This is a genomic window from Orlajensenia leifsoniae, from assembly GCF_004570845.1.
In the GTDB taxonomy this organism is placed as follows: Bacteria; Actinomycetota; Actinomycetes; order Actinomycetales; family Microbacteriaceae; genus Orlajensenia; species Orlajensenia leifsoniae.
On record NZ_SPQZ01000003.1, the window covers coordinates 455,510 to 648,738 of the forward strand.

Consider the following 193,229-nt stretch of genomic DNA (forward strand, 5'->3'; position numbering starts at 1 on the left):
GCTTCCGCTCTACCGTCCGAAGCGTGCAGAGCTCACCTGGGCGCGACTCTGGCCGGCCCTGGCGCTCGGAGTGGTTCTGGCGGTCATGAACCTCGCCTTCTACGAATCCGTGCACCTCCTGGGGCTCGGGGTCGCAGCCACGATCGAGTTCCTCGGCCCCCTGCTGTTGGCCTTGACCACGTCGCGCCGGCTTCTCGACGTGATCTGCGTCATCGCGGCCGGCCTCGGCGTGGTGATGCTGACCGGCCTCGACGGCACCATCAACGCGTGGGGCGTGGTGCTCGCGCTCACGGCGGCGGCCAGCTGGGCGGCGTACATCCTGTTGACCCGTCGCGTGGCGCTGAGGCTCCCGGGCCTCGAAGGACTCACCGTGGCGAGCATCGTCAGCCTGGTGCTGCTCGTGCCTGCCGCACTGTTCACGCTCGACGTCTCGGTGATCGACTGGCGCGTGCTCGGCCTGCTCCTCGCCATCGGCGTGCTGTCGTCCGCCCTGCCCTACAGTCTCGACACCTTCATCCTGAGGCGTATCACCGCCCGGGTGTACGCCATCATCACCTCGTTCGGCCCGGTGATCGCCGCGATCTTCGGCTGGCTCATCCTGGCGGAGCAGTTCACGCTCGTGCAGGTCCTCGCCATCGCCCTGGTCTGCGGTGCAGCCGGTACGGCGCTCGCCACGCAGCGCGATGCCCCGACCTCCGACCTCGAGATGACTGCCGAGGGGCAGCACTAGACGTGCCCCGCTCGCCGAGCTCGCGGGTCTACTCCCAGTGGGAGGTGTGCGGGACCGTGCTCAGAGGTTCGTCAGCCCGGCCCCGAAGATGGTCACGCCGACCATGAGGAGCACGACGAAGGTGATCACGCCGCTCTTCGCGAGGATGTAGTCGCGCATGCGCACCAGCCGGTCCGCCATCTTCTCGCGCCGGACGAGGGTCATGATCACCGGCACGCTCACCGTCGCCGAGCTCAACACCGTGTAGAGCAGGAGGCAGGCGAACCACTCGCTCGGGCTCAGCCGGGCGGTTCCGATGGCGATCCCGGCGGCCGTGGCGAGCAGCAGCGCCTTCGGGCGCACGTTGAGCAGCAGCGCGAAGCCGATGGCCGGCCAGACACCGAACTTCTCCACTCTGTCGAGCATGGGGTTCGTCGTCGTGGGCTTGCGACCACGCGTGCGGATCAACTCCGCGATCGCGAGCGCGATGAGAAGCAGCCCGATGATGATCTCGACCTCGCCGAGGCTCGAGCCGGTGCGGGCGCGGCGGGGCAGCGAGGCCAGCCCGAAACTGAGGACAGCGGCCACCGCGAACATGCCGACGACGTAGACGAGGAGGTAGGGCAAGGCCGTGCTGTCGCGCTTCGGCGACAACAGCAGCACGACCGTGGTGAGGAAGGGAACGGAACTCAGGGCCATGGCGAGGGAGATGGGCAGAAGAGCGCCGATGGCCTGCAACATCCGTGGTCCTCATCTCACGTCGAACATGTTCGTGAATCATGCTCAGGAGAGCACAGTGGTCACGCTATCGTGGCCCCGTACGGCGCGCGCGCACTGTTCGCACCGGGTTGGAGGCGGACATGTTCTGGTTCGGCAAGAAGAAGGCCATCGTCGAAGCGCCGGTCGACCTCGATACCGCCGTGGATGGCCATCCTCCCGCCCACCGCAACGCGATGATCCTCGTCGGGCTGGGCGGTGCCACCGTCACGGCATTCGGTCTCGCGGCGGCGCAGGGCGTCGTGGCGCCGATCTTCCTCGCGCTGGTGCTGACCATCTGTGTGCACCCCCTGCGCATCGCCCTCGAGCGGCGTGGGGTTCCGCGGGGGCTCGCAACGGTCTCCGTCGTGCTGGCGGTGTTCATCCTCCTGGCGGCCTTCGTGACGGCCCTCGTGGTCGCCTTCGCCCAGTTCGCCGCCTTGCTGCCCCAGTTCGCCCCCCAGATCCAGGAGATCGGCACGACGATCGGAACCTGGCTGACCAAGATCGGGTTCGGACCCGAACAGGTGCAGGCCGTCGCGCAGGGTTTCAAGCCCAGCAATCTGGTGGGCTTCGTCTCCGGACTTCTCGGCAGCGTCACCAGCATCACCGCCGCGCTCGTCATCATCCTGACCCTGCTGCTGCTGATGGCCATGGACGCCGGGTACCTCGAGACGCTGTTCCGCCAGCTCCGCCCGCGCCGGCCCTACATGGTGTCGTCGCTGGAGAGCTTCGCGCGGGGAGTTCGCAAGTACATGGTGGTCACCACAGGGCTGGGTGTCGCGCAGGGTGTGCTGAACTGGGTGGCCCTGCTCATCCTGCAGGTGCCGGGTGCACTGCTCTGGGGACTGCTGTCGTTCATCTGCAGCTTCATCCCGAACATCGGGTACTTCATCGCCATCATCCCGCCGGTCGTCTTCGGCTTCCTGGTGGGGGGATGGCAGACCGCCGTCATCATCATCCTCATCTACGGCGTGATCAACGCCGTCGTGCAGTCGGTCGTCCAGCCGCGCATCGTCGGCAACGCCGTGGCGCTCAGCCAGACCATCACCTTCGCCTCCGTGCTCATCTGGCTGGTCATCCTCGGACCTCTCGGCGCCATCCTCGCCGTGCCCCTCACGCTCCTGGTGCGCATGATCCTCATCGACTCGAACCCGAACGCGCAGTGGTGGCGGCCCGTTCTCGGCGACCTCGACGAGACGAAGGGGATCATGAAGGCGGAGGACGACCAGGCCAAACAGCTGAAGAGCGCACGTAAGGCCTCGAAGAAGTAGGGCGCGGCCTAGTCTGGGGTCGATGCCCCACGATTACGCCCTGCACACCGAGCTCGAGGCACGCTGCCTCTGCTGCGGTTCGCTGCAGCCATTCACCTTCACGTCGAATTCAGACCAGGTGGTGTGCGCGCACTGTCGCTCCCACCTCGGACCCGAGAAGGCCGAGCGCCGCGACCTGGCGCACATCGCACTGTGGAGAGGCATCTCGGAGGCCCAGGCGCTCGCCGCCTCTGCTGCGGCGGCGCAGGCGGAGGCCGACGCCGTGGAGTCTGCCACGCGCATCGCCGCACTCGAGGCGAAGGTGGCCGAGCTGTCGGCGACGGTCATCGGCCAGTTCGACTCGGCTCCGGCATCCGGAGTTCGAGAAGAACTTCAGAGCGATCTCGTGCGACGGGCCGAGCGAGCCACCGAGCTGGCCAACCGGCGCACCGACCGCATGATGGCCGTGCTCTGGAGGCTGGGGGTGCTGCATCACGCGGCGGGTGGGGCCGCCGTCTGCAGCTGTGGAAAGCCGATCACCGCCTGCCCCGAGCTGCGCATCCTGAACTCCGAGCAGCAGGCGCTGCGCGAGTGGGAGTCGAAGAACGTGGCGCTCGCCGCAGCGGGCGCGCGGCACGGCCTGCCGCAGGAGCATCCAGCGGTGACGGATGCCGCGGGCTCAGCGGGCGGGGCAGCGGGCGGTGGCTCGGCGCACTCCACCCGGCCGACGCGTCAGGAACGCCCCGGTCGCTTCGATCGGCGCTGATGCCGCAGCAGGCTCGCCGCTACGGCGAACCGGTCCCGGCCGCGGCTCGCTCGGCCTCGAGCTGCAGGTAGGAGGCCGCGTCGCTCTCGCGCATCACGAGCATGCCGCCTTCGCTGAAGGCGCTGGCGTCGAGCGCCTGCAGCCACTGGCGGTTCAGCTCCGGCGGTCGCGAACCCGAGAAGTGGAACTGCAGCGGGATCGAGGGCGATGCCCAGATGCTGATGCGGCCCGAGCCCTGGTTCGAGGGGATGGCCCACGACACGTAGAACGACTCCTGACGGCGCAACCGCAGTCCTGTCGCCACCTTGATGTGCGCCAGCGTGCGGTCATCCATCTCGTATGACGTGCCGGCTCCGTAGATGAGTTCTCCCACCGCGCAAGCATCTCACTTTCCCGGTTAGCGATTCCGCCGTTCCGTGCACATCTCCAGCGGATTGACGACAGTGAAGGTGACGGATGCCGCCGCGTCAACCCCCTGCCAGTGCGCGGAGCCCCCACGTAGTCTCCTCAGATGCTGCCCCAGACTCTGTCCATCGCCGATCCGGCCCCGAGTGCGGTCGAACCCGCCGGGCGGACGGCGCCGACGCCGCAGTCGCCGCGGCCGGTCTCGCTGGGCGCCCTGGACTGGCAGGAACACTCGTCCGTCCTCGAGAACGCCCTCGCCTCGATGCCCGAGCACTCGGCCGGGCTGAGCGCATCGTTGGCCTGGTGCGCGCGAATCGGCGCCGAGACACCTCGGCCGGGCTTCGGTGACACCGCCCTGGTGTGGGAACTCCTCGCCTCGGTGGCCGCCGTCGACCTGAGCCTCGCGCGCATGCTCGAGCCCCACCTCGACGCCCTCGCCATCCTCGACCAGGCCGGGCTGGGCGACGTCGCCACGTCACTCGACGGCATCGGTGCGAGCGCCGACAGCACGTGGGGCGTCTTCGCCGCCGAGGGTCCGGGCCAGAAGGTCACCGCCGAGCACTCCGCATCCGGTTGGCAGCTCAGCGGCGTGAAGCCGTGGTGCTCGCTGGCCGGCACGCTCAGTCACGCCCTCGTCACGGCCCACACCGAGGTCGGCCGGCGGCTGTTCGCCGTCGATCTGCGCGATCGAGGAGTGGTGGCATCCGCCGGGCCCTGGGTCTCGCGCGGACTCTCCGACATCGTGAGCGCTCCGGTGACCTTCACTGCCGTGCCCGCGATCCCGATCGGCGACGACGGCTGGTACCTGCAGCGCCCGGGCTTCGCCTGGGGCGGCGTGGGGGTGGCCGCCTGCTGGTGGGGCGGCACAGTCGGGCTCGCCCGCACCCTGTACGCGGCATCCGAGGCGCGGGAGCCCGACCAGATCGGTCTGGCCCATCTCGGTGCCGTCGACATCGCCGTCGAGAGCGCTCGACTGGCCCTGGCCGCGACGGCCCTGATCGTCGACGGCGCCGCGAAGCCGGCAGATCGCCCGAGCGTGACAGCCAAACGGGTGCGCTCCATCGTGGTCGCCGCCGCCGAGACCACTCTCGAGCATGTGAACCACGGCATGGGACCGCTTCCGCTCGTGGCCGACGACGCCCACGCGAGACGCGTGGCCGACCTGCAGATCTACCTGAGACAACACCATGCAGAACGCGACGAAGCGGCCCTCGGCCGCGCGTTGCTCGAGGCTGGAGGTGCACCGTGGTGACGTTCGACAGTTCCCAGACCGGCACGCTGGAGTCCGAGTGGGCGGATGCCGATCGCTGGCAGCGCCTGCCGCGCTACGCCGGGCCCATTGAGCACCTCGTGGTGCTGGCGGCCCACCCCGACGACGAGACCCTGGGTGCAGGCGGACTCATCGAGAACGTCGCTCGCGATGGGGGTCACGTCACCATCGTCGTGGCGACGGACGGCGAGGGTTCGCACCCGGCGTCGCCGACGCACACGCCCTGGCAACTCAGCCGCATCCGTCGTCGCGAGATGCGCAAGGCGATCGACCACCTGGCCCCGGATGCCGAGATCCACCACTGCGAGATCGCCGACGGCCAGCTCCGGGGCCACGTCGACGAGGTCGCGGACTGCATCGTCGACGTGATCGAGAAGGCCGGCAGCTCGGCGACGATCGTGTCGCCGTGGAGCGGCGACGGCCACCCCGACCACCGTGCTGCGAGCGTTGCAGCACGCGCCGCGGCCGAGAGGACGGGCAGTCAGCTGCTCGAGTACCCCATCTGGATGTGGCACTGGGGCCGCCCCGACGACGACAAGCTGCCCTGGGGCGACATGGTCGCCATCGACCTCGATTCGGAGACGCGCATGGCCAAGAGCTCGGCGCTCATCGAACACGTCAGCCAGACCGCTCCGCTCTCCGACCGAGCGGGCGACGAGGCCGTGATCGGCGTCGAGATGCGCAGTCACTTCGAGCGCCCGTTCGAGGTGTTCTTCGCCGATGGGAAGGGCCACTCTCCGACGTCGGGATCCGACGCTGCCGCGGCGACCACATCCGCGGAGGCCGCGACAACGGACACGTCATCGGTGGATGCCGCATCCGGAACGCTCGACCGCGACTTCTTCGATGACTTCTACGCCGGACGCGACGATCCGTGGGGATTCGAGACCCGCTGGTACGAGAAGCGCAAGCGCGCCGTGGTGCTCGCCTCGCTGCCGCGGGAGCAGTACGCACGCACTCTCGAGATCGGCTGCTCGACGGGCAAGCTCACCGAGGCCCTGGCCGCGCGCAGCGCATCCCTGCTCGGCGTCGACATCGCGGCCGCGCCCCTGCGTGTGGCCGGTGAGCGCCTGGCGGACAGCACGCACGTCGAGCTGCGCCAGCTGCGCGTTCCCGAGGAGTGGCCGGAGGGCGAGTTCGACCTCGTCGTGCTCTCCGAGGTCGGCTACTACTGGAGCCGCGCCGACCTCGACACCGCTCTCGACCGCGCGATCGGCGCGCTGAGCGACGACGGAACCCTCGTCGCGTGCCACTGGCGGCATCCTGTTATGGAGTATCCGCTCTCCGGTGACGACGTGCACGCGGCCATCTCGGCTCGGTCCGAACTCGTCGGCACGGTGCTGCACCGCGAGGAGGACTTCGTTCTCGAGGTCTTCCGCCGCCCGCCGGGCGATTCGGTCGCCCGCGAGACGGGGCTCCTGTGAGCGGGCTCTGGCGGGATGTCGTCGACGCGATCGGCGTGGTGATCCCCGTCAACGACGAGGAGGCACTGCTGCCGCGCTGCCTGGCAGCGCTGCGGGAGGCCCTCGACGAACTCGCCGTGCAGCACCGGCATCCGCCGGCCGTCTACGTCGTTCTGGTTCTGGACGCCTGCACCGATGGCTCGGCGGCGATCGCCGCTGCCTCGGGGTTCGAGGTGCTCACCACCTCGACGCGCAACGTGGGCATGGCGCGAGCCGCCGGGGTGGCCGCCGTCTTCGCACGCGTCGCCGAGGCGGGAGCCCGGAACCGTGCGCTGACGGATGCGGCGCACATCTGGATCGCGAACACCGACGCGGACTCCGCGGTGCCCCGCACCTGGCTCACGACCCAGCTCGCCCTGGCCGAGGACGGCGCCGACCTGATGGTCGGAACCGTGCGCCCCGATTTCGCCGACCTCACGGCCGAGCAGACCGCCGTGTGGATGTCGACCCATGTTCTCGGTCACGCCGGGGGCCACGTGCACGGGGCCAACCTCGGCGTGCGCGGTGCGAGCTATCTGGCCGCCGGCGGCTTCGCTTCGCTCGCCGAGCACGAGGACGTGCTGCTGGTCGAGAGCCTGCGCGCGAACCCGGAGACACGCGAGGTCGACACCGATGAATGCTGGGTTCTCACCTCGGGCCGGCTGGTCGGTCGCTCGCCCGGCGGCTACGCGCACCACCTGATGTCGACACTCCCGCCCGTCGCAGACCCCGTCGACCCTGTCGCCGACCACGGCACCGATTCCGGTGCCGACCCCGCAGCCGAATCCACGATCGAGGAGAGCATCACCCGTGTCTGAGAACCCCTACGCCCCGCGCAACCCGCTCGACGCCTACCCGCAGCCGCCATTCCCCGAGCAGAAGCAGCCCGAGCCCGGGCTCACCTTCGAGATGGACCCCGTTCCCGATCACGGCGAGAAGACGTACATCGGCCACGGTCGGCTGCAGGGTCGACGGGCACTCATCACGGGTGCTGACTCCGGCATCGGGCGGGCCGTCGCCATCGCCTTCGCCCGAGAGGGCGCCGACGTCGCGCTCGTCTACCTGCCCGAGGAGCAGACCGACGCCGAGAGCACCGCGGCCCTCGTGGCCGAGGCCGGTCGCACGGCCGCGCTGTTTCCGGGAGACATCAGTGACGAGGCGTTCTGCGGCACCGCGGTGACGGATGCCGCATCACAGCTCGGCGGCCTCGACCTGCTCGTCATGGTTGCCGGCGACATGCAGACCGTCGAGGGCATCGAGGACTTCAGCACCGAGGTGCTCGACAAGACCCTGCGCACGAACGTGCACTCGCTGTTCTGGCTGACGAAGGCCTCGCTCGAGCACTTCGAGCCTGGAGCCGCGATCATCACCACGTCGTCGATCCAGGGCTTCCAGCCGTCGCCGCAGCTCGTGGAGTACGCGGTCTCGAAGGCCGGGATCGTGAACTTCACGCGCGCGATGGCCGAGCAGCTGGCCGAGCGCGGCATCCGCGTCAACGGTGTGGCACCGGGACCGTTCTGGACGCCGCTGCAGCCGTCGTCGGTGCCGCTCGACAAGCTGACGTCCTTCGGCGAGCAGACCCCGTTCAAGCGCCCCGGCCAGCCGGCCGAGTTGGCCTCGACCTACGTCTACCTCGCCTCGCAGGAGGCGAGCTACACGAGTGGCGAGACGATCATCGTGAACGGCGGGCAGGCGGGGCACTAGGGCCGAGCGGAGCGACCGCCCGAAGCGCCTCAGCGACCGGGGTGTTCGACTAGCGCTTCTTCGCCGGCGTGCGGTTCTCGGCGCTGACCATCCAGGCGTACTGCTCGAGCTTCTCGATGATGGCGTGGAGAACGTCGGCGCTGGTCGGGTCCTCCTCGTCGACGTCGTCGTGCACGCGGCGCATCGTCCCGACGGTCGCCTCGAGGCGCTGGGTGATCAGGTCGACCGTGTCGGTGGTGAGGACCTCGCCGTGCGGGTACTCGGGCAGCGTGGTCGTGGCGGCCACCGTGTCGCTGCGTCCGTCGGGCAGTCCGTGGAGTGCCCGCATCCGCTCGGCGACGACATCGCTGAATTCGCGGGCGTCGTCGATGATCTCATCGAGCTGCAGGTGCAGGTCGCGGAAGTTCTTGCCGACGACGTTCCAGTGGGCCTGCTTGCCCTGGAGGTGCAACTCGATGAGGTCGACGAGAACCTCCTGGAGCGCGTCGGTCAGCTTCTTCGAGGCCGTGAAGCCCTTCTCGGCGTTCTGACGCCGGGTGAGCTTCGCGCCGGCTCCGGCGGGAGCCGTCGTGGTGGTGGGGCGTTCTGCTGTCGTAGTCATGCTTCGACGCTACTCCCGCCCGGGGAGGCAGTGCAGGGGGTTGCTATTCGGAGACCGCTGCTGCCTGTGCTGCGGTGGGCGGGGCCGTGGGGTCCTCGCCGACGATGACCATGCCGCCGGTGGTGCTGGCTGCGCGCAGCAGCCGTTCGATCCACTCCGTGTTGATCTCGGGGGTGGTCGCGGTCTCGAACTCCCAACGGATGAAGCTGGCGGGATCGATCCAGAGGGACGTGCGGCCGCCTTCGCGTCCGGGAGGGTGCACCCAGGACAGGGTGAACGATTCGCCGCGCCGCAGCTTCTGGGTGATCGCGACCTTGAGGTGCGCGAGCAACCTGTCGTCGAATTCGAGGGGCGATGACATCTCGCCGTAGTAGAGGAGGCCCACGAGAGTGAGAGTACGCCTAACCCGGCGGGAACGCCGAACAACCGCTCGCGACAGCTCGGCGAGAAGGGAATCTGAAAGGGAAGCGCGGCCCCTCGCCTGAGGAGAGGGGCCGCGGCTGACTCGGCGATACGCACGAGCCCGCGCGATCGGGAATCCACCCAGAACCCGATCGATGCATCACTTTACGGAACCGGCAACTCCCTCTGCAGACCCTTGACAATGGGTGTCGATCCATGCAGAGCTATCTATCGACACCTGTGTTCTGCGCTCGGTCCCCGACCACGTCGCTACGAAGTCGTCGGCCGTCCGGCCGGGCCGACCGGGTGCTTCTCCAGGAGATGACGTTGCTCGATTCGATCGACAAGCCGAGTGGCGAGCCGACACGACAGTCCACGTCGCGGTACGAGTTCCTCGAGCACCTCGGCAGCGGCGGTATGGCCGAGGTCTACAGGGCGCGAGACAGGGAGCTCGGCCGCGAGCTGGCCATCAAGCTGTTCCGCGATGGTGCCGACAATCCGTTCGATGAGCTGCGCCGTGAGCGGGAGATCCAGCTTCTCGGCGCGCTCCATCACCCGGGCCTGGTGGAGATCTACGACGCAGGCACGTTCAACGACCGCGGTCGCCCGCGTCGCTTCATCGCCATGGAGTACGTGGCCGGGCGCTCGCTCGCGGCGCGCATCCGTGCCGGCATCCCGACGCACCGACAGGTGGCCGACATCGGCGCCCAGGTGGCAGACGCCCTCGCCTACGTGCACAGCCGCGACATCGTGCACCGCGACGTGAAGCCCGACAACGTCCTGGTCACCGATGATGCGGCCTACGGCTACACGCTCATCGCCAAGCTCGCGGACTTCGGCATCGCCCAGTTCATCGACGGCTCGCGCTTCACGAACCACGACTCGGTTCTCGGCACCGCCTCGTACATCTCGCCGGAGCAGGCGCGCGGCGAAGACGTGGGAACGCCGAGCGACATCTACTCGCTGGGTCTCGTGCTGCTCGAGGCGATCACGGGCGAGCGGGAGTACCGCGGCGCACCGCTCGAGGCCGCGCTGGAGCGCCTGCACCGCTCGCCCCGGGTGCCCGAGGGGCTGCCCGAGGAGTGGGTGCGGCTGCTGACGGCCATGACGCTCGACGACCCGGCGGCGCGACCGACGGCCCACGACGTCGCCGCCACCATGCGCGACTTCATCCGGGCGTCGATCATCGCGTCGCGAACTGCCGGCAGTGGACGTCGGGCTCGTCGTTCACGAGGCGCCGAATCGCGGGCCGGTTCCTTCGATGGAACGGATGCCGCCGGCCCGCGCACGGGCTCGATGCGCTTCATCGCCCTCGTGGCCGTCGCCAACGCCGTGATCGGTCTGGTGATCGGGCTGTTGCTGGGCCTGCACGTCTGGGGGTGACCCCCGGGACTACTCGGCCCCGGGACTACTCGGCCCCGTGCCTACTCCGCCCTGATGTCGGCGAGAACGGTGGCGAACTCGTCGTCGGAGAGCTCGATGCCGGAGTCTCCGAGCCGTCGGCGCAGGTCCTCCTCGGGGTCGGGGCTCACGCCGCTGTGGAAGTCGTGCCGGATCTGTGCCACGAGGCCGCGCAACTTCTCGTCCTGGCCCGCCTCGTCGCTGCCGTCCTGGATGGGGCTGTCCTGGGTGCCGTTGTCGTCAGTCATGTCGCCAGACTAGGCAGCGCGGCTGGGAACCCATCAGGGGGTTGACGTCGACCGCAGCAGGGTGAAGGAGACGTCGCGCACGATCATGGTCTCGCTCCGGGCGGTGACGGCCTGCTCCGGATCGCTGCTCGCCACGAGCTCCCACGCCTCTCCGGGAGGCGCCGGGAGGGTGAACTCGACGCCGTTCTCGGCAGCGTTCAGCGCCAGCGCGAACGTGTCGGCACCGGCGTGCTGCAGCACGAACAGGATGGAGCGGGCGTCCGGATTGTCCCAGTCGCTGTCGGCGAACGGCTTGGCGTCCGACCTGAGGACGACGACGGTGTCCGTGTCGCCGTGCTCCGGCGCCTGGCGGAACCACGGCGGCCGCAGCGCCGGATTGTCGCGGCGGATCGCGATGAGGCTCTTCGTGAACGCCAGCAGATCGGCATCCGTCGCCGACCAGTCGAACCACGAGATCTCGTCGTCCTGGCAGTACGCGTTGTTGTTGCCACCCTGGGTGCGGCCGAGCTCGTCGCCGCCGAGCAGCATCGGAACGCCCGCCGACAGGAGGAGCGTCGCGAGGAAGTTGCGGCGTTGGCGGGCGCGGCGCTCGTTGACGGCCTCGTTGTCGGTCGGACCCTCGGCGCCGTTGTTCGAGGAGCGGTTGTCGTCCTCGCCGTCCTTGTTGTCCTCGCCGTTCGCGGCGTTGTGCTTCTTGGCGTAGGACGTGAGGTCCGCCAGCGTGAAGCCGTCGTGCGCCGTGATGAAGTTCACGCTCGACAGCGGCGACCGCCGGGACTCCTCGTAGACGTCGGGGCTGCCGAGCACGCGCTGCGCGAGGGTGCCGAGCACGCCATCGGCACCGTGCCAGAAGTCGCGCACGTCGTCGCGGTACTTGCCGTTCCACTCCGACCAGGTAGCCGGGAAGCCGCCCACCTGGTAGCCGGCGGTGTCCCACGGCTCGGCGATCATCTTCACGCCGGCGAGGGTCGGGTCCTGCTCGATCAGGGTGAGGAAGGCGCTGTGCAGTTCTGCGTCGCCGTCCTGGCGGGTGAGGGTGGTCGCGAGGTCGAAGCGGAAGCCGTCGACGTGCATCTCGGTGACCCAGTAGCGCAGGGAGTCCATGATGAGGCCGAGGGCCGCCGGGTGACCGACGTTCAGGCTGTTGCCGGTTCCGGTGGTGTCGAAGTAGTTCCCCCGGTCGCCGTCGACGAGGCGGTAGTAGGAGGCGTTGTCGATGCCCTTGAAGCTCAGCGTGGGGCCGAGGTGGTTGCCCTCGGCCGTGTGGTTGTAGACGACGTCGAGGATGACCTCGAGTCCTGCGGCGTGCAGCGACTTCACCATGTACTTGAACTCGCTCACCTGGCTGCCGTCGTCGCCGGCGGCGGAGTACTCGCCGTGCGGCGCGAAGAAGCCGATGGAGTTGTAGCCCCAGTAGTTGCGCAGGCCCTTCTCGATGAGGTGGCTGTCCTGCACGAACTGGTGCACCGGCATGAGCTCGACGGCGGTGACGCCGAGCGACGTGAGGTGCTCGATCGCTGCGGGATGCGCGAGGCCGGCGTAAGTGCCCTGGATGTTCTCCGGCACGTCGGGGTGGAGCTTGGTGAATCCCTTCACGTGCGTCTCGTAGACCACAGTGTCGGCCAACGGGATGGCGGGCGGTGCGTCATCGCCCCAGTCGAACGCCGGGTCGACGATGACGCAGCGCGGAACGCAGGCCGCGTCGTCGGACTCGTCCATGATGAGCGGGTCGGCGTGGTTGTGGCCGAAGACCTCCTGGCCCCAGCTGTACTCGCCCTCGACGGCGCGTGCGTGCGGGTCGAGCAGCAGCTTGTGCACGTTGTGCCGCAGACCGTTCTCCGGATCCCACGGGCCGTCGACTCGCAGCCCGTAGCGAGCACCGACACCGACGCCCTCCACGAGGCCGTGGAAGACGTGGCCGGTGCGCTCCGAGAGTTCGGTGCGCTGCTCGCCGTCGTCACCGAAGACGCAGAAGTAGACGGCATCCGCTGTCTCGGAGTAGACGGCGACGCCCACCCCGCCCTCGACGAGGGTCACACCGAGCGGGTAGGGGAGAGATCGTGCGGGAATCATGGCCCCAGTATGCAGCGGACGGATGACGCGTGTGTGACGAAGGGGCACCGCCGATCGGCACGAGATTGTCAAGCCCCCTGCCGGTGTCTCGGCACCGGGCTTACGCTCGCTGCAAGCGACAGGAAGAGACTCCATGACGGATGCAGACAACGACCGCGACGACGTTCAGCAGGGACAGGCCTCCAACGCCGCCGACGCCGCCGACAACGCGCGGAACCAGGCTGGGAAGTCCGGCGGCCACGCGCCCGACACCGACGGCACGACGACCGGGGCAGACACCGGTGGCGGCGAGGACGTCGACGTGCACGGCGAGCCCGAGAACCCCGCGGGCTAGATCGTGAGCGACACGGACAGCACGCGACCGCCCCTGCCCGACGACCCCGACGTGGCCAACGGCGCCAACCCCGGGTCCCCGGCCGAGCCGGAGGCCGACATCGCCGTCGAGCAGGACACCATCGACGCCACCGAGCCCGGCGGCGAATCGGGCTAGATCCTCCTATCCGGCTGGCGGTCTACCGTCTACCGTGATGGGCATGACGGAATCCGTTGCACCCTCGGATGACCTCGCCCGCGGCATCGAACGCCGCAAGCGCTGGGAATCCTTCACCACCATGCCGCTCGTGGTGCTCGGCATGGGGTTCATCCTGTTCTATTCCATCTGGGTGCTGGTTCCGGATGCGCCCCCGTGGCTGCGGACAGTCATCACCGTCGAGTTGATCGCCACCTGGACCCTCTTCGTCATCGACTATCTCGTTCGCCTGCTGCTCACCCCGCGCACTCGGCGGTGGGCATTCGTGCGAGGGAACCCGATCGACCTCCTCTCGACGATCCTGCCGCTGTTCCGGGCACTGCGAGTGCTCGCGCTGCTCCGCGACGTGCCGTACTTCCGGAGGCACACCGGGGCGTCGATCCGTGCGGAGGTGATCACCTACGCGAGTGCCTTCACGATCACGTTCGTCTATTTCATCGCTCTCGCCACCCTGCACGTCGAGCGGGATGCGCCGGGGGCGACCATCACATCGTTCGGCGAATCCATCTGGTGGGCGTGCGTGACGCTGGCGACGGTCGGCTACGGCGACGCCTACCCGATCACGTTCATCGGCCGCTGCTACGCGGTCCTGCTCATGGTGGGCGGAGTCGCCATCGTGGGCACGGCGTCCGCGATCGTCATCTCCTACCTGAGCGAGCGCATGGCGAAGTTGCACCCGCATGCGCCGGTGCCGGACGCCGCGACTCCCATGACCGGTGCCGACCCTGCAGCCCGACCCAAGCCGCCCGAGGGTTCGGAGTTCCCCGGACTCCAGGCTGCCGCCCAACGACTGGATGATGGCGTCAACCAGTTTAGAATCGAGGAATGAGCACCACCGAGACTGCTGTTGCCGACGTCGACGAGGCGTGGGCGTCATTCCAGCGTCTGCGCACGCAGCTCACCGGCCGCATCAACCGGGAGCTGACGCAGTCGACCGGACTCTCCGAGGCCGACTTCGACATCCTCTTCGCCCTCGACGAGTCGGAGGACAAGTCGCTGCGCGCCCTCGCGTTGCGCTGCGGTCTCGACTGGGAGAAGAGCCGGCTCTCGCACCAGCTGCGCCGCATGGAATCGAGGGGCCTCGTCGCCAAGGAGGCCTGCATCGAAGACGCCCGTGGCACGACGATCGTGCTGACGGATGCCGGTCGAGCGGCCATCGCCGCTGCGCGCGGGTGCCACGCCGCCGCCGTGTCGCGCTACTTCGGCGACGTGCTCTCCGCCGAGCAGTTGGCGGCGTTGAGCTCGATCTCGAGCGCGGTGCTGGAGCGTCTGGCGGAGGATGCGCCGGAGCCGGTGCACGGGCGGTAGGCCCTCAGCGAGCGGCACCCTCTCTCCGCTCGACCACGTTGAAGTTGTCTCTGAACACGTTCTGCGGGTCGATCTCGGCCTTGAGCGCCCGGAGGCGGGCAAGCGTCGCCGGAGGGAAGGCATCCGTCACCCTCTCCGGCCGCAGGTCGGTGTCGAAGCTCAGGTAGAGCCCGGTGAAGTGGGCGAGCAGCTGGTCCCAGGCGGCATCGACGCGCTCGCGGCTCGACCCGATGGCGACGACGGAGAAGTTCGCCGAGCGATGGGCGTAGGCGGTGGCATCCGGGGCGACATCACCCACGGCGCCTCCGGCCGCACGGATCTGGAAGAAGTGCACCGCGCCGCCGGAGATGAGCTCGGCCGCGGCCTCCGCGAAGTCCGCATCGACGTGCTCGAGCAGCCCCGACCTCGAGGTGGGCTCTCCCTGGCCGTTGTGGGCGGCGTCGCTCGCATTGGCCATGACGCCCGCGTAGCTCGTGAGCACCACCGACTGGTCGATCAGCGGACCCAGATCGACGAAGGGATTCAGTCGATCCATGATCACCTCGGGGTCGGGCGAGTCGACCATGGCGAAGACGATGGCCGTCGCGCCGCGCCCGCCGCGGGGCGGAGCGACGAGCACGAAGCTGGTGAGATCCCGCGGTGCGTTCTCCACCAACGCGCCCCAGCGCTCGAGGAAGCGGGCGGTGTCTGAGGCGTCGAAGGTGAGCTGGGCCCACCCCACGTCACCGACCTCGTCGACCTCGAACTCGAACGACGTGACGATGCCGAAGTTCGCCCCGGCGCCCCGAACGGCCCAGAACAGTTCGGGGTTCTCCTCGTCGCTGGCGCGCACGACCGAGCCGTCGGCGAGCACCATCTCGACAGCGCGCAGGTGGTCGATCGTGAGGCCGTGCTCGCGCACCAGGAAGCCGATGCCGCCGGCCGTGGCCAGCCCGCCGACGCCGACTCCGCCGTAGTCGCCGGAGCTCAGCGCCCAGCCGTGCTCGCCGAGCGCGGCGGCGACATCCATCCAGCGGGCGCCGGGCTCGAGGCGCACTCGCCGGCTGGCGGCATCCGTCACCTCGATCGCGTTCATGGCCGACAGATCGATGACGATGCCGCCGTCGTTCGTCGACCGACCGCTGATGCCGTGCCCGCCGCTGCGCACGGCGAGGGGAATCGACGGGTGAGCGCGCGCGAAGGCCACGGCCTCGACGACCTCGGCCGTCGAGCGTACCGGCAGCACGATGCCGGGCGAACCGCCGCGCATGTAGGTGGAGCGCACGCGCGAGAACTTCACGTCGCCCGGTTCGATGACGGATGCCGCGAGCGAGGCCGGCACGGAGTCGTAGTCGATGCCGTCCCGGCGCTTCGAGAGCGCCGTGGTGCTGCGCACGCGTGCGCCCGGTGTCGCGGCACCGGTGCCGCGCGACGCCAGCTCGGCGTCGACCGCCTCGCGGAGTGCCGGTGCGACGTCCTCGGCGAAGCGCTGCATCGTGCCGGGGTCGTCGCTGGCGAGGATGAAGGTGCCCACGCCGTCGTCGAGCACGTAGGGCAGCAGCTCGTCGACCCACTGGGCGCTCGGTCCGGTGAGGAAGCCGCCGTTCGACGGCGTGAAGCGGCCCATGATGTTCACGAGCCGCCGGATCTCGCGCGGATCGCGCCCGGCGCCCAGGGCCGCCTCGTCGATCGTCGCGTTGCCGCGGGCGAGGTCGCCGGGCTTGAGGTAGGCGAGCGAGGGCAGCCAGCCGTCGCCCTTGCGCCCGATGAGGCGCAGCATCCGGGGCTTGAGGGCTCCGATCCAGAGCGGGATGTCGTGGGCCGGTGCCGGGCCGCGCTTGGCGCCGTCGAGGCTGTAGTAGTCGCCATCGAGGCGCAGCACACTGCGGTCGTTCACGTCCCAGATGCCACGGATCACGTCGATCGCCTCGCTGAGAGCGTCGACGGCCTGGCCCGGCGTGAGGCGCCGGCCGCCCATCGCCTCGATCGCGTCCCAGAAGCCGCCCGCGCCGAGGGCGAGCTCGAAGCGCCCTCCCGAGAGCAGGTCGAGGCTCGCGGCGGCGCGCGCCGTGACGGCGGCCGGACGCAACGGAACGTTGAGCACGTTCGGCGCGATGCGGATGCGCTCGGTCTGCGCCGCCACCCAGGTCATCAGGGTCCACGTGTCGTGGAAGGCCGGCTGGTAGGGGTGGTCCTGGAAGGTGACGAGGTCGAAGCCGAACTGCTCGCTCAGCTGCGCCCGGGCGACAGGCCCGAGGGCGGGGTCGTGCGACGGGGTGATGAAGGTACCGAACTCGAGGGCGTGGCCGTAGTGCATGGAAAGATGATACATCAACCAATTCGGTGTTCGCGGTGATCCGTTCGTTGAGGATGGGGCGCAGCCCCGCGTCCGAACGTCCCGGCGCCCCGGCGCGCTTCGGGCGGTCGCTGCGCTCGGCCCTCAGCGAGCGGGGGGCGAGCGAGCGTCGGCCAACCGGGAATGCTCCACCGTCGGCCTCGGTTGCCACGAGGAGCCCCATCCCTGACGAAAGGCCGCTGCATGCCCACCATCGGATCGTCCGACCTCGACATCTTCCCGCTCGCCCTCGGAGGCAACACCTTCGGCTGGACCTCGGACGCCGCGACGTCCCACGCCGTGCTCGACGCGTTCACGGCCGGCGGCGGCAACTTCATCGACACGGCCGACGGCTACTCGTCCTGGGTTCCCGGCAACTCGGGCGGCGAGTCCGAGACGATCATCGGCGAGTGGATGCGCACCCGCGGCAACCGCGACGACGTGGTGATCGGCACCAAGGTGAGCCAGCACCCCGACTTCACGGGATTGTCGTCGTTCAACATCACCGCGGCGTCCGAGGCATCGCTCGCCCGCCTCGGCACCGACCACATCGACCTCTACTACGCGCACTTCGACGACGCCGACACCCCGCTCGAGGAGACCGTCGCAGCCTTCGATGCCCTCGTGACCGCCGGCAAGATCCGCTACGTGGGCGTCTCGAACTACTCGGCCGCCCGGGTGCAGGAGTGGATCGACATCGCCACCCGGGAGGGCTTCGCCCTGCCGGTCGCCCTGCAGCCGCACTACAACCTCGTGCACCGGGAGCCGTTCGAGAGCGACCTGGCACCGGTCGCAGCCGCGCACGACCTCGGCGTCGTGCCCTACTTCTCGCTCGCCAGCGGCTTCCTCACCGGCAAGTACCGCACCGCGGCCGACCTCGAGGGCGCGGCGCGTGCCGGGGGAGTGGGCGGCTACCTCGATGAGAACGGCCTCGCCGTGATCAGCGCGCTCGACGAGGTCGCGGCGGCGCACGACGCAGCGCTCGCCACGACGGCGCTCGCCTGGCTGCTCGCCAAGCCCACCGTCGTCGCGCCTCTCGCCAGCGCCCGCACGGTCGAGCAGTTGCCCGAGCTGCTCGCCGTCGCCGAGCTGACGCTGACCGACGACGAGATCGCGACACTCGACGCCGCATCCGCAGCGCTGTCCGAGGCCGCCTAGGCGCCAGCCGGATCGACCGCCGCGGCGTCGACTCGACCGGCACGGGAACAGACCGGATGCGCCAGAACAGGCCCGTTCGGCCTGTTTCGGCCCGATCAGGCCGATCCGGCCTGTTCTCGCGCTGATGTGCGGCGGTCGCGGCGGCGTCAGTGCTCGTCGAGCTCGGCGCGGGCGGCCTGGGCCACGGAGTCCGCGCGCTTCAGGGCAGCAGCAGCCCTGTCGCGCTCGTCCTCCCGCGCCGACAGGTCCTTTTCGGCTGCCGTGAGCTTCTTCGACGCCAGGCGTAGCCGCTCCTCGAGGTCGTCGCGGTCGTGCTCGGCCTCCTCGCGGCGGCGCTCGGCCGTCGCGATCTTCCCCTCGGCGTCGTCGAGGGCACGGCGAGCGGATGCCGCAGCCTTGTCGGCCTCGTTCGCAGCCTGTTCGCGCCGCTTCTTCTCGCGACGCACCGCGATGTCCTCGACGGGTCGCATCGGCTGCGCCACCGGCGCCGGCCCGCCGGCCACGGCTCCGTCGAGGTCGACGGGGTCGAAGCCCACCGTCATCAGCGCTCGCAGCAGGCGGCCCGAGAGCACGGCATCCGTCGCCGCGGCATCCGCGATGCCGGCCGTCACGGTCTGCTCCACCTCGTCGAGGGTGGGGCGCCCGACGGACGCGCCGAGCTCCTCGGCCAGGGCGGCCGCCTCCCGCCCGAGCCCGGCCACGGCCGTGCGGCGTGTGCGGGTGAGGCGCGACAGCTCGGGGCCGTCGCGGCGCTCCTGGGCGTCGCGCAGCTCGTCCCCGAGGTCGAGCACCTCGCGCAGCTCGGCTGTGCGGTGGCGCACCAGCTGGTTCACGAGCCAGGCAGCAGGCGTCGGCTTCTTGAGGGCACGGATGCTCTCCGACAGCGCGCGATCGTCGCCCCGCACCGCCTGTGCCCGGCTGTTGCGCGCCGCCGTGAAATCGCTCGGAGCGAGGGCGTAGAGCTCGTCGGCCGCGGCGATCAGCGCGTCATCAGGCATGCGCCCATCCTCCCGCGTTCGGCGGCGGAGCGCTCAGTGTCCGCGCAGTGCGTCGATCAGGTCCTTCTTGCGCTTGCCCGAGGAGCCGGTGATGCCGATCTCCTTCGCGCGCTTCCACAGCTCGGGCATCGTCACGCCCGATTCCGCGTCAGAACGATTGGGCGAGCACATACGACCCGATGACGACGATGCCGATGCCTATGGCGACGATCGCGTAGGCGCCCCCCGCCATGAGCACCATCATGCCCAGCGTCGTGGCAGCGCGACCGACGGGAGTCGCGCGGGCATCGACGATCGTCGCGACGACGCGGAGCGTCAGGCCCGAGAAGAGGAATGCAGCTGCGAAGGGCAGCGCCAGCATGGCGGTGATCGGCCAGTCGAACGGTGCATGTGCTCCCGTTCCGATGCTGATCGCGATGGTGCCGACGAGGCCCACGACGCCCACCACGCCGATGACGAGCCCGATCGCGGCGAGGTACAGCTGGGCGTGGCCCATGAACCACAGCCCCGTCGCCAGATCGCCCAACTGAGGGGGTGCGGTGCGCCGATACCAGGGCGTCTTCGGCACTGGCGTGATCGCGCTCGTCTGCGTCATGGTGCCCCTATCCGTTCAGCCGATCGTGACACGGAGCGGCACCAGCTCGCCACCCGACTCCGGGGGCCACTGACCCGCGCGGGGTGCCGGCTCAGAGCTGGTCGACCCACGAGCGAACGAGGGCGACGAAGGCAGGCTCGGCGTCCGTGGCCTGCTGCTCGCTAGTGATCGTGACGACGAAGCGGTTGCGATCGAGCCGCTTCGCGAGTCCGCTGGGGTCGTCGATCACGATCTCCGGATGCTCGGGCTTCGGCTTGGCTCCGGTGTGCAGGATCACCCGCACGGCGTTCGGTCGGCGCAGGCTGAAGGTGGCGAAGTCGTCGGCGGTGGCGAAGTTCGGCGCCTTCCACTTGATCGACTCGACGATGCCGGGCGAGATGCCGAGGATGGCCGCGCGCAGGCGGAGGGCGGCATCCGTCAGCGGATGATCGAGTTCGTCGAACCAGACGTCGACGTCGGAGCGGGGCTCGGGCTGCATGCTGCCAGTATGCAGCGCCCGCCGAGCGAGGAGCTCCGGACTTCACTGTCCGGTCCGTGGCAGGATGGCCTTCCGCCCCATCGAGGAGGATGCATGTCGGCTTTCCACCCGGATCTCGCCATCGCGCGCTACGTGCCGAAGTTCTCGTTCGGGCCGCGCCTGGCCCGCCTCATGCAGAAGGCGAAGCCGCGGGTTCCGGACGCCCCTGACGACGTCATGATCGAGAACGTGACCGTGCCCGGACCCGATGGTGCCGGCCCGGTGTCGCTGCGGGTGTACCGGCCGCGTGCCGCGGAGGGCGCGGCGCCCGCGCTGTTCTGGATCCACGGCGGTGGCTTCATCAGCGGGTCGCCGGAACAGGACGAGACGTCGAGCATCGGGTTCGCCCGCTCCCTGGGCATCACGGTGGTGGCCCTGCGCTATCGGCTGGCCCCGCAGCATCCGTCGCCAGCGGCAGTCGAAGACGCCTATGCCGGGCTGCGCTGGGTGTTCGCGCACGCGGAGGAGCATGGAATCGACCCGACGAGGATCGCGATCGGCGGGGCGAGTGCCGGAGGCGGACTTGCCGCCGGGCTCGTGCTGTATGCGCACGACAAGGGCGAGGTCGCTCCGGCGTTCCAGTTGCTCGTCTATCCGATGCTCGACGACCGCACCGTGCTGCGCACCGACATGGACACGCGCAACGTGCGCATCTGGTCGCCGGGGAGCAACCGCTTCGGATGGACGTCGTATCTCGGCGCCGAGCCCGGCTCGGACGGCGTATCGCACTACGCAGCGCCCGCCCGCCGGGAGGACCTCGCGGGGCTGCCGCCGGCGTGGATCGGCGTGGGCACGCTCGACCTGTTCCACGACGAGGACCTGGCCTACGCCGACCGGCTCAGCGCGAGCGGGGTGGCGTGCGAGGTCGTGACGATTCCAGGCGCTCCGCACGGCTTCGACGCCGTCTTCCGCAAGGCGAACGTGTCGCGCGATTTCTGGCGGATGCAGGCCGAGGTGCTGAAGCGGGCACTGTTCGCGGATACCCCGCGCTGACCTCCGACCCGTTCGCTGAGGGCCGGACGAAGTCCGCGCTCGAAGCGCGTTGGTGGGCTGCGGCTCCAGGCGCTTCGGGCGGTCGCTCCGCTCGGCCCTCAGCGAGCGGGTACGAGGCGGCATCCGGGGCATGATGGATCCGATGACGAAACTCGCCCGCCTCAGCCCCGACGGACTCGCCTTCGTCACCGACCGACACCTCGCCACGCTCTCGACGATCGCGCCTGACGGCGGCATCCACGTCGTCGCCGTGGGCTTCACGGTGGAGCAGCGAGGCTCGGGCGAGCTCATCGCGCGCATCATCACCTCCGGCCCGTCGCAGAAGGTGCGCAACGTCGAACGCAGCGTGATCGCCACCATCGGCCAGGTCGAGGGTCCCCAGTGGCTCTCCCTCGCCGGGAAGGCGGAGATCCTCCGCGATCCCGAGAGCGTCGCGGATGCCGTCGAGCGCTATGCCGCGCGCTACCGCCAGCCGCAGCCCAATCCTCTCCGCGTGGTCATCGCGATCACCGTCACGAAGGTGCTCGGATCGGCCGGCCTGCTCGAGAAGTAGGCCGGCCGTCGCGCGAGCGTGGTCGACACCCCGCCGCGCCGCGATCACTGTCGATCAGGCCCGTTCCACCGGGAGCCACAACTCGCAGGTGGCCGTGCTGAAGTCGGCCGCGCGGTCGAGCACCGCCACGATCGAAGGCCCCGGACGGAGTCGCCACGGGTTCGACGGGAACCAATCTGTCGCCGTGGCGGCCCAGGTGGACTGCAGCGCTCCCGGATAGTCGCCCTCGGTGTGGAACACCGCCCACGTCCCGGCCGGAACCTCGATCGCGTCGAGCTCTGCGGGCACCGGTGTCTCCTCGGTGACGGCGACGCCATGGAGGTAGGTCAGTTCGCTGCCCTCCGTGTAGTCGGGGTCGACGTCGGCGCTCACCTGGAGGAGACCAGCCGGATCCGTGTTGCTCAGTTCCTTGAGTCGAGCGTGCTCCGACGCCGGAAGGGCCATGATGTGCGCCTGGATGTGCGGATTCACGCCGGAGTGAAAGAGCGGCACACGAGCCGAGTGCCCGACGAGTCGGAATGCGGGCCGATCGATGATTCGAGTGTCCATGGTGGTGTTCCCTTCTACGGTCAGGCGGAACCTGAGCTGTGGTTGCGTACGAAGGGGGCCGCCGTCTCGGCGGACGTCGCCGGGGCCGGTGCCGTGAACCGCTCGGAATGCTCGACCGAAGGCCTCGGTGGAGCCGTAGCCGTACCGCACGGCGATTCCCAGCAGCTCGCCGTCACCGAGCACGTCGGCGGCGGCGACGGCCATGCGGCGTCGCCGGATGTACTCCGACAGCGGCATCCCGGCGAGCGACGAGAACATCCGGCGGAGGTGGTACTCCGTCGTGCCCAGGCTGATCGCGAGGGCGGCGATGTCGATCTCCTCGGTGAGGTGATCCTCGACGTACTCGACGACCTGGTTCAGAGCTGCGATCACGGTGTCCCCCTTCGTCATCAAGCCTGCGCGTCCGGCGACGCCCGCACCCGATCTCTCCGGTCCGATTCGATCGGGCTCACTCGTGCAAGCTCGACCCGCGCTCCGCCAGCCCCTCACGGAGGATGCGGATCGCCTTGGGGCCGACGCCGTGCAGGGCCGACAGCTCCGCCGCGGACACGCCCGACAACTGCTCGTAGCGCGTGAAGCCGTGCACGGCGAGTACCCGTCGGGCCACCTTCCCCAGTGACGGCGGGAATTCCGATTCGTCGTCCGTCATGGCTGCTCCTCCCTCCCTCGCGTTGTCACGCGCCGATCACAGCACCGTCGCGAGCGACTCCAACGCCTCGAACGGGTCGCCCACGGGGATGAACACACTGCTGGTCACTCCCGCGGCCGAGAGCTCGGCCAGCCTGTCCCGCACCTGCGCGGCCGTGCCGGCGAGGGCCAGCTGCGGCACCCAGTCGGCCGGCATCCGTTCGACGAAGTCCTCGCCCGAGGCGCAGTCGGCCCGGAGCGCGGCGAACTCGGCCGCGAACGGCATCGGCTCGATGTGGGGCGCCCAGTCGGGCTCACCGATGGCCGCGAGGCCGGGTCGGGCGGCGTCGATGGCGGCGGTGGCATCCGGATGCACCGAGCCGATGTTGAAGGTCACGAGCCGGTGCGGCCCCGCGGCAGCGATGTGCCCGAGGGCGGCGCGCGCGTACTCGGGGCCGGCCGGCTCGGCGAGGATCGTTCCGTCGGCGGCACGGCCTGAGACGGCCAGCGACTTGGGTCCGCGCACGCCCGCGAGCACGGGCGGGGCGGCATCCGGAATCGACGACGGCTCGAGGGCGGCGTCAGTCAGCTTCACGTAGCGAGCCGAGTCAGCGGTATCGATGCGCTGCCCGGCGAGCAGGCCGCGCACTGTCGTGAGGTACTCCTCGAGCAGGGTGAGCGGGCTGGCCGGCCAGGCGCCGATCGACCGCATCCAGTGCGGCATCCCGTGCCCGATGCCTGCCACCAGGCGTCCCGGGAACAGCTGCTCGAGCGTGGCGAGTTCCATGGCGGCGAAGACGGCGTTGCGGGCGCCGGCCGGGAGGATGCCGATGCCCAGCACGATGCGCGACGTCGAGGCGAGAACTGAGGCGGCCTGCGCGATGCCGCCCCGGAAGCCCAGGTCTTCGACCACCCAGAGCTCGGCGAACCCGAGCTCCTCGGCTCTGCGGGCGAAGGGGATGATGTCGGCGGCGGGCAGGTCGCGGGGGAGCATGACGGCGACGGCGGCGCCTTGAGATTCGGTCACCTCGCCACGCTAGCAGCGGGGTCGGAGCGCTCGGCGCCGCTGATTCCTCCGCTCACCCCTCGGTGAAGGCCGCGCGGAAGATGCCCCGCGCACGCTCCGCCACATGGGGGCGGTCGTCCGCATCCGTCTTCGCCAGAAGGAACGCGAGCATGCCGATGGCGAGCATCACGTCTTCGGTCGTCACGGCGGAACGGATGCGGCCCGAGGCCCGATCGCGGATGACGAGGGCGTCGACCAGCGTCGTCATGCGGCTGGCGAGGTGTTCGGCGCGTTCGTCGTGGCGCGCAGCCGCGGTGAGCTCGATGAGCGCCGTCGAGCTCATGGCCTGCTCGGCGATGCCGTCGAAGAGTTCGACGAGGGTGGAGTCGGATGCCGCAGCGAGGGTCTCGAGTTCGGCGATGTTGTCGTCGAACACCGCGACCGCGAGGGCGATGCGATCGGGGAAGTGCCGGTAGAGGCTGCCCTGACCGACGTCGGCCCGCTTCGCCACCGCGCTGAGCGGGGCGTCGAGCCCGGATTCGGAGAAGACCTCGCGTGCTGCCGCGATGAGGGCGGCCCGATTCGCGGGGCCGGCACTGGGTCCGCGATTCGCCTTCGGTTTCTCAGTCACGAGTGTTAGCGTACAACCGGACAACGTAGTCCGGTATGGAGAGTGACATGTCGAAGGAATGGGACCGCGAGGTCGATCTGCTCGTCGTCGGAACGGGAGCAGCGGGTCTGACCGCTGCCATCACCGCAGCCGATGCCGGACTCGCAACACTCGTCGTGGAGAGCACCGAGAGGTGGGGCGGCACCACGATGCGCAGCGGCGGCGGTCTGTGGATGCCCACGAATCCGCTGATCAGCACCTTCGCCGCACCCGACTCTGTCGAGGATGCGCTCACCTATCTGGAGGCGGCGATCGGCAGCGACGCCGGGCCGGCGTCGAGTCCCGAACGTCGTCGGGCGTTCGTCAACGCCGTCATCCCGGTGTTCCGGATGCTCGAGCGTCTGGGTATGCAGTGGTCGCCGGCCAAGCAGTATCCCGACTACTACCCCGATCGCCCCGGTGGCCGGGTAGGCCGTTCGATCGAGCCGAAGCCATTCGACGCCAAGCGCCTGGGTGACGCCTTCGCGACGTCCCGTGCCGGTGACGGTCTGCCGATTCCGTTGAAGAACGACGACGTCTGGCTGCTCTCGCGCGCCTGGTCGACTCCGAGCGGCTTCGTGCGCGGTGCCCGCTTCGTGTTCCGTGCGCTCGGCGGCATCGTCACCGGGAAGAAGCTCTACGGCATGGGGTCGGCTCTCGCGATGAGCCTCATGCAGATGGTGCGGACGCAGGGCACCGAGGTGCTGCTCAGCAGCCCGCTCACCGACCTCGTGCTCGAGGACGGCGTCGTGATCGGTGCCGTCGTGACGACCCCGACCGGCGAACTGCGCATCCGCACCCGCCGCGGAGTGATGCTCGGCGCCGGCGGCTTCGCCATGAACTCGGCCTGGCGCGAGAAGTACCACGGCATTCCGGGCTACAGCTCGGCAGCCGACGGCGACCTCGGCACGGCGATCGAGATCGGCAACCGGGCCGGGGGCGCCCTGGCTCTCATGGACGACGCGTGGTGGGGCGCATCCGTTCCCATCGAGGGCAAGCAGGCGCTGTTCGTGCTCAACGAGCGCAGCGATCCGTTCAGCATCGTCGTCGACCAGTCGGGTCGGCGCTACCTCAACGAGTCCGAGAGCTACATCGACTTCGGCCACGACCTGCTCGAGCGCAACCGCACCACGCCCGCGAACCCGTCGTGGCTCGTCGTCGACAAGCGCCATCGCCAGCGATACATGTTCGCCGCAGCCCTCACCGACGGTAAGAGCCTGCGGAAATCGGGAACCATGGTGACGGCGGACACCATCGCCGAGCTCGCCACCCTCATGCACGTCGACGGCGCGACGCTGCAGGCGACCATCGACCGCTTCAACGGCTTCGCCCGCAGCGGCGTCGACGAGGACTTCGGCCGCGGACGCACCGTCTACGACAACTACTACGGCGACCCGCGCGTGAAGCCGAACCCGAACCTCGGCCCCGTCGAGAAGGGGCCGTTCACGGCCGTGAAGCTCGTGCCGGGCGACCTCGGCACCAAGGGCGGACTGTTGACGGATGAGCACGCTCGCGTGCTCGACGAGGCCGGTGCCGTCATCCCCGGCCTCTACGCCGCCGGCAACACCACGGCATCCGTCATGGGTCGCACCTACCCCGGACCCGGCTCCACCATCGCGCCCGCCGTGATCTTCGGTTACCTCGGCGCCCTGCACGCATCCGAGGCCGAGGTCTTCGACGGAGCCGAATCCGTCGATGCCGCATCCGACGACGTCACCGACATCCCGACCACCCCACAAGAACAGAAGGAAACATCAGTATGAGCACCCCCGCACCCCTCACCGGCGACTCCTCCATCAAGACCTGGCTCGAGCACCCCGTCGGCGGCCCCATCCTGCGCGAGATGCTCGCGCAGTCAGGACAGGATGCCGACGTTCTGAAGCCCGTGCACCGCCTGGCTCTGAAGCGCCTCATCAAGCTCAGCAAGGGCCAGTTCTCGCAGGACGCCGTCGACGCCCTCGTGGCACGTGCCGCTGCCGGAGATGTTCCGGCCGGCGCGGCGGATGCTGCTCCTGAGGCCGGCGCGGCATCCGTCACCACCGACACCGAGGAGGTCGTGCCCGTCGCCGAGGCCCCCGAGTGGGTCGAGAAGGTCACCGGCGGGCGCTTCGCCGGCCAGACCATCATCGTCACGGGCGCCGGTTCCGGCATCGGTCGTGCCACCGCCTCGCGCGTGGCCCGAGAGGGTGGTCGCGTGATCGCCGTCGACATCTCGCAGGAGCGTCTCGACGAGTTCGCGGCCGACCACGCCGGAGCGGATGTCGTCGTGGTGTCGGGTGACATCACGGATGACGCCGCCATCGCAGCGATCGTCGAGGCGGCGGGCGATCGCATCGACGGCCTGGCCAACATCGCCGGCATCATGGACGACATGACGCCGATCGGCGAAGTGACCGACGCCGTGTGGGACCGCGTGTTCCGCATCAACGTGACCGGCACCATGAAGCTCACCCGCGCCGTCATCCCCGCGATGCTCGCGCAGGCGAAGGGCTCGATCGTGAACACCGCGTCGGAGGCCGCCCTCCGTGGCTCGGCTGCCGGTGTCGCCTACACGGCGTCGAAGCATGCCGTGGCCGGCATCACCAAGTCGAGCGCATTCATGTACGGCCCGAGCGGTATCCGCGTGAACGCCGTCGCTCCCGGCCCCACGATCACGAACATCGAGGCCTCGTTCGGCTCACCCCTCGGAGCATCGCGCGTGCAGTTGGCGATGACCCTGCTGCCGGATGCTGCAGAGGCCGAGGCGCTCGCCGCCTCGATCACGTTCCTGCTCAGCGACGACGGCGTGAACGTCAACGGCGTCATCCTCCCGTCGGACGGCGGCTGGTCGGTCGCCTAGCGGTCACCCGCACCTCGCGCAGAGTTCCCGGCGGATCCACTCCGCCGCGGAACTCTGCTCGAGCGTCCCGCTCCGGATGCCGCTCGTGAACCTGATCGCCGATTCGGTGAGGCGCCCGTCGGCCGAGTCGGGGGCGTCGCGCCCCACGTGCACCGAGAGCCAGCGTGTGAGCGGAGCCCCGAGCCGTGCGCTCACGGCGACGAGTCCGGCGAAGTGCCGTGCCTGGCCGTTCGTGCCGTCATCGAGGTGCCGGCGGAAGCCTCGCCCATGCAGCACGTTGCGCCCGCCGAGCCCGGCGTCGATGAACCACACCGGCCCGGTGCGCACCCCGCCGCCGGCGGCGCCCAGCTCGACCAGGAAGCGGCGGGACGAGTACCCGGAAGATGCGAGCCGCCCCGCGGTCTCGGCCAGTGCGGCGCAGGCGTCCATCCCTCCAGCCTAGGGATCGTCCGCCCGGTGGTGCGCTTCGGCCGCGGACGTCGTCCGGGCCTCGGCCAACGGAGCGTGACCTACTCGGCCGCCGCCGCCTTGCGCTCGCGGAACGCGATCATGTTCATGCGGCTGCCGCAGCGCACGGTGCAGAACCGCTTCGAGCCGTTCCGAGACAGATCGAGGATGAGCCCGGTGCAGTTGTCGGCCTCACAGATCCGCAGACGCTGCATCTCGTCCATGCGGATGACGTCCATCAGCGCGACGGCGGCCTCGACCCGCATCCGCTCGCCCAGAGGGGCGTCGTTCGAGGTCGCGTGCAGGTGCCAGTCGATGTCGTCGTGCCTGGCGAGGTAGGGCAGGGCGTTTGCCTCGCGGAGCATGCGGTTCACCTCCACCACGGCGTCATCCCGATCCAGGGTCCAGAGATGCCTGATCTGCTCGCGGGTGTCGAGCACGTCGAGGCGCTCGGCCTCGTCACCGTCGATACGTCCCGTGAACGGATACTGCTGGAGGAGAGCCGCCAGCTCCTCGACGGTTCCGAGCTCCTCCAGGTCGCTGCGAGACGCGCCCGCCGCTGTGTTCCCGAGCTCCACGGCGAACTCGAGCGCCACGACGGTGTCATGGGCAAACTGCATGTTGACTCCTAACGAGGGCGGGAGTAGCGTTATGGGCTAATAGCAGTTCAACCCTAACGCGGTTTCGTCGATCCCGGCGAGCGGGTGTTCGACGGAGGCATCGTGAGAATATCGTCCACAGCATCCGGTCTGGCGATCGCCGTGCTCGCCGCAGCCTCGTTCGGCACCTCGGGCGTGCTCATGAAGCCGCTCCTGGAGGCCGGCTGGTCTCCGGCAGCTGCAGTCACCGCCCGGGCCATCGGCGGGGCGATCATCCTGCTGCCGATCACCCTGGTCGCGCTGCGGGGAAAGTGGGACGCGCTCTGGCGGGCGCGCTGGCGCGTGCTCATCATGGGAGTCGTCGGCGTGGCCTCCACGCAGTTCTTCTACTTCGCGGCCATTCGCACGGTTCCGGTCTCGACCGCGATCCTCATCGAGCTGCTCGCGCCACTGCTTCTCGTCGCCGTGGTCTGGGCGAGGACGCTGCGGATGCCGAGACCCCTCGTGCTCGCCGGCTCGGCGCTGGCGATCGTCGGCCTCGTGATGGTCATCGGACCCGGCTCCATCGGAGCGCCGGACCCCATCGGCCTGCTGTTCTCCGTGCTCGCCATGGTGGCCTGCGCCGTCTACTTCGTGATCGCAGCGCGTCCGAGCGACGGCCTGCCGCCGGTCGCCTTCGCCGGCGTCGGACTCGTCATCGGCGCCCTCACGCTCAGCGTGCTCGCGCTCATCGGGGTGCTCCCGTTCACGGCCACCTTCGGCGATCTGCCGTTGCTCGGCGCGATGCTCCCCTGGTGGGTGCCCCTTCTGTTCGTGGCCGTGGTGAGCACCGCGCTGGCCTATGTGGCCGGCATCACGGCGGCGGAGTCCCTGGGCTCCAGGTTGGCGTCATTCGCCGGGCTGCTCGAGGTGGTGTTCGCCGCACTCTTCGCCTGGATCCTGTTGGGCGAGGCGCTGCAGCCGCTCCAGCTCCTCGGCGGCGCGCTCATCCTCGGGGGCATCGCAGCGGTGAAGGCGGCGGAGCCCGCGGATGGGCCGGTCGAGCTTCCGCTCGCTGAGGGCCGAGCGGCGACCGAGGCTCAGGTACCCGCTCGCTGAGGGCCGAGCGGAGCGACCGCCCGAAGCGCATCCGTTGAACGGCCGCGCCAGTGGGCGACGCTTCGAACGCCGACTCCGTCGGGTCCTCAGCGAACGCGCTGTAGCCGGGTCCTCAGCGAACGCGCTGTAGCCGGGTCCTCAGCGAGCGGGAGGGGTCACGCCCCGGCCACGGTCGCCGCGAACGCCGCCGCACGCACGCGGAGTCCCAGCATCCGTTCCTGCCGTGCAGCCTCGACGTCGAACCCGATGTAGGCGACAGGCGGCTTCCGGCGCACGTTCGTCGAGCACTCGAAGTCGGCGCACACCAGGGTTCCGGCCGTGTCGCCGTTGCGTCCAGCCGGGCCCGCGAGGCGTGCGCCGAAGAACACGACGTCGTTGGGCAGGGTCACGTCCTGGCACCACGAGCATTGCGCCCGCTTCTGCGGCGAGGCCTTGGCCTGCTGCAGCATCACCCCGACGAGCTCGTAGTCGGGCCCACCGACGCCGGGCACCACGATGTAGGCGCGACGGGCGATCTTGCGGTCGCGCCAGCCGAGGAAGTCGAGGCGCTCCCAGTCGAGCTCGGCCAAATCGGGCGGCAGGGTGATGTCGGTGGTCTCCTTGCGCGAGGCGTTCACGAAGCTCGCACGGATGGTCTTCTCGCTGATGGGCAGCATGGTTCTTCTCCAGTCATGGGCCCGCTCGTCGACGTCTCGGAAGGACGGATGCTGCGGGCGGTGGTTCGTTCGAGTGAGGGAGGGGTAGCGACTACCTGCCGCCGGCGGGTGAAGCGCCGACGACCTCCCGACGCCCCGAGGGCAGTGCGAACGAACCGGAGGAACTCATGCGACCAGCCTACGCCCGGGCGATGGGTGCATCCTGAGGCGCAGCGGGCTACGGGCGGTCTGTGGGCCGCGGAAGGCTGCCGTGCGTGATGAGGAGTTCGTAGATGTTCTCGAACGCCTCGGCGATCCGGGTGCCCTGCTCCGGGTTCAATGCGTCGAAGAACACGGAACGAACGAAGCTGATGTGGCCAGGGGACGCCCGGGCGAGGAGGTCGCGGCCGTCGTCAGTGAGGGTGACGTCGGTGATGCGGCGATCGTCGGGGTTCGGGAGAAGGGTGACGAGGTCCTTCGTGGCCATGCGGTGGGCCTGGTGCGAGACGCGGCTGCGTTCGGCTCCGATGCGGATGGCCAGGTCGGAGATCGTCATCGTTCCGGTGGGCTCGCTGGTGAGGGCCACGAGGACGTCGTAGTCGGCGAGCGTGATTCCACTGTCGACACGCAGTTGCCGATTCATCTCGTAGCGCAGTCGCAGCTGCACTTTCATGAAGGCGTACCAGGCACGGATGTCGTCGTCTCCGAGGAACGCGAACGGCGACTCGGGTGGGATCTCGTAACGACTCACGGCGCCTCCATTCGCTCGACTGCGTCGCCGAGACCTTCCGTCGGCATCTGGTCAGCTGAAGAGGAACGTGTAGACCCGTGAGATCCTGCCATCGCGAACGAACACCGCGTCGGCGCCGCGCGCGACCGGGTCGGCTCCTTCGGGTCCGAGCGCCCACCCCAGGTAGTGCAGCTCTCCCGCGGTGTAGACGCTCCCCTCGGCGTGGAACACGAACCCGGGTGCGCCGTCCAGGATCTCCTGCACCTTCGCGTCGAGCTCTTCGTACCCGGTCACCTGACCATCCGGGTCTGCGGCCACGACATCCTCGGTGTACGTCCGCCGGATGGCGTCCCGACGCTTGGCCGCGTCACGTTCACCGAACACCTCCAGAAGGTTCGCGTGCATCAGCTTCTCCACCGTCGCGTCGGCCATCGTGTTCCCCTCATTTACGTGAACTTTCATTCAATGTAGCGCTGTGGCGCCTCGCCCGCCATGGTGGTCTGGGACGCATCGGCACGATCGGCCTTCACCTGCGGCAGGATCGGAAGCATGACGACCATCACGGTGCTGAGCGGCCACGGAGACTACGCCGACCCGTGGCATCCGTTCGACGAGACGTCGCAGCGGCTTGCGGCGCTGCTGGCCCCTCTCGGCGAGGTGACGGTGCGCGTCGACGTCGAGGCCGCGCTCGCCGGATTGACGGCGACGGATGCCCGACCCGACCTGCTCGTCTTCAACATCAGCCGCGACGAGGGCGTCGAGCCCTCCACGCCGCCCGAGTCCGCGCAGACGGGACTCCTCGCCCACCTCGCCGACGGGCGTCCGATCCTCGCCGTGCACTCGGCGTCGCGGGCCTTCGCCGACTGGCCGGAGTGGTCGTCGATCCTCGGCGGGCACTGGGAGGACGGGCTCACGTTCCATCCGGAGCGGGGAGTTGCACACATCGTGCCGACGGATCTGGCCGGCGAGCTCCTCGGCCGGGGTCGGTCGTTCTACACCGTGGACGAGCGCTACACGGCGCTCGTTCTCGAGCCGGATACGCAGCCGCTCGCGACGCACGAGCACGGCGGCTCCGAGCATCCCTTGGCCTGGTTCACCACGTTCGGCGATGCCGAGGTCGTCTACAGCGCGCTCGGTCACGACACCGAGGCCTATGAGTCTCCGGATGCCGCCGCCTTCGTGAGCGGCGCGGCGGCCTGGCTGCTGCGGGAGCACGCACGGTCTGCAGGATGAGATGCGTTTCATCTCCCCTGGGAGTCTGAGTTCGCTCTCATCCTGCATATGCGAACGGATGCGGCGCCCCTGCTGTCTCACCCGCGCGGAGCGACGCCCGCTCTGACCGGCCCGAGCACCACGTCGACCAGACGCTCGGCCGTGCCCGGTGTGATCGGAGAGCGGCTGAGCATGCGCACGATGAGCGGGCCCATGAGCGCCTCGCCGATCTCCTGCACCGGCGCATCAACGCGGATCTCGGATGCGGCGATGGCGGCCTCGAAACGCTCCACGAGCGCAGACGTGGCCCCCATGCTCGCGTACAGGCGCCGCCCGACGTCGGGGTTCTCGGCCGCCGCGGCGATGAGCGAGAGGATGAGGGACTCGCCGATCGGCTGGGTGACGAGGTCGAAGATCTCGTCGAGCCAGGTGACGAGATCGGCGCGGATATCGCCTGTGTCCGGGGGGCCGAGACGATTGGGCAGCAGGAGTCCCTCGAGCAGGCAGTCGGCCACGAGCGCGCTCTTCGACGGCCACCACCGGTAGATCGTCTGCTTCCCGACGCCGGCCTCGTGTGCCACTCCCTCGATGGTCAGGTGGTCGTAGCCGCGGGCGGCGAACAGCCGCGCCGTGGCCTCGAGGATGGCGCGGCGAGCCGTCTCACTGCGGACGGCTCCGCGACGTTGCTCGGACATCCTCACATCGTATTCGCAATCAACGAGACGAACCGTTGCGTATTATCAGCGGAGGCTTTCGAGAGGCGAAGAAACACATGGCTGAACTCCTGTACCGCTTGGGCAAGCTCGCGGCACGTCGCGCATGGATCGTGATCGTCGCGTGGCTGCTCGTGATCGTCGTCGCGGGCGTCGGCTTCGCCATCGGTTACAAGGGTCTCTCGTCGAGCTTCGACATCCCCGGAACGGCATCCGGAGCCGTCACCGATGAACTGCAGGAGAAGCTGCCCGATTTCAGCGGCGCCGCGGGCACCGTGGTCTTCGAGACCACCGACGGCTCGGAATTCACCGAGGAGCAGAAGACCGAGATCTCCGCTCTGGTGACGGATGCCGCGGACCTGCCCGACGTGGCGAAGGTGGTCGACCCCTTCGAGACCGAGACGGAGCGCGCCGCCCAGCAGCAGCAGCTCGCAGACGGCCGCACCCAGATCGACGACGGCAATGCGCAGATCGAGGCAGGCCAGACGCAGCTCGACGCCGGACAGGCCCAGCTCGATGCCGGACAGGCCCAGCTCGACGCCGCCCGCCAGCAGGCGGAGGCGGCCGGCGCTCCCGCCGAGCAGCTCGCGGCGCTCGACGCCCAGCAGGCCACTCTCGACGCGCAGCAGGCCGAACTCGACGCGCAGCAGGCCAAGCTCGACGCCTCACGCGATGAGATCGAGGCGCAGACCACCAAGCTCGACAACGGCGCCACCCTCATGGAGCTGTCGAAGGACATCGGCGTCGTGTCGGAGGACGGCTCGACCGCCCTCGTGAACGTCGCGTTCACGGAGCCCCGCCTCGAGCTCTCGGAGGACTCGAAGCAGGCCGTGATCGACCACTTCGAATCCGAGCCGATCGACGGCGTCGAGGTCTCGTTCTCCACCGACATCGCCCAGGGCACGCCCTCCATCGTCGGCATCGGCGAGATCGTCGGCGTCGTCTTCGCCGCCATCGTGCTGCTGGTCATGCTCGGCTCGGTCATCGCCGCGTCGCTTCCGCTCGTGACCGCCATCGTCGGTGTCGCCATCGGCGCCCTCGGCTCGCTGGCGTTCTCGGGTGTCGTGCAGATGGCATCCGTCACCCCGGTCCTCGGCCTCATGCTCGGTCTCGCCGTGGGAATCGACTACTCGCTTTTCATCATCAACAGGCATCGCAAGCAACTGCTGCAGGGTGCAGAACCTCACGAGTCGGTCGGCCTCGCGAACGGCACCGCCGGCAACGCCGTCGTCTTCGCGGGCACGACGGTGATCGTCGCGCTGCTCGCCCTGAACATCACCGGTGTTCCGTTCCTCGGCCTCATGGGCACCGTCGGCGCCGTCAGCGTGGCGATCGCCGTGCTCATCGCCACGAGCCTGACGCCCGCGATCCTCGGACTGCTCGGCACCCGCATCCTGAACCGTCGAGCCCGCGCCCGCATCGGCGAGGAGCACCACGAGGACACGAAGGCGAAGCCGATGAAGACCTGGCGAGCCGTCGTGACGGTTCTGGCGACGGCCGCGGCGTTGCTCACCATCGCCATTCCGGCGCTCTCGATGCGCGTCGGCCTTCCCGACGGCTCGTCGGAGCCTGTCGAGTCGGCGTCGTACCAGGCGTTCACCACGACCGAGGACCAGTTCGGCGCTGGAGCCACGGGGCCGCTACTGGTCACGGCGCAGCTGCCCTCCGGCCTCGACGACGACCAGGTGCTGCAGGCGCAGGTCGACGTGGCCCAGAAGCTCGCAGACCAGGACGACGTGGTGGCCGTCGCGCCCATCGCCGTCTCGGATGACAACCGTCTCGCGGCGTTCCAGGTGGTGCCGGCCGAAGGCCCCAACAGCGTCTCGACCGAGGAACTCGTGGTCGCCCTGCGCGACCTCCAGCCCATCGATGGCGACATCACCCTCGGCGTCGCCGGGCAGGCAGCCATCAACATCGACATCTCGGCGAACCTCGCCGCGGTGCTGCCGCTCTACCTCGGTGTCGTGGTGGGCCTCTCGCTGCTCATCATGATCCTGGTGTTCCGCTCGATCCTCGTGCCGCTCATCGCGACCGGTGGGTTCATCCTGTCGCTGTTCGCGACCTTCGGTGCGATCGTCGCGGTCTTCCAGTGGGGCTGGGGGGCGGATGCGCTCGGCATCCACACGGGTCCGATCCTGAGCTTCCTGCCGGTCATCCTGGTCGGCATCCTGTTCGGACTGGCGATGGACTACCAGCTGTTCCTGGCGTCGGGCATGCGGGAGGCCTACGTGCACGGCGCTCCTGCCCGCCTGGCCGTTGCCCGGGGCTTCAGGGCCGGTCGCGCGGTCGTCACGGCCGCGGGCCTCATCATGGTCTCGGTCTTCGGCGGGTTCATCTTCGCGGAGTCGACGATGATCCGCTCGATCGGCTTCGGCCTGGCCCTGGGTGTGCTCCTCGACGCCTTCGTCGTGCGGATGCTGCTGATGCCCGCCCTCATGCACCTGCTCGGGGAGTCCGCGTGGTGGCTGCCGCGCTGGCTCGACAAGATCCTGCCGAACGTCGACGTGGAGGGCGCGGCCCTCGAGCGTCGCCACCACGCGAGCTGACGCGGCGGGCGGCACCGTCTCACACGAGCCGCGTCGCCCGCACCACGACGTCGCGCAGCTGGACGCCTGCGTGGCCGGGCGCGTCCACGGTGCGATCGGGTTCCGCGGCGCTCTCGACGCGCCAGGTCGCCGGGTCGAGAACGTCGGTGATGGCCGCCGCGGTCACCGTCGTCTCCTCGGGCGGGTGGTGTCCGTTGGCCGTGGTCGTCGACCCGTGCAGATGCCCGACGATGAGCAGGGTGCCGCCGGGCGCGACCCATGCGCCGATGCGGGTGTAGAAGTCGAGCTGCGGGATCGTCGGGTGCGCGTAGTTCGTGGTGACGAGGCCGAACCGCTCGCGTGGCTCCCACGTGGTGAGGTCGGCCTCGACCCAGTCCACGTTCTCGGTGACGGATGCCGCAGCCGCGCGAACCGCCGCCTGTGCGAGCGCGCTCGCCGAGATGTCGGCGCCCGTCACGGTCCAGCCGCGTTCGGCGAGCCACACGGCCTCGGCGCCGGTGCCGCAGCCGGCGTCGAGGGCCGTGCCCGGGCGGAGGCCGGCCGTCTCGCTCGACAGGTACGGGTTGGGCGCGCCGAGAGGGGCGGCATCCGTCGCCGAAGCCGTGTCGGCATCGGGCCGGTCGTGCCAGTGCTGCTCCCAGTAGTCCTTGTCGAAGTCGCGGCTCATGGTCTCGATCGTGCGCTGTGGCCGCAGCCCGCGCAACCTCGCTTGCCGAAGGGGCAAGCGTTGAGGGAGTGGCCAGCCCGCTGAGGCCCGGGTAGCGTCGTGCAGGACGGCGAGCGGAGGAGGGTCCATGATCGTCGGGTTGATCATCGCGTGCGAGATCGGCTTCTGGGTCGCCGTCGTGTCTGGACTCGTCGCCCGGTACGTCCTGAGGATGCCGCGGTTGGGCCTCGTGCTGCTCGCTGCGGCGCCGGCCATCGACGTGGTGCTGCTGATCGCCACGGCCGTGCACCTGAAGAGCGGCGCGCAGGCGGAGTGGGCCCACGGACTTGCGGCGCTCTACATCGGGTTCTCCGTCGCCTACGGACACCGCCTCATCGCATGGGCCGACGCCCGCTTCGCCCAGCGTTTCGCCGGTGGCGAGCCAGCGCCGAAGCTCACGGGCGCTGCCTACACCCGGAAATGCTGGGCCGACCTGGCGCGCACGGTTCTGGGTGCCGGCATCGCCGCGGCCATCCTGTTCGGGCTGACCTGGTGGGTGGATGACCCTGCGCGCACCCTCGAACTGCAGAGCTGGTATCCCATCCTCCTGCTCGTCGTCGGCATCGACGCGGTCTGGGCGATCAGCTACACGCTGTGGCCGCGCAAGGCCGGGCCTGCGGCATCCGCCTCGCCCTCGGGCATGTGACCGGGCGGCCGCCTCAGATGCGGTCGTAGAGCGTGATCGGGTTCTCGATGGCCCGCACGATCGAACCCAGGAAGCGCGCCGCGTAGCCTCCGTCGCAGACCCGGTGGTCGAACACGAGCGACAGCTGCACGATGCGCCGCGGAACGATCGCACCATCGACGACCCACGGGCGCTCGAGTATTCGACCGACGCCCAGGATGGCCACCTCGGGGTGGTTGATGATGGCGGCCGATCCGTCGACGCCGAGGCTGCCGTAGTTGTTGAGCGTGAAGGTCGACCCCGTGAGTTCGGCCGGGGTGGCCGTGCCCGAACGCGCGCTGTCGGCGAGGCGGCGGATGTGCGCGTCGAGCTCGGCGATCGACTGGCGCTCGGCGTGCCGGAGCACGGGCACGAGCAGGCCGCGCGGGGTGTCGGCGGCGACGCCGAGGTTCACGCCGTCGTATTGGATCAATTCCGTGCCGTCGTCGCTGAGTCGTCCGCAGAGCACGGGGTGCTCCGCCAGGGCGAGCAGCACGTACTTCGCCACGAACGCGGTGAGTGACGGAGCGCCGTCGCCCATCGCCTGCCGCAGCTGCCAGAGCGTCGTCGCGTCGACGTCGACCCAGACCGTGGCTTCCGGGATCTCGGAGCGGCTGCGCGAGAGCTTGGCGGCGACGGTGCGGCGCAGCATCCCGAGGGGTTCGCGTCGCACGATCTCGAGGTCGTCCGTGGAGTGGCCCGACACGAGGCGTCCGGCGTCGAGCACGTCGGAGCGACGGATGATGCCGTCGGGCGCAGCGGGATGGATGGTGTGCAGGTCGATGCCGCGACTCCTGGCGAGGCTGCGCACGATCGGGGAGCGCACCGGAACGGGTCCGCTCCGTCGATCGAGGCTCGCGGTCGGAGCGGTCGGAGCCATCGCAACGGCCGGTGCGGTCGTAGCCCGCGCGGCAGGTTCGGCAGCGGCGGCCGGCGCCGCCCGACGGCGAGTGCGGCCCCGGGTGTGGTGCTCCGCGGTCCCGTAGCCGATGAGCACGTTGCCGGATCCGGCGCGCTCCTCGACGCGGTAGGCCTCGTGCCCGGATTCGACGGACGCGGATGCCGCCTCGGTCGCACCGGGCTCGACGACCGCGCCGGCCGCGCCCGCCTCGACGACCTCGAGGAACGGCGCACCCACGGCGAGCGTCTGTCCCTCCTCGCCATGGAGGGCGGCGACGGTGCCCGCGAACGGCGAGGGGACCTCGACGATGCTCTTGGCCGTCTCCACCTCGGCGATCGGCTGGTCGACGGTCACCTCGTCTCCGACCGCGACGATCCAGTGGACGAGCTCGGCCTCGGTCAGGCCCTCGCCCAGGTCGGGCAGGCAGAAGACGCGGGTGGCCATCAGGCGTCCCAGTTGAGGGTGTCGACGGCATCGAGCACGCGGTCGACGTCAGGCAGGTAGTACCGCTCGAGCTTCGGGGGCGCGAACGGGATGTCGAACCCCGTCACCCGACGCACCGGCGCCTCGAGCCAGGAGAAGCACCGCTCCGACACCCGTGCCGCGATCTCCGACGAGACACTCGCGAAGCCCGGGGCTTCGGCGATCACGACGGCGCGGCCGGTGGAGCGCACCGCCGCATCGACGGTGGCGTCGTCGTAGGGCGTGAGGCTGCGCAGGTCCACCACCTGGAGGCTGCGGCCCTCCTCCTCGGCGGCGTCGGCCGCGGCCAGGGCTATCGGCACCGAGGTTCCGTAGGCGATGAGGGTGGCGTCGGTTCCGGCCCGGATAACGTGCGCGGCCCCGATCGGGACCTCCAGCGAGGTGTCGACCTCGCCCTTCGCCCAGTACAGCTTCTTGGGCTCGAGGAAGACCACGGGATCGGGGCTGCGGATCGCGGATCGCAGCAGGCTGTAGGCATCCTGCGGCGTGGCTGGGGCTACCACCAGCAGCCCGGGCGTGTGCACGTAGTACGACTCCGAGGAATCGCAGTGGTGCTCGACCCCGCCGATGCCTCCGCCGTACGGGATGCGGATGACGATCGGCATCCGCACCCGGCCCCGCGTGCGGTTGCCCATCTTGGCCACGTGGCTGACGACCTGCTCGAAGGCCGGATAGGCGAAGGCGTCGAACTGCATCTCGACGACGGGCCGCATCCCGTTCATCGCCATCCCGACGGCCATCCCCATGATCCCAGCCTCGGCGAGCGGGGTGTCGAAGCAGCGGCGCTCTCCGAAGCGCGCTGTGAGCCCGTCGGTCACGCGGAAGACGCCGCCGAGCGCGCCCACATCCTCGCCGAACACGAGAACGGTGTCGTCGTCGGCCATGGCGTCGCCGAGAGCACGATTCACGGCGGTGGCCATCGTCATGGTCTCGCGGTTGGCGGATGCGGCCATCGGCCTGTCCTGGATCATCGTCATGCCTGTGCCTCCTGGCCGGTGCGCCGCAACTCACCGTCGAGCAGTGCGGACTGCTCCTCGAGCTGAGGGGTGCGGGTCGCGTAGACGAAACGGAACAGGTCATCCGGATCGAGCTGCGCATCGGTGTTGAGGGCGTCGCGCAGGGTCGCGGCGATGCTGTCGGCGGCCTCGGTGAAGGACGCCTCGGACTCCTCCGTGAGCAGCCCTTCCCGGCGGAGGTGGGTGCGCAGGCGGAGGAGCGGATCGCGGTCGGCCCACGCACGCACCTCGGAACCGTCGCGGTACCGGGTGTCGTCGTCGGCGTTGGTGTGGGCCTGCATCCGATAGGTGTGCGCCTCGACGAGTGTCGGCCCACCGCCGGAGCGCGCGCGGTCCACTGCGGCGCCGAGCACGGAGAGGAGGGCCGCCAGGTCGTTGCCGTCCACACGCTCGCCGGGCATTCCGTAGCCGATCGCCTTGTGCGCGAGGGATTCGGCTGCGGTCTGGCGTGAGAGCGGCACCGAGATGGCGAAGCCGTTGTTCTGCACGAAGAAGACCACGGGGAGGTGGAACACCGCCGCGAAGTTGAGCGCCTCGTGGAAGTCGCCCTCGCTGGTGGCCCCATCGCCGCACATGGCGAGGACGACGGTGCTCTCGCCCTTCAGGACTGCCGCGTGGGCGAAGCCGACGGCATGGAGCAGCTGCGTGGCGAGGGGCGTCGCCTGTGGTGCCACATTGTGCACGTGCGGGTCGTAGCCGCCGTGCCAGTCGCCCTTCAGCATGAGGGTCGCCTCGGCCGGTGCCACGCCCTTCAGCATCACGGCCACGGTGTCCCGGTAGGTCGGGAAGAGCCAGTCGTCGGCGTCGAGAACCCGCACGGCCGCCACCTGGCACGCCTCCTGGCCGTGCGAGGAGGGGTAGACGGCGAGCCGGCCCTGCCGCACGAGCGCATTGCACTGGTCGTTCACCCTGCGCCCGATGACGAGGGAGCGGTAGCCGTCGACCAGGGCGTCAGGAGCCGGTGTCGGGTAGACCGGGTCCGCGCTGAAGGCACCGGTCGTGTCGACCAGCTGCACAGGGGTATCCCGAGGGAGGAAGTCGGTCATTCAGTCTCCGTTGACGTGATGGACGCTCTGTCGTTCAGGATGCGCTTTCAACCCACAAGTCACAAGCCGAGCGAGTCACGCTGGACTTTCTGATCTCAGAACGGGAACGCTCGCTACAATCAGTCTCACGCTGACCCGCACAACGAGGAGCCGGAGCCCATGGAGCTGGACGATCTGGACCGCCGCATCCTGCAGGAACTGCGCAAGGACGGCCGGGCGTCGGTGAGTGCCATCGCGGCGACCACCCACATCTCGCGCGCGAACGCGTACGCCAGGGTCAACCGGCTGGTCGAGTCGAAGGTGATCCAGGGGTTCGGCGCCCGGGTCGATCCCGTGCTCGCCGGACAGCACTCTTCGGCGTACGTCACCCTCACTCTCGAGCAGACGGCCTGGCAGGACACCCGCGAGCGCCTGTCGCAGATCGCCGAGGTCGAGCACATCGCGCTGGTCGGCGGCGACTTCGACGCCATCCTGCTCGTGCGTGCGCGCAACAACGGCGACCTCCGGCGCGTCGTCCTCGAGGAGTTGCAGGCCATCCCCGGGGTGCGCTCGACCAAGACGGCGCTGATCTTCGAGGACTTCGACGCGATCTGAGCGGCCGGGTGACCGATCGCGCCGGCGGGCGCAGTCATATACTGTCTGAACGATCGGTCACTAATTCAAAACTCGATCGAATCCTGTGATGCACCGAAGCCGAAACAGTAGGGGAGCGAGCATGCCCGAGGCCCTTCCCGTCGTGGAGCGCCAGTCGTGAGCGTCGCCATCGAGTACCTCGAGGACCGCGTCGTGGCCACCCTCGACCAGCCGGAGCGTCGCAATGCGATCGGCCAGGACACCATCGACGCCCTGCACGCTCTCTGCGCCGACCTGGAGCGGCATCCGCGCATCCTGATCATCTCGGGCTCGGGCGGCGTGTTCGCCTCGGGCGCCGACATAGCCGAACTGCGCGAGCGGCGAGCGGCCGATGCCCGCGCCGGCATCAACGCGCACGCCTTCATCCGCATCGCCCGGCTCGATCTCCCGGTGATCGCCGCCATCGACGGCTACGCCCTCGGCGGCGGGGCCGAACTCGCCTACGCCGCCGACGTGCGCATCGCCTCGACGACAGCGAGATTCGGCAACCCCGAGACCGGACTCGGCATCATCGCCGCTGCGGGAGCATCCTGGCGCCTGCCCGAGATCGTCGGGCGGGCCCGGGCGAGCGAACTGCTGCTCACCGGCCGCGTGATCGATGCCCCCGAGGCGCTCGCGATCGGGCTGGTCTCATCCCTGCACGACCCGGCCGACCTGCTGGCGGCCGCACACGCCATCGCCGACTCCATCTCCAAGCACGATCGTGCCGCCACCATCGCGATGAAGCGCGCGATCGCCGCGCCCCGCGACAGGCATCCCGAGATCGACCTGGAGTTGCAGGCCGTGCTCTTCGAGAGCCCGGAGAAGGAGCGGCGCATGACGGACTTCCTCGAGAGGCGCAAGCGATGAGCGCCCCGGCGTCCCTCCCCGACGTCGTCGGCGTGCTCGGCGGCGGCCGCATGGGTGCCGGAATCGCCCACGCCTTCGTGCTGGCCGGATGCCGCGTGGTCGTGGTCGAGCGCGACGATGCAGCGGTCGTGGCCGCCTCGGACCGCATCCGCGCGTCCCTCGACGCGAGCGTCGCGCGCGGAGCGACGACCGCACCTCTGCCCAGTCTCGTCGCCGCCGTCAGCACCACGACCGATGCCTCGGCGTTCGCCGATGCCGGTCTCGTGATCGAGGCGGTGCCGGAGGACTTCGAAATGAAGCGCACGGCGCTCCGTCGCGTCGAGACCATGGTCGCACCGGGCGCCGCCATCGCGAGCAACACGTCGTCCATCTCGATCGACGCCCTCGCCGACGAGCTCGAACGCCCGGCACGATTTCTCGGACTGCACTTCTTCAATCCGGTGCCGGCGTCGAGGCTGGTCGAGATCGTGGTCGGAACGGCGACGGATGCCGCACTCGCCGCCCGCGCCGCCGACTGGGTGGACGCGCTCGGAAAGGCCGCCGTCACAGTGCGCGACGCCCCGGGTTTCGCGTCGTCGCGTCTCGGCGTCGCGCTCGGCCTCGAGGCGATCCGCCTGCTCGAGGACGGCGTCGCGTCGGCCGCCGACATCGATGCCGCGATGACCCTCGGGTACCGTCATCCGGTCGGTCCACTGGAGACCACCGACCTCGTCGGGCTCGACGTGCGCCTCGGGATCGCCGAGTACCTGCACAGCCAGCTCGGACCTCGGTTCGAGCCGCCCGCCCTGCTGCGCCGTCTGGTTGCAGAGGGCAAGCTCGGCCGAAAGACCGGGGAGGGCTTCTACGCCTGGACCGATGGAGAGAAGGAGATCCGATGACCGCCATCCTGCCGAGCTTCGTGAATGGAGCGTGGTGGACGCCCGCCAGCGCCGACGGCGCGACCGCCGTGCGCGACGCGTCGACAGGAGGGACCGTCGCGCACGTCTCGACCGACGGCCTGGACCTCGCGGCCGCCCTCGAGTACGCGCGCACCACAGGTCAGGCCGGCCTGGGCGCGCTCACCTTCCACCAGCGCGCGGTGCTGCTCAAGCAGATGGCGCTCGCCCTCACCGAGCGCAAGGCCGAGCTCTACGAGATCTCGGCGCGCACCGGTGCGACGAAGGCCGACTCCTGGGTCGACATCGACGGCGGCATCGGGGTGCTCTTCACCTACTCGTCGAAGGGCCGTCGCGAGCTCCCGAACACGCAGGTCTACGTCGATGGCGCCGTCGAGCAGCTCTCGAAGGACGGCTCGTTCCTCGGGCGGCACATCTACACCCGCCTGCCCGGTGTCGCCGTGCAGATCAACGCGTTCAACTTCCCGGTGTGGGGCTCGCTCGAGAAGTTCGCTCCGGCGTTCCTCGCCGGCGTGCCGTCGCTGGTGAAGCCGGCCACGCCGACCGGCTACCTCGCGGAGGCCTTCGTCCGCATCCTCGACGAGTCCGGCCTGCTGCCCGCCGGGTCGCTGCAGCTCGTCTCCGGCAGCGTTCCCGACCTGTTCGACCACCTCCGGCTCGGAGACCTCGTCGCCTTCACGGGCAGCGCGTCGACCGCGGAACGCCTTCGTGCCCACGATTCGGTGCAGACCGGCGGGGCGCGGTTCACGAGTGAGACCGACTCCATCAACGCCTCCATCCTCGGAACGGATGCCGGTGCAGGCACTCCCGAGTTCGATGCCTACGTCCGCCAACTCGTCGCGGAGCTGACCGCGAAGGCCGGGCAGAAGTGCACCGCCATCCGCCGCGCGATCGTGCCGGCGGCATCCGTCGACGCCGTCATCGACGCGGTTCGCACTCGTCTCGCCGATCGCGTCGTCGTCGGTGACCCCCGCGTCGAGGGCGTGACCATGGGGCCGCTCGCCTCGCTCGAACAGCGCGACGAGGTGCTGCGACAGGTGGAGCGTCTCGTCGAGGCCGGCGGCGAGCTGGTGATCGGCACGGGCGCAGCCGAACCCGGACCCGGAGCATTCGTCTCCCCGATGCTGCTGCGCTTCGAGAACACGACCGATGACGCCGTGCACTCGATCGAGGCCTTCGGGCCGGTGTCGTCGATCATCGGCTACGAGAGCCTCGACGAGGCGGCCGAGCTGGTGGCGCGCGGCGGCGGTTCCCTGGTGACCAGCATCGCCACCCATGACACGGCCATCGCCGCCGAGCTGGCCGGGCGCATCTCCGCCTTCAACGGCCGCGTGCTGCTGCTCGATAGGGACGACGCGCGCTCCTCCACCGGACACGGATCGCCGCTTCCCCAGCTCGTGCACGGTGGACCGGGCCGAGCCGGCGGTGGAGAGGAGCTCGGCGGAATCCGCGCGGTGCTGCACCACATGCAGCGCACGGCCGTGCAGGGTTCCCCCGAGATGCTGACCGCGCTCACCGGCATCTGGCACGCGGGGGCCGCGTCACGACCGGGCGGGCGGCATCCGTTCCGGAAGAGCCTGTCCGAGCTCGTGATCGGCGACCAGGTGGTGTCGGGCTCGCGCGAGGTGAGCCTGGACGACATCGAGACCTTCGCCCGGTTCACCGGCGACACCTTCTACGCGCACATGGACGAGTCGGCCGCGGCGGCCAACCCCTTCTTCCCCGGGCGCGTCGCCCACGGGTACCTGCTCGTCTCGTGGGCGGCCGGCCTGTTCGTCGACCCGGAGCCCGGGCCGGTGCTCGCCAACTCCGGCCTGGAGAACCTGCGCTTCGTCACGCCCGTGTCGCCGGGCGACTCGATCCGCGTCGAACTCACCGCCAAGCAGATCACTCCGCGCGAGACCGACGACTACGGCGAGGTGCGCTGGGACGCCGTGCTGCGCAACCAGGACGACGAGCTGGTCGCCAGCTACGACGTGCTCACTCTGGTCGCCAAGGAGCCGGCCGCGGCCTAGAAGTCGGATCCGGCGACGGATGCCACGGGTCTCGCCGGGCGCAGTGGTCAGGCCCGCTGGCGCAGGCCGTCGAGAGCGACCGCCACGACGTCGGACGCGAGCTGGTCGGCGTCCTCGGGGCCGCCCGGGCGGTACCACTCGACGATCGAGTTGATCATTCCGAACAGCAGACGCTCGACGACGCGCACATCGATGTCGGCGCGCAGCGATCCCTCATCGCGTGCCCGGCCCACGAGCTCGGTGACCGATCTGTCGAAGGCGCGCCTGCGGGCCAGCGCTCGCCGCTCCACGTCGGTGTTCCCTCGCACGCGCAGCAGCAGCGTGACGTACGGGAGTTCATCGACGAGCACGTGCACGGCGCCGCGGAGCACCAGTTCGAGGCGATCCGCCGCGCTGACGGCTGCGGCATCAGAGGACACGAGCACGCCCTCCAGCGCGCTGAGCGCGCGGTCGAGTGCGGTCTCCAGCAGGGCGTCCTTCGACGAGAAGTGATGGTAGATCGCCGACTTCGAGATGCCGAGGCGCTCCGCCAGCACGGCGATGGATGTCGCGTCGTAGCCGTACTCGTTGAACGCGGCGACGGCGACGTCGAGCACGGCCGCCTGGTCATAACCGGGGCGTCCGCGGCGGGCGGCTGCGGGCCGGCTCTCGGTGTCGCTCGTCATCACGCTCCAGTGTGCCACGCGGTGACCGAACGGTCGGTCACCCCGTTGCTGGCGGCTCACGACGGGTCGAGATCGACCGGCCCCGGAATTCCGCGACGGCCGTGCCATCGTCTGCCACGACCGAGACGTCGTACAGCCCGGTGCGGCCGCTCCGCACGACGCGCCGCGCGGTGGCGGTGAGTGTCTGGCCCGCCCGGGTCGACGCCAGGAAGGTGATGTCGGCGCCGGCCGCGACGGTGACCGACTCGTCCTCGTTGCAGGCGATGGCGAAGGCCGTGTCGGCGAGGGCGAACACCAGTCCGCCGTGGGTGATGGCGAACCCGTTGGTCATGTCGTCGCGCACGAGCATCGAGACCACCGCCAGACCCGGCTCATCGCGCTGCACCACCATGCCGAGTGCGGCCGAGGCGCGGTCACGCTCCATCATCGCGCGGGACGACATGGCGTCGGCATCCGTCATGGCTGCCTCCTCATCGGGCGGTCGCATTGCCGACCGCGGAAACCGACTATATACTAACTGAACGATCGGTAGGTAATGCAGATCGAGACCCGAGGAGTCGACGATGACCAGCCCCGCAGATCTCGCCGTGGCGAGCGATCCGACGCCGGAGGAGGCGCAGTTCGGCGCGATCATCGCTGCCGACGGACGCATCGAGCCGCGCGACTGGATGCCCGACGCCTATCGCCGCACGCTCGTGCGCCAGATCTCCCAGCACGCCCACTCCGAGATCATCGGGATGCAGCCCGAGGCGAACTGGATCACCCGGGCGCCCAGCCTGAAGCGGAAGGCCATCCTGATGGCCAAGGTGCAGGACGAGGCCGGGCACGGGCTCTACCTCTACTCGGCGGCCCAGACGCTGGGCACGACGCGCGACGACATGATGGACGCCCTGATCGCCGGAAAGGCGCGCTACTCGTCGATCTTCAACTATCCGACGCCCACGTGGGCGGACATGGGCGCGATCGGGTGGCTCGTCGACGGCGCCGCGATCTGCAACCAGGTCCCGCTCTGCCGGGCGTCCTACGGTCCGTACGGCCGCGCCATGGTGCGCATCTGCAAGGAGGAGTCCTTCCATCAGCGGCAGGGCTTCGAGATCCTGCTCGAACTCATGCGGGGAACGCCGGCCCAGCAACGGATGGCGCAGGACGCCGTCGACCGCTGGTACTGGCCCTCCCTGCAGATGTTCGGCCCGCCCGACGACCAGTCGCCGAACTCGGCGCAGTCGATGGAGTGGAACATCAAGCGTTTCACGAACGACGAACTGCGCCAGCGCTTCGTCGGCATGCTCGTGCCGCAGGCTGAGGTCCTGGGTGTCACGCTGCCCGATCCGGAGCTGCGACTCGACGAGGCGAGCGGCCGGTACGTCATGAGCGAGATCGACTGGACCGAGTTCAACGAGGTCCTCGCCGGGCGGGGACCGATGAACGCCGAGCGGCTGAAGCGCCGCCGCGATGCCCACGAGGACGGCGCCTGGGTGCGCGAGGCCGCCGCGGCGTACGCCGCGAAGCGTGCTGTGCAGCGGGAGGCGGCGGCATGAGCACTCCCGGTCAGTCCCCGGCAGAGCCCTGGCCGCTCTGGGAGGTCTTCGTGCGTGCCGGCCGCGGCCTCAGCCACGTTCACGTCGGTTCGCTGCACGCTCCAGACGCCGAGATGGCCGTGCGCAACGCCCGTGACGTCTACACCCGCCGTAACGAGGGAGTCTCGGTCTGGGTGGTTCCGGCCGACGCGATCACGACGAGCGACCCCGACGCGAAGGGCGCCTGGTTCGAGAGCCCGGCCGGCAAGAACTACCGGCATGCCAGCTACTACACCGCCAGCGAGGGGGTGAAGCACCTGTGAACGAGCCCGACTCCGCCCACGGCGCCGTCTCCGTCGACGCGATCACGCTGTCGGCCGAGCTGGCCGGTGAAGCCGATGCCGTCGCATCCGCCGACGTCGCCGAGTACGCGCTCTGGCTCGGCGACGACGCCCTCGTGCTCGCTCAACAGCTCGGCTGGTGGATCTCGCGCGCTCCGGAGCTCGAGGAGGACGTGGCGCTCGGCAACATCGGGCTCGACCTCATCGGCCACGCGCGCTCCCTGCTGCGCTACGCCGGCACCGCGACCGGGCGCACCGAGGACGACCTCGCCTATTGGCGCGACGAGCCGGAGTTCCGCAGCGCCTGGCTGTTCGAGCAGCCGAACGGCGACTTCGCCCACACCATCGCCCGTCAGCTCATCGCGTCGGTCTACCTCGTCGAGCTGTACTCGCGGCTGCGCGCGTCGCAGGATGCGACCCTCGCCGCCATCGCGGCGAAGGCGGTCAAGGAGGTCGACTACCACCGTGACCACGCCACGCAGTGGACCCTCCGTCTCGCACTCGGGACCGAGGAGTCTCGCCGCCGCATGACGCTCGCCCTCGCCGACCTCTGGCCCTACGTCGACGAGCTCTTCGTCGACGAGCCGCTGGTCGATCGCCTCGAGGGTGTTGCCGTGCGGCCGTCGACCATCCGGCCGGCCTTCGACGCCGTCATCGACTCCGTGCTGGCGGAGGCCGAACTCGTGCGACCCGCCGGATTCATCGCTGCGGGCGGCGGCAGGGTGGGCAGGCACTTCTCGACTCTGGGCTACATCCTCGCCGAGATGCAGGTGCTCGCCCGGCAGCATCCGGGGGCCTCATGGTGACTCGTGCCTGGACTGTCGCCGCCACCATCGTCGACCCCGAGATCCCCGTGCTGACCATCGAGGACCTGGGCATCCTGCGTGCCGTGGAGGAGGACGGATCCGCTGTGCGCGTGAGCATCACGCCCACCTACAGCGGCTGCCCTGCCGTCGAGGCCATCCGGGACGACGTGACGGATGCGCTCCGCGCGTCGGGCTATGAGGAGGTCACCGTCGAACTCGTGCTCGCACCGGCCTGGACGACCGACTGGATGACCGAGAAGGGGAAGCAGAAGCTGCGCCAGTACGGGATCGCCGCACCCAGCGGCCTCGCAGCGGCACGCCCCTCAGGACCGGTGCGGCTCGCGCTGGCCGTGAAGTGCCCGCGCTGCGACTCGCTCGACACCCGGGAGATCGCCCGCTTCGGCTCGACCTCGTGCAAGGCGCTCTACGAGTGCCGCGCCTGCCTGGAGCCGTTCGACTACTTCAAGGTGCTGTGATGGCGGCTCGGAATCTGGGCGCGACCGCGACCGCGACCGCGACCTCAACCGCGACAGCGGATGGGGCGGCGGCATCCGTACCCGGCCGTCGGCGCGCGCGCTTCCACGAACTCGAGGTCGCGGCCGTGCGGCGACTCACCGCCGACAGCGTCGAGGTCACGTTCGCCGTGCCCGACAGGCTGATCGGCGAGTACGACTACCTGCCCGGCCAACACGTCGCCCTCCGCGCCACCATCGACGGGCATGAGCTCCGCCGCAGCTATTCGATCTGCCGGCCACCTCGCCGCACCGCTGAGGCGGGAAGCATCTCGGTCGCGATCAAGCGCGACCTCGGGGGCCGATTCTCGAGCTGGGCGAACAGCGAACTGCACGCCGGGGACCGCATCGACGTGATGAGCCCGCAGGGGACGTTCACCACGGCCCTCGCGGACTTCGACGATCGGCACATCGTGGGCATCGCGGCCGGCTCGGGCATCACCCCGCTCATGTCGCTGGCCCAGACCGTGCTCGCGGCATCCGACACCGCACGATTCACCCTCGTCTACACGAACCGTTCGAGCCTCGACGTCATGTTCCTCGACGAACTCGGCGACCTCAAGGACCGGTATCCCTCCCGGCTCGCCCTGCACCACGTGCTCTCGCGGGAGCAGCGCACGGCGCCCCTTCTCTCCGGTCGAATCGACGAGGCCAAGCTGCGTCGGATGCTCGATGTGCTCATCCCTCCGGCGACCGTGGAGGAATGGTTCCTGTGCGGTCCGTTCGAGCTCGTGCAACTCTGCCGAGACACTCTGGAGAGCGTCGGAGTCGAGCGCTCCCACATTCGCTTCGAGCTGTTCACGACCGGCGATGGCGACCGGCCGGCGGGCGATCATGGCCGCCCCGTGGTCGTGCGCACCGGCGACGGGGTGGTGCGCATCGAGTTCTCCCTCGACGGAACGTCCACGACGGTCGAGAGCCCGGTCGGTGCCCACGAGTCGATCCTCAACGCAGCCCTGCGCGTGCGGCCCGATGTTCCCTTCGCCTGCGCGGGTGGGGTCTGCGGCACCTGCCGTGCCCGCATCCTCGAGGGCAGCGTGCAGATGACGGAGAACTACGCTCTCGAACCCGACGAGCTGGAGCGCGGCTACATCCTGACCTGCCAGTCCCACCCCACGACGGAGCACGTGCTCGTCGACTACGACGTCTAGGAGCCCACCCATGATCGAGCTGAGCATCGTCGACGGCGTGGCCGAAGTCGTGCTGAACGCACCGGAGCGGCTGAACGCCCTCGACCCGGCGGCGCTCGCCGAACTGCTCGAGGCCTACATCGAGGCCGAACGTTCCGGCGTGCGGGCCCTCGTGCTGCGCGGAGAGGGCCGCGCGTTCTGCGCCGGCCGTGACATCGCGAACGTCGACCCGGCCACCGACGACGTGTTGGGCTACCTCGGCGACCTCGTCACGCCGTTGCTGGAACGGATGAGCCGGTTCCCGGCGCCCACCTTCGCCAGCGCGCACGGTGCCTGCCTCGGCGTCGGCCTGGGCCTGCTCATCGCCACCGACGTCGTGTACGTGGCGGAGTCTGCGAAGATCGGCTCGCCGTTCGCCGCTCTCGGCGCGACCCTCGACTCGGGCGGGCATGCGCTGTTCTTCGAGCGGCTCGGCGCCCACAAGACCCTCGACCTCATCTACACCGGACGCCTCATGAGCGGTTCGGAGGCCGTCATGTCGGGGCTGTTCTCGCAGGTGCTGCCGGATGACCAGGTGCTCGAGTCGACCCGCGCGGCGGCCCGAGGGGCGGCATCCGGAGCCACCCACGCGTTCCTCGAGAGCAAGCGCCTGATCGCAGGCCTGCGCGACGAACGCCTCGGCCTGTGGCGCTCGATGGATGCCGAGAACCGCGCACAGGCAGCCCTCAGCGCCACGGCGGACTATCGGGAGGGCTTCGCCGCGTTCCGCGAGAAGCGTCGCCCGGTCTTCTCGGGTCGCGGCTGAGCCGTCGTCGATGCACGTCACTGAATGACGTGCTCGACGCCCTGACCGACGTCGATGACCACGCCCACGAAGGAGGGAACGACCTCGGACATCGCCGTCTGCAGGTCGTCGAGCGGCGGCACCGAGCCGTCATCCGTCGTCACGTCGAGCGTCGCGGTGAGGCCGCTCCACGCGACCGCGTAGGTGCGTGCGCCCTCGTCGCCGTCGAGCCAGTCCTGCGTCGTCTGTTGGATCGCGACCGACCAGCGGGCGGTCGCGATCGAGGCGACCGAGTTGGCCGCCAGCGGCACGGCGATGATCGCGGTGAGCACCGCGACGACGGTGTAGGCACGTCGACGGTTCGCGCTCGGTGACGAACTCGGGTCACGCGCGTAGCCGGCCGCAGTGAAGACGATGCTGCCTGCGATGACGAGGGCGACGACGTTGGAGAGGAACAGCAGCAGCGCACCCAGTGCGTCCTGCCACAGTCCCTGCCCGACGCACACGCCCACCACGCCGAGGGGAGGCACGAGCGAGATCGCGATGGCCACCCCGGGAAGGACGGCGCTCAGGTCCTTCCTGCACATCGCGAATCCGCCGGCCAGGCCGGTGGCCAAGGCTGCGACCAGGTCCATCAGGCTGGGAGACGTGCGACCGACGACCTGGGAATTCGCGGCGAGGCTCTCGGGTGTGGCCACGAATGCCGCGAAGAGCAATCCGAGCAGCACGACGACGACCAGACCGACGAGCACCCACGTGATCGACCGGACGACGAGCCCCAGATGCCCAGTGACCATGCCGAGCCCGATGCCGAGGATCGGCGTGCCCAGTGGCGCGATGATCATCGCCCCGATGACTGTCGCGGTCGAATCGGTCAGGATTCCGGCGATGGCGATGGTCCCGGCGAGAACCAGCATGATGAGGAAGCCGCCGCGCTTGCTCACCCTGTCTCCGCTGTCGAGATCGAGGGCGTCAGTCAGGAATCCGACCGGCTGGCGCTTCGACGGCGGGATGAGGGCATCGACGAGACGAGACATGGCAGCTCCTTCGAACGGCGATGCGTTCATGCTGGCACGCGTGGCGCGCCGGCGGCAGGGCAATCAGGCCGAGATGCGGCGGGTCGCATCCGCCAGACGAGATGTTCATCAAGCGATCGATCGAGGAGAGCGGATGACGGGAATCGAACCCGCGCTATCAGCTTGGGAAGCTGAAGTTCTGCCATTGAACTACATCCGCGTGACGGCAGTGAAGCCGTGCGAGAAATACTAGCAACCGCGCCGTTAGGCTGACGACGTGCTTCTCTCCGACCGTGACATCAAGGCCGATCTCGCCGCCGATCGCATCAGTCTCGAGCCCTACGACGAGGCGATGGTGCAGCCATCGTCGATCGACGTGCGGCTCGACCGCTTCTTCAGGCTGTTCGACAACCACAAGTACCCGTTCATCGATCCGGCGGAAGACCAGCCCGAGCTCACGCACCTCATCGAGGTCGCCCCCGACGAGCCGTTCATCCTGCACCCCGGCGAGTTCGTGCTCGGCAGCACCTACGAGGCCGTCACACTTCCCGACGACATCGCCGCCCGGCTCGAGGGCAAGTCGTCACTCGGCCGCCTCGGCCTGTTGACGCACTCGACCGCAGGCTTCATCGACCCCGGATTCTCGGGCCACGTCACCCTCGAGCTCTCGAACGTGGCGACCCTGCCCATCAAGCTCTGGCCGGGCATGAAGATCGGCCAGATGTGCTTCTTCAGGCTCACCTCGCCGGCCGAGAAGCCCTACGGCTCGGCGGAGTACTCCTCCCGGTACCAGGGGCAGCGAGGACCGACGGCATCCCGCTCGTTCCAGAACTTCCACCGAACGGATGTCTCCACGACCGAGGCAGGTCGTCCCGGCGCGTGAGCCAGATGGGCTACGACGCCAGGAACGGCTGGTACTCGTAGCCTGCCTCGTCCAGGATCGCCACCGTCGCCTCCGGCACCTCTATGAAGGCGCCGGGCAGGTTGTTCAGCGGCTCCGAGACGACGACCCGCGCCCGGTCGCCGAACAGGTTCAGGCGCTCGGCATCCGGGTACAACTCGCGCAGGGCTGATATCTCGGCGGAGTGGAACAGCGAGCGCGTCTGCCCCTGGCTCGAGTATCGGAAGGTCCAGAGCGTCCTCCCATTCGACACGGCGAGCGTGCCCTGCATCGGGAACGCGACTCCCTTCTCGCGGCCCACCGACTCGACCATGCGCACGGCCTTCGCCATCGCGCCGATCGGGTCGTCCTGGAGCCCCAGGGTCAGCGCGAGGTGGAAGAGCACCTCCGAGTCGGTCGTTCCGTGGATGGCCGGGTAGAGCGACGGATCCACGGCGAACGTCAGGTCGCGCTTGTACGTGATGAAGTCGGAGAGGAACCCGTTGTGCATGAACATCCAGTTCTCGTGACGGAACGGATGGCAGTTGGTCTGCTGGATGGGCGGCCCGCCCGCTGCCCGCACGTGCGCGAAGAACAGCGGGCTCTCCACGGCCTGGGTGATCTCGCGCAGGTTCTCGTCATGCCACGCCGGTTCGATGCTGTGGAACAGGGCCGGGATGCCGCGCGTGCGGTCGTCCTTCGGGTACCAGCCGAATCCGAAGCCGTCTCCGTTCACGGTCTCGGCCCCGAGCGGCGAGTTGAGCGATTGCGCCACGAGGGAGTGTTGCGCATCGAGGATCAAGGTGGACGGTTGGATCGGTTCGCCCGAATAGGCCAGCCAACGGCACATGAAGCCACCTCCGTAGCATCGTCATCGATGTTCGTGATGCTACTCGCGCTGTGCGAGTGCGTCACCCGCGGAACGGGACGGTTTCTTCTGCGCGCAACGGACACCTGTCTGTAACCCGCGCCGGGTATCGTCGGAGTATGAGTCCCATCACCACGTCCGCGTTCACCGCGGCCCTCGTCGCCGACGGTCCGGCGCCCGAGAGCAGCGTGTACGCGCGCGGGTTCGGCTCGTTGGTCGGCTCGTGGGCGGTGAAGGGGCGACGTCTCGATGAGGCATCCGGAATCTGGAAGGAACGCGAGTTCACCTGGATCGTCTCGTTCATCCTCGGCGGCCACGCGATCCAGGACGTCGAGGTGGTGCCCAGCGTGGATGACCCCGAGGTCATGGAGACTCTCGCGACGGGCGTGCGCGTCTACGATCCGGATGCCGGACTCTGGCGTGTGAGCTTCTTCGCCCCGCAGACCGGGGACTTCTGCCATCTGGTCGCGAGCCGGCACCGTGACGGCATCCGCCAGGACGGATCGCAGACCGACGAGCGGCCGATCCGGTGGAACTTCAGCGCGATCACCGAGACGAGTTATGTCTGGGACGCCTGGGTGTCGAACGACGACGGTCGCACCTGGGAGCTCACGGAGCACAACGAGGCGGTTCGGGTCAGCTGAGACGCTGCGCTTCGGCCGCGGACTTCCTCGGGCCTCGGCGCGCGGGTCGGCAGGTCAGCGCGCGGAGTCGCCCGTCAGCGCGTTCGCCCGCTCGACGGCACTCGGCGCCGCGGCGCCGCTCATCAGTCGGTCGACGAGCTCGTCGAGGGTCTTCGTGACGATGCGGGGCATGTCCACGGCATCCGGATCGAGCAGCCACTGCACCTGCAGGCCGTCCATCACGGCGATGAGAGTGGATGCTGCGTCGAGGAGATCCTGTCGGGAGGCGTGGCCCTCGGTCACCTCGCCGAGCACGCCGGCGATCTTCTCGCGCAGCACCGTGGTGCGGTCGCGGAAATACTCCTGGGCCGGATGCCCGTCGGTGACGGACTCGGCGGAGAGCACGGCGTAGGTCTGCACGACTCCGGGGCGGTGCGTGTTCTCGGCGACGGTCTCGATGATGTGCGAAAGGAAGGACGGGCCCTCGGCCTGCTCGCGTGCCTCGACACCGGCGACCTCGATGCCATCGCGGTACTTGAGCACGGCGATGAGCAGGCCCTCCTTGGAGCCGAAGTGGTGGAGCACACCGGCGTGGGTCATGCCGGCCTGCTCGGCCACCTCGACCAAGGCTCCCTTGTTGTAGCCGCGGGCGCCGAACACCTGCATGGCCGCCTGCAGCACGGCCTCGCGGCGCTCGAGCGTGCGGGCCTGAGGGCGCTGCACCCTGTCGGCCGCTGAGACCACCCGGGTCGCGGTCTGTGCCGTATCGGCCACGATCGTTCCTTCCATCGTGCCGACGGATCCTGCCGGCACTCACACATTCTCGAAGCTTCCGGCCTCGTCGCGGAAGTCCCCGGAGCGAGTCGCGACCGAGTTCCGCGACGTTATCAAAGCGTTACCACACTGACTTACTGACTTGTAAGTAAGTGTGCCACGATAACCAACATCACTCAATGACGAGCTCTGATCTGGAGTATAGGCGTGACCCTCAGCACCACAGCCACCGACCGGTCGGTCGATCGGAGCGCTGCCTCCGTCGCATCGCTGGACACAGCCGCACTCGCATCCGGGCTCCCGCTCGACGAGAAGATCGCCCTCCTCACCGGGGCCGGCACGTGGGTGCTGCACAACATCGACGCGATCGGGCTGCGCACCGTCACGGTGTCGGATGGACCCATCGGCGTGCGCGGAGTCGACGGTGACGGCCGCCCGTCGGCCCAGCTGCCGGCGCCCAGCGCCACGGCCGCCACCTGGGACGTCGACCTGCAGGCGCGCATCGGCACGCTGATGGCGGGGGAGGCCCGGCGCAAGGGCGTCGACGTCGTGCTGGCACCCGTCGTCAACCTGCAGCGCTCTCCCGTGGGCGGCCGCCACTTCGAGTGCCTCTCCGAAGACCCCTTCCTCACCACGCGGCTGGCCGTGGCGTTCATCGACGCGCTGCAGCAGCAGGGCGTGGCCGCCTGCATCAAGCACTTCATCGCCAACGAGACCGAGACCGATCGCACCGAGTACGTCTCGCGCATCGATGAGCGCACCCTGCGCGAGGTCTACCTGGCTCCGTTCGAGGCGGTGGTCGAGGCCGGCGTCTGGACCATCATGGCCGCATACAACGGCCTCTCCCTCGAGGGCGTCGACGCCACGGCGACGGAGCACGGCCCGCTGCTGAACGGCATCCTCAAGAACGAGTGGGGCTTCGACGGCGTCGTCATCAGCGACTGGCTGGCGACCAAGAACACTGTGGAGGCCGCCCTCGGCGGACTCGACCTCGTGATGCCCGGCCCCGGCGGCCCGTGGGGCGAGAACCTCACCCAGGCCGTTCGCGACGGCCGCGTGCCGATCGACGTCATCGACGACAAGGTGGCGCGAATCCTGCTCCTCGCCGAGCGCGTCGGAGCTCTCACCGGTACCGCCGGCGACGTTCCCGCCTTCGACGCGACGGATGCCTCCCCCGAGCCCGACGCCCCAGAGGTCCGCGCGCTCCTCACCGAGCTGGCCGCCCGCTCCACCGTCGTGCTGCGGAACGAGGGCGCCCTGCTCCCGCTCGGCGCCGACACGACGAGCGTCGCCCTCATCGGGCCGAACGCCGCGAAGCTCTTCACCCAGGGCGGCGGCAGCGCCTTCGTGCGCGCCCCGCTCGTGGCCGACCCTGTCGCGGCTCTGCGGGCGGCGCTGCCTGCGGCATCCGTCTCCCTGCACCGCGGCGGAGTGAGCGAGGCCGGCGCGCCCGCGATGCCGAGCGAGCTGCTCTCCACCCCCGACGGCGCCCCCGGAATGCTCATCGAGCACCTCGACTCCCACGGTGCGGTCGTCGACACGAGCGTGATCACGGATGCCGCCCACATCTGGTTCGACATCCTCGACCCGCGCGTCGTCGACGTTCGACTGACCACCGACGTGAGCGTCGCCGGCGGCGGACACCATGCGATCGAGTTCGCCCCGGTCGGGGCGCACCGCATCGAGGTCGACGGCGTGCTGCTCAGCGAATCGGGCGCCCGCGTCGGCAGCGAGGTCGTGCTCAACTCCTCTTACGCGAACCCCGAGACCTTCACGGCCACCCTTCCGGATGATGACGCCGACCGCGTCGTGCACATCGAGGCCGTGCTGCAGGTCGTGCAGGCCGACGCCTACGGCGACTTCGTGCGGCTGCACCTGCGATACCGCGAGCCCGGGCTGTCGGTGGAGCAGGAGATCGCCGAGGCTGTCGCTGCCGCGAGCGCATCGGATGTCGCCGTCGTCGTCATCGGCACCAACCCCGAGACGGAGTCCGAGGGCTGGGACCGGCCGAACCTCGACCTGCCCGGCCGTCAGAACGAGCTCGTGCGCCGCGTGCTCGAGGCCAATCCGCGCACGATCGTGATCGTCAACGCCGGTGCCCCGGTCATCCTGCCGTGGCTCGACGAGGTTCCCGCCGCGCTCTGGTGGTGGCTGCCCGGCCAGGAGGCCGGCACCTCGCTCGCAGCTGTGCTCACCGGAGCCGTCGAGCCCTCGGGTCGCCTGCCCTGGACCCTTCCAGCCGACGAGGCCGACGTCCCCGTGGCGAACGGCCTACCCGTCGACGGATTCGTCGACTATCCCGAGGGAACCGACGTCGGCCACCGCGGGTGGGACCGCCACGGCCTCACCCCAGCCCGCGAGTTCGGCTACGGGCTCGGCTACACGACGTGGGAGTACAGCGGGATCGCCGTGACGGATGCGCCGGCATCCGGAGCCGAAGCCGCTGCAGGCGCCGCAACCACCCTGGCCACGGCCTCCATCACCCTCGCCAACTCCGGCCCCCGCGCCGGCCGCGAAGTCGTGCAGGTCTACCTCGAGGCTCCCGCAGAACCAGCCGACCCCCAGCGCCCGGTGCGCTGGCTCGCCGGCTTCGCAGTCGTCGACGCCGAACCCGGCGTCGAGATCACCGTCGACATCCCGCTGGCCAGACGATCCTTCGAGATCTGGTCGACGGATGCCGCGACCTGGCGACTCCCCGCCGGCACGTATCGTGTCGTCGCGGGACGATCCAGCCGAGATCTCCGTCTCGAGGCCGCGCTCGCGGTCTCCTGAGGGGGAGCCCACCACCACCACGAAGCACCACACGCACCACGGGCATCCGCTCGACACACAAATGAGATGCAAGGAGGCATTCAGATGAGAAAAAAGCTCATCATGGCTGCGGCGGCATTCGCCGTCGCCGGACTCGTCCTCTCCGGTTGCTCCCCCTCGTCGGGGAACAACTCGGGCGGAGGCAGCGACAAGCCGCTGACGATCGCGATGCCGAACGGCGCGATCACCGAGAACTCGAACCCGTTCCTCTCCACGGCAGCCGGATCCCAGCTGGGCTACCGCTGGGCGATCTACGAGCCCGTCGTGCAGTTCAACCTCGCCGAGCCGAGCAAGCCGGGCACCCCCTGGCTCGCGGAGGAGTTCGCGTGGAACGACGACTACACGAGCATCACCTTCACCGTCCGCGATGGCGCGAAGTGGTCGGACGGCGAGGACATCACCGCCGATGACTACGTCTACACCTTCGAGCTCCTGCGCGACAATCCTGCACTGAACGTCTCGGCACTGCCCATCACCGACGTCACCGACAACGGCGACGGCACCGTCACGGTCGGCTTCGAGACCTCGCAGTACGTGCGCCAGCAGTTCATCTACCAGACCTTCATCGTGCCGGAGCACGTCTGGTCGAAGATCGCCGACCCCGAGACCGACGTCAACAAGACGCCTGTCGGCTCGGGCCCGTACACGCTGAAGACCTGGACTCCCCAGGTCGTCACGCTCACCGCGCGCGACGACTACTGGGGTGGAGAGCCGCCCGTGAAGACGCTGCAGTACAGCTCCTTCACCGACAACGCGGCCCTCACGACGGCCCTCACCTCGGGCCAGGTGCAGTGGACCTGGACGTTCATCCCCGACTACGAGAACGTCTTCATCGCGAAGGACCCGGCGAATCACCTCGCCTGGTTCCCGGCCGGCCTCGGCATCGACCTGCTCTACGTCAACACCACGGAGAAGCCGTTCGACGACGCCGCCGTGCGCAAGGCCGTGAGCATGGTCATCGACCGCGACAAGATCTCGACGCAGGCCTACTCGGCCACCTCGCCGGCGATCACCAGCGAGACCGGCCTGCCGCAGCCGGCCGGTGACCCGTTCATCAGCTCTGCACTCACCGACGCCAACTACGAGGTCGACGTCGACGGAGCCAAGAAGGTGCTGGCGGATGCCGGGTACACCCTCGACGGCGACAAGCTGATCGACCCGTCGGGCACTCCCGTCACGTTCAGCCTGACCAACCCCACCGGGTGGTCGGACTACCTCGCCAGCCTGCAGATCATCGCCGACTCGGTGAAGCCGCTCGGAATCGACGCCACAGTCGACGCCCAGGCTGCCGACCCGTGGTTCGACGCCGTCGCGCAGGGCAACTTCCAGGCGACCAACCACTGGACGGACACGGGCATCACGCCGTACGACATCTACTCCAACTCGATGAACGGCACCTTCAACGTGCCGGTCGGCGAGAGCGCCGAGTGGAACTTCGGGCGGTACGACAACCCGAAGGCCACCGAGCTGCTGAGCCAGTACGTGGCGGCGACGGACGACGCCGGACGCCAGACGGCGCTCGACGGACTCCAGCAGATCTTCGTCGACGACGTGCCGGCCATCCCCACGGTCGGTCGCGCCTTCGGTGCCGAGTTCTCGCAGAAGTACTGGAAGGGATGGCCGTCGGCAGACAACCCCTACGCCCACCCGCAGCCCACCCAGCCCAGCGTCTCCCAGGTTCTGATGAGCCTCGAGGCGAACAACGGCTAGCTGAGTGACGTGTGAGGGGCGGGGAGTCTTCCGGATCCCCGCCCCTCATGCAACGCTGCACTTGCACAGTCTCGAAGAGGAGATCATGAACGACGTCGTTCTCGAGGCCCGCGGGCTCACCAAGCACTACACCAGCGGGCATTTCCGCAAGAAGCGCATCGTGCGTGCCGTCGACGGGGTCGACATCACGTTGCGCCGGGGCGAGGTCGTCGCCCTGGTGGGCGAGTCCGGCTCAGGCAAGTCCACGATCGCGCGGCTGCTCTCGCAGCTGATCCCGCGCACCGCCGGCGACATCCTGCTCGACGGCGAGAGCATCACCGTGGGCTACGGCCACGCGTTCCGCGCCTACACGAAGCGCGTGCAGATGATCTTCCAGGACCCGTTCGCATCGCTCAACCCCGTGCACCCCGTGCGACACACCCTCAATCGCTCCGTCAGCATCCACAGCCCGAAACTGTCGAAGAAGGAGCACGACGCCGCCGTGCTCACCCTGCTCGAGCGGGTGCACCTGCGCCCCACCGAGCGCTACGTCGACAAGTACCCGCACGAGCTCTCGGGCGGGCAGCGCCAGCGGGCGTCGATCGCGCGAGCCCTCGGCGCGTCGCCCTCGGTGCTCCTCGCCGACGAGCCCATCTCGATGCTCGACGTGTCGATCCGTCTCGGCGTGCTCAACCTGCTGCGCGAGCTGCGCGACGAACTGCGCATCGCCATCCTCTACATCACGCACGACATCGCCTCGGCACGCTACTTCGCCGACCGCACCATGGTCATGTACGCCGGCCGCGTCGTCGAGACCGGCGACAGCGAGATCGTCACGCAGCATCCGGCGCACCCCTACACGAACCTGCTTATCGCCTCTGCCCCCGACCCCGATGCCGAGCACCCGGAGGGCCGCGCCAAGGGCGAGCCGCCGAGCCTGGCGAAGACGCCGACAGGCTGCAGCTTCAACCCGCGCTGTCCGTTCGCGAGCGAGCTCTGCCGCTCCGAGGCTCCACCCCTCCTCGAGCTGCCGCTTCCCGTCTCGGTCGCGCCGTCGTCGTCCGTCGGGTCGGTGACGGATGCCGCAGCCCCCGTGCCCCGCCAGGCCGCCTGCTGGCTCTACGACACCACCGGACGCGCTGATGCGCCATCCGCCCCCGAGTTCGTCGCCGACGCCCTGGGAGTCGCCCGATGAGATTCCTCCTCCGCCGCCTCGCGTTCTACGCGATCACCCTGTGGGCGGCCGTCACCATCAACTTCCTGATCCCACGGATGCTGCCGGGCAACCCCGTGCAGTCGATCATGAACCGCTTCCAGGGGCACCATCTCGAGTTCCGCCGTCACCAGCCTCAAGGCGCTGTTCGGCATGGACGACCCGCAGCCGCTGTGGGTGCAGTACTGGAACTACATCGGGCGCATCCTGCGAGGCGACTTCGGTCTCTCGTTCACCTACTACCCGACGCCGGTCTCCGAGGTGATCGCGCAGGCGCTGCCCTGGACCATCGGCCTCGTCGGCATCGCCACGCTGCTGAGCTTCATCATCGGCACCAGCGTCGGCGTCCTCGCCGGCTGGCGCCGCGGCAGCTGGATCGACGGCGTGCTTCCCGTCGCCACCTTCTTCTCGGCCGTTCCGTACTTCTGGCTCGGCCTCATCGCCATCATGATCTTCGCGGTGTGGATCCCGATCTTCCCGGCGTCGGGAGGTTACGCGTGGGGTGCGATCCCCGGCTTCAACATCGAGTTCATGGGTTCGGTGCTCTACTACGGCATCCTGCCGGCCGTCACGATCATCCTGAGCTCCGTCGCCGGCTGGATCCTCGGCATGCGCAACATGATGGTCACGGTCTCGAGCGAGGACTTCGTGACGGTCGCCCACGCCAAGGGCCTCAAGGAGCGCACGGTCATGGTGGGCTACGCAGCCCGCAATGCCGTGCTGCCGCAGATCTCCGGCTTCGCGCTCGCCCTCGGCTTCATCGTGGGTGGAACCCTCGTGACCGAGATCGTGTTCAGCTACCCGGGCATCGGCTTCGTGCTGTTCCAGGCCGTGAACGCCAAGGACTACCCCTTGATGCAGGCGATCTTCCTCGTCATCACCATCGCCGTGCTCGTGGCGAACCTCCTCGCCGACGTCCTGTACGTCGTGCTCGACCCGCGCACCAGGCAGGACTAGGACCATGGGATTCATCCGCAACCGCAAGTCGCTGACCGGACTCATCATCCTGGGCTTCTTCGTGCTCATCGCCATCATCGGCCCGTGGATCGCTCCCTACGACCCCGACGCCCTCGGCGACGCGACTCTGGCTCCCCCGAGCCCCGAGCACTGGCTGGGCACCACGCAGGTCGGGCAGGACATCCTGTCGCAGCTGCTCGTCGGAACCCGCGGCGTGCTCGTCGTCGGCTTCGTCTCCGGCGCGATCGCCACCTTCCTCGCCGTGATCGTCGGAGTCACGGCCGGCTACGTCGGCGGGCTGACGGATGAGATCCTGTCGGCGCTCGCCAACATCTTCCTGGTCATCCCGGCACTGCCGCTCATCATCATCATCACCAGTCAGCTGCCGTCGGCCGGCGAGTTCACCACAGCCGCCGTCATCTCGATCACTGCGTGGGCCTGGGGCTCCCGCATCATGCGAGCGCAGACCCTGTCCCTTCGCAACCGCGACTTCATCCAGGCCTCCCGCGCCAACGGCGAGTCGCTCTGGCGCATCGTGACGGTCGAGATCCTGCCGAACCTCACGGCCATCATCGCGTCGAGCTTCGTGGGCACCGTGACCTTCGCCATCCTCTCCGAGATCACGCTGGCCTTCATCGGCGTCGCGTCGATCTCCGACTGGAACTGGGGCACCATCCTGTTCTGGGCGCAGTCCAACCAGGCGCTGGCCCGGGGCGCGTGGTGGTGGTTCGTGCCCGCCGGCCTCTGCATCGCCCTCGTCGGCATGGCCCTGGCGCTGATCAACTTCGGCATCGACGAGTACGTGAGCCCGCGACTGCGCACCACGGCCGCCCGCTCGCGCGACCTCAAGCGCCTCGGCATCACCCCGCGCGTGGGCTTCACCCCCGTCGCCCGTGGCCACCTCGCTCCACCGAAGCCGCGTCGTCGCCCCAAGCCCCACGAGCCCGTCCCCGCCATCGACACGTCGTTCGCCATGATCGAAGAAGAGGCCAACCGATGACCACCCAGACCCGCCAGGAACGCGCCGAACGGTCGTCGCGCCCCTCACGGCCGGAGGTGCGCGTCGTGCCGCCGCCGGCGCAGCTCGCCGACGACCTCGTGCTCGACATCCGCGAACTCTCCGTGCAGTACGGCTACGGAGAGAATGCGGTGCAGGCTCTCAAGGGCGTCTCGCTGCAGCTCGGTCGCGGGGAGATCCTCGGACTCGCAGGGGAGAGCGGATGCGGCAAGTCGACGCTCGCCTACGCCGCGACGCGGCTGCTCCCCCCGCCCGGCGTCATCACCGGCGGCGAGGTCCACTTCCGAGCGGTCGACGGGCAGGAGCACGAGCTGCTGTCGCTCAGCGACAACGAGCTGCGGGCCGTGCGCTGGAGCGACCTCGCCATCGTGTTCCAGGGTGCGATGAACTCGCTGAACCCCGTGTACCGCATCAGCCGGCAGATCCTCGACGCGATCCAGGTGCATCGGCCCACGTGGTCGTCGAAGCAGCGCCAGGACCGCGCCAAGGAGCTCATGCAGCTCGTCGGCATCCCGGCGGAACGCCTGCGTGCCTTCCCGCACCAGCTCTCGGGCGGCATGCGTCAACGCGTGATGATCGCCATGGCCCTCGCCCTCGAGCCGCAGATCCTCATCATGGACGAGCCGACCACGGCGCTCGACGTGGTGATGCAGCGCCAGATCGTCGAGCAGATCGTGCAGTTGCGCGACCGCATGGGCTTCTCGGTCATCTTCATCACGCACGACGTGTCGCTGCTCATCGAGATCGCCGACCGCATCGCCATCATGTATGCCGGGGAGATCATCGAGCAGGGCCCTGCCGAAGAGCTCTACCGTCGTCCGCGGCATCCGTACACCCGAGGGCTCTTGAAGTCGTTCCCGCCGCTCAAAGGACCGAAGACCGAGCTCACGGGCATCCCGGGCTCCCCGCCCGACCTGGCGAACCTGCCGACGGGCTGCAAGTTCCACCCGCGCTGCCCGTTCGCCATGGAGAAGTGCGTGACCGTGGAGCCCGTGCTGCAGATCTCGCCGGCCAAGCCCGAGCCGGGCCGGACCGTCGCGTGCTGGCTGCACGAGGACGAGGCGCTTCTGCCGCAGGAGCTGGCGCGGTAGGACCCGCTCGACCTGGCTAGCTGAGCTGGTCCTGCTTCGCCTTCACGGGAGTGAGCAGGAGCAGCCCGATGAGCAGCACCAGCACGATGCCCAGGATGCCCCAGTACTGCTCGCCGCCGATGGTCACGAACAGCGCGAACGCCGTGGGCGCCAGGAACGTCGCCGCCCGGCCCGTCGTGGCGTAGAGACCGAAGACCTCGCCCTCGCGCCCGGCGGGAATGAGCCGGGACAGGAACGTGCGGCTCGCCGACTGCGCCGGGCCGACGAAGAGGCAGAGCGCGAGGCCGAAGATCCAGAAGACCACGGTTCCGCCGTCGTGCAGGAGGAACACCAGCGTGCCCGAGATCACGAGGCCGATCAGCGCCGTGATGATCACGGGCTTCGCGCCGAGCCTGTCGTCGAGGTAGCCGACGCTGATGGTCGAGATACCGGCCACGACGTTGGCGGCGATCGCGAAGATGATGACGTCGCCGGGGGAGAAGCCGAAGGTGCCTGCAGCGAGCACGCCGCCGAAGGTGAAGACGCCGGTGAGCCCATCGCGGAACACGGCGCTCGCGAGCAGGAAGTAGACCGTCTGGCGGCTGGTCTTCCAGAGCCGGGCGATGTCCTTTCCGAGAACGGCATACGACTGGATGAAGCCGACGCGGGCGCGCTTGGCGGCATCCGTCACCGGAAGCTCCGGAATGGCGAACAGCACGGGCAGGGCGAAGACCGCGAACCACAGGGCCGCGATCACCATCGAGACCCGCACGGCGAGGCCGTCTTCACTCGTCACGCCGAACAGGCCGACCTCGGGCTTGATGAAGCCGAAGTAGACGATGAGCAGCAGCACGATGCCGCCGATGTAGCCCATGCCCCAGCCGAATCCGCTGACGCGGCCGACGGTGTTGCGGGTCGAGATCTGGGCGAGCATGGCGTTGTAGTTGACGCCGGCGATCTCGAAGAACACCGTACCGACGGCCAGCAGGATGAGGCCGAGGAGCAGGTAGTCGGGGCTCGGCTGCACCAGGTACATGAGTGCCAGGCAGGCGACCACCACGGCGGTGTTCACGGCCAGCCAGAGCTTGCGGCGGCCCGACGTGTCGGAACGCTGGCCCGTCACCGGGGCGATGAGCAGCACCACGATGCCCGCCAGGCCGAGCGCCCAGCCGAGCTGGGCCGACACCGCGGCTTCCTCGCCGAACGCCTGGCCGGTGATGTAGACGGTGAAGACGAAGGTGGTGGCGACGGCGTTGAACGCCGCCGATCCCCAGTCCCACAGGCCCCACGCGAGGATCTGGCCTCGAGCGGTCTGCGGATCGGCAACGGTGCTGGTCATGCGCTCAGGCTAATGCCGCGGGGTGAACGACACGCTGCATCCCGGTGGCGGAATACGAGCGCGCCCGGCGCCGGGTGCCGCCCCGTCTGCGGGCCCGGCATCCGTCACCACAGCTCGGCGACGAGCTCGGCGAAGAACGACTCGGCGTCACGGTCGAGGCCGTGCCTGCTGAACCAGGTGCACACGTTCGTCACGTCGCGGTGCAGGAAGTCGAGGCCGCTCGGATTGGCGGCGACGTCGACGAGCTGGGGCAGGTCGATGACCACGACGCGGGCGTCGTGCACGAGCAGGTTGTAGGCCGAGAGGTCTCCGTGGGCGACGCCGGCCCTGGCGAAGGAGCGCATGATCTCGAAGGTCTGGTCGAACAGCGGCTCGAGCTCGTCGCGTCGCCCCCGCACCTGGGCGAGCCGCGGTGCGGCGGTGCGTCCGTCGCCGATGAACTCCATGAGCACCTCGGTGGAGTTGACCTGCACGGGGTAGGGAACCGGCACGCCGGCCGCGTGCGCACGGCAGAGCGCCTCGAACTCGGCGAACGCCCACCGTCCGGAGGCGACGCCGCGGCCGTAGGAGGAGCCGCGCGCGATGGCTCGGGTGTCGCGGGTGTTCCGCATCCGTCGCCCCTCCTGATACTGGGCGGATCGGTGGAAGTCACTGGTCTCGAGCCCGCGGTACCTCTTCGCGGCGAGCAGGCAGCTGGGGCCGGGGTTGCCGGAACCGTCGTCGGGAACGCCGCGCTCGATGAGGAACACGTCGCCCTCCTTGCCGGTCTTGACGATGCCGAGCTCCGTGTCGAAGGCGGCGGCGCTCGTGACGAGCCACGACGGATACGGCTGGGGTCCGCGCTCGGTCGGCGTGATCGACGGCCAGGTCGACCAGCGTTGGCCGTCACCGGGCTCCGCGAGGGTGAAGGCGCCGTCGAACTCGTCGAAGGCGGGGTGGGAGGTCGTGAGAGTGGGGGTCGTGAGAGGGGTGTCGAAAGACAAGGTGATGTTCTCCGGATGAGACGGAGGCCACCGGATGTCCGCGCCGCGTGAGACGCAGGGCGGGTGCTAGCGGATGACCTCGAGGAAGGAGGAGTGAGCAGGTGTCACTGAGAAGACGGCCATGCGATATCACTCCCTTCGATCTCCGGTGGAACGGATGCGCGAACGCGCGCGCTCAGCCTACGCCCGCGCGCGCCGTGGGGGCAATGCCCGCCGCCCGTCCTCCGCGCGGCAGTTGTGGTTGCTTCGAGGCCGGCATTGCAGCCGAAACTGCAGCGCCGGCGTATCAGCGTGTCCAGTCGCGGGAGCGCAGCGCCCGTTCGAGGCGCTCGAGCACCTCGAGGTCCGTCATGCGCTTGCCGACGCGGATGACGATCCAACCGTCCTCGGAGAGGTCGTTGAGCCGATTCACGTCCGTCGCGAACTGGTGCCCGTCGAGTCGATGCTGCTCACCGTCGTACTCGAGCAGGACCTTGTAGCGGCGGTACACCAGATCGCCGTGCGTGTTCCGACCTGACGACAGGGCGATGGGGCCGTTGAGCTCCGCCTCGGGAAAACCAGCGCGCAGAGTCACGAGGCGCAGGCGACTCTCCCTGGCGGAGGCAGAGCGCTCCCGGATCCACGTGCGTGCCACGGCGATGCGACGCGCGCCGGGCCGCGCTCCGAATGCGGTGATCGCCCGGCCCAGGTCATCGAGGGTGGACAGTGGGCGCGGCCAGCCGACCAGGCGATCTCCGGCGATGATCGCCTCGTCCAGGGTCAGCAGTCCCGCGGTCTGGCACCAGGCATCACACGGTGCAGCGACGGAGAGCCCGTTATGGCGCGTGCGGGCAGCGGTCGTCGCTCCTCGATGCCCGACGATGCCGCGCATGCGTGGCGGCTGGCTGCCGGCATCGGAACTCACATGCAGCAACGGCTCGACCTCCAGTCGTCGCGGGAGGGGGATCTCCCAGAGCAGGGCGCCGGTGGTGTGGCTGAAATACTGCGTGGTCGGCATCCGGGCGGCGTAGGCGCGGCAGAGCGCCTCGAGGTCGTCGGCGACGGTCGCGGTCCGAACGCCGCGGAACGGCGAGTCGAGGTCCTTCGCCCGGGTGCGCGCTCGCGTCAACCCGTGATGTTCGGCGTCTGAGACGGTGAAGGGCCGCGCGGCGAGCGCGGGCGGAAGTGGGGCTGGATGGCGCATGCCCGATCGTCGCCCTCGCCGGAGTCGCCGCCCGTCGTCGGACGGCATCCGTCTACCCCGTCGGTCCTGCATGGGGTGGGGAGGACCCGCATCCCGTCGCCCGCGCAGCAGTTCCGGCTGCTTATAAAGCTGCATTCCAGCCGAAACTGCTGCGCCAGCAAGCGCGGGTTTACTGCAGCACGGTTACCGATGCCGCCAGCTTCGGCGTGCTCACGTAGACGAGGTAGCCGTTGGCGTAGACGAACCCGCCGTCGACGTCTGGCGCACCCTGATCGGGCAGGGCGATGAAGCCGGGGTAGCTCGCGTCGTCCTCGGTGGCGCCCTGGGCGATGAGGTCGCCGCGCTTCGCCTGCCAGAGGGGCTCGGGGATGGCGACGAACCCGCCCTGGAGGTCGGGGCCGCCGTCGGGGCTGGTCCAGGCGCACCAGGTGCCGCCGGCCGCTGCGGCCTCCGCCATGACGTCGGGCCACGTCGACAGCGGGTTCGGCACGTAGCCCTCCGCCGTCAGTCCTGCCGTCTGCTCCTCGGTGAGGAACGTCTCGCAGCCCGGCGCCGAGATGGGCGTATCGGCCGTGGGCGCTGCCTGGTCGCGCGGGGCGACAGCGCTCGGTGACGAGCTCGAGGAGCCGAAGGTGGGTGTGGGGTTCACGGTTCCGGATGCGGCATCCGATGGCCCGCCGGATGCCCCGGCGCAGCCGCTGAGGCCGAGGCCGAGGGTGAGCGCGAGTGCGGTGGCGACGGCGAAGGAGCGGCGTGCGGCGGGGGCGAGAGGCGTCCGGGTCGACATGGCGCCATCGTAGGCAGCGACGGTGACGATTGGCAGGGAATGGGATCGATCGTCGCGCAAGCGATATCCGGGCGACATCCGGACGACACGCGATCCCGGCTCGGTCAACCGCCGTGAGACTACTGCACCCCATGGTGAGGACCGGGAATCGGCCGATGGTCAGGGGTTCGGCGAGCGGCGAAGCTGAGAGTTGAGTGGGTTCGACTCAACTTTGGCGACTTCGGCTTGACACCATTTGGCCCCGGTGGAACACTTGAGTCATCAAGGCTCAAGTCTTGATGGACAGACTTCGGATCGCTCTCACGGGCCTGCCGAAGGGCAGGCCGGAAGGCCGAACCACAGGCCGCGGCACCATCGCGGCAGAAGGAGAAACACACATGTCACGTGCAGTAGGTATCGACCTCGGAACCACCAACTCGGTCGTCAGCGTCCTCGAGGGCGGCGAGCCCAAGGTCATCGCGAACGCCGAGGGCTTCCGCACCACCCCGTCGGTGGTCGCGTACACGAAGGACGGCGAGGTGCTCGTCGGCGAGACCGCCAAGCGCCAGGCCGTGACCAACGTCGACCGCACCATCTCCAGCGTCAAGCGCCACATGGGCACCGACTGGAAGACCGACATCGACGGCAAGAAGTACACGGCGCAGGAGATCTCCTCGCGCATCCTCTCCAAGCTCAAGCGCGACGCAGAGCAGTACCTCGGCGACACGGTGACGGATGCCGTCATCACGGTTCCCGCCTACTTCAACGACGCCGAGCGCCAGGCCACGAAGGAGGCCGGCGAGATCGCAGGCCTCAACGTGCTGCGCATCATCAACGAGCCCACCGCGGCAGCTCTGGCCTACGGCCTCGACCGCGGCAAGGAGGACGAGCTCATCCTCGTCTTCGACCTCGGTGGTGGAACCTTCGACGTCTCCCTCCTCGAGGTGGGCAAGGACGACGACTTCTCGACCATCCAGGTGCGCTCGACCGCCGGTGACAACCGCCTCGGTGGAGACGACTGGGACCAGCGGATCGTCGACTGGCTGATCAAGCGCTTCAAGGACTCGACCGGTGTCGACGTCTCGAACGACAAGATCGCCAAGCAGCGCCTCAAGGAGGCTGCGGAGCAGGCCAAGAAGGAGCTCAGCTCCTCGATGAAGGCCAGCATCCAGCTGCCCTACCTCTCGCTCACCGAGAACGGCCCGGCCAACCTCGACGAGACACTCACCCGCGCCGAGTTCGAGAACATGACCAGCGACCTGCTCGACCGCACGAAGAAGCCCTTCGAGGACGTCATCCGTGAGGCCGGCGTGAAGCTCGACGAGATCGCGCACGTCGTGCTCGTCGGTGGCTCGACCCGCATGCCCGCCGTCTCCGACCTCGTGAAGAAGGAGACCGGCCAGGAGCCCAACAAGGGCGTCAACCCCGATGAGGTCGTCGCCGTCGGCGCCGCCCTCCAGGCCGGCGTCCTCAAGGGCGAGCGCAAGGACGTGCTGCTCATCGACGTCACCCCCCTCAGCCTCGGCATCGAGACCAAGGGCGGCATCATGACCAAGCTCATCGAGCGCAACACGGCCATCCCGACCAAGCGCAGCGAGACCTTCACCACGGCAGACGACAACCAGCCGTCCGTGGCCATCCAGGTCTTCCAGGGCGAGCGCGAGTTCACCCGCGACAACAAGCCGCTCGGCACCTTCGAGCTCACCGGCATCGCGCCGGCTCCTCGGGGCGTTCCGCAGGTCGAGGTCACCTTCGACATCGACGCCAACGGCATCGTGCACGTGTCCGCCAAGGACAAGGGCACCGGCACCGAGCAGTCGATGACCATCACGGGCGGCTCCTCGCTGCCCAAGGAGGACATCGAGCGCATGGTGCGCGAGGCCGAGGAGAACGCCGCCGAGGACAAGAAGCGCCGCGAGTCGGCCGAGACCCGCAACTCCGCCGAGCAGCTCGTCTACTCGATCGAGAAGCTGATCAAGGACAACGAGGACAAGCTCCCCGAGGACGTAAAGACCGAGGTTCAGGGCGACGTCGACGCACTCAAGAGTGCTCTCGCCGGCGACGACGACGAGGCCGTGAAGACCGCGTTCGACAAGCTCAATGCATCGCAGGGCAAGCTCGGCGAGGCCATCTACTCGCAGTCGCAGGCTGCACCGGATGCCGCTCCCACCGACGGCGCCGAGGAGTCGACCTCATCCGATGAGGATGTCGTTGACGCCGAGGTCGTCGACGACGAGGAGCAGAAGTAACCATGGCCGACGATCGGGACAACGAGAACACGGCTCCTGAGCCTGGGAACGACGGCCCCGAGCAGCCGCAGACCGACGGGGCGTCCGCACAGGACGCCCCCGAGGCCGGGCTGTCGGATGTGAATGTCGAGGACGGCTTCGAGGGCCCCGACGTCGAGACCAGCCTGTCGGATGCCGACCTGAGCTTCCTCTCGGGTCAGTCCTCCGCCGAGGAACTCGCGGAGCAGCACCTCACCGACCTCAAGCGGGTCACCGCCGAGTACGCGAACTACCGCAAGCGCACCGACGCGAACCGCGAGGTCGAGCGCGAGCGCTCGATGGGCGAGGTCGTCAAGATCCTGCTTCCGGTGCTCGACGACCTCGACCGTGCCGAGAAGCACGGGGACCTCGAGGGTGAGACGCCGTTCTCGACCATCGCGTCGAAGCTGCGCGCATCCGTCGAGCGACTCGGACTCACGCCGTTCGGAACCGTGGGCGACCTGTTCGATCCGAACATCCACGAGGCGATCTTCCAGCAGCCGAGCGACGAGGTGGAGACCGACACCGTCGCCGACGTCGTCGAGACCGGCTACTACCTGGGTTCATCCATGCTTCGCGCGGCCAAGGTCGTCGTGAAGGTTCCGGCCTAGGCCCAGAGCCCTCAGAAGGGAGCCAGATGGCCAGCCAGGACTGGTTCGACAAGGACTTCTACAAGGTTCTCGGCGTCTCGAAGGATGTGACGCAGGCCGACCTGAAGAAGACCTACCGCAAGCTCGCCCGCAAGTACCACCCCGATTCCAACCCGGGGAACGCTGCGGCCGAGGCGAAGTTCAAGGAGATCAGCGAGGCCAACTCGGTGCTCTCCGACCCCGAGCAGCGCAAGGAGTACGACGCCGTGCGCGCCATGGGCGGCGGTGCTCGCTTCACGGCGGGCGGCGCCGGTGGCCAGGGCGGCTTCGAGGACGTCTTCGGCGGCATGTTCGGCGGTGGAGCGCGCGGTCAGCAGTCCAGCCAGCAGACGCAGTTCGACGATCTGCTCGGTGGCATGTTCGGCGGTCAGGGCGGGCGGTTCGGGCAGTCGAGCGGCGGCTATCGCGGCTTCGGCGGTCCGACTCCCGGGCGCGATGTCTCGGCATCGACGACGCTCGACTTCCAGACCGCTGTGACCGGCGAGACCATCACGCTGCAGACCTCGGCCGGACGCGAGATCAAGGTGAAGATCCCGGCCGGGGTCTCCGACGGTCAGAAGATCCGGTTGCGCGGCAAGGGCGAGCCATCGCCCGACGGCGGAACCGCCGGTGATCTCATCCTCACGGTGGCTGTGCGCAAGCATCCCGTCTTCGAGCGTGACGGCCTCAACCTGCGCGTGACAGTGCCGGTGACCTTCGTGGAGGCCGCCCTCGGCGCCACCATCGAGGTGCCGACGCTCACGGGCGAGACCGTGAAGCTGCGCGTGACCCCGGGTACCCCCGGCGGCCGCGTGCTGCGGGTCAAGGGCCGCGGCGTCTCCACGACGAAGGGCACGGGCGACCTGCTCGCCGTCGTGCAGATCGCCGTGCCGTCGCACCTCTCGAAGGAGGCGCAGGAGGCCGTCGAGGCTCTCGCTGCTGCCCTCCCCGACGAGAACCCCCGCGACGAGCTGCTGGCGCGAGCCCGCGGTTGACGAACGATGGGGTCTGCGGATGAATGAGCACAGCGCCATCTTCGGCATCTCGGTCGCGGCCGAGCTCGCCGGCATGCATCCGCAGACCCTGCGCCAATACGACAGGCTCGGTCTGGTCTCTCCGTCGCGCACCTCGGGCAAGTCGCGCCGCTACTCGATGCACGACGTCGTGCAGCTGCGCGAGGTCGCCCGGCTGAGCGCCGAGGGCGTGAGCCTCGAGGGCATCCGGCGCGTGCTCGACCTGGAGAACCAGGTCGTCACCCTCAGCAAGCGCGTGCACGAACTCGAGGCCGCGCTCGCCGACGAACTGCTGCAGCGTCCGGGCCGCCGGGTGTTCGCGGCAGGGTCCGAGGGCGACGTCATCTCGCTGAAGGCGGGCACCCGCGTGCGTCGCTCGACCCAGGTCGTGGTCTGGCGGCCGCTGGAGCAGGGCAAGTAAGCACGCTCTCTGCCCCGCTGATCGAGTAGCCCGCGAGCGAAGCGAGCAGGCGTATCGAGATCACTCTGCGAATCCCGATGTGGTCTCGATACGCGTCCTCGCTGCGCTCGGTCACTACTCGACCAGCAGTGGGAACTACCCTTGGCACATGTTCGAGTTCGAGTCCCTCCGCCGGTTCCCCGACGTCGAGGCGCCGAACCTGTTCGCCTCCGACGCGGCCGACAGGCTGATCATCGACGAGGCCGGCCCCGCGCTGCTCGATGCGGCACCGGCATCCGTCGTCGTCATCGGCGATGACTACGGAGCTCTCACCCTCGGTGCTGCTGCGCTCTACGAGGTGACCGGCATCCGCACCCACCAGGACGATCTCTCGGGTGAACTGGCGCTGGCCAACAACGCCGCTGCCACCGACCTCGCCGACGTCTACACCTCCCACGCGCTCGACGAGAAGCTGCTGAGCGGCGCCTCGATCGTGCTGCTGCGCCTCCCGCGCGGCCTCGACGCGCTCGACGAGATCGCCGAGGCCATCGCGCGCTTCGCCGCCCCCGACGTACGAGTGGTCGCCGGGGGCCGCCTCAAGCACATGACCCCGGCGCAGAACGAGGTGCTGCTGCGCCACTTCGGCCGTGTCGACGTGAGCCTGGCCCGCCAGAAGTCGCGGGTCCTGCTCGCCACCGAGCCGCGCCAGCGTGCCGCCGATGGAGCCCCCGCCACCCCCAGCTGGCCGCGCCGCAGTCACGACGACGCCCTCGACCTGGAGATCGTGGCTCACGCGGCCGCCTTCGCCGGGGCATCCGTCGACATGGGGGCACGGATGCTGCTGGGCCATCTGGGTCAGGCCGCTCCGGATGCCGCGAGGGTGATCGACCTCGGATGCGGCACCGGTGTGCTGGGCACGGTGCTGGCGCTCCGCCGCCCCGACCTCCGCGTGCTCGCCACCGACCAGTCCTCGGCCGCCGTGGCGTCGGCCCGCGAGACGGCCGTGGCCAACGGCGTGGGCGACCGTGTGACCGTGGTGCGCGACGACGGGCTGAGCAGACAGGGTGATGCAAGCGCCGAGTTCATCGTGCTCAACCCGCCGTTCCACATCGGGGCGACCGTGCACACGGGCCTGGCGCACAAGCTGTTCGCCGACGCCGGTCGCGTGCTGGCGCCGGGCGGCGAACTCTGGACGGTCTGGAACACCCACCTCGGGTATCGCTCCGCGCTCACCAGGCTGGTCGGCCCGACGCGTCAGGTGGCGCGCAACGACAAGTTCACCGTGACGGTGTCGACGCGCCTGTAGCTCCGGTCGCCCGGGCCTCGACGGGCCGACGCACGTGCGGAGCGGCATCCGACAGGCCAGCATCCGTCCCGCCTTCCCGGCCCAGCCGCCAGAGCTCGCGCACGGTCCAGCCGAGCAGCACGACCAGCAGCAGGTTGCGAGCCCCGAGCACCGACGCCGCCCACGGACTCAGCTCGATGAGCTCGAGGTAGAACAGCGGGAACACCAGCGTGGTGGCCGCCGCGATGACCGTGAGCAGGATGGCCGGCACGCGCCAGGCCCGCCCGAGCTGCGCGATGCCCACCACCACGATGGGCGCGAGCCACAGCATGTACTGGGGCGATCCGACCTTGTCGAACACGATGAAGGCCGTCGCGAGGGCGAGCGCCCCGGTCAGCAGCAGGCGAGGGTCGCCGGCTGCCCCGCGGCGCCGCTGGGCCCAGCCGATGAGCACGGCGATCACGGCGACGGCGGCCAGCATCACGCCGGTGCCGTTCTCCATGATCCAGATGTCGCCCGGCCCGCTCACCTCGCGGGTCTCGAGCGCCCAGTCCTGGTACACCTCTGCGCCGGGAACGTGGGCGATGGCCATCCACAGCCAGGGAGTCCCGAGCACGGACTCGAGCTGCAGATGACGGCTGCCCTGCGTCGTGAGGAAGCTCGTCACGTGCCAGAGGCCGCCCGCCGCGACCGCCACGCCGACGATGGCGAGCGAGGTGAGACAGGCCCAGATCGCGATGACCCTCCGCCGCCCGGAGGAGATGACGGCGGCGAGCAGCACGGCCGCCGGCCACACCTTGATCCACGCGGCCGCGGCGAGCAGTGCCGCTGCGAGGCGCGGGCGGGTGCCCAGCAGCACCAGCGCGACGATCACCATCGGACCGGTGAAGCCCTCGAGCCGCAGCAGCGCCACGGGGCTGAGCAGGAGCAGGATGCCGAGCCACCACCAGGCGGCCGGGTAGGCGCTGCGCCGCCTGCCGGCATCCGTCAGCACCCACAGGGAGACGCCGTTGGCCGCGGTGAGCAGCAGGAACCAGACGAGCTGATATGCGCCGGCGCCGAAGATCGCCGGCAGCACGACCGGCAGGAGCGCGCCGACGGGGTAGACCCAGTCGCTGTCGATGCCTACCCAGACCCCGTGATCCATCACGTGCATCGCCCACTGGCGGTAGAGCGGCAGGTCGCCGGCGACGCCACCGGCCAGCATGAGCGGCAGCAGCCAGGCGAGGAACGCGAGGTGCAGTGCCACGAACGCGATCACCAAGGCGCGGCGGGAACGCAGCAGGCGTCGGGCGAGCATCCGCCACCGGATGCCGCGAGCCGACCTGAGCAGGCCGGTGGGGCGCAGGGCTGTGGCTGGCACCCGTGCACGCTACGACCGCACTCTGGATCCCGGGTGGGCGTTTCCTTGGGGTCGGCTATGACGGGTGACCGGATGCGGTGCCTCGCCGTTCGTGGGACGCTTGACGGGATGCCCGACACACTGGAACAGATGGACACCCGCCTCGAGGGGCAGCTGCGCGATGCCCTCGCGACGCCGTGGGTGACGATCGTCTGGAACGACCCGGTCAACCTGATGAACTACGTCGCCTTCGTGTTCCGCAGTTACTTCGGGTACTCGGCCGCCGAGGCCGATCGCCTCATGCTGCTGGTGCACAACGAGGGCCGCGCCACTGTGGCCAGCGGCAACCGCGAGCAGATGGAGCGGCACGTCGCGGCGATGCACGGCTACGGGCTGCAGGCATCCGTCGCCAGGGAAGACGCATGACGAGCGTGCAGCTGACGGATGCCGGCCGCATCCGCATCGACTTCGAGCCCGACGAGGCCACCATGCTGGCCGATCTCGCGGGGCAGATCGCCGACCTGATCACGGATGCCCCGCACGACAGCGCCTTCACGCGCCTGTTCCCGCCGGCCTACCGCGACGACTCGGCTGCGGCGGCCGAGTTCGAGCGCTTCGAGCGCGCCGGCCTCGCCGAGGGCAAGGTGAACGCCGCGCGGACTGTGCATGCTGCGGCATCCGTCGGCGAACTCGACCCCGGCGAGATCGTCGAGGTCGAACTCGACGACGACGACGTCTGGCCCTGGCTCACCCACCTCACCGACGTGCGCAGCGTGCTGGCCGACAGGCTCGGCATCGAGGACGACGACAGCGAGATCCAGCCCGATGACGAGCTGCTCACGCTGCTGCCCCTCTACGACTGGCTCGGCTGGCTGCAGGGCGCCATCATCGCCGCCCTGGAGTCGCTCGAGGTCGGCGAGGGCGCCGTGACCGGCGAGGGTGGCGAGGCCGACTAGCCCTCGCGGCGCGTCAGCACGAAGACCGGGATGACCCTGTCGGTCTTGGTCTGGTAGTTCGCGTAGTCGGGCCAGGCAGCCACCGAACGTTCCCACCACGCCGCGTACTCGTCGCCCGTGACCTCGCGGGCGTCGTAGTCGTGCTTCTCGGCGCCGTCCTGCAGTTCGACGTGCGGGTCGGCCTTGAGGTTGAAGTACCAGACCGGGTGCTTCGGGGCGCCACCGAGCGAGGCCACGACGGCGTACTCTCCGTCGTGCTCGACGTGCATGAGCGGGGTCTTGCGCAGCTTGCCCGACTTGGCTCCGCGGCTCGTGAGCACGATGATCGGCTTGCCGCGCATCGTGTTGTCCTTCGCGCCGTTCGAGGCCTCGAAGCCCTCGACCTGCTTGCGCGCGAAGTCGGCGCTTCCGTGTTCGTATTCGCCCTCGAGCGGCATCCGTCGTCCCCTGTCCGTTGTGTGAGTGCTTCACATCCACCCTGCCACGTCGTGGCGGAGCATCCGTGCCGCCAGTACTGTCGAGACTGGTCGCGGACGCGCACCGAGCATCGAAGGGGAACCATGCAGAAGCCGCTCGTGGGTCTGAATCGCGGCAACATCGTGCGTGAGCTCACGGCGGGCGTCACCCTGCTGGCCATCGCCATCCCGCTGAACATCGGCTACGCGCAGATCGCGGGGCTGCCGCCGACCGCCGGGCTCTACGCGCTGGTGCTTCCGGCCGTCGTCTATGCGCTGACGGTGTCGTCACGCCAGCTGGTCGCGTCTCCGGATGCCGCAGCCGCAGCCCTCGTCGCCTCGTCGATCGGCGGACTCGCCGTGGCCGGCAGCGCCGACTACCTCACGCTCGCCTTCGCCCAGGCGATCCTCTGCGGCGTGATGTTCCTCGCCCTCGCCTGGTTCAAGCTCGGCTTCCTCGCGAACTTCCTGTCGAAGCCGATCCTCGTGGGCTTCGTCGGGGGTCTCGCGCTCGACATCCTGATCAGCCAGATCGCCAAGATGCTCGGCGTGAAGATCGACTCGGGCGGCGAGTTCGTCGACAAGGTCGTCGACCTCGTGACCGGCCTCGGAACGGTCAACGGATGGTCGGTGCTCATCTCGGTGGTCGCTCTCGCCGTGCTCATCCTCGGCAAGCGATTCGCCCGTGCCGTGCCGTGGGCGCTCGTCGTGCTGATCGTCGCGACTGTGGCCGTCGTGCTCGCCGACCTCGACAGGGCCGGAGTCTCCGTGCTCGGCAGGGTGGAGGCCGGTCCGCCCACGCTCACCTGGCCGGTCATCGATTGGACGATGTGGCTGGCGCTCATCCCGTCGGCCATGGCACTCACGCTGGTGACCACAGCCGAGGGGCTTCTGGTCTCACGGTCCTACGGTGAGAAGCGCCACTACGCCACATCCCCGAATCGCGACCTGTTCGCCTTCGGCCTCGGCAACGTCGCAGCAGGCGCCACCGGCGGCTTCTCCGTGGGCTCGTCGACCTCCCGCACAGCCGCCATGGACCAGGCGGGGTCCCGCACGCAGCTCCCGTCCCTCGTGATGGCCGCCGGAACCCTCCTCCTGCTGATCTTCGGCACGGCGCTGCTCGCCGACATCCCCTCGCCGGCCATCGGCGCCATCGTGGCGTTCGCCGTCGTTCCGCTGCTCGGCATCCGCGAGTTCCGCGCACTCTGGAAGGTCGATCGCTTCGAGTTCGCGATCGGCGCCGTGTGCTTCCTCGTCACACTCTTCATCGGCTCGATCCCGGGTATTCTCGTGGCCTTCGTGCTGGCCCTCATCAATCTCGCCCAACGGGCGTCGCACCCGGCGATCGACGTGCTCGCCTCGGACGACAACTCCACGGACTCGCTTCTCGATCAGGCTCCGACGGGTACCGTGACGGCCCCGGGCGTGATCGTGGTGCGTCTCGCGGCCCCGCTGTTCTTCGCCAACGGCTCGGTCTTCGCCGACGCCGTCAAGACGGCCGTCTCATCCGCACCCACCGGGACCGTGCGCCACCTCGTGGTCGACATGGAGGCTGTGACGGATGTCGACGTGACGGGCGCCGAGGCCTTCGACGCCCTGTCGGAGTGGCTCGGCGCCCAGCACGTCGAGCTCGCCTTCAGCCGTCTGCGGCCTGATGCCCGTGCGCGCCTGGTGAAGCTCGGCATCCTGAGGCAGGAGCAGGTCTTCGAGACCAACCGTGCGGCCATCGCCGCCCTCGCCGACCCCGTGCGCTAGCGTCGAGCGCACAGGGGTCGGCATCCGCCAGACCCTCGCCATCGATGGAGGAAGTACTCATGGGCAGTGTCATCGGCGACGTCCTCCCGCTCGCCCTCGGAATCGCGATCAGCCCGATCCCGATCATCGCGGCCATCCTCATGCTGCTCTCGCCGAAGGCGAAGGGCACCAGTATCGGCTTCCTGCTCGGCTGGGTGCTCGGCATCGTCGTGGCCGTGGTGCTCTTCGAGCTGCTCTCCTCCGTCATCCCCGCCAGCGATCCGGATGCCGCCAAGCCCGTCGCCGGCGTCATCAAGCTGCTCCTCGGGCTGGGCCTGCTCTTCCTGGCGTGGCGCCAGTGGCGATCCCGCCCCCGGGGCGGAGCCGAGGCCGCTCTTCCCAAGTGGATGGCGGCCATCGACACGATGACCACCACGCGCGGATTCATCCTCGGCTTCGTGCTCGCGGCAGTGAATCCCAAGAACCTGCTCATGGCCGTGGGCGCCGGCGTCACGATCGGCACGGCGGGCCTCGAGATCGGCGAGATCGTCGTCGTCACCCTGATCTTCGTGGTCATCGCCGCGATCACCGTTGCGCTGCCCGTGATCGCCTACCTGGCCGCATCGTCGAAGATGGCGGCTCCTCTGGAAGCGCTGCGCGCGTGGCTGGTGCAGAACAACGCCACCGTGATGGCCGTGCTGCTGCTCGTGATCGGCGTCGTGATGATCGGCAAGGGGATCGGCAGCTTCTAGGGCGGCATCCGCTCCCACCGATCCGCTCGACGAACCGGCATCCGAAAGTCCTGATCGAGGCCTAAATATCTCGCCACTCGTGGAATACTCCGCGGCGCGATAAAGTTGATACAAGCAGACTCAACTTACGGATTGGAACTGCCATGGCGAACATGCAAGGCGCGCCGAGCTCCCAGGAGGAGCAGAAGTCGGCGCTGGAACAGTACGGCATCGACCTCACGGCCATCGCGGCGGCCGGCAAGCTCGACCCCGTGATCGGGCGGGATGCCGAGATCCGTCGTGTCAGCCAGGTGCTGACGCGACGCACCAAGAACAACCCCGTGCTCATCGGAGAGCCCGGTGTCGGCAAGACTGCAGTCGTCGAGGGACTCGCCCAGCGCATCGTCGCGGGTGACGTCGCCGAGTCGCTGAAGAACAAGCGACTCGTCTCGCTCGACATCTCGGCGCTCGTAGCCGGCGCGATGTACCGCGGCCAGTTCGAGGAGCGGCTGAAGGCCGTGCTCAAGGAGATCAACGACGCCGACGGGCAGATCATCACCTTCGTCGACGAACTGCACCTGCTCATGGGCGCCGGCGGCGGAGAGGGCTCGGTCGCGGCCTCCAACATGCTGAAGCCCATGCTGGCGCGCGGCGAGCTGCGCCTCATCGGCGCCACGACGCTCAACGAGTACCGCGAGTACATCGAGAAGGACGCCGCCCTCGAGCGCCGCTTCCAACAGGTCTACGTGGGCGAGCCGTCGGTGGAGGACACCGTGGCGATCCTGCGCGGGCTCAAGGGCCGCTACGAAGCTCACCACGGAGTGACGATCACGGATGCCGCCCTCGTCGCTGCGGCATCCCTCAGCAATCGCTACATCTCGGCCAGGCAACTGCCGGACAAGGCCATCGACCTGGTCGACGAGGCCATGAGTCGGCTCAAGATGGAGATCGACTCGTCGCCCGTCGAGATCGACCAGCTCAAGCGTTCGGTCGACCGCATGCGCATCGAGGAGCTCGCGCTCAAGAAGGAAAAGGACGACGCCTCGAAGGCGCGCCTCGCCAAGCTGCGCGACGAACTCCTGGAGAAGGAGCGCGAGCTGCTCGTGCTCGAGGAACGCTGGACCCGCGAGCGCGCGTCGCTCACCCGGGTGGGCGACCTCAAGAAGAAGCTCGACGAGGCCTACACGGCCCGCGACCGCGCCATGCGCGAGGCGAACTACGCCGAGGCGTCGCGCCTGGAGTACACGACCATCAAGGAGTTGCAGGAGCACCTGGTCGCCGCCGAACAGGCCGAGAGCGCGCCCGGGGAGGACCGCATGGTCAACGAGCAGGTGACCGAGGAGGACATCGCCGCCGTGATCGCGGCGTGGACCGGCATCCCCGTCGGCCGTCTGCTGCAGGGCGAGACCGAGAAGCTGCTGCACCTCGAGTCCGAGCTGGGGCGACGACTCATCGGGCAGAAGCCCGCCGTGGCCGCGGTGGCGGATGCCGTCCGCCGATCGCGCGCCGGCATCAGCGACCCCAATCGGCCCACCGGATCGTTCCTGTTCCTCGGACCGACGGGTGTCGGCAAGACCGAGCTCGCCAAGGCGCTCGCGGACTTCCTGTTCGACGACGAGCGCGCCATGGTGCGCATCGACATGTCGGAGTACGGCGAGAAGCACAGCGTCTCCAGGCTCGTGGGTGCCCCTCCCGGATACATCGGCTACGAGCAGGGCGGACAGCTCACCGAGGCCGTTCGTCGCCGGCCGTACTCGGTCATCCTGCTCGACGAGGTCGAGAAGGCGCATCCGGAGGTCTTCGACATCCTGCTGCAGGTCCTCGACGACGGCAGGCTCACCGACGGCCAGGGTCGCACGGTCGACTTCCGCAACGTGATCCTCGTGCTCACGTCGAACCTCGGCTCGCAGATCCTCGTCGACCCCTCCCTCGAGTGGGCCGAGAAGGAACGGGCCGTGCAGCAGCTGGTGCGTCAGGCCTTCAAGCCGGAGTTCGTGAACCGCCTCGACGACATCGTGGTGTTCTCCGCGCTGTCGGAGGGGGAGCTGGCCGAGATCGTGAACCTCTACATCGACAGGCTGTCGTCGAGGCTGGGCGAGCGTCGCCTGCAGCTGGGGGTGACTCCGGATGCCCGGGCCTGGCTGGCCGAGCGGGGGTACGACCCCATCTACGGTGCGCGGCCGCTGCGCCGCCTCATGCAGCACGAGATCGACGACAGGCTCGCGAGGGCGCTGCTCGGCGGTGTGATCCGCGACGGCGACAGCGTGCTGGTCGGACTCGCCGACGACGGCGAGGCGCTCACCGTGGAGCGCGCGGAGGGCTAGGCGGGGTCTGCGGGCTTCCGTCGCTCGGCGGGGCGGGCGGGTTCCCCCGCCTCGACGGGCTCGACCTCGGTGACGCCGTTCGCGCTCGCCGGGATGCGTCGCTCGAGCACGGCTGCGAGCACCCCGATGCCCACGCAGCCGGCGACCATGAGCGCGATGTACCAGCCGCCCAGGTCGGCGTCGAGCAGCAGGCCGGCTGCGACCGGGCCCGTGATGGCGCCGCCCTGGAAGGCGGCCGAGTTGACGGCGTTGTACCGGCCGCGGGTGCGGTCTGTCGCCAGGTCGTTGTACATGGCGGGGACCGTCGGCTGCAGGAGCGTCTCGCCGAACGCGAAGATCCCCATGAAGGCGAGCACCCCGATCGCGGCGGCGAGGGAGTCGGGAAGCAGGCCCGTGGCGCCGAGCACCAGCCACGAGCCCGCCCACACCGCCGCCATCACCTGCATGGCCCGCGTGCGGCGGCGCCCGGTGAGGCGCTTCAGCACGGCGAACTGGAGGAACACGATCACGGCGGTGTTCACGGCGAAGGCGAACCCGATCACCTGGGTCGATACACCCGACACCTGTCTGGCGAACGCCGGGAAGCCCGCCTCCATCTGCCCGTAGCCGATGAAGACGGCGACGAAGGTGAGCAGGGTCAGCCAGCGGATGGCCGGCTGCCGGAGGATCTCCCGGTACCCGCCGCTCGGGGCATCGTCTCCATCCGGTGCCGTCTGTGTGCGGATGCGACGCAGCGGCCCGAGCAGCAGCGCCATGGGGATGAGCGAGCTCGCGGCGTCGATGAGGAAGATCGTGACGAAGGTGTCGGGATTCTGCACGTCGACGAAGAAGCCGCCGACGATGCCGCCGACCCCGATGCCGAGATTCACGAGGGCGAAGTTCACGCCGAAGTACTGCTGGCGCAGGTCGCCCTGCACGACCGTCGCGATGAGTGCGTTGATGCCGGGCCAGGACACCCCGAAGTTCACGCCGATGAGCACCAGCGCGACGGCTGCGACCGCCGGGTCCGTCGAGAACGCGAGCAGGGTGCATCCGGCGATCATCGAGGTGAGGCCGACGAGCAGCACGATTCTCGCGCCGTAGCGGTCGATGAGGGTTCCGCCAGGACCCGTGACGATGAGTCCGGTGAGGGCGATGAGGCTCATCAGTGCGCCCGAGAGGCCGAGGTCGAAGCCGCGCACCTCGTGCAGGTAGATGATCGTGAACGGCAGCGTCAGGCCGCGCCCGAAGGTCGAGATCGCCACCGTCGACAGCAGCCACCGCCCCGCCGTGGGCAGGGCGCGCCAGAACTCAGCGATGCCGCTCATCCCGAGAGTCTCGCGGAGACCACCGACATCGCGCCACCCGGCATCGGGTCGCGGCATCCGTCGCCCGTACCCTCGCCCGCTTCGTCGCCGGCATCCGTCAGCAAGACCTCCGGCGTCCCGGTTGGAGGAATAGGCTCGGAGCATGCTGGCTACCCTCATCTACGGCGAACGTGACATCCGAGTCGAAGAGGTCGCCGACCCCGTGCTCTCCACCGGCGCCGACGCGATCGTGCGCGTCGTGGCCTCGTGCGTGTGCGGCTCGGACCTCTGGCCCTACCGCGGCGTGACGCCGACCGAAGAACCCCACCGCATCGGCCACGAGTTCGTCGGCATCGTGGAGGAGGTGGGTCCGGATGTCGCCAGGATCAAGGCGGGCGACTTCGTGATCGCTCCGTTCTACGTCTGCGACGGCACCTGCGTGAACTGCCTCAACGGCGTCAGCACCTCCTGCCTCCAGGGCGGATGGTGGGGCGGCGACGACAAGGTCGGCGGCTTCGCCGACGGCGGCCAGGGCGAGCGGGTCCGCGTCCCCCTCGCCGACGGAACCCTCTTCGCCCTCGAGGAGCAGCCCGACGACGCGCTCATCCCCAGCCTGCTCACCCTCAGCGACGTGTTCGGCACCGGCCACCACGCTGCGGTGTCGGCCGGCGTCGGCCCCGGATCCGTCGTGGCCGTCGTGGGTGACGGAGCCGTCGGCCTCTGCGCCATCCTCGCGGCGAAGCGCCTCGGCGCGACCACGATCATCGCGATGTCGCGGCACGCGGACCGCCAGGCCATCGCCCGGGAGTTCGGCGCCACCCACATCGTGGAGGAGCGCGGCAGCGACGGCGTGAAGGCGGTCAAGGCCCTCACCGGCGGAATCGGCGCCGATCAGGTGCTCGAGTGCGTCGGTACCAAGGAGTCGATGGACCAGGCACTGCGGTCGACTCGCCCCGGTGGCATGGTCGGCTACGTCGGCGTTCCGAACGGCGGCCCCGAGCTGCCCGTGCGCAGCATGTTCAGCCGCAACGTCGGTGTGAACGGCGGCGTCGCCCCCGTGCGCGGCTACATCGCCGAGCTGCTGCCCGACGTGCTCTCGGGCAAGGTCGACCCGGGCCTGGTGTTCGATCTCACGCTTCCGTTGACGGATGCCGCGGAGGCCTACGCCGCGATGGACGAGCGTCGCGCCACGAAGGTGCTGCTGCGCCCATGAGCTTCTACGACGACCTGCTCGCGCAGGAGCAGGAACTGCGGTTCGCCGCGTTCACGCATGACGACGCCTGGACGCTGGGAAGCGGCATCCGCGCCGCCGCGCATGACGGCTCGCTGCCGGTGGCCATCGCCGTCTGGTTCGGACCCCAGCGGGTGTTCCACGCCGCCCTGCCCGGAGCCAACGCCGACAACGACGCCTGGCTCGAGCGCAAGTACCGCGTGGTGCAGCGCTACGGTCGAGCGTCGATGGCCGTCGGGGAGATGTTCCGCGAGAGCGGCAAGAACTTCGACGTCGACTCGCGGCTCGACCCCACGGAGTTCGCGGCGCACGGCGGTGTCGTGCCGATCAGCATCCGGAACGCCGGGATCATCGGCGCCGTCGGAGTCTCGGGCCTGCCGCAGCGCGACGACCACGCGCTCGTGGTCGAGCACCTGCGGAGGCTGCTGGCCCGAACCGGTGGGTGAGTAGCGCCGACGAAGTCGACGCGTATCGAAACCTGCTCCAACGCCGAACTGCCCACTTCCGCTCCTGGCGCGGGCGCCGGACTAGCGGAAGTGGGCAGTTCGAGGAGAGACGGAGAGCGGGTGCGGCGTCTAGGCCGACTTCAGCACGATCTCGTCGAGCGCCAGGCGCGTGCGGGGAGCGACCTCGCGCTCGCGCAGCACGTCGGGGAGCGATGCGGCGTCGCCGAGCACGCCGAGGGCCGTGACCGAGACGATCTCGAAGCGCTCGTCGAGGCCGAGAGCCTCGTGCAGTGCGGCGATCTCGATGCCGCCCATCTGGTGGGTGTGCAGGCCCTCGTGCTGCGCCTGCACGGTGAGGTGTGCGACGGCCTGGCCGAGGTCGTAGCGCGCGAAGGGGCGCGACTTGCCCTCGGGGTCGACGATCTCGGCGATGTTCACGATGAGCACGGCGGCCGAGTCGGCCCAAGTCTTGTTGAAGCCCATGAGGTTGTCATGCACGGTAGTGAAGACGTCGCTGCCGCGGGTGGCCACGACGAAGCGCCACGGCTGCACGTTGTTGGCCGAGGGGGCCCAGCGGGCGGCCTCGAGGATCGAGTGCAGGGCGGCGGGGTCGACGACCGCGGTGGGGTCGTAGGCGCGCGGGCTCCAGCGCTCGACGAGCGGGGTGATGAGAGCGGCGGTGGTGTCGGCGTGACGTGAGGTGTCGGTGATGAGAGTCATCGGAGAACAGCTTTCCAGTGGATGCGAATAGGCCGGGGCGACGCTGTCCCACGCTCTACAACATCACACGTCGCTGCTTATTCCATGAGTGTGCATGGATACTCGCGTCGCGCCGCGTCAGCCGAGCGCAGCGCTATGCGGTGGTCTCCCGCGCGATCGCCGCGACGAAGGCGTCGATGTCGGCCTCGGTGGTGTCGAAGCCGCACATCCAGCGCACCTCGTTCTTCGCGGCGTCCCAGTCGTAGAACCTGAACGACGAGCGCAGCCTGTCGGCGACACCGTCGGGGAGGATCGCGAACACGCCGTTGGCCTCCGTCGCCTGCGAGAACGAGACGCCGCGGATGCTACCGTCGGCCACGCCGGCCTCGATCGAGGAGCGCAGACGGGCCGCCATGGCGTTGGCCTGCGAGGCATTGCGGTGCCAGAGGTCGCCCTCGAGCAGGGCGATCAGCTGCGCCGAGATGAAGCGCATCTTCGAGGCGAGCTGCATGTTCATCTTGCGGAGGTAGATCAGACCGTCGGATGCCGCCGGCTCGAGGACGACGATGGCCTCGCCGAACATCAGGCCGTTCTTGGTGCCGCCGAAGCTCAGCATGTCGACGCCGGCGTCGCGGGTGAAGGCGCGGAAGTCCTGGTCGAGGGCGGCGGCGGCGTTGGAGAGGCGCGCGCCGTCCATATGCAGCTTCATGCCGTGGATGTGGGTGTACTCGGCGATGGCTGCGATCTCGTCGACCGAGTAGAGCGTGCCGAGCTCGGTGGACTGCGTGATCGACACGGCGAGCGGCTGCGCGCGGTGCTCGTCACCCCAGCCCCAGGCCTGCTGGGCGATGAGCTCGGGGGTGAGCTTGCCGTCGGGGGTGTCGACGGTGAGCAGCTTGATACCGCCGATGCGCTCGGGGGCTGCGTTTTCGTCGGTGTTGATGTGCGCCGTCGACGCGCAGACCACGGCGCCCCAACGCGGGAGCATCGACTGCAGCGCGTTCACGTTCGCACCCGTGCCGTTGAAGACGGGGAACGCCTGCACGCCCGCGCCGAAGTGCTGGGCGAAGACCTCCTGCAGTCGCTCCGTGTAGACGTCTTCGCCGTAGGAGATCTGGTGGCCGCCGTTCGCGGCCGCTATGGCCTCGAGGATCTCGGGGTGCACGCCCGAGTAGTTGTCGGAGGCGAAGCCGCGGGTGGTCGGGTCGTGGAGCGTTTCAGTCACCCGTCCATCCTCCCATCGACGTCGAGCGCCTCGTGACTCGGTACGCTACGAGAACAACGCCTTATGGCGCAGACAAGAGGCGGATGATGGCGACGGATGCAGGGACACGGCGTCGTTCGCGCGCCGACACCGCCCGCGCCATCGAGGGCGCGGCGATCGAGCTTGTGCTCGCGCACGGCTACGCCGACGTGACGGTCGACATGATCTGCGACGCCGCGAGAGTCTCGCAGCGCACCTTCTTCAACTACTTCAAGACCAAGGACGCCGCCCTGCTGGGCAACGCGCTCCCCGAGATCGACGTCGAGCGCGCTCGCGTCTTCGCGGACTCCACGGGGCCGCTCCTCGCGGAGGCCATCGGCCTGATCCGCGTCGACACCGAGTTCGTGTTCGACGACGAGAAGCTCTTCGCCGACCGCATCCGGGCGATCTCCTCCCACCCCGAGCTGCTCGCCCGCCAGATGGAGCGACTCGCGGGCATCGAGACGGAGCTGCGCCAGCTGATCGGGGCGAGGCTCGAGCTGCAGCATCCGGAGCTCGAACCAGCCGACCGGGCCCTGCAGATCGACTTCATCACGAACATCGTGGCCGGAGCCATGAGGTTCCTCGGCCAGGCGATCGCCCGCTCGATCGAGAGCGGTGAACCGCCCCTCGACCAGGCCCAGCTCGGCAGGCTCATCGCCGACGTGCTGCCGCGGCTGGGATGACGGCCGGATCCCCCCGGATCCGGCCGTCGGCTCAGCCCTTGATCGCCTCGGCCAGCTTCACGCGGCCGCCCATCTTGAGCAGCGAGTTGGAGTAGACGCGCTCGCCGATCCAGAGCACCACCGCCGTCGTGGCGAGCAGGATGCCGAGCGACAGGAACGGCTCCCACCATTCCGCCTGTCCGAGGAAGATGCGCATGGGCATGCCCACGGGAGCCGAGAACGGCACGTAGCTCATGATGGCGAGCACCGTCGCGTTGTCGTTGAAGAAGATGACCAGGAAGTACGGGATCATCACGAGCATGGTCACGGGCGAGGTGACGCTGCCCACGTCCTCAGCCCGGGAGACCAGGGCCGCCGTCGCAGCGAACAGGGCGGCGAGCATGACGAAGCCGACGAGGAAGAACACCACGAACCAGATCACCGATTCGCCGAGGCCGCCGATGAGCACGCGTTGGCCGGTGACCATCAGCCCGCCGATGGCTATGACCGCTATCGCCACGATCTGGCCTATGGCCAGCACGCTGTTGCCGATCACCTTGCCGGCGAGCAGGGCGCGCACGGGAACGGTCGACAGCAGGATCTCGACCACGCGGGTCTGCTTCTCCTCCACGACGCTCTGAGCGATGGTGGAGCCGAAGGTGATGGCCGACATGAAGAACACGAGGCCGAAGCCGAGCGCCACGATGTAGGTGAGGAACGGGTCGGGGGCGTCGGGGTCGAGCAGTTCGACTCCGGGCGCGATGCTCAGGGTCGAGACGACGGTGTTGGGGATGGAGTCGTAACCGATGACCGTGACTCCGGTGCCGCCGGATCCCGGCACGACGATGGCTTCGATCTCACCGTCGCGCAGCATCTCCTCGGCGGCGGCGCGGTCGCTCGCCGGCACCACCTCGAGTCCGGTCTCACCCACGACCTGTTCCGCGGAGCCGATCACGGCGACCTTCGGCGCCGACTGGTTCGCGCTCGCGATGCTGCCGAACACCACCGATGCGAGCACGGCCAGCATGAGGATGCCCGTCGAGATGACGAAGGCCTTGCTGCGCAGCCGCATCCGGATCTCGCGGCCGGCGACGAGGGCGACGCTCGATCCGAGCGAGGGCGCGGTGTAGTCGGCATTGGTGCGGGTGGTGCTCGTGGTGGTGCTCATCGCACGACCTCCTTGAAGATCTGGGCCAGGGTGACCTTCTGGCGACCGAAGCTGACGACCTCGCCGTGCGCCAGCGCTTCACGCAGCACGGCCTGGCGGGCGGCATCCGTCTCGGCCTCGAACAGGGCGTAGCCACCGTCGAACTCGATCACGCGGATGCCGGGAAGGGAGCGCAACCACCCGACGTCACTGTCGAGCAGCAACTCGTAGGTGGCCGGCGCGTGGATGTCGCGCAGCTCGGTGCGCGGTCCGGCGGCACGGATGCGGCCCTCGGCGATGATCACGAGGTCGTCGCAGAGGCGCTCGACGATGTCGAGCTGGTGTGAGGAGAACAGCACGGGCGCGCCCTGGCCGGCGTAGTCGGTGAGCACGGCCTGCACGGCCTCGACGGCGATCGGGTCGAGGCCCGAGAAGGGCTCGTCGAGCACGAGCACGTCGGGGTGGTGCACGAGTGCTGCGGCGATCTGCGCACGCTGCTGGTTGCCGAGCGAGAGGCTCTCGACGGTGTCGTCGATGCGTTCGGCGAGACCGAGGCGTTCGAGCAGGTCGAGGGCGTTGCGGCGAGCGGATGCCGGATTCCAGCCGTGCAGACGCCCGAAGTAGACGATCTGCTCGAGCACCTTCATCTTCGGGTAGAGGCCGCGTTCCTCGGGCATGTAGCCGAAGCGGCGCCTGTCCACCGCGGTGAGCGGCGACCCGTCGGAGGTGACCGAGCCGGCGTCGGCCCCGAGCACCCCCAGGATGATGCGCATCGCGGTGGTCTTGCCTGCGCCGTTGCCGCCGACGAAGCCCGTCATGCGTCCGTCGCCGACAGAGAAGCTCACGTCGTCGAGAGCGGTGCGTTCGCCGTAGCGCTTGGTGATGTTCCTCAGTTCGAGCATGCTCCCACGCTAGGGATGCCCGGCGGTTCGCGCATCCGTCGCACGGGTGGTTCGCTCCGTCGATTCGGACGGCGAACTCACCCGTGCGACGGATGGCGCCCTACTCCTGCGCCTGCAGACCCAACTGCTCGTCGAGAACGTCGAACGCGCTCACCCAGCCGTCGTAGATGTAGTCATCGCCGGGCTGGCCATCGACGCCGCGCACCGTGAAGGTCATCTCGGTCTGCCGGCCATCGTCACCGTGCTCGGCCAATTCGACCGTGATCACAGGCTGGGTTTCGTCGGGTTGAGCGGGGTCGCCCCACGTGAAGACGAGCCGCTCCGGCTCGACCACCTCGAGGTACTCGCCGTAGGTGGGGTACTCGGTGCCGTCGGGAGCGACCATCGTGTAGCGGAACGAGCCGCCGACGCGCGCATCGATCTCGACGGAGTCGCGCGGAGTCTCGAGGCCACGCGGATGCCACCAGAAGGCGGCCTCGTCGGGGTCGGTCCATGCGCGCCAGATGTCGGCACGCGGTGCGTCGAAGACGTGGACGATGGTGAAGTGCTTCGTGCTCGTGGCGAGTGTCTCGACCATGGGGTTCTCCTTCTCCTCGTTGTGCTGCTGGTCCTTCTGGTTCTGCTGGTCCTGCTAGTCGTTCTGCGGGTTGTCCTGCTCCTGCTGCTTCTGCTTGAGGTCGCGGAGGCGCTCGTCGAGCAGCTCGAACCGCTCGGTCCAGAGCGCCCGGTGCTCGTCGATCCAGGCCGACACCTCGTCGAGCGGCTCCGTGCGGATCGTGCACGTGCGCCACTGGGCCCGGGCATTGCGATCGATGAGTCCGGCCGACTCGAGCACGCTCAGGTGCTGCGACACCGCCGGTCGGCTGATGGCGAAGGGCTCGGCGAGTTCACCGGCCGTCGCCTCTCCGCTCGAGAGGCGCGAGAGGATCGCACGACGGGTCGGATCGGCGAGGGCGTGGAACACCAGGCTCAGCTCGTCAGTCGCCCCTGCGGCCATGTAAGCAACTCCTTAATTAATGAATTGCTTAAATGTAAGGCGGATCCGGACGCTCGTCAAGGGTGAGATCTCGACCCGCTCCCGTTGATCGTTTACAGGATGAGCAGCACGATGACACGTGAGAGCCGTGCATCCTCGACCTGATCCTGTGAACGCATCACGTCGCACGGCCGTCTCCTGACGAGTTACTCCGCCGGACGCACCACGCCGTTCTCGTAGGCGTAGACGACGGCGTGCACGCGGTCGCGCAGGCCGAGCTTCTGCAGCACCTTCGACACGTGAGTCTTCACCGTCGCCTCGCCCACGAAGATGCGGGCGGCGATCTCGGCGTTCGAGAGTCCCTCGGCGAGCAGCACGAGCACCTCCTGCTCGCGGTCGGTGAGCGGAGTGGTCTGAGGCGCGGGCGGCAGTGGCGGTGCCGGAGCCTGGGACGGAGCCTGCGCCTGCTCCAGGTCCGACAGCTGAGCCGAGGTGCCGCCGCTCCCGAACGCCGCGATCACCCGTCTCGTCACCGCTGGTGACAGCAGTGCCTCGCCACGCGCGATCACCTGCACGGCCGCGATGAGGTCCTCCGGCGTCGAGTTCTTGAGCAGGAACCCACTCGCCCCGGCCCGCAGCGCCGTGAACAGGTAGTCCTCGCGGTTGAACGTGGTGAGCACCAGCACGGCCGAGTGCAGGGCGGCATCCGTCGTGATGATGCGGGTGGCCTCGAGGCCGTCCATGCCGGGCATCTGCACGTCCATGCACACGACATCGGGGCGCAGCTGGCGCGTGCGCTCGACCGCCTCCTCGCCTGATGCGGCCTCACCCACCACCTCGATGCCGGGCTCCGAGGCGAGGATGGTGCGGAATCCGCCGCGCACCAAGGCCTGGTCGTCGACGATCAGCACACGGATCATGCGGTGCCCTCGGGTCCGGACGCCGCAGCATCGGATGCCGCACGTGCGCCAGCCCCCACGGGGAAACTCGCCCGCACCAGCCAGCCTCCTCGACTGCGGGGGCCCGCCTCCACGACCCCGCCCACGGCATCCGCCCGCTCCAGCATGCCGACGAGACCGAGACCGGAAGCCGTGCCGCCACGCACGTGCGCGCGTCCGGCGGCGCTCGACGTTCCCGTGTTCGCGACCTCGAGCTCGAGGGCGTCGTCGAGGTAGCGCAGTCTCACGTCGGCGGTGGCACCTGCACCCGCGTGCTTGCGCGCGTTCGTGAGCGCCTCCTGGGTGATGCGGTAGGCGGTCAGTTCGACGGTCGCGGGCACAGTGCGTTCGACGCCCACCACGGTGAACGTGGCGGGTAGGCCGGCGGTCGCGGCCTCGCCGACGAGCGCGGGCAGTTGCGCCAGCCCGTGGGTGCTGGCCGCATCCGCCATCGCGACGGCCCCGGAGTCCAGGCTGTCGTCGCGCAGGGTGCCCAGCAGCCGGTGCAACTCGTCGACAGCGGAACGCGCGCTGTCCTCGATGGCGCTGAGCGCTGCGGATGCCGCCTGCGGATCGGTCGCGACGACGCGGCGCGCTGCTCCGGCCTGGACCCCCATCACCGAGACGTGGTGGGCGACGACGTCGTGGAGCTCGCGGGCGATGCGCACGCGTTCCAGGGCCACGGCCTGCGCCTCGGCGCGCGCACGGGCGCCGGCGAGCTCGGCCGTGCGCTGCGAGAGGGCCGCCCGCTCCCGGGCCGCGCGGTAGGCGGAGTCCCCGAAGTACCAGGCTCCCCAGAAGAACAGCAGGTTGGTGAAGATCTGGATGGCGCCGAAGGCGATGTAGGGCGACATGAAACCGTCGCCGTCCGTGGACCGCTCGAGGTCGGGCAGGTAGTCCTGCACGGCCGAGAAGAAGATGAGCTGCCAGAACAGCCACGCGAACATGCCCACCACGATCGCTCCGCGCGTGATGTTGGCGAGCAGGCGGCTGCGTCCCCATGCCCCCACCGTGTAGACGGCGATGAACAGCACGATCTGGCTGATCAGGAGCTCGGCGACCTGGCCGATCACTCCGGCGGCGTACACGACGCTGACCACGACGGCCACGATCTCGGGGAAGCGACGGCGCGCGGCCATCGGCAGGCTCATGCCGGCCGCCCACAGCAGCGCGAGCCACCAGGGCTCCTCCGCGTAGGTTCCGCTGGCCCTGTAGAAGAGCAGGCTCACCGCGCTGCCGACCAGCAGCACGAGCGCGAGGATCGCGTCGTTGCGGTAGCCGTGGGCGTCCGGCCTCGGTCGCACCCACTCGACTCCGTCGACGACGGCAGGCTCGCCGGGGCCGAGTGCGGGCGCTGCGGCGGAGGAGCTCATGCCTTCACGCTAGCGACATGCCGAGGGGGTGCCATCCGTCTGGCGGGGGAGAATCCCCTCAGCGGGCGTTGGCGGCCTTCGGTTCCGGCAGCACGTACTTGAGCAGCAGCCAGGTCGCCAAGGCGGTGATGACCCACACGATGACCGTTGCGAGGATCCACGCGAAGATGCCCTCGAAGCTGAGCCCGTCGGTGAACAGCGACGCCACCAGCAGCGCGATGAAGGTCGAGAGCAGCCCGGCGATGCCCGCGATCACCGGAGCCTGTCGCCTCGTCAGCCTGCGCACGAGCCATTCGACGGCGGCCTGCACGAGGGCGAACACGACGATGGCCACGAAGAAACCGGCCGTGTGCAGGTGGAACTCGGGGATGATCAGGGAGGCCACAAGCAGGCCGAGCGCTGCGCTCCCGAGGAAGATCGCCGCACGGATGAGGATTCGCACCATGTGATGACGGTAGCGGTACGGCGCCCGAGCGCGCTACGGCGTCTCGCCCCGTGACCTACGGCCTGGGCGCCCGCTCCAGGGCCAGGTACTGGTGCGCCATCGCGATCGCCATACCGCCCTCCCCGACGCCGGCGGCCACACGCTTGACCGACCCGGAGCGGACGTCGCCGATGGCGAACACCCCGGGCGCGCTGGTCTCGAGGGCGAAGGGGCGACGGTCGGCCGTCCAGGCTGCCGTCTCCGCGGCATCCGGTCCGGTGAGGATGAAGCCGTGGGAGTCATGGGCGACGGATGACGGGAGCCACCCGGTCGACGCGTCGGCCCCGATCATGACGAACACGATCGAGAAGGCGCGCCGCGTGGTGGTGCCCGACGCCCGGTCGATCACGTCGACCCCGTCGAGGTTGGTCTCGCCGTACAGGGCGACGACCTCGCTGCGCGTCTCGACGCTGATGGCGTCGTTCGCGGCGATCTGGTCGATCAGGTAGCGCGACATGCTCGAGTCGAGCGACTCCCCGCGCACCAGCATGGTGACCGAACGCGCGTGCCGCGAGAAGAAGATCGCGGCCTGGCCGGCCGAGTTGCCCGCGCCGATGATGCAGACGTGGGCACCCTGTGCGAGGGCGGAGTCGCTGCGGGCCGCACCGTAGTAGACCCCGTTGCCCAGGAAGTGCTCGACTTCGGGCAGGGGCAGCGTTCGCCAATCGACTCCCGTCGCCACGATGACGATGGGCGCACGCAGGACGTCGCCTCCGTCGAGCACGATCTCCCTACTGTCCGGCCTCAGCGCCTCGACAGTGCGGGTGACCACGATCTCGGCACCCAGTCGGCGGGCCTGGGCGAGTGCGCGGCTGGCGAGGTCGTCGCCCGAGATGCCGTAGGGGAAGCCGGTGTAGTTCTCGATCCGGGTCGAGGTGCCGGCCTGGCCGCCCGGGGCGAGCGACTCGATGACCACGGTGCGCAGACCTTCGGCGGCTCCGTTCACCGCGGCCGTGAGCCCGGCCGGGCCGGCTCCCAGGATCACGACGTCGTAGTCGGTGGCCGACGGCTCGACGGTGAGTCCCACAGCGACGGCGAGCTCCCGCATCCCTGGTGCGACCAGACTCTCTCCGCTCGCCAGCTCGACCACGGGATAGCTTGCGCCTGCGACAGCACCGTCGAGCACCACCCGCTCGTAGGACACCTGATTCCTTGTGAGGAAGCCCGCGACCCTGTGCAGCCGAGCGTCGAAGCGTGGGCCGATCAGCCGTACCTCGATGGCGGGCTTCTCGGCGGCGAGTTCCTGAAGGGAATCGACGTATCGTCGAGCGAGGACGGCCACCTTCTGGGGAACCGACGGCGCCATCGCAGCCAAGGTGTAGAACGCTGTCACGTCGAGCTTGATGATGCGAGACGCCTGCGTGGTCCGGCCGCTCGCCGGGAACTGCGTGCTGAACGTCATCGGAACCTCGCCGAAGAACTGCCCGGCCTCGCGTGCTCCGATCACCCGTTCACGTCCGTTGACGACCTTGGTGATCTCGGCACGGCCCTCCACCACGATGAAGAGCGCACGCTCGTCGCCCTCGTGGGCGAAGTACTCCCCCGACGGCAGGTGGATGTCCTCCACGACGCCGGCCAGATATTCCAGAGCGTCGGTTCCCACGGGGCCGAAGAGATGGCGGAGTTCGTCCACGGTGATCATGGGCCGAAGGTAACGGGCTGTGGCGGATGCCGTCAACGACGCCCCCCGCCGCTCACCGCGCGCTCCAGCTCCGCCGATCTGCCCACTTCCGCCGGTCGCGACGGCGGAGCACTAGCGGAAGTGGGCAGGTCGGGAGGACTATGGGCAGGATGAACCCCGCCGCCCGTCGCGTCCAGCGCATCTACCTGGTGCTGATGCTCGGCAACACCCTGGCGGCATCGCTGATCTGGGGCATCAACACGCTGTTCCTCCTCGATGCCGGTCTCACCAACTTCGAGGCCTTCGCGGCGAACGCCTTCTTCACGGCCGGAATGGTGCTGTTCGAGGTGCCGACGGGCGTCGTGGCCGACACCGTGGGCCGCAAGGCGTCCTATCTGCTCGGCACCGTGACGCTCGCCGTCACCACGGCCCTGTACTGGATGCTGTGGGTCTGGCACGCGCCCTTCGTGTGGTGGGCCATCGTGTCGGTGCTGCTCGGCCTCGGCTTCACCTTCTTCTCGGGCGCTGTCGAGGCGTGGCTCGTCGACGCGCTCACCTCCGTCGGCTTCACGGGCTCGCTCGAGGCGGTCTTCGGCCGAGGGCTCGTCGTCACGGGCATCGCCATGTTCACGGGATCCGTTCTCGGCGGCGTGATCGCACAGGCGACGAACCTCGGGGTGCCGTTCGTGCTGAGGGCGGCCGTGCTCGTCGTGATGTTCGTCATCGCCGCGCTCGTGATGAAGGATCTCGGCTTCACTCCCGACCGCTCGCAGGGGCCGATCCAGGCGACGCGCACCGTGCTGCGGGAGTCGGTCGAGTACGGCCTCAAGAAGCGCTCGGTGCGCTACATGATCCTGGCCGCCCCCTTCGCCTCGGGCGTCGGCATCTACGCGTTCTACGCCCTGCAGCCGTACCTGCTCGAGCTCTACGGCGACACCACGGCCTACGGCATCGCCGGTCTCGCCGCCGCGATCCTCTCGCTCGCCCAGGTGGCGGGAGGCGTACTCGCTCCTCGCGTGCGCACCCTCTTCCGCAAGCGCACGACGGTCGTGATCTCGGCATCCGTCGGCAGCGTCCTGGCACTCATCGCCCTCGGGCTCAACTCGATGTTCTGGCTGGCGCTCGTACTGCTGGTGGCGTGGGGCTTCGTGTTCGCCGTGGTCGGTCCGGTGCGCCAGGCCTACCTCAACGGCATGATCCCGTCGAAGCAGCGCGCCACGGTGCTCTCCTTCGACTCGTTGTTCGGCAGTGCCGGTGGCGTCGTCATCCAGCCGGCCCTCGGTCGTGCGGCCGACCTCTGGGGCTACGGAACCTCGCTCGTGATCGGCGGCGTCATCGAGCTCGCCGCCCTGCCGTTCCTGTTCGCGAGCCGGGCGCAGCACGATCCGTCGGACACCGCGGTCGCGTTGACGGATGCCGATCCGGGCGTGGCCCCGGAGCCCGGAGCCGACGCCTCGGCGTGACAAACCCCCACGTCGCCGGTGGTCGACGCGCCCCTTGTGAGGATTCCTCAGGAGGGCCACCATGGGCAGGTACGGTCTCCACCCGTCGAACTGCGAGGTACTCCCGTGTCGCACCGCTCCCTGTCCTTCATCGCCCTCCTCGCCGGAGCCGTGCTGGCCGTCACACCGGCGCTCGCGGCCTCCGCCGTTCCTGCGGCCGCTCCGGCCGCGGCCCCGGTCGCAGCGAAGCCGAGTCCCGGCGCTCCGGGCATCGGGGACCCCTACTTCCCGTTGTCGGGCAACGGCGGCTACGACGTGAAGCACTACGGCCTGAACATCGACTACGTCCCGGCGACGGATGTGCTCACGGGACATGCGCTCATCACGGCCAAGGCGACGCAGAACCTGAGCCGCTTCGACCTCGACCTGCACGGATTGACCGTGAAGTCGATCACGGTCAACGGCAGGAAGGCCACCTGGAAGCGTTCCGGCGACGAACTTGTCGTGACGCCCGCCTCGACCCTCCGGAAGGGATTCCCGTTCTTCACGACGGTCTCCTATGCGGGCGTCCCGCAGCTCTACGAGGACTCGGTGCTCGGAACCGCGGGCTTCTACAACACCGACGACGGAACGCTCGTGGCCGGCCAGCCGTTCGTGGCGGCGAGCTGGTTCCCCTCGAACGACCACCCGGCAGACAAGGCCCTGTACTCCATGCGGATCACGGTCCCCCGGGGCGTCGAGGCGATCTCGAACGGCAAGCTGCTGGGGCACGGGCGCATCGGCACCAAGGACCAGTGGATCTGGAATGTCGACGAGCCCATGGCCAGCTACCTGGCGACCGCCACCATCGGCCAGTTCGACGTCGACGAACGCGACGTCGACGGGATCCACTACCTCGACGCGATCGATCCCGACCTGTTCGCGGCACCGGTCACGCCGCGCACCGGCACGGCCTTCGCCTACACCCAGAAGGCGGACGACGCCTACAAGCGGCTCGGCCGCACGATCGCCGTGCCGGCCGCGGGTGGTTCGCTGAGCTTCTGGATGGACCGCTCGGTGGAGCAGGGCTGGGACTTCACCTTCGTCGAGGCCGCTCCGACCGGAACCGACGAGTGGACCACCCTTCCCGAGTCGAGCGGGATCACGACCCCGGATGCGGGGAACTCGGGTTGCGCCGACCTTCTCGCGCAGCATCCGTTCCTCGCCCACTACCTCGGCGACGACGGCTCGGGCGACGCCTGCCTGCCCTCCGGAACGACCGGCACCTGGTCGGCTGCGACGGGATCGGGCGACGGCTGGGAACTCTGGACGATCGACCTCGGCGACTACGCCGGCCAGTCGGTCGACCTGTCGATCGCCTCGGTCAGCGACTACGCCTTCCAGGCCGACGGCGTGGCTCTCGACGACGTCACCGGCCCCGATGGGCAGGGGACGACCTCGTTCGAGGCCGATGCCGATCCCCTCGACGGCTGGACCGTGCTGGGTGCGCCCGAGGGCAGCCCCGGCAACCTCAACGACTGGATCGCCACGAGCGAAGGGCCGGCCCCGATCGGCGACCAGGTCAGCGCGAGCCTGGCCCGGGAGCCCGAGGTCATCGGCTTCCTGTCGGCGCAGTTCGGCCCGTATCCCTTCGATGAGGCGGGTGGCATCGTCGACGACCTCGAGGGCATCGGCTTCGCCCTCGAGAACCAGACCCGGCCCATCTACGACCAGTCGTTCTTCAGCGGCACGCCGGAGCAGGGAGACGGTGTCGTCGTGCACGAGCTGGCTCACCAGTGGTTCGGCGACGACGTGGCGCTGAAGCGCTGGAGCGACATCTGGCTGAACGAGGGATTCGCCACCTACGCCGAATGGCTGTGGGCGGAGCACGAGGGCTACGCCGACCCGCAGGCGTACTTCGACGACCTGTACTCGATACCGGCCGACGACGACTTCTGGAGCCTCACCATCGGTGATCCGGGACCAGACGCCATCTTCGACGGAGCCGTCTACGACCGGGGTGCCATGACGGTGCACGCGCTGCGACTCACCGTCGGCGACGATGCCTTCTTCGACATCCTGCAGACCTGGACGCGCGAGCGCTCGGGCGGCAACGGCACCACGGCCCAGTTCATCGCGCTCGCCGAGTCGATCTCGGGCACCGACCTCGACGGTCTCTTCACCGCGTGGCTGTTCACCGGCGAGAAGCCGACGGCTCCGGATGCGGCATCCGACGCCCGCTCCTTCGAAGCGCCGGGTGGCCAGACGAAGCTCCTCACGCCCTCGCATCCGGAGCAGCGTCGAGGGTAGGACTGCTCGCTGAGGCCCGGACGGAGTCCGCGGTCGAAGCGCTCCAGAGGCGCTTCGACCGGTCGCTTCGCTCGGGCCTCAGCGAACGAGTGCCGGCTAGGCCGTCGCGCCCGTGATCCCGACGGTCGACTCGATGACCGTCTTCATCTTCTTGTCGAGGGCCTCGAAGAACATCGACAGCGGGAACTCGTCGTCGAGCACGAGATCGGTGTAGCCCTTCGGAGCGCCGGCCAGCACCTCGACGGGCAATCCGCGCGCCCAGTTCGACGCCGGGTTCGGCGTCAGCACTCCGGCCACGAGGTCGTACGCCGCGAGCCAGTGGGCCGTCTTCGGGCGGTCGATCGACTTCCAGTAGAGCTCGTCGATGGCGTCGCCCAGGGCGACGACGGCATCCGGAACGGCCTCCCAGTCGAAGGCGAGCTGGGTGTCGGTCCAGTGCAGCACGTGGTGCTGGTGCAGCCAGGCGAACAGCAGCTGGCCGCCGAGCCCGTCGTAGTTGCGCACCCGGGAGCCGGTGATGGCGAAACGGAAGATGCGGTCGAAGATCACCGCGTACTGCACCAGCGTGGAGTGGTGCAGGGTCTCGGCGTCGAGCTCGCCGAGGGTCTCACCCTGGGCGATGCGGGCGCGCAGCTCGCGCGTGATCTTCACGGACTCGCGGAACGCCGTCAGGTCGCAGCGCAGTTCCTCGAGCGAGTACAGGAAGAACGGCATCCGCTGCTTGATCATGAACGGGTCGAACGGCAGGTCGCCGCGCATGTGCGTGCGGTCGTGGATGAGGTCCCACATCACGAAGGTCTCCTCCGTGAGCCGCTGGTCGTCGAGCATGGCTGCGGCGTCGTCGGGCAGGTCGAGCTTGGTGATCTCGGATGCCGCCCGCACGACGCGGCGGTAACGCGCGGCCTCGCGGTCTTGGAAGATCGCACCCCACGTGAACGTCGGGATGGCGCGCATGGCGACGGTCTCGGGGAACAGCACGGCCGAGTTGGTGTCGTAGCCGGGGGTGAAGTCGACGAAGCGGATGGGCACGAACAGCTTGTTGCCGTAGTCGCCCGCCTCGAGCGACGCGATGAACTCGGGCCAGATGACCTCGACGAGGACCGCCTCGACGAAACGGTTGGTCGAGCCGTTCTGCGTGTACATCGGGAAGACGACGAGGTGGCGCAGGCCGTCGACACGGTGCTGCTGCGGCTGGAACGCCATCAGCGAGTCGTGGAAGTCGGGAACTCCGAAGCCCTCGGCCGCCCACCGGTCGAAGTCGACGACGAGGGCGTCGAGGTAGGCGGCGTCGTGCGGGAACGCCGGGGCCAGTTCGGTGACGGCGCTGGTGAGCATCGACACCAGGCCGTGCGCGTGCGCATGGTCGTCGGCATCCGGAACCGAGCCGTCCTTCACCTGCAGGGTCTGCAGCGTGGTGGCGGCGTCCTTGAGGCGGAGCCAGGCGGGATGGGTCTCGACCTCCGCGGCGAGGTGGCGCACGTCCTCGAGAACCTCGGGCTCTCCGATAACGGCCTGCGTTGACAGCGTGGCGTTGGACAATGTGAACCTCCGATCCCTCTTGGCGCGCGAGGGAATCCCCGCATCATCAAGGCTAGACGGGCTGACCGGGCGTTTTCTTGAGGGCTGACGCGGCTTTGCTGCGTCGGTTCCGGCCGCCGAGCCGATTCCCGCTGCCCGGCGCAACGGATGCGGCAGCGCGTCATGTGCTGTCATGGCCCGGTCCCTTCACAGCTTGCTCATAGGCTGGTCATAGCGTGCGTGCCTAACGTGGCGCGCATCCACAACCCTTCGAAGAAGTCAGAGGTTCGTCTCGTGTCAACTCCCCGCTCCAGCAGCATCTCGCCCGCCAAGCTCGCCCTGCCGATCATCACCCTCGTGCTCGCGCTCGTGGCCGTCGTGGTGGGCTACGTGCAGACGACGACCGGCCTCGCCGACCTCAGCAAGGCCCTCGAGAGCCAGACCGCGACGGCGACCGACGTCTACGGCGGCCAGTCCGCCATCGGCGTGGCCTCGGCCATCCTCTCTGCCGGCATCATCGGCGTCGTCATCTCGCTCGCCGCGATCGGCATCCTCATCGGCCTCAACGGCTTCCGTCGTGACGCCGTGATCGAAGACGTCATCCTCGACGAGGAGTTCCTCGACGACGACGTCGACGGCATCGACGAGCTCGAGTTGAACCGGGCCGCTGCGCCTGCTGCTCCGGCTGCGGCTGCTGCCGCGCCCGCCGCTGCCGCTCCCGTTCACGCCGAGCCCGCCATCGTGACCGAGCCCGCTGCCGCTCCGGCTGAGCCCGCTGTCGCTCCGACCGAGCCGACCGAGCCCGAGGCGCCGACCGCCCGCTAGTCGGCACCACCCTCTCGACGGCCGCGGACTGCGGTGCGTCATCCGTCGGCGGTAGAGTCCGCTTCCATGACGGATGCTGCATCCCAGACCGCGGCCGTCGTGGTCTCGGCGCTGGCCGAGCTCGCCGATCCCGAGCGTGTCGCCGGCAGCCAGGGCTTCTTCAAGACGGCGCCCGGCCAGTACGGCGCGGGCGACGTCTTCATCGGCATCACGGTTCCGGCCCAGCGACGTGTGGCGAAGCTCGTCCCATCGCTGCCGCTGACGGAGCTCGACCTCCTGCTCGACTCCGAGGTGCACGAGCACAGGCTCACCGGGCTGATCATCGCCGCCAGTCGTTTCGAGCGGGCCTCGATACCGGCCGCGATCGATGAGTCGCTGCGTGCCGACCTCGCCGACTGGTACCTCGCAACGGTGCGCCGCGGCCGGGTGAACAACTGGGACCTGGTCGACTCCTCGGCCGGGGTAATCCTCGGTGGCTGGCTCTTCGATCGCCCCCGTGACGTGCTGTTCGAGCTCGCCGCGAGCCCGGCCCTCTGGGAGCGCAGAGTGGCGATCATCACGACCCAGGGCTTCATCAACCGCGGCGATGCCTCGACGACGCTCGAGCTGGCCCCGCTGCTGCTCGGCGACAGCGAGGACCTCATGCACAAGGCCGTCGGCTGGATGCTGCGCGCGGTCGGAAAGCGCGTCGACCGCGAGCTGTTGACCGACTTCCTCGACGAGTACGCCGGGCGGATGCCGCGCACGGCGCTCTCCTACGCCACCGAGCACCTCACCCCTGAGCAGCGGGCGCACTACCGGGCGCTGCCGCGCACTCCCGCCCGCTGAGCCCCGGACGCAGTCCGCGGGCGAAGCGAGCTGCCGTGTCGAGATCAGATCACCTACCCGGTCGCTGAGGCCCGGACGCAGTCCGCGGCCGAAGTGCCTCTTCCTGTCGACCCCGACACTCTGCGGGCGCGCGCTTCGGGCTGTCGCTCCGCTCGGCCCTCAGCGCCCGAGGAGCTCCGCGATGCGCCCCGGCACGGTCTCGTCCTGCAGTGACGTCGTGTCACCCAGCGTGCGACCCTCGGCGATGTCGACGAGCAGGCGCCGCATGATCTTGCCCGAGCGGGTCTTCGGCAGGTCGGGCACCAGCAGGATGTCACGTGGCTTGGCGATCGGGCCGATGAGGTGCGCCACATGCCGGCGCAGTTCGTCGAGCAGCTCGGCGTCGTCGAGCACGCCCGATGACGGCACGACGAACGCGGCGATAGCCTCGCCCGTGAGCGCATCCGTCACCCCGACGGCCCCGGCCTCGCCGACGGCGGGGTGTGCGACCAGTGCAGACTCGATCTCGATCGTCGACAGCCTGTGGCCCGACACGTTGATCACGTCGTCGACGCGTCCGAGCAGCCAGATGTCGCCGTCGGCGTCGTACTTCGCGCCGTCGCCCGAGAAGAACAGGCCGTGCTCGGCGAAGCGCGCCCAGTACGAGTCGCGGTAGCGCTCGGGGTTGCCCCAGATCGTGCGCGCCATCCCGGGCCAGGTGCCCGCGATCACGAGGTAGCCGCCGGATCCCCGCGCGACCTCCACCCCTTTCTCGTCGACGACGGATGCCCGCAGTCCGGGAAGCGCGCGCAGAGCCGAGCCGGGCTTCAGCGTCGAGACCCCGGGAAGCGGCGCCATGATCGCCGCACCGGTCTCCGACTGCCACCAGGTGTCGACGATGGGCGCGCGGCCGGCGCCGATGTTGTCGCGGAACCACATCCACGCCTCGGGGTTGATCGCCTCGCCGACGGATCCGAGCAGGCGGATGCTCGACAGGTCGTACGCGGCGGGAACGCCGTCGGGGAACCAGGTCATCAGGCTGCGGATGAGCGTGGGCGCCGTGTAGTACGTCGAGACGCCGTACCGCTCGATGATCTCGAAGTGCCGCGCCGGGTGCGGTGTGTTCGGCGTGCCCTCGTAGATGACGCTCGTGACCCCGTTCGACAGGGGGCCGTAGAGCACGTAGCTGTGCGCGGTGACCCAGGCCAGGTCGGCGGTGCACCAGTACACATCGGTCTCGGGTTTGGCGTCGAAGACGGCCCAGTGCGTGTACGACGCGTGCGTGAGGTAGCCGCCGCTCGTGTGGACGAGCCCCTTCGGCTTCCCCGTCGTCCCGCTCGTGTAGATGATGAACAGCGGGGTCTCGGCATCGAAGAACTCGGGGGTGTGCACGTCGGATGCCGCAGCCACGACGTCGTGCCACCAGACGTCGCGTCCCGCGGTCCACGGGATGTCCGGCGTCTCATCGCCGGTGCGGCGGATGACGAGCACGTGCTCGATCGACGCGACGCCGGCGACGGCGGCATCAGCTGCCTCCTTCACGGCCACGGCCCTGCCCCGACGGAACTGGCCGTCCGTCGTGATGAGCAGCTTCGCCCCGGTGTCCTCGACGCGGAACCTGAGGGCCTCGGCCGAGAAGCCGCCGAAGACGAGTGAGTGCACGGCGCCGATGCGGGCGATGGCGAGGGTGGCGATGACGGTCTCGAGCAGCACCGGCAGGTAGACGACCACGCGGTCGCCCTGCGTGACGCCGAGGGCCGTGAGGGCGTTGGCGGCGCGGGCCACCTCGCGCTGCAGTTCGGCGTAGCTCAGGGAGCGGCGGTCTCCGCGTTCGCCCTCGAAGTGGAAGGCGATGCGGTCGCCGTTCCCCGCATCGACGTGCCGATCGACGCAGTTGACGGCCACGTTGAGGCGTCCGCCCGAGAACCACTCGGCCTGCGGTACCGAGAGCTCGCCGGCGGCATCCGTCACCGCGGGCTGCCAGCTGTGGTCGGTGTGCCACGGTTCCGCCCAGTCGAGGCGCTCGGCCTGCTCGGCCCAGAAGGCGACGGGGTCGGATGCCGCACGCTCGTACTCCGAGTGCGGAACGTTCGCATCCGCTGCGAATCCGGCCGGTGCCGGGAAGCGGCGCAGCTCATCGAGCAGGGGGCTGATGGTGTCGTTCACGCCCACTTGCGCACCGCCCACTTCTCGAAGAGGCCGACGAGAGCATCCGTCAGCTTGCCCAGAAGGGCCAGCAGGATGATCGCCAGGAAGATGCGGTCGATGCGGCCGTTCTGGCCGGAGTCGTTCAGGAGGAATCCGAGGCCCATCGACGAGGCGATGAGTTCGGCAGCCACGAGGAACAGCCACGACTGGGCGAGTGCGAGGCGCAGGCCCGAGATGACGGAGGGAACGACTGCGGGAAGCTGCACCGACGTGAACAGCCGGACGCCGCCGAGGCCGAAGGCGCGCCCGGCCTCGATGAGGTGACGGTCGACGTGCCGCAGGGACGACGCGACGATCGTGTAGACGGGGAAGAACGCCCCGATCGAGATGAGGATGATCTTCGATTCCTCGCCGATCTTGAACCACAGGATGAGCAGCGGGATCCAGGCGAGGGAGGGCACGGCGCGGATCGCGCCGAGCGTGGGGGCGAGGAGGATGTCCGCGAGGCGCGACAGGCCGACGACCGCTCCGACCAGGAGTCCGAGGGCGCCGCCGATGGCGAAGCCGAGAAGCACGCGCTGGGTCGAGATGGCGACGTAGAGGCCGAGCAGGCCACGCTGGGCGAGGTCGACGGCGGCGAGCCAGACCATCTCGGGCGACGGCAGTTGGGAGATCGGCACGAGCCCGCTGGTCGACGCGACCTGCCAGGCGGCGAGGATGAGCACCGGGAGGATCGCGCCGCCGACGATGACGAACCAGCGGCGGTTGGTGAGGCGCGTGCGTCCCTTGGTACGTGGGGCGCCGGTGTCATTCTGCGATCGAGTGGAGACGGAGTAGCCGACGTCCGACACCACGACCTGCGTCTGCGCGTCCGGATCGGTCAGGTAGGTCATCGGTCTCTCCTCTCGGTGCTGTTCTTCGTGCTGTACTCGTGCGGGGCGCCGGCATCCGGCACCCCGCACGAGCGGTGGCGGCTAGCCGATCGCGTCGGCGTCGGCCGCCTTCGCGTAGGTGTCGTTCACGATGGTGTCGATGGCGTCGTCGACCTGCTGCTGGGTCTGCACGTCGCCGTTCTCGACGAACACCGGGCCGATCGTCGTCAGCACCGAGATCTGGGCGTCTCCGGGAACGTTGTCGACGTCGAGGTTCGTGCGCTCGTCGATGACCTTGGTGGCCACGGCCGGGTCGAGGCCGGCGACGGATGCCAGGATCTCGGCGGTCTTCTCGGGGTTGTCGAGAGCCCAGGTGCGAGCGTGCTCGTAGGCGTTGACGACGGTCTGCGCGACGTCGGGCTTGGCCTTCAGGAACGACTCCGTGGCGTTCAGGAAGCCGTAGCTGTTGAAGTCGACGTTGCGGTAGATGAGCTGGGCTCCCGACTCCTCAGCTCCGGCCATGATCGGGTCGAGGCCCGCCCAGGCGTCGACGGACCCGTTCTGCAGGGCGGCCCAGCCGTCGGCGTGCTGCAGGTTCTGCACGGTCACGTCGGAGGCGCTCAGACCGGCCTCCTCGAGCGACTGCAGCAGGAAGAAGTACGGGTCGGTGCCCTTGGTGGCTGCGACCTGCTTGCCCTTGAGCTCGGTCACGTCGGTGATGGGCGAGTCCTGGCCTACGACGATGGCCGACCATTCGGGCTGCGAGTATATGTCGATGACCTGGATGGGCGAGCCGTTCGAGCGAGCGAGCAGCGCGGCCGATCCCGCGGTGGATCCCACGTCGATGGCGCCGGCGCGCAGCGCCTCGTTGGCCTTGTTCGACCCGGCCGACTGCACCCAGTTGACGGTGATGTCCTGGTCGGCGAGGGCGTCCTCGAGCCAGCCCTGGTCCTTGATGACGAGGCTCAGCGGGTTGTAGGTGGCGAAGTCGATGTTGAGGGTTCCGCCCTCGGTGACGACGGCATCGCCATCGCCGGCGCTGGTCGAGGCGGGCTCAGCGGCCGAGCCCTCGCCGGCGACGCATCCGGTGAGCACGAGGGCGACGGATGCCGCTGCTGCGACGATCGCCGCTGTCGTTGAGGTCTGTCGAAGGAAGGTCATGGCGTGTCTCTCCTGGTGCTGTGAGGGGAAGTGGTGCAGGGAGGTGCTGTGGTGCCGTGTGATGCCGGGAGGTGCTGTGGTGCGCTGGTGTCTTCGTTGGTCAGTACGGGAAGGCCGGGATGGTCGTGCTGCTCGCGATGCCGCGGGCGTGGCCGTGCCTGTCGATTCCGAGTCCGGAGAGCAGACTGGCGCGCAACTCGGCGAGCTCTGCGGAGCCGCGGTCGCGCGGGCGGCGCCCGGGCACGGTGACGGTCTCGAGCACGGTCGCCGCGGCGTCGCCGTCGGCGCGGCCGAGCAGCACGATGCGGTCGGCCAGTTGCAGTGCCTCGTCGACGTCGTGCGTCACGAGCAGCACAGTGGTGGGCTCGGCCGCGTGGATGTCGAGGAGCAGGTCCTGCATCTTGAGACGGGTCAGGGCGTCGAGCGCCCCGAACGGCTCGTCGAGCAGCAGCACGCCGGGGCTACGGGCGAGGGCGCGCGCGAGCGACGCGCGCTGGGCCATGCCGCCCGACACCTCGCGGGGTCGCTGGCCGGCCGCATCCGCCAGCCCGACGAGCTCGAGCAGGCGATCGACTCCGGCACGGGCCGTGGCCTTCGGCGTGCCGCGTGGAACGCCGAGCGCCACGTTGTCTGCGATGCTGCGCCAGGGGAGCAGGCGCGGCTCCTGGAAGCCGACCGCCGTGCGGGGGTCGTAGGTGGCGACGGGAGTGCCGTCGATGCTCACACTGCCCGAGGTCTGGGTGTCGAGTCCGCCGGCGATGCGCAGCAGCGTGGACTTGCCGCATCCGCTCGCCCCGATGATGGCGACGATCTCACCGGGCTCGACCCGCAGGTCGACGTCGGCGAGCACGGGCTTCGAGGGGTCGAAGGCCCGGCCCAGGCGCCCGAACTCGACCGAGACCGCGACGCCGGTGGGCGTCGTGGAGGTCGCGGAATCGGTGGGCATCCTTCGAAATTACCCACCGTATGCATGCGTCGGTCAGGTGGGCGAGACACGACGTAACAGTGCGTTGCCCGGCGTCGCAGGGCGCCTCGCTAGAGGTGCTTGCGCATGTGCACGCTGGTGACGCTGTACCCGACGCGGTCGTAGAGCCTGCGCGCCGTGTCGTTGCCGCCGAACACGTTGAGCCCGATCGCGGTGACGCCGGCCGCGCGGGCGACGTCTTCGGCGAGCAGCATGGTGGCCTCGGCGATGCCGCGGCGGCGGAAGGCCTCGTGCACCTCGATGTCCCAGATCCACCAGTCGCCTCCGGTGCCGTCCGCCGTCGGCCCGATCCACAACCAGCCGGCATCGTCTTCGTCGACCGTGATGGTGAAGATGCGGTGGCCATCGACAGGCACGCCATCCGGGAAGAACCTCGCCTGCGAGCTCGCGGCGGCGCTGGCGGCCTCGGCGGGGATGTCGCCGGCATCGATGCGCGCCTGCTCGTAGAGCGCGTTCGAGATCGGCAGCCAGGCGGCGAGCTGCTCGGGGGTCTTGTCGACGAGGGTGACGGATGCAGCAGGGCTCATGGCTCCATCGTTCCATGCGCCCACCCACCCAGGCCCGGACTTCGGCTCGCCGCTTCTGGTCGCGAAGCGCCGCTCATTCCGCCCGAAAGTGGCGAGCTGGCGCTCGGGGTGGGGTGGGCGAGCGGCGTCGACCCACCGTTCTGACGGAGTGCGCTCGGACTGTGCTGCGACAATGAATCCATGACGAGAACCGTGCGTGGCGCATCAGTCCTGATCACTGGAGCGGCCATGGGCATGGGGCGGTTGTACGCGGAGCGGGCCGTCGCGGAAGGGGCGGCATCCGTCGTTCTCTGGGACCGTGACGCCCACGCCCTGGCCCAGACCGTGGGCGACCTCGGCACGGCCTCGAAGGGGCGCACCCGCATCCACTCCTACGTCGTCGACGTGGCCGACCTCGGTGCGATCGCCAAGGCCGCGCAGAAGGTGCGCAAGGAGGTCGGCAACCCCGACGTGCTCATCAACAACGCCGGAGTCGTGCGCGGCAACGGGTACTTCTGGGAGACCGACAACGGCGACGACACCCGGCCGACGATGCAGGTGAACGCCCTCGCCCCCATGTACATCACGCGCGAGTTCCTGCCTGGCATGGTGGCCCGCGCCTATCGGGCGTCGCGCATCGTGAACATAGCGTCGGCCGCGGGCATGATCTCGAACCCGCGCATGAGCGTCTATGCGGCGTCGAAGGCCGCGCTCATCGGATGGAGCGACTCACTGCGCCTCGAGCTGGTGCGCGATGACCACGCGAACGTGAAGGTCACGACAGTGGCGCCCAGCTACATCTCCACGGGCATGTTCGATGGCGCCCGCGGGCCGCTGCTCACGCCGATCATGACGCCGGAGTACGTGGTCGACCAGGTCTGGAAGGCGATGCTCGCCGGGCGCCCGATGCTGATGCTGCCGTGGACCGTCGGGTTCTCGAAGGTGCTGCGCGGAGTGCTGCCCGGCGCGGCCTTCGACGCCGTCGCCGGCCGCTTCTTCGGCGTCTACCGCTCGATGGACCGCTTCACCGGTCGCTAGAGAACTGCCGGGTCAGAAGATCATCGGCCGATCGTCGTCGTCGCCCGCGAGCTCGATGTCGACGAGCACGGGCACGTGGTCGCTGGGAGCGTCGCCCTTGCGCTCGTTGCGGTGGATGGAGGCATCCGTCACCAGATCGGCGAAGGCCGGCGAGCCGAGGATGAAGTCGATGCGCAGGCCCTCGTTGCGCGGGAACCGCAGCTGCTTGTAGTCCCAGTAGGTGTAGCCGGTGGGCAGGATCGGGCGCACGACGTCGCTGAGGCCGGCCTCCTCGAGCGCAGCGAACGCAGCACGTTCGGGCGGCGAGATGTGGGTCGACAGTCCGGGGACGAGGGCGGGGTCGCCCACGTCGGCGTCGGTGGGCGCGACGTTGAAGTCGCCCATGAGGGCCAGAGGCAGGTGCGGGTCGGATGCGAGCGAGTCGCGCGTGTAGGCAGCGAGCGCCTCATACCAGTCGAGCTTGTAGGTGTAGTGCGGGTCGTCGAGTGAGCGGCCGTTGGGAACGTAGAGGCTCCAGAGGCGCATGCCGTCGATGGTGACGCCCATGGCGCGGGCCTCCTGCGGCTGATCCGGCCCCTCGACGCCCTTGAGGAAGCCGGGCATGGCGGGGAACGCGTGCTCGACGTCGGTGATCGGGGTGCGGCTCGCGAAGGCCACGCCGTTCCACTGGCTCAGGCCGTGGGCGACGACTTCGTAGCCGGCTTCCTCGAACTGCTCGTAGGGGAACTGCTCGGGCTTGCACTTGATCTCCTGCATCGCGAGCACGTCGACGTCTTCACGCACCATCCAGTCGACGGTGCGGCCCACACGGGCGCGGATCGAGTTGACGTTCCAAGTGGCGATGCGCATACCGAGAACGCTACCGGCTGCCCCGGACGCGAATCGAACCGCCAGAAGTCGAGGATGCGTCACCACAATTGGGGGGCGCCCGAACGGGGGTCGAGGGCATAGTGTGTCCACTGTCTATCACCCGAAGACAGACCGGAACCCGAATCCGAAATGCGGAGGCCATTGTGCTCCGAAGTATCCCTGCTGCCCTATTTCTCGCTGCCGCCATCGTGCTCACGCCGACGGTGGCCAACGCGGAGGACTATGTTCCCCGCACTCCTCCCGTCGAGCCGTCGATCGCGGGATCAGCCGCGACCGGTGTCTGCGACGGCGACGTGCCGTACATCTTCTACGACGTCACCCTCACCGATCCCGACGACAAGGCCACCAGTCACACGGCCTACCTCACGCTGTCGGGCGGTGGTCAATCCGAGACGTTCCTGCTCGGCGAGATCGTCGGCGGCCAGCTGAGTGGGAGCATGCTCTGGCCCGGCGCCAGCGTCGGCCCGAACGGCGAGCCGACAGGCTGGCCGGGCTGGATCCAGGTCGGTGGCACGTGGGTGCAGACCGACGGCAACTACGGCTGGACCCGCGGCATCACCTCGGCCGAGATCACGGTCAACCCCGAGACGACCGTGCCGCTGAGCTACCCGCCTGCGTCGCCGAACTGCGTGATGGCTCCCCCCGGAGCCGACCCCACGCCGCCCGGATCGACCACGACGTCAGCGTCCGGCACGGGACTGGCTGAAACGGGCGTGAGCCCGGTGCTGCTGCCTCTCGGTGTCGGCTCGGTTCTGGTGATCCTCGCCGGACTCGTGTTCTTCCTCGTGCGACGTCGCACCAACACCAGCACTCGCTGACAACGTGAGTGAGGACGTGCCGGCAGTCGAGCCGGCCACTGCGACGCGTCGTCGTGGCCGGCTCGTCTGGCTGATCGTCGGTGTCGTGCTCGTCGCGGTGGTCGGCGCCGTCGTCTGGGTCGGCGTACGTGGCTGGCTCGCCAAGGGCGAGCTCGAGGCCGCCGCGGTGACGGCCGAGAAACTGCAGGCCGACATCGTCGCGGGCGACACCGCTGCGGCCGCTGACGGTGCCGACAAGCTCGTCGACCACACCCATGAGGCGGCCGCTCTCACGGGCGACCCGATCTGGGCGCTCGCCGAGATCGTGCCCGTCGTCGGACCGAACCTGAGCGCGGTCAGGGTGCTGTCGACCCAGCTCGACGCTGCCGCCAGCGGAGCCATCCGGCCGTTGACCGGCCTGGCGCAGTCGGTGTTCGCCGAGTCGTTCCGACCCGTCGACGGCCGCATCGATGTGGAACCTCTCGTCGCGGCGCGCCCGGCAGCCCATTCCGCGCGCACTGTGCTGACGGATGCCGCGGCAGCAGTGGGCGCGATCGACGACGACGGCCTCCTCGGCCCCGTCGCCGACGCGAAGACGTCCCTCGCCACGGCCCTGGGCCAGGCAGCGGGACTCAGCGCGACTCTCGATGACGCGCTCGTGATCGCCCCCGTCATGCTGGGTGCCGACGGCCCCCGCAACTACCTGGTGCTGTTCCAGAACAACGCGGAGCTCCGCACGGCCGGCGGCATCCCCGGAGCCTTCGCCCTCGTGCACGCGGAGGACGGGTTGCTCCAGCTGGTCAGGCAGGCGAGTACCGCGGACTTCTCGCCGAACGGACCAGCGCTTCCCGCGCCCGCCGCGATGGCCGCCGTGTTCGGTGACGGCATGAGCAGCCACATCCAGGACGTCACGATGACGCCGGACTTCACCGTGAGCGCCGACCTCGCCTCAGCCATGTGGGAGCGGAAGTTCGGCGGCACGGTCGACGGCGTGATCGCCGTCGATCCCGTCGCCCTCAGCTATCTGCTGGGAGCGACAGGCCCGGTGACCCTCGCCGATGGTTCCGAGCTCACCACAGAGAACGCGGTGACGTCTCTGCTCGTCGACGTCTACACGCGCTTCCCCGATGGCGCCGCCCAGGACGCGTTCTTCGCCGAGTCCGCCGCGGCGAGTTTCAAGGCGATCACCGGAGGCGCCGCGGATCCGAAGGCCCTGGTGTCGGCTCTCGCCCGCGCCGGCGACGAGAACCGCGTCGCCCTCTGGAGCAACGACGAATCCGTGCAGAGCGTTCTCGCCGGAACCACTCTCGCGGGTCTCGACGCTGCGCAGAAGGAGCTCGGCCCGGAGGCCTACGGCGTCTATCTCAACGACGCCACCGGCGCGAAGATGGACCCGTATCTCGACGTCGCGATGGCCGTGGGGGCGGTGCCGCGCGATGACGGGCGGTCCGACGTCACGGTCACCGTGACCCTCACCAGCACGGCCGCAGCGGACGCCGCGACGAGCTACCCTCCCGTGGTCGCCGGCACCGGCTTCTACGGGGTCGCACCAGGTCAGATCGCGACGAACGTGACGGTCTTCGCTCCTGCCGGCGCCTTCGACGCCGGCGTGGAACGCGACGGCGAGCGGGTCGAGTACGCCCCGGCCGTCGTCGACGACCGTGCAGTGAGTTCGGTGGGCGTCACGCTGGCTCCGGGCGAGAAGGCGGAGCTGGTCTTCCACTACACCTCGGCCGAGAAGGGTCAGTCGGAACCGCTGCTGCTCCACACGCCGTTGATGAAGAACATCACCGTCGGCTCCCTCTGATCCACCCGATTCCCCGATCCCCTCGCCAATGCCCCCGAAAAGGGGGTATGGTCATCTAAACCGGTTTAGGTGAGCGATGCTCATCCGACCGGCCTCGACGAGGAGGACCGATGGCTGAGGAACCCGACGTGACCGCAGCGCCTGCGCTGCCGGCATCCGGCGCCCGTCCGACCATCGCCGATGTCGCGCGTCGGGCCGGCGTGAGCAAGGGACTCGTCTCCTTCGCCCTGAACGACAGGCCCGGCGTGAAGGCCGAGACCCGTGAGCGCATCCTGGGGGTCGCCGACGAGCTGGGCTTCACGCCGAGTGTGCGCGCCCGCGCCCTGAGCGTCGACCGCTCCTTCGCCCTCGGGCTCGTCATCGCCCGCGATCCGTCGATCGTCGCCGCCGATCCGTTCTTCCCCACCTTCATCTCGGGGGTGGAGAGCGAGCTCTCCGAGGTGGGCCAGGCGCTCGTGCTGGCCTCGACCACCTCGCAGCGGCAGGAGGCCGAGACCTATCGGCAGCTCGCCGGTGACAAGAGGGTCGACGGCGTCTTCCTCACCGACCTGCGCGCGAACGACGAGCGCATCGGCCTGCTGCAGAAGCTGGGCCTGCGCGCGGTCACCCTCGGGCGGCCCGACGTCTCCTCCCCGTTCCCCGCCGTGTCGAGCGACGATGGTGCCGGCATCCGCGCTGTCGTGGATCACCTCGTCCTCCTCGGCCACACTCGCATCGCGCACGTCGCCGGACCCGCGGACCTGCTGCACGCAGCGCACCGCCGCACCGCCTTCGAAGGCGCGATGACGGATGCCGGCCTCGACGCGACCCGCGTCGTCGAGACCGACTTCTCCGCGCGGGAGGGCGCCGAGGCGACCCGGCGCCTGCTCGCTGTGCGGTCGTCGCACCGGCCGACGGCGATCGTCTACTCGAACGACCCGATGGCCATCGCCGGTATCGCCATCGCCCGTCGCGCCGGCCTCGACGTGCCGCGCGACCTCTCGGTGGCCGGCTTCGACAACACCGACCTGGCCGAGCACGTGTACCCGTCGCTCACCTCGGTGGCCACGGATGTCGCACTCTGGGGCGCGACGGCCGCCCGCGTGCTGCTCGCGGCCGTCGCCGGCGACGCCATCGACGGCCGCACCCCGTTGCCGACCCGGCTCGTCATCCGCGAATCGACCGCTGCAGCCCCCACGACCACCTGAACACAGTGAAGAACCGACGGTACGACCCGTCGCAACGAAAGGAAGAAATCATGCGAAGAGGCATGACGATCGGAATCCTGGCCGCCGCGACGGCCGTCGCCCTCGTGGGCTGTTCGGGCGGAGGCGGAGGGGGAGACGCGAGGACGAAGGGCCCGATCACCATCTGGTACTCGAACAACGAGGCCGAGATCGCGTGGGGCAAGCAGATGGTGGAGGCGTGGAACGCCGACAACCCCGACGAGCAGGTCAAGGCGCAGGAGATCCCGGCCGGTGACAGCAGCGAAGAGGTCATCAGCGCGGCGATCACGGCGGGCAATGCGCCCTGCCTGATCTTCAACACCTCGCCGGCCGCCGTGCCGCAGTTCGAGAAGCAGGGCGGACTCGTCTCGCTCAGCGACTTCGAGGACGGCGACGACTACATCACCTCGCGCACCGGCGACCTCGCCGAGCAGTACGCCTCGGCCGACGGCGCGTACTTCCAGATGCCCTGGAAGTCGAACCCGGTCATGATCTTCTACAACAAGGACCTGTTCGCGAAGGCCGGCCTCGACGCCGACAGCCCGAAGCTGTCGACCTACGACGAGTTCCTCACGGCCTCCCGCGCCATCGTGGACTCCGGTGCGGCGAAGTACGCCATCCACCCGGCTCCGACGAGCGAGTTCTTCCAGAGCTGGTTCGACTTCTATCCGCTGTACGCCGCCGAGACCGAGGGAACGCAGCTCGTCGAGGACGGCAAGGCCACCTTCGACTCCGACGAGGGCGAGGCCGTCTCCGAACTCTGGCGCACGATGTACGAGGAGAACCTCGCCGGCCAGGAGCAGTACCAGGGCGACTCCTTCCTCGACGGCGAGGCCGCCATGGCCATCGTCGGTCCGTGGGCCATCGCGGTCTACGGCGACGACGTGAACTGGGGCGCGGTTCCGGTTCCCACGTCGGAGGGAACGGATGCTGCTGAGACGTACACCTTCAGCGACGCCAAGAACATCGGCCTCTACAGCGCCTGCAAGAACCAGCAGACGGCCTGGGACGTGTTGAAGTTCGCCACCAGCGAGGAGCAGGACGGCAAGCTGCTCGAGCTCACCGGCCAGATGCCGCTGCGCAGCGACCTCACGACGGTCTACCCCGACTACTTCGCCGACAACCCCGCCTACACGGTGTTCGGCGACCAGGCGAGCCGAACCGTCGAGGTGCCCAACGTCGCGAACTCCGTGGAGATCTGGCAGAACTTCCGCGACGGCTACTCCAAGGCCGTCATCTTCGGCGAGGGCGACATTCCCGCCTTCCTGAAGGACACCGCCGCCAAGATCGACACCCTCGCAAGCGCGAACTGACATCGATCATGACCACCATCACCCGACCGACGGAGGTCGAGGCGCAGCGACAAGACGCGCCTCGGCCCCGCCGCCGGCGCTGGCTGGGAAGCAGCCCCCTCGGTCTGCTCTTCACGGCGCCCTACCTGATCTTCATCTGCGCGATCTTCGCGTATCCGATCGTCTTCGCGGTCTGGATGTCGTTCCAGGACTACTTCTTCTCCGCTCCCGGGGTCGAGGTCGACCGGCCGTTCGTGGGCTTCGACAACTACATCGCGGTGCTGCAGGACCCGGCGGTCTGGCAGTCCTTCCGCAACGTCGGCGTCTTCCTGATCATCAACGTGCCACTCACGGTGGTGCTCTCGATCGTGCTGGCATCGGCGCTCAACCGCGTCGTGCACGCGCGGGCGTTCCTCCGCGTCAGCTACTACGTGCCCTACGTCGCGGCTTCGGTCGCCGTGGTCGGCGTCTGGCTGTTCCTGTTCAGCGGGGGCGGGCTCGTGAACAACGTGCTCGGCGACTTGGCCCCCGTTCCGTCCTGGCTCATCAACTCGCAGCTCGCGATGCCCGTCATCGCGCTCTTCGTCACCTGGAAGCAGCTCGGGTTCTACATCCTGCTCTACCTCGCGGCTCTCCAGAACGTGCCGAAGGAGCTGTACGAATCGGCGGCGACGGATGGCGCAGGCGGTGTGCGCACCTTCTTCTCCGTCACGGTCCCGGGCGTGCGCCCGGCGACCCTGCTCGTCCTGCTGATCTCGACGATCACCGGCGCGAACCTGTTCACGGAGCCCTACCTGCTGACGGGCGGCGGAGGACCCAACGGTGCATCGGCCAGTCCGGTGCTCCTGATGTACCAGAAGGGCATCGAGCAGGGGAATCCGGATGTCGCCTCGGCGATCGGCGTGATCCTGATCATCTGCGTGCTCATCATCGCCTTCATCCAGCGTCGCCTCGTGAGAGATGAGGAATCATGATCCGGTTCGGAATGGTGCTCCGCTACATCCTGCTGCTCCTCGGGGCACTCGTCTTCCTGTTCCCCTTCTACTACATGGTCGTGGGCTCGTTGCAGGCCACGCCCGACTCCAGCCCGGCGGGCGCCTTCCCGGCACCCGGCAACCTGACCCTCGACAACTACGTGGCCGTCAACGAGCGCATCAACCTGCTGCAGGGGCTGGTCAACTCCGGCATCTTCACCGGCGGTGTGCTCCTCGGAACAGTCGTGTTCGGGCTCCTGGCCGGGTATGCGCTCGCGGTGCTCTCGTTCCGCGGGCGAGGCACGATCTTCGCGCTCGTGCTGCTGGTGCAGGTCATCCCGTTCCAGTTGCTGATGATCCCGCTCTACGTGATGATCGCCCGCAACTACGGCCTCAGCGACAACTACCTGGGCATGATCCTGCCGTTCTTCATCAGCTCGGTGGCCGTGCTCATCTTCAGGCAGTACTTCCTGCAGTTGCCGAAGGACCTGTTCAACGCCGCCCGCATCGACGGCGCCAGTGAGCTGCGCATCCTCTGGAGCGTCGCCATCCCGCTGGTGCGACCGGCCCTGCTCACCGTGGTGCTGCTCACCTTCATCGGTCCGTGGAACGAGTTCCTCTGGCCGTTCCTGATCACCAAGGAGGCGTCGATGCAACCACTCGCCGTCTCGCTCGCCAACTACATCTCCTCGATCGCGGCGTCGACGGCGAACCCCTTCGGTTCCCTCCTCGCCGGAGCCGTCGTGCTCGCCGTGCCCGTCGTGGTGCTGCTGATCATCTTCCAGCGTCAGTTCGTCTCGAACGACATCGGATCGGGAGTGAAGGGATGACCATGCAGATTCCATACACGCTCACCCGGGCCGGCGTCATCATGACGCCGGAGCCCGGCAACGACCTCGAGGCCGAGGGGGTGCTCAACCCGGCGACGGCCCGCGCCGCGAACGGCGAGTTGTACCTGTTCCCCAGGCTCGTGGCATCCGGCAACGTCTCCAGGGTCGGCATAGCGCGCATCGTGCTGGACGACGGAGTGCCTGTCGGCGTGGAACGCGAGGGCATCGTGCTCGAGCCGGACCGCGGGTGGGAGCACGGCGTCGGCAACGGGGGCGTCGAGGATCCGCGCATCACGCGCATCGACGAACTCGGCCTGCACGTGATGACCTACGTCGCGTACGGCCCCCTCGGTCCCCGCACGGCCATCGCCGTGTCGGAGGACCTGCGGGACTGGCAGCGCCTCGGGCCGGCACTCTTCGCCTATGACGACGCCCTCGACGCAGACCTCAACCTGTTTCACAACAAGGACACCGTGTTCTTCCCGGAGGCCGTGACGGGTCCGGACGGAGTGCGCAGCCTCGCCGTGCTGCACCGGCCGATGTGGGACCTCGACGAGGTCAAGGCGGGTCAGGGAGTGCGCACTCCCGCGAACGTGCCCGATGCGCGGCAGTCCATCTGGATCAGCTTCGTGCACCTGGCCGATGTCCAGAAGGACCTGGCCGCCCTCACGTTCTGGCGCAACCACCGCTTCCTGGCCGGCCCCGAGCACCCGTTCGAGGCGCTCAAGATCGGCGGCGGACCGGCTCCGCTGCGGGTCCCGGAGGGCTGGCTGCTGCTGCACCACGGGGTGACCGGCACCATCACGAGCGCCTTCGACCAGCAGCAGAACGTGAACTACGCCGTCGGGGCCATGATCCTCGACGCCGACGACCCCACCCGGGTGATCGCTCGCAGCGCGGAACCGCTGCTCGCCCCGGAGACCGAGGAGGAGCGCAGCGGCATCGTGCCCAACGTGGTCTTCCCCACGGCCATCGAGCTCATCGACGGCGTGCACTGGCTGTTCTACGGGATGGCCGACTCGAAGATCGGCGTCGCCAGACTCGATCGCAGTACCGCCCGCGAGACATCTGACTGAGGAGCACCTCCCATGACCACCATCACGACGCGACGGATGCGGATGGGCATGCTGCTCACGGCCACGCTCGCCGTCACCGGCCTCTCGGGCTTGGCGGCGGCGCCGGCGACGGCCGCGCCTGCGGCATCCGTCACCCCGCTCACCAACCTCGCCCACCTCGACTTCCTGCTCGACACCGCCGAGCCCGTCGCCGTCGACGGCCACACGACCTACAGGCTCGACGAGGAGCCGCAGCTCGTGCTGCCGTGGACCTACGCCGACGCCCGTGACGGCGGCACCTTCGAACGTGTCGGCGGCGGACCGCTCGACGCGGCGACAGGGGACTGGGGCCAGGGCGCCTACAACGCCGACGACGTGGCGCGGGCCGCCGTCGTCTACCTCAGGCACTGGCGGCTCACGGGCGAGGCCTCGAGTCGCACCAGCGCCTACGAGATGCTGCGATCGCTCGCCTACCTGCAGACCTCGTCGGGAGCGAACTCCGGCAACGTCGTGCTGTGGATGCAGCCCGACGGCGAGCTCAACCCGAGCGCCGAGCCCGTCGAGCTGCCGAACCCGTCGGACTCCGGACCCAGCTACTGGACCGCCCGCGCGCTCTGGGCCTTCGGTGAGGGCTACGCGGCCTTCGCCGAGAGCGGCACAGCCGACGATGCGGCCTTCGCGTCCTTCCTCGGGGAGAGGCTCGCCCTCTCGCGTGCGGCGGTCGACACCCAGGTGCTGAGCCGCTACGGGGAGTACGAGCAGAGCGACGGACTGAAGGTTCCCGCCTGGCTGATCGTCGACGGTGCCGACGCCTCGGCCGAGGCCGTGCTCGGACTGTCGGCCTACGTCGACTCGAGTGGCGACCCCGCGGCTCGCGAGACCCTGCGCAAGCTCGCCGAGGGCATCGCCGCGATGGGGGCGGCATCGGGAGCCGACACCAGGTCGTGGCCCTACGGCGCGATCCTGCCGTGGGCGCAGTCGCGCTCGATGTGGCACGCGTGGGGGTCGCAGATGCCGGCGGCGCTCGCCGCGGCATCCGGAACCCTCGGCACGTCGTCTCTCCTGAAGCCGGCGGTACGCGACGCCGCCGTGTTCACGGCGACGCTCCTTCTCGCCGGCGGACCCGACAACGGCTGGTTCCCGACTCCGACCGACACCACCCAGATCGCCTACGGCGCCGACTCCCGCCTGCAGTCGCTCCTCGCGGTCGCCGATGCGACGGGTTCCCCGGCCTTCGACCAGCTCGCGGCCATCCAGGCAGCGTGGTTCTTCGGGGCCAACCGGGCCTCGGCGCCGATGTACGACCCGGCCACGGGTGTCACCTTCGACGGACTCGCTCCCGACGGCACGATCAACCGCAACGGCGGTGCCGAGAGCACGATTCACGGCCTGCTGTCGATGATCGCCCTCGATGCCCGCCCGGATGTGGCTGCTCGAGCGCAGGGCGTCACCACGGTGTCGCAGCGCGACGGGCTGCACCTGCTCGAGGCCGAGACCGGCTCGGGCGGAGCGGTGTCGACGCCGGCTTCAGCGTGGACCGGCGAGTCTCTCTACAGCGGTGACGTGCTCACGGTGAAGACGGGCTCGAAGGCTGTCCTCCCGATCGGCGCCGCCGACCAGCCACGCGTCGTGGAGTCTGTGCAGTGGGTCGAGCCGGGCGACCGGGTGCGATCGTTGTGGACGAGCGGCATCCTGCCCCTCGGGCTGCTCTCGATCCGCGGACCGGAGCAGGGCATCAGCCCGACGCCGGGGGTGCTGCTGCCGCAGGTGTTGCAGCTGCCCGTGCCGGCGCGTGCCACCACGGTGACCGTACGGCCGCTGGGCGGAACCGCCACCATAGACAACCTGATCGTGCGACCTCTGGTCTCGCGGATGCTGCTGAATGGGACAGCTGGCGACACGCAACTGCTGCAGTCGGCCGCCCGCATCCCGTGGCCCACGACAGTCGGAGTGGGAGCCGCGGCGTCACTGAGCGTCTACGACGCGTCGGGACGGCTGGTGAGCCAGCGCGACATCGGGGCGTCGGCCAGGACGGTGCTGCCCGCCGGAGGATTCGCCGTGGTCACGCGGTAGATCGGGAGAGGGTGCGGCGAGTGGCAGGATGGAGGAGTGGGTGACCTCCAGCTGGGCTACGCGGCGATGCTCGAGCAGTTCGCGCCCTCGGAGGCCGTCGCACTGGCGGCCTTCGCCGAGCAGAACGGCTTCCGCGGAGTCATGGCCGACGACCACTTCCAGCCGTGGGTGCCCCAGCAGGGCCAGGCCGGTTTCGTGTGGAACGTGCTCACGGCCGTCGCCGAGCGCACGACGGGCGACATCGGCCCCGGTGTGACGGCGCCGACCTACCGCTGGCATCCCGCGATCGTCGCCCAGGCGTCAGCCACCCTCGCCTCGATGTACCCGGGCAGGCACTGGCTGGGCATCGGCTCGGGTGAGGCACTGAACGAGCACATCGTCGGCGCCTACTGGCCCGAGCCGGCTGAGCGCATCAACCGCATGTTCGAGGCCATCGAGGTGATCTCGAAGCTGTTCACAGCCTCGATCGCCGGCCGCGACGTCAAGCACTCCGGCCCCCACTTCACGCTCGAGTCCACGCGTCTCTGGACGATGCCGCCCGTCGCCCCCGAGATCCTGGTCGCGACCAGTGGACCGCTGACAGCACGTCGTGCCGGACGCGTCGCCGACGGACTCATCACCGTGGCCGCGCCGCTGGAGCGCATCGCCGGACTCTTCGATCGGTTCGCCCTCGGGGCGCGCGATGCGGGCAAGGACCCCGCCACGATGCCCAAGGTGCTGCAGCTGCACCTGTCGTGGGCGCCGACAGACGAGGAGGCGATGCGCAACGCGCTCGTCGAGTGGCCCAACGGCGGCATGCGGTTCCCGAAGAGCGACATCCGTTCGCCGTTCGAGTTCGAACAGGTCGCGCGGATGGTCCGTCCCGAGGACTTCGAGGGCAGAATGGTGATCTCGAGTGATACCGACGTGCACCGCGCGTCGATCCAGAAGTACGCCGACCTGGGCTTCGACCGCATCTACCTGCACAACGTGGGCCGCAACCAGCGGGAGTGGATCGAGGTCTTCGGCCGCGACGTGCTCCCCGCCGTCAGGAGGTGACGATGTATTCCGTCAGTGTGATCGATGACATCCCCGAGGTGCGTCCCGGCGACGACCTCGTCGAGCTGATCGGCTCCCGGGCCGAGCTCGCCGACGGCGACATCGTGGTCGTCACCTCGAAGATCGTCTCCAAGTCCGAGGGGCGATTCGTCGCGGCGGATGACCGGGAGCAGGCGATCTCGGACGAGACGGTCCGCGTCGTCGCGACCCGCACCACGGCCGATGGCGGCACGACCCGCATCGTCGAGAACCGCCTCGGCATCGTGTCCGCTGCGGCCGGCGTCGACGCCTCAAACACCCCGGACGGAACCGTGCTGCTGCTGCCCGTCGACCCCGACGGGTCGGCCCGCTCCATCTGCGTCGGACTGCGCGAGCTGAGCGGCGCATCCGTCGGCGTCATCATCTCCGACACCCTCGGGAGGGCCTGGCGACAGGGGCAGGTGGATGTCGCGATCGGCGCCGCCGGCGTGCACGTCTTCGACGACCTGCGCGGCACCCTCGACACCAGCGGCAAGCCGATGGCAGTGACCCAGCCCTGCGTCGCCGACGAGCTCGCCTCGGCCGGCGACCTGGTGAAGGGCAAGACCGGCGGCACCCCCGTCGCGATCGTGCGCGGTCTCGGTCGCTTCGTCGGCGACCTCGACCTTCCCGGCGCCGCCACCATCGTGCGGCCGGTCGAGCAGGACATGTTCCGCACCGGCAGCGAGGAGGCCTACGACGAGGGCTACCGCGACGGCTTCGCCGAGGGCCAGCAGGAGGCCGTCGGCTCATGATCCATCCCGCCCCGCACCCGCGCCCGGCATCCGGCACCACGAAAGGCATCACAGCATGACGCTCACCCTGGGATACAAGGCATCCGCGGAGCAGTTCGCGCCCCGGGAGCTGGTCGAGATCGCCGTGGCCGCGGAGGCGCACGGCTTCGAGTCGGCGTTCGCGAGCGACCACTTCCAGCCCTGGCGCCATGAGGGCGGGCACGCTCCGTTCTCGCTGGCCTGGATGGCTGCAGTGGGCGAGCGCACCTCGACCCTGCGCATCGGCACGAGCGTGATGACGCCGACCTTCCGCTACAACCCGGCCGTTCTGGCACAGGCGTTCGCGACCCTGGGCTGCCTCTACCCGGGCCGCATCATCGCCGGCTTCGGAACCGGAGAGGCGCTCAACGAGATCGCGACGGGCTTCCGCGGAGCAGGGGAGCAGGACTGGCCTGAGTTCAAGGAGCGCTTCGGCAGGCTGCGCGAGTCGGTGCGGCTCATGCGCGCCCTGTGGAGCCAGGACCGCGTCGACTTCGAGGGCGAGTACTACTCCACGCACGGCGCGTCCATCTACGACCGGCCCGAAGGCGGCATCCCGGTGTACATCGCTGCGGGCGGCCCGACCGTCGCCAAGTACGCGGGGCGCGCAGGAGACGGCTTCATCTGCACCTCGGGCAAGGGCTGGGACCTGTACACCGAGAAGCTCGTGCCCGCGGTGAAGGAGGGCGCCGAGGCCGGTGACCGCTCCTACGACGACCTCGACCGCATGATCGAGATCAAGCTCTCCTACGAGGAGACCGAGGAGGCCGCGCTCGAGAACACCCGCTTCTGGGCCCCCCTGGCCCTCAGCGCGGAGCAGAAGTCGAGCATCCACGATCCGATCGAGATGGAGAAGGCGGCGGATGCCCTGCCGATCGAGAAGATCGCCTCGCGGTGGATCGTGGGCAGCGACCCCGACACCGTGACTGCCGAGATCGCGAAGTACGTCGATGCGGGCTTCAACCACCTCGTCTTCCACGCCCCCGGCGAGGACCAGCGGCGCTTCCTCGGCCTGTTCGAACGCGACCTGGCCCCCCGCCTGCGCGCCCTCCCGTGACGGCAGGCTGGTCCCTTGTCGTGCCGGTCAAGGGCACGATCGACGCCAAGAGCCGCCTGGGCGACGCCCTCTCGGCCCAGGAGCGGTCGTCGCTGGCTCTGGCTTTCGCCCACGACACGGTCGTCGCGGCGGTGGCGAGTGCGCGAGTGGCGCGCGTCTACGTCGTGACGGACGCGGAGATCGACTGGCCTGCGTCGACGACGGCGGGGGCGGCTGAGACGGTCGTCGTGGTTCCCGAGGGCGAACGCCGCGGCCTGAACGCGGCGATCGAACTCGGCATCCGCGCCGCCGGACGTTCGCTGGGGTCGTCTGCGCCCGCCGCCGGCATCGCCGTGCTCCTCGGCGACCTGCCCGCGTTGCGAAGCGAGGACCTCGATGCGGCTCTCGCGTCGGCCGAGAATATCGACCGGGGGTTTGTCCCGGATGCCGAGGGCACGGGAACGACGCTGCTCACAGCGCGCGCCGGTCTGCCGTTGGAGCCGCGATTCGGGGAGAACTCGGCTGCGGCGCACGCCGCGCTCGGACACGTCCGCCTGGATGCCGGAACGTCACTGCGCCGCGACGTCGACGTTCCGGCCGCACTGGAGGAAGCCATGAGGCTGGGAGTCGGCGAGCGCACCCGCGCCGCCCTGTCGCCGCAGAGGATCCGGTCATGACCTCGTCCACCCGCAAGCGACGTGGCGGTCGCGCCGGGGCCCGCGTGGTGGGTGCCGCCATCGGAGTCATCGGCAGTTTCGTCACGGTGGCGCTCTGGGTCGCGTGGCTGCGCGGCCGGCGGGAGCACTGGCGGGGCACCCTCTCGGGCTCGATCCCCGTGAACTCGGCCTACTGGCGGGAGCTCGGTTCGAAGCCCGGCGAGATCCTGTACGTGGCGATCGGCGACTCGGCGGCGCAGGGCATCGGCGCGAGCCGGCCGGCGCACAGCTACGTCGGATTCCTCGCGCGCGAGCTGCGCAACCGCACCTCCCGCGCTGTGCGCGTGGCCAACCTCAGTGTCTCGGGCGGCACCGTGCGCACGGCCATCGACATCGAGCTGCCCCTGCTCACCGCACTCGGTGCCCAGCCCGACATCCTCACCGTGTGCATCGGGGCCAACGACATCGCCGATTTCGATGCCGAGCGCTTCGACAGCGACATCCGCGAGCTGTTCGCTGCCCTGCCTCCTCACGCCATCGTCGCCGACCTGCCGAGCTTCTACTTCCTGCCGGGCGAGAAGAAGGTGCTGGTGGCCAACAGGCTGCTGCGGGCGGCAGCGGCCGACTTCGGCCTCGAGGTCGTCGGCCTGCACGCGATCACCAAGCGTCAGGGTCTGTGGGGTGTCTCCACCCAGTTCGCCGGCGACCTCTTCCACCCCAACGATCGCGGCTACGCGCTGTGGGCCCGTGCGTTCACGCCGGCTGTCGACCGGCGGCTGGGCGAGGTGCTGGCTCAGCTCGACTGACGGCATCCGGCGTCGCTGGGGGTTTGGTGGGGAACCGCCGATTGGCGCCGTTGCAGACGTACGCTGGAACGATGCAGAGGCGTTGGGCGATGTGGCTTCCCGCGGTGGTTGTTCCCGTGGTGATCGGGGTGGGCGTGCTCGCCGTGCCCCTGACAGCAGGCGCCGCCGTCGACCTGCCCGACAAGACTCCGGCCGAGGTGCTCGAACTCGCGCAGACCGCCGACGTCTCGGCCTTCTCGGGCACGATCGAGCAGAGCTCCGACCTGGGTCTGCCCGACCTCTCGTCGCTCGGCAGCATCGGCGGCTCCGGTTCCGCCGGAGGCTCGGCTGACGCTGCGGCATCCGGCACCGACATCTCCAGCGCCCTCGAACTCCTCACCGGCTCGCACACGGCCCGTGTCTTCGTCGACGGAACGGATGCCCGCCTCCAGGTCCTGGACTCCCTGGCCGAACGCGACGTCGTGGCCACGCCCGACGGCGTCTGGATCTACGACTCCGAAGGCGCGTCGGCCACGCACATCACGGCTCCGGCCGACGGCGACTCCGATGCGAAGAAGGCTCCGGATGCCGCCGACATCCCGACGCCGAGCGCGGTGGCGACCGAGCTCCTCACGAAGCTCGACCCGAGCACCGAGGTGAGCGTCGGCACCGACGCGACAGTCGCCGGCCGCACCGTCTACGAGCTCATCCTCACTCCGCGGGCATCGGACACCCTGGTCGGATCCGTGTCGATCGACGTCGACTCCGCCACCGGCCTCCCCCTCGGCGTCGCCGTCCTGGCCGCGGGTTCCGACGAGCCCGCGTTCTCGATCGCGTTCACGGAACTCTCGCTCGATGCTCCGGATGCCGCCCTGTTCGACTTCACGCCCCCCTCGGGCACCACCGTGACCGAGCAGGAGCTGCCTGATTCCGACAGGTTCGCCGATCACGGCGACGTCGCCGCTCCCGAGCGCGACGGGGCGGAGCCCACGGTCATCGGGACGGGGTGGTCGTCGATCGTCGAGATCGCGGCATCCGAGGTTCCGGCCGAACTCGCCGACTCGCCCCTGCTCGACACCGCCGCCCAGGCCGTCGACGGCGGTCGGGTCATCTCCACGACGCTGCTCAGCGTGCTGTTCACCGACGACGGGCGCATCCTCGCCGGAGCCGTCCCGCCCGCCGCGCTGGAGGATGCTGCTGCCGGGCGGTGAGTCCTCCGATCTCGCGATCGAGACTCATGACCTGACGAAGCGCTTCGGCCGCCAGACGGCCGTCGCCGGCATCGACCTCGCCGTTCCGCGCGGTTCGGTGTTCGGCTTCCTCGGTCCCAACGGGTCGGGCAAGACCACCAGCATCCGCATGATGCTCGGCCTCGTCAGCCCGAGCAGCGGATCGGTGCGCCTGCTCGGCGAGGAGATGCCGCGCCGTCTCAGCGAGGTGCTGCCCCGGGTCGGCGCCCTGGTCGAAGGACCGGCGTTCTCGCCGTTCCTGTCGGGCGCGGCCAATCTGCGACGCTTCGACTCCGCCGATCCGCTGGCGCCACCCCGCACCCGCGGTGCACGCGTCGAGGCGGCTCTGGACCGCGTCGGGCTCGGCCACGCCGCCTCCAAGAAGGTGCAGGCGTACTCCCTCGGCATGAAGCAGCGGCTGGGGCTCGCCAACACGCTGCTCATGCCGCGCGAGCTGCTCGTGCTCGATGAGCCGACCAACGGCCTCGACCCGCAGGGCACCCGCGAGGTGCGTGCCCTCATCCGCTCGCTCGCCGACAGTGGCACCACGGTCTTCGTCTCGAGTCATCTGCTCGCCGAGATCGAGCAGATCTGCACCCACGTCGGGGTCATGAGCGCCGGTGCGCTGGTCGCGACGGGCACCCTCGACGAGCTGCGGCAGGTCGGCGCGGCCCGAGTGATCCTGCAGACTCCGGATGCCGCGGCTGCGCGCCGCGTGCTGGTGGGTCTCGGCCTCGCGCTGCTCGAGGCGACCGAGCCCGACCACGTCGTGGCATCCGTCGCCGAGGGAGTCGGTGGCGACGGCGACGGCCTCAGGCCTGAGGCCATCGTGGCTGCACTCGTCGAGGCCGGCGTGCGCGTGCGGGGATTCTCCGTGGAGCAGCCCAGCCTCGAGGATCGCTTCGTCGCCCTCACCGGAGAGGGGTTCGACGTTGTTCAGTAGCCTCCTGCTCTCGGAGCTGCGCATCCTGTTCTCGCGCCGGCGCACCGTGGCGCTTCTCGTCGCGCTGGCGGCCATCCCGATCCTCATCGCCGTCGCCATCAGGCTGGCGTCGTCACCCGGAACCGGTCGTGGTCCCGCCTTCCTCGACCAGGTCACCCAGAACGGCCTCTTCGTCGGGGTCTCGGCGCTCGTCGTGGCCATCCCGCTGTTCCTGCCGCTCACCGTCGGGGTCGTCGCCGGCGACACCATCGCCGGCGAGGCCAGCCACGGCACCCTGCGCTATCTCCTCGTCGCCCCGGCGGGCCGCGCGCGGCTGCTCGTGGTGAAGTACCTCGGGGCCGCCGCATTCTGCATCGCCGCAGCCCTCACCGTCGTCATCGCCGGCACCCTGATCGGTGCGGCGCTGTTCCCCGTCGGTCCGGTCACGGTGCTGTCGGGCACCACCATCGACGTGGGCGAGGCCCTCCTGCGCTTCCTCGCCATCGCGGGCTACGTGGCGGTCTCGCTGCTGGGACTCTCGGCCATCGGCCTGTTCTTCTCCACCCTCACGAACGTGCCGGTTGGAGCCATGGCCGCCACCATCTCGTTCTCGGTGGCGTCGCAGATCCTCGACGCGCTGCCGCAGACCGAGTGGCTGCATCCGTGGCTCTTCAGCCACTACTGGTTCTCGTTCGCCGACATCCTGCGCGACCCCGTCTCGTGGGCATCGTTCGGCGACAACGCGCTGCTTCAGGCCGGCTACATCGCCGTCTTCGGAGCTCTCGCGTTCGGGCGGTTCCTCACGAAGGACATACTGGCCTGACGGACCCTGTCGGCTCTCGCGTCAGCGCTTCATGAGGGCATCGGGCGGGCAGTTCCACAACCTGATCACGTGGTGGTCGTGCTCGAAGGCGAGTTCGCTCATGGTTCCCGTCGACAGGGAGAAGACGGCGCCGTCCTGCGGGCGCAACCCGAGCCAGGCGGCTGCGATGGCCCGCAGCATGTGGCCGTGGGCCACGAGGAGCACGTCGCCGCCGGCGTCGAGAACTGCATCGCAGCGTGCGATGACGGCCAAGGCGCGCTTCTGCACGTCGACAGCGGTCTCGCCGGGGGTGTCGCCGGGCGGAACGCCGTCGGTCCAGAGGTTCCAGTCGTGACCGAGGTCGGCCACGATCTGCGCACTGGTCACACCCTCGTAGGCGCCGTAGTCCCACTCGACGAGGTTGGGGTCGATCTGCACCTGGTCGCCATAGCCCGCCAGGCGCGCAGTCTCACGGGCCCGCTGCAGGGGGCTGGAGATGACCAGATCGAAATGCTGGCCCGCGAGTGCCCGCCCCAGCGAGCGCGCCTGCTCCTCCCCGGCTGCAGTCATCGGCAGGTCGGTGGTGCCGGTGTGCTGGCCGCTGCGACTCCAGGCCGTCTCGCCGTGCCGAGCCATGACGAGGCGGGGGGTCGTGGGCACATCGTGCGAGGCCTGCGGATCGAGGGCGGGTTGAGCTGTCACCCTCCCGAGTGTCCCACGTCTGCCAGAGCGAGTGCGGCTGCGGCGATCGCACCGGTCTCCTCGACCGAGCTGAACCAGAGCGGACGTGCTGCCGAACGGATGCCGCCGGCCTCGAGCAGAGCGACGGCCTCGACGTCGACCTCGTCGACCAGCCAGCCGTCGATCAGGCCGCCCAGGCTGCGGGCGCCGTAGTGCTGAGCCACGGCGAGAGCGCTGGTCTCGACGCCGATGGCGCTGAGGCAGGCGTCGGCCATGCCCCGAACGACGCCGCCACCGATGATGGGCGAGACGCCGACGACGGGAGCGGGAGTCGAGCGCACGGCATCCGCAATGCCGGGGATGCCGAGGACCGTGCCGATCGAGACGACGGGGTTCGACGGAGCGAAGAGCACGACGTCGGCGCCGGCGATCGCCTCGAGCACTCCGGGAGCCGGGAGGGAAGCGGCGACATTCCGCTGGGTGAATGCGAGCGCCGGTCGGGAGGCGCGCAGACGCACCCACCATTCCTCGAAGTGCATGTCTTTGGTGGGTGAGCCGTCATCGTCGGAGGCGACGGTCACGATGGTCTCGACCTCGTCATCCGTTGCCGGGAGCAGGCTCACCCCGAGGTTCCAGCGTGCGGCGAGCCGCGCAGTCGCCTCGCTGAGCGGGATACCCTCGCGCAGCCAGGCCGAGCGGGCGATGTGCGTGCCCAGGTCGAGGTCACCGAGGGTGAACCAGGGCCAGCCGACGCCGTAGGCAGCGAGCTCGGCGCTCACCCTCTCGCTCTCGCCCTTCCGGCCCCATCCTCGCTCGTCGTCGTTGGCGCCACCGAGCGTGTACATGATCGAGTCGAGGTCGGGGCAGACGCGCAACCCGGCGAGCCAGAGGTCGTCGCCGGTGTTGGCGACGACGGTGACCGACGCCGACGGGTCGGCGGTGCGCAGGTGGGCGAGCAGGCCGCGCGTGAAGCGCGCCCCGCCGACGCCGCCGGCGAGGATGGTGATGGTCGTCACAGGGAGGACTCCAGGTCGAGGGTGGGAGAGGTTTCCGCGGCGGCAGGGCTGCCCTCGGCGAAGGCGAGCAGCGGCCGTCCGGTGAGCGGATGCCGCAGTACGGCGGCGCGCACGCCGTAGACGTCGAGCACCAGTTCCGGCGTCAGCACGGTGGCGGGATCTCCGGCCGCGACGACCCGACCCTCGGCCAGCACGATCACGTGGTCGGCGTAGGCGGCCGCGTGACCCAGGTCGTGCAGGGCCGCGAGCACCGTCAGCCCGCCGCGGGCGAGCTCGGCCAGCAGAGACAGCGCCGAGAGTTGGGACCTGATGTCGAGGTGGTTGGTCGGCTCGTCGGCGAGCAGCAGCGACGGCTGCTGGGCGAGCGCGCGGGCCAGCGTGACGCGCTGACGCTCACCGCCCGAGAGGGTGTGGAAGCGGCGCGCGGCGAGTCCGGCGGCGCCCACGGCGGCGAGGGCGTCGCGCACGACCGCGGCATCCGTCGCCGAGGCGCTCGCGAAGGCCCCGAGATGCGGAGTGCGGCCGAGCATCACGACGTCGACCACGCTGAGGTCGAGCTCGGTGTCGGACTGCTGCTCGGCGACGGCGACGGTGCGAGCCCGCTCGCGCCGCGGCATCGTCGGTAGGGCGGCCCCGTCGAACACGATGCCACCGGATGCCGCCCGCTCGATGGAGGCGATGAGGTGCAGCAGCGTCGACTTTCCGGCCCCGTTCGGTCCGACGAGGGCGCCGAAGGCTCCGCGCGGGAGGGTGACGTCGACCCCGTCGATGATGACGCGACCCGCGCGCGAGAAGGCGACGCGGTCGAGGGAGAGGCCGGAGGTCGGCTGTACTGCATCCGTCATGAGATCCTCCGACTGCGCAGGATGAGAACGGCGAATACCGGGCCGCCGACGAGGGCCGTGATGATGCCGACGGGCAGCTCGCGCGGGTCGAACAGGGTGCGGGCGGCGGTGTCGGCCCAGATGAGGAAGATCGCTCCGGCGAGGGCCGACAGCGGGAGCAGTGCGCGGTGACCCGGACCCGTGAGCAGGCGCACGGCATGGGGGAGCACGAGGCCGATGAAGCCGATGGAGCCGCTGACCGAGACCATCGCGCCGGTGAGCAGGGCGGTGCCGCCCAGCAGGAGCCAGCGCGTGCGGTCGACGTTCACGCCGAGGGCTGCAGCAGACGCGTCGCCGAACGCGAAGGCATCGAGGGTACGAGCGCTGGCGAGCAGCGGCCCGCCGACGAGCAGGAGAGCGCCGACCGAGATCGCGACAGCCGGCCACTCGGCGCCGGCGAGCGAGCCGAGCAGCCAGTTGAGGATCTCGCGGTAGCTGTCTCCGGTGGCACTCCAGAAGATGATGAGGCTGGTGACGGCGCCGAAGACGCTCGAGACGGCGAGGCCGGCGAGCACCGTGCGGGTCGGGGTGATGCGCCCGGCAGCTCCGGCGAGCACCAGCGTGAAGCCCAGTGCGACCAGGGCGCCGGCGAACGCGGCGAACGGCAGGGCGATGCTGACGCCGAGCACGAGCACGATGACGGCGCCGACGGATGCCCCTGACGAGAGTCCGAGGAGGTACGGATCGGCCAGCGGGTTCCGCGTGACGGCCTGCATGATCGCGCCGGCCAGGGCGAGGCCGGCTCCCACGGCGGCTGCGGTCAGGACCCGCGGCATCCGGAGCTGCCAGACGATGCCGTCACGCAGCGGCGACAGGGTCGGATCCCCGAACCCGAGGTGGGCCAGGATGCTCGCCCACACGTCGCCTGCGGTCAGGCCGGCGGGTCCGATGGTCACGGCCACCACGATCGAGGCGGCGAGGAGCACGCTCAGGATGACCGCCCAGACGGCAGCGGGCAGGGAGCGCGAGGTCTTCACGACCTCAGCCTCCCGTGCCTGCTGCACCGTCGTCATGCCCGCTTTCGTCATCAGAGGCCCAGAGTCTCCAGCTGGTCGGTGATGCTCGAGACGGCGTCGACGTTGCGCACGCCGGCCTCGCCCGCGGGGAACGGCACCGTCACGTAGTGCTTCTCCTTCACGGCGGTGAGTTCTGCCGTGGCAGGATTGGCCTCGAGCGTCGCGATCTTCGAGGCCGCGGTGTTCCAGGTGGCGTCGATGAGCACGATCACGTCGGGGTCGTCGGCCACGATCGACTCCCAGCCGAGCGCCGACCAGGTGTCGTGCACATCGGCCGCGATGTTCTCGAGGCCGGCGGCCTCCATCATCATCTCGGGTGCGCCGATGCCCGCGCCGACGTAGGGCGTGTCCGTGCCCGAGCTGTACCAGAGGGCGGTGAGGCCGGACTCGTTCTTCGTGACGGCCGCGAGATCCTTCTCCTGCTCGGCCACGAGTTCGGCGGCGCGATCGGAGACGTCGAAGATGGCCCCGACCTCCTCGATCTCGGAGAAGACGTCGTCGAAGGTGAGGGGATCGGGCTTGTAGGCCTCCTCCTTGCACGCCGACGGAGCCACGTAGCTGTTGACTCCGAGGCCGGCGAGGGTGGCGCGATCGCCCGCGCCCTCCGCGGTGAGGTTCGACTCCCAGCCCGCATAGACGAGATCGGGTTCGAGGGCGAGGGTCGCCTCCTGGCCGGGCACGAAGTCGGAGATCGAGGTGATGGCCGCTGCGGCGTCGGCCTGGTCGTCGGGCACGGGGCCGTCGGTGAAGGCCGAGCCGACGACGTGGTCGCCGAGGCCGAGGGCCAGCAGGGTCTCGAGGGTCGTCGACTTGATGGTCACGACCTTCTGGGGAGCCTGCGTGAAGGTCACCTCGGTGCCGCAGTTGTCGACGGTGAGCGGGTAACCGGTCGATGCGGTGTCGGTTCCACTTCCGCTTGCTGCCGCGGTCGAGGAGGGCTCGGGAGTGGCCGCGCATCCCGAGAGCAGGGCGACGGATGCCGCGAGGGTGACGAGGGGAACGACGGATCGACGGATGGTGGCCTCCGGAGGGTGCAGCGACAGGACGAGGGATCGTACCCGGACGGTCGCGCTCATTCGACGCGATCCCGGGCGACCTGCGGCTCAAGTCCAAGCCGGCGCATCCGGTCAAAGCCAACCGGTGGTCTGTGCACGAGTCTAGCGGCCCGCCGATCGAGGAGGCCGGGAGAAGCACGAGCGGCTGGTGCACGGCGCGCCCACGACTGGGGCGCGCGAGCACGGCGCGCACACTCCTACGCTTGAACTCGATGACGGCTGCTGGGATGCCGGCACGCGAGGGGCGGCTCATGGCTGAGTTCGAGGTGTGCGAACTGCTGTGCGTCGGTGTCGACGATTCGGCGCTCGACGTCGTGCGTGAGCACCTGCGCAGGCTGGGGCATCCGTCGCTCGTGCACTACGACGTGGAGGCGCGCACCGTCGAGGCCCGCATCCTGGCGGCCGTCGGCGGCGCGCCCCTGGTCGTCGTGCCGCAGGGCGAGCGCGGATTCGCGCTCGAGGAGTCAGTGTCGAGGGCGGGCTTTCAATCGCTCAGCGATCGGCTCGGTGCGCGCGTGATCGTCGATCGCAACCGCGCCGGCTACGTGCTCGGCGAGCAGTTCGACTTCCCCTTCGGATCGTTCGCGCCGCCTCGCGTGGTGTGGTTCTCGGCTGCGCCCCGCCAGGGCGAGGCCGCGCTCGTCGCGAGGTCCGTCGGCTTCCCCGTGATCGCGGCACCCGTGGGCGGGGGTGAGGTGATCGTGGCGCCGCACGATCCCGGGACGCTCCTGCTGGCCTGGCACGCGATGTCCTCCCACGCCGTGCTTCTCTGGACCAACGGCGTGCACGGCGGATTCGGCGTGCACGATGCCGCGGGGCGCATCGTGCACCGGTGGGGAGAGCACTGGTGGTGGGTCGATCCGAGTGACGGGTCGGTGACGGATGCCGCAGGCCGCATCGTGCGCGACACCCTGCTCGAGATCGCCGACCCACCGCCGGACTTCGCCCGTATCGTGGCCGCCTTCGGGCTCGACGGCGCCGGTGCCCAGCGGCTGCGCCCGTTCATCGATCCGCCGGTGTTCTCGACCGCCACCGTCGAGGGGTTCGCTGCGGCGGTCGGCCTGCCGGGGGAGCTCGCGGCGATGGCCGGAAGCGGTGCGCTGGCGCATCGCGTGCCCGGTGCCCGTGAGGTGCAGCCGGCCTCGTGGCTGGCGGCGCTGCGGGCGCGCCTCAGGCCGGTCCGCTGAGGACCGGCCTGAGGCACTCGACTAGCGCGGAGTCGCGCGGCGGATCACGATGTACCCGCCGACCCCGCAGAGCACGGCGATCGCGAGCACCAGGCTGAACCCTCCCACGAGGCCCAGCGCGCCGAACCACTCGAAGATCGCCGCCCAACTGCTGGTCAGGGTCGCCCAGGCGATGCCGCCGAGCAGGACTGCGGTGAAGGCTGCCGTGATGATCAGCATCCCGGGAATGCGCCACCGCATGTAGATGGTGGTGACGGCGGCTCCGATGAAGAGCACGAGCATCTCGAGGGCGAAGGCAGTGTAGAAGTCGACGAACCAGTTCGTCTGGCCGTACCAGAGCGCGTCGAACATGTGCACTCCGAGCCCCCAGCCGCCCGTCGCGATCTCGATCTGCACGAGAGTCGCGATCACCGCGGCGAACAGCACGGAGACGAGAACGAACATCACGGCGGTGCCCAGCCAGAAGTCCCGGCGGGTGGCGCCGAAGCCCAGCGCGAACGAGAACGTGAGGCCGACGGCTTGCACGCCGACGACGACGAGGTACCACTGCGGCGAGATCACCGCCCAGCTGTACCGCATGTTCTCGAGGTCGGCGGGCGTGGCTCCGGCGCCCTGGGCGATCAGGCCGATGACCATCACGACGGCCCACGCCCCGGCGAGGATGATCGCGGGGATGCCGAAGAAGACCGAGGGGTTGATGCTGTGCAGCCTCACGATCCTCCAGATCTCGTGGGCCCGTGATCGGGTCTCGGTGCGGGTGGTCGGTGGGGCGACGGCGGTGGTCATGCTGCTTCCTCTCCTTCTGACGAGGCGGCGAGGTCGTCGCCGGTGAGGTGGATGATGAGCTGCTGGAGCGAGACCGGTGCGAGTTCCAGGCCGAGCTCGGCTGCTCGCTGCCGGTCGGCGGGGTCGAGCCTGCCGTCGATGGTGACGGATGCGAGTCCTCCGAGCGTCTGCCGGCCGATCACGGGCCGGTCGGCGACGAAGGCCTCGATGGCCGCCGTGGGTCCGGCCACCGTCGACGCCGAGCCGCGCACCTCCTCCGCGTCGCGATCGAGGATGATGCGGCCCTGGTCGATGAGGATGACGTGCTCGAGGAGGTTGGCCACCTCGTCGATCAGGTGGGTGGAGAGCACGATGGTGCGCGGGTTCTCGGCGTAGTCCTCGAGGAGCCGGTCGTAGAAGATGTGCCGTGCCACGGCGTCGAGCCCGAGGTAGGGCTCGTCGAAGAAGGTGAGCGGGGCGCGCGAGGCGAGCCCGACGATGACGCCGACGGCGGACAACTGGCCGCGGGAGAGCTTCTTGATCCGTCGTTTCGCGGGCAGCCGGAAGTCGGCGATCAACCGCGTCGCGAACGCCTCATCCCAGTTCTCGTGGAACCACGGCGCTGCAGCGAACACATCCGCCGCCGTGAACATGTCGGGGTAGCGCTGCGACTCCGCGATGAAGCAGAGCTTGCGCAGCACGTCGGCGTGCTCGGCCGGCTCCCGACCGAAGACCTGCAGCGTGCCGTCATCCGGGAACAACTGGCCCGTCAGCATCTGCATGATCGTGGTCTTGCCGGCTCCGTTGCGGCCGAGCAGGCCGTAGATGCGGTTCGGCTCGATGGTGAAATCGACACCGTCGACGGCGGTGAACGCGCCGTACCGCTTCGTGAGTCCACTCGCCTGTACAGCGGTGTCAGTCATGGTTCAGTCCTTTCCGAGCGGATGAGTTCCGCGAGGCTCTCGACGTCGATGCCGAGTTTTCGAGCCTCGAGGATGAGCGGTCGTACGTATTGGGCGGCGAACTCCGCCCGGCGTTGTTCCATCAGCCGGGCGCGGGCGCCCTCCATCACGAACATGCCGATTCCCCGACGCTTCACGACGATCCCGGTGTCCACCAGGCGGTTCACCCCCTTCAGGGCTGTCGCCGGATTGATCCGGTGGAACGCCGCGAACTCGTTGATCGACGGGATCTGGGCGTTCTCGGCAAGGGCGCCATCGATGATGTCGTTCTCGACCTGTTCGGCGATCTGGATGAAGATCGGACGGGAGTCGTCCATTCGGTCCACTCTGCTGCGCAGCTCGCAACCTCGTTGGTTAGTTACTTATGTAGTTAACCAACCACGGCTCGTGGATCCTGTCAAGGATCGATTCCGGTGCTACGACCAGCGCGAGCCGAGCGTGTGCGATCCCGGCGGGTGCGGCAGGGCCGCTGCGGCGAGCGCTGATGCGACCTCGGTGGTGTCGTCCCGCACCATCCCCGCCGTCACGCGCACGAAGGCCGGGGCACCCGGAACATCCGTCGCCATGAACGCCGAACCCGCGGCGACCCTGATGCCGACGGCGGCCAGCTGCACCAGTGCCGAGCGCTCGTCGGCCACGGGCAGCCAGGTGTTGATGCCGTCGGAGCGCACCGGAGACGCCACGCCCCAGATCCCGAGTGCCGTCGCGAGGGAGCGCTGGCGCGTGTGGTACTGGCGCCTGGCCTCGGCCACCTCGTCGATCGACTGGCCGTCGGTGAGCAGGTCGTAGAGGATGCGCTGCGTCATGCGCGACGTCCACCCCGGTCCCAGCATCCGTCTCGCGACGATGCGATCGACGATGCGGGTCGGGCCGCCCAGTGCGGCGATACGCAGGTCGGGGCCGTGCGACTTCGAGAAGCTGCGCACGTGCAGCACCTGATCAGGCAGCCACTCGCCGAGGCTCACGTCGCCCGAGGTCGAGATCTGACCGGAGTGGTCGTCCTCGATCACGGTCACCTGCGAGCCGTTCGGATGGGCGCGGATGACGCGCGCCAGCTCCTCGGCCCGGGCTCGGGGCATCGACGCCCCCGTCGGGTTCTGGGCTCGGGGCTGCAGGATGATGGCACTCGGATGCGTTCCCAGTGCTGCGGCGAGCGATGCGGGCAGCATGCCGTCGTCGTCGAGGATCACCGGCACGCGCTCGGCTCCGAGGGCGTCGATGAGATCGAAGAACGGCGGGAACCCCGGGCTCTCGACGATCACCCGGTCGCCGAAGCGCACCACGGACTCGAGAGCACGCGAGACGGCATCGAGTGCCCCGTCGACGACGGTGATGGCCTCGGCGGGGTAGGGCCAGGCAGTCCGAAGCACCCGCTCGAGCTCGGGGATCAGCGGCAGGTCGTGGTAGCTCGAGGTCTGGGCGCTCTGCGCTCCGGCCGACACCCGGGCGAGCGCGCGGGCGAGGCCGGGGAGCAGCAGCGGATCGGGGGTGCCGCGCGACAGGTCGAGCCTGGCGTCGCCGGGGTGCCCGGCCAGGCCCTGCGTGCGGGGAGGCAGCCAGGCGGCATCCGTGCTGCGGACGAAGCTGCCGGCGCGTCCACGCGAGACGATGAGACCGGCGCGGGCGAGGGCCTGCCAGGCGTGGCTGACCGTGGCCGGACTCACCCCGATCTCGCCCGCGACCTCGCGCACGGTGGGCAGGCGATCGCCGGGTGCGAGCTCACCCGAGGTGATCTGACGCGCGATGGAGGCCGCGATGTCGCGGGGCGACGACCCGTCGATGTCCTGGATCCACGAGTGCATGGGTTCATCGTGCATGGGTCTTGCCCTCCGGGAGGTGGGGAACCACAATGACTTACACGTACGTCACACAGTGAAACAAAAGAGAAATGTTTACGCCGAACAATAACAGAACGGACGAAGAAGTCCGGTTCGGCTTCAACCCTCGGCGTTGGTGACTCTCGCGTAGTACCGCCATCGCCGGCAGATCCTTTCGTGGAGGCAACCGGTCATGACCAGCGTCAGCAAGAGCACGACTACCAGCACGAACATCGTGCGAGCAGCGATCACCCAGACGACCTGGACGGGCGACAAGGAGTCGATGATCGCCAAGCACGAGCAGTTCGCTCGCGAGGCGAAGGAGCAGGGAGCCCAGGTCATCTGCTTCCAGGAGCTGTTCTACGGCCCGTACTTCGGCATCACGGAGGACGCCAAGTACTACGACTACGCCGAACCGGCTGACGGGCCCATCGTGCAGCGCTTCGCGGCTCTCGCCGAAGAGCTCGACATGGTCATGATCCTCCCGATCTACGAGGAGGAGCAGCCCGGCGTCTACTACAACACGGCCGTCGTGGTCGACTCCGACGGCAGCATCCTCGGGTCGTACCGCAAGCACCACATCCCCAACCTCGATCGGTTCTGGGAGAAGTTCTACTTCCGTCCCGGCAACCTCGGCTACCCCGTGTTCGACACCGCCGTCGGCAAGATCGGCGTCTACATCTGCTACGACCGGCACTTCCCCGAGGGCTGGCGCGAGCTCGGCCTGAACGGGGCGCAGATCGTCTTCAACCCCAACGCCACCAAGCCCGGCCTCTCGAACCGCCTCTGGGAGATCGAGCAGCCGGCGGCCGCAGCGGCCAACGGCTACTTCGTGGCCGCCGCCAACAGGGTCGGCCTCGAGGACAACGAGTACGGAGACCTCGCCGTGAACTTCTACGGCAAGAGCCAGTTCGTCGACCCGCAGGGCAACATCATCGGCGAGTACGGGTCGGAGGACCACGAGGAAGTCGTCGTGCGCGACCTCGACATGGACATGATCCGCCAGGTGCGCAACAACTGGCAGTTCTACCGCGACCGTCGTCCGGAGTCGTACACGTCCATCCCGAAGCCGTAGCCGACCGCGAAGGAGCGAACCATGGCAACGACCCTCATCACCAACGGCACCGTGGTCAGCGCCACCGGCCGCGCGCAGGCCGACGTGCTGATCGACGGGGAGCGCATCACCGCGGTGCTGGAGCCCGGCAGCGTGCTGCTCGGCACCGATGTCGCGGCATCCGTCGACACCGTCATCGACGCCGCGGGCAAGTACGTGATCCCGGGCGGCATCGATGCGCACACCCACATGCAGCTGCCGTTCGGCGGCACCGAGGCCTCCGACACCTTCGAGACCGGGACCCGGGCCGCCGCATGGGGTGGAACGACGAGCATCGTCGACTTCGCCGTGCAGACCTACGGCCAGAAGATCCAGGACGGCCTCGCCGCGTGGCACGAGAAGGCCGCAGGCAACTGCGCCATCGACTACGGCTTCCACCAGATCGTGGGGGACGTGAACGACGAGTCCCTTCTCGCGATGCGCGGCCTCGTCGACGAGGGCATCTCGAGCTTCAAGCTGTTCATGGCCTACCCGGGGGTCTTCTACTCCGACGACGCGCAGATCCTCAAGGCCATGCAGCTCTCGCGCGACACGGGCATGCTCACGATGATGCACGCCGAGAACGGCCCGGCCATCGACGTTCTCGCGGCCCAGCTCGTCGAGCAGCGGAAGACCGACCCGTTCTACCACGGCAAGGCGCGAGCCTGGGAGATGGAGGAGGAGGCCACTCACCGGGCGATCATGCTGGCCAAGCTCACCGGTGCCCCCCTCTACATCGTGCACGTCAGCGCCAAGCAGGCCGTCGAGCAGGTGGCGTGGGCCCGCGACAAGGGCCAGAACGTGTTCGCCGAGACCTGCCCCCAGTACCTCTACCTCTCGCTCGAGGAGCAGCTCGGCGCCGTCAGCGAGAAGTGGGGCGCCTTCGAGGGTGCCAAGTGGGTGTGCTCGACGCCGCTGCGCTCGCGGGAGGAGGGCCACCAGGACGCCATGTGGCAGTCGCTGCGCACCAACGACGTGCAGATGGTCTCCACCGACCACTGCCCGTTCTGCATGAAGGACCAGAAGGAGCTGGGCCTCGGCGACTTCCGCAAGATCCCCAACGGCATCGGCTCCATCGAGCACCGCATGGACCTGATGTACCAGGGCGTCGTGACGGGGGAGATCACCCTCGAGCGCTGGGTGGAGCTCACCAGCACCACCCCGGCTCGCATGTTCGGTCTCTACGGCCAGAAGGGTGTGATCCAGCCGGGGGCGGATGCCGACATCGTCGTCTACGACCCGAACGGCCACACCTCCATCGGCATGCCCGTCGATGAATCGGGCAAGCCCACGGGCAGGACCCACCACATGAACATGGACCACTCGGCGTGGGAGGGCTACGAGATCGACGGCCACGTCGACACCGTCATCTCGCGCGGCAAGGTCGTGGTCGACGACAACCAGTACCTGGGCGCCAAGGGCGACGGCCGGTTCCTCAAGCGCGGCCTGTCGCAGTACCTGATCTAGGAGACCCCCATGGATTTCGGAGCAGTCCTCCAGACCAACCCGCCCGCGTCCCGCACGGTGCAGCTCGCCAAGCTCGCCGAGAACCACGGCTTCAGCCACGTGTGGACCTTCGACTCGCACCTGCTCTGGCAGGAGCCCTACGTCATCTACAGCGCCATCCTCGCCGAGACGCGCAAGGTGATCGTCGGGCCGATGGTCACCAACCCGGCGACCCGCGACTGGACCGTGACGGCCTCGGTCTTCGCGACCCTCAACGAGATGTACGGCAACCGCACCATCGTGGGCATCGGCCGCGGCGACTCGGCTGTGCGCGTGACCAACGGGGCCCCCACCACCCTGAAGACGCTGCGCGAGTCGATCCACGTCATCCGCGAGCTCGGCAACTCTCGTTCGGTGGAGTACAACGGCTCGCAACTGCAGTTCCCGTGGAGTCGCGGCTCGGAGCTCGACGTCTGGGTGGCGGCCTACGGTCCGCTCGCGCTCAAGCTCACCGGTGAGGTGGGCGACGGGTTCATCCTGCAGCTCGCCGACCTCGACATCGCCGCCTGGATGATCAAGACGGTTCGGGATGCCGCAGAAGCCGTCGGCCGGGACCCGATGTCGATCAAGTTCTGCGTGGCGGCACCCATGTACATCGGCGACGACTGGGAGCACATGCGCGACCAGTGCCGCTGGTTCGGCGGCATGGTCGGCAACCACGTGGCGGACATCGTCTCGAAGTACGGCGTCCATGGCGACGTGCCGGAAGCCCTCACCGACTACATCGCCGGGCGCGAGGGCTACGACTACAACGAGCACGGCCGTGCGGGCAACTCGCATGCCAGCTTCGTGCCCGACGAGATCGTCGACAGGTTCTGCATCATGGGCACCGCAGAGCAGCACATCGAGAAGCTCGAGGCGCTGAAGGCGCTCGGAGTCGACCAGTTCGCCGGCTACCTGCAGCACGACAACAAGGAGGAGACCCTCCGCGTGTACGGCGAGACCGTCATCCCGGCACTCTCCGACCACATCACGGCGAAGGCATGAGCGTGTCCGAGGCGCTGAAGGCGGTCGACGCGGGGTCGATCGGCACGGTGCCCGGAATCGTCGAGGATTCGACCCGACGACCGCTGCGTGGCGCAGCCTTCCTCCGCCGCTTCGGGCTGGGCGCCCTCGGCGTGCTGCTGCTCGCCGTGGTGTGGGAGCTCTACAAGGCCCTCGGCCCGGCCGAGGGCGTGATCGTCGGCGGCGTCACGGTGCTCCCGCGCACCACCGACCTCGCCATGCCGCACGTCGTGGACATGGTCGGCCGTCTGTTCGAGCCGGTCTCGAGCGCCGCCAACGCCCTGCCGATGTGGATGGCGGTGCTGCAGGCCTCGGCATTCAGCCTGGGAGTGGCATCCGTCGGCTGGATCGCCGGAGTGATCGTCGGTCTCTTCCTCGCCCTGCTCATGCAGCGCTTCCTCACGGCCGAGGCCGCACTGTTCCCGTGGATCGTGCTGAGCCAGACGGTCCCCCTCATCGCCATCGCCCCGCTCGTGCGGCGCTGGGGCGCGCAGATCGAGATCGGATCCTTCGAGTGGGAGCCGTGGATGTCTGTGGCCCTCATCGCCAGCTACCTCGCCTTCTTCCCCATCTCGATCGGCGCGCTCCGCGGTCTCAACTCGCCGGACACCAACCACATCGAGCTCATGCGCAGTTACGGCGTCGGCTGGTGGACGACGCTGTTCAGGCTGCGCCTGCCCGCCAGCGTTCCCTACCTGCTGCCGGCACTCCGGCTCGGCGCGGCCAGCGCCGTCATCGGCACGATCGTCGCCGAGGTGTCGATCGGCCTGCGCGGCGGCATCGGGCGCATGGTCGTCGAGTTCGCCGCGGCAGCGGGCGGGGACCCGGCCAAACCGTACGCGCCCATCTTCGGCGCCGTGCTCGTGGGCCTCGTGGCCGCGGGCTTCGTCAGTCTCATCGGCGTCTTCCTGCGCCGGTACCGCCGTGGAGAGGTTCCAGCATGACCGATCAGACGACCACCCCGGGTGCGGGCGCAGCATCAGGCGCCGCATCCGACGCCGTCAGCATCACCGGCGTCTCCCGGGTCTTCACCGGCCGCCGGGGCGAGAGCACCGTCACCGCCCTCGACGGCATCGACCTCACGGTGTCGCCGGGTGAGTTCGTGAGCCTGATCGGGCCGAGCGGATGCGGCAAGTCCACCCTGTTGCGCCTCATCGCCGACCTCGACCAGCCCACGGCGGGCGAGATCCGGATCTTCGGCAAGACGGCCAAGAAGGCCCGCCTCGACCAGGAGTACGGCATCGCGTTCCAACAGGCCGGGCTGCTGCCGTGGCGCAGCGTCGCCGCGAACATCGAGCTGCCCCTGCAGCTGCACGGCATGGCGGCGGCGGGCCGCAAGGCGCGCACGGCCGAGCTGCTCGAACTCGTGGGCCTCGGCGACTTCGGCTCCAAGTACCCCGACCAGCTCTCCGGCGGCATGCAGCAGCGCGTCGCCATCGCCAGGGCTCTCGCCGAGAGCCCCAACCTGCTGCTCATGGACGAGCCGTTCGGCGCCCTCGACGAGATGACGCGCGAGCGGATGCAGAACGAACTGGTGCGCATCTGCGGTGAGACGCAGGCGGCCGTGGTGTTCGTGACCCACAGCATCCCCGAGGCCGTCTTCCTCTCCAACCGCGTCGTCGTGATGTCGCCCAGGCCCGGGCGCATCCAGGGAATCCTGCCCGTCGCCCTCGGCTCCTCCGGCCAGCGCGGCGAGGGCCTGCGCGAGGCCGACGGCTTCTTCGACGCGGTCAGCGAGGTGCGCGAGCTGCTCCACGGTGCGCCGGCCGAGGCGGGCGCGCGAGGGGTCGAGAACCGATGAGGCCGCAGATCGGGTCGGCGCGCGCCGTCGCCGCTCCCCTCATCCTCGGCATCGGGGCGCTGCTCATCTGGCAGCTCACCGTCATGGCCCTCGACATCAAGCCCTTCGTGCTGCCCAGTCCGGTGTCGATCTTCACGCAGTTCATCGACAACGTCCCGACGGTGTGGGCGGCATCCGTCGTCACCGGAACCAACGCGCTCATCGGCCTCATCGTCGGCGGCATCGTCGGGGTGGTCTCGGCCGTGATCGCCGCGCTGCTTCCGATCATCGACGAGTTGAGCGCCGGGCTCGTGGCTGCACTCTCCGTCATCCCGATCGTCGCCCTCGCGCCGGTGCTCTACACGATGTTCGGAGCGGCTGAAGAGACCGCTCGCCAGATCGTGGCAGCCATCGCCGTGTTCGTGCCGGTCTACCTCAACTCGCTCCGGGGGCTCAGGCAGGTGCGTCCGGTGCACCGCGATCTCATGCGTGCCACAGCCGCGACGCCGTGGCAGGCGACCCGAGTCGTCACGCTGCCGACGGCGACGCCCTTCGTCTTCACCGGCCTCCGCATCGCGTCCTCCCTCGCCGTCATCTCGGCGCTCATCGCCGAGTACTTCGGCGGCCCCGTCGGCGGCCTCGGCAAGTCGATCACCTCGGCGGCGTCGAGCAGCAACTACGCGCTCGCCTGGGCCTACGTCCTCGGATCCATCATCCTCGGCCTGTTGTTCTACTCGGCAACCCTGGCCCTCGAGAAGCTCGCGTCCCGGCACCGTCCGAGCGCGTAAATCGTGCGCCGGTCATCCGGCGCACGATGCACCCAGGCACCACATGAAGGAGGAAGAAATGAAACGCAGCAGACAGTACGCGATCGGCACGGCAGCAGCACTGGCCGTCTCCGCACTCGTTCTCAGCGGATGCAGCAGCACCGGCAGCAGCGACGACTCGTCGTCGGCGGCCGACGGCGAGCTCACTCCGGTCAAGCTCCAGCTCCAGTGGTTCTCCCAGGCCCAGTTCGCCGGCTACTACGCAGCCGTCGACCAGGGCTACTACGAGGATGAGGGCCTCGACGTCGAGATCGTCGAGGGAGGCGCAGACATCGTTCCGCAGGATGCCCTGGCATCGGGAGACGTCGACTACGCCATCTCGTGGGTTCCCAAGGTGCTCGGCTCCATCGAGCAGGGCGCCCACATCACCGACGTCGCGCAGATCTTCGAGCGCAGCGCCACCACCCAGATCTCCTTCAAGGACAAGGACATCACCTCGCCCACCGACCTCGCGGGCAAGAAGGTCGGCAGCTGGGGCTACGGCAACGAGTGGGAGCTCTTCGCCGGCATGCAGAAGGACGGCGTGGAGGTCGGCGACATCTCGCTCGTGCAGCAGGCCTTCGACATGAACGGCTTCCTCGCCGGCGACATCGACGCAGCGCAGGCGATGACGTACAACGAGTACGCGCAGGTGCTGGAAACCGTCAACCCCGCCACAGGTGAGCTCTACCAGCCGGACGAGCTCAACGTCATCAACTGGAACGACGTCGGAACGGCGATGCTGCAGGATGCGATCTGGGCTGATGCCGACAGGCTGGCCGACGACGAGGACTACGCCGACACCACGGTGGCCTTCATCAAGGCCTCCATCAAGGGCTGGGTCTACGCGCGCGACAACCCCGACAAGGCTGCCGCCATCGTGACCGCCGCCGGCTCCACACTGGGCGCGAGCCACCAGCTCTGGATGACCAACGAGGTCAACAAGCTGATCTGGCCCTCGACCGACGGCATCGGCATGGTCGACGAGGCGGCCTGGGACCAGACCGTCGACATCGCGATGAAGACGAAGAACGAGACCGGCGCGACCATCATCTCGACCGATCCGCCCGAGGACGCCTACTCCAACGAGTACGTGGAGAAGGCTCTCGCCGAACTGAAGGACGAGGGGGTCGACACCCTGGGCGCCGACTTCGCGCCCATCGACGTCACCCTCACCGAGGGCGGCAACTGATTCGGGCTTCAGCGAGCGAAGCGAAGTGCACGAATCAGATCGAGTAGCGCCCGACGGAGTCGGACGCGTATCGAGATCTCACAACTGAACAACGCTTCATAAGTTGGTGGAGTAGCGACCGGGCGAAGCTCGGTCGCTACTCGACCAGCGGTGGATGAAAGGCACGCAGCATGACCGACCTCGACCTCTCCGAACTCGACGACCGCACGCGCGAGCTCGACGCCGCGCACGTCTTCCACTCCTGGTCGGCGCAGGCCGGGCTGAATCCGCTCGTCATCGCCGGCGGCGCGGGTTCCCGCGTCTGGGACCACGCCGGCCGCAGCTGGCTCGACTTCTCGTCGCAGCTGGTCAACACGAACATCGGCCACCAGCATCCGGCGGTCATCGCGGCCATCCACGAGCAGGCCGACCTCCTCACCACGGTCGCACCGGCCACGGCCAACCTGGCCCGCGGCGAGGCCGCCAAGCGCATCACCGACCGTGCACCGGCCGGCTTCAACAAGGTCTTCTTCACCAACGGCGGGGCGGATGCGAACGAGAACGCCATCCGCATGGCCCGCCTGTTCACGGGCCGTGACAAGATCCTCTCGACCTACCGCTCGTACCACGGCAACACCGGTGCTGCCGTGGTCGCGACGGGCGACTGGCGCCGCATCCCCAACGAGTACGCTCGCGGCCACGTGCACTTCTTCGGACCCTGGCTCTACCGCAGCGAGTTCTGGGCGACGACGCCGGAGCAGGAGTCCGAGCGGGCGCTGCGCCACCTCGAACGCGTCATCCAGTCGGAGGGCCCGTCGTCGATCGCGGCCATCCTGATCGAGACCATCCCCGGAACGGCCGGGGTGCTCATTCCGCCGCCCGGCTACCTCGCGGGCGTGCGGGAGATCGCCGACCGCTACGGCATCCTCATCATCACCGACGAGGTCATGTGCGGCTTCGGACGCGCAGGGCGCTGGTTCGCCTTCGAGGGCTATGACCTGGTCCCCGACCTCATCACCTTCGCGAAGGGGGTGAACTCGGGCTACGTGCCGGCAGGCGGCGTGATCATCTCCGATGCCATCGCGGCCACGTGGGACACGGCGGTCTTCCCCGGCGGACTCACCTACAGCGGGCATCCGCTCGCCATGGCGGCCATCGTCGGGGCACTCGATGCCATGAGCTCGGAGGGCATCGTCGAGAATGCCGCCCGCGTGGGCCGGGAGGCCATCGGGCCCGGGCTCGAGGAGCTCTTCGCCAAGCACGACATCATCGGCGAGGTGCGCGGCGAGGGCGTCTTCTGGGCGCTCGAACTCGTCGCCGACCGCGAGACCCGGGAACCCGTGAGCGCCGCCGTGATCGGGCGCATCAAGGGCGCACTGGTCGAGCGCGGCCTGCTGCCGTTCGTCGCCGAGAACCGCATCCACGTCGTGCCGCCCTGCACGGTCACCGACGACGAGGTCGCCGAGGCGCTCGCCACCTACGACGAGGTGCTCTCACTCCCGCTGGTCGAGTAGCGACGACGAAGTCGACGCGTATCGAGACCACACACACCTCACCTCAGAATCCACGAACACAGATCGGACCCATCATGACCACCACGCTCGACCACTGGATCAACGGAGCTGCCAGTGCGGGAGAGTCGACGCGCACGGCGCCCGTCTACGACCCCGCGAAGGGCATCGTGCAGAAGGAGGTGCGGCTGGGCAGCGTCGCAGACGTCGGTGCCGCCGTCTCGGCTGCGGCAGCAGCGTTCCCGGCCTGGAACGAGACCTCGATCGCACGTCGCCAGCAGGTGATGTTCGCGTTCCGCGAGCTGCTGAACTCGCGCAAGGGCGAGCTCGCCGAGATCCTCACCAGCGAGCACGGCAAGGTGCTCTCGGATGCCGGCGGTGAGATCGCGCGCGGCCTCGAGGTCGTGGAGTTCGCCTGCGGCATCGCCCACCTCACCAAGGGCGACTACTCCGAGAACGTCTCGACCGGGGTCGACGTCTACACGGTGCGCCAGCCGCTCGGCGTCGTCGGCATCATCTCGCCGTTCAACTTCCCGGCGATGGTGCCGCTCTGGTTCTTCCCGATCGCGATCGCAGCCGGCAACACCGTGGTGCTGAAGCCGTCGGAGAAGGATCCGTCTGCGGCCATCTGGATGGCCGAGCTGTTCGCCGAGGCGGGGCTGCCGGCCGGCGTCTTCAACGTGGTGCACGGCGACAAGGAGGCCGTCGACGCCCTGTTGACGCATCCGGACGTCGCGTCCATCTCCTTCGTGGGCTCGACGCCGATCGCGCAGTACATCTACGAGACGGCGTCGGCCAACGGCAAGCGCGTGCAGGCCCTCGGCGGCGCCAAGAACCATATGCTGGTGCTGCCGGATGCCGACCTCGACCTGACCGCCGACGCCGCGGTGAACGCCGGCTTCGGGTCGGCGGGCGAGCGCTGCATGGCCATCTCGGTGGTGCTCGCGGTCGACTCCATCGCCGACGAGTTGGTCGCGAAGATCACCGAGCGCATGGCCGGACTGACCACGGGCGACGGCCGCCGCTCCTGCGACATGGGACCGCTCATCACCGAGGTGCACCGCGACAAGGTGGCCTCCTACATCGATGTGGCTGCGACGGATGGCGCGACAGTCGTCGTCGACGGGCGAGACGGCGAATTCGATGGAGACGCCGACGGCTTCTGGCTCGGGCCGACGCTCATCGACAAGGTGCCGCTCACCTCATCGGTCTACACCGACGAGATCTTCGGCCCGGTGCTGTCGATCGTGCGGGTGTCCTCCTACGAGGAGGGACTCGGCATCATCAATGCCGGCAGGTACGGCAACGGCACCGCCATCTTCACCAACGACGGCGGCGCCGCCCGGCGCTTCCAGCGCGAGGTGCAGGTGGGCATGGTCGGCGTGAACGTGCCGATCCCGGTGCCCGTGGCGTACCACTCCTTCGGCGGGTGGAAGGCCTCGCTGTTCGGCGACGCCAAGGCCTACGGGCCGGCCGGTGTGCAGTTCTTCACCCGCGAGAAGGCCATCACCTCGCGCTGGCTCGACCCGAGCCACGGCGGCATCAACCTGGGCTTCCCGCAGCACGATTAGGGAGTATCGAAGCGCTTCGGACGCCGACTTCGTCGGGTCCTCAGCGAGCGGTTCTCGAGGACCCGCTCGCTGAGGCCCGCGCGCAGCGCGCGGTCGAAGCGTCTTCTAGCGGGAGCTGAACGCCGCGATGCGCGCCTGCGCCTCCGGCGTCCCGAACGCGGCGCCGATGGTGCGCGCCTCGTCGTCGAGGTTCTCCTGGAAGGTTCTCCCGCGGCTCGCCAGCATCAGTCGCTTCGCCTGACCGAACGCTCCGGTCGCCCCGGCGAGCCACGCTTCGGCGATGGCGCGCGCACGCCGGGCGACGGCATCCGCTCCGCCCGTATCAACGCTGACGACCTCGGTCACGAGTCCCCAGTCGAGGGCTTCGGATGCCGTCAGCCGCCGTGACGTGAGAGTGAGCTCGAGGGCCCGCCGCATGCCGATCGCCTCGGGCAGCAGCGTGCTCACGCCGCAGTCGGGGGTGAGGCCGATGTCGGAGTACTTGCTGGCGAAGCTCGCGTGCTCCGACGCCACGATCACGTCGGCGCACAGCATGAAGCCGAGTCCGCCGCCGGCGACGGCGCCCTGCACTGCAGCCACGATGGGCTTGCCGCTCTCGCGGAAGAACACGTGGCCGGCGTGGATCACGTCGGCGTGCGCGGCGATCGCCGATCCGTCACCCACCGTCGTGCCCATCTCGCGCACGTCCCCGCCGGCGCAGAACGCGCGGCCGGTGGCATCGAAGAGCACGGCGCCGATGTCGTCGCGCTCGGCGATCTCGCGCCCGATGTCGCGCCAGCGTTCGGCGGCCTCGGGGTTGATCGCGTTGAGGCGCTCGGGGCGGTTGAGCGTGACGTGGGCGAGCCCGTCCGTCACCTCGAGGAGAATCGTGTCGCTCACCTGCGGCAGCCTACTCACGCCTTCCCCGGAACGCTGCAGACTTGTCGGTCCCCGCAATCGCACACCGTCCGCGCGATCCGACGTTGAGAGCTTGTCGTGCACCGGAGGCCTTCGAGAACGAAGATCGCCACCTCCTACGCGTGCGCCGCCTCGATGTCGGCCGCGCGGGTGCGCAGGATGTCGACGACGGTGCGCACGGCCAGGCGCTCCGCCACATCAGGGCGCAGCAGCGCCACGATGTCCCGCTCGGCATCCACTCCCCGCAGGGGCTTCAGGATGACGCGGCTCGGGTCGATGCCGCCCGAGGTGTACCGCGGGATGAGCGAGATGCCGAGGCCGGCTGCCACGAACGACTCGACCATGCGCAGATCGCTGATGCGCTGGAACACCGTCGCGCGGTGCCCGGCCACCTGTTCGATGTCGTGCAGGATGCGCTCGAACGGGAAGCCGACGGGCACGCCGATCCACGGGTCGTCGATCACGTCGGCGGGGGTCAGGTAGCTGCGTCCGGCGAGGCGGTGGTCGGGCGGGATGGCGATGTCGAGCGGCTCGACCATGAGGGGAACGGCGCGGAGCCCCCGACCGCCCCACGCGCGAGTGCCGCGCAGCGAGTGCGCCAGCACGATGTCGAAGTCGGCCGTGAGCGACGGGAAGTCGAGCAACTCGGCGTCGCCGTCGGAGCAGTGCACCACGAGTCCGGGGATGAGCGCCACATCCGCGAGCACGCCGGGCAGCAGCACCTGGCCGGCCGAGGGGAACGTGGCCAGCCGCACCTCGCCACTCGGGTGATTGCGGAACTCGTCCCAGAGCGCCGTCGCCCGCTCCAGCGCCACGGCGACGTCGGTCGCGCTGCGGGCCAGGGCGATGCCGGCGCCGGTGAGCTGGATGCCGCGACCGCTGCGCTCGGTGAGCGGCATGCCGGCCTCCCGCTCGAGCACCTTGAGCTGTTGCGACACCGCTGAGGGCGTGCGGTGGGTGGCCTCGGCGACGGCCGTGACGCTGCCGCGCTCGGAGAGTTCGCGGAGTAGGTCGAGTCGTCGCACATCCATGTAGCCAACCTACATCCATCATGCAGAATCATTCGATTGTGCTGCAAGGTTGCGCGGAGCAGAATGACAGTACCCACCCAACTCGAAAGGCTCCATCATGACCGCGCTGCTCATCATCCTCGGCATCATCGCGGTCGGCGCCATCGCCGGAACCCTCACCCTTCTCGCGACGGACGGCTACGGCCGCACCCCCAAGCGCGAGTACGTCCGCATCTTCTAGGAAGAGAGCGGGCATTCGCATCCGCTCGGTTCGCCGCACAGACGAACTCCGGATGCGCTGAGGCCGCCACCACGCCAGGGACGGCGCGGGAGGCGGCCTTTCTCATTGCCACCCCCGCGGCCTTCCGCAAGGCCCTTCGCATTGACCGGGGCAGCCGATACGTTGGCCGACATGGCTGAGATCGCACCCGATGAGAGCGAGTTGCGTTCGCCGGACGACGGCGAGCTGCGTCGCTTCTTCGTCGGCCTCGCCGAGGGCCTGACGGCGGCCGGCGAATCCGTCGACAGGGTGCAGGCGATCATGCAGGAGGTCGCGGCCGCCTACGGCGCACCGGATGCCAACTTCGCCGTGCTCCCCACCATGATCATGGTCCAGACGGGAGAAGCCACCGACACCCGCGTCGCCATCTCCTCCAAGGTGCGGTCGAGCCTGAGGTTCGACCAGATCGCCGAGCTCTCGGCCCTCGTCCGACGTGCTCGCGACGGCGCCATCGATCCCGTGGAGGGGATCGACGAGCTCAACGCGATCGGCGAGTCGACGCCGCGCTTCGGCTGGCCGCTGCGCGTCTTCGGCCACGGCGTGCTCACGCTGGGCCTCGCCCTGATGCTGTTCCCGAGCTGGCAGGGCGCGGCCGTCGCCTTCGCTCTGGGCCTTCTCGTCGGGCTGTTGAAGCTCCTGCGCTCTCCCACGCTCGCCCTCATCTTCCCCGTGGTGGCCGCGTTCATCTCGTCGCTGGTCGTGTTCCTGCTCGCAGACACCCTCGGCATCTCCGACCCGCTGCGTGTGCTCATCGCTCCCCTCGTGACCTTCCTCCCGGGTGGTCTCCTCACGACGGGCACGGTCGAACTCGCGGCAGGCCAGATGATCGCCGGAACGGCTCGGCTCGTGACGGGCTTCGTGCAACTGGCCCTCCTCGCCTTCGGCATCCTCGCGGCAGGAACCCTCGTCGGGATCGACGGCTACAGCTACATGTCGAGCGACTCGGAGCGGCTCTACCTCTGGTGGGTGCCCCTCATCGGACTCGTGCTCTTCGCTGCCGGAAACTACCTGCACTTCTCGTCGCCGCCACGCACCTTCGGCTGGGTGCTGCTCGTGCTGGTGGTCGCCTACGGCGGACAACTCCTCGGCGGCGTCGTCTTCGGCGCCACCCTGAGCGGATTCTTCGGCGCGCTGCTCATGACGCCACTCGTGCTCTGGATCGAATCGCTCCGCCGCGGAGTGCCGTCGCAGCTCACCTTCCTGCCCGCCTTCTGGATCCTGGTTCCAGGATCGGCCGGGCTCATCGGACTGACCGAGGTCTTCGGCGCCGACGCCAACGACCAGGACCTGAGTTCGGCTCTGACGACGGTGATCGCCATCGCACTCGGAGTGCTCATCGGCACGGCCGTCTATCGCAGCATCCGGTACGGAGCACAGGAGCTCGGCAACTTCCACATCGACCTCCCCGGGGTCGTCGCCCCGCTGAAGCCCGGAACGCCGGGCTCCTGGAAGCGCGTCTTCCGACGCGGGCAATAGAGTTGTGGCCGTGACTGACGCGCGGACCAAGCTCATCGAACTCATCTCATCGGATGCCGTGTTCCACGGCGACTTCACCCTGACGAGTGGCAAGAAGGCGACGTACTACGTCGACCTGCGCAAGGTGAGCCTCGACCACCGTGCAGCACCGCTCATCGGGCAGGTCATGCTCGACCTCATCGCCGACATCCCCGATGTCGCCGCCGTCGGCGGCATGACGATGGGCGCAGACCCCGTGGCGTCCGCGATCCTGCACCAGGGCGTGGCTCGCGGTCTCGAGTACGACGCCTTCGTCGTGCGCAAGGAGCCGAAGGACCACGGTCGCGGTCGCCAGGTCGAGGGACCGGAGCTCGCCGGCAAGCGCGTGATCGTGCTCGAGGACACCTCGACCACGGGTGGCTCGCCACTCAAGGCCATCGAGGCCCTCCGCAAGGTGGGCGCCGAGATCGCCGCCGTGGCCGTCGTCGTCGACCGCGACACCGGAGCACGCGAGATCATCGAGGCCGAGGGCGTCCCCTACTTCTACGCCATCGGACTCGACGACCTGGGCCTGCGCGATGCCTGACGGTCCTGACGAACGCGACGGAACCGACGCCGAGCAGGATCCGGAGATCGGCGGCGCGGACTGGCTGCTCGCGCAACTCTCGGGCGGCCGTCGCGCCCGTCGCGACGCTGACGTTCCGGCCGAGGTGGCTGACGACGACGTCACGTCCGACGACGCGTCGTCCCCGGATGCCGCCGACGACGAGCCGGTCATCCCGGTCTGGTCCGGCGCACCGGCCTCTGCGCCCGCCCAGGAGTCGACTCCTCCTGAGCAGCAGCCGACCGAGAGCGTGCCGCAGCCCGACTTCTCGGATGCTTCGGATGCTGCCGACCCTGCTGACGTACCTGTCGCGCCCGTCGTTGCCGACGAGCGCGCGACGGACGCCTCGGCCGGGCTCGAAGCCGAGGCGCACCGCGAACCCGAAGCCGCCGAAACTGCTGCCACATCGTCGGCGGTGTGGCACCTGTTCTCCGACTTCGACGATGAGCCTGTGTCGCCCGCATCCGCTGCTCCCGATGACGAGCCGCAGTCGGGTTCCGAGCAGGCCCAGCCGATCACCGCCGACGCGGCGTCTCAGGCCGACGACCTCGCCGCCGCCGAAGCCGAGGCCGGCTTCCACTGGGGCCTGCGCGCCGGAGAGGACCCGGCGAAGTACGCCAACGGCCACGAGTCCGAGTCCGACGCTGAGCCCATCGACGACGTGGTTCCCGCGGTCGGCATGGCTCCGTTCGTCGCGCCGGTCTTCGGGGCCCCTCCCGCCGAGCCGCTGCGGTTCCCCACCCCGGTGCCGCCTGCGTCCGAGTCTGATCCGGAGCCCGAGGCGGACCCCGAGCTCGAGGGAGCGGCAGAGGCGCAGGCGGAGCTCGAGCCCGCGCGGGAACCCGACCCCGAGGCAGAGCCGGACTCCGAGCGCGAGCCCGCCGCCTTCGCCGATGCCGACACTGCAGCCACCGCTCTGATCGCGACGTCCGCGGCCGAGCGGCAGGCCTCGTTCATCGACACCCTCGACGCCAGCCCGGCCCTGAGCGGCCTCTCGTTGCCCCCGGTCTATGCCGCCGAGGCCGACAACGCCTCGACCGACGGCACGGCGACACCGGACGCTGGGGGATCCGACGGTGGCACGCCGCCGACGACCCCGCCCACCGACACGCCTTCAGTCGACCGCCGTCTGCTCTGGATCGCGGGCGGCCTCGTGCTGCTCGTCGTGCTCGTCGGCCTGTTCTTCCTCGGCACCCTCCTGCCCAAGATGTTCGCGGGAGCACCGGCACCGACCCCCACGGCATCGGCGACGCCCACCCCGACACCCACCCCGACGCCGACTGTCGCCCCTCCGGTCACAGGCCCGGCCGCCGCCGGCGAGCACCCGTGGGATCAGCTGGGCGGCACCGAGTGCGTCGATCCCTACGCCGGCCCCTGGGCCGAGACGTTCACCGTCGTCGACTGCGCGGCCCCGCACGCGGCTCAGCTCGTCTACCGGGGCAGCTTCGGGGGCGACGCGACGACAGCGTTCCCCGGTGAGGAGGCGCTCGCCTCGCAGATCAACCTGCTCTGCAGCGCACCGGGCGTCATCGACCTCGACGCCGCCGGCCAGTTCCCCGACCTGCAGCTGCAGGGCAGCTTCCCCGTGACCGAGGAGCAGTGGACCAGCGGCCAGCGCTACTACTACTGCTTCGTCTCGCGCTCGGGCGGCGAGCCCATCACCGCCAGCGTGGCCGGGCCGGGCCCGGCGGCCTGAGCCATGACCGGCCGCGTGCTCGTCCTCGGGTCCCTCAACGTCGACTCGACGAGCTATGTCGCGGACTTTCCCGAGCCCGGTGAGACTGTCTCGAGCACCGGCTACGCCGTCGCGCTCGGCGGTAAAGGTACGAACCAAGCCATCGCCGCGCACCTGGCCGGGGCATCCGTCGACCTGGTCGCCCGCGTGGGAACCGATGCCGCGGCCACCTTCGCACTCGAGACCGTGCGCGGCTTCGGTGTCGCGCTCGACGCGATCGACCAGGTTCCGGATGCCGCGACGGGCGTCGCGCAGATCACCGTGGCTGCCTCCGGCGAGAACACCGTCATCGTGTCGGCCGGAGCGAACGCCCATGTCACGGCCGACGCCGTCGAGGCGCACCGCTGGGACGTCGCCGCCGCCGATATCGCGCTCACCCAAGGCGAACTGCCGGTCGATGCCGTCGAGCGGTTGGCCTCTCTGAGCTCGGAGGTCGGCACCCGATTCGTGCTCAACCTCGCCCCGCCGGTTCCGGTGTCCACGGCGGCCCTCGCCGTCTGCGACCCGCTGGTCGTGAACCAGCACGAGGCCGTCGCCCTCGGCATCGGCACCGCGGAGACCACTGGACTCGACGCCTGGCGCACCGTCGCCGAGTCCGCCGCTGGACGACGCTGCAGGTCGATCGTCATCACACTCGGCGCTGAGGGTGCCGTCTCGGCCGCCGGAGCGGAGTCGGCGAGCGTCGACGAGCACGACCTGTCGCGCAGCTCCCAGTGCCCGTCGCCCCGGGTCACCGCCGTCGACAGCACCGGAGCCGGCGACTGCTTCACCGGCACCCTCGCCGCCTTCCTCTCCGAGGGCCGCCCGCTGAGCGAGGCCGTCGCCGTGGCCGTCGCCGCCGGTGCGCTGTCCGTCACCTCCCGGGGGACCGTGGGCTCGTACGCACCCCGGGCCGACCTCCTCGCCTTCGCGGCCCGATCGGGCATCGCGTGACCGATCGCATCCCGGTGATCATCGACTGCGATCCGGGTCATGACGACGTCTTCGCACTCTGGCTGGCGGCGGGCAGCCCGCTCCTCGAGCTGCGCGCCGTGACCGCCGTCGGCGGCAACGGCACCCTCGTGCACACCGAGCGCAACGCGCGCATCGCCCTCGGGGTCGCCGGGGTGATGGATGTCCCGGTGGCGGCCGGCGCCGACCGTCCTCTCGTGCGTGAACTCGTCACGGCCGAGTGGATCCACGGCGAGAACGGCCTCGGCGGCCCGGTGCTGCCGGAGCCCGTCGTGCCGCTCGACCCCCGCTCGGCCGTGGAGCTCATGGCCGATGCGATCACGGCATCCGTCGACCCCATCGCCATCATCGCGACAGGACCGATCACCAACGTCGCCACCCTGCTGCGCGATCGCCCCGAGCTGGCGGCCGGCATCCGCGAGATCGTCTGGATGGGCGGATCGACCGGGCGCGGCAACGTGACGCCCGCGGCGGAGTTCAACGCCTGGGTCGATCCCGAGGCACTCGCCATCGTGCTCGACAGCGGCGTGCGCTTCACCATGGTCGGGCTGAACGTCACCCACGACGCCCTCGTCACCTCTGAGGTGCGGGCGCGCATCGCCGCCATCGGCAACGGCACCGCTGCGTTCGGGGCCGAACTGCTCGACTTCTTCTGCTCCACCAACGACGCCGTGTTCGGGCTGCCCGACGGCCCGCTGCACGATCCCGTGGCGGTGGCGGTGCTGGCTGCTCCGGATGCCGTCGGCACGGTGTTCACCAGGCTCGACGTCGAGGTCGCCGGCGTGCACACGGCGGGCGCGACACTGGTCGACCTCGACGGCATGCTGGGTCGGCCCGCGAACGCCCACGTCGCCGTGAGCCTCGACGTGCCGCGCTTCTGGGACGCGCTCGAGGCGGCGATCGCGCGCCTGGCCTGACCCGCCTGCGTACGCTGGACGGATGAGCACAACACCAGCCCTCGTCTCCCTCGGCCTCGCCGGGGTCCTCGATCGAGCAGCCATCCGGGAGCTCGCCGTGGCAGCCGAGGCCGCCGGCCTGCACGCGCTCTGGCTGAACGACACCCCCAATGGCGAGGCTCTCGCCGGGCTCGCCGCCGCGGCCGAGGTCACGGATCGGCTGGTGCTGGCGACGGGGGTGATCCCGTTCGACCGGTGGCCGGCATCCGTCATCGCCGAGAGGGTGCGCGACCTCTCACTGCCTCAGGACCGCCTCGTGCTGGGCGTCGGGTCCGGATCCGCCCGCCGCCCGCTGGCTCTCGTGACGCCGCAGCTCGACGAGCTGCAGCGCAGCGTCGAGGCGCCCGTGCTGCTCGGGGCGCTGGGGCCGAAGATGCGCGAGCTGGCAGCGACGCGCGCAACAGGCGCGCTGCTGAGCTGGCTGCCCCCGGAGATCGCCTCCGAGACCGCCGCCGCACTGCGCGAGACGGCGACGGATGCCGCCAGGCCACGTCCGCGGGCCGTGCTCTACGCACGCGGCATCGTCGACCCCGAGGCGGCAGACGCGCTGGCCGAGGAGTCGGCTCGCTACGGCTCGTACCCGAGCTACGCCGCCAACTTCGAGCGCCTCGGCATCGGTGCGAGCGACACGACCATCACGGGGACGAGCCCGGAGGCGCTGCGCGAGCGGCTCGATGCCTACAGGGCGGGCGTCGACGAACTCGTGTTCCGGGCGATCACGGCCGACGGCTCGACTCCCGCGTACAGGCGCATCATCGACGCGCTGGCCGAAGCCGCTCGCTGAGCGACAACCCGCTCGCTGAGGGCCGAGCGAAGCGACCGCCCGAAGCGCCTCTGGTGCTGGCTCGTCCGGCGCGCTTCGAACGCCGACTTCGTCGGGTCCTCAGCGAGCAGGGATGAGCCGCACCCGCCCGAAGCGCGCGCTGAGCGCTACACCTCCGACTCGAGCGGCTCCTTCGCGACCAGCTCGTGCACGCCGCTCAGGATCTCGTCGGGGCGGAAGGGGTAGCGGTTGATCTCGGCCTCGTCGCTGATGCCGGTCATCACGAGGATGGTGTGCAGGCCGGCCTCGATGCCGGCGACGATGTCGGTGTCCATGCGGTCGCCGATCATGGCGGTGTTCTCGGAGTGGGCGCCGATGCGGTTCATGGCCGATCGGAACATCATCGGGTTCGGCTTGCCGACGACGTAGGGGTCCTTGCCCGTCGCCTTGGTGATGAGCGCCGCGATGGCTCCGGTGGCGGGCAGGGGGCCGTCGGCACTCGGGCCCGTGGCATCCGGATTCGTCACGATGAAGCGGGAACCGCCGGCGATCAGCCTGATGGCCTTCGTGATGGCCTCGAACGAGTAGTTGCGGGTCTCGCCCACCACCACGTAGTCGGGGTCGGTCTCGGTCATGATGAAGCCGGCCTCGTGGAGGGCCGTGGTGATGCCCGCCTCCCCGATCACGAACGCCGATCCACCGGGGATCTGCGAGGCGCAGAAGTCGGCCGTGGCCAGCGCGCTCGTCCAGATGCGCTCCTCGGGAACGATCAGGCCCGAGGCGCGGAGCCGGGCGCTCAGGTCGCGGGGCGTGAAGATCGAGTTGTTCGTGAGCACGAGGTAGGGGGCGTCCTGGTCGCGCCACTGCTGCAGCAGGGCGGCGGCTCCGGGGAGGGGCTCGTTCTCATGGACGAGCACGCCGTCCATGTCGGTCAGCCAGCATTCGATCTCGTCACGACGGTGCATGGCACCAGCCTAGAGCGTCCGAGTTCCCCGTGATCACTGGCCGAGGAGGCGCCTCATAGCGCATCGGGTGGCCTCGCGGTGAAGTTTTCCCCATGTGAAGCACTCTTACGCCGCCCGTCACAATGCACTCCCGATCCGCCGACATGCTCCATAGCCTTGCGGCACTTCGACCGGCATCGACCTCCCTGGCCGGCCCTTCCCCTGGAGCACACACCTCATGACCAAGAAACGCCTCATCCTCGCGCCCGTCGTGGCGCTCGCCGTCACGGCCGCGATCGCCCTCTCCGGCTGCGCGGCGAACACGGCGACGACGCCTGCGGCAGACGCGAAGCCGCTCGACGGCGGCACGATCGTCTACGGCCACCAGCAGGAACCGGCATGCGTCTTCGGCGGCTGGATCGAGCAGGCCTACCTCAGCTACAACGTGCTCGACAGCCTGGTCTCGCTCGACGAGGACCACCAGGTGGTGCCCTGGCTGGCCGAGAAGTGGGCAGTCTCCGACGACGGCCTGCAGTGGACGTTCGACCTCAAGCCCGACGTGAAGTTCACCGACGGCAGCGACCTGACCGCCGAGGTCGTGGCCTACAACTTCGACTACTGGGTGAACGGCGGCGGCAACAGCACGGCGCTGGCCTGGCTCGGCGGCTACTACCAGGGCGCTGAAGCCGTCGACGACCTCACCGTGCAGGTCGACCTGGCCAAGCCCTACCCGCGCCTCGCCGACAACCTGACGCAGGGCTACTTCGGCATCCAGTCGCAGAAGGCATTGACCGAGCGCACCCAGGAGGAGAACTGCGCGGCCCCGATCGGCACCGGCGCCTTCATCGTGGACCACTGGGACCGCGGGCAGGAGATCGTGCTGAAGCGCAACGACGGCTACACCTCGTGGCCGGCCAACGCGGAGCACACGGGTCCGGCGCTGGTCGACGAGGTCGAGTGGAAGTTCATCGCCGACGCCACCACGCGTGTGGCAGCCCTGAAGAGCGGCGAACTCGACGCCGTCTACGACGTTCCGGCCGTGCAGTGGAAGCCGACGGGAGACGCCGGGTTCACCCTCGAGAAGTACGTCACGCCGGGGCGCCCGCAGGTGCTCACCTTCAACACCGCGCAGGGTCCGTTCACCGACGAGTCCGTGCGGCAGGCCTTCGCGTACGCCGTCGACCGCAAGGAGATCGTCGAGTCGATCGGCCGCGGCGTGATCCCCTACGAGGGCAACGGCGGTGTCAGCCAGACCACCCCCGGCTACAGCCAGAAGGCCGCGGACTGGTACACCCAGGACCTCGACAAGGCAGCCGACCTGCTCGACGCGGCCGGATGGACCGAGACCGACTCCGACGGATACCGCACCAAGGACGGCGAGACCCTCGAGGTGACGCTCCCGTACTTCACGGGCTCGATCATCACCGCCGATGGCGTCTCGATCCTGCAGGGCGTGCAGGAGCAGGCCAAGAAGTCGGGCTTCAAAGTCGACCTGATCCCCGTTCCGCAGGCCGAGGCGTTCTCGGGCGCGTACAGCAAGCCCGACGAGCGCGACATCTACCCGGGCTACTGGACGGCCGTCACGAGCGGCATCCTGCAGATCAACTGGGGTGCGGGATCGGACGGCAACCCGAACAACTGGAACGCCTCGTTCACCGACTACCCCGAGCTGCAGGCTCTCATCCTGCAGGCCAACTCCGAGCCCGACGTCGACAAGCAGAACGCCCTCTACGAGCAGGCGCAGGAGTACATCGCCGAGCACGCCCTCGCGATCGGCGTCTACGACAGGCTCTCGACGCTGGCGGTCTCGCCGAAGCTCAAGGGCGTCTGGCAGGAGCACGCACAGGGAGGACCGACGTTCTATGACGCGTACTTCGTTCAGTGAGACGGATGCCGAGACCGGCGGCCTGCTCGGTTCGGCCCCACCGCGTCGGGGCCGGGGAGCGCCGCGACTCGTCGTGGGCAAGGTGGTGAGCGCCGCGCTGGTCCTGTTCGGCGCCGCCACCGCCGCCTTCTTCGCCCAGGCGTCGCTTCCGGGTGACCGGGCCACGGTGATCCTCAACATCCGCGCCGGCCAGGCCGTCGCGCGCACGCCGGAGGAGCTCGCGCCGATCAACGCCGAGTACCACCTGCACGATCCGCTGATCGTGCAGTACTTCGGGTATCTGCGCGGGCTCGTGGTCGGCGACCTCGGGAACTCGTACCAGCAGCATCGCCCGGTGATCGCGATCATCGCCGACCAGCTGGGCGCGACCATCGTGCTCACTCTCACCGCGCTCGTGTTCGCCTGGATCATCATGGTGGTCTGGGTGACCCTCACCGCGGGCAAGGGACCGGCATCCCGGGCCATCGGCGGATTCTTCGACACCGTGGCGGCAGGGCTTCCGCACTACTGGCTCGGGATCATCCTGCTGCTGGTCTTCGCGCTGTCGCTGGGATGGTTCCCCGTGATCGGGGGAACGGGCCCGGTGGGACTGGTGCTGCCGGCGCTGACCCTCGCGATCCCGCTGGCCGGATTCCTCGGTCAGGCCACGCGGACGGAGTTCGAGCGCGCCCTGGACTCGCCGTTCGTGCTGACGGCCCGGATGCGGGGAATGGGCGAGACCGGCATCCGGCTGCGCCACGTGCTCCGCCACGCCGTGCTTCCCGCCGTCACGCTGTCGGGCTGGGCGCTCGGCGCGACGATCTCGGGCGCCGTGGTGGTGGAGGCCGTGTTCGCACGGCCGGGCATCGGTCAGGTGCTGGTCACCGCCGTGAGCAGCCAGGACATGCCCGTCGTGATCGGCATCGTCATGCTCATCGCCGCCTTCTACGTGCTGGCGAACCTGCTCGTCGACATCGCCTACGCCATCATCGACCCGCGCCTCAGGAGGACGTCATGACCGCGACCATCGCACCGGCGGCACCCCGGCCGACGGCATCCGCCCGCCTGCTGCAGCTGCCGTGGGACCTGTTCGCCGCCCTCACGGCGACGGCGGTGTTCGCCCTCGCCGCGCTCTGGCCGGCGCTCCTGGCCACGCAGGGGCCGTTCGCGATGGACCTGGCGAACACGCTGGCTCCGCCGTCGTCGGCGCACTGGTTCGGCACCGACGAGTCGGGTCGCGACCTGTACTCGCGGGTGATCTACGGAACCGCGGCATCATTGGGCGTCGGCATCGGCGCCGCGGTGGTCAGCCTCACCCTCGCCGTCATCCTCGGGTCGCTGGCGGCCCTCGGCAACAGGCCCACGGCGGCCGCTGTGGGCTGGCTGCTCGAAGTGGCCTTCGCCTTCCCGGCGCTGCTGCTCTCCCTGCTGCTGATCGCCGTGCTCGGCCCGTCGATCCTCACCCTCATCCTCGCGGTGGGGATCGGCACTGCCCCGGGCTACGCCCGCATGGTGCGCGGGCAGATCCTCAGCGCCCGCGGCGCTCCCTACGTCGAGGCGGCCGTGGCGCTCGGCCACTCGCGTGGCCGCATCCTGCGCCAGCACATCCTGCCGAACTCGTTGCGCCCCCTCGTGGCCGTGTTCGCGCTCTCGATCGGGCAGTCGATCGTCTGGGCGTCGAGCCTGTCGTTCCTCGGCCTGGGCATCGCGCCGCCGGCGCCCGAGTGGGGCGCCCTGCTCGACGCGGGACGCGGCTACATCACCGTCGCCGGATGGCTCACGGTGATCCCCGGCCTCGTGATCGTGCTCCTCGCCCTGACCACGACGACCCTCGGCCGCCACCTGCAGTCGATCCTCGAGAAGGGTGAGAAATGATGAGCGCCATCACCACGGATGCCGCGGCCTCAGACCTCGCGGCCGAGATCGACAATCTGGCCGGCTTCAGGCCGCGGCTGCGCGTGCGCGACCTCTCCGTCGCATTCCAGACCACCGGCGGCCTGCGTCCGATCGTTCAGGACGTGTCCTTCGACCTGTATCCGGGTCAGTGCGTCGCGATCGTCGGCGAGTCCGGGTCGGGCAAGTCGGTCACCGCCCGCACCGTGGTCGGGCTCACTGGCCGCGGCGCCCGGGTGTCGGCCGGCGAGCTCTCCCTGCACGGCCGCGACGTCTCCGGGCTGTCGGATCGGCAGTGGCAGGGCATCAGGGGCAAGGAGGTGGGCTTCATCCTCCAGGACGCCCTCGTGTCGCTGGACCCCCTGCGTCCTGTCGGAGCCGAGATTGCCGAGAGCCTGCGGCTCCACGGTTGGGGCGACGCCGCAGCCCGCAGCACGAAGGTCATCGAGCTGCTGACCTCGGTCGGCGTACCGAAGCCGGAGCTGCGGGCTCGCCAGCGTCCGGATCAGCTCTCGGGTGGCCTGCGCCAGCGTGCGCTGATCGCGTCGGCCCTCGCCCTCGCCCCCGACGTCGTCATCGCGGACGAGCCCACCACGGCGCTCGACGTCACGGTGCAGGCCCAGGTGCTCGAGCTGCTCGAGGAGTCCAAGCGCCGCGGCGCGTCGATCATCCTCATCAGCCATGACCTGTCCGTGGTCGCCCAGCTCGCCGATCACATCCTCGTGATGAAGGACGGCCGCGTGGTGGAGCAGGGAGCGGCAGCAGACCTGCTGGCCGCTCCGCGCGAGGCGTACACCCGTGCGCTCATCGCCGCGGTGCCCAGCGAGGACACCCGGGGCGGTTCGCTCAGCCCGGCCGGTGCCGCCCTGCTCGAGGCCGCCCCGCCGGCGCGCGAGGTGCACGACGAGGTCGTGCTGTCCGCCCGCGACGTCGTCAAGCACTTCAGGTCGTCCGACGGTTCGGTGACGACCGCCGTCGACTCGGTGTCGTTCGACCTGCACCGCGGAGAGACCCTCGGCATCGTCGGCGAGTCCGGCTCCGGGAAGAGCACGACGGGGCGCATCGCCCTGGCGCTGGAGCAGGCTGATGCCGGCACGGTGACCCTGCTCGGCCAACCGTGGTCGAGCCTGCCCGAGCCCAGGCGGCGTGCGCTGCGGTCGCGCATCTCGGTCGTCTCGCAGGACCCGCTCTCGAGCTTCGACCCGCGCTGGAACGTGGAGCGCATCCTGGTCGACGCGCTGCAGCGCGGCGTGTTCCCCAGCGCCTCGGCTCGCGCCGAGCGCATCCGGGAACTCCTCGATCAGGTCGGCCTGCCGCACGCCGTGCTGCGGCGCTTCCCGCTGCGTCTCTCCGGAGGGCAGCGTCAGCGGATCGCCATCGCGAGGGCCCTCGCCGAGGCGCCCGACATCATCGTGCTCGACGAGGCGGTCTCGGCCCTCGACGTGACGATCCAGGCGCAGATCCTCGACCTGCTCGTCGTGCTGCAGCGACAGCACGGCCTGAGCTACCTGTTCATCTCGCACGACCTCGGCGTCATCGCGCACCTCAGTCACCGGGTGCTCGTGATGAAGGACGGCGTCGTGGTCGAGTCCGGAACGCCCGACGACATCTTCCACCGTCCGCAGGAGCCGTACACCCGCGAGCTCATCGCCTCCATCCCCGTCTTCGACCCCCGACCCGCTCAGGAGCAGAACGCATGACCACCCCGCTGCACTTCAACGCCTTCGTGATGAACACGAACTCCCACATCCACCACGGCCAGTGGCGCCGCTCCGACGCCGGCCAGGTCGACTTCAACGACGTCAGGCTCTGGATCGACCTCGCGCAGAAGCTCGAGGCCGCGAAGTTCGACGCGCTGTTCTTCGCCGACGTCACCGGGGTCTACGGCGACGCGGATGCCGACTTCGACGTGTACATCCGCGAGGGACTGCAGATCCCGTCGAACGACCCCATCCCGCTCGTGGCGGCGCTCGCCGTGCACACCGAGAAGATCGGCCTGGCGCTCACCTCGAACGTCGCGCAGAGCCACCCGTACCAGTTCGCGAGGCAGGTCTCCACGCTCGACCACATCTCGAACGGCCGCATCGCCTGGAACATCGTCACCGGCCTGCAGGACAACGGGGCACGCAACTTCGGCTTCCCGCGACTGACCGACCACACCGAGCGCTACGCCTGGGCCGAGGAGTACGTCGACGTCACCTACAAGCTGTGGGAGGGCTCGTGGGACGAGGGAGCGCTCCTGAAGGACCGCGAGAACGGCGTCTTCGGCGACTCGTCGAAGATCCACAAGATCAACCACGAGTCGGAGCGCTACTCGGTGCAGGGGCCGCACCTGCCGTCACCGTCGCCGCAGCGCACCCCCGTGCTCTACCAGGCGGGGTCGAGCGCTTCGGGTCGCGACTTCGCCGCCCGCAACGCCGAGGCCGTGTTCCTGATCTCGCCGAGCCCCGAGCTCGCGCGCCAGCAGATCGAGGCGACGCGGTCGCGTGCCGTCGAGTTCGGTCGCAGGGGCGAGGACATCAAGTTCTTCCAAGGGCTCTCGTTCGTCATCGGCGACACCGAGGAGGAGGCCCTCGCGAAGGCCGAGGAGTACGAGAAGTACATCAGCATCGAGGGCTACCTCGCTCACTCCGCCCTGGTCGACTCCGACGGCAGGGTCTACGACCCGCAGACCCCGCTACGCGACGTCGACACGAACACGGCGAAGGGCTTCGGCGAGTGGGTGTCGAAGGCCATCACCGACCGTGAGCCGATCGTCGCAGACATCGCCGTGCTCATCTCGCGGTCGACGCGACTCGTCGGAACGCCCGAGCAGATCGCCGATGCCCTCGAGATCTGGCAGGCGGCCGGAGTCGACGGCATCAACGTCATCAACTGGGTCATCCCGGGCTCCTTCGAGGAGTTCGCAGACAAGGTCCTCCCGGTGCTGCGCGCGCGGGGCCTCGCCCAGAGCGAGTACGGCGACGGCCCCACGCTGCGCGATCGCCTGTTCGGCGAGGCACGGCTGAACGACCGGCATCCGGCGGCGAAGTACCGAGGTGCGTTCGCGCCGGTCGAGGTCGGGGCGTGAGCATCGGCACCGGAACCGCCGACACCGCGCTCGCCGCTGCACGCAGACGACTCGAGCCCGTGTTCGAGCGCATCGCCGCGACGGCGCTCGAACACGAGACGTCGGGAACGCGGCCCCACGCCGAGACCGCGACGCTCGCCGCAGCCGGATTCGGTGCCCTGCGCATCCCGGTGGCGGATGGCGGCGCCGGCCTCGGCGTCGAGGAATTCTTCGAGCTGCTCGTCGACCTCGCGGCGGCGGACTCGAACCAGCCGCAGATCTGGCGCAACCACATCGCCTTCGTCGAGGACCGTCTCGCCGGTCGCACGGATCGCGACGGCGAGTGGCGCCGGCGGATCGGGGCCGGCGCGGTGATCGGCGGAGCCTGGTCGGAGCTGGGGACCACGAGCATCCTCGGCGACACCAGGATCGAGCGCGTCGACGGCCGTCTGCTGCTGAACGGCGTCAAGTACTACAGCACGGGCTCGATCTACGCCGACTGGGTCGGCGTGCTCGCGCTCGCCGAGGACGGCGCCGCGCGCCTCGTACTCGTCGACGCGCGTGCCGACGGCGTCGACCTCGTCGACGACTGGAACGGATTCGGCCAGCGGGCGACGGGCAGCGGCACGACGCGGCTCCGCGACGTGCTGGTCGCCGAGGAGCACGTTCTCGACTTCACCGACCGCTTCGTCTCCCAGGAGGCGGTGTACCAGCTCGTGCTGCTCGCGGCCCTCGCCGGAATCGCCCGGACGGTGCGGGACGAGGCAGTTCAGGCCGTGACGGCCCGCAGTCGGTCCTACCCGCACGGGCTGTCCGAGCGCCCGCGCGACGACGCCCAGGTGCAGCAGGTGATCGGTCGCATCGCGGCGCACGCGTTCGTCGCCGAGGCCGCGGTCGGCCGTGCTGCCCGAGTGCTCGACTCCGTGTGGGAGGAGATCGGCGCGGGTGGCGAACCCACCGTGGCGGCGCGCGCTGCGGCCATCGCGGTCTACGAGGCCCAGATCGGGGTGACGGATGCCGCCCTGGCGGCGTCGACGCTCGTCTTCGACGCGCTCGGCTCGTCGGGGGTCGGCCGCCCCTTGGCCCTCGACCGGCACTGGAGGAACGCCCGCACCATCACCTCGCACAACCCGCGCATCTACAAGGAGCGCGTGATCGGCGACGTCCGTCTCAACGCGGCGGACCCGCTGAGCATCTACACGGTCCCGTCGGCGGATTCGACAGCAGCGAACACGGAGGCATCGGCATGACCGAGAAGAAGCAACTCATCCTCAACCTCTTCGAGATGGCGTGCATCAGCCACATCACCCACGGGCTGTGGCCGCTGCCGGGCAACAACCGCCATCGCTTCGACGAGCTCGAGTACTGGACGGAACTGGCAGAGATCCTCGAGGCCGGCGGTTTCGACGCCGTCTTCCTCGCCGACGTGATCGGCGCCTACGACGTGTTCCGCGACGGGCCCGAGACGGCCCTGCGCGAGGGCCTGCAGAGCCCCAACATCGACCCGCTCCTGGTCATCCCGGCGATGGCGGCCGTGACCAAGCGACTCGGATTCGGCGCCACCTTCTCGACGACCTACGAGCCCCCGTTCGCGTTCGCGCGCCGGGCGTCGACCCTGGACCACCTCACCCGCGGCAGGTTCGGCTGGAACATCGTCACCTCGTACCTGCCGAACGCCGCGCGCAACTTCGGGCTCGAGGGCGAGATCCCCCACGACCGCCGCTACGAGCTCGCCGACGAGTACCTCGACGTGCTCTACAAGCTGTGGGAGGGCTCGTGGGACGACGGGGCCGTCGTGTACGACCGTGAGCGGGGGATCGCCACGGATCCGTCGAAGGTGCGCTACATCGACCACGTCGGCGCGGCCCACCGCGTCGCCGGGCCCCACATCGTGCATCCGTCACCCCAGCGCACGCCGGTGCTGTTCCAGGCCACGGGATCGCCGGCGGGAACCGAGTTCGCCGGACGCCATGCCGAGCTGGTGTTCACCGGCGGGCGCACGGCGGAGGACTTCCGTGACAACGTCGCCGGCATGACGGCGGCGGCAGAGCGTCACGGGCGCGCCCGCGAGGACATCAAGTTCATCGTGCAGGCCGGCGTGATCGTCGGGCGGACCGAGGAGGAGGCGGCGGACAAGTGGCGGCTCTACCGCGAGCACACCAGTCTCGACGGCATCCTCGCGCACGCCAGCCTGCCCGTGGACATCACGACCTCACCTCGCGACATCACCGTCGCCGAGGCGATCCGGCGCTCGGGCAGCGAGCTCGACCGCCTGCCGTTCCTGCCGCTCGACAGGTCGGTCGGCGAGGTGCTCGACGGGCTCCGCGCCGGTCGGGCCGAGCGGTACTTCGTCGTGGGAACCCCCTCGGTGGTCGCCGACGAGATCGAGCGCTGGCTCGACGAGGACGGCGTCGACGGCATCAACCTCCGCCAGTACCACTCCTTCGACACCGCGCGCGACTTCGCCGAGCTCGTCGTGCCGGAGCTGCGCCGCCGCGGTCGGCTTCCCGACCCGAGTGAAGCCGATGAGCGCGCCACCCTGCGCGAGCGCCTGTTCGGACGCGGGCCCCGCCTCCCCGACAACCACATCGCCACCCGGTACCGGGGCGGAGCCAACCTCGACGTTCCCGTGCCGCCGCTGCGGTTCCCCGAGGCGGCGCTGGCCTGATCGCCGACCGGGTCGCGGGTCGGGTCGCGGGCGCGAGTCCGCCGGGAGGCGGTCTCAGGTCGTGAGCCAGATCGCTTCCCGGCCATCGGCGTCCAGCTCCACGGCCGTGCCGTCGGGTCCGTCGAGGGTGTCGCCCGACAGTGTCACGAGCACTCCGGGGCGGATGCCGCAGGCGGCCAGGCGGCGCAGCAGCTGGGGGTCGCGGTCGCTGATGCGCACGACGGTTCCCGCATGCCCCGCCGGGGCCTCGGAGAGCAGCACCGTCGGCACCGAGACGATGCTGCCGTCGGCCTGCGGGATCGGGTCGCCGTGGGGGTCGCGGGCGGGCCTGCCCAGGTGCGCGTCGATGGCCTCGAGCAGCCGATCGCTGATCGCGTGCTCGAGCACCTCGGCCTCGTCGTGAACCGCGTCCCAGCCGTAGCCCATGTCGCTCACGAGCCAGGTCTCGACGAGCCGGTGCCGGCGCACGACGCCGAGTGCTCGCGAGAGTCCGGCATCCGTCAGCCTGATCGCGCCGTAGGGCTGATGCGTGACGAGTCCCTGGGCGGCGAGCTTCTTCACCATCTCGGTGACCGATGACGGCGCTACGGCCAGTCGCGTCGCGAGCACCGACGGCGTGATCGGCTCGGGCTGCCACTCCGTGTGGGCGTGGATCGTCTTGAGGTAGTCCTCGATCGCCGGGGAGGTGTTCGCCATCGCGTTCAGACTATCCGCAGGTCTCAGCCGGTGAAGACGAGCCACAGCAGCACGCCGTTGAGGGTCACCAGGAACACCGACGCCGCCACGCCGGCTGCCGTCGTCGCCCAGTGGTTGCGCCATGGGCCGAGCACGCTCGAGCGGGCCGTGAGGATCACGAGCGGGATCAGCGCGAACGGGATGCCGAAGGAGAGCACGACCTGGCTGAGCACGAGCGCGAGTGTGGGGTCGAAGCCGATCGCGAGCACCACGAGGGCCGGCACGAGCGTGACGAGGCGACGCGTCAGCAGGGGGATGCGGGCATGCAGCAGGCCGGCCATGATCTCGGCTCCGGCATAGGCGCCGACCGAGGTCGAAGCCAGTCCCGAGGCGAGCAGGCCGACGGCGAAGAGGGTGGCGACGATCGGGCCGAGTGATGCGCCGATGGCGGCGTAGGCGCCCTCGAGACTGTCGGTCCCGGCGATGCCGGAGAGGTTGGCGGCGGCCAGCAGCAGGATGCACAGGTTCACCGTGCCGGCGATGGCCATGGCGATCGAGACGTCCCACCGGGTGGCGCGCAGCAGGCGCTTGGTGCTGAACCCGCCGTTGGCCGTGCGGGTCTCATCGCCGCCGAAGCGGTCGCGGGAGAGCGCGGAATGCGCGTAGATCGCATGCGGCATGATCGTGGCCCCGAGGATCGACGCGGCGAGCAGCACGGAACCCGAGTCCTCGAAGCGCGGAACCAGTCCGCCCAGCACGCTCCCGGCCTCGGGGGGCGCGAGGAAGACGCCGACGCAGAAGCCCGTGGAGATGATGACGACGAGCCCGATGATGATGAACTCGAAGGTGCGCGGCCCGCGCCGGCTGTGCACGACGAGCAGCAGCAGCGAGACGATCCCCGTGATCAGGCCGCCGACAACCAAGGGGATTCCGAACAACAGATTGAGGGCGACGGCCCCGCCGATGACCTCGGCCAGGTCCGTGGCCATGGCCACGGCCTCGGCCTGCAGCCAGTAGGCGATGCGAGCCGGACGCCGACGGATGCGGCGGCCCAGCACCTGCGGCAGACTCTCGCCCGTGACGATGCCGAGCTTGGCCGAGAGGTACTGGATGAGCCACGCCATGCCGTTGGCCAGCACGACCACCCAGACGAGGAGATAGCCGTAGCGTGCGCCGGCGGTCATGTTGCTGGCGACGTTGCCCGGATCGAGGTAGGCGACGCCGGCCACGAGGGCCGGGCCCATGAGCCAGACGACGCGCGTGCCGGCGGCGGAGCGCGGTGGGCGCGCGACGGTGGCGGGAGCATCCCCCGGCGTCATCGCCACCACATCTTTCGGCACACCGAAACCCTAGCTCGGATTTAGGGATACCGAAATACCCGCCGGTCGAGACGGCGCGGTGGTTAGCCTTGGGTGTGCCCGAGAACCCGACCGCAGAGCAGAACCACGCAGAGAACCACGCAGCGCCCAACCCGACGAACGAGCTCAGCACGCACGGTGTGGGTCCCTGGCCGGGCGGCGAGGAGGAGTGGCCGGAGGGTGCGCACTTCGACTCGGAGCTGCTGCGCGACGGCGACACCCGCAACGTCATCGACCGCTACCGGTACTGGCGCATGGACGCCATCGTGGCCGATCTCGACGAGCACCGGCATCCGTTCCACGCGGCCATCGAGAACTGGCAGCACGACATGAACATCGGTTCCATCGTGCGCAGTGCCAACGCCTTCGCCGCCGACACCGTGCACATCGTGGGCCGCCGGCGCTGGAACAAGCGCGGTGCCATGGTCACCGACCGCTACCAGCACGTGCTGAACCACCCCGACGTCGCCGACCTCGTGGCGTGGGCGCGGGCGCACGAGCTGCCCATCATCGCGGTCGACAACGTGCCGGGCTCGGTCTCCATCGAGACCTTCGACTGGCCCGAGAGGTGCATCCTGCTCTTCGGGCAGGAGGGACCGGGCATGAGCGCCGAGGCTCTTGCCGCAGCGGATGCCGTCGTCGAGATCACGCAGTACGGGTCGACCCGCTCCATCAACGCCAGCGCGGCCGCTGCCGTCGCCATGCATTCGTGGGTCCTGCAGTGGGGATCTCGCCCCACCGGCACGGATTGAGTCGCGCCGTGCTGTAATGAGCACTATGGGTGGCGACGACTTCTGATGGACAGGCGCTTGCTCGACGAGCGCCTCGCCACCGTGCGCGTCACGGGCGGTTCGGTCCGCGGCGTGCGCGTCGGGCGCACCAGGGTCTGGCGTGGCATCCCGTACGCGGCTCCGCCTCTCGGACACCTGCGCTTCAGGTCGCCGACTCCGGTGCGGCCGTGGGCCGGCATCCGCGACGCCTCGAGCTACGGCCAGATCGCTCCGCAGCGAGTGCGCACCGGCCTCGGTCGTGCGCGCGCGACGGTCACCGGTGGTGAGGACTGTCTGACCGTCAACGTTCGCTCTCCCATCCTCGGTGCACGCGAGAAGGGTCCGCTGCCGGTGACGGTCTTCATCCATGGCGGGGGGTACAACTCGGGGTCCTCCCGCGACTTCTCCGGGCAGGGCGAGAGCTTCGTCGACAGTCGGCGGGTCGTCTACGTCAGCTTCAACTACAGGCTCGGCGCCCTGGGCTACCTCGACTTCACCCGCTACTCGACCTCCGCCCGCCGGTTCGACAACAACCTGGGCCTCCGCGACCAGCTCGCCCTGCTGCGCTGGGTGCAGGCCAACATCGCCGCGTTCGGCGGCGACCCGCACAACGTCACCGTCTTCGGTGAGTCGGCCGGAGGCAACGCCGTGACCACCCTCATGGCCACGCCGAGTGCTCACGGACTGTTCTCCAAGGCCATCGCCCAGAGCCCGCCTCCGGATGCCGTCTATGCGGCGGCCCGCACCGCTCAGTGGGCCGGGGAGTACGTCGAGCTGCTGCGCGTTGTCATGGCCGAGCGCGCAGCAGGGGTCGGCACCCCCGAACTCCTCGTCGCGGCGCCCGTCGACGACCTCATCGCCGCTGGCGTGCAGCTGCAGATCCGCACGCCCGATCTCTACCCCGGGGAGTTCTGCCTCGCGCCCGTCATCGACGCCGAGCTCGTGCCCGAGAGCCCGATGGCGGCCTTCGGCGCCGGTCGAGCCCTGCGCATCCCGCTCATCATCGGCACGAACGATCGCGAGGGATCGATCTTCCGCGGCCGCATCGACATCCTTCCGCGCAGCTCCGCGCGCATCGCAGCCCTGCTGGGACAGGCGTCGCCCGAGGTCGCGGATGCATTGCGCCGCGCCTATCCCGGGCTGCCCTCCCGTCGGCCGGCAGCCGATCTCGGCGGCGACTACGGGTTCTGGTTTCCCAGCACGCGGGTGGCCGACCTGCACTCCCGTCATGCGCCGGTCTTCGCCTACCGCTTCGACTTCGCGCCCCGCCTGCTTCGGCTGGTCGGTCTCGATGCCACCCACGGAGTCGAGATGTTCGCGCTCTTCGACAGGCTCGACGACCCTCTCGCCCGAGCCATGACGTCACTCGGAGGCAACGAGTCGTACGCGGCAGCCGGCGAGCGGATGCGGCGGCACTGGCTGGCCTTCGCCGAGAGCGGTGCGCCGGAGCCGCCGTGGCCGGGCTACGAGGAAGGCGAGCGCCGCACGCTGATCATCAGCGATCTCGACAGGGTCGAGGCCGATCCCCGGCGCGAGCGCCGCGAGGCGTGGGAGGGCTTCGGTCGTGCGCACGCCTCGGCCGCGGACGAGTCCGCACCTGAGCGCGAGCCGCCCGGACCCGGCCGATAGGGCAGAGGCTAGTCGGTGCCGAGATCGAAGGCCGAGCCCTCGTTGGCGGCATCCGTCGCCGCCTCGAGATCGGTCTCGGGGGATCCGGCCAGGATCTCCGACGCCTCGCCTGCGGTGAGATCTCCGACGAGAGCCGCCGTCGCGCCGCCGACGATGCCGAGGTGGGCGTACTGCTCGAGGCGGGCGCGGGAGTCCGCGATGTCGAGGTTGCGCATCGTCAGCTGGCCGATGCGGTCCTCCGGGCCGAAGGCGGCGTCGCCCACACGCTCCATCGAGAGCTTGTCGGGGTGGTAGCTGAGCGACGGTCCCGTGGTGTTCAGGATCGTGTAGTCGTCGCCGCGGCGCAGACGCAGCGTGACCTCGCCGGTGACGGCCGACGCGACCCACTTGACGATGGACTCGCGCAGCATGAGCGACTGCGGGTCGAGCCAGCGTCCCTCGTACATGAGGCGCCCGAGGCGGCGACCCTCGTTGTGGTAGTTCGCGATGGTGTCCTCGTTGTGGATCGCGTTGAGGAGCCGCTCGTAGGCGATGTGCAGCAGGGCCATGCCCGGTGCCTCGTAGATGCCGCGGCTCTTGGCCTCGATGATGCGGTTCTCGATCTGGTCCGAGACGCCGAGTCCGTGACGGCCGCCGATGCGGTTCGCCTCGAGCACCAGCTCGACGGCGTCGCCGCCGAAGTCGTCGCCGTTGAGCGCGACGGGACGTCCCTGCTCGAAACGCAGCACGACGTCCTCCGTCGCGATCTCGACCTCGGGGTCCCAGGAGGCGACGCCCATGATCGGCTCGACGCTCTCCACGCCGGTGTCGAGGTGCTCGAGGGTCTTGGCCTCGTGCGTGGCGCCCCAGATGTTGGAGTCGGTCGAGTACGCCTTCTCCACGGAGTCGCGGTAGGGCAGGTCGCGGTGGCTGAGCCACTCGCTCATCTCGGTGCGTCCGCCGAGTTCGGTGACGAAGTCGCGGTCGAGCCAGGGCTTGTAGATGCGCAGGCGCGGGTTGGCCATCAGGCCGTAGCGGTAGAACCGCTCGATGTCGTTGCCCTTGTAGGTCGATCCGTCGCCCCAGATGTCGACGCCGTCGTCCATCATGGCGCGTACGAGCAGGGTGCCCGTCACGGCGCGGCCGAGCGGCGTCGTGTTGAAGTAGGTCTTCCCGCCCGAGCGGATGTGGAACGCGCCGCACTGCAGTGCGACGAGTCCTTCCTCCACGAGAGCGGCGCGGCAGTCGACCAGTCGAGACAGCTCGGCACCGTACGCGATGGCGCGTCCGGGCACTGCCTGGACATCGGGCTCGTCGGGCTGGCCGAGGTCTGCGGTGTAGGTGCAGGGCACCGCGCCCTTCTCCCGCATCCAGGCGACGGCCACGGAGGTGTCGAGCCCTCCGGAGAATGCGATGCCGACGCGCTCGCCGACGGGAAGGGAGGTGAGGACCTTGGACATGCCTACGATTTTAGGGCGTCGCGGTGCCCTGGCTGCACCGCGACGGAATGAGCCCCGGTCAGGGGCCATTTGCGGGTATCGGAGGGCGATTCACCCACGTGCGGAATCAGTTGCGCGGATAACGCTTTCATGCGTGAAAACGGCGTCTCGCGACGAAATCCGTCGCGAAACCGGACAATGATGACCGGATGCAAAGGTGAGTGTCCCTCATAGTGGGGGTGTTCACGAGCCCCCGGACGGGGCACACTCTTCTCAGACCCGTTGTCATCACCGGCAACACCCGGGCGAGGTCGTGAAACCCGAATCCACGACCTCGCACCGGAGGGTCGTTCTCTGTTTAACGAGGGCAGTGCCTCCGCGCCTCCGGGCCGCCGGAAACCCGTGCGATAAGGTGGAGTGTGACCGGAGATAACCCGCCCTTCGTGGCATCCGCGCCCGACGCGGACGACTCTGACGAACCCCGCACCGACGACTCCGAGGTCGACGAAGACTCGGTGAACGAAGCCGCCGACGACGGCATCGGGACCGACGCTCCGTCGGATGATGAGCGGGCGGCATCCGTCGTCGTCTCCGATGACGAGGTCGTGCGCACGCTCATCTCCTCGGTGCATCGCGAGGCGCTGCCCGGCTTCGTCCTGGCGCACTCCACGTCGCCGCTCGCCTGGGCCGAGCTCGCCGACATCGCCCACTCCGAAGGGCGCGAGGTGGAGGCTTACGCCTACGCCACCGTCGCCCACCGCCGCGGACTCGAACTGCTCGAGGCAGCCGGCTGGACCGAGGGCGACCCCATCAGCTGGACGGATACCCCCAACCAGGCCGTGCTGCGCGCCGCCTACGCCCTGCGCCGCGCCGCGGCCGCCATCGGCCTGGTCTTCGAGGCCGACGCCCTGAGCGCGTTCCTCCTGTCGGCCGATCCCGACGCCATCGCCCGCATCGAGTCCGAGCACACGGCGACCCAGTTCATCACCATCATCCCGCCCGGAGCGACAGCCCCGGCCACCATGCCTCCGACGGAAGCCTTCGTCATTCGAGGAGAGGACTGACACCCATATGCCAGCCATCGTTCTGATCGGAGCCCAGTGGGGCGACGAGGGCAAGGGGAAGGCGACCGACCTGCTCGGTTCGCGTCTCGACTACGTCGTCAAGTTCAACGGCGGCAACAACGCCGGGCACACCGTCGTCATCGGCACGGAGAAGTACGCACTGCACCTGCTGCCCTCCGGCATCCTGAGCCCGAACGTGATCCCCGTGATCGCCAACGGCGTCGTCGTCGACATCGAGGTGCTGTTCGAGGAGCTCGACGCTCTCATCGCCCGGGGCGTCGACGTCTCGAAGCTCAAGGTGAGCGCCAACGCGCACATCATCACGGCCTACCACCGCACCATCGACAAGGTCACCGAGCGCTTCCTCGGCAAGCGCCAGATCGGCACCACCGGCCGCGGCATCGGCCCTGCCTACGCCGACAAGATCAACCGGGTCGGCCTCCGCATGCAGGACCTCTTCGACGAGAACATCCTGCGTCAGAAGGTCGAGGGGGCACTCGACAGCAAGAACCACCTGCTGGTGAAGATCTACAACCGTCGCGCGATCGAGGTCGAGGAGATCGTGCAGGAGCTGCTCGGGTACGCCGAGCGCCTGCGACCGATGGTCACCGACACCGCCCTGCTGCTGCACCGCGCCCTCGACGAGGGCAAGACCGTGCTGTTCGAGGGCGGCCAGGCCACCATGCTCGATGTCGACCACGGCACCTACCCGTTCGTCACCTCGTCCAACGCCACCTCGGGTGGGGCCGTCACGGGCTCGGGTGTCGCGCCGAACCGCATCGACCGCGTCATCGCCGTCATCAAGGCCTACACGACCCGCGTCGGCGCCGGTCCGTTCCCCACCGAACTGTTCGACGAGTGGGGCGACTTCCTCACGGAGAAGGGCTTCGAGTTCGGCACCACGACGGGCCGCAAGCGTCGCACGGGCTGGTACGACGCCCCGATCGCGCGCTACTCGGCGCGCATCAACGGCGTCACCGACTTCGTGCTCACGAAGCTCGACGTACTCACCGGCATCCCGAGCATCCCCGTCTGCGTCGCCTACGACGTCGACGGCGTGCGCCACGACGAGATTCCCGTGTCGCAGTCCGACTTCCACCACGCGACCCCCATCTACGAGGAGTTCCCCGGCTGGACCGAGGACATCACGACGGCGCGCACGTTCGAGGACCTGCCGAAGAACGCCCAGGACTACGTGCTGGCGCTCGAGGCCATGAGCGGTTCGCGCATCTCGGTGATCGGCGTCGGCCCCGGCCGCGACGAGATCGTCGTGCGTCACGACCTCATCGACTGAGCGTCTGACCGATCACCGGTGGACGGATGCTGATCGCAGGACCCCTCGCCGTGCTCGCCGTCGGCGGCCTGCTGGCCATCTGGGCGGCGCGGCGAGCGCTGAAGCGCCGCCGCCGGCCTAGCCGATGAGGCTGGGCCGCAGGTCGCGCAGGGTGCGGTGGTGCGTCATGCGCGTGACCCCGATGGCCGCGAGCGTGAAGGCCCCGACCAGCCAGAGCAGCAGCACGCCGACGTCGCTCCAGGCCGCAGCCGGGTTGCCGCCGTACATCGCCTGACGCAGGGCGTCGACCACGAAGCCCATCGGCAGCACGTGGTGCAGGGAGGCCAGCGGCCCGGGCAGGGTCTGCCACGGGAAGGTGCCGCCCGCGGTCACCAGCTGCAGCACCATGAGCACCAGGCCGAGGAACTGGCCCACGCTGCCGAGCCAGACGTTCAGCGCGAGCACGATCGCTGCGAAGGTCGCCGAGGCGAGGAGCATGATGCCGAGCATGCCGGCCGGGTTCTCGATCCTGAAGCCGAGCGCCCACGACAGCACGAGGTAGAGCGACGACATCTGCACGGCACCGAGCAGTGTGGGCGTGAGCCAGCCGGCGAGGGTCACCCGGATCGGCGAGTGCAGTGCCGTGACGGCGCGGCGCGAGACCGGCTTCACGATGAGGAACAGAGCGTAGATGCCGATCCAGCCGGCGAGGGCCGCGAAGAAGGGTGCGAGTCCGGCGCCGTAGCTCCCGGCACTCGTGACGGCGCCGGTCTCGAGGGTGACGGGGTCTGCGATGTTCGAGGCCTGGGCGTCGCGCGTGGCCTGAGTGCTGTCAGGGATCTTGTCGCGTCCTGCGAGGAGGCCGTCGCGCAGCTCGGCGGCGCCGGACTCGAGGGCGGGGAGCCCGTCGGCCAGGGTGGTCGCACCGCTGCTGAGCTGGGCGGCCCCGTCGGCGGCTGTCGCAGCGCCCGTCGCGAGCTGGGAGGCTCCGGATGCGGCCTCGCCGGTCTTCGCGGCGAGGGTGCTCGTTCCGGAGGCGAGCGTGCTCGCGCCGGCGGCCAGTTGCGTGGAGGCATCCGCCACCTGCTGCGTTCCATCGGCCACCTGGGTGGCGCCGGCGGAGAGCTGGTCGATCTGGCCGACCGTCGTCTGCACCGTGGAGTTCGCCTCCTGGATCCTGGTGTCGAGCGGGTCGAGCAGCGCCAGCGCCTCGTCGACCTTCGCCGGATCGGCTCCGGCGTCGATCAGGCGCTGACGGATGTCGGCCCTGGCCTGCGGCAGGGCCGCGGCGGCGTCGCCCACCCGTGCACCGAGCTCGTCGGCCTGCGCGGCGAGTGCGGCGTTTCCGTCCGCGACCTGGGCCGCGCCGGCGGCGGTCTGTGCCGCACCGTCGGAGAGCTGCGATGCTCCCGACGACAGCTGCGTGGCTCCGTCGGCGGCCTGGCCGGCGCCGGCCGAGAGCTGGGTGAGGCCGCTCGAGAGCGTCGCGGAGCCCGTGGCTAGCGTCCCGGTGCCCGTGGCGAGAGCAGCCGCGCCGTCGGCGAGCCGGGCGCTCCCGTCGACGGCCTGGGCGGCGCCATCCGTCAGCTGCGACGCGCCGTCGGCCGCATCGGCGAGCTTGCCGCGGATCTCGGACAGGGAGTCGAGGAAGGTGATGGCAGCGTTCTTGCCCACCGACTTCACGATCTGCGTCTGGATGGTCTTCACGGCCTGCTCGCCGATGGTGCTGGCGAGGTAGCTGTTGGCGTCGTTGGTGCTGAGCAGCACCTCGGCCTTGCGCGGGTCGTCGGTCGAGGACGACTCGAGGTCCGTGGTGAAGTCCGCGGGGAAGGTGACGCTGAAGTCGTAGGTCCCGTCGGCGACACCGGCCTCGGCGGTCTCGCTCGAGACCTCGTGCCAGTCGAAGGTGCCGGCATCGACGAGGTTCTCGGCCACGTCGTCGCCCTTGTTGCCGTCGGCGGCGCCGGTGTCGTCGACGACGAGCGCCACGGGGATCTCGGAGAGCTTGGCGTAGGGATCCTGGTTGGCCCAGAGGTAGAGGCCGCCGTAGATGACGGGAACGCACACCAGGGCGATGAGGGCGATGACCGACATGCGCGACGAGGTGAGACGACGCAGTTCGGCTGTGATCATCTGTGGAACCTTCATGCGGCACCTCCTTCGGTCTGTGGTGGGTTGGTCTGTGGTGGGTTGGTCTGTGGTGAATCGGTCTGTGGTGATTCGGCTGCCGGTGATGCGGTCGGCGGCGACTCGACCTGGCGGGACTCGCTCTCGAGCCTGGCGAGCAGCCCCTCGGCGCCGATCGCGGCCGCCGAGGCGTCACCGGCGATGACGAGCACCGCATAACCCCGAGCGGCGAGGGCCCGGGCGATGCGCCACCAGTCGAGCGGGTCGCCGCCGTGCCGGTCGGGCGCGGCGATCACGAGCCCCTCGACGCCGTCGCGCAGCACGGCGAGCTCGGTGAGGAGGCGGATGCGCACGGCCGGCGGCAGGTCGGCCATGCTCGTCTTCGCGTAGTCGCCGAGTTCCAGCTGCGCGAGGGTGAGCATCGCGTCACGACGGCTGCCCGGGAGGCCGGCGAACATCAGCTCCTCCATGACGACTCCCGTCACGGTGACGTCGGCTGCAGGGTCGCTCACGTCGGGCGCGTCGACGAGGGCGACACGAGTGCGCAGATCGGCGTTGTCGACGGCGCCGTCGATGAGCACGCGCCCGGTGTCGGGACGCATGCGGCCGGAGGCCAGGAGCCCCAGCACAGTGGGGCGGCGCTCGGTCTCGGCGCGGGCGAGAGTCGCGGCATCCGTCTCGAATCGCACGGTGGTCTCGGGGAGCGAGGAGCCGTTGCGGCCCTTGCTCACGCCGATGAGCTCGATCTTCATAGTGCTGCGTCCTCGGGGAGGGGGTGGTGGAGTTCCGGAGTGGCCTCGATCAGCTCGTTCGCCTCGCGCGCCGACAGCCCGGCCGTCGACAGGGCGATGAGCATGACGAGCCGGTGGCCGTCGTCACGGCTGAAGCCGCTCTCGGTGGCCTCGACGAGCACGGCGATGGCGGCCTGCTCGATGAGACGGCTGAGGGATGCGGCCGGGATGTCGTCGCGAATGGTTCCGGATGCCGCTCCTGCCGTCACGATCGACAGCAGGCGGCTGCGCACGGGAGCGAGGGCGGCGCCAACGACGGCGAGCGAGGGGCCGCGCACGGCGAGGCTCGCCAGCACGCGCACCTGCTCGACGGCATCCCAGAGGCGGGCACCGAGCAGGGCGAGGGCCACGCGGGCGTCGTCGCGGTCGACGTCGGCAGTCGCGGCGGCCAGGCGCAGGGCGCCGCGCTCGACCGAGGCCGCGACCAGGTCGTCGCGGGTGGCGAAGTGGCCGTAGATCGCGCGCCGGCTGAGTCCGGCCGCAGCGGCGATGGCCTCGAGCGACGCGTCGGGATCGGAGCCGAGGGCGGTGGTCGCCGCGTCGAGCAGGGCGGTGCGGTTCTCTTCGGCGTCTCGCCGGGGAGCCCGACGGGCGCCCACAGCGGTGGAGGTCATGCCTCGAGTGTAATAACTTGCACAGCGGTGTGCAAGTTATTGAGAACCAGCTGGGAGTGCGCCTGCTAGTCGGTGCCGACCGACTTGTCGGCCGCGTCCTTCGCGCCGTCGATCTGCGCCTCGAACTTGCCTCCGGTGACCTTGTTGGCGGCATCCGCCACCCCGGAGAGCAGCTTGTCGCTGATGTCCTCAGCCTGCTCGCTCTTCAGAGCACCCTTCACCTGATCACTGTTCAGGAACTCCTGGGCCTTCTTCGTCACGTCATCGAGTCCGGACATCACTGTCTCCATTCATCGTCGAGGGATTCTCTGTTCACGCTAGCCGTCGGATGCCGCGGGCGACAGGCTGGGGGGAACGTTCGGGCGCGGGTCGGCGGCGACTGCCAGAATCGGTGGATGACCGCAGTGCTTCCCCCCTTCGAGCCGATCTCCGGCCGCTTCATCCGGATCGAGCCGCTGACGCGCGCGCACCTGCCCGAGCTCTACGAGGCCCTCGCCCACCCCGAGGTCTTCGCCGGTGGGTTCGGTGGCGGTCCGGCCGGGTTCCGCGCCGATCGTGAGGGGTTCCTCGCCTGGGCCGAGCACGGCTACAGGTTCGACACCGAACTCGCCCAGCCCTACGGCATCCGTCTGGTCGGCGGGGAACACGATGGACTGCTCGTCGGATCGAGCACCCTGGCCGACTTCGATCTGCCCCTCGAGTCCACGCACATCGGCTGGACGGCCTACGACCCGCGTGTGTGGGGAACGGCCGTGAACCCCGAGGCGAAGCTGCTGCTGCTCGGGCGCGCGTTCGACAGCGGCTTCGGGCGGGTGAAGATCCAGGCCGATGCGCTCAACGACCGGTCACGGAGGGCCATCCTCAAGCTGGGCGCGCAGTTCGAGGGCATCGTGCGGCGCGAGCGCCCTCGGGCCGACGGCAGCTGGCGGGACACGGCGGTCTACTCGGTGATCATCGACGAGTGGCCGGCGGTACGCGCCGGACTGCTCGCCCGCCTCGACGCGTTGAGCGACCACCCGGTTAACCCCGCTCGCTGAGGGCCGAGCGAAGCGACCGCCCGAAGCGCATCAGGACGTCCGGGCCTCAGCGAGCGGTGGAAGGCCGTTCCGGCACGTGCAACCGTGCCAGCAGATGGTCGACCCCGCGCGGAACGCGACGCCGATCGAGCAGAGACACCAGCACTGTCACCCCGACGGCCAGGGGCACGGTCCACGCCGCCGGCAGCTCGAGCACTGTGCGCAGCGCGGGGACGGACTGTCCGATCGCCGGCCCGGCGAGGATCGCCGCTCCGCACAGCAGCGCTCCCGTCGTCATGCCGGCGATGGCGCCGCGCGCAGTGAGCCCGCGCCACCAGATGCCGAGCAGCAGCACCGGGCAGAGCGTCGACGCCGTGAAGGCGAACACCAGGCCGACGCTCCCCGCCAGTCCCGACGACGCCGTCACGAGCGCGAAACCGAGGGGCACCAGCGAGCAGGCGATCGCGGCGATCCTGAACCCGCGTACGCTGCCGCCCAGCAGCTCCTGGCTGATCACGCCGGCCAGCGAGACCACGAGCCCCGAGGTGGTCGACAGGAAGGCGCCGAAGGCGCCGGCGATGACGAGGGCTGTGACTGCATCGCCGACGAGGCCCGGCAGCATCCGACCGGGGAGGAGCAGCACGAGCGCGTCCGCGGTTCCGGAGTCGGCGATGTCGGGGGCGAAGGCTCGGCCCAGCAGGCCGATGATCACCGGGAAGAGATAGAACAGCGAGAGCAGCCCGAGCACGATGAGCGTGGTCGTGCGCGCGGCGTCGCCGTCGGGGTTCGTGTAGAAGCGCACGAGCACGTGCGGGAGGCCCATGGTGCCGAGCAGCAACGCCACGAGCAGGGAGACCGTGCGGTAGACATCGAGCGATTCCGGGCCGACGGATGCCGGGAACGCGTCGCCGGCATCGAGGGCGGTCGGCGCACCATCGGTCACGGCGAGCAGGATGAAGACAACCGGAACGGCGATGGCGACGAGCTTGAGCCAGAACTGGAACGCCTGCACGAAGGTGATCGAGCGCATGCCGCCGGCAGCGACGACGATGCCGACGATGACGGCCACGGCCACCGACCCCACCCAAGGAGGCAGGCCCGTCGTGATGTTGACCGTGAGCGCGGCCCCCTGCAGCTGCGGCACGATGTAGAACCAGCCGACCACGATGACGATCACGCTGGTGAGGCGCCGGGCCGAGCGCGACTCGAGTCTCGCCTCGACGAAGTCCGGGATCGTGTAGGCGCCGGAACGCCGCAGCGGCGCCGCCACGAACAGCAGCAGCATGAGGTAGCCCGCGGTGTAGCCGATGGGGAACAGCAACCCGCCGGAGCCCGACAGCAGGATGAGTCCGGCGATGCCGAGGAAGCTCGCAGCGGAGAGGTACTCTCCGCCGATGGCCGAGGCGTTCCACCACGGGCGCACGGTGCGGGAAGCCACGTAGAAGTCGCTCGTCGTGCGCGAGACCCTGAGGCCGTAGAAGCCGATGAGTGCCGTGGCCAGCGCGACGAGGGCGATGGAGACGTAGCCGAGCGCGGCGTTCACGAGTCTTCGGCCAGCGACCTGTAGCCGCTCTCGTTGCGGCGCGACGCCCGCCGGTAGAGCACGGCGATGACGAGCACCACGGGATAGGCGCCGAACGCCAGCACCAGCCACGGCAGCGGAACGCCCGCCCAGGTCGCGTCAGCGAGCAACGGCAGTGCCGACACGACGATGATCGCCGCGAGAGACACGACGAAGCCCAGCGCGCAGACCACGGCGAGCCGCAGCTGGGAGCGGATGAGGGAGCGGACGAACAGCCTGTCGGCCTCCGAGGGCTGCGGTCGAACCGCCGGGGTCGACCCCGTGCCGGTGGCCGGGCCGAGGGCGCCGAGGCTGCCGCGCGACGCGGCGGTCTGCGGTGCCGTCACCCGCACCCGCGGAAGCGGAGCCGGCAGGGGCACCGGTCCTGTCGAGCGCTCGGAGCCGGTCATGCAGTGGGGCGGATGCGGCGGGCCTCGAGGGTCTCGCGCAGGGTCGGCAGCAGACGGCGGCTCACCGGCAGTTCGGCGCCGTCGACGGTGACGGTGGGCGGCACGGCGCCGAGGCGGATGCGCGTGACGTGGGTGAGAGCCACCAGGTAGGAGCGATGGATGCGCACGAAACCGGCATCCGCCCACTGGCGTTCGAGGTCCGCCATCGGGATGCGCACGAGGTAGCTCGCCTCGGCCGTGTGCAGCCTGGCGTAGTCGCCCTGCGCCTGCACGTAGCGGATGTCGTCGCGCCGGACGATGCGGGTCGTGCCTCCGAGGCTCACCGAGATCATCGCGTCCTCGGTGTGGGGCGGCTGGTGCCCAGACACGGATGCGGCCCGCAGCGCGTCCAGCACCCGGGTGACCGAGCGCTCCAGACGCTCGGGGCGCAGCGGCTTCAGAAGGTAGTCGACGGCGGCGAGGTCGAACGCCTCCACGGCCCCCTCCTCGTCGGCCGTCACGAAGACGAGCGCCGGCGTGTGCTCGAAGCGGGCGAGCGCCCGAGCGAGGTCGAAGCCCGACAGGCCGGGCATGTGGATGTCGAGGAAGGCGGCGTCGATGCGCTCGGTGGAGAGCAGGCGCAGAGCCTCGGCTCCCGAGGAGGCGAGGTGGATCGAGCCGATGCGGGCGTCGCGGCGCAGCAGGAACGCCAGCTCGTCGAGGGCCGGCCTCTCGTCGTCGGCGATGAGCACGCTCATGTGGCGTCCGGTCATCGCACGCCTCCCATCGCCAGTTCGTGATGCGGCTGGGACTTCGGCACCCGCATCCGCACCAGCATCCCGCTGCCCACGTTGGTCTCCACGATCAGGCCGTACTCGTCGCCGTAGACCTGGCGCAGGCGGGCGTCGACGTTGCGCAGGCCGACGTGCTCGCTGGCGCCGCCGGCCAGCACCTCGGCGACCACGGCCGGATCGATGCCGACACCGTCGTCCTCCACGCTGATCTCGGCGAAGCCGCCGGCGTCGTCGGCGCTGATGGTGATGCGTCCGCCGGTCTCGCGTGACTCGAGCCCGTGGCGCACGGCGTTCTCCACGAGAGGCTGCACGCTGAGGAACGGGATCACCGTCGAGAGCACCTCGGGGGCGATCTGCAGGGTCACTGCCAGGCGCTCGCCGAAGCGTGCCCGTTCGAGCTGCAGGTAGCTGTGGATGCTGCGCAACTCCTCCGCCACCGTGGTGAAGTCGCCCTGCCTCCGGAAGGAGTACCGCGTGAAGTCCGCGAACTCGAGCACGAGCTCGCGGGCCTTGGCCGGGTCCGTGTTGATGAACGACGCGATGGCGTTGAGCGCGTTGTAGATGAAGTGGGGGCTGATCTGGGCGCGGAGTGCGCGCAGCTCCAGTTCGGCCAGCGCCGTGCGCGAGGCGTCGAGCTCGCCGAGCTCGAGCTGGGCCGAGACCCAGTCGGCCACCTCGCCCGTCGCCCGCACCAGGCCGGCCCGGGCGCGCGGAGCGAAGGCGATGACCGACCCTGTCACGGCACCGCCGCGGGTCACCGGTGCGACCACGGCATCGAGGTGCGTCCGCCCCGATCCGATGGCATCGCGCAGCAGCTGGGCGCGCCGCCCCGGAGTCGTCGCTGCCGCACTCGCCGCCAGCCGCTCGGCCTCGGCGCGCACGGTGTCATCGCCTCCGTCGAGCGCGAGGACGAGCGGCCCGTTCGTGATGGCGAGGGCCTCGCAGCCGAGCAGGGTGCGCAGAGGACGCGCCGCCTTGGCGGCATCGGCGGCATCGAAGCCGCCGCGGAGGTGCCCGGCAGCGCGGGACGCCAGGTGCAGGGTCGTGTACGTGGCGCGCTCGGCATCGGTGCCGAGCTCGCGCGATCCACGCACCAGCCGCCGGGCGAACGCGAAGGCAGCGGAGATCGCGACGCCGAGCAGGATTCCCGCGGCGCCGATCATCAACACTGACTCCGGCATTGCTTCAGACCCTAGCCGCTCAGCCTCCGTCGTTCACCGGCCGGCGGCATCCGCTCGTCGCAGGAAGCACCCCGTTCAGCGACGACGAACGGATGCCCCTCCCCAGTCGGGCCACCCGGCAGCAGAGTGGGCACGAACCGCAGCGGCGCGGCGCGCCCGCCCGTCGCTCCCCCCTCTCGAAGGAGAACGTCATGGGCAACGACGCCCCCAGTGCGGAGACGACGGAACCGACCGTCGACTTCCGCGCCGTTCAGCAGTCACCGGAGTTCCAACGCCTGCGGAGCCGCCACCGCCGCTTCGTCTTCCCCGTCACCATCGCGTGCCTGCTCTGGTACCTGGCCTACGTGCTGCTCGCCGGCTACGCGCACGACTTCATGTCGACGCCCGTCTTCGGCAGCATCAACATCGGCCTGCTGCTCGGCCTGGCCCAGATCGTCACGACCTTCGCCGTGACCATGTGGTACGTTAGCTTCGCCAACCGCCGCCTCGACCCGCTCTCGGCTGAACTCCGTGCCGAACTCGAGCCCGCGACGGGGGTGACCCGCTGATGCTGCACCTCGAGACCAGCGCATCGCCCGGCGAGCCGTGGCTGAACATCGCCATCTTCGGCGCCTTCGTGGCGATCACCCTCATCATCGTCTTCCGCGCCAGCCGCAACAACAAGACCGCGGCCGACTACTACGCGGCCGGACGCTCCTTCACCGGTGGCCAGAACGGTTCGGCCATCGCGGGTGACTACCTGTCGGCGGCATCCTTCCTCGGCATCGTCGGAGCCATCGCCATCACGGGCTACGACGGATTCCTCTACTCGATCGGCTTCCTCGTCGCCTGGCTGGTGGCGCTGCTCCTCGTCGCCGAACTCCTGCGCAACACCGGCCGCTACACGATGGCCGACGTGCTGTCGTTCCGGCTGAAGCAGCGCCCGGTGCGCATCGCGGCCGCCATCACCACCCTCGTGGTGTGCTTCTTCTACCTGCTCGCCCAGATGGCGGGAGCCGGCGGACTCGTCTCGCTGCTCCTCGGCATCAGCGACGGGGTCGGCCAGGCCGTCGTCATCACGGTGGTCGGCGCGCTCATGATCCTCTACGTGCTCATCGGCGGCATGAAGGGCACCACCTGGGTGCAGATCATCAAGGCCGTGCTGCTCATCGCGGGTGCCGGCGTGATGACGGTGTGGGTGCTGGCGCTGCACGGTTTCAACCTGTCGACTCTGCTCGAGCACGCCGTCGCCACGGCCGGAACCCCCGCCATCCTGGAGCCCGGCCTCAAGTACGGCGTGAGCGAGATCTCCAAGCTCGACTTCCTCTCGCTCGGTCTGGCGCTGGTGCTCGGAACCGCCGCCCTGCCGCACGTGCTGATGCGTTTCTACACGGTGCCGACGGCCAAGGAGGCGCGCAAGAGCGTGGTGTGGGCCATCTGGCTCATCGGCATCTTCTACGTGTTCACCCTCGTGCTCGGCTACGGTGCCGCCGCCCTCATCGGTGCCGACGTCATCGCTGCAGCTCCGGGAGGCGCGAACTCGGCCGCTCCGCTGCTCGCCTTCGAGCTCGGCGGTCCGATCCTGCTCGGGCTGATCTCGGCCATAGCCTTCGCGACGATCCTCGCGGTGGTCGCCGGTCTGACCATCACGGCCGCGGCATCCTTCGCCCATGACATCTACGCGAGCGTCATCAAGAAGGGCAAGGCCGAGCCCGGGTCCGAGGTGAAGGTCGCGCGCCGCACCGTCGTCGTGATCGGCATCGTCGCGATCATCGGCGGCATCGGGGCCAACGGGCAGAACGTGGCGTTCCTGGTGGCGCTGGCGTTCGCCATCGCGGCATCCGCGAATCTGCCGACCATCCTCTACTCGCTGTTCTGGAAGCGCTTCACCACACGCGGGGCGGTGTGGAGCATGTACGGCGGTCTCATCTCGGCGATCGTGCTCATCATCTTCTCGCCGGTCGTCTCCGGCAACGAGACGGCCATGATCAAGGGCGCCGACTTCGACGTCTTCCCGTTGTCGAACCCCGGCATCGTTTCGATCCCGTTGGCGTTCTTCCTCGGTTGGCTCGGCACCGTGCTCGACAAGAACCTCGAGTCTCCCGAGAAGCAGGCCGAGATGGAGGTGCGCTCGCTCACCGGTGTCGGTGCCGAGAAGGCGACCGAACACTAGGGAACGGATGCCGGCAGCCATCCTTCGGCGGATTCCGGACAGCGTGCTCCCGCACGTCGTCCGGGGTCCGCCGTCGGCCGTAGTGTCGGGGGAGTGAAGACGCGCGGCACTCTCGGTATCTGGCTCCAGTTCCTCGGCATGGGGGTCATCTGGGGCTCGAGCTTCCTCTTCATGAAGGTGGCCCTCGAGGGTGTCGGCTTCGGGCAGGTCGCCTGGTCCCGCCTGGTGCTCGGTGGCATCGTGCTCGGCGTCATCGTCCTGATCATGCGACCCCGCATCGACGGCGGCCCTGTGCTGCCGCGCGATCCGGCCGTCTGGCTGCACTTCGTGGTCATCGCGATCAGCGGCTGCGTCGTGCCCTTCCTGCTCTTCGCCTGGGCCGAGCAGTACGTCTCGTCGAGCCTCGCCTCCATCTACAACGCCGTCACACCCATCACGACGGCCATCATGGCGACCGCCGTGTTCAGGGTCGAGAAGCTCGCGCGCGACCAGGTGTTGGGCGTGATCATCGGCGTCGTCGGGGTCGTCGTCATCATCGGGCCGTGGGCGTACGCCGCGATCACCGGCGATCTCTGGGGGCAGTTCGCCTGCCTGGGTTCGGCGATCAGCTACGGCTTCACGTTCGGCTACACCCGCCGCTTCCTGAGCGGGCGACCGATAGCCGGAGCGACCTTCGCGTTCATCAACATCGGCATCGGCGGGGTCATCATGCTGCTGCTGACCCCGATCGTGGCCGTCGGGCCCGTCGCACTCGACTGGCCCGTCACGCTGAGCCTGATCGCCCTCGGCGCCCTCGGCACCGGGGTCGTCTACATCTGGAACATCAACGTCCTGCGGGCCTGGGGCCCGACCAACGCGTCGACGGTCACCTACGTCACGCCGGTCGTCGGTGTCGTGCTCGGGGTGCTCGTTCTGGGCGAGACCTTCTCCTGGCACGAGCCGGTGGGGGCTCTGCTCGTGTTCCTCGGCATCCTGCTCACTCAGAAGCGGCTGAGGGTCTTCGCACCCCCCGCGCCGGCATCCATCCCCTCGCGCTGAACTCGTTCCCCGCGCGCATCCGGCTTCCGACAGACTGGTGCCGGATGGGAGCGCGCATGACCGAGCAGCCGCAGTCGACGACGGGCAAGCCCTTCGGCAGACTCCGCGCCGGTTTCACCCGCAAGACCGTCGGCCGCGATGCCGTGGCCGGTCTCGTTCTCGGTGTCGAGAGCGTTCCCGACGGCCTGGCGGCCGGCCTGCTCGCCGGCCTGAACCCCGTGTCCGGTCTGTACGCCTACCTCTTCGGCATGGTGGGTGCCGCCGTCTTCACCAGCAGCTCCTTCATGGCCGTCCAGGCGACGGGGGCCATGTCGCTCGTGGTGGCCGACGCCGCGATCCTGTCGCGACCCGATCCCGCTGGAGCTCTCGTCACCCTCGGCATGCTGACCGGCGTCATCATGGTGGTCGCCGGCCTCCTCAAGGGCGGACGACTCCTGCGCTTCGTTCCGACCGCGGTCATGACGGGCTTCATCACGGCGGTCGGCGTGAACATCGTGTTGGGTCAGCTGGGCAATTTCACCGGCTACGCCGCTCGGGGCGACGGCCGCGTCCAACGCACCCTCGATCTGCTGCTGCACATCGGCGGTATCAGCTGGCCCACCCTCCTCGTCGGGGTTCTGACCATCGGCGGCATCGTCCTGTTGCAGCGCACACCTCTCAAGGCGATGGGGATGGTGGTGGCCGTCATCCTCGGATCGGCGCTCGCCGTGCTGTTCACCGACGTCCTCGGCCTGCCCGTCGCCCTCGTGCGCGACATCACCGACGTGCCTTCGGGTCTTCCCGGCCCGGTGCTGCCCGATCTCGACCAGGTCGTGCCGCTGTTCGTGCCTGCCCTCTCCCTCGCCCTCGTCGGCCTCGTGCAGGGAGCCGCGGTCTCCGGCGCCTTCCGCAACGTCAATGGCCGCACGGCCGATGCGTCGCGCGACTTCATCGGCCAGGGCGCCGGCAATCTGCTCTCGGGGCTGTTCCAGGGGTCACCCGTGGGTGGGTCGATGTCGGGGTCGGCCCTCATCGTGGCGGCCGGCGCCCGGTCGCGCCTCGCATTCTTCATCGCCAGCGGGGTGATGGCGCTGGTCGTCCTCACGCTGTCGGGGCTCGTGGGCTTCGTCGCGATGCCGGCACTCGCCGCCCTTCTCATCGTGGTGGGCGTCGCCACGGTCAAGCCGGCCAAGATCACCTCCGTCGCGCGCACCGGTCCCGTGCAGACGATCGTCATGGCGACCACCTTCGTGCTCACGATCGTCATCCCGCTGCAGTTCGCGGTGCTCTTCGGCGTGGGCCTCGGCATCATCCTGTATGTCGCGTCGCAGTCGAATCGACTGCGCCTGGTGCGGCTGGAGTTCGCGGAGGGGCGACGGATGCGCGAGACCGAGCCGCCGGGAACCCTCCCGGGCGCCGACGTCGTCGTGCTGCAGCCCTATGGCAGCCTGTTCTTCGCGAGCGCACCCACGTTCTCAGCCGGACTTCCCATGGTGACGGCCGAGAGCACCGGCTCCGTCGTGGTCATCCGCCTCCGCGGAGTCGACGAGATCGGGCTCTCGCTCATCGACGTGCTGCGCGGCTACGCCACCCGCCTGCAGTCGCGTGGTTCGCTGCTCAAACTGGTGGTGAGCAACGACCACGTGCTGCGCCAGCTGCAGCACGAGAACGTCAGCACCCTCATCGGCCAGGAGAATCTCTACCGCAGCACCGAGTGGGTCGGAGACACGGTCTTGCGGGCCGTCGCCGATGCCGAGGCCTACGTCGCGGACCAGCAGTCGGGCGGTGTCGCGGCCGACGACTCGCGGCAGTGACTCGTAATAGGGTCGAGACATGCCTGAAGCCACGACGCCGGATGCCGAACGCGAGGCCGCTCTCGCCGAGCTCGGCGGCATCCGTCAGTCCATCGACAACATCGATGCAGCCCTGGTGCACCTGCTGGCCGAGCGTTTCAAGTTCACGCAGCAGGTCGGGCGGTTGAAGGCGGCGCACGAGCTGCCCGCCGCAGACCCCGAGCGAGAGAAGCGCCAGATCACACGGTTGCGTGCCCTGGCCGTCGATGCGAACCTCGACCCGGCCTTCGCAGAGAAGTGGTTCAACTTCGTGGTGGCCGAGGTCATCCACCACCACGAGCGCATCGCCAGCGACGCCGCGACGACCGACGCGGCCGGCGACGCCTCGTGACCTGGGACCCGCGCCACATCCCCTCCCAGTCCGGTAAGACCTTCGTGGTCACCGGCGCGAACGCCGGTGTGGGGTTCTTCGCGGCCGCGCAGCTCGCCGTCGCGGGAGCCTCCGTCGTCCTCGCCTGTCGCAACGACGAGCGAGCGGATGCCGCAGCACGGGCGATCCGCACCCGGGCGCCGCACTCGACCGTCGGCACCCTGCGCCTCGACGTCTCCGACCTCTCCTCGGTCGCCGCGGCCTCCGACGCCATCGTGGCCCTGCCGAGACTCGACGGCCTCATCGCCAACGCCGGCATCGTGCATCCGCCCCGCGATCGCGAGGTCAGCCTCGACGGCAACGAGCTCGTCTTCGCCACCAACTACCTGGGCCACTTCGCCCTCGTGAACCGCCTGCTGCCCGCTGTCGACCGCACGCCCGGCGCACGGGTCGTGCTGCTCGGCTCGATCGCGGCCAGGCTCACCCGCTCGGCGCTCGACGACCTGCAGCTCGCCGGCAGCTACGACTCGTGGACGGCCTATGCGCAGTCGAAGCTCGAGGTGGAGTCGTTCGGTTTCGAACTCGATCGGCGTCTGCGTGCCACCGGCAGCACGACGCAGGCTCTCGTGGTGCAGCCCGGCTACTCGGTCGGCGGCCTCAGCCCCCGCGTTCCGGGCGTGAACGAGCCGAGCCGGGCGAAGCGTTTCGGTGACGCGCTGCAGGGCCTCTGGGCACAGGGCAAGGACCGGGGTGCGTGGCCCGTGGTGCGCGCGGCGACCGATCCCGCGGCGCAGGGCGGCTGGTACTTCGGGCCGAGCCTGCTCACCCAGGGCGCGCCGGTGCGGCGGCAGCCCATCAAGGCTTCGACGGATCCGGCGATCGGCGCGCGGCTGTGGGAGCGGACAGAGGCGATCCTCGCCGGATGATGCGGATGAGCCCGATCACACGGACTTGACCCAGCGGCCCCACTCGTCCTGGCGGTGGTAGCCGGCCGATCGCCAGATGCGCTGCCCGAGCTCGTTCCCGTCGAGCACCATCGCATCGATGCGGGTCGCCCCGAGCAGGATGAGGCGCTTCTCGGCGGCATCCAGCAGCGCGCGTCCGATGCCGTGGCGGCGCAGGGTCGGATCGACGGCGAGGCGGTAGAGGTGGAACCTCCAGCCGTCCCAGCCGGCGATGATCGAGCCGACGATGCTGTTGCCGATGGTCGCGACGATCAGCGCATCCGGATCCCGCTCGATCTGTCGACGCACGGCGTCGGCACTGTCGGCCGGTCGGGCGTCGTTCTCGGCGGCACGGGCCCAGAACGCCAGCAGGGCTGGGATGTCGGCCTCGGTGGCGGCGCGCAGGGGATACGGATCCACGGCACGATCCTGTCAGACCGCCGACGATTCGGGTGTCATCGCGGCCATGCCCTATCGCGGGTCGTGGCGCTCGGGCACGATGGGGAGATGATCTCCCGCGAGCTCGCCGCCGAACTGCGCACAGCCGGCCTGCTCTGGCGGCCGGAGTCCGGCGACAGATTCCAGATCGACATCCCCGACCTCGACGACGACATCTTCACCGTGAGCGAGATGACCATCGAGGCGCAGCACCACCCGACGGGGACGGTTCTCGGATTCAACGGCACCACGGAATGGGCTCTCGATTCGCTGCCGTTGACGGATGCCGTCTGGCTGCCTCGCGAGGACCAGCTGCGCGAGCTCCTCCGCTCCAGGTTCCGGGCTCTCCGCCGCCTGCCGGACAGCTTCGAGGTGACGATCGAGCTCGACGGCGCCGAGAGGAGTTTCGAGCATCCGGAGCCGGCCGAGGCCTACGGTCAGGCGCTTCTCGTGGTGATAGCCCGAGCGACGGCCTGACTCCAGCCCCCCCCGGGCCCCGCTCGCTGAGGCTCGGACGAAGTCCGCGGTCGAAGCGCATTCGCTCCCAGCAGCCCCCCCCGCTCGCAGAGCAACGGGAGCGCAGCGACCGCCGCGAAGCGGAGGGACCGGCGCAGGCCTCAGAACCCGAACACCGTCACCGGCTCCAGCGTCTCGTCGCGCACCGCCTCGAGCACGGCCAGTTCATGGGGAACCACCTGTTCCGGCAGTGCATCGAGCGCGAACCAGCGCAGATCGCTCGCCTTGTCCTCCTGCAGGGCCGGGTCGCCCGTCCACCGCGCGCACGCGAAGAACACATCGAGCCTCTCGTCGATGGCCGCGCCGGTTCCCCCGGTGCGGTGCATCACGGTGAGCGTCACGAGATCGCGCACCTCCACGCCCACGCCGAGCTCCTCGAGGGTCTCGCGCGTGGCAGCGGCCAACAGGGTCTCCCCCTGCTCGACGTGTCCGGCGGCCCCGGCAGCCCAGTAGCCGTCGTAGTAGCCGGTGTCCGAACGTCGCTGCAACAGCACCTCGTCGCCCCGGCGCAGCACGACGTACGCGGCCGGAATCACGGCGAAGCGCCCGTGCTCGCCGGCGTAGGCCTCGCTGTAGTCCTCGACCGCAGCCACGATCAGCCCGCCGCGAGAGGAGCGACGATGCCGAGCTTGCCCTCGGCCGTGGCGATCGCCGTGCGAACATCGGTGCCCGCGGAGCACTGGCCGCTCACGCCGACGGCAGCATCCACCGAGCTGAACACCCGCAGCAGCACGAACCAAGCCGAGCCGTCCTGGCCGCCGGCACTCAGCAGGAGTGCCTCGGTCGGGTCGTCGCCGCCGGCGAACTGGTGCACCTGGGCGTTGTCCTCGACGACCTGCAGGTCCTCCTGCAGTACCGCGGCGAGGTAGGAGCGCGTCGCGTCGAGGTCGTCGGTCTGCCCGGTCAGCTCGTCGGGCAGCATCACCTGGCTGAGGGTGATGGTGCAGGCATCGTCCGTCGAGGTGTACCCCCACGACCCCGTGCCGTCGTCGGGGCTGGTCAGGGTCCACCGGGAGTCCGAGACGAGGCCGTCGGCGATCTGCGGAAGCTCGTCTCCCGCGAAACGCGGGTTCGCGGCGAAGGACAGCGGGGAGTCCGCGGCGTCGGCCGCCGCGTCATCCGACGCGTCACCATCGGCCGACGCCTCGGGCGCCGGAGCTGTCGTCGTCGGTGCGGCATCCGGGTCCGTCGCCGGCGCGCAGGCCGAGAGGAGCAGGGCGATCGCGAGAGCCGCCGTGCCTGCGAGGCCTGCCCGGCGGCCCGGCATCAGTACCCGACGACGGGGCCGAAGGCGTCGGCGAGCGGGGCGCGGTTCGTCGTCCGCAGCTCGTCGATCGACACGCTGAAGGCGTCCTGCACCTCGAGGGCGCCGAGCTCGGCATCCGTCACGCCGATGCGCAGCACCGGGTAGTCGCGGCCGTCGCAGAGCCCGCGGAACTTCACGTCGTCCTCGCGCGGCACCGTCACGATCACGCGGCCGGCCGACTCCGAGAACAGGGCCGTCGCGGCGTCGATGCCGTCGCGCTCGATGATGTCGCCGAGCCAGACGCGAGCGCCCAGGCCGAAGCGCAGCACGCTCTCGGAGAGCGCGACGCCGAGGCCGCCGTCGGAGAGGTCGTGGGCGCTGTCGATGAGGCCCTCGACGGCTGCGGCACGCAGCAGCTCGCCAAGGCGCTTCTCACCGGCCAGGTCGACCTGGGGCGGCAGGCCGCCGAGGTGACCGTGCACGACATCGGCCCAGGCCGAGCCGTCGAGCTCCTCGCGTGTGGTGCCGAGCAGGTAGATGTTGTGGCCCTCGTCCTGCCAGCCCGACGGGATGCGGCGGGCGACGTCGTCGATCACGCCGAGCACGGCCACGACGGGAGTCGGGTGGATCGGCACGTCGCCGGTCTGGTTGTAGAAGGAGACGTTGCCGCCCGTCACGGGGATCTCGAGCTCGAGGCATCCGTCGGCCAGACCCGTCACGGCCTCGGAGAACTGCCACATGACCTCGGGGTTCTCGGGGGAGCCGAAGTTCAGGCAGTCCGAGATGGCCACGGGAACGGCACCGGATGCCGCCACGTTGCGGTACGCCTCGGCCAGCGCGAGTCGCGCTCCCTGGCGCGGGTCGAGCTGGCAGTAGCGGCCGTTGGCATCCGTCGCCACCGAGAAGCCGAGTCCGGACTCCTCGTCGACGCGCACCATGCCGGCGTCGTCGGGATAGCTGAGCGCGGTGTTTCCGAGGACGTACTTGTCGTACTGGCTCGTGATCCACGACGCGTCGGCAAGGTTCGCGCTGCCCATGAGCTGCAGCAGCTGGGCGCGGAGCGCCGGGCCGTCGGACGAGCGGGGGAGAGCGGATGCCGAATCCGCCTGCAGCGCGTCGATCCACGTCGGGTACGCGACCGGACGGTCGTAGACCGGGCCGTCGACGGCGACGGTGCGCGGGTCGACGTCGACGATCACGCCGCCCTGCCACTCGATGATCAGGCGGCCGGTGTCGGTGACCTCGCCGAGCACGCTGGTCTCGACGTCCCACTTGGAGGTGACCGCGAGGAAGCCCTCGAGCTTGTCGGGGTGCACGACGGCCATCATGCGCTCCTGGCTCTCCGACATGAGGATCTCCTCGGCGTTCAGCGACGGGTCGCGCAGCAGAACGTTGTCGAGGGTGATGTGCATGCCGCCGTCGCCGTTCGAGGCCAGCTCCGAGGTGGCGCAGCTGATGCCGGCGGCGCCCAGGTCCTGGATGCCCTCCACGAGCTCGCCGCGGTACAGCTCGAGGCAGCACTCGATGAGCACCTTCTCGGCGAACGGGTCGCCCACCTGCACGGCGGGACGCTTGGTCGGGCCGCCCTCGGCGAAGGTGTCCGAGGCGAGGATGGATGCTCCGCCGATGCCGTCGCCGCCGGTGCGAGCGCCGAAGAGCACGACCTTGTTGCCCACGCCGCGGGCGTTGGCGAGGTGGAGGTCCTCGTGGCGCAGCACGCCGACCGCGAGGGCGTTGACGAGGGGGTTCGCCTGGTAGACGGAGTCGAACCAGGTCTCGCCGCCGATGTTCGGCAGGCCGAGGCAGTTGCCGTAGAAGGAGATGCCCGAGACCACACCGTGCACGACGCGCGCGGTGTCGGGGTGGTCGATCGCACCGAAGCGGAGCGCGTCCATCACGGCGACAGGGCGGGCGCCCATCGAGATGATGTCGCGCACGATGCCGCCGACGCCGGTGGCCGCGCCCTGGAACGGCTCGATGTAGGAGGGGTGGTTGTGCGACTCGATCTTGAAGGTGACGGCCCAGCCCTCACCGACGTCGACGACGCCGGCGTTCTCGCCCATGCCCACCATGAGGTTCTTCTTCATGGCGGGCGAGACCTTCTGGCCGAACTGGCGCAGGTAGTTCTTGGAGCTCTTGTAAGAGCAGTGCTCGCTCCACATCACGGAGTACATGGCGAGCTCGCCGCTGGTGGGGCGGCGCCCCAGGATGTCGCGGATGCTCTGGTACTCGTCGGGCTTCAGCCCGAGAGCCGCGTATGGCTGCTCCTTCTCAGGTGTGGCAGCCGCGTTCTCGACGGTGTCGAGCACGGGCACGGTGGGAGTGGAAGGCGTGGTGGTCACGGGTGGCGAACTCCAGAAGAAGGGGGACGCTTCGACCGGGCCCGGCGCGTGGCGCGGGCGATCTCAGCGGGACAGCCTGACGAGCCCAGTCTACCGTTGGCGCGCGAGGCTCGATCCGTCGTTCCCGGTCGCTGAGGGCCGGCCGCCGGCCGCGGCCGAAGCGTGCGCCGGGTTAGCCTGACTGCGTGAGCAACCCGACTGCAGCTGAACAGGTGTCCGCACGGATCCACGTGATCCCCGACTTCCCCGAAGCGGGCATCCAGTTCCAGGACCTGACTCCAGTCTTCTCGGATGCCGCAGCCTTCAAGGTCATGTGCGAGGCGCTGGTGGCGCCGTTCGCCGGGAGGTTCGACATCCTGGGCGGACTGGAGGCTCGCGGCTTCATCATCGCCGGCGGTGCTTCGATCCTGACCGGTGCCGGAGTGCTGCCGGTGCGGAAAGCCGGCAAGCTCCCCCGTCGCGTCATCACCGAGACCTATGAACTGGAATACGGCGTCGCGAGCCTCGAGGTGCACGAGGACGAACTCCCCGCCGGATCCCGGGTGCTCGTGATCGACGACGTGCTGGCTACAGGGGGCACGGCGCAGGCCGCCTGCAGGCTCATCGAACGTGCCGGCTGGAACGTCGCGGGCGTCGCAGTGACGCTCGAGCTCGAGGGCCTGGGCGGCCGCGAGCAGCTCTCCGACTACGAGGTCTTCAGTCTCCTGCGGGCCTGATCCCCGGAATTCAGAGGGACACCCGAGCGACACGCCCGGGCGACAAGCCTGATTTGCGGCGGACGTTCCAGCGACGTAAATTATTACTCATCACCCCAAAGGTGCGGCAGAGCGCCAAGGTTCATCAGAATCGTGCTCGCCGGCCTCAAGTGGGGATCACCCCCTGGAACACACAGACGAAAAGTCTTCGGACTACATCTGCGTCAGGGGTTCACCCGCTCTCGTACAAGCGTCACGCTTCGAGTCGCGAAGGTCGAGTCAGTCCGAATCAGGACGCTCGATCCGCCGCGAAACACTCGATTTGACAGCGAGAACGAGACGGGTAATATAGAGAAGTTGCCTTCGAGTTGATCGCCTTTGGGTGTGAAGCGGGGAGCATCCGATCCTTGAGAACTCAACAGCGTGCACAATGTCAAATGCCAAAAACCTCGTGCAGTTTGA

General features: G+C 69.4%; 191 protein-coding genes and 1 tRNA gene (1 of these 192 cut by a window edge). 110 read left to right on the forward strand and 82 right to left on the reverse strand.

Translation table 11 applies throughout. From position 1 onward, the window contains the following. On the forward strand, positions 1 to 730 hold the 3' portion of the coding sequence (locus E4M00_RS10025) for an EamA family transporter (RefSeq protein ID WP_240036997.1). The gene continues 191 nt to the left of window position 1, outside the view; only the last 730 of its 921 coding nucleotides appear in the window; its start codon lies beyond the left edge, outside the window; it ends in the stop codon at positions 728 to 730. A gap of 60 nt (positions 731 to 790) precedes the next feature. On the opposite strand, the gene E4M00_RS10030 is transcribed toward E4M00_RS10025, so the two are convergent. Continuing rightward, positions 791 to 1,450 carry a GAP family protein gene (locus tag E4M00_RS10030; RefSeq protein WP_135120314.1) on the reverse strand — a complete coding sequence of 220 codons (660 nt, stop codon included), beginning with the start codon at positions 1,448 to 1,450 and terminating at the stop codon, positions 791 to 793. 119 nt (positions 1,451 to 1,569) lie between these two features. Here E4M00_RS10030 and E4M00_RS10035 point away from each other — a divergent pair, with 119 nt between their 5' ends. Both E4M00_RS10035 and E4M00_RS10040 read left to right on the forward strand, forming a co-directional pair. Beyond that, positions 1,570 to 2,739 (forward strand): AI-2E family transporter, encoded by a 1,170-nt coding sequence (locus E4M00_RS10035; protein ID WP_135120315.1) that lies wholly within the window; start codon positions 1,570 to 1,572, stop codon positions 2,737 to 2,739. Between the two features lie 22 nt (positions 2,740 to 2,761). Next, on the forward strand, positions 2,762 to 3,484 hold the full coding sequence (locus E4M00_RS10040) for a hypothetical protein (protein ID WP_135120316.1): 723 nt from the start codon (positions 2,762 to 2,764) through the stop codon (positions 3,482 to 3,484). Between the two features lie 19 nt (positions 3,485 to 3,503). Here the strand turns inward: E4M00_RS10040 and E4M00_RS10045 are convergent, their stop codons facing one another. Beyond that, positions 3,504 to 3,857, reverse strand: coding sequence for a DUF7882 family protein (locus E4M00_RS10045; RefSeq protein WP_056170182.1), 354 nt, complete (start codon positions 3,855 to 3,857; stop codon positions 3,504 to 3,506). Between the two features lie 138 nt (positions 3,858 to 3,995). On the opposite strand from E4M00_RS10045, the gene E4M00_RS10050 reads away from it, so the two are divergent. From E4M00_RS10050 to E4M00_RS10065, 4 genes are read left to right on the forward strand one after another with little or no spacing between them, the layout of a single operon-like run. Further along, positions 3,996 to 5,141, forward strand: a complete 1,146-nt coding sequence (locus tag E4M00_RS10050; RefSeq protein ID WP_240036999.1) for an acyl-CoA dehydrogenase — start codon at positions 3,996 to 3,998, stop codon at positions 5,139 to 5,141. After that, entirely contained in the window at positions 5,138 to 6,583 is a 1,446-nt protein-coding gene (locus E4M00_RS10055) for a bifunctional PIG-L family deacetylase/class I SAM-dependent methyltransferase (RefSeq protein WP_240037001.1), read from the forward strand. The genes E4M00_RS10050 and E4M00_RS10055 overlap by 4 nt, the downstream gene beginning before the upstream one ends. Beyond that, positions 6,580 to 7,419, forward strand: a complete 840-nt coding sequence (locus E4M00_RS10060) for a glycosyltransferase (protein ID WP_240037003.1) — start codon at positions 6,580 to 6,582, stop codon at positions 7,417 to 7,419. Before E4M00_RS10055 ends, E4M00_RS10060 begins: the two co-directional genes overlap by 4 nt. Continuing rightward, positions 7,412 to 8,305, forward strand: coding sequence for an SDR family oxidoreductase (locus E4M00_RS10065; RefSeq protein WP_167756865.1), 894 nt, complete (start codon positions 7,412 to 7,414; stop codon positions 8,303 to 8,305). The genes E4M00_RS10060 and E4M00_RS10065 overlap by 8 nt, the downstream gene beginning before the upstream one ends. Before the next feature lie 49 nt (positions 8,306 to 8,354). Here E4M00_RS10065 and E4M00_RS10070 read toward each other — a convergent pair whose 3' ends face one another. Both E4M00_RS10070 and E4M00_RS10075 read right to left on the reverse strand, forming a co-directional pair. Further along, entirely contained in the window at positions 8,355 to 8,906 is a 552-nt protein-coding gene (locus E4M00_RS10070; protein WP_056170192.1) for a Dps family protein, read from the reverse strand. Positions 8,907 to 8,949: 43 nt separating this feature from the next. Beyond that, complete coding sequence (locus tag E4M00_RS10075) at positions 8,950 to 9,291, reverse strand: DUF7882 family protein (RefSeq protein WP_056170197.1); 342 nt, start codon at positions 9,289 to 9,291, stop codon at positions 8,950 to 8,952. A 344-nt stretch (positions 9,292 to 9,635) separates the two neighbouring features. Between E4M00_RS10075 and E4M00_RS10080 the strand changes: the two genes are divergently transcribed. Continuing rightward, on the forward strand, positions 9,636 to 10,691 hold the full coding sequence (locus tag E4M00_RS10080) for a serine/threonine-protein kinase (RefSeq protein ID WP_167756866.1): 1,056 nt from the start codon (positions 9,636 to 9,638) through the stop codon (positions 10,689 to 10,691). 41 nt (positions 10,692 to 10,732) lie between these two features. Here the strand turns inward: E4M00_RS10080 and E4M00_RS10085 are convergent, their stop codons facing one another. Further along, positions 10,733 to 10,957 carry a hypothetical protein gene (locus tag E4M00_RS10085; protein WP_056170202.1) on the reverse strand — a complete coding sequence of 75 codons (225 nt, stop codon included), beginning with the start codon at positions 10,955 to 10,957 and terminating at the stop codon, positions 10,733 to 10,735. A gap of 33 nt (positions 10,958 to 10,990) precedes the next feature. Beyond that, complete coding sequence (gene glgX / locus E4M00_RS10090) at positions 10,991 to 13,030, reverse strand: glycogen debranching protein GlgX (RefSeq protein ID WP_193555572.1); 2,040 nt, start codon at positions 13,028 to 13,030, stop codon at positions 10,991 to 10,993. Between the two features lie 133 nt (positions 13,031 to 13,163). On the opposite strand from glgX, the gene E4M00_RS10095 reads away from it, so the two are divergent. The 4 genes from E4M00_RS10095 to E4M00_RS10105 are packed head-to-tail and all read left to right on the forward strand — an operon-like array spanning position 13,164 to position 14,867. Further along, on the forward strand, positions 13,164 to 13,364 hold the full coding sequence (locus tag E4M00_RS10095; protein WP_135120321.1) for a hypothetical protein: 201 nt from the start codon (positions 13,164 to 13,166) through the stop codon (positions 13,362 to 13,364). A 3-nt stretch (positions 13,365 to 13,367) separates the two neighbouring features. Beyond that, complete coding sequence (locus E4M00_RS17850; protein WP_167756867.1) at positions 13,368 to 13,520, forward strand: hypothetical protein; 153 nt, start codon at positions 13,368 to 13,370, stop codon at positions 13,518 to 13,520. A gap of 43 nt (positions 13,521 to 13,563) precedes the next feature. Further along, positions 13,564 to 14,388: a potassium channel family protein gene (locus E4M00_RS10100; protein WP_167756868.1), complete on the forward strand. Its 825-nt coding sequence runs from the start codon at positions 13,564 to 13,566 to the stop codon at positions 14,386 to 14,388. Continuing rightward, entirely contained in the window at positions 14,385 to 14,867 is a 483-nt protein-coding gene (locus E4M00_RS10105; protein WP_135120325.1) for a MarR family winged helix-turn-helix transcriptional regulator, read from the forward strand. The genes E4M00_RS10100 and E4M00_RS10105 overlap by 4 nt, the downstream gene beginning before the upstream one ends. 4 nt (positions 14,868 to 14,871) lie before the next feature. Here the strand turns inward: E4M00_RS10105 and E4M00_RS10110 are convergent, their stop codons facing one another. Beyond that, positions 14,872 to 17,163, reverse strand: a complete 2,292-nt coding sequence (locus E4M00_RS10110) for an LLM class flavin-dependent oxidoreductase (RefSeq protein WP_135120326.1) — start codon at positions 17,161 to 17,163, stop codon at positions 14,872 to 14,874. Positions 17,164 to 17,385: 222 nt separating this feature from the next. On the opposite strand from E4M00_RS10110, the gene E4M00_RS10115 reads away from it, so the two are divergent. Then, positions 17,386 to 18,339, forward strand: a complete 954-nt coding sequence (locus E4M00_RS10115) for an aldo/keto reductase (protein WP_135120328.1) — start codon at positions 17,386 to 17,388, stop codon at positions 18,337 to 18,339. Positions 18,340 to 18,485: 146 nt separating this feature from the next. Here E4M00_RS10115 and E4M00_RS10120 read toward each other — a convergent pair whose 3' ends face one another. The 4 genes from E4M00_RS10120 to E4M00_RS10135 all read right to left on the reverse strand — a co-directional run bounded on the left by E4M00_RS10120 (position 18,486) and on the right by E4M00_RS10135 (position 20,410). Beyond that, positions 18,486 to 19,337, reverse strand: a complete 852-nt coding sequence (locus E4M00_RS10120; protein WP_135120330.1) for a transposase — start codon at positions 19,335 to 19,337, stop codon at positions 18,486 to 18,488. A 33-nt stretch (positions 19,338 to 19,370) separates the two neighbouring features. Then, positions 19,371 to 19,466: a Rho termination factor N-terminal domain-containing protein gene (locus E4M00_RS10125; protein WP_275668189.1), complete on the reverse strand. Its 96-nt coding sequence runs from the start codon at positions 19,464 to 19,466 to the stop codon at positions 19,371 to 19,373. A gap of 19 nt (positions 19,467 to 19,485) precedes the next feature. Then, on the reverse strand, positions 19,486 to 19,932 hold the full coding sequence (locus tag E4M00_RS10130; RefSeq protein ID WP_135120332.1) for a hypothetical protein: 447 nt from the start codon (positions 19,930 to 19,932) through the stop codon (positions 19,486 to 19,488). A 91-nt stretch (positions 19,933 to 20,023) separates the two neighbouring features. After that, entirely contained in the window at positions 20,024 to 20,410 is a 387-nt protein-coding gene (locus E4M00_RS10135) for a DUF1801 domain-containing protein (RefSeq protein WP_135120334.1), read from the reverse strand. Between the two features lie 93 nt (positions 20,411 to 20,503). Between E4M00_RS10135 and E4M00_RS10140 the strand changes: the two genes are divergently transcribed. Next, positions 20,504 to 21,442, forward strand: coding sequence for an alpha/beta hydrolase (locus E4M00_RS10140; protein ID WP_135120335.1), 939 nt, complete (start codon positions 20,504 to 20,506; stop codon positions 21,440 to 21,442). A 142-nt stretch (positions 21,443 to 21,584) separates the two neighbouring features. Next, positions 21,585 to 21,995: a PPOX class F420-dependent oxidoreductase gene (locus E4M00_RS10145; RefSeq protein WP_135120337.1), complete on the forward strand. Its 411-nt coding sequence runs from the start codon at positions 21,585 to 21,587 to the stop codon at positions 21,993 to 21,995. Positions 21,996 to 22,049: 54 nt separating this feature from the next. Here E4M00_RS10145 and E4M00_RS10150 read toward each other — a convergent pair whose 3' ends face one another. The 4 genes from E4M00_RS10150 to E4M00_RS10165 all read right to left on the reverse strand — a co-directional run bounded on the left by E4M00_RS10150 (position 22,050) and on the right by E4M00_RS10165 (position 24,808). Next, positions 22,050 to 22,916, reverse strand: coding sequence for an AraC family transcriptional regulator (locus E4M00_RS10150; protein WP_135120338.1), 867 nt, complete (start codon positions 22,914 to 22,916; stop codon positions 22,050 to 22,052). A gap of 76 nt (positions 22,917 to 22,992) precedes the next feature. After that, the gene (locus tag E4M00_RS10155; RefSeq protein WP_135120340.1) at positions 22,993 to 23,193 is read right to left on the reverse strand and encodes a helix-hairpin-helix domain-containing protein; all 201 of its coding nucleotides are present in this window, start codon (positions 23,191 to 23,193) and stop codon (positions 22,993 to 22,995) included. A 36-nt stretch (positions 23,194 to 23,229) separates the two neighbouring features. Then, on the reverse strand, positions 23,230 to 24,198 hold the full coding sequence (locus E4M00_RS10160; RefSeq protein ID WP_240037007.1) for an LLM class flavin-dependent oxidoreductase: 969 nt from the start codon (positions 24,196 to 24,198) through the stop codon (positions 23,230 to 23,232). A 52-nt stretch (positions 24,199 to 24,250) separates the two neighbouring features. Further along, positions 24,251 to 24,808 carry a TetR/AcrR family transcriptional regulator gene (locus tag E4M00_RS10165; protein ID WP_135120343.1) on the reverse strand — a complete coding sequence of 186 codons (558 nt, stop codon included), beginning with the start codon at positions 24,806 to 24,808 and terminating at the stop codon, positions 24,251 to 24,253. Between the two features lie 47 nt (positions 24,809 to 24,855). Here E4M00_RS10165 and E4M00_RS10170 point away from each other — a divergent pair, with 47 nt between their 5' ends. Together E4M00_RS10170 and E4M00_RS10175 are read left to right on the forward strand one after the other, a co-directional pair. Continuing rightward, positions 24,856 to 26,589 carry an FAD-binding protein gene (locus E4M00_RS10170; protein WP_135120344.1) on the forward strand — a complete coding sequence of 578 codons (1,734 nt, stop codon included), beginning with the start codon at positions 24,856 to 24,858 and terminating at the stop codon, positions 26,587 to 26,589. Then, positions 26,586 to 27,665 (forward strand): SDR family NAD(P)-dependent oxidoreductase, encoded by a 1,080-nt coding sequence (locus E4M00_RS10175; protein WP_135120346.1) that lies wholly within the window; start codon positions 26,586 to 26,588, stop codon positions 27,663 to 27,665. The genes E4M00_RS10170 and E4M00_RS10175 overlap by 4 nt, the downstream gene beginning before the upstream one ends. Before the next feature lie 3 nt (positions 27,666 to 27,668). Here the strand turns inward: E4M00_RS10175 and E4M00_RS10180 are convergent, their stop codons facing one another. Next, the gene (locus E4M00_RS10180; RefSeq protein ID WP_135120348.1) at positions 27,669 to 28,094 is read right to left on the reverse strand and encodes a hypothetical protein; all 426 of its coding nucleotides are present in this window, start codon (positions 28,092 to 28,094) and stop codon (positions 27,669 to 27,671) included. 80 nt (positions 28,095 to 28,174) lie between these two features. Beyond that, positions 28,175 to 28,732, reverse strand: coding sequence for a CGNR zinc finger domain-containing protein (locus E4M00_RS10185; RefSeq protein WP_135120349.1), 558 nt, complete (start codon positions 28,730 to 28,732; stop codon positions 28,175 to 28,177). A gap of 102 nt (positions 28,733 to 28,834) precedes the next feature. Here E4M00_RS10185 and E4M00_RS10190 point away from each other — a divergent pair, with 102 nt between their 5' ends. Beyond that, on the forward strand, positions 28,835 to 29,809 hold the full coding sequence (locus tag E4M00_RS10190) for an EamA family transporter (protein ID WP_135120351.1): 975 nt from the start codon (positions 28,835 to 28,837) through the stop codon (positions 29,807 to 29,809). 155 nt (positions 29,810 to 29,964) lie between these two features. On the opposite strand, the gene E4M00_RS10195 is transcribed toward E4M00_RS10190, so the two are convergent. The 3 genes from E4M00_RS10195 to E4M00_RS10205 all read right to left on the reverse strand — a co-directional run bounded on the left by E4M00_RS10195 (position 29,965) and on the right by E4M00_RS10205 (position 31,606). Beyond that, entirely contained in the window at positions 29,965 to 30,465 is a 501-nt protein-coding gene (locus tag E4M00_RS10195) for an FBP domain-containing protein (RefSeq protein WP_135120353.1), read from the reverse strand. A 217-nt stretch (positions 30,466 to 30,682) separates the two neighbouring features. Further along, the gene (locus E4M00_RS10200) at positions 30,683 to 31,195 is read right to left on the reverse strand and encodes a MarR family winged helix-turn-helix transcriptional regulator (protein WP_135120355.1); all 513 of its coding nucleotides are present in this window, start codon (positions 31,193 to 31,195) and stop codon (positions 30,683 to 30,685) included. 51 nt (positions 31,196 to 31,246) lie between these two features. Beyond that, positions 31,247 to 31,606 carry a nuclear transport factor 2 family protein gene (locus E4M00_RS10205; RefSeq protein WP_240037009.1) on the reverse strand — a complete coding sequence of 120 codons (360 nt, stop codon included), beginning with the start codon at positions 31,604 to 31,606 and terminating at the stop codon, positions 31,247 to 31,249. Between the two features lie 117 nt (positions 31,607 to 31,723). Between E4M00_RS10205 and E4M00_RS10210 the strand changes: the two genes are divergently transcribed. Then, the gene (locus E4M00_RS10210) at positions 31,724 to 32,407 is read left to right on the forward strand and encodes a ThuA domain-containing protein (protein ID WP_135120357.1); all 684 of its coding nucleotides are present in this window, start codon (positions 31,724 to 31,726) and stop codon (positions 32,405 to 32,407) included. Positions 32,408 to 32,484: 77 nt separating this feature from the next. On the opposite strand, the gene E4M00_RS10215 is transcribed toward E4M00_RS10210, so the two are convergent. Next, positions 32,485 to 33,081 carry a TetR/AcrR family transcriptional regulator gene (locus E4M00_RS10215; RefSeq protein ID WP_135120359.1) on the reverse strand — a complete coding sequence of 199 codons (597 nt, stop codon included), beginning with the start codon at positions 33,079 to 33,081 and terminating at the stop codon, positions 32,485 to 32,487. Between the two features lie 77 nt (positions 33,082 to 33,158). Here E4M00_RS10215 and E4M00_RS10220 point away from each other — a divergent pair, with 77 nt between their 5' ends. Beyond that, positions 33,159 to 35,645, forward strand: coding sequence for an MMPL family transporter (locus E4M00_RS10220; protein ID WP_135120361.1), 2,487 nt, complete (start codon positions 33,159 to 33,161; stop codon positions 35,643 to 35,645). A 19-nt stretch (positions 35,646 to 35,664) separates the two neighbouring features. Here the strand turns inward: E4M00_RS10220 and E4M00_RS10225 are convergent, their stop codons facing one another. Continuing rightward, positions 35,665 to 36,312, reverse strand: coding sequence for a class I SAM-dependent methyltransferase (locus E4M00_RS10225; RefSeq protein WP_135120363.1), 648 nt, complete (start codon positions 36,310 to 36,312; stop codon positions 35,665 to 35,667). Between the two features lie 127 nt (positions 36,313 to 36,439). On the opposite strand from E4M00_RS10225, the gene E4M00_RS10230 reads away from it, so the two are divergent. Next, positions 36,440 to 36,997 carry a hypothetical protein gene (locus tag E4M00_RS10230; protein WP_135120365.1) on the forward strand — a complete coding sequence of 186 codons (558 nt, stop codon included), beginning with the start codon at positions 36,440 to 36,442 and terminating at the stop codon, positions 36,995 to 36,997. A 13-nt stretch (positions 36,998 to 37,010) separates the two neighbouring features. On the opposite strand, the gene E4M00_RS10235 is transcribed toward E4M00_RS10230, so the two are convergent. Genes E4M00_RS10235 through pdhA form a run of 3 tightly spaced genes read right to left on the reverse strand, consistent with a single transcriptional unit; the run spans position 37,011 to position 40,461 of the window. After that, on the reverse strand, positions 37,011 to 38,360 hold the full coding sequence (locus tag E4M00_RS10235) for a dihydrolipoamide acetyltransferase family protein (protein WP_135120366.1): 1,350 nt from the start codon (positions 38,358 to 38,360) through the stop codon (positions 37,011 to 37,013). Beyond that, on the reverse strand, positions 38,360 to 39,376 hold the full coding sequence (locus tag E4M00_RS10240) for an alpha-ketoacid dehydrogenase subunit beta (protein ID WP_135120369.1): 1,017 nt from the start codon (positions 39,374 to 39,376) through the stop codon (positions 38,360 to 38,362). Before E4M00_RS10240 ends, E4M00_RS10235 begins: the two co-directional genes overlap by 1 nt. Beyond that, a complete protein-coding gene (pdhA, locus tag E4M00_RS10245) occupies positions 39,373 to 40,461 on the reverse strand; it encodes a pyruvate dehydrogenase (acetyl-transferring) E1 component subunit alpha (RefSeq protein WP_135120371.1) in 1,089 nt (362 codons plus the stop codon). Before pdhA ends, E4M00_RS10240 begins: the two co-directional genes overlap by 4 nt. A 159-nt stretch (positions 40,462 to 40,620) precedes the next feature. Between pdhA and E4M00_RS10250 the strand changes: the two genes are divergently transcribed. The 4 genes from E4M00_RS10250 (at position 40,621) to paaZ (ending at position 44,854) form a co-directional block, all read left to right on the forward strand. Then, entirely contained in the window at positions 40,621 to 41,055 is a 435-nt protein-coding gene (locus E4M00_RS10250; protein ID WP_193555573.1) for an Lrp/AsnC family transcriptional regulator, read from the forward strand. A gap of 156 nt (positions 41,056 to 41,211) precedes the next feature. After that, positions 41,212 to 41,943 (forward strand): enoyl-CoA hydratase/isomerase family protein, encoded by a 732-nt coding sequence (locus tag E4M00_RS10255; RefSeq protein ID WP_135120373.1) that lies wholly within the window; start codon positions 41,212 to 41,214, stop codon positions 41,941 to 41,943. Beyond that, on the forward strand, positions 41,940 to 42,821 hold the full coding sequence (locus E4M00_RS10260) for a 3-hydroxyacyl-CoA dehydrogenase family protein (RefSeq protein ID WP_135120375.1): 882 nt from the start codon (positions 41,940 to 41,942) through the stop codon (positions 42,819 to 42,821). Before E4M00_RS10255 ends, E4M00_RS10260 begins: the two co-directional genes overlap by 4 nt. Further along, positions 42,818 to 44,854, forward strand: a complete 2,037-nt coding sequence (gene paaZ, locus E4M00_RS10265) for a phenylacetic acid degradation bifunctional protein PaaZ (RefSeq protein ID WP_135120377.1) — start codon at positions 42,818 to 42,820, stop codon at positions 44,852 to 44,854. Before E4M00_RS10260 ends, paaZ begins: the two co-directional genes overlap by 4 nt. A gap of 47 nt (positions 44,855 to 44,901) precedes the next feature. On the opposite strand, the gene E4M00_RS10270 is transcribed toward paaZ, so the two are convergent. Together E4M00_RS10270 and paaI are read right to left on the reverse strand one after the other, a co-directional pair. Next, positions 44,902 to 45,519 carry a TetR/AcrR family transcriptional regulator gene (locus tag E4M00_RS10270; protein ID WP_135120379.1) on the reverse strand — a complete coding sequence of 206 codons (618 nt, stop codon included), beginning with the start codon at positions 45,517 to 45,519 and terminating at the stop codon, positions 44,902 to 44,904. A 37-nt stretch (positions 45,520 to 45,556) separates the two neighbouring features. Further along, a complete protein-coding gene (paaI, locus tag E4M00_RS10275; RefSeq protein ID WP_204772990.1) occupies positions 45,557 to 45,979 on the reverse strand; it encodes a hydroxyphenylacetyl-CoA thioesterase PaaI in 423 nt (140 codons plus the stop codon). 103 nt (positions 45,980 to 46,082) lie between these two features. On the opposite strand from paaI, the gene paaA reads away from it, so the two are divergent. From paaA to E4M00_RS10305, 6 genes are read left to right on the forward strand one after another with little or no spacing between them, the layout of a single operon-like run. Beyond that, positions 46,083 to 47,057, forward strand: a complete 975-nt coding sequence (gene paaA, locus E4M00_RS10280) for a 1,2-phenylacetyl-CoA epoxidase subunit PaaA (protein ID WP_135120381.1) — start codon at positions 46,083 to 46,085, stop codon at positions 47,055 to 47,057. After that, on the forward strand, positions 47,054 to 47,359 hold the full coding sequence (gene paaB, locus E4M00_RS10285; RefSeq protein WP_056170287.1) for a 1,2-phenylacetyl-CoA epoxidase subunit PaaB: 306 nt from the start codon (positions 47,054 to 47,056) through the stop codon (positions 47,357 to 47,359). Before paaA ends, paaB begins: the two co-directional genes overlap by 4 nt. Beyond that, positions 47,356 to 48,183 (forward strand): 1,2-phenylacetyl-CoA epoxidase subunit PaaC, encoded by an 828-nt coding sequence (gene paaC, locus E4M00_RS10290; protein ID WP_135120390.1) that lies wholly within the window; start codon positions 47,356 to 47,358, stop codon positions 48,181 to 48,183. Before paaB ends, paaC begins: the two co-directional genes overlap by 4 nt. Further along, a complete protein-coding gene (paaD, locus tag E4M00_RS10295; protein WP_135120392.1) occupies positions 48,177 to 48,659 on the forward strand; it encodes a 1,2-phenylacetyl-CoA epoxidase subunit PaaD in 483 nt (160 codons plus the stop codon). Before paaC ends, paaD begins: the two co-directional genes overlap by 7 nt. After that, entirely contained in the window at positions 48,659 to 49,846 is a 1,188-nt protein-coding gene (gene paaE / locus E4M00_RS10300; protein WP_135120394.1) for a 1,2-phenylacetyl-CoA epoxidase subunit PaaE, read from the forward strand. Before paaD ends, paaE begins: the two co-directional genes overlap by 1 nt. Before the next feature lie 10 nt (positions 49,847 to 49,856). Then, on the forward strand, positions 49,857 to 50,630 hold the full coding sequence (locus E4M00_RS10305) for an enoyl-CoA hydratase/isomerase family protein (RefSeq protein ID WP_135120396.1): 774 nt from the start codon (positions 49,857 to 49,859) through the stop codon (positions 50,628 to 50,630). Positions 50,631 to 50,647: 17 nt separating this feature from the next. Here E4M00_RS10305 and E4M00_RS10310 read toward each other — a convergent pair whose 3' ends face one another. Next, on the reverse strand, positions 50,648 to 51,646 hold the full coding sequence (locus E4M00_RS10310; RefSeq protein ID WP_135120398.1) for a TIGR00341 family protein: 999 nt from the start codon (positions 51,644 to 51,646) through the stop codon (positions 50,648 to 50,650). A 128-nt stretch (positions 51,647 to 51,774) separates the two neighbouring features. Beyond that, positions 51,775 to 51,845 (reverse strand) — tRNA-Gly (locus E4M00_RS10315). 57 nt (positions 51,846 to 51,902) lie between these two features. Here E4M00_RS10315 and dcd point away from each other — a divergent pair. Next, a complete protein-coding gene (gene dcd / locus E4M00_RS10320) occupies positions 51,903 to 52,508 on the forward strand; it encodes a dCTP deaminase (protein WP_056170344.1) in 606 nt (201 codons plus the stop codon). Between the two features lie 10 nt (positions 52,509 to 52,518). Here the strand turns inward: dcd and E4M00_RS10325 are convergent, their stop codons facing one another. Beyond that, positions 52,519 to 53,355, reverse strand: coding sequence for a class II glutamine amidotransferase (locus tag E4M00_RS10325; protein ID WP_135120400.1), 837 nt, complete (start codon positions 53,353 to 53,355; stop codon positions 52,519 to 52,521). 137 nt (positions 53,356 to 53,492) lie between these two features. Here E4M00_RS10325 and E4M00_RS10330 point away from each other — a divergent pair, with 137 nt between their 5' ends. Next, positions 53,493 to 54,017: a hypothetical protein gene (locus E4M00_RS10330; protein WP_135120402.1), complete on the forward strand. Its 525-nt coding sequence runs from the start codon at positions 53,493 to 53,495 to the stop codon at positions 54,015 to 54,017. 54 nt (positions 54,018 to 54,071) lie between these two features. Here E4M00_RS10330 and E4M00_RS10335 read toward each other — a convergent pair whose 3' ends face one another. After that, entirely contained in the window at positions 54,072 to 54,770 is a 699-nt protein-coding gene (locus tag E4M00_RS10335) for a TetR/AcrR family transcriptional regulator (protein ID WP_204772991.1), read from the reverse strand. Positions 54,771 to 54,977: 207 nt separating this feature from the next. Between E4M00_RS10335 and E4M00_RS10340 the strand changes: the two genes are divergently transcribed. From E4M00_RS10340 to E4M00_RS10365, 6 genes are all read left to right on the forward strand, one after another. Next, positions 54,978 to 57,542, forward strand: coding sequence for a beta-glucosidase family protein (locus E4M00_RS10340; protein ID WP_240037011.1), 2,565 nt, complete (start codon positions 54,978 to 54,980; stop codon positions 57,540 to 57,542). Positions 57,543 to 57,626: 84 nt separating this feature from the next. After that, on the forward strand, positions 57,627 to 59,291 hold the full coding sequence (locus E4M00_RS10345; protein ID WP_193555574.1) for an ABC transporter substrate-binding protein: 1,665 nt from the start codon (positions 57,627 to 57,629) through the stop codon (positions 59,289 to 59,291). 85 nt (positions 59,292 to 59,376) lie between these two features. Then, a complete protein-coding gene (locus tag E4M00_RS10350; protein WP_135120404.1) occupies positions 59,377 to 60,465 on the forward strand; it encodes an ABC transporter ATP-binding protein in 1,089 nt (362 codons plus the stop codon). A gap of 171 nt (positions 60,466 to 60,636) precedes the next feature. Then, positions 60,637 to 61,440, forward strand: a complete 804-nt coding sequence (locus tag E4M00_RS10355; RefSeq protein WP_338033191.1) for an ABC transporter permease — start codon at positions 60,637 to 60,639, stop codon at positions 61,438 to 61,440. A 4-nt stretch (positions 61,441 to 61,444) separates the two neighbouring features. Next, positions 61,445 to 62,440, forward strand: a complete 996-nt coding sequence (locus E4M00_RS10360; protein ID WP_135120406.1) for an ABC transporter permease — start codon at positions 61,445 to 61,447, stop codon at positions 62,438 to 62,440. Beyond that, positions 62,437 to 63,549 (forward strand): ABC transporter ATP-binding protein, encoded by a 1,113-nt coding sequence (locus E4M00_RS10365; RefSeq protein WP_135120408.1) that lies wholly within the window; start codon positions 62,437 to 62,439, stop codon positions 63,547 to 63,549. The genes E4M00_RS10360 and E4M00_RS10365 overlap by 4 nt, the downstream gene beginning before the upstream one ends. Positions 63,550 to 63,565: 16 nt before the next feature. On the opposite strand, the gene E4M00_RS10370 is transcribed toward E4M00_RS10365, so the two are convergent. The 4 genes from E4M00_RS10370 to E4M00_RS10385 all read right to left on the reverse strand — a co-directional run bounded on the left by E4M00_RS10370 (position 63,566) and on the right by E4M00_RS10385 (position 67,820). Then, positions 63,566 to 64,867 carry an MFS transporter gene (locus E4M00_RS10370; protein WP_135120410.1) on the reverse strand — a complete coding sequence of 434 codons (1,302 nt, stop codon included), beginning with the start codon at positions 64,865 to 64,867 and terminating at the stop codon, positions 63,566 to 63,568. A 104-nt stretch (positions 64,868 to 64,971) separates the two neighbouring features. Beyond that, positions 64,972 to 65,850, reverse strand: coding sequence for a serine protein kinase RIO (locus E4M00_RS10375; protein ID WP_135120411.1), 879 nt, complete (start codon positions 65,848 to 65,850; stop codon positions 64,972 to 64,974). Positions 65,851 to 66,136: 286 nt separating this feature from the next. Then, on the reverse strand, positions 66,137 to 67,033 hold the full coding sequence (locus tag E4M00_RS10380) for a hypothetical protein (protein WP_204772992.1): 897 nt from the start codon (positions 67,031 to 67,033) through the stop codon (positions 66,137 to 66,139). 169 nt (positions 67,034 to 67,202) lie between these two features. Continuing rightward, positions 67,203 to 67,820 carry a hypothetical protein gene (locus tag E4M00_RS10385; protein ID WP_135120413.1) on the reverse strand — a complete coding sequence of 206 codons (618 nt, stop codon included), beginning with the start codon at positions 67,818 to 67,820 and terminating at the stop codon, positions 67,203 to 67,205. A 377-nt stretch (positions 67,821 to 68,197) separates the two neighbouring features. On the opposite strand from E4M00_RS10385, the gene dnaK reads away from it, so the two are divergent. The 5 genes from dnaK to E4M00_RS10410 all read left to right on the forward strand — a co-directional run bounded on the left by dnaK (position 68,198) and on the right by E4M00_RS10410 (position 73,414). Next, entirely contained in the window at positions 68,198 to 70,048 is a 1,851-nt protein-coding gene (gene dnaK / locus E4M00_RS10390; protein ID WP_135120414.1) for a molecular chaperone DnaK, read from the forward strand. A gap of 2 nt (positions 70,049 to 70,050) precedes the next feature. Next, positions 70,051 to 70,677 carry a nucleotide exchange factor GrpE gene (locus E4M00_RS10395; RefSeq protein ID WP_135120415.1) on the forward strand — a complete coding sequence of 209 codons (627 nt, stop codon included), beginning with the start codon at positions 70,051 to 70,053 and terminating at the stop codon, positions 70,675 to 70,677. A gap of 26 nt (positions 70,678 to 70,703) precedes the next feature. Then, positions 70,704 to 71,690, forward strand: coding sequence for a DnaJ C-terminal domain-containing protein (locus tag E4M00_RS10400; protein WP_135120416.1), 987 nt, complete (start codon positions 70,704 to 70,706; stop codon positions 71,688 to 71,690). A 19-nt stretch (positions 71,691 to 71,709) separates the two neighbouring features. Further along, positions 71,710 to 72,129, forward strand: coding sequence for a heat shock protein transcriptional repressor HspR (locus tag E4M00_RS10405; protein WP_135120417.1), 420 nt, complete (start codon positions 71,710 to 71,712; stop codon positions 72,127 to 72,129). 148 nt (positions 72,130 to 72,277) lie between these two features. Next, positions 72,278 to 73,414: a class I SAM-dependent methyltransferase gene (locus tag E4M00_RS10410; RefSeq protein WP_135120418.1), complete on the forward strand. Its 1,137-nt coding sequence runs from the start codon at positions 72,278 to 72,280 to the stop codon at positions 73,412 to 73,414. On the opposite strand, the gene E4M00_RS10415 is transcribed toward E4M00_RS10410, so the two are convergent. Further along, on the reverse strand, positions 73,386 to 74,756 hold the full coding sequence (locus E4M00_RS10415) for a glycosyltransferase 87 family protein (protein ID WP_135120419.1): 1,371 nt from the start codon (positions 74,754 to 74,756) through the stop codon (positions 73,386 to 73,388). The two genes, E4M00_RS10410 and E4M00_RS10415, sit on opposite strands and share 29 nt — an antisense overlap. 108 nt (positions 74,757 to 74,864) lie before the next feature. Here E4M00_RS10415 and clpS point away from each other — a divergent pair, with 108 nt between their 5' ends. Together clpS and E4M00_RS10425 are read left to right on the forward strand one after the other, a co-directional pair. After that, a complete protein-coding gene (clpS, locus tag E4M00_RS10420) occupies positions 74,865 to 75,161 on the forward strand; it encodes an ATP-dependent Clp protease adapter ClpS (protein WP_056170383.1) in 297 nt (98 codons plus the stop codon). Continuing rightward, entirely contained in the window at positions 75,158 to 75,691 is a 534-nt protein-coding gene (locus E4M00_RS10425) for a DUF2017 family protein (RefSeq protein ID WP_135120420.1), read from the forward strand. The genes clpS and E4M00_RS10425 overlap by 4 nt, the downstream gene beginning before the upstream one ends. Here the strand turns inward: E4M00_RS10425 and E4M00_RS10430 are convergent. After that, positions 75,688 to 76,128 carry a nitroreductase family deazaflavin-dependent oxidoreductase gene (locus tag E4M00_RS10430; protein ID WP_135120421.1) on the reverse strand — a complete coding sequence of 147 codons (441 nt, stop codon included), beginning with the start codon at positions 76,126 to 76,128 and terminating at the stop codon, positions 75,688 to 75,690. The genes E4M00_RS10425 and E4M00_RS10430 overlap by 4 nt on opposite strands. A 123-nt stretch (positions 76,129 to 76,251) precedes the next feature. Here E4M00_RS10430 and E4M00_RS10435 point away from each other — a divergent pair, with 123 nt between their 5' ends. From E4M00_RS10435 to E4M00_RS10445, 3 genes are all read left to right on the forward strand, one after another. After that, positions 76,252 to 77,901 carry a SulP family inorganic anion transporter gene (locus tag E4M00_RS10435; protein WP_135120422.1) on the forward strand — a complete coding sequence of 550 codons (1,650 nt, stop codon included), beginning with the start codon at positions 76,252 to 76,254 and terminating at the stop codon, positions 77,899 to 77,901. 59 nt (positions 77,902 to 77,960) lie between these two features. Then, entirely contained in the window at positions 77,961 to 78,632 is a 672-nt protein-coding gene (locus E4M00_RS10440) for a GAP family protein (RefSeq protein ID WP_135120423.1), read from the forward strand. A gap of 143 nt (positions 78,633 to 78,775) precedes the next feature. Beyond that, on the forward strand, positions 78,776 to 80,935 hold the full coding sequence (locus E4M00_RS10445; protein WP_135120424.1) for an ATP-dependent Clp protease ATP-binding subunit: 2,160 nt from the start codon (positions 78,776 to 78,778) through the stop codon (positions 80,933 to 80,935). Here E4M00_RS10445 and E4M00_RS10450 read toward each other — a convergent pair. Further along, a complete protein-coding gene (locus E4M00_RS10450; protein WP_240037013.1) occupies positions 80,932 to 82,242 on the reverse strand; it encodes an MFS transporter in 1,311 nt (436 codons plus the stop codon). The genes E4M00_RS10445 and E4M00_RS10450 overlap by 4 nt on opposite strands. 142 nt (positions 82,243 to 82,384) lie before the next feature. Between E4M00_RS10450 and E4M00_RS10455 the strand changes: the two genes are divergently transcribed. Both E4M00_RS10455 and E4M00_RS10460 read left to right on the forward strand, forming a co-directional pair. Then, positions 82,385 to 83,434, forward strand: a complete 1,050-nt coding sequence (locus tag E4M00_RS10455) for a zinc-dependent alcohol dehydrogenase family protein (protein WP_135120426.1) — start codon at positions 82,385 to 82,387, stop codon at positions 83,432 to 83,434. Next, complete coding sequence (locus tag E4M00_RS10460; protein ID WP_135120427.1) at positions 83,431 to 83,898, forward strand: heme-degrading domain-containing protein; 468 nt, start codon at positions 83,431 to 83,433, stop codon at positions 83,896 to 83,898. Before E4M00_RS10455 ends, E4M00_RS10460 begins: the two co-directional genes overlap by 4 nt. 129 nt (positions 83,899 to 84,027) lie before the next feature. Here the strand turns inward: E4M00_RS10460 and E4M00_RS10465 are convergent, their stop codons facing one another. After that, on the reverse strand, positions 84,028 to 84,618 hold the full coding sequence (locus E4M00_RS10465; protein WP_135120428.1) for a nitroreductase family protein: 591 nt from the start codon (positions 84,616 to 84,618) through the stop codon (positions 84,028 to 84,030). A 133-nt stretch (positions 84,619 to 84,751) separates the two neighbouring features. Beyond that, positions 84,752 to 85,822, reverse strand: a complete 1,071-nt coding sequence (locus E4M00_RS10470) for a threonine aldolase family protein (RefSeq protein ID WP_135120429.1) — start codon at positions 85,820 to 85,822, stop codon at positions 84,752 to 84,754. 86 nt (positions 85,823 to 85,908) lie between these two features. On the opposite strand from E4M00_RS10470, the gene E4M00_RS10475 reads away from it, so the two are divergent. After that, positions 85,909 to 86,526 (forward strand): TetR/AcrR family transcriptional regulator, encoded by a 618-nt coding sequence (locus E4M00_RS10475; RefSeq protein WP_204772993.1) that lies wholly within the window; start codon positions 85,909 to 85,911, stop codon positions 86,524 to 86,526. A 31-nt stretch (positions 86,527 to 86,557) separates the two neighbouring features. Here the strand turns inward: E4M00_RS10475 and E4M00_RS10480 are convergent, their stop codons facing one another. From E4M00_RS10480 to E4M00_RS10515, 8 genes are all read right to left on the reverse strand, one after another. After that, on the reverse strand, positions 86,558 to 87,673 hold the full coding sequence (locus E4M00_RS10480) for an ABC transporter permease (RefSeq protein WP_135120431.1): 1,116 nt from the start codon (positions 87,671 to 87,673) through the stop codon (positions 86,558 to 86,560). Further along, complete coding sequence (locus tag E4M00_RS10485; RefSeq protein ID WP_135120432.1) at positions 87,670 to 88,554, reverse strand: ABC transporter ATP-binding protein; 885 nt, start codon at positions 88,552 to 88,554, stop codon at positions 87,670 to 87,672. The genes E4M00_RS10480 and E4M00_RS10485 overlap by 4 nt, the downstream gene beginning before the upstream one ends. Before the next feature lie 100 nt (positions 88,555 to 88,654). After that, the gene (locus tag E4M00_RS10490) at positions 88,655 to 89,131 is read right to left on the reverse strand and encodes an SRPBCC family protein (protein ID WP_135120433.1); all 477 of its coding nucleotides are present in this window, start codon (positions 89,129 to 89,131) and stop codon (positions 88,655 to 88,657) included. 54 nt (positions 89,132 to 89,185) lie between these two features. Next, positions 89,186 to 89,551 (reverse strand): ArsR/SmtB family transcription factor, encoded by a 366-nt coding sequence (locus E4M00_RS10495; protein ID WP_135120434.1) that lies wholly within the window; start codon positions 89,549 to 89,551, stop codon positions 89,186 to 89,188. A 185-nt stretch (positions 89,552 to 89,736) separates the two neighbouring features. Further along, entirely contained in the window at positions 89,737 to 90,450 is a 714-nt protein-coding gene (locus E4M00_RS10500; protein WP_135120435.1) for a response regulator, read from the reverse strand. Continuing rightward, positions 90,447 to 91,841, reverse strand: coding sequence for a sensor histidine kinase (locus tag E4M00_RS10505; protein WP_135120436.1), 1,395 nt, complete (start codon positions 91,839 to 91,841; stop codon positions 90,447 to 90,449). The genes E4M00_RS10500 and E4M00_RS10505 overlap by 4 nt, the downstream gene beginning before the upstream one ends. A gap of 58 nt (positions 91,842 to 91,899) precedes the next feature. Then, complete coding sequence (locus tag E4M00_RS10510; protein WP_135120437.1) at positions 91,900 to 92,286, reverse strand: phage holin family protein; 387 nt, start codon at positions 92,284 to 92,286, stop codon at positions 91,900 to 91,902. 55 nt (positions 92,287 to 92,341) lie between these two features. Continuing rightward, a complete protein-coding gene (locus E4M00_RS10515) occupies positions 92,342 to 93,967 on the reverse strand; it encodes an FAD-dependent oxidoreductase (RefSeq protein ID WP_135120438.1) in 1,626 nt (541 codons plus the stop codon). A gap of 149 nt (positions 93,968 to 94,116) precedes the next feature. Between E4M00_RS10515 and E4M00_RS10520 the strand changes: the two genes are divergently transcribed. Next, positions 94,117 to 95,409: an MFS transporter gene (locus E4M00_RS10520; RefSeq protein WP_135120439.1), complete on the forward strand. Its 1,293-nt coding sequence runs from the start codon at positions 94,117 to 94,119 to the stop codon at positions 95,407 to 95,409. A gap of 105 nt (positions 95,410 to 95,514) precedes the next feature. After that, entirely contained in the window at positions 95,515 to 97,677 is a 2,163-nt protein-coding gene (locus E4M00_RS10525; protein WP_167756869.1) for a M1 family metallopeptidase, read from the forward strand. 96 nt (positions 97,678 to 97,773) lie between these two features. Here the strand turns inward: E4M00_RS10525 and E4M00_RS10530 are convergent, their stop codons facing one another. Next, positions 97,774 to 99,216: a DUF6421 family protein gene (locus E4M00_RS10530; protein WP_135120441.1), complete on the reverse strand. Its 1,443-nt coding sequence runs from the start codon at positions 99,214 to 99,216 to the stop codon at positions 97,774 to 97,776. A 273-nt stretch (positions 99,217 to 99,489) separates the two neighbouring features. Between E4M00_RS10530 and E4M00_RS10535 the strand changes: the two genes are divergently transcribed. Both E4M00_RS10535 and E4M00_RS10540 read left to right on the forward strand, forming a co-directional pair. Further along, on the forward strand, positions 99,490 to 100,020 hold the full coding sequence (locus E4M00_RS10535) for a hypothetical protein (RefSeq protein WP_135120442.1): 531 nt from the start codon (positions 99,490 to 99,492) through the stop codon (positions 100,018 to 100,020). A 66-nt stretch (positions 100,021 to 100,086) separates the two neighbouring features. Then, positions 100,087 to 100,848, forward strand: coding sequence for a DNA alkylation repair protein (locus tag E4M00_RS10540; RefSeq protein ID WP_135120443.1), 762 nt, complete (start codon positions 100,087 to 100,089; stop codon positions 100,846 to 100,848). A 159-nt stretch (positions 100,849 to 101,007) separates the two neighbouring features. Here the strand turns inward: E4M00_RS10540 and acs are convergent, their stop codons facing one another. The 5 genes from acs to E4M00_RS10565 form a co-directional block, all read right to left on the reverse strand. Beyond that, positions 101,008 to 102,993, reverse strand: a complete 1,986-nt coding sequence (gene acs / locus E4M00_RS10545) for an acetate--CoA ligase (protein WP_135120444.1) — start codon at positions 102,991 to 102,993, stop codon at positions 101,008 to 101,010. Next, positions 102,990 to 103,868, reverse strand: a complete 879-nt coding sequence (locus tag E4M00_RS10550; protein WP_135120445.1) for an ABC transporter permease — start codon at positions 103,866 to 103,868, stop codon at positions 102,990 to 102,992. Before E4M00_RS10550 ends, acs begins: the two co-directional genes overlap by 4 nt. A gap of 81 nt (positions 103,869 to 103,949) precedes the next feature. Next, on the reverse strand, positions 103,950 to 105,008 hold the full coding sequence (locus tag E4M00_RS10555; protein WP_135120446.1) for an aliphatic sulfonate ABC transporter substrate-binding protein: 1,059 nt from the start codon (positions 105,006 to 105,008) through the stop codon (positions 103,950 to 103,952). 100 nt (positions 105,009 to 105,108) lie between these two features. Then, positions 105,109 to 105,954: an ABC transporter ATP-binding protein gene (locus E4M00_RS10560; RefSeq protein ID WP_135120447.1), complete on the reverse strand. Its 846-nt coding sequence runs from the start codon at positions 105,952 to 105,954 to the stop codon at positions 105,109 to 105,111. An 89-nt stretch (positions 105,955 to 106,043) separates the two neighbouring features. Beyond that, entirely contained in the window at positions 106,044 to 106,520 is a 477-nt protein-coding gene (locus E4M00_RS10565; protein WP_135120448.1) for a GNAT family N-acetyltransferase, read from the reverse strand. A 180-nt stretch (positions 106,521 to 106,700) separates the two neighbouring features. Between E4M00_RS10565 and E4M00_RS10570 the strand changes: the two genes are divergently transcribed. Continuing rightward, positions 106,701 to 107,537, forward strand: a complete 837-nt coding sequence (locus E4M00_RS10570; RefSeq protein ID WP_135120449.1) for an SDR family oxidoreductase — start codon at positions 106,701 to 106,703, stop codon at positions 107,535 to 107,537. A 12-nt stretch (positions 107,538 to 107,549) separates the two neighbouring features. On the opposite strand, the gene E4M00_RS10575 is transcribed toward E4M00_RS10570, so the two are convergent. Then, the gene (locus E4M00_RS10575; RefSeq protein WP_135120450.1) at positions 107,550 to 108,386 is read right to left on the reverse strand and encodes an exodeoxyribonuclease III; all 837 of its coding nucleotides are present in this window, start codon (positions 108,384 to 108,386) and stop codon (positions 107,550 to 107,552) included. A gap of 164 nt (positions 108,387 to 108,550) precedes the next feature. On the opposite strand from E4M00_RS10575, the gene E4M00_RS10580 reads away from it, so the two are divergent. From E4M00_RS10580 to E4M00_RS10655, 16 genes are all read left to right on the forward strand, one after another. Further along, positions 108,551 to 109,225, forward strand: coding sequence for a cell wall protein (locus tag E4M00_RS10580; protein ID WP_240037015.1), 675 nt, complete (start codon positions 108,551 to 108,553; stop codon positions 109,223 to 109,225). A 4-nt stretch (positions 109,226 to 109,229) separates the two neighbouring features. Beyond that, positions 109,230 to 111,011 (forward strand): DUF4012 domain-containing protein, encoded by a 1,782-nt coding sequence (locus E4M00_RS10585; RefSeq protein ID WP_204772994.1) that lies wholly within the window; start codon positions 109,230 to 109,232, stop codon positions 111,009 to 111,011. 110 nt (positions 111,012 to 111,121) lie between these two features. Next, complete coding sequence (locus tag E4M00_RS10590; protein WP_135120452.1) at positions 111,122 to 112,198, forward strand: LacI family DNA-binding transcriptional regulator; 1,077 nt, start codon at positions 111,122 to 111,124, stop codon at positions 112,196 to 112,198. Positions 112,199 to 112,248: 50 nt separating this feature from the next. Continuing rightward, positions 112,249 to 113,529, forward strand: coding sequence for an extracellular solute-binding protein (locus E4M00_RS10595; protein ID WP_135120453.1), 1,281 nt, complete (start codon positions 112,249 to 112,251; stop codon positions 113,527 to 113,529). A gap of 8 nt (positions 113,530 to 113,537) precedes the next feature. After that, positions 113,538 to 114,482, forward strand: a complete 945-nt coding sequence (locus E4M00_RS10600; RefSeq protein WP_135120454.1) for a carbohydrate ABC transporter permease — start codon at positions 113,538 to 113,540, stop codon at positions 114,480 to 114,482. Then, positions 114,479 to 115,312 (forward strand): carbohydrate ABC transporter permease, encoded by an 834-nt coding sequence (locus E4M00_RS10605; protein WP_204772995.1) that lies wholly within the window; start codon positions 114,479 to 114,481, stop codon positions 115,310 to 115,312. The genes E4M00_RS10600 and E4M00_RS10605 overlap by 4 nt, the downstream gene beginning before the upstream one ends. 2 nt (positions 115,313 to 115,314) lie before the next feature. Further along, the gene (locus E4M00_RS10610; RefSeq protein ID WP_420813443.1) at positions 115,315 to 116,388 is read left to right on the forward strand and encodes a glycoside hydrolase family 130 protein; all 1,074 of its coding nucleotides are present in this window, start codon (positions 115,315 to 115,317) and stop codon (positions 116,386 to 116,388) included. 12 nt (positions 116,389 to 116,400) lie between these two features. After that, entirely contained in the window at positions 116,401 to 118,440 is a 2,040-nt protein-coding gene (locus E4M00_RS10615; protein ID WP_135120456.1) for a hypothetical protein, read from the forward strand. 66 nt (positions 118,441 to 118,506) lie between these two features. Then, the gene (locus E4M00_RS10620; RefSeq protein ID WP_135120576.1) at positions 118,507 to 119,478 is read left to right on the forward strand and encodes a TIGR03557 family F420-dependent LLM class oxidoreductase; all 972 of its coding nucleotides are present in this window, start codon (positions 118,507 to 118,509) and stop codon (positions 119,476 to 119,478) included. A gap of 2 nt (positions 119,479 to 119,480) precedes the next feature. After that, the gene (gene cofE / locus E4M00_RS10625; RefSeq protein ID WP_135120457.1) at positions 119,481 to 120,251 is read left to right on the forward strand and encodes a coenzyme F420-0:L-glutamate ligase; all 771 of its coding nucleotides are present in this window, start codon (positions 119,481 to 119,483) and stop codon (positions 120,249 to 120,251) included. A gap of 55 nt (positions 120,252 to 120,306) precedes the next feature. Continuing rightward, the gene (gene fgd / locus E4M00_RS10630; RefSeq protein WP_135120458.1) at positions 120,307 to 121,326 is read left to right on the forward strand and encodes a glucose-6-phosphate dehydrogenase (coenzyme-F420); all 1,020 of its coding nucleotides are present in this window, start codon (positions 120,307 to 120,309) and stop codon (positions 121,324 to 121,326) included. Further along, positions 121,323 to 121,982: a 2-phospho-L-lactate guanylyltransferase gene (gene cofC / locus E4M00_RS10635; RefSeq protein ID WP_135120459.1), complete on the forward strand. Its 660-nt coding sequence runs from the start codon at positions 121,323 to 121,325 to the stop codon at positions 121,980 to 121,982. The genes fgd and cofC overlap by 4 nt, the downstream gene beginning before the upstream one ends. Further along, on the forward strand, positions 121,979 to 122,767 hold the full coding sequence (locus E4M00_RS10640; protein WP_135120460.1) for an SGNH/GDSL hydrolase family protein: 789 nt from the start codon (positions 121,979 to 121,981) through the stop codon (positions 122,765 to 122,767). Before cofC ends, E4M00_RS10640 begins: the two co-directional genes overlap by 4 nt. A gap of 71 nt (positions 122,768 to 122,838) precedes the next feature. After that, positions 122,839 to 123,957 (forward strand): LolA family protein, encoded by a 1,119-nt coding sequence (locus E4M00_RS10645; RefSeq protein WP_135120461.1) that lies wholly within the window; start codon positions 122,839 to 122,841, stop codon positions 123,955 to 123,957. Next, positions 123,938 to 124,918 (forward strand): ABC transporter ATP-binding protein, encoded by a 981-nt coding sequence (locus E4M00_RS18070; protein WP_135120462.1) that lies wholly within the window; start codon positions 123,938 to 123,940, stop codon positions 124,916 to 124,918. The genes E4M00_RS10645 and E4M00_RS18070 overlap by 20 nt, the downstream gene beginning before the upstream one ends. Continuing rightward, entirely contained in the window at positions 124,908 to 125,720 is an 813-nt protein-coding gene (locus E4M00_RS10655; protein ID WP_240037017.1) for an ABC transporter permease, read from the forward strand. The genes E4M00_RS18070 and E4M00_RS10655 overlap by 11 nt, the downstream gene beginning before the upstream one ends. Positions 125,721 to 125,741: 21 nt before the next feature. Here E4M00_RS10655 and E4M00_RS10660 read toward each other — a convergent pair whose 3' ends face one another. From E4M00_RS10660 to E4M00_RS10680, 5 genes are read right to left on the reverse strand one after another with little or no spacing between them, the layout of a single operon-like run. Beyond that, positions 125,742 to 126,401, reverse strand: coding sequence for a histidine phosphatase family protein (locus E4M00_RS10660; RefSeq protein WP_240037019.1), 660 nt, complete (start codon positions 126,399 to 126,401; stop codon positions 125,742 to 125,744). Continuing rightward, a complete protein-coding gene (cofD, locus tag E4M00_RS10665; protein WP_240037020.1) occupies positions 126,398 to 127,396 on the reverse strand; it encodes a 2-phospho-L-lactate transferase in 999 nt (332 codons plus the stop codon). The genes E4M00_RS10660 and cofD overlap by 4 nt, the downstream gene beginning before the upstream one ends. Then, positions 127,393 to 128,241 carry an ABC transporter ATP-binding protein gene (locus E4M00_RS10670; RefSeq protein WP_135120464.1) on the reverse strand — a complete coding sequence of 283 codons (849 nt, stop codon included), beginning with the start codon at positions 128,239 to 128,241 and terminating at the stop codon, positions 127,393 to 127,395. Before E4M00_RS10670 ends, cofD begins: the two co-directional genes overlap by 4 nt. Beyond that, the gene (locus E4M00_RS10675) at positions 128,238 to 129,308 is read right to left on the reverse strand and encodes a putative F420-0 ABC transporter permease subunit (protein ID WP_240037023.1); all 1,071 of its coding nucleotides are present in this window, start codon (positions 129,306 to 129,308) and stop codon (positions 128,238 to 128,240) included. Before E4M00_RS10675 ends, E4M00_RS10670 begins: the two co-directional genes overlap by 4 nt. Then, entirely contained in the window at positions 129,308 to 130,372 is a 1,065-nt protein-coding gene (locus E4M00_RS10680; protein WP_135120465.1) for a putative F420-0 ABC transporter substrate-binding protein, read from the reverse strand. The genes E4M00_RS10675 and E4M00_RS10680 overlap by 1 nt, the downstream gene beginning before the upstream one ends. Before the next feature lie 230 nt (positions 130,373 to 130,602). Here E4M00_RS10680 and E4M00_RS10685 point away from each other — a divergent pair, with 230 nt between their 5' ends. Next, a complete protein-coding gene (locus E4M00_RS10685; RefSeq protein ID WP_135120466.1) occupies positions 130,603 to 131,538 on the forward strand; it encodes a hypothetical protein in 936 nt (311 codons plus the stop codon). A 21-nt stretch (positions 131,539 to 131,559) separates the two neighbouring features. On the opposite strand, the gene E4M00_RS10690 is transcribed toward E4M00_RS10685, so the two are convergent. The 4 genes from E4M00_RS10690 to E4M00_RS10705 form a co-directional block, all read right to left on the reverse strand. Beyond that, complete coding sequence (locus tag E4M00_RS10690; protein ID WP_135120467.1) at positions 131,560 to 132,324, reverse strand: hypothetical protein; 765 nt, start codon at positions 132,322 to 132,324, stop codon at positions 131,560 to 131,562. Beyond that, entirely contained in the window at positions 132,321 to 133,226 is a 906-nt protein-coding gene (locus tag E4M00_RS10695) for an ABC transporter ATP-binding protein (RefSeq protein ID WP_135120468.1), read from the reverse strand. Before E4M00_RS10695 ends, E4M00_RS10690 begins: the two co-directional genes overlap by 4 nt. Then, positions 133,223 to 133,582 carry a GntR family transcriptional regulator gene (locus E4M00_RS10700; protein WP_135120469.1) on the reverse strand — a complete coding sequence of 120 codons (360 nt, stop codon included), beginning with the start codon at positions 133,580 to 133,582 and terminating at the stop codon, positions 133,223 to 133,225. The genes E4M00_RS10695 and E4M00_RS10700 overlap by 4 nt, the downstream gene beginning before the upstream one ends. 99 nt (positions 133,583 to 133,681) lie before the next feature. Beyond that, positions 133,682 to 135,067, reverse strand: a complete 1,386-nt coding sequence (locus E4M00_RS10705; RefSeq protein WP_135120470.1) for an aminotransferase class I/II-fold pyridoxal phosphate-dependent enzyme — start codon at positions 135,065 to 135,067, stop codon at positions 133,682 to 133,684. Between the two features lie 208 nt (positions 135,068 to 135,275). On the opposite strand from E4M00_RS10705, the gene E4M00_RS10710 reads away from it, so the two are divergent. The 9 genes from E4M00_RS10710 (at position 135,276) to E4M00_RS10750 (ending at position 145,525) form a co-directional block, all read left to right on the forward strand. Continuing rightward, complete coding sequence (locus E4M00_RS10710; protein WP_135120471.1) at positions 135,276 to 136,157, forward strand: nitrilase-related carbon-nitrogen hydrolase; 882 nt, start codon at positions 135,276 to 135,278, stop codon at positions 136,155 to 136,157. Positions 136,158 to 136,178: 21 nt separating this feature from the next. Continuing rightward, positions 136,179 to 137,642 carry a dihydropyrimidinase gene (hydA, locus tag E4M00_RS10715; RefSeq protein ID WP_135120472.1) on the forward strand — a complete coding sequence of 488 codons (1,464 nt, stop codon included), beginning with the start codon at positions 136,179 to 136,181 and terminating at the stop codon, positions 137,640 to 137,642. 9 nt (positions 137,643 to 137,651) lie between these two features. Continuing rightward, positions 137,652 to 138,668 carry a TIGR03842 family LLM class F420-dependent oxidoreductase gene (locus E4M00_RS10720; protein WP_056170549.1) on the forward strand — a complete coding sequence of 339 codons (1,017 nt, stop codon included), beginning with the start codon at positions 137,652 to 137,654 and terminating at the stop codon, positions 138,666 to 138,668. Then, positions 138,665 to 139,630, forward strand: a complete 966-nt coding sequence (locus E4M00_RS10725; protein ID WP_135120473.1) for an ABC transporter permease — start codon at positions 138,665 to 138,667, stop codon at positions 139,628 to 139,630. Before E4M00_RS10720 ends, E4M00_RS10725 begins: the two co-directional genes overlap by 4 nt. Beyond that, on the forward strand, positions 139,627 to 140,487 hold the full coding sequence (locus E4M00_RS10730; protein ID WP_135120474.1) for an ABC transporter ATP-binding protein: 861 nt from the start codon (positions 139,627 to 139,629) through the stop codon (positions 140,485 to 140,487). The genes E4M00_RS10725 and E4M00_RS10730 overlap by 4 nt, the downstream gene beginning before the upstream one ends. Then, positions 140,484 to 141,254 carry an ABC transporter permease gene (locus E4M00_RS10735; protein ID WP_135120475.1) on the forward strand — a complete coding sequence of 257 codons (771 nt, stop codon included), beginning with the start codon at positions 140,484 to 140,486 and terminating at the stop codon, positions 141,252 to 141,254. Before E4M00_RS10730 ends, E4M00_RS10735 begins: the two co-directional genes overlap by 4 nt. Before the next feature lie 58 nt (positions 141,255 to 141,312). Continuing rightward, positions 141,313 to 142,464 carry an ABC transporter substrate-binding protein gene (locus E4M00_RS10740; protein ID WP_135120476.1) on the forward strand — a complete coding sequence of 384 codons (1,152 nt, stop codon included), beginning with the start codon at positions 141,313 to 141,315 and terminating at the stop codon, positions 142,462 to 142,464. Positions 142,465 to 142,634: 170 nt separating this feature from the next. Further along, a complete protein-coding gene (locus E4M00_RS10745; protein ID WP_135120477.1) occupies positions 142,635 to 143,957 on the forward strand; it encodes an aspartate aminotransferase family protein in 1,323 nt (440 codons plus the stop codon). Positions 143,958 to 144,031: 74 nt separating this feature from the next. Next, entirely contained in the window at positions 144,032 to 145,525 is a 1,494-nt protein-coding gene (locus tag E4M00_RS10750) for a CoA-acylating methylmalonate-semialdehyde dehydrogenase (protein ID WP_135120478.1), read from the forward strand. A 105-nt stretch (positions 145,526 to 145,630) separates the two neighbouring features. Here the strand turns inward: E4M00_RS10750 and E4M00_RS10755 are convergent, their stop codons facing one another. Together E4M00_RS10755 and E4M00_RS10760 are read right to left on the reverse strand one after the other, a co-directional pair. Then, entirely contained in the window at positions 145,631 to 146,404 is a 774-nt protein-coding gene (locus E4M00_RS10755; RefSeq protein WP_135120479.1) for an enoyl-CoA hydratase/isomerase family protein, read from the reverse strand. Between the two features lie 134 nt (positions 146,405 to 146,538). Then, positions 146,539 to 147,453 carry a LysR family transcriptional regulator gene (locus E4M00_RS10760; RefSeq protein WP_135120480.1) on the reverse strand — a complete coding sequence of 305 codons (915 nt, stop codon included), beginning with the start codon at positions 147,451 to 147,453 and terminating at the stop codon, positions 146,539 to 146,541. Positions 147,454 to 147,550: 97 nt separating this feature from the next. Here E4M00_RS10760 and E4M00_RS18185 point away from each other — a divergent pair, with 97 nt between their 5' ends. From E4M00_RS18185 to E4M00_RS10790, 7 genes are all read left to right on the forward strand, one after another. Further along, the gene (locus tag E4M00_RS18185) at positions 147,551 to 147,673 is read left to right on the forward strand and encodes a hypothetical protein (RefSeq protein ID WP_268765619.1); all 123 of its coding nucleotides are present in this window, start codon (positions 147,551 to 147,553) and stop codon (positions 147,671 to 147,673) included. Between the two features lie 171 nt (positions 147,674 to 147,844). Continuing rightward, positions 147,845 to 149,188 carry a threonine/serine exporter family protein gene (locus E4M00_RS10765; RefSeq protein WP_135120481.1) on the forward strand — a complete coding sequence of 448 codons (1,344 nt, stop codon included), beginning with the start codon at positions 147,845 to 147,847 and terminating at the stop codon, positions 149,186 to 149,188. Positions 149,189 to 149,198: 10 nt separating this feature from the next. Next, positions 149,199 to 149,753 carry an orotate phosphoribosyltransferase gene (pyrE, locus tag E4M00_RS10770; protein ID WP_135120482.1) on the forward strand — a complete coding sequence of 185 codons (555 nt, stop codon included), beginning with the start codon at positions 149,199 to 149,201 and terminating at the stop codon, positions 149,751 to 149,753. Continuing rightward, on the forward strand, positions 149,746 to 151,467 hold the full coding sequence (locus E4M00_RS10775; RefSeq protein ID WP_135120483.1) for a hypothetical protein: 1,722 nt from the start codon (positions 149,746 to 149,748) through the stop codon (positions 151,465 to 151,467). Before pyrE ends, E4M00_RS10775 begins: the two co-directional genes overlap by 8 nt. A gap of 3 nt (positions 151,468 to 151,470) precedes the next feature. Then, on the forward strand, positions 151,471 to 152,439 hold the full coding sequence (locus tag E4M00_RS10780; protein ID WP_135120484.1) for a ribokinase: 969 nt from the start codon (positions 151,471 to 151,473) through the stop codon (positions 152,437 to 152,439). Then, entirely contained in the window at positions 152,436 to 153,374 is a 939-nt protein-coding gene (locus tag E4M00_RS10785) for a nucleoside hydrolase (RefSeq protein WP_204772996.1), read from the forward strand. Before E4M00_RS10780 ends, E4M00_RS10785 begins: the two co-directional genes overlap by 4 nt. Before the next feature lie 22 nt (positions 153,375 to 153,396). Continuing rightward, positions 153,397 to 154,197, forward strand: a complete 801-nt coding sequence (locus E4M00_RS10790; RefSeq protein WP_135120485.1) for an LLM class flavin-dependent oxidoreductase — start codon at positions 153,397 to 153,399, stop codon at positions 154,195 to 154,197. Between the two features lie 146 nt (positions 154,198 to 154,343). On the opposite strand, the gene E4M00_RS10795 is transcribed toward E4M00_RS10790, so the two are convergent. Further along, positions 154,344 to 155,141 (reverse strand): HAD-IIA family hydrolase, encoded by a 798-nt coding sequence (locus tag E4M00_RS10795; protein WP_056170585.1) that lies wholly within the window; start codon positions 155,139 to 155,141, stop codon positions 154,344 to 154,346. 217 nt (positions 155,142 to 155,358) lie between these two features. On the opposite strand from E4M00_RS10795, the gene E4M00_RS10800 reads away from it, so the two are divergent. Genes E4M00_RS10800 through E4M00_RS10830 form a run of 7 tightly spaced genes read left to right on the forward strand, consistent with a single transcriptional unit; the run spans position 155,359 to position 164,594 of the window. Further along, positions 155,359 to 157,005 (forward strand): ABC transporter substrate-binding protein, encoded by a 1,647-nt coding sequence (locus E4M00_RS10800; RefSeq protein ID WP_135120486.1) that lies wholly within the window; start codon positions 155,359 to 155,361, stop codon positions 157,003 to 157,005. Further along, positions 156,983 to 158,002, forward strand: a complete 1,020-nt coding sequence (locus E4M00_RS10805) for an ABC transporter permease (RefSeq protein ID WP_135120487.1) — start codon at positions 156,983 to 156,985, stop codon at positions 158,000 to 158,002. Before E4M00_RS10800 ends, E4M00_RS10805 begins: the two co-directional genes overlap by 23 nt. Further along, the gene (locus E4M00_RS10810; protein ID WP_135120488.1) at positions 157,999 to 158,859 is read left to right on the forward strand and encodes an ABC transporter permease; all 861 of its coding nucleotides are present in this window, start codon (positions 157,999 to 158,001) and stop codon (positions 158,857 to 158,859) included. Before E4M00_RS10805 ends, E4M00_RS10810 begins: the two co-directional genes overlap by 4 nt. Then, on the forward strand, positions 158,859 to 160,577 hold the full coding sequence (locus tag E4M00_RS10815) for a dipeptide ABC transporter ATP-binding protein (RefSeq protein ID WP_135120489.1): 1,719 nt from the start codon (positions 158,859 to 158,861) through the stop codon (positions 160,575 to 160,577). Before E4M00_RS10810 ends, E4M00_RS10815 begins: the two co-directional genes overlap by 1 nt. Next, positions 160,574 to 161,947: an NtaA/DmoA family FMN-dependent monooxygenase gene (locus E4M00_RS10820; protein WP_135120490.1), complete on the forward strand. Its 1,374-nt coding sequence runs from the start codon at positions 160,574 to 160,576 to the stop codon at positions 161,945 to 161,947. The genes E4M00_RS10815 and E4M00_RS10820 overlap by 4 nt, the downstream gene beginning before the upstream one ends. Continuing rightward, complete coding sequence (locus tag E4M00_RS10825) at positions 161,944 to 163,176, forward strand: acyl-CoA dehydrogenase family protein (RefSeq protein ID WP_135120491.1); 1,233 nt, start codon at positions 161,944 to 161,946, stop codon at positions 163,174 to 163,176. Before E4M00_RS10820 ends, E4M00_RS10825 begins: the two co-directional genes overlap by 4 nt. Beyond that, positions 163,173 to 164,594, forward strand: coding sequence for an NtaA/DmoA family FMN-dependent monooxygenase (locus E4M00_RS10830; protein ID WP_135120492.1), 1,422 nt, complete (start codon positions 163,173 to 163,175; stop codon positions 164,592 to 164,594). Before E4M00_RS10825 ends, E4M00_RS10830 begins: the two co-directional genes overlap by 4 nt. Positions 164,595 to 164,648: 54 nt before the next feature. On the opposite strand, the gene E4M00_RS10835 is transcribed toward E4M00_RS10830, so the two are convergent. Both E4M00_RS10835 and E4M00_RS10840 read right to left on the reverse strand, forming a co-directional pair. Next, complete coding sequence (locus E4M00_RS10835) at positions 164,649 to 165,290, reverse strand: metal-dependent transcriptional regulator (RefSeq protein ID WP_135120493.1); 642 nt, start codon at positions 165,288 to 165,290, stop codon at positions 164,649 to 164,651. Between the two features lie 23 nt (positions 165,291 to 165,313). Then, complete coding sequence (locus tag E4M00_RS10840) at positions 165,314 to 166,588, reverse strand: Nramp family divalent metal transporter (protein WP_135120581.1); 1,275 nt, start codon at positions 166,586 to 166,588, stop codon at positions 165,314 to 165,316. Between the two features lie 95 nt (positions 166,589 to 166,683). On the opposite strand from E4M00_RS10840, the gene E4M00_RS10845 reads away from it, so the two are divergent. Then, a complete protein-coding gene (locus E4M00_RS10845) occupies positions 166,684 to 167,379 on the forward strand; it encodes a TrmH family RNA methyltransferase (protein ID WP_135120494.1) in 696 nt (231 codons plus the stop codon). 45 nt (positions 167,380 to 167,424) lie between these two features. After that, entirely contained in the window at positions 167,425 to 169,026 is a 1,602-nt protein-coding gene (locus E4M00_RS10850; protein ID WP_135120495.1) for a carboxylesterase/lipase family protein, read from the forward strand. Between the two features lie 8 nt (positions 169,027 to 169,034). Here E4M00_RS10850 and argG read toward each other — a convergent pair whose 3' ends face one another. Beyond that, positions 169,035 to 170,465, reverse strand: coding sequence for an argininosuccinate synthase (gene argG / locus E4M00_RS10855; RefSeq protein WP_135120496.1), 1,431 nt, complete (start codon positions 170,463 to 170,465; stop codon positions 169,035 to 169,037). A 398-nt stretch (positions 170,466 to 170,863) separates the two neighbouring features. On the opposite strand from argG, the gene E4M00_RS10860 reads away from it, so the two are divergent. Next, complete coding sequence (locus E4M00_RS10860; RefSeq protein ID WP_167756870.1) at positions 170,864 to 171,508, forward strand: DUF3151 family protein; 645 nt, start codon at positions 170,864 to 170,866, stop codon at positions 171,506 to 171,508. 7 nt (positions 171,509 to 171,515) lie between these two features. Beyond that, positions 171,516 to 172,802, forward strand: a complete 1,287-nt coding sequence (locus E4M00_RS10865) for an adenylosuccinate synthase (protein WP_135120498.1) — start codon at positions 171,516 to 171,518, stop codon at positions 172,800 to 172,802. 117 nt (positions 172,803 to 172,919) lie between these two features. Here E4M00_RS10865 and E4M00_RS10870 read toward each other — a convergent pair whose 3' ends face one another. The 4 genes from E4M00_RS10870 to E4M00_RS10885 all read right to left on the reverse strand — a co-directional run bounded on the left by E4M00_RS10870 (position 172,920) and on the right by E4M00_RS10885 (position 176,591). Further along, positions 172,920 to 174,929, reverse strand: coding sequence for a YhgE/Pip domain-containing protein (locus E4M00_RS10870; RefSeq protein ID WP_135120499.1), 2,010 nt, complete (start codon positions 174,927 to 174,929; stop codon positions 172,920 to 172,922). Beyond that, positions 174,926 to 175,660 carry a hypothetical protein gene (locus E4M00_RS10875; RefSeq protein ID WP_193555575.1) on the reverse strand — a complete coding sequence of 245 codons (735 nt, stop codon included), beginning with the start codon at positions 175,658 to 175,660 and terminating at the stop codon, positions 174,926 to 174,928. Before E4M00_RS10875 ends, E4M00_RS10870 begins: the two co-directional genes overlap by 4 nt. Further along, a complete protein-coding gene (locus tag E4M00_RS10880; RefSeq protein ID WP_135120500.1) occupies positions 175,657 to 176,313 on the reverse strand; it encodes a TetR/AcrR family transcriptional regulator in 657 nt (218 codons plus the stop codon). Before E4M00_RS10880 ends, E4M00_RS10875 begins: the two co-directional genes overlap by 4 nt. 65 nt (positions 176,314 to 176,378) lie before the next feature. Beyond that, on the reverse strand, positions 176,379 to 176,591 hold the full coding sequence (locus E4M00_RS10885; RefSeq protein WP_135120501.1) for an Rv0909 family putative TA system antitoxin: 213 nt from the start codon (positions 176,589 to 176,591) through the stop codon (positions 176,379 to 176,381). A 117-nt stretch (positions 176,592 to 176,708) separates the two neighbouring features. On the opposite strand from E4M00_RS10885, the gene E4M00_RS10890 reads away from it, so the two are divergent. Continuing rightward, positions 176,709 to 177,350, forward strand: coding sequence for a GNAT family N-acetyltransferase (locus E4M00_RS10890; RefSeq protein WP_135120502.1), 642 nt, complete (start codon positions 176,709 to 176,711; stop codon positions 177,348 to 177,350). Between the two features lie 46 nt (positions 177,351 to 177,396). Here E4M00_RS10890 and E4M00_RS10895 read toward each other — a convergent pair whose 3' ends face one another. From E4M00_RS10895 to E4M00_RS10910, 4 genes are read right to left on the reverse strand one after another with little or no spacing between them, the layout of a single operon-like run. Next, positions 177,397 to 178,872 (reverse strand): sodium/solute symporter, encoded by a 1,476-nt coding sequence (locus tag E4M00_RS10895; RefSeq protein ID WP_135120503.1) that lies wholly within the window; start codon positions 178,870 to 178,872, stop codon positions 177,397 to 177,399. Then, positions 178,869 to 179,300, reverse strand: a complete 432-nt coding sequence (locus tag E4M00_RS10900) for a hypothetical protein (protein WP_135120504.1) — start codon at positions 179,298 to 179,300, stop codon at positions 178,869 to 178,871. Before E4M00_RS10900 ends, E4M00_RS10895 begins: the two co-directional genes overlap by 4 nt. After that, complete coding sequence (locus tag E4M00_RS10905) at positions 179,297 to 180,052, reverse strand: LytR/AlgR family response regulator transcription factor (protein WP_240037024.1); 756 nt, start codon at positions 180,050 to 180,052, stop codon at positions 179,297 to 179,299. The genes E4M00_RS10900 and E4M00_RS10905 overlap by 4 nt, the downstream gene beginning before the upstream one ends. Continuing rightward, complete coding sequence (locus tag E4M00_RS10910; RefSeq protein WP_135120505.1) at positions 180,049 to 181,254, reverse strand: sensor histidine kinase; 1,206 nt, start codon at positions 181,252 to 181,254, stop codon at positions 180,049 to 180,051. Before E4M00_RS10910 ends, E4M00_RS10905 begins: the two co-directional genes overlap by 4 nt. 191 nt (positions 181,255 to 181,445) lie before the next feature. On the opposite strand from E4M00_RS10910, the gene E4M00_RS10915 reads away from it, so the two are divergent. The 6 genes from E4M00_RS10915 (at position 181,446) to E4M00_RS10940 (ending at position 187,512) form a co-directional block, all read left to right on the forward strand. After that, entirely contained in the window at positions 181,446 to 181,802 is a 357-nt protein-coding gene (locus tag E4M00_RS10915) for a DUF485 domain-containing protein (protein ID WP_135120506.1), read from the forward strand. After that, positions 181,802 to 183,406 carry a monocarboxylic acid transporter gene (locus E4M00_RS10920; protein ID WP_135120507.1) on the forward strand — a complete coding sequence of 535 codons (1,605 nt, stop codon included), beginning with the start codon at positions 181,802 to 181,804 and terminating at the stop codon, positions 183,404 to 183,406. Before E4M00_RS10915 ends, E4M00_RS10920 begins: the two co-directional genes overlap by 1 nt. 138 nt (positions 183,407 to 183,544) lie before the next feature. Next, the gene (locus tag E4M00_RS10925; RefSeq protein WP_135120583.1) at positions 183,545 to 184,444 is read left to right on the forward strand and encodes a DMT family transporter; all 900 of its coding nucleotides are present in this window, start codon (positions 183,545 to 183,547) and stop codon (positions 184,442 to 184,444) included. A 56-nt stretch (positions 184,445 to 184,500) separates the two neighbouring features. Further along, positions 184,501 to 186,237: a SulP family inorganic anion transporter gene (locus E4M00_RS10930; RefSeq protein WP_135120508.1), complete on the forward strand. Its 1,737-nt coding sequence runs from the start codon at positions 184,501 to 184,503 to the stop codon at positions 186,235 to 186,237. A 19-nt stretch (positions 186,238 to 186,256) separates the two neighbouring features. Then, positions 186,257 to 186,607, forward strand: coding sequence for a chorismate mutase (locus E4M00_RS10935; protein WP_135120509.1), 351 nt, complete (start codon positions 186,257 to 186,259; stop codon positions 186,605 to 186,607). Next, complete coding sequence (locus tag E4M00_RS10940; protein ID WP_135120510.1) at positions 186,604 to 187,512, forward strand: SDR family NAD(P)-dependent oxidoreductase; 909 nt, start codon at positions 186,604 to 186,606, stop codon at positions 187,510 to 187,512. The genes E4M00_RS10935 and E4M00_RS10940 overlap by 4 nt, the downstream gene beginning before the upstream one ends. A 15-nt stretch (positions 187,513 to 187,527) precedes the next feature. Here the strand turns inward: E4M00_RS10940 and E4M00_RS10945 are convergent, their stop codons facing one another. After that, entirely contained in the window at positions 187,528 to 187,950 is a 423-nt protein-coding gene (locus E4M00_RS10945; protein WP_135120511.1) for a GNAT family N-acetyltransferase, read from the reverse strand. Positions 187,951 to 188,037: 87 nt separating this feature from the next. On the opposite strand from E4M00_RS10945, the gene E4M00_RS10950 reads away from it, so the two are divergent. Continuing rightward, entirely contained in the window at positions 188,038 to 188,445 is a 408-nt protein-coding gene (locus E4M00_RS10950; protein ID WP_135120512.1) for a pilus assembly protein CpaE, read from the forward strand. Between the two features lie 140 nt (positions 188,446 to 188,585). On the opposite strand, the gene E4M00_RS10955 is transcribed toward E4M00_RS10950, so the two are convergent. The 3 genes from E4M00_RS10955 to purL are packed head-to-tail and all read right to left on the reverse strand — an operon-like array spanning position 188,586 to position 192,072. Continuing rightward, entirely contained in the window at positions 188,586 to 189,077 is a 492-nt protein-coding gene (locus E4M00_RS10955; protein WP_135120513.1) for an NUDIX domain-containing protein, read from the reverse strand. Between the two features lie 2 nt (positions 189,078 to 189,079). Further along, complete coding sequence (locus E4M00_RS10960; RefSeq protein WP_135120514.1) at positions 189,080 to 189,751, reverse strand: hypothetical protein; 672 nt, start codon at positions 189,749 to 189,751, stop codon at positions 189,080 to 189,082. Further along, complete coding sequence (purL, locus tag E4M00_RS10965) at positions 189,751 to 192,072, reverse strand: phosphoribosylformylglycinamidine synthase subunit PurL (protein WP_135120515.1); 2,322 nt, start codon at positions 192,070 to 192,072, stop codon at positions 189,751 to 189,753. Before purL ends, E4M00_RS10960 begins: the two co-directional genes overlap by 1 nt. 185 nt (positions 192,073 to 192,257) lie before the next feature. Here purL and E4M00_RS10970 point away from each other — a divergent pair, with 185 nt between their 5' ends. Beyond that, a complete protein-coding gene (locus E4M00_RS10970; protein ID WP_135120516.1) occupies positions 192,258 to 192,788 on the forward strand; it encodes an adenine phosphoribosyltransferase in 531 nt (176 codons plus the stop codon). The last annotated feature ends 441 nt before the right edge of the window (positions 192,789 to 193,229 follow it).

Coding starts and splice junctions, on each gene's coding strand:
- E4M00_RS10890 (WP_135120502.1), top strand. CDS start 176,709: ATGACCGCAGTGCTTCCCCCCTTCGAGCCGATCTCCGGCCGCTTCATC.
- E4M00_RS10550 (WP_135120445.1), bottom strand. CDS start 103,868: ATGACCTACCTGACCGATCCGGACGCGCAGACGCAGGTCGTGGTGTCG.
- E4M00_RS10515 (WP_135120438.1), bottom strand. CDS start 93,967: ATGATCACCGTGGACGAACTCCGCCATCTCTTCGGCCCCGTGGGAACC.
- E4M00_RS10370 (WP_135120410.1), bottom strand. CDS start 64,867: ATGACCAGCACCGTTGCCGATCCGCAGACCGCTCGAGGCCAGATCCTC.
- paaI (WP_204772990.1), bottom strand. CDS start 45,979: ATGACGGATGCCGACGCCATGTCGTCCCGCGCGATGATGGAGCGTGAC.
- E4M00_RS10600 (WP_135120454.1), top strand. CDS start 113,538: ATGACCACCATCACCCGACCGACGGAGGTCGAGGCGCAGCGACAAGAC.
- E4M00_RS10540 (WP_135120443.1), top strand. CDS start 100,087: ATGACGGATGCTGCATCCCAGACCGCGGCCGTCGTGGTCTCGGCGCTG.
- pdhA (WP_135120371.1), bottom strand. CDS start 40,461: ATGACCGACTTCCTCCCTCGGGATACCCCTGTGCAGCTGGTCGACACG.
- E4M00_RS10170 (WP_135120344.1), top strand. CDS start 24,856: ATGTCGAAGGAATGGGACCGCGAGGTCGATCTGCTCGTCGTCGGAACG.
- E4M00_RS10135 (WP_135120334.1), bottom strand. CDS start 20,410: ATGCAGCCCGAGCCCCGCTCCGACGTCGACGTCTGGTTCGACGAACTC.
- E4M00_RS10480 (WP_135120431.1), bottom strand. CDS start 87,673: ATGAGCACCACCACGAGCACCACCCGCACCAATGCCGACTACACCGCG.
- E4M00_RS10720 (WP_056170549.1), top strand. CDS start 137,652: ATGGATTTCGGAGCAGTCCTCCAGACCAACCCGCCCGCGTCCCGCACG.
- E4M00_RS10500 (WP_135120435.1), bottom strand. CDS start 90,450: ATGATCCGTGTGCTGATCGTCGACGACCAGGCCTTGGTGCGCGGCGGA.
- E4M00_RS10105 (WP_135120325.1), top strand. CDS start 14,385: ATGAGCACCACCGAGACTGCTGTTGCCGACGTCGACGAGGCGTGGGCG.
- E4M00_RS10380 (WP_204772992.1), bottom strand. CDS start 67,033: ATGCGCCATCCAGCCCCACTTCCGCCCGCGCTCGCCGCGCGGCCCTTC.
- paaA (WP_135120381.1), top strand. CDS start 46,083: ATGACCAGCCCCGCAGATCTCGCCGTGGCGAGCGATCCGACGCCGGAG.
- E4M00_RS10455 (WP_135120426.1), top strand. CDS start 82,385: ATGCTGGCTACCCTCATCTACGGCGAACGTGACATCCGAGTCGAAGAG.
- E4M00_RS10925 (WP_135120583.1), top strand. CDS start 183,545: ATGGGGGTCATCTGGGGCTCGAGCTTCCTCTTCATGAAGGTGGCCCTC.
- E4M00_RS10595 (WP_135120453.1), top strand. CDS start 112,249: ATGCGAAGAGGCATGACGATCGGAATCCTGGCCGCCGCGACGGCCGTC.
- E4M00_RS10395 (WP_135120415.1), top strand. CDS start 70,051: ATGGCCGACGATCGGGACAACGAGAACACGGCTCCTGAGCCTGGGAAC.
- E4M00_RS10215 (WP_135120359.1), bottom strand. CDS start 33,081: ATGTCCGAGCAACGTCGCGGAGCCGTCCGCAGTGAGACGGCTCGCCGC.
- E4M00_RS10710 (WP_135120471.1), top strand. CDS start 135,276: ATGACCAGCGTCAGCAAGAGCACGACTACCAGCACGAACATCGTGCGA.
- E4M00_RS10520 (WP_135120439.1), top strand. CDS start 94,117: ATGAACCCCGCCGCCCGTCGCGTCCAGCGCATCTACCTGGTGCTGATG.
- E4M00_RS10900 (WP_135120504.1), bottom strand. CDS start 179,300: ATGACCGGCTCCGAGCGCTCGACAGGACCGGTGCCCCTGCCGGCTCCG.
- E4M00_RS10865 (WP_135120498.1), top strand. CDS start 171,516: ATGCCAGCCATCGTTCTGATCGGAGCCCAGTGGGGCGACGAGGGCAAG.
- cofE (WP_135120457.1), top strand. CDS start 119,481: ATGTATTCCGTCAGTGTGATCGATGACATCCCCGAGGTGCGTCCCGGC.
- E4M00_RS10070 (WP_056170192.1), bottom strand. CDS start 8,906: ATGACTACGACAGCAGAACGCCCCACCACCACGACGGCTCCCGCCGGA.
- E4M00_RS10960 (WP_135120514.1), bottom strand. CDS start 189,751: ATGCCGGGCCGCCGGGCAGGCCTCGCAGGCACGGCGGCTCTCGCGATC.
- paaB (WP_056170287.1), top strand. CDS start 47,054: ATGAGCACTCCCGGTCAGTCCCCGGCAGAGCCCTGGCCGCTCTGGGAG.
- E4M00_RS10810 (WP_135120488.1), top strand. CDS start 157,999: ATGACCGCGACCATCGCACCGGCGGCACCCCGGCCGACGGCATCCGCC.
- E4M00_RS10505 (WP_135120436.1), bottom strand. CDS start 91,841: ATGAGCTCCTCCGCCGCAGCGCCCGCACTCGGCCCCGGCGAGCCTGCC.
- E4M00_RS10560 (WP_135120447.1), bottom strand. CDS start 105,954: ATGCCCACCGATTCCGCGACCTCCACGACGCCCACCGGCGTCGCGGTC.
- E4M00_RS10260 (WP_135120375.1), top strand. CDS start 41,940: ATGAGCGCCCCGGCGTCCCTCCCCGACGTCGTCGGCGTGCTCGGCGGC.
- E4M00_RS10180 (WP_135120348.1), bottom strand. CDS start 28,094: ATGGACGCCTGCGCCGCACTGGCCGAGACCGCGGGGCGGCTCGCATCT.
- E4M00_RS10885 (WP_135120501.1), bottom strand. CDS start 176,591: ATGTCCGGACTCGATGACGTGACGAAGAAGGCCCAGGAGTTCCTGAAC.
- E4M00_RS10400 (WP_135120416.1), top strand. CDS start 70,704: ATGGCCAGCCAGGACTGGTTCGACAAGGACTTCTACAAGGTTCTCGGC.
- glgX (WP_193555572.1), bottom strand. CDS start 13,030: ATGATTCCCGCACGATCTCTCCCCTACCCGCTCGGTGTGACCCTCGTC.
- E4M00_RS10840 (WP_135120581.1), bottom strand. CDS start 166,588: ATGACGCCGGGGGATGCTCCCGCCACCGTCGCGCGCCCACCGCGCTCC.
- E4M00_RS10410 (WP_135120418.1), top strand. CDS start 72,278: ATGTTCGAGTTCGAGTCCCTCCGCCGGTTCCCCGACGTCGAGGCGCCG.
- E4M00_RS10220 (WP_135120361.1), top strand. CDS start 33,159: ATGGCTGAACTCCTGTACCGCTTGGGCAAGCTCGCGGCACGTCGCGCA.
- E4M00_RS10760 (WP_135120480.1), bottom strand. CDS start 147,453: ATGGATGTGCGACGACTCGACCTACTCCGCGAACTCTCCGAGCGCGGC.
- E4M00_RS10870 (WP_135120499.1), bottom strand. CDS start 174,929: ATGAAGGTTCCACAGATGATCACAGCCGAACTGCGTCGTCTCACCTCG.
- E4M00_RS10085 (WP_056170202.1), bottom strand. CDS start 10,957: ATGACTGACGACAACGGCACCCAGGACAGCCCCATCCAGGACGGCAGC.
- E4M00_RS10450 (WP_240037013.1), bottom strand. CDS start 82,242: ATGAGCGGCATCGCTGAGTTCTGGCGCGCCCTGCCCACGGCGGGGCGG.
- E4M00_RS10605 (WP_204772995.1), top strand. CDS start 114,479: ATGATCCGGTTCGGAATGGTGCTCCGCTACATCCTGCTGCTCCTCGGG.
- E4M00_RS10780 (WP_135120484.1), top strand. CDS start 151,471: ATGACCGGCCGCGTGCTCGTCCTCGGGTCCCTCAACGTCGACTCGACG.
- E4M00_RS10345 (WP_193555574.1), top strand. CDS start 57,627: ATGAGAAAAAAGCTCATCATGGCTGCGGCGGCATTCGCCGTCGCCGGA.
- E4M00_RS10035 (WP_135120315.1), top strand. CDS start 1,570: ATGTTCTGGTTCGGCAAGAAGAAGGCCATCGTCGAAGCGCCGGTCGAC.
- E4M00_RS10735 (WP_135120475.1), top strand. CDS start 140,484: ATGAGGCCGCAGATCGGGTCGGCGCGCGCCGTCGCCGCTCCCCTCATC.
- E4M00_RS10110 (WP_135120326.1), bottom strand. CDS start 17,163: ATGCACTACGGCCACGCCCTCGAGTTCGGTACCTTCATCACCCCGTCG.
- E4M00_RS10145 (WP_135120337.1), top strand. CDS start 21,585: ATGACGAAACTCGCCCGCCTCAGCCCCGACGGACTCGCCTTCGTCACC.
- E4M00_RS10175 (WP_135120346.1), top strand. CDS start 26,586: ATGAGCACCCCCGCACCCCTCACCGGCGACTCCTCCATCAAGACCTGG.
- E4M00_RS10575 (WP_135120450.1), bottom strand. CDS start 108,386: ATGCGCATCGCCACTTGGAACGTCAACTCGATCCGCGCCCGTGTGGGC.
- E4M00_RS10365 (WP_135120408.1), top strand. CDS start 62,437: ATGACCACCCAGACCCGCCAGGAACGCGCCGAACGGTCGTCGCGCCCC.
- E4M00_RS10350 (WP_135120404.1), top strand. CDS start 59,377: ATGAACGACGTCGTTCTCGAGGCCCGCGGGCTCACCAAGCACTACACC.
- E4M00_RS10835 (WP_135120493.1), bottom strand. CDS start 165,290: ATGGCGAACACCTCCCCGGCGATCGAGGACTACCTCAAGACGATCCAC.
- E4M00_RS10485 (WP_135120432.1), bottom strand. CDS start 88,554: ATGCTCGAACTGAGGAACATCACCAAGCGCTACGGCGAACGCACCGCT.
- E4M00_RS10510 (WP_135120437.1), bottom strand. CDS start 92,286: ATGGTGCGAATCCTCATCCGTGCGGCGATCTTCCTCGGGAGCGCAGCG.
- dnaK (WP_135120414.1), top strand. CDS start 68,198: ATGTCACGTGCAGTAGGTATCGACCTCGGAACCACCAACTCGGTCGTC.
- E4M00_RS10310 (WP_135120398.1), bottom strand. CDS start 51,646: ATGTCTCGTCTCGTCGATGCCCTCATCCCGCCGTCGAAGCGCCAGCCG.
- E4M00_RS10675 (WP_240037023.1), bottom strand. CDS start 129,308: ATGACGAAAGCGGGCATGACGACGGTGCAGCAGGCACGGGAGGCTGAG.
- E4M00_RS10465 (WP_135120428.1), bottom strand. CDS start 84,618: ATGACTCTCATCACCGACACCTCACGTCACGCCGACACCACCGCCGCT.
- E4M00_RS10730 (WP_135120474.1), top strand. CDS start 139,627: ATGACCGATCAGACGACCACCCCGGGTGCGGGCGCAGCATCAGGCGCC.
- hydA (WP_135120472.1), top strand. CDS start 136,179: ATGGCAACGACCCTCATCACCAACGGCACCGTGGTCAGCGCCACCGGC.
- E4M00_RS10205 (WP_240037009.1), bottom strand. CDS start 31,606: ATGGCCGACGCGACGGTGGAGAAGCTGATGCACGCGAACCTTCTGGAG.
- E4M00_RS10030 (WP_135120314.1), bottom strand. CDS start 1,450: ATGTTGCAGGCCATCGGCGCTCTTCTGCCCATCTCCCTCGCCATGGCC.
- paaE (WP_135120394.1), top strand. CDS start 48,659: ATGGCGGCTCGGAATCTGGGCGCGACCGCGACCGCGACCGCGACCTCA.
- E4M00_RS10565 (WP_135120448.1), bottom strand. CDS start 106,520: ATGAGCCCTGCTGCATCCGTCACCCTCGTCGACAAGACCCCCGAGCAG.
- E4M00_RS10100 (WP_167756868.1), top strand. CDS start 13,564: ATGACGGAATCCGTTGCACCCTCGGATGACCTCGCCCGCGGCATCGAA.
- argG (WP_135120496.1), bottom strand. CDS start 170,465: ATGTCCAAGGTCCTCACCTCCCTTCCCGTCGGCGAGCGCGTCGGCATC.
- E4M00_RS10225 (WP_135120363.1), bottom strand. CDS start 36,312: ATGAGCCGCGACTTCGACAAGGACTACTGGGAGCAGCACTGGCACGAC.
- paaD (WP_135120392.1), top strand. CDS start 48,177: ATGGTGACTCGTGCCTGGACTGTCGCCGCCACCATCGTCGACCCCGAG.
- E4M00_RS10830 (WP_135120492.1), top strand. CDS start 163,173: ATGACCGAGAAGAAGCAACTCATCCTCAACCTCTTCGAGATGGCGTGC.
- E4M00_RS10140 (WP_135120335.1), top strand. CDS start 20,504: ATGTCGGCTTTCCACCCGGATCTCGCCATCGCGCGCTACGTGCCGAAG.
- E4M00_RS10590 (WP_135120452.1), top strand. CDS start 111,122: ATGGCTGAGGAACCCGACGTGACCGCAGCGCCTGCGCTGCCGGCATCC.
- E4M00_RS10130 (WP_135120332.1), bottom strand. CDS start 19,932: ATGACGCAGACGAGCGCGATCACGCCAGTGCCGAAGACGCCCTGGTAT.
- E4M00_RS10445 (WP_135120424.1), top strand. CDS start 78,776: ATGGCGAACATGCAAGGCGCGCCGAGCTCCCAGGAGGAGCAGAAGTCG.
- E4M00_RS10495 (WP_135120434.1), bottom strand. CDS start 89,551: ATGGCCGCAGGGGCGACTGACGAGCTGAGCCTGGTGTTCCACGCCCTC.
- E4M00_RS10615 (WP_135120456.1), top strand. CDS start 116,401: ATGACCACCATCACGACGCGACGGATGCGGATGGGCATGCTGCTCACG.
- E4M00_RS10740 (WP_135120476.1), top strand. CDS start 141,313: ATGAAACGCAGCAGACAGTACGCGATCGGCACGGCAGCAGCACTGGCC.
- E4M00_RS10815 (WP_135120489.1), top strand. CDS start 158,859: ATGAGCGCCATCACCACGGATGCCGCGGCCTCAGACCTCGCGGCCGAG.
- E4M00_RS10115 (WP_135120328.1), top strand. CDS start 17,386: ATGCCCACCATCGGATCGTCCGACCTCGACATCTTCCCGCTCGCCCTC.
- E4M00_RS10330 (WP_135120402.1), top strand. CDS start 53,493: ATGAGTCCCATCACCACGTCCGCGTTCACCGCGGCCCTCGTCGCCGAC.
- E4M00_RS10305 (WP_135120396.1), top strand. CDS start 49,857: ATGATCGAGCTGAGCATCGTCGACGGCGTGGCCGAAGTCGTGCTGAAC.
- E4M00_RS10805 (WP_135120487.1), top strand. CDS start 156,983: ATGACGCGTACTTCGTTCAGTGAGACGGATGCCGAGACCGGCGGCCTG.
- E4M00_RS10270 (WP_135120379.1), bottom strand. CDS start 45,519: ATGACGAGCGACACCGAGAGCCGGCCCGCAGCCGCCCGCCGCGGACGC.
- E4M00_RS10910 (WP_135120505.1), bottom strand. CDS start 181,254: ATGCCGGAGTCAGTGTTGATGATCGGCGCCGCGGGAATCCTGCTCGGC.
- E4M00_RS10210 (WP_135120357.1), top strand. CDS start 31,724: ATGACGACCATCACGGTGCTGAGCGGCCACGGAGACTACGCCGACCCG.
- E4M00_RS10490 (WP_135120433.1), bottom strand. CDS start 89,131: ATGGTCGAGACACTCGCCACGAGCACGAAGCACTTCACCATCGTCCAC.
- E4M00_RS10570 (WP_135120449.1), top strand. CDS start 106,701: ATGACGAGAACCGTGCGTGGCGCATCAGTCCTGATCACTGGAGCGGCC.
- E4M00_RS10670 (WP_135120464.1), bottom strand. CDS start 128,241: ATGACGGATGCAGTACAGCCGACCTCCGGCCTCTCCCTCGACCGCGTC.
- E4M00_RS10355 (WP_338033191.1), top strand. CDS start 60,637: ATGGACGACCCGCAGCCGCTGTGGGTGCAGTACTGGAACTACATCGGG.
- E4M00_RS10705 (WP_135120470.1), bottom strand. CDS start 135,067: ATGCACTCGTGGATCCAGGACATCGACGGGTCGTCGCCCCGCGACATC.
- E4M00_RS10050 (WP_240036999.1), top strand. CDS start 3,996: ATGCTGCCCCAGACTCTGTCCATCGCCGATCCGGCCCCGAGTGCGGTC.
- paaZ (WP_135120377.1), top strand. CDS start 42,818: ATGACCGCCATCCTGCCGAGCTTCGTGAATGGAGCGTGGTGGACGCCC.
- E4M00_RS10385 (WP_135120413.1), bottom strand. CDS start 67,820: ATGTCGACCCGGACGCCTCTCGCCCCCGCCGCACGCCGCTCCTTCGCC.
- E4M00_RS10950 (WP_135120512.1), top strand. CDS start 188,038: ATGATCTCCCGCGAGCTCGCCGCCGAACTGCGCACAGCCGGCCTGCTC.
- E4M00_RS10775 (WP_135120483.1), top strand. CDS start 149,746: ATGCCTGACGGTCCTGACGAACGCGACGGAACCGACGCCGAGCAGGAT.
- E4M00_RS10040 (WP_135120316.1), top strand. CDS start 2,762: ATGCCCCACGATTACGCCCTGCACACCGAGCTCGAGGCACGCTGCCTC.
- E4M00_RS10610 (WP_420813443.1), top strand. CDS start 115,315: ATGCAGATTCCATACACGCTCACCCGGGCCGGCGTCATCATGACGCCG.
- E4M00_RS10645 (WP_135120461.1), top strand. CDS start 122,839: ATGCAGAGGCGTTGGGCGATGTGGCTTCCCGCGGTGGTTGTTCCCGTG.
- E4M00_RS10095 (WP_135120321.1), top strand. CDS start 13,164: ATGACGGATGCAGACAACGACCGCGACGACGTTCAGCAGGGACAGGCC.
- E4M00_RS10405 (WP_135120417.1), top strand. CDS start 71,710: ATGAATGAGCACAGCGCCATCTTCGGCATCTCGGTCGCGGCCGAGCTC.
- E4M00_RS10240 (WP_135120369.1), bottom strand. CDS start 39,376: ATGACGATGATCCAGGACAGGCCGATGGCCGCATCCGCCAACCGCGAG.
- E4M00_RS10360 (WP_135120406.1), top strand. CDS start 61,445: ATGGGATTCATCCGCAACCGCAAGTCGCTGACCGGACTCATCATCCTG.
- E4M00_RS10820 (WP_135120490.1), top strand. CDS start 160,574: ATGACCACCCCGCTGCACTTCAACGCCTTCGTGATGAACACGAACTCC.
- E4M00_RS10680 (WP_135120465.1), bottom strand. CDS start 130,372: ATGAGCGCGACCGTCCGGGTACGATCCCTCGTCCTGTCGCTGCACCCT.
- E4M00_RS10250 (WP_193555573.1), top strand. CDS start 40,621: ATGGAGCTGGACGATCTGGACCGCCGCATCCTGCAGGAACTGCGCAAG.
- E4M00_RS10155 (WP_135120340.1), bottom strand. CDS start 23,193: ATGACGGACGACGAATCGGAATTCCCGCCGTCACTGGGGAAGGTGGCC.
- E4M00_RS10460 (WP_135120427.1), top strand. CDS start 83,431: ATGAGCTTCTACGACGACCTGCTCGCGCAGGAGCAGGAACTGCGGTTC.
- E4M00_RS10235 (WP_135120366.1), bottom strand. CDS start 38,360: ATGGCCACCCGCGTCTTCTGCCTGCCCGACCTGGGCGAGGGCCTGACC.
- E4M00_RS10120 (WP_135120330.1), bottom strand. CDS start 19,337: ATGCCTGATGACGCGCTGATCGCCGCGGCCGACGAGCTCTACGCCCTC.
- E4M00_RS10790 (WP_135120485.1), top strand. CDS start 153,397: ATGAGCACAACACCAGCCCTCGTCTCCCTCGGCCTCGCCGGGGTCCTC.
- E4M00_RS10795 (WP_056170585.1), bottom strand. CDS start 155,141: ATGCACCGTCGTGACGAGATCGAATGCTGGCTGACCGACATGGACGGC.
- E4M00_RS10695 (WP_135120468.1), bottom strand. CDS start 133,226: ATGACTGACACCGCTGTACAGGCGAGTGGACTCACGAAGCGGTACGGC.
- E4M00_RS10690 (WP_135120467.1), bottom strand. CDS start 132,324: ATGACCACCGCCGTCGCCCCACCGACCACCCGCACCGAGACCCGATCA.
- E4M00_RS10475 (WP_204772993.1), top strand. CDS start 85,909: ATGGCGACGGATGCAGGGACACGGCGTCGTTCGCGCGCCGACACCGCC.
- E4M00_RS10800 (WP_135120486.1), top strand. CDS start 155,359: ATGACCAAGAAACGCCTCATCCTCGCGCCCGTCGTGGCGCTCGCCGTC.
- clpS (WP_056170383.1), top strand. CDS start 74,865: ATGCCCGACACACTGGAACAGATGGACACCCGCCTCGAGGGGCAGCTG.
- E4M00_RS10185 (WP_135120349.1), bottom strand. CDS start 28,732: ATGCAGTTTGCCCATGACACCGTCGTGGCGCTCGAGTTCGCCGTGGAG.
- E4M00_RS10640 (WP_135120460.1), top strand. CDS start 121,979: ATGACCTCGTCCACCCGCAAGCGACGTGGCGGTCGCGCCGGGGCCCGC.
- E4M00_RS10195 (WP_135120353.1), bottom strand. CDS start 30,465: ATGCTGCCCATCAGCGAGAAGACCATCCGTGCGAGCTTCGTGAACGCC.
- E4M00_RS10230 (WP_135120365.1), top strand. CDS start 36,440: ATGATCGTCGGGTTGATCATCGCGTGCGAGATCGGCTTCTGGGTCGCC.
- E4M00_RS10880 (WP_135120500.1), bottom strand. CDS start 176,313: ATGACCTCCACCGCTGTGGGCGCCCGTCGGGCTCCCCGGCGAGACGCC.
- E4M00_RS10125 (WP_275668189.1), bottom strand. CDS start 19,466: ATGCCCGAGCTGTGGAAGCGCGCGAAGGAGATCGGCATCACCGGCTCC.
- E4M00_RS18185 (WP_268765619.1), top strand. CDS start 147,551: ATGACCGCGCTGCTCATCATCCTCGGCATCATCGCGGTCGGCGCCATC.
- E4M00_RS10875 (WP_193555575.1), bottom strand. CDS start 175,660: ATGAAGATCGAGCTCATCGGCGTGAGCAAGGGCCGCAACGGCTCCTCG.
- E4M00_RS10440 (WP_135120423.1), top strand. CDS start 77,961: ATGGGCAGTGTCATCGGCGACGTCCTCCCGCTCGCCCTCGGAATCGCG.
- E4M00_RS10555 (WP_135120446.1), bottom strand. CDS start 105,008: ATGACCTTCCTTCGACAGACCTCAACGACAGCGGCGATCGTCGCAGCA.
- E4M00_RS18070 (WP_135120462.1), top strand. CDS start 123,938: ATGCTGCTGCCGGGCGGTGAGTCCTCCGATCTCGCGATCGAGACTCAT.
- E4M00_RS10765 (WP_135120481.1), top strand. CDS start 147,845: ATGGCTGAGATCGCACCCGATGAGAGCGAGTTGCGTTCGCCGGACGAC.
- E4M00_RS10725 (WP_135120473.1), top strand. CDS start 138,665: ATGAGCGTGTCCGAGGCGCTGAAGGCGGTCGACGCGGGGTCGATCGGC.
- E4M00_RS10750 (WP_135120478.1), top strand. CDS start 144,032: ATGACCACCACGCTCGACCACTGGATCAACGGAGCTGCCAGTGCGGGA.
- E4M00_RS10325 (WP_135120400.1), bottom strand. CDS start 53,355: ATGTGCCGTTGGCTGGCCTATTCGGGCGAACCGATCCAACCGTCCACC.
- E4M00_RS10935 (WP_135120509.1), top strand. CDS start 186,257: ATGCCTGAAGCCACGACGCCGGATGCCGAACGCGAGGCCGCTCTCGCC.
- fgd (WP_135120458.1), top strand. CDS start 120,307: ATGACGCTCACCCTGGGATACAAGGCATCCGCGGAGCAGTTCGCGCCC.
- E4M00_RS10430 (WP_135120421.1), bottom strand. CDS start 76,128: ATGCCGCTCGAGGGCGAATACGAACACGGAAGCGCCGACTTCGCGCGC.
- E4M00_RS10620 (WP_135120576.1), top strand. CDS start 118,507: ATGCTCGAGCAGTTCGCGCCCTCGGAGGCCGTCGCACTGGCGGCCTTC.
- E4M00_RS10915 (WP_135120506.1), top strand. CDS start 181,446: ATGGGCAACGACGCCCCCAGTGCGGAGACGACGGAACCGACCGTCGAC.
- E4M00_RS10930 (WP_135120508.1), top strand. CDS start 184,501: ATGACCGAGCAGCCGCAGTCGACGACGGGCAAGCCCTTCGGCAGACTC.
- E4M00_RS10920 (WP_135120507.1), top strand. CDS start 181,802: ATGCTGCACCTCGAGACCAGCGCATCGCCCGGCGAGCCGTGGCTGAAC.
- E4M00_RS10850 (WP_135120495.1), top strand. CDS start 167,425: ATGGACAGGCGCTTGCTCGACGAGCGCCTCGCCACCGTGCGCGTCACG.
- E4M00_RS10905 (WP_240037024.1), bottom strand. CDS start 180,052: ATGACCGGACGCCACATGAGCGTGCTCATCGCCGACGACGAGAGGCCG.
- E4M00_RS10425 (WP_135120420.1), top strand. CDS start 75,158: ATGACGAGCGTGCAGCTGACGGATGCCGGCCGCATCCGCATCGACTTC.
- E4M00_RS10700 (WP_135120469.1), bottom strand. CDS start 133,582: ATGGACGACTCCCGTCCGATCTTCATCCAGATCGCCGAACAGGTCGAG.
- E4M00_RS10745 (WP_135120477.1), top strand. CDS start 142,635: ATGACCGACCTCGACCTCTCCGAACTCGACGACCGCACGCGCGAGCTC.
- E4M00_RS10685 (WP_135120466.1), top strand. CDS start 130,603: ATGGCTGAGTTCGAGGTGTGCGAACTGCTGTGCGTCGGTGTCGACGAT.
- E4M00_RS10435 (WP_135120422.1), top strand. CDS start 76,252: ATGCAGAAGCCGCTCGTGGGTCTGAATCGCGGCAACATCGTGCGTGAG.